We start from the raw sequence: 230,686 nt of genomic DNA, 5'->3' as shown, positions 1-230,686 counted from the left end.
TTTTTAATAGAGGGTCATTTATAGGATGTCCTTTATAAAAAGATAGCTGTATACCGGTCTTTGGATTGCTTACAAAGACATATTCCGTATTTTTATTAATTTTATTTGCATAGGGAAGCACTAGACCTAGGGTGTAAGTATTTTTCAAGCGCTTTGCAACACCTGATAACGTAAGATCTAAGAAAGTCGGTGTGGAAATAGACAAAAGACGTTTTCTTAGCATTATTAAAATCAGAGAGCTAAGGATAACGAAAACAGCCCCTAAAATAAGTAGAGGAGAGGAAAAAGCTAAAGATTGCCCTGAAGATAACGCTAGTATACCTCCTAATAAAAATGCCAATCCTAAAGCAGCTATTGCCTGTATGATATGCAATGTTTTTATTTTTAAGTTGCATAGGCTTACATGTGCCTCCGATAATCTTAAAGACATGCTTAGGGTTTGATTTTTCACATGATGGTGAGTTAAAAGCATGAAAGCGTCCTAAGATAAATACAATCAGAGATATAGTCATAAAATTGTAAGATAAGCAAGGGAGCTTAACAATAAAATTTTTGATAACGACAAAAATTTTTTATAGAAGATGGAAAGGTTCTCCAGATTATTGAGATCTGGAGAACACTATATTAAGATGGATATGCTTGTTGTAAGGCTGAGAGCAAGGGTAGTTCTGTTCTACTATTTACAGTAATATGTATAAGCGTGCTTCCCGGGGTTTCTTCTTCGATACGGATAGCTTCTAATAAAGCCAGGGCGCATCCTGAATACCAAGCTTCGTATTCTTCTTGATCTGATCCAATATTATTTAGTCCTAGAAGTTCAAGTTGAATCGAAGTGATTCCATTTTCTTTACAGGTTGCAAATATGGTTTGATACATTCGTACAGTAGCTCTGAATTCTCTTTCATAATCGAAATCGTCGAAGTTAATCGCTCTGCGATGTACATCACGTGTAAGAGTAATGAGGGGAGGATTTGCGCAGATGAGATGACTTGCAGGTGGTATATCTTTGTTTTTATTTACCCAAGGTCCGGCAACAACGGATTCTGGAGGGAATTTTGTAGAATCGGGTTTTGTAATATCATCCCAACAAGCTTTTTCTATATGTGGACCGAAGGCTAGCGATCTCCCTAGTAAAAGATGCTTCTCTCTTTCAGAATTTGTTAGGATAACTACCGCTGAATTTGTTTTCTTTGAGAACGGATCTTCAAGAGGATGCCCTTTTAGGAAGCATAAGAACAGATTATGTCTGTTACTACGTACGGTCACGTATTTCGTATTTTTATTTATACGTCCTCCAGGATGTATTTCAGTAACCCCAAAACGCATTCCTAATAGATTAGCTATGTATTGCGGTGTGAAGTCTAAAAATCCCGGAATTTGAATTTCAGGAACACGTACTCTCACAATAGGCCGTACCGGAGGTGTAGCCACAGGCGCTGGAGTTTCTACAGGCGCTGGGGGTGTTTTTACTACGGGAGAGGTAGGAGGTGTTGGTGGAGGCGTACCGCCGGGTTTAACTCCTGTAGGTTTTGGTGTGATCGGAGGAGATGAAGGTACGGGTGTTGGTAGAGTAGGTTTTCTTAAACGCGAAGCTAGAAAGAAACAGGTAAGAATCAATAAGGCAATGCCGATAACAAGTAGAGGTAAGGCAATGGCTAATGAAGAACCTAAGCATAAGGAGACAATACCTCCAATATTCAATGCGATTCCTAGTGCGGTGATTGTTTGTAAAATACGGGTAAGGCGTATCTTTAATTTTCCAAAATTCACATAAGTGGTTGGTGTTTCTGGAGTGAGATTTGTGCTCTGATTATTTGTGGGTGAAGTAGACACGAGCTTACCTTAAGTTGAATATAACCAATGCTATACTTTCATATTTTATAGCTATTTTAGGGAAAGGGCGTAGGTTTCACAATAAAAAAAATTTTCTATAGTTCAGAGACAGAGTTGGTTAGGGAGAGATTTTCTCCTGTTTTTGTTTTTTCTAAGCTAACGCCAAGAAAAAATAGAAGAATGAGAATTAGGGTAAGTTTTTCTTGAGATATAGGGGCGGGGGATAGGGATGTCAGAAAGTTATGACTATGAAGAAGAGGGTGTGAGATTATCCAAGAAATGCAAAATTTTGTTGCAGGAGCCATAAAGGGGAGAATCAAAGATAGAAGAATTAGAGAGAAAATCGGAAGGATAAGCAAGGGGAAAAAGAGATTGTAGATGAGACCATCTAATGGAAAATACCCGAAGAAATTCACAGCAGGGAAAAAGAGAAAGATCTGTGAGGCTAGTGCTATAGATAGAGCTCCCCAGAAATAGCGAACAAAGGGAAGTAAATACCCTGGGACTATTTCTTTCCAGGGTGAATAGAAAAAGCGAAATAGATGAGGGAAAAAAAGTAAAATACCCAAAGTAGCTAAAAAACTTAGAGAAAAAGCTGGAGATAGCGGGGAGAATACTAGAGAACACAAAATACATCCGAGCCCTAAACGATTCAGACTAGAGCAATATCCTGAAGAAAAAGGAGAAAGACAAATTAGTGCTAGGGAAATCCACGCTCTCCATACCGAAGGAGACCAGGGAAACAAAAGAGTTAATCCTGAAAGTGCAATGAAAGTAAGGAAATATTTTATTTTTGATGGGAATACGCTAAAAATGAAAAACAGAGCTGAGGCAAATAAGGAAAAATGCCATCCGGAAATAGCAAATAAGTGAGCCAAGCCTTTATTTTTGAAAATTTCTTTTAGATGTTTTGGTAAGGGAGTGCCAAGAAGAAGGCTAGAGGCGAATTTTCCTGGTTCCCCAGAAGAAAATAGATATAAAATACGTTTATGACATGATTCTCGTAATTTATGTTGAATGCATGCTATCTTTGTTGGCTGTATTTCTTCATAGCAACCATTAGACTTAAAAACAATTTGGGATGTATGATCTAACGTCGTTCCTTGAATGTGGTATTTTTTATTTAGTTCTAAATGTGCATCTATAAGAATAGTACAAGGAACATGACGGTATTTTTGCCCGCAGGGATATTGTAGGTGAACAGCTTCTCCAAAATATCTATTTTCTCTTCCGGATTTAATGATAAAGTTTCCCGATGATTGCCCTTTATGAATAGAAGAAGATCCTGATAGAGTTATCAGGGGTATAATCCAACAAATTCCCATAAAGAGTTGTTGTTTACGTTGTTGTTTGGGAATAAAAAGGGAAAGAGCTAGAAGTAATAATATCCCGCATAAAGGATGGGGACGCGCTAGAGTTCCCGTTAGCCAATAGAGTGCGCAGATTAATAGAGGATGTTGTTGTTGAAAGTATCGACAAGAATGAATTAGCTGTATCCATAGGGAATAAAAGGTTTGAATAAGGGCAGAGAATGAGAAAGTTTCAAAACGTTTTAGCATCGGTTCATTCTTTTCCCACTCTCGAAGTGTATTCTATAGAGCAATTGCGTGAAGAAATGTCTTGGGAAGAGATTTCCAAGAAAGCTCCTCGCTTGCCCCGAGGCTGGTACGAGCTGATGGGATTATCAAAACAGGACAGGCTAGATTTTTGCCAAGAATATTGGCTTACTGTTTTGGGGATTAATGATAATCAATTTCCAGGTATTTGTCGTTTTTTTTCTCTATTAGATAGTTTGGATGTTTATATTTATCGCTCTGCTAATGAACCCTACGATGCAAAGATGCTCTATACTTTTAGTGACGGCCGTTGTGGTTTTCAAGGTGAGCCTCCTTTATTAGAGACTGAGGGGCATTGCTTTCCTAGATTAGGGGATAATGATTATCAGAAGTTTTTCACGATTCATAATGGATTTGGGAAATGGGAAGATGAGGGAATTTTCTCCTACCGTTCTCTAGCCAAAGTTCAACATAAATTGCGAGAGCTGTTCTTACGTTTAAAAAAGATTTCTCCGGAAGACAATTGTGCTTCTTTGGGGATTTTCCCATTCTATGGTTATGAAGAACCTTTGACCTACCAATGTTTTCTTTTTGATCCTGAGGTGCGTAGGGATTTTCCTTCACCAAATGTATTGTTGAGCGAGGAAAGTCTACTTCATAGAACTTTAGAAAGTATTGAGCTTTTACATTTAACTACAAGTCATTATCCTTCTTTCCTTTCTTGGTTAGAAAACTACTTACATAGTGAAGAGGTGTATGGTGGATGAATGTAGAGAATGTGTTTTAGATGTTGAGGATATGGAAGTTCCTGTGGATTCTCAAGATGATGATGAACTGACATGTGTATGTATTGTGAAAAATACTTCTGGAATACACGTTCGTCCTGCTGGTACCATTGTTAAGTTGTTTGAGGGTGAAGATTGCGAAGCAAGCTTTACCTATGCTGGGAAAACAGTAAATGCGAAAAGTATAATGAGCATACTCATATTGGGAGCACCACAAAATGGAGAGATTTTTGTGCGTATTAAAGGAAAAGATGCGAGTCGAGTATTGCAGAAAGTGCAGGATGCTTTTGATTCAGGTTTTGGAGAGTTGTAGATGAACACGCCCGCGCCTTCTGTAGAACAAAATGAAGAATGGCGAGTTCCTGGAATGACTTTAGTTTCTGGGGTGGCCATAGGGAAGGCTTTTTTCCTGGGAACCTCTCCTTTGCAAATTCATGAACTTACTTTACCTCAAGAAGAGGTAGAACATGAGATACATCGTTACTATAAAGCATTGAATCGTTCCAAATCTGATATTGTTGCCTTAGAACAAGAAGTTCAAGGAAAACAAGGTCAACAAGAGATATCCTCGATACTACAAGCCCATTTAGAGATAATTAAAGACCCTATTTTGACTGAAGAGGTAGTGAATACCATCAGGAAAGATCGTAAGAATGCGGAATATGTCTTTTCTTCTGTTATGGGGAAAATAGAAGAATCTTTAACAGCGGTACAAGGAGTTTCTTTAGCTGTAGATCGTGTTCAAGATATTCATGATATTTCTAATCGTGTGATTGGTCATTTATGTTGTCAGCATAAGAGCTCTTTAGGAGATGCAAATCAGAATATCATCGTTTTTTCGCAAGAGCTTACTCCTTCAGAAGTCGCTAGTGCTAACCCCTCCTATATTCGAGGATTCGTTTCCTTGGTTGGTGCACCGACGTCACATACCGCTATCGTTTCTAGAGCAAAAAATATTCCTTATTTAGCAAATTTTTCTCATGAAAACTGGGAACGCATTCAAGAATATTCCGGTAAGCTTGTGCTTATCGATGGTATTCGTGGCGAGATTATCTTTAATCCTAAATCAAAAACTCTTGAGAATTGTTATAAGCAAAAAAGCACATCTTATAGTGTAAAATCCTATCCACAAGCATCACCACACGCCATAGTGTCTTCTCATGCTGCTAGTCTTGAAGAACTGCGTATGCTTTCAGAATTTTTCCCTCAAACATCTATAGGGCTATTTCGTTCTGAATTCTTAGCGATTGCTGAAGATAGGTTGCCTACGGAAGAAGAACAAGCTGTGGTGTATAAGTCTCTAGCTTTATTTCCAGAGCGTGTGTCTGTTTTGCGTTTATTTGATTTTGGGGAGGATAAGCTTTGCCCTGGTCAAGATCCCATCCAAGAACGTTCAATACGTTACTTATTAAAGAACTCTCAAATGCTCGATGATCAACTTCGTGCTATTTTAACAGCCTCGGCATTAGGTCCTTTAAAGGTTCTAATTCCTGGGACAGCCGATGTCATAGAAATTATAGAAGTGAAACGTCGATTAGAAAATGTACGACGTTCATTTAATAGAGATCATAATGTAGAAAACATTATCTGGGGAAGTATGATAGAAATTCCCTCAGCTGTATTGATGATCGATGAGATTCTTCAAGAGTGCAGTTTTATTTCCATAGGTACTAACGATCTTATGCAATATACCTTAGGAAATAATAGAGAAAGGGTTTTACCTTATTACCTTGATAATCCGCTACATCCTTCGGTAATGCGAATGATTCGCCATGTAGTGTCTAATGCTAAGCAGCATGATGTCTATACATCTATTTGTGGAGAGGCCGCAGCAAATCTGTCTTTAACACCATTTTTCTTGGGATTAGGAGTTCAGGAATTGTCTGTTGCTATGCCGGCTATTGTAGAACTACGAGAGAAAATAGCCTCTTTGAATTTGAGTGATTGTGTAGAACATACGGAGAAATTATTAAGAGCAAGGACCTGTGAAGAAGTTCAGGCCCTATTAGCTTAGAAAGGCATCCCTGCACGCATTACAGACATTTCTTTGTCCATAGCTTCTTTAGCTTCTTTAAATGCTGAACGAAAGAGATCTTCAATAACTTCAGGTTCTTCAGGATCAAGACATGTGGGCTGTACTTTTACAGAAACAATATCACATTTGCCATTGATCACTACCGAGACGAGTCCATTACCTGCTTGTCCTTCATAGCGTTTTTGTTCTAGAGAAGCTTCCATTTCCAGGAATTGCTGCTCCATGATTTTTGCTTCTTTTTTCTTTTTGGCATATCCACTGCCCATGGTTACTCCTTAGTTAAAATTCCTGAAAACTCAACAACAGCAAATTGTAAAAGTGTATCTATAGTAGCTGATCCTACTAAAGAAGGGGAAGTCTCTTTTTGATAGGAAGGTTCTTTGAGAACGGGAGATTTCGAAGATGGAGATAAGAAACTTTGTTCTTCGTAGTGCTTTTGAGGTTGTATAATAGGTTTAGGAGGTTCTTGCTGTTGGGGGATGTTTCTAGGGGTGTCGAAAGTTGATGTTTTAAGTTGAGAAAATAGAGTTTCTAAAGAAGGACGTTGGCATATCCGAATTAGATGAATAATTACAGTCTCTAAAAATGTTTTTTCGAAGATAGTTTGTTGTAGATGTTTCGCCGCCTCTCCAAGAAAGTCAATGATTTCTAGTAGACACTCGCTAGAATAGTGCATTGCTGTTGCTGATAGAGGGGAACCTACCTGATCTTTATCAAGAAGTACATCACGATAGAAAACAGTGAGATCATGAAGGAAGGTTATTGGCGCTACTCCAGAATTTATTGCCGTAGTCACTGGTAGTAAAGCTTCCGCATATTTCTGCGTACGAATACATTCTGCCAAAGTGCATAGAGTATCTTGAGAGACTACACCTAAAGCATCGGATACAGATTCTGGAGATAAGGATTTAGGAAATAAACCTATGACATAATCATAAAGAGATTCTGCATCGCGGAGGCTTCCCTGAGCTGCCCTGGCAATAGGAAGAAGAGCTTCCCTAGAGGCCTCTATAGAATTCTCTTTAGATATGGATACTAGCTTATCCACAATCATCGTCTCGGGAATTCTTTTTAAGAGCATTTTTTGACAACGGCTTAAAATTGTTCCGGGGATTTTATAATTTTCTGTAGTTGCCAAGAAAAATTTTACATGACTAGGAGGTTCTTCTAGAGTCTTCAACAGGGAATTAAAGGCCTCTTTTGTCAGCATATGCACTTCATCGATGATATAGATTTTGTATTGCGATTTTGCTGGTGTGAAGAGGACGGTTTCGTTGATCTGACGAATATCTTCGATACCCCTGTGGGAAGCACCATCAATTTCTATAACATCTAGGGAGGTTCCTGAAGAAATTTCTTTGCAGACACAACAGTGATTGCAAGGTTCATTATTGGGAGTTGGTTCTATACAATTCAGTGCTTTAGCAAAAATTCTTGCTAGGGTTGTCTTCCCAGTTCCGCGAATTCCTGAAAATAAATAAGCATGCGCTACACGTTGAAATTGTAAGGCATTTTTTAAAACAGTAACTACAGCATCTTGTCCGAGAATTTCGGAAAATGTTTGCGGACGGTACTTTCTAGAAGAAACTTGATATGTTGTAGATGTCATTGTTTGAGCCTCTAAAAATTTTTGCGAGGAGTTTTTTGTTTAATTCAGGTGACTATTTTTCCTAGGATTCCTAGACTGGGGATCCCAAAAATGCACTCACTAACAAATTTGTAATTGGAGAAGGTTTTTCTATGTTCACTATAGTATAAAGAGTTGGAAATTGTCCCTCTTTAATGAATATATTGGTGCATTAGATAGAATATAGTGTTTCCTAGGTAAGGTATCGGGTACCGTGAGAAATCGTCATTTTTCTTTGTCATAATATCAAGCTATAGTCAATAGTATGAAATTCTTAATTAAAATAGAGTAAAGTTCGCAAATCATGATAATGTGCTTTAAGTGATGTCATTTGCCATGAAATTTTTAGAGTTTTCTTGTTTGCAAGTGACAGAGTTTATTTGTGAAAAGATAGAAGTACTAGTTTTGAATAAAAAATGGTGTTTTGTTCTTTGGTGTGATAGCTAAAAAATAATAGATATATCCTGTATTAAGCATATGATCAAGCAAATGGAAGACCGTAGGCAAACTTACCGTAGCTGTACTACTGCTGAAATAGATCGGCCGTGGTCAAGGTATCTTTTATATTTTGGTATTACGGGTATCTTTGGTTTAACGTTATTCTCCTTTATCTATCTTAGAGTTCTTCATATTCCTGTGTATAAGGAAGGGGATATTGCTCAAGTATCTTTAAGTTCTCCTATCGATTTTTCTATAAGTTGGAATGTGCATGCATTCTATAGTAAGACCGCTGAAGTTCCTGAAGTATTCGGAAAAGTCTATCGTATTTCTGAAAACACTTGTTTTGAAGAACCTGAAGAAGAAGAAACACGACAGTGGTTAAAAAAAACTCAAGACTTTCTTGGTGCTGTAGGATTTATAGACAACTCCACTGAAACCTGTCTTCAAGATCTCCATTTACGTCCCTCCGCTCTAAAAGAAAGAGATCGTTTGCTAGGCATTCATGTAAGTGCTGATTCTAGAGAAGTTATACATCAATGTGTTGCACATGTGGACAATTTCTTAAAGTCTGAAAATTGTCCGGCATCTTGCAGATTGCATATTATAGATAATCTAAAAGAAAAGTTTTTAGATATCGCTGTGGATAAGGAAAAATCGGGTTATGTTAAAGGAGATTTACTTGGCACACGGCGATTAGAGCATTTTCCTAAGGGTAGCTCTATTATAAGGCAGTATCAAAGGATTAGTGCGAGAGATGCGAAAATCCTTCGCTGCTTACGTCACCAACTGGTCTCCTCAACAACGCTATTTTCTTGCCGGGGAGCTTTAGGAGTTCTTCTTTTGGTGTTGGTTATTTTAGTTTGGGGCTACCGTTCTTTGGTAACGTTTTGTCCTGAGTTATTGATGTCTCCAAAACGTTTTATGCTCTATATTGCTATCTTTTCCCTGTCATTGATCGGGGTAAAGATTACCGAGACTCTTTGTGCGTTAGGTCCTCAAAGCTGGGAAATTTATCTTTCTTATCCGCTGATTCTTCCTTTTACAGCTATTCTCCTAGGCCATCTTGTGGGCATTCCTCTTGCAGGAGCCTCCTGCACATTTTTAGGGGTTCTCTATACTTTAGAATCAGATATCTGGAATAATAGTTGGTTTCTTGCCATGAACTTATTAAGTTCATGGAGGATTTTATTCACATTGAGCCGAGTAACGCGTCTATCTTCACTGTTTTGGTGTTGTATGAAGTTATGGTGGGTATCTACAGCAATTTTAACAGGATTCCGTTTGTTTTTTGGCGCCGCATCTATAACAGCTTTCCGTGCTGATTGCTTAGGAAGCTTTGTTTATAGCTTGATTACTGCTTTAGGTGTTGGAGCTTTAATTCCTGTATTTGAATCCTCTTTTGGTGCCTGCACTCATAACCATTTATTAGCTTATTTAGATTCTGACTATCCTTTATTAAAGAGACTCTTCGAACAAGCTCCTGGCACTTACCAGCATTCAGTGTTGGTGGGTATTCTTGCAGAATCTGCGGCTAATGCTATCCATGCCGACGGGCTTTTCTGTCGTGTTGTGGCGCAATATCATGATATTGGTAAGTTAATTAATCCGGGATTTTTCCTTGAAAATCATCAGATGTTGGGAACATCAAAAAGTAATCTTTCTCCGATAGAGAGTGCGAAAATGATTATGCGGCATATTCCTGAGGGAGTAGAGCTAGCAAGAAAAGCAGGTCTTCCCGATTCTTTTATTCGTGTCATTGAAGAACATCACGGCACCTCAGTTATTCTTTCTCCCTATCATCGTCATTTACAAAATAATCCTAATACAGGAGCCTCAGACGAGGAACTTTTCCGTTATCCTGGAAGAAAACCCTCTTCTAAGGAATCTACAATTATTATGATTGCAGATTCATTTGAAGCAGCAGCACGTTCTTTAGAGGGAACAAGTATGGTAGCCTTACGAGATCTTGTAGATAAGATTGTCTCGGGGAAAATGCATGATGGACAATTTGCAGATTCCCCAATAACTTTGGACGAGCTTACGACCATCTGTGAGACCATGGTTAAAACACTCTATAGCGCTTTGCATTCTCGTGCCAAGTATCCTGAAATGGCTTTAAAGCCCTGTGTTTAATAGAAGCTTATGGATAGGTTTTAAATATCCACGTTATCAGGCTTTCCTCTTGAGCAACACTGTATGCCTGCCGCTATCCCTTTACCAATACCAAAAATGGCTTTCGATAGACCTACAATTAAAAGGATAGGGATAAGAAGAATAAGTAGGGGTAACATAAATCCTAAACCACCCAAAATACTAATGATTATGGGTAAACACATGACCCGTGCCGTTTCTCGGCATGCAGGACATTTTGTATTTGGGGTAAAATCATTCACTCCTTTGAAAGCAGCTCGAGCTTGAGTATATCTGTGATAAAATACCCCGGCGTAAATCAACCCTACAATAGGAATTAAGACCATAGGAATATGCTGAAGCCTGGTCATCATAGCTTCTAGAGCCATGGGACAACCATGAATTGCCTCAGGCAATATGACAGTGGATGTTTGACAGATGCTACCGTTTTCGTTCACGTGCGTATGTTGAGGAATTTGAACTATTCCCATAAATCCCTACTTATATAAATTAAAATTTAGAAAAAGTCGTAGTGAATTATATTTCAATGACAGTGATAATTTTAACTAAAACGAAACTATTTTATTATCATTTATAAATTAGTTCTATGGCTTTTCTTTAAGATAAGAAATCTTAATCTAGTTAATCTCGTTACTTCTAGAGTAAGTTTAATAAATGGTTAAGGTATATTAACATAAAAATAGTGCAGTGGGGTTCTATTTTTATTAAGAATATTTTAACTCGAATATCTTATAAGAAACTCAAATTTAATAGATTGAGGGCGTCTTTAGTAAAAACGCCCTTTGGCTATTTATGAAATAGATTCCATTGATTCGTAGGATTGAGAACGTCTGCAATAGGATGTAATTTTTGAATAGAGAGCCATAATGAGTAGAGCGAATCCTACAAGAATCATGAATGGGAATAAAAGACCCAGCCCGCCAAAAGCAGCGATGCCGACAGGAAGATTAAAGTGACTTGGATCTAAACTAGAACAAGTTGGATTTCTACATTTTTCATTAGGAGTGTAGCTTAGTTTTGCGTATTCCGTATTCATCAAAGATTTTTGATAAAGAAGACGACCCACAATGAATAAACCTAAAATAGGGACGCAGGAAGCAAGCTTTTGAACGCGGTTTAATTTAGTATTTGGATCGATCAGAAATTTCGGCACGTTTAATGTAGGAGAACTTTCCACCTCCGAGCTATGACCATTTTTGTTTAGATGTGTGTGTGAGGGAATACATGTAAGAGGCATAAGGGAATTACCTTCTTTGAAATTTAATTAAGGCCTTCTCTAAAGATTTTCTTTTTATCAGAGATCAAGTGTGTCATTTTCAAGAATTTTATTTATCTATTTCAATAGAGAAAAAATAAGCGCAGATATTTTAAAATAAACTCAAATAAAAGTATAGAGTTTTTTAAAAATCTCCATAATCAAGCGCAGAATAATTCCGATAATAAGAAAGGGAGCTAATACTCCCAGACCGCCTAAAATTCCAAATCCAATTAGGGAAAGGTGGTATTTAGGGTGTAAACGAGAGCAAAGTTTATCAGCACAGCTTTTATTGGGTATATAATTTAAAATTGAATAGGCGTCACGCATTACCGTGAATCTACGATAGATTAGGAAAATTGTAAAAACGAGACCTGAAATTGGGAAGACTAGGAAGCGCATACTAATTTCAGGAAAGTATGCTGTTTTACAGACAGTGATTTTTGTTGCAGGAACAGATATCAAAGTATTTCTGTTTGCAGTGTGTATATGCGCAGGCAGGGTAATGTATGAGGTGAACATCATATTGCTTCACGAATTTGATGATTTATAATTGCAATATTGTTTGTTTGTATTAGATTATTCTAAAATCTGCTTTAGATATAGTTTTGATCTATATTTTAGATTAAATAGAGATTAAATGTTTGTCTTGAGCAATGTTTGAAGTATTTAATGGGAGTAAAAATTTTTTCCAGGCTTCGATATTTTTTGCTGCGGTAATGCTTAAACGTCCTTGAAGAGGGTGGTAAGGAGGAGGAAGTACTTTAGTGTAAGGTAAATTCAGGTGTAGTCTAATAACAGCAGCTTTAGCAACAACAATGGCGTCATATTTTCCGCTTTCTAGCTGTTCGAGTCTCTCTTCTATTGTACCTCGAATATCCAGAATCTGTCCTTTAGGAAATAGAGTTTTTAGCATTTCTCCCCGACGCAAAGAAGAGCTCCCGAGTCTAGGGTTTTTAGGGAAACGTTTCCAAAGATAACGTTCGCCATACACTAAGAGGTCTGAGGGATCTAAACCTTTTGTTATTGCTACAACGGAGGTTGTCGATGGATCAGGTAGATCTTTAGCGGAATGTACGGCAAGATGACAGTTACCTCGGAGAACAAGCTTATCGACAGCATCTGTGAAAAATTGTGAATTTTCTACAAGACGCAGAGGAGTAGTTTTGTCTTTATCTCCACGAGTATTTACTGTGTGTATCTGAATCCAAAGTTTAGGAAACCATGAATGCAGAAGACGAACACATTCGTGTACCTGAGCTTGTGCTAAGGTAGATCTTCGAGAAGCTATGCGTAAGGGACGTCGTCCCACGCAAAAATCAGAAAGAAAAGGATCAGTGTAACAGTTGGATAGCATCTTTTATAGTTTTCACTCCTCGAATATCTAAATGATCTTTAATTTCAGAAGATAATCCCGAAATTTGTCCTTCTGGAATCACCGCGCCTTCAAAACCCATGAGTTTACTTTCTTTAAGACGTCTTTCTAAATGAGTGACGTGACGAATTTCACCTCCCAGACCTATTTCTCCAGTAAATGTATAGTTTTGAGGAGAGAGGCGATTATAAAGTGACGACACTACTGCGAGTCCTGCTCCTAAATCTGCAGCAGGCTCTGTGATTTTTAATCCTCCAGCTATGGATAGAAAAACATCAGCAGTATGGAATTTTATTTGAGCGCGCTTTTCTAGAACAGCTAAGAGTAGTAAAAATCGGTTCTGATCAAATCCTGAGGTTTTTCTAATCGGATTTGCAAATGGAGAAGATGATGCCAAAGCTTGCATTTCGATAAGAAGCGTTTCAGATCCTTCAATAATAGGAATAATTACAGAGCCCGTGGTTTCTGTAATTTTTTCTTGTAAAAAGAGACCAGAGGGGTTAGTAACTTCTTTTAATCCGTCAGTATGCATGGATAAAATAAGTAATTCATTCGTAGGACCAAAACGGTTTTTCACAGAACGTATCATACGATAATTAGCGTGTGAATTACCTTCAAAATATAAAACGGTGTCTACAAGGTGTTCTAAGACTCTAGGTCCAGCAATTTCTCCAGATTTTGTTACATGACCTATAACAAAAGTTGTGATTTGTGATTGTTTAGCAATATGCATAAGCTCAGAAGTTACTTCTCGTACTTGAGCTACAGATCCTGGAGAAGAATGCAGCGCGGGATTAAATACAATTTGGATAGAGTCGATAATTAAAATATCGGGGTTTAGTGTTGTTATTTGTTGTTTAATATCATCGAGATTTGTTTCGGGGAATAGGTAGATATTTGCATTGGAAATTTTTAAACGCCGTGCTCTTAAAGAGGTTTGCGTTACAGATTCCTCTCCGCAAACATAGAGGACTTTAAGGCCTCGATTAGCAAATTTCGCTGATGTTTGTAAAAGTAAAGTGGATTTTCCAATTCCCGGATCGCCACCTAATAGGGTAAGACTACCACGAACAGCGCCACCACCTAAAATTCGATCCCATCCGGGCTCTCCTATGCATAAACGTTCTTCCTCGCGAAGCTCTACAGTATTCAAAGATACTGCGGTTGCTTGCGATCGAGAACGTCTTCCATTTTGAGAAGGGGAGGCAAGTCCTTCAATAAATGTATTCCATTGCAGGCATCCCGGACATTGACCTAACCATTTTGGCGTATTGGTTCCGCATTCATTACAAGTCCATTGTGTTTTTATCTTCGTAGTCATGGGCATCTAAAGCTTCTTGGGCCGCTAGTTTTTCGGCTTCTTTTTTCGATAGGGCAAATCCTTCCCCCCACATTTCATCATTAACTATTACACGAATATGGTAACCTGGGGTACCTTGTTCAGATGTCCATGGGGTACATTGGTATACGGGTAACGTACGTAATTGTTTTTGTGTGAGCTGTTGTAGGCGGTTTTTCGGATTTCCGAGCATAAGGGGAAGGATATCCTTTTTTGAGGGCAACAGAGGTACAGTAATTTGTCTTGCAGGAGCTAATCCCCCGTCTAGATAAACAGCTCCTAAAATAGCCTCAAATAAATTCGCATAAGCTGAGGTTCTACCTCGCTCATTTTGAATTCTTTCTCCCTTGCCTATAAGTAAATATTCTCCTAATCCTAATGCGTCAGTATATTGGCAGCAAGAAACCGCATTTATCAAAGCTGCGCGCGCTGTGGATAGAGTACCTTCATCCATGGAAGGAAATAATAGGAATAGATGTTCGGTTACGATTAAGCATAACACGGCGTCTCCTAAGAATTCCAAACGCTCGCTATCTTCGGTAATAGTCACAGTCTCATTCCTATAAGAAGGATGTGTGAGAGCAGTAACTAAGAGTTTCGGTTGAGTAAATGTAAAATTTAATTTAGCTTCAACTTCTTTAATGTTGATCAGATTATTCATAAAATTATGAAATGTTGCCCTATTAAAATATAACGCATTAGTTGTCGGAGTTTTTTTATAGGCGGAAAAGGGCTTAAAGTCTATAGTACTTTTGGTTACACTCTCTTAAATGGATAAGTATGAGGATTGTTCTACATTTAGAACACCTGCGCCATTTTCAAAATCAAGGTAGTATATTATTCGAAGATCTGGTCTCTGCGGACGACTGTTTTGCTTTAGAAATAAAACTAAGACACTTCGTGGAATCCATCTCAAAAAATACACTAGATGCGCGCTGGAGAGATAATATTTTCCGTACCCTTCCCGAAGTGGCAGCTTTAGTTAAAAAGCGACATTTGGATGTTTTTGCCGCTAATCTTGTGCATCGACCTCGACTATTATTAGTTAGTGATTTTTGGGTTCTTCCTGAAGATAGTATTCCCGAAAGAGAAGAAGATTGTCTATTACTCTTATCTTTGTCAGGGGATAAGGTGGGTCAGGGAGTCTTTTTTGTTGGGCCCTATCCTACGGAGCTTTATTTCCCGCAGTCAGGAGAAACAGCTCTTTTGCTTGCTTTTTCTTCTGCAGGGATCCCTATTTCTTAAAAGCGTTTCCCTCCTTTAGATAAATATACGAAATTATTTGCCTAGAGCTATTTTTATGTTATGACGGCATAAGAGCGCGATGTGTTTTTAGGAACTTTTATGAAGCCTTTTCTCCAGAAAATAGAAACTCTTTGTAACCCTATAACAGCAAAGAATATCTTGACTTGGCTATCTAGTGATTTTGGTAAAGATGACGAGGATACTATAGCTGAGCTTCTAGAAAACGATCCGCAGCGTCTTGAAGAACTATTTGGGAAAACTCTTGCCTTTGGTACAGGAGGACTGCGTAGTCCTATGGGATTGGGTACCAATAGAATTAATGTCTTCACAGTGCGACGTGCTACACAAGGTTTGGCAGAAGTATTAAAAAAACATAATCCTCATCCTGGGGACTCTATTCGGGTAGTCATTGGTTACGATACACGACATCATTCTTTTGATTTCGCTCAGGAAACTGCCAAAGTTCTCGCAGGTAATAAAATTCATGCGCTTATATTTAAGGATCCTGAACCTCTAGCTCTAGTTTCTTTTACTTTAAGATCTCAACAGGCCTTAGCCGGAGTGATGATTACCGCTTCTCATAATCCTCCAGAGTATAATGGGTATAAGGTCTATATGGCTTCAGGAGGGCAGGTGTTACCTCCTTTAGATCAGGAGATTATTCGAGCATCAGCTGATGTCGAAGAAGTTTTACTCGTTGATTCTCTAGAAGATCCCTATATTCATCTTATAGGGGAAGAATATGAAGCTTTATACACAGAAACCGTACGTCAGTTACAGCTGTATCCTGAAGATAATCGTCTTTCAGGACCGGCAATTCATGTGAGCTATTCTCCACTGCATGGAACTGGAGTCACTATGATTCCTCGAGTTTTAAAAGATTGGAATTTTCCTATGGTCAAGCTTGTTGAGAAACAAGCACTTCCTGATGGAAGTTTCCCTACAGTACGTTTGCCTAATCCCGAAGATCCTGAAGCGCTAACTTTGGGAATTCAGCAAATGATGAAAAATCAGGATGATATTTTTATAGCCACAGATCCTGATGCAGATCGTTTGGGAGTTGTATGTTTGGATGAGAACTCTCCCTACATATTTAATGGGAATCAAATTGCCTGTTTACTGGCGGATCATATTTTGCGTGCCTGGTCAGCTCACTCTCCTTTGGGTAAGGAAGACAAAGTAGTTAAAAGCTTAGTAACTACGGAAATGTTATCGGCAATCACCAAGTTCTATGGTGGCGATATTGTGAATGTGGGAACCGGATTTAAGTATATTGGAGAGAAAATAGAGGATTGGAGAAATAAACTAGAAAGATATGTATTTGGTGCTGAAGAATCCTATGGCTATCTCTATGGAACGTATGTGGAAGATAAGGATGCTATTAGTACGTCAGCATTAATCACGGAAGCTGCGCTGCAGCAAAAACTTCAGGGGAAAACTCTTCGAGAGGCGATTTTAGATCTATATGAGACCCATGGATATTTTATGAATAAAACCCTCTCCCTATCCTTTGAACGGGATAAGGAAAGTTTTATGAAATCACAAATAGAGAAGTTAGCATCTCTTGATCCTTCTGCTATGTCCTTAGCAGGAGACAGTGTAGTGGCATTTGAAAATTATCATCAAAGCATAGGAATTAATACCACTTCGGGAACTACCTATAAACTCGATCTTCCGAAGATGTTTATGTTGTGTTACTACTACGATAGTGGGGGGAAGATTATAGTGCGTCCTTCAGGTACAGAACCTAAAATAAAATTATATTTTGAGCTTGTAAATCGTTATGATGTGGTAGCAGACAAGAAACAAGAACAAATCCAAAGAGAACAAGAAAGTCAGAGGAAATTAGAGAATTTTATTTCCGAATTTAATGAGAAGTTTTCTTCCTTGCAAGACGAGTAATAAAATTAAAATCCCCTTGTAGTAATATCTTCAGCACATCTACACTGGCGCTGCAGAAAGCTGGCTAGATTTTTGTTCTCGTTTTGTCTTTGTTGTACGAGATCGAGTCAAAATTTGCCCATTATGAAATAGAATATCTCCAAACCATGTTCTTGATGAACTCAAGACAGATATGAAGGACTTCCTTATGACCTTTGTACCCTATACTTTACCTGAATTACCCTATGATTATGATGCTTTAGAACCAGTGATTAGTGCAGAAATTATGCGTTTACATCATCAGAAGCATCATCAAGGTTATATAAATAATTTGAACGACGCTTTGAAAAAATTAGATGTTGCTGGCGCGCAACAAGATCTTACACGTCTTATTTCTTTAGAGCCTGCTATACGTTTTAATGGTGGTGGACACATCAATCACTCCCTATTTTGGGAAATGTTAGCTCCAGTAGATCGTGGTGGAGGTGTGCCTCCAAAACATGGATTACTGAAGCTAATTGAGAAATTTTGGGGAACTTTTGATAATTTTTTAAAAGAATTTATTGAATTTGCAGCTCCTATTCAAGGATCAGGGTGGGCATGGCTAGCTTTTTGTCCCAAAAAACAAGAGCTTATGCTACATGCAACAGTGAACCAAGATCCTCTAGAGGCGACCACTGGTAAGGTGCCCCTTCTAGGAGTAGATGTTTGGGAGCATGCTTACTATCTCCAATATAAAAATGTTAGATTAGATTATTTAAAAGCAATTCCTCGAGTAATTAATTGGGGATATATTGAAAAAAGATTTTCTGAATTAACTAATTAAAAGAGTATTTTTAATTGAAGAGTTAATAACTTTAATTTAAAATTACTCCTGCTAAAAAGTTTGGATTGGGTAGCTTGTGCGTTTATTTTCTTACGACAAACCTAAGATTAAAGTGCAAAAGATAAAAGCTGATGGTTTTAGCGGTTGGTTGAAGTGCACGCATTGTCACGAGATGATTCATGCGAATGAACTGGGACAAAATTTTAACTGTTGTCCCAAATGCTCTTATCATTACCGCATTACCGCAGCTGAGAGGATAAAACTGCTAGCTGATAAAGATTCCTGGCGTCCTCTTTATACAAATCTCAAATCACAAGATCCGTTAAAATTTGTTGATACCGACACTTACCCAAATCGTTTAGCTAAGGCTAGAAAAGATAATACAGAAAGTGAAGGAGTCCTTGTTGGTGTTTGTGCCATAGGAGAGCATCCTGTAGCCTTAGCTGTGATGGACTTTAATTTTATGGCGGGATCTATGGGTGCTGTGGTCGGGGAAAAACTGACACGCCTGGTAGAGAAGGCCATAGTGTCAAAGCTTCCCGTAATTATTGTTTGTGCTTCTGGAGGCGCAAGAATGCAAGAATCTGTGTTTTCTTTGATGCAGATGGCAAAGACTTCCGCAGCTTTAGCAAAATTACACGAAGCAGGTCTACCTTACATCTCTGTTTTGACTAATCCTACATCTGGAGGAGTCACAGCTTCTTTTGCTTCTTTAGGCGACGTGATTATTGCCGAGCCCAAAGCTCTTATTTGTTTTGCCGGTCCTCGAGTCGTTGCCCAAGTTATAGGTGAAGATCTTCCTGAGGGGGCTCAAAAATCTGAATTTCTTCTCGAACACGGAATGATTGATAAAGTAGTCGAGAGAAAACAATTAAAGAGTACTTTGCAGAGTTTACTTGATTACTTTTGTGCTCAAGAATACACTGGCGGCCAAGACAAAGCCCCTAGGGATCTATCTAAGACCCTTAAAGAAATTTTTTTATTGACAGATGACAGTGAATGAAACATCATACCCGATACTCATAGTAACCACGGCACTGTTCTTATGACTATATTTTGTGAATTAGAATCTGGTGTAGATCTTCCAGAGTATGCCACAGAGGGCGCTTCGGGCGCAGATCTTCGAGCCAATATTGAAGAGCCTATTGCTGTGTTACCTGGCCAGCGCGTATTGATTCCTACAGGAATAAAAATGCAAATTCCTCAAGGTTATGAAGTCCAAGTGCGTCCACGTAGTGGTTTGGCTCTGAAACATGGGATTATGGTTGTTAATTCTCCGGGAACAATAGACGCCGATTATCGCGGTGAAGTTTGTATTATACTTGCAAATTTTGGAGAGAGTACTTTTATTATCGAACCTAAGATGCGTATTGCTCAGGCTGTAGTTGCTCCCGTAGTCCAAGCAAAGTTTATAGTCGTGGATCAAGAAGAAGGGTTAACGGCAACATCTCGAGGAAGTAGAGGTTTTGGGCATACCGGAGAGAAGTGACATGCCTTTCTATTGTGAGAGTAAACCTGATTTTTCCTTGTTTTCTCTTTTATCTCCCAATCTTATTATGTTTTTGAACAAAAACTCTCGGGAGGAGATTCTTCAAGATCTTACAGATCTTGCCGGTGCTGCAGGTCTGCTTGAGAATAAAGCAGAGTTTTTTCAAGCTTTAGTGACTCGTGAAAATATCATGTCCACAGGTATTGGCATGGGAGTGGCAATCCCTCACGGTAAATTACATAGTTGTTCTGATTTTTTTATCGCTATAGGCATCCATTCTCAAGGGATTCTTTGGGATGCGATAGACGGAGCTTTAGTACGTCTAGTCTTTTTGATTGGAGGTCCTGATAACGCTCAAGCTGAGTATCTCAAGCTGTTATCTACACTCACTCTGTCACTTAGAGATGAATCTCGACGTGAGAAGTTGCTGCAAGTTACGACGATTGAAGAAGTGATGAATGTCTTTTTAGGAATGTAGTGGTTATGGATTTAAAATTAGAAGAGTTAGCTTCTTTATTAGATGTTTCTGAAAATACTGTCCGACGATGGCTAGATGAGGGGGCTATCCCTAGTTATAGCATGAATAATGAACATAGATTCAATCGAGAAGAAATAGAGGATTGGATATTACATAATCAAGCTCTAGTGGGATTAGAAAAAGATGAAAAACACGAAGAAGAATTTCGTGATCTTTCTTTAAAGTATAGCTTGTATAAAGCAATTTATCGTGGAGGAATTATCCGTGATGTATCTGTCAAAAATAAAGCAGAAGCTCTCCAGTATGCCTCTTCTTATATAGCAGAGAAATTTAATCTCGACGCTAGTGTACTTTTCGAGATGCTTACCCATCGGGAAAATCTCATGTCGACAGGTATTGGAGAAGGAATTGCTCTTCCCCATGCTAAAGATTTTTTAATTAATGCGTACTACGATGTTGTTGTCCCTATGTTTCTATCAACAAGTATTGATTTTGGTGCTCTTGATGGTAAGCCTGTAAACGTATTATTTTTCCTTTTTGCTTCCCAAGATAAAAGTCATTTAAATTTAATAAATAAAATTGTGCATCTTGGGATGTCTTTAGAAGCCCGAAGTTTTCTAACAAACTATCCAGAAAAAGAGCAGCTCCTTGCTTATATTAAGAATTGGGAATCGCAAATCCATTAACTATCAATCTCTATAAAAGATTTGCAACTCCGAGTTGTGAAAAAAGTCCTATTGTTGTTATGGTGATCTCATAGGCTGATCTAGGAGATTATAGCAGCATGATGAGTTCTAAGCGTACTTCGCAACTTGCAATGCTTTCCATTTTGTTAACTTTTACCCACTCTGTAGGTTACGCAAGTGCTGCAGTTGCTCCTTTTGAAGTTAGCTCTGTATATTCCGAAGATTCTTTAATTGCTTTGGAAAGCAACAAAAGCAAGAAAGAGCAAAGAATCCAAAAGATTCAAGAAAATAGACGTGCGAGACAAGAAGCAAAAGAGGCCGCGGAAGCTAAAAAAAGTGCTAAAGCAGCAGCAAAGAAAGCTAAAAAGTCGAAAAAGGTCTCCTTCGCCTTTACAGAAAAATTAAATCAAGAGCAAAAAGTTCGATCTCAAGAACGTAAGAAACAACGTCTTTCTTTTAAAGAACAACGCCGTTTAAAACTTCAAGAACATAAGGAGCAGCAACGTGCTTTTGCTGAAAGTATTAAGCAAGGTATTGATTATTGCTGTGACGAGCTTGTTGAATATGGAACAGGAAGTCTCTTAACTCGTGGTGGGAAGTATTCCAAAAGATACAATAGATCTAATAACTGCGATCAAAGTGCTATTGTAAATGAGCAGTCTACAAAGATAGTTCCTTCTTTATCATCCAGAGAAGAAACCGAAGTTAGAAAAGAAGCGAATACCATAGTACGTGCAAATCCTAGTCCTGAATCTCCTAGGTTCTTAAATCTTTTAACTCGCGGAGGAAAGTATTCTAGAAGATACAATAGATCTAATAACTGCGATCAAAGTGCTATTGTAAATGTACAATCTACAAAGGCAGCTCCGCGTTTATCGGCTAGAGAAAAAGCTAAAATTAGAAAAAGAGCAGGTACAATAGTACGTGCAGCTCCTAATGCTCAAACTCCTAGATCCTTATTGAAAACTATGATCGTTAGTGGGGAGACACAAGTTTCCTCAGAAAGTAAAGAAAACCTTCAAGTTGTTCATGAGATTAAAGAAGGCCCAGTATTACCAATTTTTGTTCGTCCTAATGTGAAAGCTGTTTCTCATGAAGACAGAAATAAGCTTATCCAAGATTTAGCTAGAGAACAAAGAGTTGCCAAGAGAAAATCTTCTAGAGAAGCTCTCGAATCTCGTGTAAAAGAAAGTAGAATTCCTAGAGATGGCAAAATTACCTCAACATTACGTTATGATGTTGAAAAGGCTGCAGCTGTTAAAGTTAGACGCAATTCCTCTGTAAATCCTCAAGTTCGTGCTCAGAAAGCATCGAATACTCGCAGAGACGCACGTAATGGGCAGAATCAACAAGAATCAGCACAAAATGCAAAACCTGGTTCTTCAGATCAACAAGAGCAAATTGCGAACAATACAGCTACGGACGATTTCTACGGTGTATCTTCTACAGCAGGAAACACTAACGTAAATACTTATCTTAATGCGAAGCAATACCGTTGTGACTCCTCTGAGACAGATTGGCCTTGTTCTTCATGCGTTGCTAAACGTCGTACACATACAAGTATTTCTGTATGTACCATGGTTGTTACAGTTATAGCGATGATTGTTGGAGCGATCATTATTGCAAATGCCTCAGATTCTACAACAACCAATGGTGGGGGAACAACTCCTCCTCCTACACCAAGTCCGAAACCCACTCCCTAAAGTATCCACTTAGAATGTGAGTTTTAATATGAAGAAGACAGAACCTTAACGGTTTCTGTCTTTTTTTTGTTCTTATAAATTCTGTTTTAAATACAGTTTATTGATTTTTATAATTAATTAATTGGCCTTAAACAATTATTATATAGTTAAAGTATTTCATTTATTTTTGTTTTTATTATGTCTGAGCCAAAGCCAATATATCAGAGTCCTGCTTTAAATCAGGTGGAGATCGGAAAATCACATTTAGATAACAATCCGAAAATTGCTAAAGCTATTCAAGCTACAGGAATAGTACTAGCTATCTTAGCTATAGTTGCTTCCGTATTTTTGATTATCGCAACACCCGTAGGTTTACCGATTTCTATGGCGTTGGGGGGAGTCTTGCTAGGAGTTGGTGGAAGTATGCTATTCACTTCTGTGAACTCTTTAGCTCAAACTATGAAGAGGGCGGCTGTAGAGAATAAACGTCAGAAGATTTTACTTCAGGAAAAGCCTGAGGAAATAAAACCAAAAAATGAAATTTTAGAAGGATTATGGCCTAGATACAATCATATGGTTGACGGGTTTGCTCATTTAAATATGCAAATAGGCAAACATGAAAAAAGTATTCTAAAGCAGATGGGTAAAAAAGAAGGGCTCGAGTTTATAGAGAGCTTCGATCAAATCACTAGCGATTACTTAACTTGTACTAGTTTACTTCAAGGACGTCAGGCTGTTTATGCCAAAGAGGATTATGCTCAGCGCGATGACAGTTATCCTAGTGTTGCTAAGAAAAATGAATTACTCATTAGATTAGGAAATAGCATTGTTTCTAGATTGTCTAAGGGCGGTGGGGTCTTTTCTTTAAAGATGCAAGAGTTAAGCAGTACTATGTCTAAGGTTCATGCTGGAGTAACTCTAGGTTTAGTGGCCGGAGGTATTGCTGCTGTGGGCGTTATTGCTGCAGTCATTCCTGGAGGAATCTTTGCTCTCCCGATGATTGTAGCCGCTGCTATAGGAATCGGTCTTGCTGTTTTAGGTTTGTCTTATGCAATAAAAGCAATATTAAAGCGATCTAAGACAAATAAAAAACAATTACTTAAAGATCTTACAGATACGATTGATATTAAAGATCTTAAAGATATGACCAGAAATCAATCCGTTCTTATGAATATGCTGAAAGTCTCCTTGCAAACCGATCAGAAGATGACTTTGGATAACAGGGATTTTTATGCACAATATAACAAAGTAAGAGACACATTACAGTTCTTAAATGAACATCTAGCTGAGGTAGAGTTTAAGTACAAGTATCTAACTAAAGAATATGAGAAACGCGCTAATAGATTGGAAAGAGGAGTATCTATCCTTTCTGATAGGAAGAATGCTCAAGAAGGAGATGATTATAATCCTCGGGTACCAGCAAGTGATCGAGCAGGTTTATTGAATGATACTGCAGGATTTGATGAATTAGTTTCTCAAGGTATAGATGCTGCTCGACGTAGACGCCAAAGCGATAGCAGTGGTGTGACATTTATAGGTGATTATGAACAGCATTTAGACGATGATGATTTAGAATTTGGTGGTGGATGGAGTCCTTCTGGTAAACGTGCTCTTGAAAAAATGTGGTCAGCAAAACCAACCGCAATGACTGAGGAAGACTATTTCATTTTAAATGAAGATGTGAATAGGGTTCTTTCCTCTTATCGTAACGACATACAAGCCATGAAGGCCGACATTCAGCAGGTTCAGCAACTCTTTGATGAGCTAAAAGCTGGGAAAATTAGACTTGAGAATTACTCAGAACAAATCATAGGTATTTGGACTGATGTAAGTAGCAATTGCCATGCGATCCTTAATCACTTGGTGGGGATGCAAATGCGACTTATAGCTTTTGTAGAATCTGGCGGGATGATCCGTCCTAATGTAGGCAATGTCCCTAAAGGGAAGACCCCCGATTAACAGGTAGAGTGTCTCCTTTTAAGAGAGCCCTTCTGTTCAAATTTATCCCAACGATTTAATTGCTCTTGTAGTGCACGAGCTTGAGGAGAGTTGGGATTACTTTCCATCCATATTGCTAATTCCTGACGTTTATCATTCACCATAGAATCTAGATTTTGAGATAAATCGCGAATTTGTGTTTCTTTTGTAGATATAGCCACGTCATAATCATTTTCTAGTTTATGGTGTAGGTCACGCATATTTGGAATAAATGTATTCCGTATATTTGCAAACGCCACTCGGAATTTCTCGATAGATTCTACTCCTAAATTCGATATATCTTGAGAAATCTCATTAGTTAATGAGGTTCCGAAAAATCTATTTTTTACAGGTAAATCTAAGATAAGAGCAACGGAAATGAGTAGAAGGATGATGCCTAGGCTGATACCAAAAATCAACCAGTTGCCATAAAGTATAGCATAGCTCATTAAGGCTATCACTCCTAAACATGTAAGTATCAATATAGCGAAACACACCGTGGTGCGTAGTATTAAATTAGCACGATAATTGTCCCAGGGAAGGAGAAGAACTACCTTTTTGTCTATAGATGTAGGCGCTACTGTCATGGTAAGTGGCTCAATTTATTAAATTAGGGGCGCTTGGTGGGGAAGAATAAATCTCTTGAGCTGAATTTGATATTTCCTGCCAAGTTTGTAGTCTTACCAAAAGGCGTTGTTCATCTTGTTTTAATTGTTCTATGCGCTGTTCCTTTTCTATGATTGAATAAATCAATTTTGAATAAGCAGTTTGAAGTAACTGGAAAGAAGATAGGGACGACGTTTTGTTTTTTACTAAAGTTATAGTTTGCTGAACTTTAGAGGGTAAGCATTTGATTAGATAAATCATGCTAATAAGTAGAAGAATACAAACCAAAGAAGCAACCATTAAAGTTACACCACTGATTATTTCCGGAAGACTAGAGGAAATACATCCAAAAGCCACAACTACAGCTCCACCAATCATCGTAGCGATCAAAAGTATAATAGCTAAAACGTAAGAAAAAGAGCTTTGCTGAATGAAAATAGCAACTTTTTTTTGTAACATTGTAGCATCCCGCTCTACGTTGAAAAGAAGGGAACATTGACTAGGTAAGGATAGAAGAGTTGGGGAAATAGAATTAGAAAGACTTAATACCACAGAATTCCTTAAAATATAGTGGTGAAATTTAAAGAAAGTATTCATTTTATTCAATACGTAACATAAAGTAATTCTTTTTAAATTCTTTTCTATTTTAGTTTTTTATGAATAAAACTGTTGTTGTTGCTATGTCTGGGGGCGTAGATTCCTCCGTAGTTGCCTACTTATTAAAAAAATTCACTCCCTACAAAGTGCTCGGCCTCTTTATGAAAAATTGGGAGGAGGAAGATAGCGACGGCCTTTGTTCTACAGCTAAAGATTATGAAGACGTGCAAAGAGTTGCTAATCAATTAGACATTCCCTACTACACAGTATCTTTTGCTAAGGAATACCGTGAGAGAGTTTTCTCTCGTTTCCTTGCAGAATATTCTAAAGGTTATACACCTAATCCTGATGTTCTTTGTAATCGCGAGATAAAGTTTGATCTTCTTCAGAGAAAAGTCCGTGAATTAGGGGGAGATTTCCTAGCTACAGGTCATTATTGTCGTTTATCTTCAGATGTCAGCGGTGTTCATTTACTTCGAGGTATAGATTCTCAAAAAGATCAAAGTTATTTTTTATGCGGAACACGAAGAGAATCTTTAGATAATGTTCTTTTCCCTTTAGGAGATATGACAAAAACACAAGTGCGCGCTATTGCCGAAGAGGCTGGATTAGCTACCGCTAAGAAAAGAGATAGCACAGGTATCTGTTTTATTGGGAAGCGTCCCTTTAAAAGTTTTCTTGAAAAGTTCGTGCCAAACTTAGAAGGAGATATTGTGGATTATGATTCTCAGAAAGTTGTAGGTCGACATGAAGGCGCTCACTATTACACGATAGGGCAACGGCGGGGATTAGATCTGGGTGGCTCAGAAAAACCTTGTTACGTTGTTGGCAAGGATATAGAGAAGAATATTGTATATATAGTGCGTGGAGAAGATCATCCTCTACTCTATCAGAAAGAACTTACAGCTAAGGAATTGAATTGGTTTGTATCTCCAGAAGCTATAACGCAATGTAGTGCGAAAGTGCGTTATCGTTCTGCAGATGAAGAATGTGAAATTCTTTGTTCGCGCGAGAATGGTGAAGTGCGTGTACGATTTTCTTCCCCCGTTAAGGCAATCACCCCGGGGCAAACAATTGCCTTTTATGATGGGGAGAAGTGCCTAGGGGGTGGAATCATAGAGGTTTCTATGATTCCCCATTTGGTATAGTTGCTGCAACACTTTCAGCAGCCTGTTGCTCATCACGTTCAAAAGTAACGCGATCTTCAGAAAGATTAGCGCGAAGTTTTCGTGCTTCCTGACGGCAAGATTCTTTAAGTAAAAGTTCTGCAAGAGGGTCTTCAAGATACTGCTCAATAACACGACGTAAAGGCCGTGCACCCATTTCTGGAGAATGCCCTTTCGTGACCAAGAAAGAAATCACAGAGTCTGGAATGCTTAATGCCATTTGGTAATTTTTCAAACGGGAATCCAATTTACTAATTTCTAGATGGATTATCTCGGATAAGGCATCTTTTTCTAAAGGACGGAAGATAACACTTTCATCTAAACGATTGATAAATTCCGGCTTTAAATGTTTCTTCACAGCATTTTCAATTTTTTCTTGAATCACTTTATAGTCAAAATTCGATCGAGATCCGAATCCAATCTCTCCACTTTTCTTAATTAAGTCTGCACCTAAGTTAGAAGTCATGATAATAATTGCATGACGGAAATCAATCTTACGGCCGAATGAGTCTGTAAGGCGTCCCTGCTCTAAGATTTGTAACATTAAATCCATAATGTCAGGATGAGCTTTTTCAATCTCATCGAATAGAACAACACAATAAGGTCGGCGACGTACTTGCTCTGTAAGATGACCACCTTCTTCGTGACCAACATATCCTGGAGGCGATCCCATCATTTTTGTGGCAGCAAATTTTTCCATGTACTCAGACATGTCTACTTGAATTAAGGCATCCTCGCCACCGAACATTTCGATAGCAATTTGTTGAGCAAGTAGGGTTTTCCCAACTCCTGTAGGGCCTAAGAATAAGAAGGAACCTGTAGGACGATTAGGATCTTTAATCCCTGTTCTTGAACGACGAATAGCGCGGCAAATACTTGCTACAGCTTGATCTTGGCCAATAACTTTCCTACGTAAAGTATCTTCTAATTTAAGTAGTTTTTCACTTTCTGCTTCAGTAAGTCTTGCAGAAGGAATTCCTGTTTGTAATGAGACTACTTGAGCGACAGCCTCTTCATCTACGGGAATCTGATGCTCTTCTTTGTGATTTTCCCATTCTTGTTTCATATTAGAGAGACGCTCTCGGAGCTTTTTCTCCTCATCACGTAATCCCGCAGCTTTTTCATATTCTTGAGTTCCGATAGCCTGTTCTTTAGCAAGCTTCGTAGTCTCAATCTCAGCTTCGAGTTTCATCAACTCTGTAGGTTGATCCATGGTATTTACGCGTACGCGAGCTCCAGCTTCATCTAATAAATCAATAGCTTTATCTGGAAGGAAACGCCCGTGAACATATTGATCGGATAATGTAGCCGCAGCTTTCAAAGCTTCTTCAGTAATAGCAACGTTGTGATGCTCTTCGTATTTCTTTTTCAATCCACGTAGAATTTCGATAGTCTCATCTACACTGGGTGGTTGGACAATAATTTTTTGGAATCTACGTTCTAAAGCTGCATCTTTTTCAATATGCTTGCGGTATTCATCAATTGTTGTTGCCCCGATACACTGGATTTCTCCGCGCGCTAATGCGGGTTTTAAAATGTTTGAAGCGTCAATAGCACCTTCAGCAGCTCCAGCACCTACAATAGTATGGAGTTCATCGATAAATAAAAGGATGTTTCCATGTTTGCGTACTTCATCCATAACAGCTTTGATGCGTTCTTCAAATTGACCGCGATATTTTGTTCCTGCAATCATTAAAGCGAGATCTAAAGTAATTAAACGCTTCTTACGTAAAGTATCAGGAACTTCATTAGAAATGATTTTCTGTGCTAACCCTTCAACAATAGCAGTTTTTCCTACACCGGCTTCACCGATAAGTACAGGATTATTTTTTCTTCTACGGCAAAGGATTAAGATTAAACGTTCAACTTCTGTAGAGCGGCCAATAACAGGATCGAGCTTAGATTCGCGAAACATCTCTGTTAAATCATAACCATAGGCTTTTAATGCTGATAGCTTGTCACTTTTTTCTCCACCTAAGGTATGACCTAAAGAAGAAGATTTGGAAGAGGAGGAAGAGTTGCCGCGAGGATTAGAAGAAGATGCGGGAGGGAGTTGAAGGTTGAATGTTTCTAGTTCTTTGAGAATTTCTTTGCGAACTTCTCTAGGATCAATATGTAAATTTTCTAAAACCTGTAAAGCAACGCCATCAGCTTGATTTAAAATCCCCAAAAGAAGGTGCTCTGTGCCCACATAGTTATGTTCTAAAACACCAGCTTCTTCATTTGCTGATTCAAAAGATTTTTTTACTCTACCAGTAAGTGCGGGGTCTCCATAAACTTGAATTTCTGGTCCATAACCGATTAATCTCTCGACTTCTTGCTTTGCAGTATCGAAGTCTACTCCTAAATTACGCAGCACATTTACAGCCACGCCTTGGCCTAGTTTGAGTAGGCCTAAGAGTATGTGCTCTGTGCCTAGATAGTTATGATTTAACCTCTGAGCTTCTTTTTTAGCCAATTTAATGACTTGTTTTGCTCTGTTAGTAAACTTCTCAAACATAAAAACCTAAAAGACCGGGTAGAACTTTCCTTAAGCATATACGAAATTTAAAATAATGATGCAACTCTTCGATAAATAGATAAAGTATTACTGAGAAGAAAGAATTTTTTTCACGAAAATAGTAAAGAATCCATCTCCTATGCTATACTATTTCTACATTTTTAACGAATGATTCACCACTGACACATCTCTTCATTTCATCATGACTGTTCGCATAGTAGATTCCGGGAAAGGAAGTTCTGAGACCCATATGGCCAGAGATAAGTATTTGCTAGAACACCTCAAAAGAGGAGAAGTAATTCTGCATCTCTATGAGTGGAATAGCCAATATCCTCTCACTTACGGCTATTTTATGCGTCCAGAAAAATTTTTAATTGACAATAGGGCTAGCCTAGGGATGGACGCCGCTGTCCGACCTACGGGAGGAGGCTTTGTTTTTCATCACGGGGATTACGCATTTTCGTTATTAATGTCATCGGAACACCCTATGTATGCACCAACTGTGTTGGAGAATTATTATACTGTAAATCAGATGGTGCTAGAAGTTTTGAGTAAGGTTTTCCGTATTAAGGGCACGCTTTCTTTTGACGAGGACGCACACCATCCTCAGACATCTAATTTTTGTATGGCTAGAGCTTCAAAATACGATGTTTTAATGGGAGATAGGAAAGTAGGGGGCGCTGCTCAGCGTACTGTAAAACAAGGATTTTTACATCAAGGCTCCATATTCTTATCAGGGAGTTCTTTAGAGTTTTACCAAAGGTTTCTTTTGCCAGAGGTTATCGACATTATAGTCCCAGCAATTGAAAAACGAGCATTTTTCCCTCTAGGTCTGTCAGCGCCTTCTTCAGATCTTTCAGAGGCAAGAAAGGAAATAAAAGAAGGACTAATTCAAAAATTTGCAAGTGGCCACCTATGAATAAAATGCGATGGGGTTTAGTTATTGCGCTCTTTTGTTCATTTATAACAAAAGATACTTTTGCCTTTATGGTGCATTTTCCTGCTTCTAAGGAACATGTGGGTGTTATTGTTCATGACAATAGTCTTGAGGTTTATGAAAACCTTCTATCAGCAATAGATGTTGCCGAGCACTATGTCGAATTGTATCCCTGTATGGCCGGTGGAAATCTACTAAAGGAGATTGTTGAGCATCTAGATGCACGTATGTCTGAGGCTCCTAAGCTATGCGCTTATATCCTTATTCAGCCTACATTTATTGATAGTAAGGATAAACAAATCCTTGAAAATGCAAGAGCCAATTGGCCCGATAGATTTTTCTATTTATTTACTGGATGCCCTCCAGGATCGAGTATTCTTGCGCCCAATGTTATGGAAAGCCATGTTAAGGTTTCTATCGTCGATGGGAAGTATATTTTTATGGGGGGAACAAATTTTGAAGATTTCATGTGTACTAAAGGGGATGAGGTTCCCGAACCTGTAGAGTCTCCACGTTTAATTATAGCAGGAACTCGAAGACCTAGGGCTTTCCGTGATCAAGACATCACTATGAGCTCTGCGCAACTCGGGACAGAGTTAAGAAAGGAATTTCATGCACATTATGCTCTTTGGTACGCCTATGCAAAAAAACCTTGGTTCAATAAGAATCTCAACGATTTTCGGATACTTCCTTGTCCAGAATTAACTGTTGAAGAAGCTGAATCTACGTATTGTAGTGCCATTGAAGATAGTCCTGATCTTGTAACAACAGATCTTAAAAACATTCGTGTGATTTTTTCTGGTCCTGATGAAAGTAAAAATGCAATTACCCAAGAATATGTCGACTTAATAAATAGATCAGAGAAATCTATCAAAATTGCGAATATGTATTTCATCCCGAAGGATGAAATTATTGAGAGCTTGAAATCCGCCTGTTTTGATCGCGGTATTCGCTCAGAAATCATTACTAATGGATGTACGGAAAATAGTCCCGATCTTACAGCAGTATATGCTTGGGGCAATCGTATGAATTATTTCTTTTTATCTTATGGCGAGCGTCCTTCACTATGGAAAAAGTTCATATTTTCTAGAAAACAACCTAATAGTTCTCTTTTTGTGAGTGAATATTTTGTTCGGGATACGCAGCTACATAAAAAATGTATGATTATAGATGGGCGTTTCTTTGTCATAGGGAGTTACAACTTTGGTAAGAAAAGCGATCTTTTTGACTACGAAAGTATTGTCGTAATTGATTCTCCAGAAGTTGCTCAAAAAGCGAACATTGTCTTTGAAAAAGATTGGAGCTTATCCAAACCTGTAGATAATTCTGAAATTTTCGATTGGTATTTTAATCCTGTTCACAATCTCGTTGGTCATTTACAAATTAATTTTATGCCTGCTTAACCCTGCAATAAAATTCTATTAAGGAAAAGAGAGGTATTCTCTCTTTTCTGTTTCTCAGGGGATCCTTCTTGGTTTTTTCCGATCAATAGTTTACACTAAGTTTTTTATTGTTTATTCCAAGAGGGTGGCTTTGCTAGCGTTCTTTTATAAGCATCAGAAAAAATTCATTGGTTTAGTTATTGTCGGTGTATGCGTATCTGGAATAGGTATAGGCTGGGGACGCTATCCAGGGGAATCTGCATGTAATGGTTCTAGGAAAGTTGTATTTTCTGTATCGGGGAAAAAATATTCCGAGAGGGAGTTTCTAGCTATTAAGAGATTCTTTATAAATGAGGCATATCCTTTCACAGGAAATCCTCAGGAATGGAATTTTTTAAATGAAGGATTACTTACAGAGCGCTTTTTGACAAATAAAATTGGAGAAAAGCTCTTTTTAAAAATCTACTCTCAAGATTACCCAGCTTTCAGTAAAGAGAAGCGTTATCAAGCTTATCGAAGATTCGATACCCCATTTATTTCTTCTGAAGAGGTTTGGAAGTCTTCAGCTCCTCGCTTATATCAAGCTTTGACAACCCTGCAAGAAATAGATAACCCCGTATCTCCAGAGGGGTTTGTCGCGAGAGTTCAACTTTTTTTAGAAGAGAAAAAATTCCCTCATTATATTCTTAAACAGATGCTTGAATATCGTAGACAGATGTTTAACCTTCCTCAAGATTCTGCGTTGGCTCAGGGGAAAGATCTACGCTTATTTGGTTATAAGAATATTGCCGATTGGTTTGGAGATGCCTACGTTTCTGCTGCTGTTGAAGCTTTGCTTCGCTTTGTCAATGAGCAGAAAAAAAATGTTGCTATGCCTTCTTTAAAGGAGGCACGACAAGATTTTCAAGATAAAGCCCAACATGCATTTACTAAATTAAGTAAACATGCAGGTCTTACTTTAAATTTTGACCAATTTGTTGCTTCTTATTTCAATTTCCTCGGAGTGAATGAATCAGAATTTTTTAAAATGTATCGTGAGATACTTCTGTGTAAAAGGGCATTTTTACAATTGGAGGGTAGTGTAACTTTTGATTATCGTCCTCTGCAAGAATTTTTCTCTATGGGTAAAGATTCTACATCTGTAGAAATGGTTAAGCTTCCTCGCGAATATCAGTTCAAAAACAAAGAAGATCTAGAGGCTTTTGAAACTTATATCAATCTCGTAGGCGTTCCAGTTAAGGATTGTCTCGATGTTCCACGCTTCGCTTTGCCTGTTAAGACTATAAAGGCCAAAGAACCGAAATTAGTGGGTCGAAGATTTTTAATTTCCTATAAAAGTATAAAACTTCAAGATCTGGAAACTAAAGTGCCTATGGTGGAAGTACACCAATGGCAACAAAATCCTGAGAATTTCCAAATTCTACTTCAACAATTTCCTAAAATTGAAACATGCAGTTCGAGTAAGGATTTTCAAACTCTTAAACCCTCTCTTGTGGAAAAGATCTATTCCTTCACAAGAAAGGAGATTTTAAGAGCACACCCCAAAAGAATTCTCGAAGCCTTGGCTCAATGTAGGCATGAGAGTCATGAAGTTTTCCTCTCTTGTGGAAAAGACAGTGTCTTAGAGGGAATTTTAGATGGAAATGCGCTAGCCACACTATTAGTAGATAATGAGCTTTTAGAAGCCTATAGTCAGGATGGCGAACACTATTACACATTTATCGTAGATACTTGTTTCGAAGGTGAAGAAGTAATTCCTTATCGTGAAGTGCTACGTAAGGATCTAGCTAAAACCTTAATTTCTTCACATAAAAATTCCTCACATATTGATAAGGTGATTTCTGCTTTAAAATCTCGATATCAAGAAGAAGAAGGCAAAGAGCTTTGGCAAAAGCGTCTATGGTCTTTGATAGAAGAATATAAAGACGGAACGTATCAAGCAGGAACTCTATCCTGGAATCTTGAAAAATCTATAAAAGTATTTACTCGTGGAGATCAAAATATTCCTCAATCCTACCCTATTTTAGCTTCTATGGAAGAGGGAACATTATCAAATATTGAATTTAATCCTGAAGAAGGTCCTTTTTTCTATAAATGTTTATCACATCAAACATGTGTTGATCCTGCTAGTGTAGAGAAGCTATTTCTTGCTAAAGGTCATTTAAATGAAGAAATTCTAGGGAATTATATAGAACATTTTATTGATGAAGGAGTCAGATAATGTGGGATTCTGATTATCATGTATGGATTCTACCGATTCATGATGATGTTGTCCGTTTGGGACTGACAGCTAGAATGGGAGAAAACTTAGGCCAAATTCTTCATATCGACTTACCTGCAATAGGTAGTTTTTGTAAGGAAGGCGAGATTCTTGTTGTCCTAGAGTCTTCAAAGTCCGCTATCGAAGTTTTAAGCCCTGTTTCAGGAGAAATTATAGGGGTTAATGAAGATTTAAAAGAAAACATACAGCTTCTTAATAACTCCCCTGAGGAATCGGGATGGTTTGTGGTTGTTAAACTCAATCAGAAATTAAATACCGAAAATTTTTCTCTTAGAGAGTAGTCAGGTTAATGTTTCAAAAAAAGTCTTACATTAGTTATATTTTTTTGAGTTTTGATAAGAGTTTTTTTTTATTTTCTGAAGGAGTAAAATTTTTCCCTAAAAGAGTTTAAATATACATTTTATTATGTCCTCATTAATAGTTGACAGCATCTCTACTCCTGTAGAGATAAAGAGCGTTCAGTTGAGGCTTTCAACTCAGCTTAAGGTATTAACTGCCGTTACGGTATTGTTAGCTTTAGCTGTGATAGGTCTTGCTTGCTACGGGCTTTTTGGAACTCCCTTGACGTCAACGCAATTAATGATATGGATTATGAGCGCCTCTATGACTTTAGTGGCACTGATTTGTTCTTGTGCGAAATATCATCTTCTTCGTCGTTATGAAAAAAATCTCCTTAGTAGCGGGGAGCTTATACAAGAATAGATAAAGGAATTATGACTTATGATGATTAACATCCAAAGATTTCAACGACCTTCTCCAGACAATCCCGATACAGTAACCCTATTATATCGATTGCATGAGGGACCTTTAGGTGAGTCCGAAGGGTTGCGCACTTTTCGTAGAGTATTATCAGCGCTTATGACTTCCCTGGCAATACTCGTCATGATAATATTCACCGTACAATCGCCAACCATTACTCCTGCAGCGTTGTACACAGCAATTTTCTTTGCTTGCTGTACCCTTGTATGCATAGCAATGTTTATGGTGAAACATGTATTGTGTCAGTTTCCAGAAATTGCTAGAGATACTATCGAGATCCCCTCTAATAGCTAATCTACTGAGCTTTTCCCTTTTTTATATTCGTCGCTTTTGATTTAGCTGCACGTTGTTGTTGTGCTATTCGCACTTTTTTCATAGGTTTCAGGTCTTTTGCTGCTATAGAAGAAACATTGGATGTTTCTAGGATATCAGATGCTGGCGTTGTTGCTGATGGTTTAGAGATATCAATACCTGTAAGGCTCATAAAAGCCATGGCTATAAGTCCTGTGGTAATGAAAGAGATTCCCATTCCCTGAAGGTTTTTAGGAATATCAGAATAGGCGAGTTTTTCTTTGATAGTTGCGAATAAGACAATAGCTAACCACCAACCACATCCCGCACCTAAGGAGAATATCATCATGGGGATAAATGGGTAATTGCGTGTAATTCCAAAGAGTACGCCTCCTAAAATTGCACAGTTAACAGCAATTAATGGTAAGAAGATTCCTAAGGAGAGATAGAGATTTCTAGATACCTTTTCTAAAAGTAATTCCAAAATCTGTGTGAAGGCAGCAATAACTACAATGAAGATAATCAGCTCTAGGAAATTTAGATTTACATTGGCTAATGAAGGAGATATCCAAGTTAGAGCCTTAGGCCCTGTAATAAATTTATGTACTACCCAGTTAATGCTTCCGGTAACCGTCAGAACTAACGCTACGGACATTCCTAAGCCGTTAGCAGTAGAAACTCGTGCTGAACAAGCAAGATAGCTACACATCCCAAGGAAATTCGATAGAAGGATATTTTGGATAAAAGTGGCTTGTAAAAAGATGCCAAAGACATTTAGCCATGTATATTCGCCTAACCACATAAAGCTACCTTTTTGCCTTCTTAGATCTAAGAATATTCACTCCCCAAATCATAATGCCCAAAAGGAAAAATGCCGAGGGAGCTAAAACCATCAAACCAAAGTTTTCATAGCCGTCGGGATGAGCTTCGGAAGCATAAAAACATTTTGGTATAAGTTGTAATCCAAGAATAGTACCGAAACCGAAGAACTCTCTTATTATACTCACAGAAACTAATACCCAGCCGTAGCCTAATCCCGATGCGAAACCATCTAAAAATGCTGGAATAGGGGGTACGTTTCTCGCTAGACTTTCAGCTCTTCCCATAACGATACAGTTAGTGATAATCAACCCAACGAACACGGATAGTGTTTTTGAGATATCGAAGAAAAAAGCTTTTAAAAACTGATCAATAACAATCACAAATAAGCTAATGATAATCAGCTGAGTGATCATACGAACGCTATCAGGAGTAACTTTTCGCAATAGAGATACAAAGAACGAGGAGCATCCTGTAACGAAGCTTACAGCAAGGCCCATAGTAATAGCTGTATTCACTGTTGTTGTTACAGCAAGTGCAGAACAAATCCCTAAAATAGCAATTAGAGGTTGGTTATTGTCCCAGAGAGGATCAAGGAAATAACTCTTGTATGATTTATTTGCTGCCATTGTGATCTCTCTGGTTGTTAAGCTTAGCGAAAGACATCAACAAACTTCGATAGGGAGCTAAAGACCGTGCGTAAGCTTCGGTAACACCATTACATGTTAATGTTGCCCCAGAAATACCATCAATCGATGATAATGCTTTTGGAGATGTTCCAAATGCTGATTGTACTGAGCCTTTAATTACCTCAAGACCTAAAGAAGTTGTAGCGAAATCGGTATTTCCTGATGCTGTTTGTAAGAAGATTTTCTTACCATAGAATTGCTTTTGCCACTGAGGATTAGCAATATTTGCTCCTAATCCTGGGGTTTCTACTTGTTGATACCATGCTGTTCCTAAAACGGTATCACCGTTATTTTCTACAGCAAGATAGCCATAAATAGGCCCCCACAAACCAAATCCAGAAATTGGAATAATAATAGCGCGAACTACTGAAGGATTTTTAATAACCTCGGCAGCGCTCATTGCTCTAGCCTGTTCAGTATTTGCTAAGATTACATAAAATAGTAGTAAGGGTTGTTGATAAAAATGACCATTTTGATGTTTTTCGACAAATTCTGTAACGTTGATATTTTTTTCTTCGAAGGAAAACATCTGACCACGTTTATCTGCAAGTAGGGGACGAACAAACCCCTGTGCGTAGGAGTCTAAAACCGAGCTTGTGACAACAGGCGCGCGTTTATCTGCAACTTTAAGTAGGTGGGACGTTTTGTCATATACAGCGGGTTGCCAAGAACCCTTCTCATAGATTTGAAATTTTCCAGAAAAATCTAAAACATGTGCCGCGGTTAGCATTTGCTGATTGCGATCAAAAATAGCTGCTCTTTCTTGGAAAGGAGCTAAGATATAGTACACGGTAGAAAGGAAAACGCTAGAGAATAAACTTAAAGCGAAAATGAAAAGTATAACATACCATGTTTGATTCAGATGGGATTTAGATTTCTCTGAAGACATAGTTTTATATTCTCCTTCGTCTATACTTTCTTACAGCAAAGTAATCAAGAAGAGGAGCAAATACATTTCCGAGAAGAATGGCGAGCATAACTCCTTCGGGATATGCGGGATTTATGAGTCGGATAACAATTGTCATAAAACCAATAAATAATCCGTAAATCCATTTTGCTAATTTCATGGTTGGGGATGATACAGGGTCTGTAGCCATGAATACAAGACCGAAGGCTAAACCCCCAAGGAATAACTGTCGGTAGGCAGGGATAAAGAATCTTGCAGGGGCCCAAGCTCCATGTTTCCCAACAATAAGAATGCTAAAAATTTTAAATAGCCAAGCTGTGATGAAAGCTCCTATACCGAAGGAGACCATCGTTCTCCACGAGGCAATACCTGTTACAATGAGAAATGCAGCACCAAGTAAGCAAGCAAATGTTGATGTTTCTCCTAAGGAACCAATAATATTTCCCCAGAATAAATTTCCTGAAGAGAACTTCCCAATACCATAGATCACATCAGTAATTGAATAAGCTGAATCAAACTGTGTTGGCAATAAACCTAGTCCCCCCTCACTAAGAGGAGATGTCACAAAATTTTGTAATTGTTCTAGGGTGAGCTTATCTAACACTAATCCAGGATGAGACTCTGTCCAGATAGAAAATTGTGAGTGTATCACACTTTCTGTAGGGACATGCGTCATATGTAATACGTTAGAAGCTATAGCATCTACATGAACTCTTTTTACAGCAGGAGATGTCGAATTTAATGTTTGCAAGCAGGTAGACTGAGAGAAGCCATCGATGATCGATTTTCCTGCTGTAGAATTCATAGCAAGGAGGCTTTCTTTAATTTTTGTTGGGTTACTTCCTACCCAGACATCCCCACTCATCTTTGCGGGAAATGTGAAAAATAGGAAAGCTCTTCCTGAGAGAGCAGGATTGAGAATATTCATTCCTGTTCCACCGAATAATTCTTTACTAACGACAACACCAAAAGCAATTCCTAAGGCAGCCATCCAATAAGGAATTGTTGGTGGTAATGTTAGAGGATAGAGAATTCCTGTGACGAGTAATCCCTCAGCAATTTTATGTTTTCTAACGACAGCGAAGAGCACTTCGCAAGCACCTCCTACCGAATAGCTAATTATCAGTAGAGGAATAAAAATCTTACATCCTGTCCAAAGAACGGAAAATAAACCGATATCATGGAAAATAAATGAGAGATAACTACGAAATCCAGAGATGTGTAAGAATGATTCCATGAGCTGGGCATTTCCAGACCCATAGACTAAAGCTTGTACTCCCGAATTCCATATTGCTAAAAACGTTGCTGGAAATAGGGCAATAACAACAAGCATCATCCAACGTTTGACATCTACGGCATCACGAATGAACGGAGGAGATGAGGACTTATGGATAGGCTCGTAGCAAAACGTATCAATAGCGTCTGCAACTGGAGTAAAGCGTTGAAACTTGTCCTTTTGACAAATTTCCCAGATGGAATTAACAAATCGTTTAAGCATTGCTACTGAGAGGGAAGTTGAAGCTTCTACACGTTTAAGAACGTAACAAATTGGTTGGAATTTTAGGAATAAAAATTTTGCGTGATTCAGAGATTCTTTAGTTTTTTTCTTAGTTTAATTTTCCCCAAGCTCTGTTACGGTTGCCGAGAACCCGGAGAATTTTTATGTCGTGGGTGCTTAGAAACGTTAAAAATAGAAAAGATAGTAGGACGTTGTCCGCATTGTTTTCATATTTTAGGAATAGATGAGATAGCGACTTGCCGAGATTGCCTTCCCTCGTTTTCTCGGAAATCTTTTTGTTTATATGTTCCTTCTGCGAAAGCACTTTCTCTATATTCTCAGGCTTGTCTTGGCAAGTTGCCCGCCATCAAATTTTTTACAAGAGTTATAAGATGCCAGTGGGAATTTCATGAAATTTTTCCTAAAAAGATTTTTTATCTAATATCAAAATTTCCTAAGGATTTTGCGAAACAGTTATCTAAAGAAACAGGAGTTCCTTATCAGGGAATTTTACCTCTAGAACGCGAATTAAATAGTTTAAAAAAATACATAGATGTGGGGCCGATATGTATTTTATCTGACTATCCATTATCTCGTGAATGGCAGAATAGTATTGAAAGGCACGCTGCGCGGCCTGCAATACTTATAAGTCTTTTTCTTTCTGAGACTCTTCGTTGATTCCAACAATAGCTACGTAGCCTAAAAGACGGACTCCTTCATCAACACACAAAGTTCCTGCTTGGATATCACCTTTAACTATCGCTTCACCACGGAGTTCTAATTTCCCACTCACTGTGATATTGCCTTCAACAACACCTTCAATAATTGCTTCTTGAAGCTGTATGTCAGCCTTTACACAACCTTTAGGGCCTATAATTATTTTTCCGTTAGAAACTAAAATACCTTCAAAGGTGCCATCAATGCGTAATAAACGGTCAAAAGCTAATTCGCCTTTGAATGTCACACCTTCTCCAAGAGTGGTTTCAGGCTCTTCTGAAAATGAGAGTAGGGAATCAACTTCAGAAGATTGAGACGTCCATTTTTGTGGTTCTTCACTTATAGGATAAGAAGAAGATAGTGGACGCGTTTCTGGAGATTTTGGAGAATCAAAAAGATTCGGAGGAGAATCTAAACGCTCAGATCTAGGATAGGAGGGATAATTAGAATGTGAAGGTGTTTCTTCTTCGTATAATGTCTGAACATCTTCAAAGGGACTTTTTCCAGTTCTACGGAACATTAGGAATTCTCCTAGATTACCCAACAATGTGGTTTTTACATAAACTAATTTGACGCGTTAGAGTTTCATCTTTTTCTATTTTCTGTTCTATAGTTTTGCAAGCATAAAGTACTGTGGAATGAGTTTTCCCGAAGGCAGAACCTATGGCGACTAGAGAATCTGTAATTAAAGTTTTCGCAAGGTACATCGCGACTTGACGAGCTAAAACAAGTTCTTTAGAACGTGAAGTTCCCTTAAGATCCTGTAATTTTACTTGGAAGACAGTAGCAACACTTTTTAATATACTTTCTACAGAGACTTTTTGTTTGGAAGGGGAACGGAAAAGCTCTTTTAAAGTGTCTCGAACAATGCTTTCGGTAAGTGTCTTTCCAAATAAACGACAGTAGGCAGTGAGCTTATTAATAGCTCCTTCCAGTTGTCTCACATTTCCATAAATATGATCGGCAATATAGAAGGCAATTTCATTAGGAATAAGCAGACCTTTTTGTTCTGCCTTATGTTGTAAAATTGCTACACGAGTTTCTAAATCAGGAATGCCTACGTGAGCAACTAAGCCCCATTCCATTCTAGCAATAATACGTTCTGACAATTTCAATTGTCCTGGAGGCTTGTCGCTAGTAATAACGATTTGTTTATTTAAATTAATTAAGGTCTCAAAAGTATTGCAAAATTCTTCTTCAAAATTTTGTCTATTTTGCAAAAACTGGATGTCGTCGACAAGAAGTAGATCTAAAGAACGATAAAAATTCTTCATTTTATCAATAGATTTCAGTCTAAGGTGTTGCACTAAATCATTGATAAAAGCTTCTGTAGTAATGCAATGAACGCGAAGATTTTTATGATGTTCTCTAACGTAGTGACCTACAGCATGGAGCAAATGAGTTTTTCCCAGGCCTACACCTCCATGGATAAATAGAGGATTATAAGAGCGTCCGGGACGTCCTGCTATGCCTACAGCTGCAGATTTGACAAATTGGTTTGAAGGGCCTTCTATGAAATTATCAAAACGGTAAGCTGCGTTTAATTTTAGTTCAAAGTCTTTAGATTCTTCAAAAGTTTCTGCAGGGCTCTCTTGTTGCTCTCGAGGTGCAATAGGTTGCATAGGAGCTTTTTTGATTTCTGCAACAACAAATTCTAAAGCTGGCTCTCCTTGGGCATCAAGGGGAACAAAAGAACACAGATCTTGTTTGTAATTATCAAGAAGGTAATTTTGAACAAAGATATTGGGAACTTCTAAACGGATTTTTTCTTGTGTTTCTTCTATGATTTGAATAGGAGAAATCCAATTTTCAAAAGCCGTTTTTGAGCAACGTGTCTTAACATAATTCACAAACTGTTCCCAAGTACTACAATCGTTACAGGTTAACATGCTGCTCTCTTTAACGTGTCGAGAATTTTCTTATGGACGGGCAACTTATGCTCGTTTAAGAAGAAATTGCCAATGTACCATTGCTATTGATAAGCAATCAACAGTTTTTCTGCAAAAAAACGGCAAGACGATTTCAAATGGATAAGGAATTATTATAAATATACACGCGAACGTTCTTAATAAGCACGCACAAGATTAATTAGAAAGAGCAACAGGCTTTTTGATCGTTCTTTTAGTGTAGCTCATAAGCAAAGCTTCGGCGTCATTAGCGATTATAGGATCGTCGCACGATGTAAGATAAACAGCTATGGCAGAGGCTTCGTCAATACGATTCAAACAAAAGAGAGCTTTAGTTTTATTTAATAATGTAGGGAGATGATCTCCTTGCATACGTAAAGCTTGGTCTAAGACTCCTAAAGCTTTAGCATTCTCTCCAATTTGTAAATATAATCCGCCAAGAGTTTGGAAATCATAAATACTTAATGGATCTAAAATAACCAAGGCTTCGAAAAAGAGGATGGCTTTTTGGTAATGTCCCTGACGAAGAAAAATATATCCAGAAATACGTAATTCTTCGAGTTCTTCATCTCCCCATCCTAAGATGGCTTTCCATTCATTATCCAACATATTTTAGCCTTGAACAAATTGAAAAATACGAGAAATAACATAATCGATCATGATATTAGAAGACTTCAATCCTAGATCAATAGCTTTGAGTAAGATTTTTCCTTCTTGAACGATAACGTCTTCTTCAGAATCAGAAGCTTCTTCTTCCTCTTCTTCGCTTTCTTCTTGATCTTTATAAGAGAGAAAAGGTGTTACACGACTTTGATAAGAGAATTTTCCTCGAGTCAGTACCTTTAAATAGGAAGAAATTTTCTCCAAATCATCATCCTGTTGATCAGGAGATCCTAATGAAGGGGCTAAATAAGGAGTCGAGAATCGCTGTTTATGGAAGTTATTAGGAGGCGAAAAGAATGCCCAATGGGTTTTCTTATTCGTCTGCATAAGAGAAGATAAAGCCGAGGGTTTTGGCGTCATGTCCAAAATTTGGGCATGCTTCGCTACATCACGGATCGTCAAACTTTCCATGTGAACTTCCTTGCGGAAATCGTTCACTACTTTATTGTTAGACGCGTGTTTTTCGTAAACAGAGGTACTGTAATTAAAAATTTCTACCATAATACAGCCTTTAAAACCCTACTTTCTAAATCATAATAGGGTAAAGGAAAAAGTCAATAGTCTTAATTATTCTTAAAATCAAAAATGACAAATAATAGAAATCTTTCCCCATTCTCTCTAATGGTGTATATTTTTCTCGTATTGTTGTTTTTAGAATGATTTAGGCGTTTTTGTGTCTGAGGTTCCTTCCCATATTCCGGTATTAGTAAACGAGTGTTTGTCGTGGTTTTCTAATCGAAACCCACGATCTTTCTGTGATGTCACTGTAGGAGCTGGGGGTCATGCTGAGGCGTTTCTTTCTGCCTATCCTTCTATAATTTCTTATGATGGCTCTGATCGTGATGCATCAGCTTTATCTTTAGCAAAGGAACGTTTAGAAAAATTTGGAGATCGCGTTCACCTTCGTCATGCCTCGTTTGAGGATCTTGCTAACGACCCTAGGGAAGGTATTTATGATGGTATACTTGCTGATCTTGGAGTTTCTTCTATGCAGTTAGATACTTTATCCCGTGGTTTTAGTTTTCAAGGAGAAAATCATGATTTAGATATGCGCATGGATACTTCTAAGGGAATCACAGCAAGTGAAGTATTAAACACGCTTCGCGAAGAAGAGTTAGGTAAGATTTTTCGTGAATATGGAGAAGAACCACATTGGAAAAATGTAGCTAAAGCTGTGGTGCATTTTAGAAGACATAAGAAAATTATTACTGTGAAAGATTTAAAAGAAGCAACAGGAAGGGTTTTCCCTTCATATCGTTTACGTAAGAAAATCCATCCACTGACTTTAATTTTCCAAGCTTTACGAGTGTATGTAAATCAAGAGGACCTGCAGTTGAAAGTATTGCTAGAGTCTGCTATGCGTTGGCTTGCTCCTGAGGGGCGTTTGGTGATTATTTCATTTTGCAGTTCGGAAGATCGTCCTGTAAAATGGTTTTTTAAAGAGGCTGAGAAGTCGGGACTAGGACAAATTCTTACTAAGAAAGTCGTTATGCCTACATATGAAGAAACAAGAAAAAATCCTCGTTGTAGATCGGCAAAACTCCGTTGCTTTGAAAAGAAATTCTCATGAATAAATATCGGTTTTTGCGTCTGTTTTTTTGTTTTTGTTTTCTAGGTGGTTTACTTTATTCCTATATTAATAAACAAAATGATCTGACTAAATTGCGATTGGAAATTCCTTCTTTATGGTCAAAGTTACGCCAAAGAGAACAAGAAAATATTGCTTTGGGTTTTCTTATTGATAAAATAGAAAGTCCTGAACATCTCATGCATATAGCAAGCCTTCCTGAATATCAATATCTCCAATATCCTACAGAAGATAGTGTTTGTATTGTGACCTATGAATCATCGTAAATACTTAACAATGATTACTTGTGGGGTTTTGCTCTCCTACTCTTTCCTTATTATACGTTATTATAAAATTCAGATTTGTGAGGGGAAACGTTGGGCTGCCGAGGCATTAGGGCAACATGAATTTCGAGTTAAGGATCCTTTTCGTCGGGGAACATTCTTTTCTCAGATGAATGTACGTAAAGGAGACCCTGAGCAGAGACAGCCTCTAGCTGTCGATATTACTAAATTTCATCTTTGTTTAGATGCTGTAGCCATTCCAGAAGAACATCGCGATACCGTTGCTGAGAAAATATTTAATCTTGTTGGCGATGGGGATTACGGAAAGTTGCGAGGAGAATTTGATAGGAAGTCTAGGCATAGAAAGTTATTTCTATGGCTAGATCGTGCTGAACGTGATCGAATTCTTTCTTGGTGGCGAGGGTATGCATCCAAATCTAAAATACCTTCCAATGCTTTGTTTTTTATGACCGACTATCAAAGGTCGTATCCTTTTGGAAAACTTCTAGGTCAAGTTCTCCATACTCTTAGAGAAGTGAAGGATGAGAAAACAGGAAAAGCCTTTCCTACCGGAGGATTAGAGGCGTATTTCAATCACATTCTTGAAGGAGAACCTGGAGAGCGCAAATTTCTTCGCTCTCCTTTAAATCGTTTAGATCTCGATAAAGTTACAAAAATTCCTAGGGATGGATCGGATATCTATCTGACTATTAATCCGTGTATACAGACAATCGCTGAAGAGGAATTAGAAAAAGGTGTGAAAGAAGCTCGGGCTAAGGGTGGGCGCTTGATTTTAATGAATGCCTATACTGGGGATATTCTAGCCTTAGCGCAATATCCTTTTTTCAATCCTGCAGAGTATAAGGACTTTTTCAATGATAAGGAAAAGATAGAGCATACGAAAGTAAAATCAGTAAGTGATGTTTTCGAACCAGGTTCTATTATGAAACCTCTTACTATTGCTATTGGATTGCTTGCAAACGAAGAGATGTTAGAAAAATCAGGGAAACCTTTATTCGATCCTTCTGAACCTATCGATGTTACCCGTACGGTCTTTCCTGGAAGAAAACAATTTCCACTCAAGGATATTTCATCAAATCGTCGTTTAAATATGTATATGGCGATACAAAAATCATCCAATGTCTATGTTGCACAACTTGCTGATCGTATAGTACAGAACTTAGGAAGTCATTGGTATGAAGAGAAGCTGTTGTTATTAGGATTTGGTAAAAAAACGGGAATAGAGTTGCCCGGAGAGGCGTCGGGATTAGTGCCGTCACCAAAGCGTTTTCATATCAACGGTGTTCCTGAATGGTCTCTATCGACTCCATATTCTCTTGCTATGGGTTACAATATTCTTGCCACAGGAATACAGATGGTGAGGGCTTATGCGATTCTTGCTAACGGTGGTTACAATGTACGTCCTACTTTGGTAAAGAAAATTGTGACTACTTCTGGACAAGAATATGTGTTACATCCTCAAGTTAGAGGAGAAAGGATCCTTTCTCAAAATATCGTTGACGAAGTGTTGAGAGCTATCCGATTTACTACATATCCTGGGGGCACAGGATATCGGGCTTCCCCTAAAAATCATTCTAGTGCTGGGAAAACAGGAACAACAGAAAAACTTGTTAATGGGAAGTATGACAAGCATCGTCATATTTCTTCATTTATTGGAATCACGCCCATATATCCTGGAGAAGAAACTAGCGTTCCTCTTGTTATGCTTGTTTCTATAGATGATCCCGATCATGGTGTTCGAGAGGACGGCACTAAGAATTATATGGGAGGTAGATGTGCTGCTCCGGTATTTGGTCGTGTGGCTGATCGAGCACTAGCTTATCTAGGTGTCCCCGAAGATAAACAGAAATACGATTACAAGAAAGAAGTCGCTTCTATCAAATCTTTGTATGAGGAATGGAATCGTTCGGGGAAATAAACTTAGATTGCTAAATTGTAATAAATACGGGCTTGAGAAAATTCCTGTTGTTTCTGACAAAGACGGACTAACAACGATATAATTGTAAAAATTATTTTTAACACTAGTACAATTAAACCCAGGCTGAGCATTTCAAAGATTCCTGCCAAGGTATGAAGAGTAATATCTACTTTACTATCTGCTTTAGTGGGGGCGGCGAAGATGCTAAATAGCTTGGCAGCTCCTAAGATATTCCCCAATATGGGGAGAGCGCGCGCGATAGTTTCTAAAATAGAATTTTTATTATTCAACAGCCAGTCGTTGTGCACGATGCCCTGACGATTACGTATGCATCCGTATTGAATGATTTTTGGGAAATTTCTAACATGCGCGGCGAATTGTTCATTATCTCTATAAAAACAGCCATTTTTTATTACATTAGTCTGATATTCAAGAGGTCGGTTCATCTCTATCCTCATGGATTTTATTCTTCTCATTGGAGAGGGGAGAATTTTATCAGTAAAAAAACTCTTTTCACCATAAAAATATCATAATTTTTGAACAGAAGAAAAAATTAGATGGACTATTTTAATTGTTGTAAGTAAACTAGTTCGGCGGTAATTTTTTTGAGCCATCGTTGATATTCGAAAGTTTATTTACAATGCGTGAGCACGAACGAAACTTTTTTTCTGCGTTCACAGATAAAAGAGTATCTACAGACATATTAAGAACAATTTTGTATATAGAAGGGGGCATTCCTTGAGAAAGGAACCTCGGGCTAAAAAATGAATTTAAAAGAACTCCTTAACAACATAGATGCAAAGGTTTATGGAAAAATTTCTCCCGTAGAGGTGAGAAATCTTACCAAAGATTCCCGTAATGTTGGATTGGGAGACATTTTTATAGCCAATAAGGGCAAGCATTATGATGGAAATGATTTTTCAGTGCTTGCTATTGAAAACGGAGCTATTGCTATAGCTTCTTCAATTTATAATCCTTTTCTATCAGTCGTTCAAATTATCTCTTCAAATCTCCCTCGGCTTGAGGCAGAGCTTTCTGCAAAATATTATAATTACCCCTCTAAAAAACTCTGTGTTATAGGTGTTACAGGCACCAATGGGAAAACTACGGTTTCCCATTTAATAAAATTCTTATTTGATGCTTGCGATAAGCCTTCGGGCTTGATAGGAACGATCGAGCATATTTTAGGGAACAGTCGTATTCAAGATGGTTATACCACTCCCGAATCTTGTCTATTACAAAAGTATTTAGCCGAGATGGTGAAAAACCGTCTAACCTCTGCTGTTATGGAAGTTTCTTCCATAGGTCTTGTTTTAGAGAGGCTAGCTCACATCGATTTTGATATTGGAGTTTTAACTAACATTACTCTTGATCATTTGGATTTCCATGGTTCATTTGAAGAGTATGTAAATGCGAAGCTGAAATTATTCTCTATGCTTCCGACTACAGGACTAGCCGTCGTAAATAGTGATTTGTCTTACGCTTCGCGATTTTTAGAAGTCGCTCAAGCACGGCACATTACCTATGGTATAGAGAGGCCATCAGATTATCTAGCTGCGAATTTAAGATCTTCTCCTTTTGGGACAGACTTTGATTTGATCTATAGAGGGGAATCTTTCCCGTGTCGCCTACCTTTAATAGGAAAACATAACGTTTATAATATTCTTGCAGCTATAGCAGTCACGCACCAAAGGTGTGCTTGTGATTTGCAGAAGCTGATCTCTTTAGTGGCGAATGTGGAATCTCCTAGAGGACGCTTAGAACCTGTATTTTCTGGACCCTGTCCTATTTATATTGATTATGCACATACTCCAGATGCTTTAGAAAACGTGTGCAAAACATTACATACTTTACTTCCTGAAGAAGGAAGACTCATTGTTGTTTTTGGATGTGGAGGAGACAGAGATCAAAGCAAACGAAAAATTATGGCTAATGTAGTCGAAAGATACGGATTTGCTGTTGTGACTTCGGATAATCCCCGAGGGGAAGATCCAGAAAACATCATCAAGGATATTTGTTCAGGATTTGTAAAAAGAAATTTTTCCATCGAAATCGACAGAAAACAAGCAATTACATATGCTTTGTCCATTGCCTCAGATAGGGATATAGTGTTAGTGGCAGGGAAAGGGCATGAGACATACCAGATCTTTAAACATCAAACCATCGCTTTTGATGATAAGGAAATTGTGCGCGAGGTGTTGTCATCTCATGTCTAATCGCTATACCTTGCTTACTTTCTGTATCTTTGGAATGACTTTTGGAGGAATCGCAGCTGAAAGTGCGCCTCCACAGCGTGTACGTCGCAATGAAGTGATCTTTATTGACCCAGGACATGGGGGTAAAGATCAAGGCACGGCGAGTAAAGAATTTCATTATGAGGAAAAGTCTTTGACCTTATCTCTTGCGTTTTCACTACAGAGTTATCTCAAGAGAATGGGGTATAAGCCAGTTCTTACCCGAACATCGGATGTTTATGTAGATCTAGGGAAAAGAGCGGCTTTAGCAAATCAAAACAAAGCTGATATTTTTGTCAGTATCCACTGTAACTATTCGTCTAACACATCAGCCTTTGGTACTGAAGTATATTTTTATAATGGTAAAAATAATGTTGCTTCAAGAAGCCGCGCTTCAGAAGCTCTAGCTAAGGATGTCCTAAACGCAATGCAAAAAAATGGGGCGTTGAAAAATCGAGGAGTGAAGAACGGGAACTTCGCTGTTATTCGAGAAACAACAATGCCTGCGATTTTAATTGAAACCGGATTTCTTTCTAATTCTAGAGAACGAGCCGCGCTTTTAGATGCACGTTACCGAATGCATATAGCCAAAGGCATAGCCGAAGGCATCCATACGTTTCTTACTGGTCCTAATTTTCAAAAAACGAGTTTAGCGAATATTAAGGCCAGAAAACTTTCTGCAAAGGCGAGTTGAATTTCTAATGAGAAAAAATGAAGGAAAGAAAGGGTCGTCCTCGATGCGATTCGAACGCATGGCCTGCTGCTTAGGAGGCAACCGCTCTATCCTACTGAGCTACGAGGACACCAGGTCCAGTACTTTATCAAGTTAGATTAAAGAAGTCACGCGTTTGCCGTTATTAAATTAGAATATGAAAGCTTAGAATTTTTTGTCGGACTGTAAGATGCAGCAATCATAAGTTTTGGCAAATATGAATCTTCGTTACTTATAACGATATAGAACAACTACGTATTTTTAAAAAATGTCTTGAATCCAAAGGATGAATAGATATGATACGCATATACTTCAAAAGTTTATTATTTAGGGCTACTCAACAAGTTACTTTAGGGCACTTTAATTAGGAGGCAACGGCTAATATGGCTACCATGACCAAGAAAAAACTGATCAGTACAATATCACAAGATCACAAGATTCATCCGAATCATGTGCGTACTGTAATCCAAAATTTTTTGGATAAAATGACAGATGCTCTAGTCAAAGGTGATAGGTTAGAGTTTAGAGATTTCGGCGTTTTACAGGTTGTAGAAAGAAAACCTAAAGTAGGGCGCAACCCTAAAAACGCTACTGTTCCCATTCACATTCCTGCAAGACGTGCCGTGAAATTTACTCCAGGAAAAAGAATGAAACGCTTAATCGAAACTCCTTCGAAGCATTCCTAATTTCGTGCCTTTCTCTTTTATCTAATTTATCAGGGTCAAGTTTTTAGGATTACTTAGGGACTTGACTCTAAAGTTTTTTGTTATTATTGTCTGGACGCAATCCGTTTCTGAGTAAAAAATTGTGAATAGTGATGGGATCACAGCTAAGATTGCAAGAATGTATCGAAGTGTTTCCCCATTCGAATTTTGATTCGCAGGTTAAGCAATTAATCTATGCTTGTCAGGATAAGAAACTTCGCAATTCCGTCTTTAAATTTTTCCGACACCATCCTTTATTGAAAGTTCACGACATAGCACGGGCAATTTATTTGCTTATGGCTTTGGAAGAGGGACAAGACTTAGGATTAGATTTCTTAAAATTAGAACAAGAATGTTCTGGAGCGACACGCTTATTTTGTCGTGGGGGGTTTCCTTGGAAAGGTCTTCCCTATCCAGGAGAACATGCAGAACTTGGACTTTTACTTTTGCAGATCTCTAGATTCTACGATAACAGTTTGAAATACGCTGAAATGATGAATTCTTTCCAGCAGGCATTATTTATGCATGAGGCTACGATTTTTCCTGCCCTATGGAGTCAGGAGCATACGCGATCTATAAAGGAAAAGACCACATTAAGTAAGTCTTTCCTATATCAGCTAGATCAACAGGTAGCTAGTGAATATGGTTTTACAGATCCTAATCTAGGTTTTTGGATGCAACGAACACGTTCCTCATCCATTTTTGTTTCTGGATCGGGATGTAAAAGTGGTGTTGGGGCTTATTATTCCGGAGACGTGGGTGTAGTAAACTACGGTCCGTGTTGCGGAGACATTAGTGATTGCCAGGGATTTGGTCTTTGTGGAATGGTTAAAGATTTCTCCATTTTAGAAAGTCAGGGTATTACGGAAATCTCTTTTCTTTGTGCCACAGCACTACCTTGTCCGAGGATTACAGGGTTTTCTTACCTACAAGATGCTTATCTGGGGTCGAAAATTCGTCATCATATCAAAATCTCAGAGAGACAGTGTCACGTACGCTCTATGATAGAAGAAGATCCTTGCAAGTCTACATTTTCGATTTTCTGTAAGGGAAAAAGTTGTCAAGTCGTTGAAGGTCCTAGATTGCGGTCAAGTTCTCTGGATTCCTATAAAGGGCCGTCAAATGATGTAATAATTCATGGAGAAAGGGACTCCCTGCGTATTCTGTGTTCCAGTCCCCATATGGAAATTTTTTCTTTACAGGGAAAAGAAAGATTTTGGGGAAGTAATTTTTTGATTAATATTCCCTACCAGGATGCTAGCGTCTCTGTTGTTTTTGAAAAACGTAATTAATAGTTTATTATTTTTTTGAAAATTCAAAATAAAGTAATCTTATAATTGTTTTTTAAGAATTATTTGTATTAAAATTATCCTTTCTGTAAGAGGAGAAAACGTTATTATGGAGCTTCTTCCCCACGAAAAACAAGTGGTAGAGTACGAGAAAACGATAGCCGAGTTTAAAGAAAAAAATAAAAAAAATTCTTTACTCTCTTCCTCAGAGATACAGAAATTGGAAAGGCGTTTAGATAAGTTAAAAGAGAAGATCTATTCTGATTTGACACCGTGGGAGCGTGTGCAGATTTGCCGTCATCCCTCTCGTCCTCGTTCGGTGAATTATATCGAAGGCATGTGCGAGGAATTTGTCGAACTTTGTGGAGACCGTACGTTTCGTGATGATCCTGCCGTTGTTGGGGGATTAGCTAAAATTCAGGGCCAGCGCTTCATGCTTATTGGTCAGGAAAAAGGGTGCGATACCTCTTCTCGTATGCATAGAAATTTTGGGATGCTTTGTCCTGAAGGTTTCCGCAAGGCATTGCGCCTAGCAAAAATGGCCGAGAAATTCGGTTTGCCTATCATTTTCTTAGTAGACACTCCCGGGGCTTTCCCTGGTCTTACCGCGGAAGAACGTGGTCAGGGATGGGCTATTGCCAATAACCTTTTCCAATTGGCTAGATTAAAAACCCCGATTATGGTTCTTGTTATTGGTGAGGGGTGTTCTGGAGGTGCTTTAGGAATGGCAATCGGCGATGTCATTGCTATGTTAGAGCATTCCTACTATTCTGTAATTTCTCCTGAAGGTTGTGCTTCTATTCTTTGGAAAGATCCTAAAAAGAATAGTGAGGCGGCCGCCATGTTAAAAATGCATGGTGAGGATCTCAAGCAATTTGCTATTGTGGATGTTGTAATTAAGGAGCCGGTGGGTGGGGCACACCACGATCCTGCTGCCGTATATCGCGATGTTCAAGATTTCATTCTTCAGGAATGGTTACGATTAAAAGACCTATCGATAGAAGATTTATTAGAAAAGCGGTATCAGAAATTTCGAACTATAGGTCTCTATGAAACTTCTTCTGAAAGCGGTCCTGAGGCATAAAAAGCATCTTACGCTATTAGGTTTCTCCCTACTTGCTATTTTAGGACTAACCGTCTCTTCTCAAGCAGAGATTTTTTCTTTAGGCATTATAGCAAAAACAGGACCCGATGCTTTTGTTCTTTTCGCTCGCAAGGAAAACAATCGCCTTGTAAAGGCTTCACAGTTAAGCCAAGAGCAGATTTTAGAGAGATGGTCGGATATCTCTCCTGATTCTGATACGATAACTTCTGCACAGGCCCACGCGTATATTTCTCGTTATGGAAGGGGAACGACATCCATAACCAGCAGATTATCACGCCTTATTTCTCAGCATATAGATCTATCACGTTTCGGATCTTTAGCTTTATTTCTAGTCATTGTGGCGATTTTTAAAGCGGTAACTTTGTTCTTTCAGAGATTTTTATCTCAAGTAGTTGCTATCCGTGTAAGTTGTGATCTTCGTAGAGATTATTTTAGAGCTCTACAAAAACTTCCAATGACATTCTTCCATACTCACGATATGGGAAATCTGAGTAGTCGCGTGATTACTGATTCTACAAGTATTGCTCAAGCAGTAAACTCTTTAATGGTTAACTATGTTCAAGCTCCAATAACCCTAACATTAGCTCTAGCCGTTTGTTTGTCGATATCTTGGAAATTCTCTCTTTTGGTGTCCATTGCTTTTCCTGTATTGATTCTTCCTATTGTAATCATTGCTAGAAAAATCAAAGCCTTAGCAAAGAGAATCCAGAAAAATCAGGATAAATTTTCTTCGGTGCTTTTAGATTTTCTTGCAGGAATTGTCACCGTAAAGGTCTTTCGTACAGAATCCTTTGCTTTTAAGAAGTATTGTGATCAAAATAATCAAATTGCTGCTCTCGAAGAAAAAAGTGCAGCCTATGGTTTGCTGCCACGGCCATTATTACATACGATAGCTTCTTTATTCTTTGCTTTCGTTGTGATCATTGGTCTCTATAAGTTCAATATTCCTCCTGAAGAGCTCATTGTATTTTGTGGATTACTATATCTTATCTATGATCCTGTGAAGAAATTCGGGGATGAAAATACAACCATTATGAAAGGTTGTGCAGCTGCTGAAAGATTTTATGAAGTGCTTTCTCATCCTGACCTTCATAATGAGTCTGAAGATAGTCAAGAATTCCTTGGTTTAACAAGAAGTGTAGAATTTCGAGATGTTTCTTTTTCTTATGATAATGAGAAAACAGTCCTTAAGGAGCTGAACTTCACAATAAACAAAGGTGAGGCAATTGGTATTGTTGGCCCTACAGGAAGTGGGAAAACAACGATTAGTAAATTATTGCCCAGACTATATGAGGTATCGCAGGGAGAGATTCTTTTAGACGGTATTTCTATTAAAGACTATAGCAAATCCTCTCTTAGAAATCATATTGGCTGTGTTTTACAAAACCCGTTTCTATTTTATGATACTATTTGGAATAACCTTACTTGCGGTAAGGATATCCCTGAAGACGATGTCATTCATGCATTAAAACAAGCCTACGCGTACGAATTCGTTCAAAAAATGCCCCAAGGAGTCCATAGTCTTCTTGAGGAATCTGGGAAAAATCTTTCTGGGGGACAGCAGCAAAGATTGACTATAGCGCGAGCCTTGTTGAAAAACGCCTCTATATTAATTTTAGACGAGGCTACATCTTCTTTAGATGCTATTAGTGAAAACTACATCAAAGAGATCATAGGACAGCTAAAAGGTCAGTGCACCCAGATAATCATTGCTCATAAGCTCTCTACTCTTGAATATGTCGACCGGGTCATTTATTTAGAACAAGGAAAGAAAGTTGCAGAGGGAATAAAGGATGAACTTTTATCGTCATGCCCTGCTTTCTTGAAAATGTGGGAATTATCAGGAACCAAGGATTGGGAAGCATCTCCATCCACAAGTTCAGAATTGATTACACCGCTCTCTTTTGGCTAAAGCAAAAATTAGATTTGGCTAGGAATAGAAGTTTCTACAATATCATAGATAGAAGAAGTGAATGCGTAAGAAAGTTTCTCAGCTAACACATTTCTGTGTTTTTTAAGGTATTCTCCACCTTCTTGCGTAGCATAATCCGAAGTGATTTTTATCATCATACAACGTAGATTATGATTTTTACATAATCGAGCAATAGCATAGCCTTCCATATCCACAAGTTGGAATGTCTTATGAAATCCATATTTATAGGGAGCATGAGCAGAAACTAAATTGGCTCTTGGAAGATTAGGAATAGCTATGATCTCTAACGCTATTGCAGAATCGAGTTGTTCTGGGGAGGTTTTGCTAAGCTGTGATACCTTATCGATCGTATAGAAGGTCTGCAAGGGAAGATCAGGAGAACAGCTTCCAGCAAAACCAAGATTCACACAAGAATCGTAATTTTCTAATTTAGTATTTCTTAAAGCTTTTATAACGCCATTTTCTCCCCATTGTTCTAAAAGGATCATGTCCATAGCTATAGACATGTGTGTGTCTCGACATTCATAAAAGTTTTTATTAACTCGAGTGAAATCAAAATCTTCAATGAGAGATTTAGCCTCATTCATATCCGCAAGAATAAGAAGAATTTTACAAAAGTAATTAGATAAGACAGCTGACATAATTCGATAATGTATAGAGAGATTTTTTCCCTGAATTAGATAATACAAGAGTTTCATCATTTACATATGTATCGATGAATTTGCGAATAACTGTCGTATCTTTATTTCTAGAATATTCTAAAGCTTTATTTTCAGATCCTTCAGGGTCTTTCAATGCTAGAAATAGAGATTTTCTTAATGCTAGGGTTAAAATATCTACAATAGTTTGTGGAACTGTTTTTGAGACAACAAGGCATCCTAAAGGTAAGGGAAGTTGTGTTTTCTCTTCCCATAGTTTCCCAAGATCTGCTCTTAAAAATAGTTGTGAGCTGTAGCTGAACCTTTCCTCATGAATGATTGCACCTGCACTTACATCATTACGTAAAATAGCAGCAAGAATTTCGCTATATTTCATAGGGATGAGTTTTGCATCAGGATAAAATATCTTACAGAGTAAATGTGCTGTTGTTGTTTCTCCAGGAGTCGCTATAGATGTTAGAGGTGTTGTAGGGTCCGAAGCTAATAGTAGAGGCCCTACACCACAACCAATAATGGTGCCTACTTCCATGAGGGTATAATTATCCGCAACTTTTGGAAATAATGCTGCCGATATTTTTACTAGAGAACAGCGATGTTGCAAAGCTAATTCATTTAGTGTTGCAATATCTGCAATGGTAATTTGATTTAATAACGAGAAGCCTTCATGACGTTCTAGAAAAGAACGAAATAAGAAAATATCATTGGGGCAGGGTGAAAAGGCAGCTGAGAGTATCATGTCATTTGTTTCATTAAGTCGATAGCAGCTTTCATATCTTTATCCAAATTACCTTGATTTTCTAACCATTGGATATAGGACGCGGGGACCTCAGTTAGAGGTTTGCCTCTATATTTTCCGAAAGGCATTTTAAATGCTTTAGGATGACGGCTCTCTTCCATGAGAGCAAGTACTTGTTCTGCAGAAAGATCTCCTATAAGAGCCGAAAATACATTGTGTAAGGTAATCACATCGTCTAAAGCACGGTGGGCTTGGTTTTCTGCAAAACCGTATACTTGACGTAAGTATTGTAAATTATGTTTGGGCAAGTCCGGACGATACTTTTGAGCCCATTTTAATGAATCTATTGTTCTTAAAGATAAGGGTTCTAAGGAATGTCTACGACATTCCTTTTCAAGTAGTGGGAAGTCAAAACTATCGTTGTTATGTGCGACAAGAATAGCTTCATTTCCGCAAAAATCACGAAATTGCTTGTAGGCTTCTGGAAATTTGGGAGCTGAAGTCACTGTAGATGTAGTAATCCCATGAATTTTTGATGCCTCCTCAGGAATAGGAATCTCAGGATTTACATAGGTTACAAAGGATTCTTTAGTAGCGTTGTTATAGGCAGCAATTTCTATAATACGATCTTTATCTATCTGCGTTCCTGTAGTTTCTGTATCGTAAAAAATCAATGCTGTCATCAAATCTTCCTAAATTATTCCTGTCTTTCTTTGCGTGCTTGTTTTTTCAATTCGTCAAGATTCATATTTCCTGAAGAGATCAAGCCTATAGCGTGAGAAAAACTATCGCAAACCAACCTAATTGTGTCGATATATACACGTAACAATCTTTCATTAATTTCACCATTTAGACAAGGAACTACTAAACGATAAAAAATTAAACCCTGTTCCTCATCCATTCCGAATCCAGGAATATCCACATCTCTATTTAGCAAGTGAAGAAGGCGTGCTGTGGCTTCTTTTTGGTTGTCATAGAGTTGGTAAGGGAAGTAGCAGATCATCTGAAGAATTTCTCCTTCACTACGAATCACAAAAAACAAAGGTAACTCGTGATCTTCTGCTTGGATGTTGATATAAGTTAATCCACTTTCTCTTTCTAAAAGAGGCTCTAATCCTGCATGTGTGAGATATTTTGATAGATTATTTTGATTTAAAGACCATGTTGTCATTTAAAACACTCCAAATTGTTCATAAAATATGCTTAAAATTCTTCGTCAGTAAGATTAGAGACCTGACTATTATCTACTTTTTTATTCTTATGAAATTTTCGTATGCTCTTGCTAAGAAAATCAGAAGTAGACGAAGTTCCTTTTTTTTCATTTTGTTGGAGGAGTTCATTAATATCTGTGTCGGGAGGAAATTCTGAAAGCAGTGTAATTTTTTCTCCTGATTCTGCAATGACAAGAATTTTGTTTACCACGCGAATGATGTAGATACAAGTTTTTTGATTTAAGGAGCGTCGATCAAGAATTTTAATAGTTGAAGTATTCCCAAAACCTTGCCCTTTAGATTTTAGAAACTTCTTAAATGCCCATACTCCAATACCGAATAGTGTAAGAAGTAACATTAAAGATCCTAACATCTTAAACATTTCCAGCTTCATATTTTCTGGAAACATTCCTTGAAGGCTCATTTGCTCACTAGAAGTATCAGCAAGAGCAAGATCATCCATACAAAATGTTAGATAAGAAAAAATTTTATAAGGCATATTTAAGACCTTTTTGGGTTTCTATAGTCATAGAATAACTAAGAAACAATTTGATTTTAGGACTTTTCACTAACGAATTGTTTTCGATCAGTTCTTATAATTTAATGTTTGATAGGTTCCAAGAATAAATTAAACTGTAACTTTGTATATTCCTGCAAGAACGATGTAATTAAGATGACTAATTTTAAAATTTAAGAGAATATACTCAGATCGATCTTGAAGGGTTTTTAATAGTTTCTTTCTTTATCATGTTTTATGTTGATTTTGTTCTTTAGAATAGATGTAATTTTTTAATGATCAATCTATGTAGATATTGGGATGTGTGGGAAAGTCATGATAGGTTTAAGGGGAGTTAAGATTACTTTATGGATAGATTACTGATTACAGATATAGATGGTACAATTACGCATCTTCCGCATCATTTGGATCCTGAAATTATTAAGAATTTACATTGCCTTCATCATTCTGGATGGAAAATATTTTTTCTCACTGGAAGATATTTTTCTTATGCGAATCAATTATTCAAAGACCTTGCAGTTCCCTATTTATTAGGATGTCAAAATGGTGCTTGTGTTTGGTCGTCTGAGGAGAATAAGTTTCTTTATTTTCAGGATATCCCTAATGAGATTTTACATACATTAGAGATGTGTGTGGAAGATAGTGATGTGATCTTTTCCATAGAATCCGGAGCCATGAACCATGATCGATATTATCGATTTACGTCCTGTCCTAGTGAAAAAGAGCTCTTACGCCATTTAGATCCTGTATATTTCCCCTCTGCAAAAGATAGAGAAAGGCTAGTAGAGAGTAAAAAGCTCTCTAGAGATTATCCTCATGAAATGTTTGCTGTTGCAAAAATTTTTGGTAAAAAAGATGAAGTGGAAAAGATACAAGAAAGAATTCACAAGTCTAAAGAGTTGGTAGAGAATTTGACTATCACATTCATGCGATGGCCTTTTGATTTTGATTACTCTATCTTATTCATGACAGACAAATCTGTATCTAAAGGTTACGCCGTTGATCGTATTGTCGATTTGCTCTACGAAGGTCAAAAACCTTTCATTATGGCTTCTGGCGACGATGCTAACGATATTGATTTAATTGAGCGTGGAGATTTTAAGATCGTGATGAATTCTGCTCCAAAACATATGCATGGCATAGCGGATTTTCTTGCCTCCCCAGCGAAAGATTTAGGAATTCTTCCAGCATGGGAGGCGGGTGTAGAAATGTATCAGAGTATTAAGAATCCTTAGGAAGCATTTCAGGGCCAACTCCCATGATATTTGCTCCGTGATCTACATAGAGAGTTTCTCCGGTAATTGCACTAGCTAGCGGAGAAACTAGAAATGCAGCAGCAGCTCCGACTTGTTCTGTTGTCATAGGCTCGGGGATTGGAGTCCAATCTAAGTAATAATCGACCATTTGTTCGATAAATCCGATAGCTTTGCCCGCACGGCTTGCTAGAGGACCTGCAGAAATAGTATTTACACGCACTCCCCATTTTCTTCCTGCTTCCCAAGCGAGCATTTTGGTATCACTTTCTAATGCGGCTTTTGCTGCGCTCATACCGCCTCCATAGCCGGGTACAGCACGTGAGGAAGCTAAATAAGTTAAGGAGATACTGCTGCCGCCAGAGTTCATAATAGGTCCGAAGTGAGCTAATAAGCTAACTAGAGAATAACTCGAAGTGCTTAAAGCTGCTAGATAGCCTTTACGTGATGTTTCTAAAAGCGGTTTAGAAATTTCCGGACTATTAGCTAGAGAATGGATTAAAATATCAATATGACCGAAATCCTTCGTTACCTTTTCAACAACCTCAGAAACGGTATACCCTGAAATCCCTTTGTAGCGTTTGTTTTCTGCAACATCTTGAGGAACATCTTCAGGTTTATCGAAACTTGCATCCATGGGATAGATTTTTTTAATTTCTAGGAGGCTTCCGTCAGACAATTTTCTTGATTCATTAAACTTTCCCAAATCCCAGGATTGGGAGAAGATTTTATAAATAGGTACCCAAGTTCCTACAATGATAGTAGCTCCAGCTTCTGCTAATATTTTAGCGATTCCCCAGCCATAGCCCTGATCGTCGCCAATGCCCGCTATAAAAGCTACTTTGCCAGTTAAATCGATCTTTAACATGTGCCAACCTTATTATCTAAGTCCATATTGATATGGGGAGGTTAGCAGATTCCTTATTATTACGAAACTCTTTGAAAATCCACTTGGCTCATCAATCATCAAAGCATTTTTCTTTCTTCATTGTCCTGACTATCAATTAAAATTTTTATTTACATTTTAATTTCACAACCATAAACTCTCTGCCCCTTGCGCAAGTTTGCAAGGAGAATCCTATGTTTAGTGTGATCTGTAAGTGAATAGGATAAAATTAAAATAGGAGAAAAATCATGGCATTTCCACTAGGGAATATTCGTTCTTTTTTAGGTTTTGGAGAACCTCAAGAAGAGACAAATGCTACAGAGAGCACATCATTGGTTTCTACTGTTGCTGAAACAGCGTTGACTAATTCAACTACACCATCTACCTCACAAACATCGCCAAATACTTCTACGGTGACCTCTTCTGTTTTTGTTTCAGAAGCAGGAGATGTTGCTATGGCTGCAGCCAATGTAGCTTTATCAGCTTTAGACGCGAGCTTGGAAGATATTTATGTAGATATGGATCCAATCAGACGTGATAGCGCATCGCAAACAGATGAAATAAGTTGTGAAGAATTTTTAAAAGAAATTTATAAAGATCAAGTTGTTCTGCGAGATCATGTTAGGGAAGTTGTTTCAGCTCGTTCTGTTTCATGTGGAGCAGAACTTTTTGCAAGATCTTCGATACTCACCCAACCTCCTCGTGCAAGTATGGAGTGTTTAGATGATATTTCACTTTTTGAATGTGCTGAAACGTCATCTCTAGCAGTTGCAGAGGAACCTGAGGAGAACAAATCTCCTATACTGCGTACACAAGTTTTTGGTTTTTTCATAGATCTTTTAAAACAAGATTTACTTCACGATAATATTAGTGGAGGTAGAGTCAAAGCGCTCTTGGATCACGTATCTGGGGGTATGACGAGAGAACAATATAAAGAGTTATTGGATTTAATTAAAGAAGGAGATTTCACCTCTACAGAAGATATCAGTAAGTTTTGTGATATATTTATGTCAACGCCTGTATTTCAATCCTCTCATCAGTTGCAGACCTTATTTACATTCTTTAAGGGAGAAGGGGGTGCTGTTACTTTAGTCATGTTGCATGAGCTCATGGGTGTGTTAACGGGAACATTTGGCCTGCCGCTTCCTGAAGGATTGAGTTCTTTCTTGCTTGCTCTCAAAAATTTATATTCAACTACACATCCTGGTGGGGAATCAAACATAGCTGCTGCAGTATCTATTGTATCTTTAGTTGCAGGAGTATTACAAAGTGAGCAGGCACGTTTCCTTATGCAATCGTGTTACGATGGTTGTGCAGATTCTTGTTCAGGAAATTGTGGATGTGCAGGTTGTGGATGTGCTGATGGTGCTGTAGGTTGCGGAGGATTTGGTTCATTCTTATGTGGTCTTTTTGCAAGATCCTGCAGTTTAGATACGCGTCAAGGTGGTATTACAGAAGAAGAATTTAAGAAGTTAGAAAGCAAATACAGCTCAGCTGTTGTTTTGATCGCTTTAAATAATTTAGGTGTAAACACAGTAGATCTGCTTGCAGGTAAGCAAGTAACATTACCTAATTTGGATCGAGTTAAGTCTGAATGCGAATCTGCTTCTAAAGATCTTAATCGTATTATCAAAAGTAAAACTAAAGAGATGTGGGGAGAAGCTGCATGCAATTATCCGCATCTTTTGTCTCACCCAATTCTTAAAGAAGGAATTATTGCTGGTTTATCCAACCGTCATATCGTTATTAATGATAATAGATTGCGAGCAAAAGTGCTTGTCGATTGTTCCTGGGGATCTCATGGATTTGTTTCGACTAATGAACCTTTTGATTCATCAAGATTAGTAGGTTCCCTTACTTCTCTTGTGGTTATGAAACGTGGTGATACAGTACATCGTAGATTGGGTGCTGCCGATGCTTCTGATGTTATGACTTGTGTATCTAGAATTCTGTCTGCATCTGTATCTACGGGAAACAACATCTGGTTATCTACTGAAGATCTCATGACATTGGTTTGTGTTGTTTTAGCTTACAGAAATCTTTCTGTAGTTGATGGAGAGGGTTCTGAGAATACTAGAATTCATGATGCTCAGGAAATCAAAGACCTTTTCGCTATAGTTGAAGATAATCGTGTTCGAGTAGAAAGGAATAAACAAAGCGATATCAGAGCAAGTATGAATGCTTCCGTTTTATACACACATATAGCTAGAAACGCATCTAAGAGAGAAAATAACTATAGGGTTCTGAAAGACAGAGCAAGAACTGAAGTTAGGGATAATCTTGTTATTAAGATGTCGATGCCGTGGATGAGAGCTGCAGGTTTAGTTCTGAAAAACGCCTCTACACAAGCACATGATGAGGTCGATCAACCCGTTGTAAGATCTCCAAGAGCTTCCGGAGGTATCTATGTTGCTCAGGAATATAGAGAAACTTCTGTATAACTTAACACTAAACCATTTTCAAAAATAGCTAGACTATTTTGAAACTAATAAATCCGAGCATGTAATAACTCAACCATAGTTGTTTATAAGTGTCTTAGCCGTAAAGGATACTGAAATAAACAGCAAATAGGGCTATTACATGCTCATTTTTTTTAAAATTCAAATTTTTTCTATACATTTCATTTCATCTTCTCTAATCTCCGATGCGCTAATTTTTTGAAAATCAATGACTTTGGGTTGTTTTCCCTTTGTCTGTTATTTTAGTTAAGGAGAATAGAAATGACATCGCCTACAGGTAGCGGTAATACGAATCCCGGTTTTATTTTTGATGACGGCAGTTCAAATACTGGTACAAATTCCACGGGTGGAGGAGGAGGAGCGCAGCGTCCAGGAGGGGTTAGGAGCCTAGCTGCTGGTATTTATGATTGGTTTCAACGCGGTGGCTCTTCAGGAGGAAATAACACGTCACAAATTGATGGAACTTCTAGACCTAATCCTCCAGTAATTACAGCGCAGCCTGGTCCTAGTGGTGGTGTGCATACTTCTGCAAGTATTCAAGCGCTTTTAGGTTTGCTCACACAAGGTGGTGCGGCTCCATCTCCAACATCTACGCCTTCTCCGGCTCCATCCCCAGCACCCGCACCTACTACGGATCCTAACATGCAAGCACTTTTAGCTTTGCTGACGCAAGCTGGAGGGGGAACAACACCTACGCCAGCTCCGACGCAGCCTCCACCTGTGATTACTACACAATCTACACCAGGGATTACAACGCCGCAATCGGTTGCGCCGACTCCTGGAGTTAATCCCGGGGTGCAAGCGCTTTTATCTTTACTGACGCAAGCTGGAGGGGGAACAACACCTACACCAGTTCCGACGCAGCCTACACCTGTGATTACCACGCAACCTATTCCAGGGATTACAACGCCGCAATCGGTTGCGCCGACTCCTGGAGTTAATCCCGGGGTACAAGCGCTTTTATCTTTACTGACGCAAGCTGGAGGGGGAACAATACCCACACCAGTTCCGACGCAGCCTCCACCTGTGATTACCGCGCAACCTACCCCAGGAGGGAATCAGACGCAACAGATGCAAATGCTTCAAACGCTTTTAGGTTTATTCGCACAAGGTCCTGGTGGTGTTCCTGGTCAAGGTTCACAATTGCTTATAGGTTTGCTTCAAGGTGTTGCTTCTACTTCTGGTCCTTACCAACAGGGTGCGCAATCTATTTTAAGTTTGCTTCAGGGACAAAATGGTGCAGCGTTGCAGCAAGGGCTTGGAGCTTTAGCAAACTTAGTGAGTGGTCAGGGATCTACTTCATCTAGTATAGGAACAGCCGTAAAGGCATTAAGTGGGTTAGCAGGTTTGGCTGGTCCTGTAGGTTCTGCTGTGGGTTCTTTAGCATCGATTCTTGCTGCTGCTGCAACTAGTGAGTCTGCCCAACGTGGTGGACGGTTCTGCTATGATAATTGCCATACATGTTGTGAGGGAAATTGTTGTTGTCCTCGATGTGGATGTAGTGATGGACAATGTGGCTGTGGGAGTTTGGGAAGATGTTTGTGTGGTCTATTCGGGAATTGCTGTGGTGTACAAGTTGATTCAAGAAGAGCTTTAGAGCAAGAATTACAAGAAATAGAGGATGAGTTCGGTGATTCTATATTTTTGATGGCATTAAGCAATTTAGGTATGGATACCGTAGGTCTCTTATCTGGAAGTACCGCTGTAACACTTCCTCCTATGGATAGGATTCGACAGGAATGTAGAAACTGCTCCAGGGATCTTCCAGGAATTTTGAAAAATAAAACTAATGCTATGTGGGCGGGAGCTGCACAAGGATATCGCAATGTTTTGCAAAATGCATTTTTGCGAGCGAATTTTGTCTCTGGAATGGCAAGTAGCTGTGATATCAATACCAATCAATTAAAAGATTGTGTGCGCGTACTTCATAAATGGGGAGGAGATGGAGGTGTTGTAGCAGCATCAGAGTTTGATATGGAGAGGTTAGCTCTTACTCTTCCAGATCTTACCGTGACCTCACGTCGTAATCCAGCAGTAGGACCCTTGGGTGTGATTACAGCTGCAGCTGTAATGCAGGATTTGGGAAGGATTTTAATGAAAGCCTCTCACGGAGGACGACAAATTTGGATCAATGTAAGCGATTTGATGACTCTCGTATGTATGATCCTTGCTTATCGAGGTATCTGTGTTGTTTCTGATACTGTAGATCCTGAAAGAGCAAGGATATATGAGAGAGGTAGAATGCGACAGTTAATTAGTGACGTAGATAATCGTCGGTTAATGAATGAGCGTAATCGTGGACCTGCTCCCTATGTTCCTCCAGTAAATCCTTATGCGGATCTAGCAGCGAGATGTTTCGCTGAGCAAGCTGAACGTGCAGAGAGAATGAGAAATCCTGGAGATGCGTCTAGACAACAGTTGTTAGCAAACTTCTCGAGTAGATGGATGTTAGCAGCAGGAATTACTCCTGCCCGTCCTGTTGTGACACAACCCTCAGCTGCAACAGCTCCTATAATTACACGTGCTACAGTTAGTGGTCTAGGAGTGAATCCGCCTGTGAATCAGGATGGACGTAATTATGATCAGGAAGGCGCGCGTCCTAGAGGAGGCAATGGTAATGGAGGAAATAATCAGGGACAGGGAGGCAATGGCAACAATAATGGAGGAGGCAATACCGGAGGTTTAACAGAAACTCGAGTTTAACGTTTCAGTAGTAGATGGGGGACTACTTCTCTAGGATCTCCAGATGAGGATGCTGTAATATCTACCTTCTCTTGAGAAAATGGTGATGTAAAGGTTAGGGCATGTGCGTGGAGTAGAGGACGGAATACATTTTTTGGTTGTTCTTTCCTTCCGTAATCTACATCACCAACAACCGGATGACCGAGAGTTTGCATATGTAGACGGATTTGATGTGTCCTTCCTGTAATTGGTTCACAACGCATCAAAGTATAGTGTTTATAAGTACACAACACTGACCAATTTGTAATTGTTAACTTCCCACGATCTTTATTTGTATTTCCAAAAATTACAGCACCACAACGACGTGATCTAGGAGCGGTATGAGAAATTAAGGTTCCTGAAGATTTTTTTGGATGACCAAAAACTAAAGCAGTGTATTGTTTATGTATTTTTCGTTTCTTGAACAGTTCCGTGAGGGCATTAGCAGCATCTGCATTTTTGGCAAATAAGATACATCCCGTGGTGTCTCTATCTAGCCTATGGACTATATTGAGTCCTGTTGTTTTTGCCAGATCTTCCGTAGAGATGTGGGAAGGTTTGTCGTAAATACAACAATGTAGATCTTCCCAAAGGATTTTTGGCTCTGATCTTATTTGCAAGGTTAAAGTAATGCAATCTCCAGGTTGAACTTTATAAGATTCGAACCTTTCCAGATGACCGTTTACACGACAACCGTGATAACGTACCGAATCAAGAATGATATGTTTTTTATAATCGGGAAGCCGAGAACGTAAGAAAGATGATAATCTTTCTACATGATCAGCAACCCATGAGAATTCTTTCATAAAGTAGCAAAATTTAGAACTTAGGTAAAATTTTACGAGAATTTGTATGGCAAAGATAGCTTTTTCTGAAAGAGCAAAGAAATTTCCTGTGGAAAAGTTAAAACAATGGTTTGCAGATAATAAGCGTAGCTTCCCATGGAGAGACAATCCTTCACCTTACAATGTCTGGGTTTCCGAAGTGATGCTCCAGCAAACCCGAGCAGAAGTTGTAGTAAATTATTTTCTTGAATGGATGGAGAAGTTCCCTACCATAGAAGCATTAGCTACGGCTAAAGAAGAAGATGTGATCAAAGCTTGGGAAGGTTTAGGTTACTACACTCGAGTACGGAATCTTTTGTATGGAGCCCGTATGGTGATGAAGGATTTTGGAGGAGAGCTTCCTGACGATCCTTTAGATTTAATGCAGATAAAGGGACTGGGCCCCTATACGGTACATGCTATTTTAGCTTTTGCTTTTAAAAGGAGAACAGCTGCGGTAGATGGTAATGTTTTGCGGGTAATTAGCAGGGTATTTTTAATAGATGCTTCTATAGATTTAGAATCTACTAAGACTTGGGTGTTTAGAATTGCCTTATCTCTTTTACCTGCTAAAGATCCGCAGATAATTACCGAAGCTTTGATAGAGCTTGGGGCGTGTATTTGTAAGCGTGCTCCCAAATGTGAAATCTGTCCTTTAAAAACTATGTGCGGAGCCTATAAAGAAGGTAGGCAAAAATCTCTTCCCATACGTCATGCTAGGAAAAAAATTGTTACACTATTTCGTTGGGTAGCAATTGTTCTTTATGAAGATGCTATCGTTCTTGAACAGAGAAAACCCGAGGAGATGATGGCTGGTTTATATGAGTTTCCTTATATAGAGGTTGAGTCTTTTGATGATCTTTCGGATATAGAAGGGCTTATCGAAGAAATGGAGGAACGTGTAGGAACTCCGCTAGTATTTTATGGAGAATTAGAGGAGCAACGTCATTCTTTTACCCATTATAAGGTACGTCTTATTCCAAAAATCTTCCATGCAAAATCTAAACCAAAATCTGAGTTTCTCTATCCTATAGAGATTTTAGATTCTTTACCTTTTTCTTCTGGACACAGGAAAATAAAGGCTTGGTTATTAGAAAATGCTTATACTATTTCTAATCCTGAACTTGTGAAGGTTTAAGTTCATGAAAAATATAGACTTTTCTCAATTGATAGAGCTTGTTAGAAAAATGGTCTCAGATGGGGTCTGTCCTTGGACAGATCATCAGGATTTTGATTCTATACTTAGCCATATTCTCCAGGAATGTAAGGAACTTTCTGAAGCTGTTCATGAGGGGTATCCTGTTAAGGAAATCACCTCGGAAGCCGGAGATGTTCTTACTCTTGTGTTGTTGTTGTGCTTCAAGATGGAATTTCTAGGAATGTCTTCAGTAGATGCAATTATTGCTGAAGCTCTTGCTAAAATTCGTCGTCGTGCTCCTCATGTTTTCGACCCAAGTAAAACAATTTCTTATGAGGAAGCAAGAACAGCATGGGCTCTTGCTAAACTCGAAGAGAAGAGTGAAGAATAGGAAATTTACTAAAGGCTTTCCTCTTTAGTAAAATTCACCGAGTATGGTATCAAAGAGCAGTAAGTTGGGGACCTTTTAAGAGAAGAGACCTACGAACCGGGTCAGGACTGGAAGGTAGCAGCCCTAAGAAGAGCTTTCTTTTGCTAGAAGTGTTTCTCCAACTTACTCTTTTTCAATTTTATACCGACAACATTCCGATATTTGTAACGTTGAATAGTATATGTAATACTATAGGCGCAGCGATATGACGTTCTTTTTCATAAAGAAATCCCGTAAATAGAGAAAAAATTAAAAGAACGGGAACAAATACTAAGCTTCCCCAAGAATGCTCTACATGGGTAAGAGCAAAGATTACTGAAGAATATAAAAGAGCATAAACTCTATTCATTTTATTTTTTAGAAAGGTTTGTAGAAAACCCCTGAAGAATATTTCCTCAGCAAAAGGAATCAAAATTCCTAAACTTAAAATAAATCCACGATCACGCACTGTGGATGTCAGAGTATCTTGAACTTCCTGAGTCAGCGTTTGTTCTTGTAGGGACTCCATAGGCAAGATAAGCATCAATCCTTTATTCAGCACTAGACCAATGATCTGAGTAATAGGGATTACAATAATCCACATCCGTACTGCAGAAAAAATTGCTCTTAAAAATGTCGCTTCAGGCTTATTTCCCGAGTAAATTACACTACGCGTAACTTCAATAGGTAATCCTAGAAGATAAAAGATATAAGCCGACGCTAGAAAGATTCCGTGTAGTGAGCGTGCAGTGACATCAGAATGCGATCCTGTAATAAAAGGAATCAATCCAGGAAGAAATAAAAGAACAACCCCGACAAGAATATGCCTTAGTTGTAATGGAGTTTTTTCTGAGGGTTTTGGCCAGGTAAAAAAATTTCTTGATACAACAGCTGCTAGAGCTAGAAATACAAGGAGGAATAACCAAGAATGCATCATAAATTACGAATAATTTGCACAGACATAACCTTCAACTCTGGCAACGACTTCTCGAAATAGGCGGTGATGCATAAGCCCCATAGGTGTAGATTCGAAATGTTTTGTTTGCCATCCATAACGATGATAATCGCTTGCTGTTGTAGCAAGAGGTTGGCTAGATTCAATGATTTCTTGATAGATCATCGAAACCTTATTATGACGAATATCGAAAACACGAACACGAACAGAAGCTGTTATAGAGTCGTGGCCAAACATATCTTGTGATGTTTTCTGCTCTAAAAGTTCTGTAGCTACCACAAACTCTGCTGGAAGAAATTCAACTATTGCTTGCGGAGAAAACTCGGGAACCACAGGAGAATAAAATTGTGAGATGATCTGTGGAGATGCAGAATGTTTAATTAAAAATAATCTTTCAGAAGAATGGAATCTCTTACCGATTTCTTGAGTGAATTCTGATTGTAAATTCCATGGAAGTACTTCAGAGACTTTCCCAGAACGGTAAAATACTGGCAGCATCGCAACGACGCCCTTCGCTTTACTGCCTGATTTGTAAAGTTTAGGATGATAGCTCCCCGATGCTGGTAGAGAACAGCTAGATAGGTTTATAGACAAAAGTCCACAAGAAACTAATAAGAGGAGTTTTCGCATAATTGCTGTCCTTACATTAACGAATACCGTTTGCTCGGGTATTGAATTTTACTTTTGTAAAGCGCCCCATTCTTTCAAAGGAATTCTTATTTTCCTATGGATAGGGATACTGAGTTATTGTTCCTGTTAAGTTATAACAAAGAAAAAAATAAAAACAAGTCCCGAAATCATAGAAAACCCTAGATTTATTCCTGTAGGTTTTCGTTATTTTGCCTGAGAAGATTCTTGCTGATGATACGAACAGGGACAATCCCATTCTTTAGGAATTAATGTGCATCCAGGAATTAATAGCGCAGGGGATGAGAATACAAGAATAGAAAGAAACCATTTCATTACTATACTTATCCTTAACATTGTCTTTTTCTATCTGTTCATAAGCGCAAGAATACTTTTATGCAAAGTCTATTTACATATTTATTTGGAATGAATTTAGTCTTTTTTTAGATATGTATAGAGATAATCTGAGAATAATAAAAAAATGCCCGTAATCTTACGGGCATAATTTTCTTAACAAAGAAAAATTTAGACAGAATCTCTGGTTAATTAACCATGAGTTTCAGTAGAGGATGACCCTCCTGTATTTTCAGAATCATTTGTACCACCGGTGTGATCTATGTCATTGGTACTGTCCACATCAGAAAATTCTTCGTCTGATTCTTCAGTTTCACTAGGGTGCTCAGAGTCTTCTACTTCTTTATTTTGGTTGCTAGAGTCAACTTCTTTGGTTTTGTTATCCCCGTCGCTATCGCTAGCTTTTTTAGGATCTATTACCTTCTCGCTTCCATCGGTGGGATGAGCTTTTCCACTTCTGTCTACAGGCGTTTTTGGATCATCCTCTACTTTTGGTTTCTCATCTAGATCAAGACCTTTTTTAACTTCTTCTGCATCTAAGATTTTAGGGGCTGGTAATTTAGACTCCAGATAGGAGCAGTGTTGATGAAGAGCCATTAATAAAACTATAGCAGAGAGTATTGCACCCACTGGTAAAGCCCAAAGTCCGCCAACTCCCGTTACAATAGCGCAGATAATGCCAATTGCAGATAGTAAGGCAGCAGCGACTATAACGACGATAGCCAAAATATTGCATCTTTTTATTTTCTTCTCGGTGTTTGAAATTAACTCATTTAAATCAGTTTTTTCTACACTAGAGAAGTTGGATGTAGGTATTGTAGTTGGTGATGTAGGTACAGATGTCATAATTTTCACCTAAAATAGTGTTGATTGCAGGCATTTTAGAGGAAGTTATGATTTTAAGTCTTTTAATTAGTGGATCTTAGTTTAATTTATTCTCTTTTTTCAGAGAAACAACGCTATAATTTAAGAAAGCCTCTTAGTCTATCTAACTGCTTATCGCTAATGGATTTATGCAATGTTTCGGTTGCTAGCACAATTGAATCTCGTATTGAGTCGGTAAAGCATGTGCAAAGTGTGAAATAAAAAAGGAACCGTGGATATATCCCGGTTCCTTGATATTCTTAAGAACGTGTAGTAAATGTCTTACTACTGTTGCTGAAGAAGTTCAGCTCCTAATCCCTTGGCAAAATCTGGCTCAGTATTAGCAAATCCTGTAACCGGAGGGCTGATGAAAGATTCATCACCAAAAGGTACAAAGGAGAGCTTCGGTCGTGCTCTATAAATTACTAGAACCAAAATTACCGAAAGAACAAGAGCAACTACAGGTATGGCCCATAGACCCGCAATCCCGGTAACAACAGCGGCCGCTATACCCGCAGCGGATACTAATGCTGCAGCCACAACCGTAATAATCGAAAGAGCTTTCGCCTTTCTCAATCCTCTATGATAAGACTCAGGAGTGATAAAACTCTGTGGTTTTACCGCTACATCCGGAGTTAATGAAGATGTTGAAGATGTTGAAGATGTTGAAGATGTTGAAGATAATGACATGCTTTTATCCAAAATTAAAGTATTAACTGTATTATTTTAACAAAAATCGCTTTTTAAGTCTTTTATTGTGAATATTTAATTTAATTTAGTTCTCGGAAAAAGAATAAGGGAGATTCTATGGGCATGCCCTGCTCTTTCACTACGACAATTGTTAAGAATATGTTAGGATTTCTATCTGAAAATTCTTGAAGGGCAACTACGAGAGCGGCTTTTGCGGCTTTTAGATGCGGATTATCCGAAGGGAGATCTTCGTCGTCGTATAGGTTTTGTCGATTTGCCTCAGAGAATAGCAGAGGGATTTGCACCATAGTTGCTGGAATCTCTCCAGAAATGGCCTCTTCAAAACATTTTATATAGGTTTCTTTACATGCGAAGAAAGCTGCTATCGGATCATAATATTCTGGCGTTAGAGGATTGTAGACGTGAGAGAAGTAGAAGGGTAGACCGGTATTTGGGGGATTTCTTATTCCATCAATAGTTTCCCAGATACATTTTTTTGAGCAGGTTCCGGGAGTTAATATAGTGTTACCACTCGATGTTTGTTTCGCCCTCTCCCAGCAGTTCGGGCTTACAGTACTATAGAAAGAGTAGCGTCCCCAAAACAAATCCCCTCTATTCATTTCCGCATCAGTCGGATTTACCATCATTAGTGTGCACTCAGATGTTGTTCTCGGTTCTGTGACATTGCCAACAGTGGATATGAGAATAATTCCGGAGTTACTGTTTAGCCGCCACACAGCCTGTTGAACGCTATCTGGAAGAGGGCGTATTTTATAGGGGAGGTTACACCACCGAGACTCTGTCCACAAGGTTGTTAATAAATCATCATATTTAGGCACAGAGAGTGGTATACGTACGATTGATGCCTCATCAATGGGGCTATTTTCTCTTGGGGGTAATCCGCGACAGACGGAAGAGATGGGTTGTAGAGCTGTAGGATCGGATTGTGTATTTATCAAATCTAGAAGACAGCAAAGAACCATTAAAATAGAGGCCAAGGACAAGACTATGATAGATGCTGCTAATGGGAAGACTATAGAAAAGATAATCCCTGATAAAATCAAAACTCCAGCAAGGCCCAGAATAGACCCCACGAGTCTTTTCTCATATTTTTTTACAAATTGAGAACAAGTTCTCGATGCATCAACATCAAGTGGTAGAGTGTCTGGTTTTAAAGATGATGGTTGTACTGACATTTATAATTCTGGACTATGTGACGATTCTATTTTAGCGGGAGATTTTCAAAAGATTCCCGACTTTAACTAGTTATTTCCTATAATGAGTTGATTATAACTCAACTTTTTCTATTTTAGACAATTAGTATTAATTTATATGTAAGAAAGTAACGAAATCTAAATATAAAAATTTCTCTAAATATTATCGTTTTGGTATATCCCAGAAAGAATACCAAATTATAATTTTCTATTGATTGAACCAACCAGTCTCAGAGAATCTCTAATTTTTTTATCTGTGTTTAGTGATTTATAGTTTCCATGCAAAATACTGTAGATTTCGATTATTTTGGTCTAAGCGATATTGGGATGGTCCGCTCTAGGAATGAGGATTTTTGGCAGGTAAATCTTTCCTCGAGAGCTGTTGCTATTGCAGATGGTATGGGAGGATGTTTAGGAGGCGATGTTGCTTCTCACGAAGCTATTTTTAGCTTAATGGAGTTGATTGACGCTAGACAATCCCAACTAGAAGAGTTTAAAGATGATCAGTATCGGGAAATATTGCGGGTAATTCTTTCCGAGGTTAATGGTTTGATTTATGAGCATGGGCTCATGGAATCACGTCTTCAGGGCATGGGAACTACATTGAGTTTCATGCAGTTTCTTAGGGAAAAGGCGTGGTTACTTCATGTCGGAGACAGTAGGATTTATCGCTTGCGCGGTGAAAAGCTTTCCTGTTTGACAGAAGACCACTCTTTAGCAAATCAATTGAAAAATCGTTATGGGCTTTCTAAACAATCAGATAAGGTGTATCCTTATCGTCATATTCTGACTAATGTTTTGGGAAGTCGCCCCTATGTGATCCCCGATATTCGAGACATTTCTTATGAAAAAGAAGACTTGTTTGTTTTCTGCTCGGACGGCTTGACAAACATGGTTTCTGATGCAGATATGCGGGATATTTTGCTTCAATCTACGACTCTAGAAGAAAGTGGAAATATTTTGATTTCCCTAGCAAATAGTCGTGGAGGATCTGATAATGTTACCGTGGTATTAGTCCGAATACAGTAGTATCCGATTTAAGGAACTGTATAATGATCTACTTGGATAACAACGCTATGGCTTTTTTAGAGCCAGGTCTTTTGCAATTTCTACAGCAGCTCTTTCTCGAGGGGATTTATGCTAATCCTTCAAGTGTACATAGTCCAGGGAAGAAATCTCGGAAGATAATTCATGAAACGACAACGTTAATTCAAAAGACGCTATCTTTCTCGGGACAGGTAATTTATACTTCGAGTGCTACGGAAAGTTTAAATTTAGCTATTGCGAGTCTTCCTAAGGGGAGTCACGTGATTACATGTAGTTGCGAACATCCTGCAATAATAGAGCCTTTAAAAAATGCCAATCTCCTCGTTTCGTATTTGGATCCTCAGTTTGGAAACTGTACGATCAGTCCCGAACAAATAGAAGCTGCTATCACACCAACAACCTCTGCAATCGTATTAGGATGGGTAAATAGCGAAATCGGTGCGAAAATAGATGTAGAGGTAATTGCTAATATTGCTAGGGAGCATAATTTACAATTTATCGTAGATGCTACAGCAATTGTTGGTAGAGAAAAGATAGCCATTCCTAAAGGCGTCACTATGGTTGCTTTTAGTGGACATAAGTTTCACGCTCTATCAGGAATAGGGGCTCTTCTTATATCTCCAGGATTTAAGGTTTCTCCCTTACTTTGGGGTGGTGGTCAGCAGGGCGGTATACGTTCTGGAACAGAAAATCTCTGGGGGATTGCCTCGCTATACTATATCTTCAATATTCTTATTGAAAAACAAGAAGAAATAACTTCTAAAATCTTACAATATCGCAATTACTTCGAGGCACGCTTAAAAGAGCGTATTCCTGAGATTAGAATTCATTGTGAGGATCAACCTCGTGTGAATAACGTTTCTGCTATTGCTTTCCCCCCATTAGAAGGCGAGGTGATGCAAATAGCTTTAGATGTTGAAGGTGTGGCTTGTGGTTATGGCTCAGCATGCTCTTCGGGAGCAACTACCGCTTTCAAATCTTTAGTCTCTATGAAAATTGATCAGGATATAGCGCTAGCTACCTTACGGTTTTCTTTCTCTCATTTGCTAACACAAGAGGATCTTGATTTAGCTATCGAGAAGATTATGAAAGTGAGCACTCATTTGAGAAGCGCTTGGTAACGTTACGAAAGTAGATTTTTAATGGAAACACTTTTGATTCCATAGAGCGATACTTCTTTAACTTCTAGGAGAAGATTATCGGTAATTACTGATGTTCCAATTTCTGCAGGAGTATCAAGTAATTGTAAAACTAACTGCGCTAGAGTTTCTACTCCATAACGCGTAAGCTCAATTCCTAGCTCTTTCTGTAGATCTTTTAATGGTGTATTTCCTGGAAAAGTTCTTTCTATTAAGGAGACGGTTTTAGGTTTTAACTGAGCGATATTTGATGTATTAAATAGGATTTTAAAAATCGCATTTAAACTGAGAATACCCATCGGTTCTCCAGAAGAATTCAATACAACAGCTACGCTAGAGCGGTTATCTCTGAATTCTTTTAGAATACGTATCAGTTTAGATTTTGCTGTGATAAACCATGGTGAATGGAGATTATGAATTAATGCATCATTAGGATTTTTATTCACAAAATCTTTAGGTAAAGCTATCCCTATCACATTTTTACGTGCCTTATGGTAGACGGGGATAAACTCCATATCAGTATTTCTTATCTTACGACACAAATCCTTAACATTTGCCGTAGAAGGCAACATTGTCACCAGATCTAAGGGTTGACATACTTGCTCGGCAGATGTTGCACTTAAAGAGAAAATATTCGTGGCAATAACATTAAAATCTTGTTCCTCATGATGCGTCTCTAAAGCTTTTTGAAATTCATCACGACTTAATGTTGAGTTCAACTTCTCTTTCTTTATCTTTAATAGATAATAAATTCCTTCTGTAAGACTCCCTATGAATTGAATTAATGGGTAAAATAGATAGTGAGAATAATACAGTATAGGAGCACCCCAGAGCGCTAACCTCTCAGGAATTTTGCGTGATATCGTTAAAGGAAAAAGCTCAGCAAAAATTACGACAAGAAAGATCTGAGTAAAAGGAGCGTAATCTGGAGAAAATCCTAGAGCTTTATAACAATTCCTAGCTGATTCAGAACCAATTTGAAGAGCTATATTTACCCCAAGCATCACTGTTCCGAATAAACGATAAGGACGACGGATAAGAAAATTAATATAGCGTGCTTTCTTATGATCTTTTGTTAGATAGTATTGCAGGCGTACGCGATTAAAGGAAACGCAAGCCATTTCCATCATAGAATAGAATCCTTGAAGGACAATACATACAAAATTGACCCCAAGCCAAAAGAAAGGAGAATCAGTCATGCATTTTCCTTATATATACTCGGCGTATGCGATTAGGAGCCGCATCCAAAACTTGAAACATAAGATTGTTCCAAGTGAGTTTTGTCCCCGTAATGGGAATAGATTCCATCTGTTCAGTTAACCATCCTCCTAAAGTGGCGCTATTGTTATTTGTAGGGAGATTGATATTGAAAATCTCACTGAGATCACTCAGTTCTAAAGTGCCTGCTGCGATAATAATATCTTTGCCTGACATTGTATAAAGAACTTTTTCACTTCGTTGATCTATGATTTCTCCAGAAACGATCTCAAAGAGATCTTCCTGAGTAATTAATCCTTCGATCGAACCATATTCATCGATGATCATACCTAAAGTTTCATCTTCTGCAGCAAGGTGACATAGGGCTGTTTTTGCTGATATTGTCTCAGGCATATAGTAAGGCTTGTTCAATAAAGGCAAAAGATCTTCGGATGATTGTAAGGGCTTACCATGAAGTAGCAAAGCTTTCGCTGTGCAGATTCCCAATAGGTTTTGTAAATTATCATTACATACGGGCACTCTCGAGCAATGTTGCTGAGAAAATAGATCATAGAGATTATCAAGAGGTGTCTGAATGTCGTAAAACAAAACATCTTGACGAGGTTTCATACGCTCTTTAACACTACAATCACTAAGAGATAAATAACCGTATAGCAGACGACTTTCATCCTGATTAACAACGCCAAAGTCTTTACAACTTTGTAAGACCTCTTTCAGTTCCTGAGGTTGGATGATATCCATCTTCTGAGATGAAAGAATCCATTGTACAATGTAGTTAATCCCACTGATTGCCCAGTAAAGTAAAGGTCGGAGCACTTTTGTAAATACTAAAATAAGAGGAGCAACAAAAGAGGCTATCTGTGTGTTGAATGGAAGGGCGACCGCCTTGGGTAAAATTTCACATAAAATCAGAGTTAAAGCTAAAGGGAAGCCAACAATAAGCAACCATGAGGCTTTGTCCCCAACAAGTATAGCTACACAGTTTTGAATCCCAATATTTAAGCCGATATCAAGAAAGATCAGCGTAATGAGTAGATGGTGGGGATGAGAGAGTAGAGAAGCTACTAACTGCTGTTTTTTATATCTAGAACGCTTGTAATGAGAAATTAAAGAGGTTGGAAGAGAGAAGAGTGCTATCTGTGATAATGAAATAAATCCAGAACACAGGGTAAAACATATGATTAGAAAAATCAGAACAGTAGGAATCATGCTTGTGTCTCAATCCATGCTCTTCGATTTTATAATCGGAGAGAAACATACTTTAGTATAGCCTTTAGGAACTAACCCTAGTCTACGAATTAAAGCAGATTCAATCACTGCAGGATCATCCCAATGCTGAATATGCAACCGAAGTTCTTTTTGCTCTTCTTCAACATAAAAGATTTTCTCTTGAAGTCCTGATACACGCTTCTGTAAACGCATTTCCTCTTGTTTCAGTTCTTGAATAGCACGGTCATACATAAACCCACTAATAAGCATGCAGAGGATTAACCACCAAGAGTTAACCACAATTTCTTCAAGGCATCTCTGCCAGTGAACTTTTTGCATCTTCTAACTTTAAACAAAAGGAACAGTAATTCCCTGCTGTTTTTGATACTTACCTTTTCTTTCTGCGTAAGAGACCTCACACATCTCGTCTGCTTCAAAAAACAAGACTTGAGCTATTCCCTCATTAGCATAAATTTTTGCAGGAAGGGGAGTAGTATTAGAAATTTCTATGGTAACGTATCCTTCCCATTCAGGTTCAAAAGGGGTTACATTAACAATGAGTCCACAACGTGCATACGTGGATTTTCCTATACACATTGTTAAGACGTTTCTTGGAATACGAAAATACTCTACACTATGAGCAAGAGCAAATGAATTCGGAGGAATGATACAAACATCATCAGTAATAGAGATAAACGTATCTTCTGTAAAATGCTTTGGATCGACAAGAGAATTGTATACATTAGTGAATACTTTAAACTCTCTAGACAGACGAAGATCATAACCATAGCTAGATAAGCCATAGCTGATTAATTTCTCTCCAGTTTCTGCATCTATATTTACTTGGCCATCAGCGAAAGGCTCGATCATTCCGTGAGCCAGTGCCATTTTACGGATCCATTTATCTTCTTTAATGCTCATTTAGAAACCTTAGTAGTTAGATTCTATAGAACGTTTTCATAGTATTTTGATTTAGTAGAAACCGTAATCTTGGCGATGCCGAGGATACAGTTTTCCACACGACAATAGAATACATCTTTTGTCGGTATATGCAAATACCTAAAAAATTCAAAGGTCTTTTAACTTTGAAATAGAATACGCAGCCTCTCTAAAAGAAAAGAACTTTGTATTCGATGCAATTCTACGGCGATGTTAGATAATAGCGTAGGAAAAAGGCAAATCTTATTTTTTTCTTAAGATTTTTTTAATCATTCTTAGCTATAGGCATGCACTCCTAAGTTTATTTTTATGCGAGAGAGCTTTCTTAATTAGTTTTGTTCTCATTTTTTTAAGATATTCTTATCTATCTTTTCTCAAGGACTTGTATTGACGTTATAGAATTAGCCTATGTATAACCAGATTTTGGCAGATGAGCTATGTGATGGAAATTTAAAAAAACGAAGATTTTATTTTTCTCTAAGAAGAGCAAATAATCTGGCTTATGCAAATTTCTTAGAAGACAGAAATTCCTATCCTTTGTGAGACTAAGGGAAATGCGGTAACATATGACACATCAGGTATCTGTCTTACATCAAGATAAAAAGTTCGATATTTCTTTACGTCCCAAGGGATTAAGGGAATTCTGTGGTCAGAAGCAACTTACGGAACGCCTGGAGTTGTTTCTTCATGCCGCTGTGCAACGGGGAGAAGTTCCTGGCCATTGTCTGTTTTTCGGTCCTCCAGGATTGGGTAAAACATCACTTGCTCATATCGTTGCTCATACCGTAGGCAAAGGATTAGTTGTGGCTTCAGGACCTCAACTTGTTAAACCATCTGATTTATTGGGATTGTTGACAAGTTTGCAGGAAGGCGATGTTTTCTTTATTGATGAAATCCATCGCATGGGAAAAGTTGCTGAGGAATATTTATATTCAGCAATGGAAGACTATAAGATTGACATTACTATTGATTCAGGCCCGGGCGCACGATCAGTTTCTGTGGATCTTGCTCCTTTTAGTTTAGTAGGAGCAACAACGCGTTCCGGAATGTTAAGTGAGCCCTTGCGTGCTCGTTTTTCTTTTACTGGGCGCATGTCATATTATTCCGACGAAGATTTGACAACAATTCTCAAACGATCTTCTAATTTATTAGGGATTGATGCTGATTCTTCAGCATTACATGAAATTGCCCGGAGATCTAGAGGGACACCTAGATTAGCTAATAACCTTTTGCGTTGGGTTCGAGATTTTGCTCAAATGCGCGAGGGTAATTGTATTAATAGTGACGTAGCCGAAAAAGCTTTGGCTATGCTATTAATAGATGATTGGGGATTAAATGAGATTGATATTAAACTCCTCACCACAATAATAGACTATTATCAGGGTGGCCCTGTAGGTATTAAAACTTTATCAGTGGCCGTAGGAGAAGACATCAAAACTCTAGAAGATGTGTATGAACCTTTCTTGATTTTAAAAGGTTTATTAAAGAAAACATCTAGAGGAAGAATGGTTACCCAAATTGCTTATAATCATTTGAAAAGGTGTTCAGATAACTTGCAGAGTTTAGGAGAAGAAAAGTGAAGATATTGAAGTACATCCTTTTAGGACTTTCCTTCAGTATGGGCGTAGCCGGGTACACAGAAGTTAAGGTTTCTGATACTTTTATGGTTCAACCTATTGTTTCCGAACCTAAAATTCGTGTTCTTCTTTTGAATGAGAGTACCACGGCTCTAATAGAAGCTAAAGGTCCTTATCGTCTTTATGGTGATAGCGAGTTATTGCAACACTCACCTCAAGGTTTGCGTTGTGCGGCCCACGCTCTTTACGGAGGTGTTCGATGGGGAGAAAATTTCCCAGGAGTCCAGTGTTTAAAGATAGAACCTATTGATGATTCTGCATCACTATTTGTAAATGGACTACAATATAAGGGAGCTCTTTATATTCATAAGACAGATAAGCACTGTATTGTTGTAACTAATGAGCTAACTGTTGAAGAGTATCTTAAATCGATTCTTTCCACGAAATATCTCAGAGAATTAGATAAGGAAGCTTTATCAGCATGTGTGATTTTAGAGAGAACCGCTTTATATGAGAGGCTTCTCGCTAAAAATCCTCAAAACTTCTGGCATGTCACAGGATCCGAAGATCATTATGCTGGTTATGGAGCTACACGACAATTCTATGGCGTTGAAGATGCTGTAGATTGGACATCACGATTGATCGTTGATAATCCTGAAGGATTGATTATTGATGCTGATGGCTTGCTTAAAGCTAATGTAGATCGTCTTGCTGTAGAAGGTTATAATGCACGTCAAATTCTTGAGAAATTCTATAAAGATGCTGATTTTGTAGTTATAGAATCTTGGAATGACGAAGCTAATGAAATTAGCTAGGATGACTTGTATAACTTATAGCAACTAGCATCATATAAGAATCTAAAAGTACTTTCTCTGATAGGCTTTCTGATATAAAACCTGAACTATCTGCTATTTTTTGATAAGGAAGGAAATTCTCTCTTAATTTTGGTAGATGGATTTCGACGCTTTCTTCTCCGGTATGAAACGCTGTGAATAGACTATACTTCACATATCTAAGCTCATAAGCTAAGAAATTACCAGGATTCCAATGTTGTATAGCATTCGCATTTGCATCAAGCCAGGTAATGTTTTCATGAGTAAGGAATCCTTTATTGAAAATTTCCTTATGTTGTTTTCTGAAACGAATGGCTCTACAGACAAAATCAAAAAGAGAAGTATTTTTAGATAATTCATCCCAAAGGAAATGATTGGCATCTGTATCTAACGCCCAACGATTATTATTTCCTTTTGCTGTATGACCATATTCATCTCCTGATTGCAGCATCGGAATCCCTTGAGAAAGGAATAAGGTTAATAGGAAATTACGCATCTGACGTTCACGTAAAGCAAGAATTTTCGGACTTTTGGTTTCGCCTTCTTCTCCAAAATTATAACTATAATTTGCGTTGCTTCCGTCGCGATTATCCTCTCCATTTCCTTCATTATGTTTTTCATTGTAGGAAACTGTATCACGCAAAGTAAATCCATCATGACTACAAATGTAATTGATCGAGTTGCAAGGAGAACCTTGTGGATAGAGATCTTGAGACCCGGAAATCCTGGAAGCGAAAGTGCCAACAAGATGTTGATCCCCATTTAAAAACGATTTTATGGTGTCACGATATTGCCCGTTCCATTCGCTCCAACGTGGGCTTAAGGTAGGGAAATAACCCACTTGATACAAACCAGCAGCATCCCAAGGCTCGGCAATAATTTTTGTTTCGGAAAGCACAGGATCATAGCTGATAGCATGTAAGATGGGTGAGAAAGGAACGGGATTCCCTAGGGGATCACGAGAAAAAACAGAAGCAAGATCGAAACGAAATCCATCTACATGCATCTCCTGAACCCAATAGCGTAGGGAGTCCAAAATCCATTGTGTTGTAGGCGTGTGGTTAGTATTTACTGTGTTTCCACATCCTGAATAGTTCGCGAATTCTCCTTGGGAATTCACCATATAATATGAAGAAAGATCTATCCACGGCAAAGGGCAAGTCGTATTCTCTAATCCTGTATGATTGAAAACAACATCGAGAATCACCTCAATGTTTGCCTTATGTAAAGCTTTCACTAGAGTTTTAAATTCTCTGATTGGTGCGCAGGGATCTGAGCCATAAGCATAGCGTCGACAGGGAGAGAAAAAGTTTAGAGAAGAATAACCCCAATAGTTGTAGAGGTGAGGTGTATTAGGAGTTCGGAAAGGATGGTAAGTTTCATCAAATTCGAAAATGGGGAGCAATTCAATGGCATTGACCCCAAGTTTTTTCAGATAGTCTATCTTTTCGATAACACCTAAGAAAGTCCCTGGATAACGTACTTTAGAAGAATTATTCCAAGTAAAAGATCTGACATGCATTTCATAAATGATTGATTCTTCTTTAGGTAAATTGAGACAGCGATCTCCTTCCCAAGAAAACTCTTCATTTTTTAAATAACTAAAGGCATAGTCTCCAGAAGTTTTTATAGAGCCAAAAGTTTGTGGAGAACGGAGGTTTTTTGCATAAGGATCAGAAAGGTATTTTTTAAAATCGAACTTAGCTGTTGCGCTTGTAGGACCATCTACGCGAAAAGCATAGGACCACTGATCAGAAATCCCTTCTACCTCTATATGCCAGATAGCTCCCGTGCGGTTTTTCTCATGTGATAAAACTATTTCTTGGATATGGAAATTCTTATCGGCAAGAGCAAGAACTACTTGAGTGGCTTGTGAAGAAAATAACGCGAAACGATAGCGATTAGAAGAAAGCTGAGTTGCTCCCAGAGGTAGTGGAGAGCCTGGATAAAAACTGATTTTGCCCATTGTTAACTCGATAGCACAATGGGTTGAGAAAAACAAGAAAGTTTTTGATTTTAAGTCTTTGAAATCGTTTACTAACAAATCTACAATATGTTAACTTAAAGAAATAACAATTATCACAAGGAGATTCCCTCATGTCCAGGCAAAATGCTGAGGAAAATCTAAAAAATTTTGCTAGAGAACTAAAGCTCCCCGATGTAGCTTTTGATCAGAACAATACGTGCATTTTGTTTGTTGATGGCGAATTTTCCCTTCACCTCACTTACGAAGAGCATTCTGATCGTTTGTATGTCTACGCTCCCTTGTTAGATGGTTTGCCAGATAATACTCAAAGAAAATTGGCTTTATACGAAAAGCTTTTAGAAGGATCTATGCTTGGTGGACAAATGGCTGGAGGCGGCGTTGGAGTTGCTACTAAAGAACAGCTCATTTTGATGCACTGCGTTTTAGATATGAAATACGCTGAAACAAATCTTTTAAAGGCATTTGCTCAATTGTTTATTGAAACTGTAGTGAAGTGGCGAACTGTTTGTGCTGATATTTGCGCAGGTAGGGAACCTTCTGTAGATACTATGCCTCAAATGCCTCAATCTGGCGGCGCTGGTGGAATACAACCTCCTCCTACAGGCATACGTGCGTAACTTAATCCAGGGTGCGTCACGGGTCTTTTTCTATATGGCAAAGACGCTCCTTGTTCTTAAATATGATTGTTTGATTTCTTAGTGGAAAGTGCTTAGCTTTTCTAGCATCTTCTTTGATTAGGTAATTCTACGATTTAATTCTTAGATACGGTGTTTTTTTCGCTTTTTCAAGCATCCTTTACCGTTCTTTTTTCTTATTTTCCAATGACTCATATTGACGATATTACTTGGCAGATGTATAACACATTGTCTCGTGATATTAGCTTCTAAGATAAGCTGACCAAGACTCTGCTATGGAAGTTTAGGTCATAGGCCATACCTAACTAGATATTGATAGAAGCGTTTCGTATTTGAATGTTTTCATAAACAGTACACAACGCTTTTCAAATAAACTCCTGGGGTAGTTCGAATTTATGAATAAAATTACAAATAACGTGATTTTCTCGATAAATTCATGGTATGTGTATGAGTGTCTTTGAGGTGTTAATAAGGCTACTTAACAGAAGTCAGATTTCAAAACCTTTAGGCTTAAGCCTTGTAGGTGTGTCAGATTTTCGTAATATTAAAATGGCAATACGGCCTCTGCTCGCTATAAGCAAAAAGCGTTGGCTCTAAAGGAAATTCAATAGGTGATTTTATGATGTTTGGTTATTTTGTCGGTTATTTAGGAGCAGATCCTGAAGAAAGAATGACCTCGAAAGGTAAACGCGTAGTTGTATTGCGTCTAGGCGTAAAATCTCGCATAGGAACCAAAGATGAAACTGTATGGTGCAAATGTAATGTCTGGCACAACCGTTATGATAAAATGCTTCCCTATTTGAAAAAAGGATCAGGGGTAATTATCGCGGGAGATATCTCTGTAGAAAGTTATATGAGTAAGGACGGCACTCCACAATCTTCTTTGGTAATCAGTGTTGATACGATTAAATTTAGTCCTTTCGGCAGAAGCGAATCGCGTTCTCCATCAGCCGAAGACAGCTCAGCTCAAACATCTTATGACAATGTCTCTGTAGGATTTGAGGGAGAAAGTTTAGATGCTGAAGCTATAGCAGATAAAGATATGTATGCTGGCTATGGTCAAGGTCAACAATATGTATCGGAAGATGTGCCTTTTTAATGGCTAACGAAATAACGATTTTTATAAAGAGGTAATTGTGGTTCTATTTCATTCTCAAGCGTCTTGTAGTAAACGTGTTAAAGCTGATGCGATTATCCTTCCGTTTTGGAAGTCTAAAGATAAAGTTAAATGCGCAGCTTCAATCGGAAAAGAATACGAATCACTTTATAAAGTTGCCCTAGACAACTTCTCAGCAAAAAGCGGGGAAGTCGAACTTATTTATAGCTGTGGACAGGGAAAAGAGAAACGTCTTCTACTTTTAGGATTAGGAAAGAACGAAGAACTAACTTCTCAAGAGATTTTAGAAGCTTATGCTAAAGCAACACGTGTATTGCGCAAGGCAAAATGCACGACAGTGAATGTTGTACTTCCTACAATTTCTGAATTGCGTATTTCTATAGAGGATTTTTTAGCAAATCTAACTTCAGGGATCCTGTCTTTAAACTATAATTATCCTAAATATACTAAGGAATTATCGAACGATCCTTTATTGACCAAAGTCAATGTAATGGGAATTGTTCCTAAGATTGCCGATAGAATCTTTAGAAAAGAAGAGAATATTTTTGAGGGTGTTTACCTAACTCGAGACCTTGTAAATGGTAATGCAGACGAGGTAACCCCTCAGAAATTAGCAAATATCGCTAAGGGATTGGCTAAGGAATTTCCCAGCGTTGATGCTAAGATTTTAAATAAGGACGCTATTCTTAAAGAAAAAATGGGTCTCTTAGCAGCAGTTGCCAAAGGGTCTGCTGTAGATCCTTGTTTTATCGTTTTAAGCTATCAAGGTAAGCCGAAGTCTAAAGACCACACCGTACTTATTGGGAAGGGTGTAACTTTTGATTCTGGGGGCTTAGATCTTAAGCCAGGCAAAGCCATGTTGACTATGAAGGAAGATATGGCTGGCGCTGCTACCGTGTTAGGTATTCTTTCGGGAATAGCTGCTTTAGAGCTTCCCGTGAATGTTACAGCCATTATCCCTGCTACAGAAAATGCTATAGATGCTGCCGCTTATAAGATGGGAGATGTCTATACAGGCATGTCAGGATTGTCGGTAGAGATTGGTAGTACAGATGCTGAAGGGCGCTTAATACTCGCAGATGCAATGACTTATGCTTTAAAACATTGTAAGCCTACAAGAATTATTGATTTCGCTACATTAACAGGAGCAATGGTTGTCTCCTTAGGAGAAGACGTCGCTGGTTTCTTCTCTAATAATGATGTATTGGCACAGGATCTTTCAGAAGCTTCTGCTGAAACTAGTGAAGCTTTATGGAGGCTTCCTCTTGTTGAAAAATATGACAAAGCTTTGCATTCCGATATTGCTGATATGAAAAATATTGGTAGTAACCGTGCAGGAGCTATTACAGCGGCACTTTTCTTAAAACGTTTTCTTGAAGATCAGCCAGTAGCTTGGGCGCATTTAGATATCGCAGGTACTGCATATCGTGAAAAAGATGAAGATTTCTATCCAAAATATGCTTCAGGTTTCGGTGTTCGTTGTCTTATTTATTACATAGAAAAGTTTCTATCTAAGTAATTGTTTTTAAGTTTCTTTTAATTTAGTAATGCGTATTTGTTTTTAAATTATTAAAAATAAATACGCGTTTTATTAAAGTTTTTTCAATTTCCTGCCGATAGATGAGGTAAGTAATTACCTGTCTAATTAGGGGAAATGAAAATGTTAGGAGTACAAAAAAAACGTAGCAGCAAGAAAACAGCTACTAAAGCTGTTCGTAAACCTGCTAGAAAAGCTGCTGCTAAGAAGACTGCTACTAGAAAGCCTGTTGCTAGAAAGACAGTTCGTAAGACAGCTGCTAAGAAAACTACAGCTCGCAAAACAGTTAGAAAAACTACAGCTCGTAAGACTGTAGCTAAGAAGACTGCTACTAGAAAGCCTGCTGCTAAGAAAGCAGTTCGTAAGACAGCTGCTAAAAAAACTGCTGTTCGTAAGACAGTTAGAAAAACTACGGCTCGTAAGACTGTAGCTAAAAAAGCTGCTACTAGAAAGCCTGCAGTTAGAAAAACTGTTCGTAAGCCTGCTGCTAAGAAAACTACAGCTCGCAAAACAGTTAGAAAAACTACAACAGCTCGTAAGACTGTAGCTAAGAAAACTGTTGCTAGAAAGCCTGCGGTTAGAAAAACTACAGCTCGCAAAACAGCTGCTAGAAAGACAGTAGCAAAGCCTGCTATGTCTTGCCACAAGCATCATAAACATACAGCTTCTTGCAAGCGTGTATGTTCTTCTTCAGCTAAAAGAAGATGTGGTTCTAAAAGCCGTGTTCGTACAGCTCATGGCTGGCGTCAACAGTTAATGAAACTTGTTTCCCGATAGAAACTAGCTTCGTTAGACGATGGTGAACGGTAAGGGTTATAAACTTCTTACCGTTTTTTTTGCCACATTGTAGATTCTATAGACTCTCTCTGTACAGTTAGATGAGTAATGGGTATAGTAAATCTCTACGCGTATATGTGCTAGGAGGTTTAGGAGATGCAAGAGTACACTTGCTTCCAAGATTTTTCCAAATTCTATAAGGAAAAGGCTCCAGCTCTTACAGTCATTGGTTCAAATTCTGAAGAAGATAAAAATATATGCATAGAGCTTCTTGTTTCTGGGAAAACTCAGGAGTTCGATGCTTCAGGACTGACAGTTAACGACTTATCAAAGTGGACAGAATCTTACGGGTTATTTGCCTCTAAAGAGGTGATTTCTATTTTCCAAGCTGAGAAGTTGTCTCAACAAACTCGGGATTTTCTTATCCGTTATGCAAAAAATCCTCACCCACATCTTATTTTATTTTTATTCACCACGAAACAATCGTCTTTTCAATCTTTATGTAAGGGATTAGCTTCCGCTGTTTCCTTATCGTTATTTGGTGAGTGGCAATCGGATAGGGAGAAGCGTATGACGGTTCTTCTTTCTCAAAGAGCTTCCTCTTTAGGGATAACATGTTCTTTAGCTTTAGCTTCGGCTTTTATTAAGAAGTTTCCTCAAGGAGAGATGCATAACCTTATTGCTGAGTTTCATAAATTACTTTGTTGCATAGGGAAAAAACAAACACTAGAGTACGGAGATATTGAAAGTTTCGTAGTAAAAAAAGAACAAGTATCTCTATGGAAATTGCGTGATGCTATTTTGCAGAGGAACACTTCAGAAAGTCAGACATTACTACAAGCTTTGCTCCATGAACATGGGGAAGATCCTTTAGGATTGATAGCTTTTCTTCGTGGTCAGTGTTTATATGGTTTGCGTAGTTTAGAAGAAGAAACAGGAGATAGGAAACACCGGTTTTTTATTTCCTACGGGAAAGAACGACTCCATCAAGCGCTGAGTCATTTATTTTATGCCGAGAGTATTATTAAGAATAATGTCCAAGACTCTATAATAGCTGTTGAGACTTTGCTGATTAGGATGACAAATTCATGACTTTGTATATTTTCCCAAATACCTTAGGTAATCGACGTGTGGACCTTCTTCCCGCAGTTATTGGAGAGATTGTTCCTAAGCTTCAAGGTTTAATTGCCGAGAGTGATCGCGGGGGACGTGCATTTCTTAGTCTTTGGAAAGTACAGGAAACACATAAGTTTCCCATTGCCGTATTAAATAAAAACGATCGTTCGGTAAAAGCTTGGGATTTTTATCTTGAGCCTATTGTAAAAAAGCAAGAAAACTGGGGATTAGTTTCTGATTCTGGGCTTCCTTGCATTGCAGATCCTGGAGCAGGACTTGTACGTCGCGCTCGCGCTCTTAATTTACCGATTCAAGCGTTTTCGGGTCCATGTTCTATAACCTTAGCGCTTATGTTATCAGGATTACCCGGACAGAACTTTACTTTTCTGGGATACCTTCCACAAAATCCTAAGGATAGGGCACGTTGCATAAAGAATAGTTCAGGGAAACAACATACGCAAATATGTATAGAAACACCCTATCGCAATGTTCATACCTTCCAAGCGTTACTAGAAACTTTACCGGGATACGCTGAGCTATGTATAGGTATAGACATCACTGGAGATCAAGAGTTTGTTTCAACAAGGTCGGTAGATGCTTGGTTGCGATCTACAGACCTTGATAAGGTGACTGAACAAATTACAAAGACACCAGCGATTTTTCTATTTCACACCCCTAGATAATCTCGCGTAACTGAGATAGAAACCTTTACAGGTAAAGGTTTCTCAACATGAATTTCTTAGATATCCATATTGCTGCAGCAAGAACCTTCTGAACAGCATCTTTCAACACGAGGTTGCTCTTGTTGTGCAGGAGTATTTTCTGCTTCTTTAGCAAGCGTTGCGTAATGGTTTTTTATGTTGCGCATTTTCTTACAAAGAATAAACGGTTCTATAATTGACCAGACAAATAAGACGAGAATAGGTGTACCCATCAATTTTATATAAGATGGGTCCATGGAAGGCACGTGTTTACGCATCCTTATTTTCCCAGACGCCATAGCAACAATATAGAGTACATTCCACAAGATGGGTGTGGCAATAATAATAAAAGCACATAGATATACAAGATTCTTGTATTTTCTGAAGTGTTGCTTAGGAGCTAGGGGTTCATTTTTAAATAAGATTCTATAAAAAATTATTACTGGAATGGAAGGTGATAGGAAGAAAATCAAATTAACGATCGTCGACATAATACTTTGTTGGGGCACAACATTCTCCTTGTTTTTCGATCAATATACCTTAGCTTTTCCTCTGTAAATCCGTCGACATTTTTATTATTAAATAATTTTTATATTTAAAAAAAATATTTTGTTTTATTTGTTTATTAAAAATTGATCAATATAAGTTTTAATAAATTAAAAAAAATGAAAAATATAATTAAAGATATAAAAGCGCAAAATTCTGGGAAAGCTATTCCTGAAGATCAGATTCAATTCTCTTGCGGAGGTGATGGTGTTACCGAGAATGCTATGCGTAAACCTTGGAACGTTTCGAGTCAAAGAATTACAAATATAGCTCGGGGATCTGGGAATCCTGCTAGTGGGAGCATCGCTTTAAAAAGTGATCTTAGTGATTATCTTCAAAAGGGAGGTGTCACTACAAGAGGAATCTTTCTAAGGACAACCGGTGGATTGATGATTGGGGATATCAATATGGGAACCAATAACACTATCGTTGGTTTGCCTACATCATATAAAACCACTATTGTTAATGATAATGATATAGCTTCTGTAGGTATGGTCTCAGAAGATATAGGTTCTCTTGCTGCTAAAGTAACCGATCTTATCGATCGTATAAACAATCTTTCTTCCGCAAATGGTTTGGATAAAATCATTAAAGATTTAGGCACACCATCTAATGGAAACGTAACAAAACCTAAAGAGGCTAAATGGTTAGTGCGTGCTGGAGGCAACTCTATGACGGGCAATTTAGGATTTCAAAAGAGTGAACAAAGTACACCTACAGATCCAGAGCCTACTATTAAAGATCTTGCAATAACAGGATCTGTAGCAAGCGGTGTTTCTGCTGTTGGAGCTATTTCTACAGCAACTCCAAAAGATAATCTTCAAAGAATTGTGGCTGTAAATGATGTTCTAGAGACTTTATCTACTATAAAAACCAATACCACGTATCCTAAATGGACAGGTATGGATGTTTCGTTTGTTTGTTTAAAACAAGGTGCTAATAGTTCATCGTCTACGGATTATGAAAAATCCAAAAATGCTGATAAATATATAACAACAGTAGATGCAAACAACGTTACATTACTGCGTAGAGGAATTTATTGTGTTTCCTTTATCTATGATTTCACTCAACCAACTCCTCCTACTACACCTCCTGCAACACCTACTCCAGCTACAGATGTTAGTTGTGCATTATCTATTACTCCTAAAGGCGGTACAAAAACAGAGTGTTATAAAATGACAGGTAAGTCTGATACTACATTGATAGGAAAGACTTATATTTTTGTTGAGGGAACTCAAGCGTCGACGGAAACAACATTAAGCTTCGAGGTTACATCTACTCCAGCAGTTGCTAAGCGTACATGGACAGTATCTTTTGTAGGCGCTGCTTATTAAATTATGGAATAAGGCTAAGAAATAAACTTAGCCTTATTTTAAGAAACTACGGATTAGATGTAGTTGGGAATATTGATGGAAGCAAAATGGCTTGCCATGACCAAGAAGAGACGGTTAGATCATTTCCTGTGCTACCGCTGCCCCCAGTTGTTGGTGGAGTAAATTTCAGTTTAAGATCAGAAGGTTTTTCAACAGGAATCTGACAGAATAAATTTTGTCCCGAGCTTAAAGCGGCAACACTATAGACAACAGTATCTGTTACTGTAGATGAGCCTCCTCCTCCTGAAGATCCGCCACCTGTTGTTGGTGTTGATGGATTTAATACTACACCGATATTTGCAGTAGAACCCCCAGTCCAATTAGCCGTTACAGATAGAGTGACAATTCCTGGAGCGAGAACTTTGATAGTTTTTGTATCAGAATCCTCAATCTTTAAATACTGATCTGTTACCGGAGTGGTAATGATGCTATCAGTTTTTGGAGTCGCTGTAGGTCCTGCAGTAGTTGCTGCTGTTATATCAGAGCTCATTCTTATAGGTTTTGGAAGTGAAGGTTGCGGAAGAGGCGACGTAGGCACGGATGGCGATGGACTTGGCAAAGGCGGTGCCGGTGGTGGTACAGGTCCTGGAGGTGTGACTGAAGTTTTCCAATCGAAATCTCCTGTAACTGTAGTTGAAGTAGAGATTGTGTTCCCTAATAACCCAATTTGTGGCGTTGTGATTTTAGCTTGTAGGTATTCAACATTTACCGCATCTTTAGCATCAACTGGTGTTCCTAATCCTTTGACGGTATGATTTTGCATATCTAAATCACCCGTCATAGTGCTCCCCTCAATTTTTACAAATAGCGAAGTGTCCGGTGGGGGCGGTGCATCTGGATCTGTGTTACTATCCGGAGTCAGTCCTAAAGCTGCTTCAATAGTACTGACTTTTGTAGACACCTCAGATATTTTATTTACTGCATTATTGATGTCAGGATTACTCGTTACCGTATTGGCTGTATCCATAACATACTTTACAGTTGCCGCAGCAGATGGATTTAAATCTGTTGATCCTGGAGCTTTCTCAGGCATCTTTACATTGATAATTGAATGACCACTCATATCAATATTCCCCGTCATGGTTCCACCTGTTGTGGGGAGATATCCAGATTGGGGATCGCTCTTTGATACGTAATTCGATTTTAAGTAATCCAAAGATACAGCATCCGAGTCTTGTCTAGGCTCAGGTAAACCACTAATATTTTGGTTATTCATATTAATGGTTTTCATTGATGTGATTGTGGTCCCTGTCAGGGTAAATAAAGCAGGATCAGGATCTGTCTTTGCTCTTGTTCTACTAGTAGTATCAAATGACAAATCTTCAGTTTCTTTATTATCTATTTTATCTTTCATATTTTTAATAACAATTAATTGTTGTTTTTAATAAAGTCTAATAACAATTATTAATGTTTTATTAAAATTAAAAAGAAAGATTCATGATTTCTTCAGCGATAGTATCGTGAAATAATCGACCCTGTTTATTTAAGAATAGAAACTCATTATTGAGGCCAAACAATTCTTTTATTAGGGGAAGGGATGTGAGAGATTGTATTAATGCAGGTGGGAAATCTTTTAATCGGGCTCCTTCAGTAAGACGCAATCTTAAAGCTAGAGCTTCTTTTATACGTTCTTCTTCTGGCAAGCATTCTGTGGATTCATGAGTGGGAAGATTTTTACGCACCGCACGTAGATACTGTGAGATTCTTGAGAGATTTTTCGAGCGTACCTTATCAATGTATTGTGATGCAGAAACGCCTAATCCTAAAAAGGGCTTATCTGTCCAATAGTAGAGGTTGTGTTTTGACTGTGCTTGAGATTTTGCATACGAGGCAAGTTCATAACGAGAAAATCCCCGTGAAGATAGAAGTTCTTCAGCCGAGAGACTCATAGCTGCTAATATATCATCATTAGCAATAGAAGGTGCTAGAACACGACGGTGCTTATAAAACGATGTATGAGGATCTAGGGTCAGATTATAAAGCGAGATGTGGGTAATAGGTAGATTAAGAGCTTGATGAAGATCCGAAAGAAAATCTGCCAAAGATTGTGTGGGGAGACCGTAAATAAGATCTATGGAGATATTATTAAATTCATGCTCGTAGCAACGATGGACAGCGTCTATAGATGCTGATGCAGAGTGTATTCTCCCTAGAGCTTTAAGAAGGGGATCATGAAAGGTCTGTGCTCCAATACTCATTCTATTAATGGGGGTTAGAGCAAGATCTCTTAAATACGATTCGGATAAATCCTCAGGGTTCGCTTCTAGAGTGATTTCTTGTGCATGAGGAGCTAGAACTTTGATTATATTATGCAAGTGATGGGGAGGAATTAACGAAGGTGTTCCTCCACCAAAAAATATAGTATCGATAAAATATGTATCTTGAACAGTAGCTAGCTTACTCAACCCCTCTTGAAGAATCGCATTACAATACAAACTCACAGATTCCGGATTGTAGGGAATCGTATAAAAGCTACAGTAGTGGCATTTCTTTGAGCAAAAAGGAAAATGGATGTAAAGGGCTAAGGGTTGTTTACCATTCATTAGCATCGGGGTCAACAATACCCCCGCGTCTCCAACGATTACGATCACTAAAAGGATCTTCGTCATCATCACTGGAATAATCGATTTCTACAGCACCTTCTTCGCGATCTTCATCGGGAAGTTCGATCTCAACAGTTTCGCCTGGATCAATATCGATTTCTGTTTCTGTAGCTTCAACAAACTCCATGTCTGACATGCTTGGTCCGTCGGGATACACAGTTTTTGCAGGACTACGTCTTGGAGTAACAAACTCTTCAACTTCGCCACTTTCTTTTAGAAGTTGCAAGCGCTCCTTCTCTTCATGGATTTTGTTTTCTAAAGAACGTATTTCTTCCTTATGTCTATCGATTTCTTTTTTTGGAACCAAACCCAATTGCATCCACTGGGTTAAGTCACGTAATTCAGATTCGAGTTTTTTTAGACGTTCACTTTTCATCTAGTGGGCACCATCCTGTATTCTAGAGAGCAGATGTAATGTATCCCTTGCTTTTTTTCAATAATAGAAAAAAAAGCAAAGATTGTTTTTTTTGAAAAATAAAAATTTGCTATGAAACGAAATTCAGATCGCATCTATCGAGAACAAACATCATATGGATTCTGAGTTTGCTGGACAAGTCCATTCTTCGGATATGGACTGGATCGAGGCTATGTTTCAAAGGTTTCTAAATCATGAAACTTTGGATCCTTCATGGAAATATTTTTTTGAAGGATACCAATTAGGTCAAGAAGGTGCTGTCTCAGCCTCTTCTGGAAATGAAGAAGCATACGCTACTTTACAAGAAAAGAAAGCTCATTTTCTTTGTATGATATACCGCTATTACGGATATCTACAAAGTCAGATTTCTCCCTTATCTCCTGCTAATCCTTCTCCTTTAATTCAAGAAAAGATCAAGAATATAGATCTTAATGAAACTGTCCCTTCTTTAGGTCTTCTTCCTCAGCCTAAAGTTCCTGTTCGTGATTTAATTCAGGCCCTAAAAAACTTTTATTGCCGAAGTATTTCTGTAGAAACCCTTACGTGTTCTCCTCAATTACAGGAATATGTATGGAAGCTCATGGAGAGCAAGCCTCCTCAAAGATCTCCTGCCGAGCTTTTGCGCACATATCAAGATATGTGTAAGGCGACATTCTTTGAAGAATTTCTACAGATAAAATTTACAGGGCAGAAAAGATTCTCTTTAGAAGGTGCTGAAAGCTTAATTCCCATGCTTGAACATCTTGTGCACTATGGCGTTACTCAAGATATCACGAATTATATTCTTGGTATGGCTCATCGTGGACGATTGAATGTCTTAACAAATGTATTAGGGAAGCCTTACTCCCATGTGTTTATGGAGTTCGAGGATAACCCTAAGGCTCGAGGTTTGGATGTTGTCGGAGATGTGAAGTATCATAAAGGCTATGTTTCTAGATCTCATAGTAAAAATGGTGAGGAAGTAACCTTTGTTATGTTGCCAAATCCTAGCCATCTGGAAGCTGTAGATCCTGTTGTCGAGGGTGTTGTTGCTGCTTTACAGCATCAAGTAGACTCGGGAAAAGAACACTCGTGTTTGGCGATTCTTGTTCATGGAGATGCAGCATTTTCAGGACAGGGAATTGTTTATGAAACTTTACAATTAAGTCAGGTCCCGGGGTATTCTACAGGAGGAACTCTCCATATTGTTGTAAATAACCATATAGGATTCACTGCTCAGCCTAGGGAATCACGATCCACACCTTACTGTACGGATATTGCTAAGATGTTGGGGATTCCTGTATTTCGTGTGAATGCTGAAGATGTTACTGCCTGTTTACAAGCTATAGAATATTCCTTAAAAGTACGTGAAGAGTTTAATTGCGATGTTATCATCGACTTTTGTTGTTATCGGAAATACGGTCATAATGAAAGTGACGATCCTTCGATAACAGCTCCTTTGCTTTATGATGAGATTAAGAAAAAATCAACGATTCGTGAAATCTATAGAAAGTACCTATTAGATAACTATTCTTCAGAAATCTCCGAGGATGACCTAACAAAAATTGAAAAAGGTGTTCAGGATATCCTCAGTAAAGAATTTCAGATATTAAAACAGGAAGAAAGTCAAGCTCTACCTAAAAGAGATTGTCGTCATTGTGATCGTATGGATCTCGGTGAGTTATTAGTAAATGATATTGATGTTTCTTTAAGCAAGGAAACCGTATTTCATATAAGTTCTAAACTCTGTGGTCTTCCTGAAAATTTCACACCCCATCCTAAGGTTAAAGCTCTTCTTGATAAGAGAATGAAAATGGCTAATGGGGAAATTGGTTATGATTGGGGAATGGCTGAAGAGCTCGCCTTTGCTTCTTTGTTAATAGAAAAGTTTTCCTTACGTCTTTCAGGACAAGACGCCATTCGTGGAACTTTTAGTCAGCGGCATTTGTTATGGAGTGATGTGAAATCCGGAGATACCTACACGCCCCTATATCATCTGTCTCCTGATCAAGGATCTGTAGATATCTATAATTCTCCGTTATCGGAATATGCTGTTTTAGGCTTTGAGTACGGTTATGCTCAACAGGCAGAGCGAACTCTTGTTTTATGGGAAGCGCAATTCGGAGATTTTTCCAATGGAGCGCAGATTATTTTCGATCAGTATATTTCTTCTGCGATTCAAAAATGGGATTTACATTCTGATCTTGTTGTTCTCTTGCCTCACGGCTATGAAGGCCAAGGCCCGGAACATTCCTCAGCACGTATAGAAAGGTATTTACAACTAGCTGCAAATTGGAATTTCCAAGTTGTTATACCTTCAACTCCTGTCCAGTATTTCCGTATACTTCGTGAACATACGAAGAGGGATTTATCCCTGCCTTTGGTGATCTTTACTCCAAAAATGCTTTTGCGCCATCCTGAGTGTACAAGCTTTATAGATGAATTTACCGTTCCCGGAGGGTTCCGTCCTATCCTTGAGGATGTAGAACCTAATTACGATGCTAAGGTTTTAGTGTTGTGTTCTGGAAAGGTGTATTATGATTTTAAAGGGGCTTTGCCTCAAGAACGTAAGAAAGATTTTGCTTGTTTACGTATTGAGAGTTTGTATCCTTTATATCTCGAAGATCTTCTTTCTCTAATTAGCAAGTATTCTAAAGTTGACCATTATGTATGGCTTCAAGAAGAGCCTCAGAATATGGGTGCTTTTGATTATATATTTATGGCAACTGAAGAAATTTTTCCTAAAAAACTTACATGTATAAGCAGACCGAGAAGTAGCTCCACAGCTACAGGATCTGCACGTCTTAGCCAACAAGAATTTTTAACATTAATGGAAACGTTGTTTTCTCTAGGTAATGTATGATTACAGAAGTACGCATTCCCAATGTCGCTGAATCCATAAGTGAAGTAACAATAGCCTCTCTTTTGGTGACTTCAGAAAGTCTGGTTCAGGAGAATCAAGGCATTATGGAGATCGAAAGCGAGAAGGTAAATCAGCTTATCTATGCTCCTACATCTGGAAGGATTGTCTGGTCTGTTGCTGAAGGAGATGTTGTTGCTGTTGGAGGGATAGTTGCTAAAATCTATGATGCCAATGAAGCTGTTCCCGACAGTCCTATAGAGGAAACGCCTGCTACTGAACCCGTAGATGCGGAGATTATCTGTTTCCCAAGATCTAAAGCTCACGAACCTCCTGCTGAGGGGAAGAATTTTGTTCCTTTACGTGATAAAATTCAAAATACACCCCAATCTTCAGGATCTAAAAATGAAGTGCGTGAACGTATGTCCTCAATACGTAAAACGATTTCTCGTCGTTTGGTTTCTGCTCTTCATGAATCAGCAATGTTAACAACATTTAACGAGATTCATATGACTCCTCTTATGAAACTCCGGAAGGAGAAACAGGAGACATTTTCTTCTCGTTATAATGTGAAATTAGGCTTGATGTCTTTCTTCATAAAAGCAGTTATTGAAGGATTAAAGGCTTATCCTCGTGTGAATGCATATATTGACGGTGATGAAATCGTCTACCGTCAATATTATGATATTTCTATTGCTGTAGGAACAGATCGTGGTCTTGTTGTTCCCGTGATTCGTGATTGTGATAAGCTCTCTAGTGGGGATATTGAAGTCAAGCTTGCAGATTTGGCAAGTAGAGCTCGTGACGGTCTGATTTCTGTTCCAGAGCTTGAAGGAGGAAGCTTCACCATTACTAATGGTGGTGTTTATGGTTCCTTACTTTCTACGCCTATTATTAATCCTCCTCAAGTGGGAATATTAGGCATGCATAAAATAGAAAAACGCCCCGTAGTTATTGATAATACCATAGCTATTGCAGATATGATGTATGTTGCTTTTAGCTATGATCATCGTATTATCGATGGCAAAGAAGCCGTAGGTTTTCTTATCAAAATCAAAGATGCGATAGAACAACCCGAAAGCCTGCTTGATTTTTAGGTTTGTTATCTAGGGAGAAGAAGAACAGCTGTAACGTTGTTCTTTTTTATCGGTGTATCTATCACATTGGGCTCTGGATAATAGTTGCGATAACGAGAGGAGAAGAAAATCTCATGCTCGGTATACGTACACCTTTCCGAGATGGTTATTTTAGAACTAGAAATTCCCTGATCTAACAACTGTTTTCTAGCTATTGCTCGGAAGTCTATATGATTTTCTTTCGGCATAAAATCAAAGAAACTTGGAGGAAAAAGTTCTCTATAATCGGGATAAATAGCGTAATCAGGTCCTAAAGAAGGACCAATAACAACAATTAAATCTTGAGGACGCGATTTATAAACACGTTTTAATGTGGCTATTGTTACAGCGTAGATATTCCCTACAAGCCCTCGCCATCCTGAATGCACATTGGCAACAACATGCTTTTCTGGATCATAAAAGATAGCGGGTTGGCAATCTGAATGGCGGATGTGTAAGGAAATCAGAGGATCTTCGGTATACAACCCGTCTGCAGGACATCCTGTGGGGGTCGTATACGTAGCGTGGCGTAAGCTTGTCCCATGTACCTGATGAAGGTCGCAGAAGCGTTCAGCACCTAGGTTTTTGCGGATCTGTTCGTTTTTAGGAACATAGACGTAGCCTTCCGGATCTTTTTGTTTGGGGAATAATCCATGACGTAAGGGTAGATCAGAAAGTTCTGGGAAAGTCAATTTAATTAGATCATTGTCGGAATGCGATTGCGTCATAGTTGAAAACCTATTATTCAGGATCTTTCCATACACCATATTCTTGTAAAAGACGAACAAGTTCTTCTTCAGCATCTTCCATAGGAATATGGGCTTTCACACATGTGTGTTTTACATACAGGTCGATCATCCCCGTTTTAGATCCTACAAATCCAAAATCAGCATCTGCCATTTCTCCAGGCCCATTAACAATACATCCCATAACAGCAATTTTTAATCCTACAAGATGTTTTGTTCTCTCTCGAATACGTTTTGTCACTTCAGGAAGATCAAAGAGCGTTCTTCCGCATCCAGGACAAGAAATATATTCTGTTTTTACTAGGCGTACGCCTGCACTTTGTAAAGTGCCAAAGGCAATTTCTCGAATAGCGGGTAGAGGGATGTTGGGAAGATCCAAAATTACAGCTTCGCCTAAGCCATCAAGAAGAAGAGCCCCAAATTCTGTAGCTACAGATACAGCTGCTTCGCATTCATCATCGAGATCTTTTGAAAATACTAGTTTCACAGGTTGCTCTTCACACTGTTTCTTTTCGAAGAACTCTCTTGTACTGTGAATAAATGGAATTGAGGCATGACAGTGAACAAAGGGAGCGTTTAATACTTGCTCACTATTCCAGATTTCTTCGTTATAATCATAAAGACAAGGGACTTCATGATGATGGAAAACCAACATGTGTTCTTTTAATTTCTCAATAAGAGAGGTCCCTATAAAACTTTTCGGAACAACTACTCCATCGGGGGCTGTGAAATCTTTTTTCCCGGTTGTAGGATTAACACCGAGTTGCTCAAGTAGCTTTTCAATAGGATTATTTAAAAGATGCTCTTCTACGAGTTTAATGAATACACCATAAACAGAACCCCATGGGGTTGTTTTTGTGATTTTCTTAGAAGCATTTACGAAGCTTTCTGAGTTTTCTAAAGCGAAAGGATTTTCCTTTTTAGGAAGATCAAGATACATCGTAGTGTGCTTTAGTAAACTTTCACAAACAGGAATTTCTGTAGTAGGACATCCCGTGAGTGAGCAGCGAATGGTATCTCCTAAACCCTCTGTAAGGAGAGTGCCAATACCTACTGCAGACTTGATAATCCCATCCATACCCATCCCAGCTTCCGTAACACCTAGGTGTAGGGGATAATGCCAGCCACGAGCATCGAGATCTTTTGCTAGCTGACGATAAGCAGCAACCATGACTTTTGGATTGCTAGATTTCATAGAGAAAACAACATCGCGATAGCCAAGTTTTTCACATACCTCGATGTATTCAAGAGCGGAAACTACCATACCTTCTATAGTATCTCCATAACGTTGCATAACACGTTCAGAGAGGGAACCGTGATTCACGCCAATTCTCATAGCTTTGCCTAGGCGTTTGCACTTTTCTACAAGGGGAGTGAATTTCTCTTCTAATCGAAGAAGGCTGTCGGCATAGTTTTTATCCGTATATGTTTTTCCAGTGAACATGTTGCGTTTGTCAACGAAGTTTCCTGGATTAATACGTACCTTATCTACGAAATCAGCGACATGCATCGCAGCTTGAGGAAAGAAATGAATATCCGCTACAAGAGGAATATCAAGCCCCATAGCGAGTAGGCGTTCTTTGATGTGCTCGCACGCCTGGGCTTCTTTGATTCCCTGTACGGTCACGCGAGCGATTTCGCATTTAGCTTCTACTAAAGCGCAGATCTGTGCAACCGTAGCGTCAACATCCGCAGTCGCTGTTGTTGTCATAGATTGTGTCTTTATCGAATGCTCACTACCTACATAAAGATTCCCAATTTTAACTGAGTGCGTATAACGTCTAGTAGCTTGTTTTTTAGAGGGCGAAATAACCATAAAAACCTAAAATAATTTTTATTATGGGTATGAAGATTTATTAACTAAAAGAGGGCAAAAGAGCCCTGGAGTGAAAGCGACAGTAAATTTTAACCCATTTAAGGGTATTCATCAAAAAGAAAAGAATAGATTCAGTAAAGGAAAATCTTAGAGAAATAAAAACATTAGATTTGAAATGGAATTTCTATTTTTAAAATTTTAATTTCAAATGAAACGTATACAACTTATTCTTATGAATTAAGAATGGTCAAGGATGAGTAATAGACCATTCTTAATTAGCGGAGACCTATTAAGATTTATGATAGAAATTTTCAAGAAAGGTTTTTCTTTAAAAATCATCCTCATCATCGAAATCATCGAAATCTTCGATTTTTGTATAGATTATAGGTTTGCGTTGGCGTAGAGGGTTGCCTCCTACTCCGTAAATACAAACAGTTAGATCACTATTTTTATCATTAGCTATTTCAGATAGGGCTGAAGATAGTGCTATTAACACCCTACTTTCGAATTGTGTATCAAGTGGTGCGAATGTGTTGATGTAGAACTCGTTTTTATGATCTTTTGGGAACATAATATCGTGTCCGTAAATCCCAATATCATGCACTCCATTTGCAATTAAGGATTTAAATAGATCTGTAAACATCTTTTTTTGATCTTCTAAGCTTCCCTTCCCGTAAAGAGGATGACGTGTAGTGCCAGGTAGTTCATTTGCTGTTTTTGGATAGTGTCCAAAGGGATTCCATACATTAATAAGATATTTTGGGTTATTATCTTCGGAGCGTTTGATAAGATTTTGCCATTCTGTACGTGCCCATCCCCCGGGCGTTTTGGGTGTTTGAGCAAATTCTGTTAGGTTTGTATTCCAATTATGATCTCCAGTTTCAGATCGGAATAAACTTATAGCGCTGTTGTCAATGGTATTAGGGTTTGTAAGATCTGCTTCGGGGGGTATGAAACAAACTCGAGATACTTCTGTACCGTCCGTTGTAATCGGAGAGAAGAATGTTGGAATTTTAAAAGTTACCAACCTAACGTTAGAGTTGTTTTTTGTTGTGAATACGTTGATATCTTCTAATCCAGAAGCTTGCATATCCTTGGGTAGAGAAAAACTTTCTTTAAAGTTGGATTTCAAAGTCTCAGCAAGATCTTTAGAAAGAAAATCATAGTCTCTGCTTTTTTCAAAAGCACCGTGAATTCTTTTCCTGATACTTCCCTTAGTCCCACTAGGTAAAAGTGCTAGAGATGTTCCTAATAAAATTGTTCCCAGAGTGATCCCTACAGCTGTAGCAACTGCTAATCCTGGGGCTCCAAGTACTCCTAAAGTAACTCCACAAGCAATTCCAGCAACTAGAGCAATTCCTCCTAAGATCGCAAGAACCTTCTGAGTGGTCTCTCTGGTGCGTGGATTATATAAAACCCTATTGAGACATCCTTTTAAAGAGAAACGCTCTTTAGGAATTAAATTAAATACTTGGTGTGGTGGTAACGGATTATTATCCGATGAAATTTTTTTTGGCGACATAATTAAAATTATAAATAAATATAAAAATAAAGTAATTTATTTTTGATAATCTTTATTTAATAAATTTATATTATATTCAGAGTTAGTTGTTTATGCTTTTAATTTTATAGTGAAAGTCCTAATCCAGGAGAACTCACAACAACAACGTTCATAATTGTTTCGGGATTTGAGATTGCGAATTTAGTTAATGCAGCAACTAAAGCTGTTTGTATAGCTGCTTTCCAAGAAGCAGCTTCTTGAGGATTTTGAGAGATCTGAGCTGGTGTTGTGGCTATCAGGGGGACTTGAATCATATCAGCACCCTGATTGACAGCCTCATTTAGACAATTTTCATAGGCCGTTTTTGCTAGAGCAAAAGCAACGGCGGGATGATGATTATAAGATTCTGGATCAGGTCCTCGGATGAAACCTAGAAAATTTGGTAATCCCAGCTTCTTCTTATTCCTAGATCCGTCAGAGTTTTCCCAAGGCATAGAAACACACTGCCCCTCTTGTATGTTGGGAATTTCACAAGAAATATTTAACGTATCCAAGTCTGAAATGCTTGTATTATGTTCTAACACGATCAGAAGATTGCAACAGCAATGAACACGCGGAGAATAGATAACTCCTGTGGTGGTAAATAGAACTGTTTTTGAGTGGTTAATTTTCCAGGTCTTATTAAGTAGAGAGGGCGTGGTTTCTCCAAAAATACGGGGTAGACTATTCCAGTCTGTAACTACTTCTCCGTATTGTTCCAAGATTCTTGTGTGCCTTGTATTTTCATTAATTTCAAAGAGGAGGGGTAAGCTTTTAGGAAGCGTTTTTATATCTATTTTTTCGGGTGTTTTAGTTTGTAAACACGATCTTCTAAGAAGAAAAGAGGATATAAGGAGTAGTGGAATAGCTAGAGCACAGATAGAAAGAAGAGGGAGAATTCCTGTAATTACAGAAGAAATGATTCCTCCAAGTGTTGCTAAAGCTGTAATGATAAGCGTAATAATGTGGAAAACTCTTGATGCCTCACAACTTTTTTTAGGAAGCATTTCGGATGTATGCTGTGTCTGTTCAAGGGATGGGGCAATAGAGATGTTTGTCATGTAGTCATAAATTAGGGTGCTTTAACGTTAACCCGTATATTTGCAGTGAGCGAAGGAAAAATCGTAAAATCTATATTTTAAGCAAAAGTAACGCTTTATTATAGTTTCATGTGTATTTTCTTAATTGCTTATATCTTATTATCTAATGTTTGCGAATATAGTAGATGCTGCACAACAAAGTTGGCAACTTAGATTTTAATTAGGAGACTATTCTTGAAGGATCTTAGAACTAACTAGTAGAAAATCTCTATCTATTTTCTAAAGTCCTATTTAAGTAACAGGTCTAGGGGCCTATAAGAAAGGAGAATGGTTGTCCTGAAGGAAAAATTATCATGCACCTCAAATAAGATTCTTATTTAAGATGCACGACTTTTCTTGGTTTGCTCTACCCTAAAGGCGGGTTACCTATATCAGTAACGACAATAATCATATCTACGCCGGGATTTTGCATTGCGAAGTTTTGAGCGGCAGTTACCAAAGCAGCTTTTACATTGTCTATCCATTGATTGCGAACACTGCGTCCGTTAACAGTTAATCCTTCTCCTGGAGCAAAAGCACTGGACGAGATCAGAGGTACCTGGACATACTTAGAGCCTTTTTGTAAAGCCTTAGCGAAGCAGTTGTTATACGCTTGAGTAACAACATGATAGCATCTTTCAGGATCGTTGTTTAACTGACGAGCTGTAGGTCCTAAAAGTTGTGCAAGGAGTGCCGGGCCTGCAGGATCACTGTCATTGGTTGTGCCATCAGAATTTATCCATTTTCCTGCACTACACTCACCAACTTGTAACTCGCCCTTATTTTCTTTAGAATTGTTCCATCCTCGTTCGTTTACTGCTTTTGTAAAGAAGTGATTTGTTCCAGATCCCCCTCTGAACATAATGTTATTAGCAGCATTCACCAACATAGGGAAAAGACCCTCTGTTTTAAACCTTGGTTTGGTAATGTCACCGCAAGTAGATACTAGGATAGTTTTAGTATTGGGGCATTTCCATCCTTTGAAGGTGGTGGTGGCATCAATAGCCTCAAATCTAGGTGTGTTAATAGAGGCTGGGGAGGGTAGTTGTGTCCAACCATCAAGTAATTGCTGAGCGCTAGGAATAGGTAATAAGGATGCAGGTATATCGATAGAGGCTACTTGATCCACAGATACAGGTAGATCCTGAGGCGGTGGTGTGGGTGCAGGAGTCTGTATTGGTGTGGGGACAGGAGAAGGTTGTCCTTCGGTACGACCTAGCGGTCGAGGCGAAGGTGGTGGGGTAAATTGCGGAATAGTTAGACCAGGACGCTCGGGGGTTTTCCCTTCTAGGGATTCAGGAAGAGGAGCGACTCTTGTGGGTTTCTTCTTGAGAAGAACACAGCAGGCTACAGCGATTATAGAGAATACCACTACAGCGGCCGCAAGAGGTGGCATGGATAGGGTAATAGCCAAGGCTAGGGTTGTCACAAGCCCCACAAGAGATAAAGCAGCAACAGTAGCAAGAGCTACCCTCTTAGCGACTCCCTGCTTATTTTGATTGCGTTGTATTGCGGAGAAAGGCGTCTCGGGAATAGGGTGAGACGAGCCATGAGTGTTGATAAGTTGTGACATAAGATATTGATTTTTTTAAAAGCTAAACATAATCAATATTTTAAAGCATATCTTCCCTAAGATATAGGAAGTTTTTTTTCAAGAAATTTGTCTCTGAAAGGCCAGGAGAGAAAGAGAATACCTCTATATGTAAATGAAATCTTTTTTTCTTGATTTGATAAACAAAAACATCAAGATATTTACAGTTGCTCGAACGTAAATATTTTAATATTACTTATTATTTTAAGATTGGGACTTAAAAAGTGACTTTAACGCATCCACCGTTGATTTTGCACTGACAGGCCAAACGTTCATTGGAATCCTCAGGTTCACCAAGAAAGTCTTTTTCTTCATTAGTGAAATCAGAAAGATTTTCTTGTCCTTCTAAGACTTCAATAACGCAGGTACCGCAAACGCCTTCGGTACAAGCAAAAGGAACGCCTGAAGATTCACAAGGTTCAGCAATACTAGAACCATTTTCCAGCTCAAACTCTTGTGTTTCGTCGTCGGATGAAATGATCAACTTTGCCATTGGATTTCCTGAAAATCTTTTGTTATAAAGAACTAAACAATTCGGAGTAGAGGGATTCGAACCCCCGACCTATTGCTCCCAAAGCAACCGCGCTAACCAGGCTGCGCTATACTCCGTACAAATGTCTCTAAGAAATAAAGACGTTAGCATAGAAGAAAATAGTCTACAAGATAAACATAAACTAAAATTCGCTATTTTGTGACGTAAGAGTTTTTCTTGAAGATATATATTTTTTGTCATTATTTAAGAAAATAGGAGAGTCTCAGAAGGGAGGAGCTTGGTGACAAGCAAACAAGAGAAACTATGGAGAATGGCTCTCATTCCTTTGGGTATCCTTCTTTCTTTCTTAATGCCTTTACCTCAAGGGATTCTAGATGCCGGTCTGTGTATCAATTTCATCCTGTCTTTGACTGTTGTCTTTTGGGTATTTTCTTTAAAATCTAGTCATGAAGCTAAGATTTTTCCCTCATTATTTCTATATCTTTGCTTATTTCGTCTGGGACTAAATCTTGCTTCAACCCGATTGATTTTATCCTCAGGTTGGGCGTCCCCTATGATTTTTTCATTAGGAAATTTCTTTTCTCTAGGAAGTTTGGGAGCAGGGACTGTTGCCTGCTGTCTATTCTTTCTAGTTAATTTCCTTGTAATTGCTAAGGGATCAGAAAGAGTTGCTGAAGTTCGTGCCCGATTTATTTTAGAAGCGCTTCCTGGGAAGCAGATGTCATTGGATGCCGATCTGTTGTCTGGCAGGGCTTCTAGTATTGATATCGAAAAGCAAAAACAAGATCTTTTTGATCAGAGTGATTTCTTTTCCTCTATGGAAGGTGTATTTCGTTTTGTAAAAGGAGATGCAATTGTTAGTTGTATTTTGCTTATTGTTAATTCTATAGCTGCTTCTTACTTTTCATATTCTTTAGATGGTGTTGCGGATAATTTATGGCTGACAGTGGTGGGAGACGCTCTGGTAAGTCAAGTGCCGGCCTTATTGACATCATGTGCCGCAGCTACATTGATATCTAAGGTGGGGCAAAAAGAATCCTTGCTTGAGCATATGATGGATTATTATGAGCAAGCTAGGACTCATTTTAAAACAATTGCTGTTTTGATTTCTTCATTGTTATTTGTTTCAGGAACTCCCAAGGGACCTATAATTGCCAGTGTTGTAGCATTATTCATTGCGCATAAACAAAAAAATAATATTCAAGGACTTGAACTTGTATCCGAAGAGTTTCAACAAATACACCTGTTGCTTCCAATAGGTTATAGAGGAACAGATCCTATAGAAATATATAGGCAAGCTTGTGAAATTATCTTCAATGAAACAGGTGTTTTATTGCCTAACGAAATACGGGTTATTCATACTGAGAAAAAAGCTTCTTTAAGTTATGGTGGCCAACATTTCTCTATCAAAGAAATCTCTTTGATTCATCTTTTGCCAATATTAAGAAATTTAGCTCCAGACGCTATTCACGGAAACCATATTAAAGTTTTGATAAGAGATACACAAAACGTTTTTGGAATTTCCATCGATGAGATTATTCCGAAAAAAATTTCTGAGAACTCTCTTCTTTTCTTAATAAAGAATCTGGTTAAAGAGCGTATATCCTTAAGATTGTTCCCTAAGATATTGGAAGCAATAGCGTTATACGCATCTCATGACGAAAGTCTAGAAATGCTTTCTGAGAAGATTAGAAAATACTTGGGGAAACATATAGGAAGAGCTCTTTGGGATAAGGAAAATACATTAGAAATTATCACCGTAGATTCACATGTAGAACGAATGATAGGTGACTTATACTCAAAATCTAATCCTCTAATGTGTGATAAACTTGTTCACCAAGTGCAGAATCTCCTCGAACAATCAGGGGATGGAGGATTTCGAGCTATTATTACCGGATGCGAATCGCGTTTTGAATTAAGGAAAATGATCGAACCTCACTTCCCAGATCTTCTTGTTTTATCACACAATGAACTTCCCGAAGAAATCCCTATTTCCCTACTAGGATCTGTTTCAGATGAGGTTTTGACGCTTTAATTGTGAAACTAATCTAATTAAAATGAATAAATTATTTTAATTAGAATATTGTTTAAAATATTTTTTTTATTTATTCTTAAAATAATTACCGAAGAAAAAAATTTGTGAAAACACAAAATACGCAAAACATTTCTGAGATTTGGGAATTATACTGGGAGACTCAAGCGATTGAGTATCGAGATACTCTGATCGATTTTTACCTACATTTAGTCAAATGTGTAGTACATCGTTTGATTTCAGGTATGCCTTCCCATGTAAAAACCGAAGACCTGTATGCTTCCGGAGTTGAAGGATTAGTACGTGCTGTAGAGCGTTTTGATCCAGAGAAAAGTCGTCGCTTTGAGGGGTACGCCCTATTTTTAATAAAAGCTGCGATTATAGACGACTTAAGGAAACAGGATTGGGTTCCGAGAAGCGTTCATCAAAAAGCGAATAAGCTTTCTGATGCGATGGATACTCTAAGGCAATCTCTGGGAAGAGAGCCCACTGACGGAGATCTTTGTGAGTATTTCCAGATTTCTCAACAAGAGCTCTCCGGGTGGTTTGTTTCAGCGCGTCCGGCACTCATTATCTCTTTAAATGAGGAAAGACCTTCGCTATCCGATGGGGAATCCGGCGTGGCTTTAGAAGAGCGTATTCCTGATGAACGGGCAGAAACAGGATACGATATCGTCGATAAAAAAGAATTTTCCTCGTTTTTAGCAAACGCTATAGAGGGCTTAGAGGAAAAGGAACGCAAGGTCATGGCCCTATATTATTACGAGGAGTTAGTTCTTAAGGAGATTGGGAAAATCCTAGGGGTTAGTGAATCTCGTGTTTCCCAAATTCATTCCAAAGCCCTTATCAAACTTCGAGCAGCTTTATCAGCCTTCCTTTAAAAAATTTGTCGAGCTTCTTTGAATAGGAAGCGCAAAGTTTACAACAATTCCAAAACTCAAGCACACCCCTGCAACCGCGCTTAATAACAAGAACCAAAGATTAGTGGTAAGTATTAAAGCAGCGCAGCTTCCCACCGCAGCTATAATTGCTAAAGTAATAAGAACTACAGAAATGATACGGATACAAAGAGCAGACGGAGCAGATCTTGTCGTCTTACTTTGCGCTTGTTGAACAATTGTATTGTTAATTGAATCTGAAGTTGCGGCAGCCACAAGAAACCTTTAAAAATAAAAAAAATCGATATATTTTAATATAAAAATGGATTTTTTTCTATTGTTTTTTCTTTATGAGATTAAACTTATAAGGGAATCTTGCATATAAGAAGACCGATGGTTAAGATGGTACTTCAATTATTAAGATTTTTTTGTAGTTGCCATGCGGGATTTCATAAGACATTTGAAGGATCGAGGAATTTTAGAAGATTTTTCCTCCGGATTAGACAGTGTAACCTCTCCCATCTCCGCATATCTTGGATTTGATCCCACAGCAGCCTCTCTTCATATTGGACATTGGATAGGGATATGCTTTCTACGTAGAATGGCAAATTTCGGTATCACTCCTGTGGCTCTAGTAGGCTCTGCCACGGGGATGATAGGAGACCCCTCTGGGAAAAGTATAGAACGTACCCTATTGGAAAGTAATCAGGTAGCGTATAACAGTCAGAAGCTTTCCGAATGTCTCTCTCACTATTTGCCTGGAGTGCAAATAGTGAATAATATGGACTGGTTTAAAAATACTACAGTGATTGATTTTCTTCGAGACGTTGGAAAGCATTTTAGATTAGGAACAATGCTGGGCAAGGATACAATTAAACAACGTATCCAATCTGAAGAGGGTATTAGTTATACTGAATTTAGTTACATACTCTTGCAATCGTATGATTTCGCCTACTTATTTGAAAAGTGTGGGATATCTTTGCAGTGCGGAGGAAGCGATCAATGGGGAAATATTACCTCTGGAATTGATTATATTCGTCGTAGGGGATTGGGACAGGCCTATGGTTTGACTTACCCATTATTAACAAATAGTCAAGGCAAGAAGATTGGAAAGACTGAGTCGGGAACTATTTGGTTAGATCCTGCTCTAACATCTCCCTATGAGCTATACCAGTACTTTCTAAGATTACCAGATTCAGAGATTCCTAAAATAGCACGTACGCTAACTTTACTGAGCAACGAGGAAATCTTTGATTTGGATCAAAAGTTTCTTTCAGATCCCATAGCTGTGAAAAAGTTTGTTACCGAAACTATAGTAACTTCTATACATGGTAAAGATAGGCTCGAGGAGGCTCAAGCAGTTACTCAAAGTATGCACCCAGGGAAGGTATCTTCGGTTTCTGAGAAAGATTTCCAAGATCTTATTTCTATGGGACAGGGGATGTCTTTAGAGAGAATACAAACTATCGGCAAACGATGGATAGATCTCTTTGTTGAAGTAGGTTTTTGTAACTCTAAAGGAGAAGCTAGAAGATTGATCGAACAAAAAGGTCTCTATGTAAATAGTGACCCTATAATTGATGAGCAAAGTGTATTTGAAGACTCTCAAGTGTGTTACGGTCAATATGTTTTACTGGCACAGGGAAAGAAGAAAAAATTAGTTTTGCGTCTAATTTAAGTGTTGAGGAGGACTAGTGGCAGAGCAAGCAGATATTGGGCTAATTGGTTTAGCTGTTATGGGGAAAAACCTTGTATTAAATATGATAGATCATGGTTTTTCTGTTTCTGTCTACAATCGGAGTCCAGAGAAAACCCGAGAGTTTCTTCAGGAGCATTCTCAAAACACAAACCTTCAGGGGCATGAAAATTTAAAAGCTTTTGTTTGTTCTTTAAAACGTCCTAGAAAAGTGATGCTTATGATTAAAGCAGGAACCCCTGTAGATCAAAGTATTGAATCACTACTACCTTATCTTGAGTCCGGAGATATTATTATCGATGGGGGAAATAGCTACTATAAAGATTCGGAAAGGCGATGTCGGGACCTCAAGGAGAAGGGCATTCTTTTTATAGGCATGGGGATCTCTGGAGGCGAAGAGGGAGCTCGATACGGGCCTTCTATTATGCCTGGAGGGAATAGTGATGCTTGGCCAGCTATAGCGCCTATTTTTCAAGGTATTTCTGCTAAGGTTAATGGTAATCCCTGTTGTTGTTGGGTTGGCCCTGGAGGAGCAGGACATTATGTAAAAACTGTACATAATGGCATTGAATACGGAGATATACAATTAATTTGCGAAGCTTATGGATTGTTAAGAACACGTTTAGGCATATCTGCTGAAGCTGTATCAGCAATTTTTTCTGATTGGAATAGTCGGGAATTAGAAAGTTACCTTATGAGGATTTCTGTAGAGGTGCTTTCTTTAAAAGGCCCTGACGGTTCCCCTGTTATTGATACAATTTTAGATGTTGCGGGACAAAAAGGTACGGGCCGATGGACCGCAATGGATGCTATTGATTCTGGGGTGCCTCTTTCTTTAATTATTGAATCTGTATTAGCACGCTTTCTTTCCTCATGGAAAACTGTTCGAGAACAGGCAGCAAAAGAACTTCCTGGTATTCCTATAGTGTTTGAAAAACCCAAAGATCCTCATCTTTTCATCGAAGATGTATTCCAGGCGTTATATGCTTCAAAAATCATTAGTTATGCGCAAGGATTCATGTTGTTAAAACAAGCATCAGAAGAGCATCAATGGAATCTAAATTTCGGAGAGCTAGCTTTATTGTGGAGAGGGGGATGTATTATCCAAAGCGTATTTTTAGATGCTATTCACAAAGGGTTTGAAAATGAACCCGAAGCACCTTCGCTAATTTTACAAACTTATTTCAAATCTACACTGCAAAACTCTGAATCCGGCTGGCGTAGAACAATCGCTTATGCAATTGGTTCTGGATACCCTGTACCTTGTTTAGCAGCTGCTTTAACCTTCTATGATGGTTATCGAACGAAAGATTCTTCAATAGCTTTAGCTCAAGGATTGCGAGATTATTTTGGAGCTCATTCATATGAACGTAAGGATAGGCCTAGAGGGGAATTCTATCATACAGATTGGATAGGAACGAAAACTACAACGCTTGTAAAATAATTTTTGAAAAAATGTAGGAGTTCTGACATAATAGCCGGCTCTCCTGACAAGTCTCTTGTTTCTTTAGGGGTACTTCGGTACCCCTTCTTTTTTATTCTAAATATTTGATTCTGGATTGCTTGCACAGCAATGACAAAGACAATAGGAATTATTCCTTGAAAATCTTAATTTTTGCGTAAAATGAATTAGTCTATTTTAAGAACTTCAATAAAAGCAGTATTAGGAATAGAGACCTTACCGAACTCTTTCATACGCTTTTTACCTTTTTTCTGTTTTTCCCAGAGTTTGCGTTTTCTAGTGATATCTCCGCCATAACACTTTGCAGTGACATTTTTTGAAAGAGCGCGAATTGTTTCTCGAGCAATTACTTTTTTATTAATAGCAGCTTGAATAGGGATTTTAAAGAGTTGCTGTGGAATTACATCAACAAGCTTTTCACAAATACTTCTTCCGCGAGCTTCTGCTTTGTCCCTATGTACTAGACATGAAAAAGCATCAACAGGCTCATCATTGATTAAAATCTCAAGCTTTATGATTGATCCCTTGCGGTAATCTCCTAACCGGTAATCAAAAGATCCATAACCCTTGGTTACAGATTTCAATTTATCATTAAAATCAGAGACGATTTCATTTAAAGGGAGGTCATAAGAAAGAACTAGTCTATGCTGATCTAACATTTCCGTCTTTAGGCACACACCACGCTTATCTAAACAGAGATTCATAATACTACTTAAGTATTCTTGAGGCGTGATGATATTTACATGTACCCAGGGTTCTTCTAAATGCTCAATAATTGAAGGATCAGGATAGGCTGTAGGGTTGTCTATTAATAGTGTTTTCCCATTCTTCAAGACAACCTTGTAAATTACGCTGGGGGCTGTAGCAATAATATCGAGATCAAATTCTCTAATAATTCTTTCGAAAATAATCTCTAAGTGTAACAAGCCTAAAAATCCACAACGAAAACCGAAACCTAAAGAATGGCTGCTTTCTTGCTCTATAGTTAAAGCAGAGTCATTAAGCTGTAAACGACCTAAAGCGTCCTTTAGAGTATCAAAATCTGACGAATCGATAGGATAAATCCCAGCAAAAACCACAGGGTTAATTTCCTTAAACCCGTCCAAAGGCACTTTCGCTGGATGTTTTACTGTAGTGACAGTATCACCGATTTTTACATCTTTTACCTTTTTCAGATTGGCAATGAAATAGCCTACCTGACCTGCTCTTAATGATCCCTCAATTAAAGTGGCTTCAGGAAGGAAAGCTCCAATGCCTAGAACTTCAAAAGCAGAACCTTTTGTTGCCATAAAGGTAATACGATCACCCTTTTTAATTTCTCCACTGATAACACGAACATATACCATGATCCCTACATAAGGATCGTAATGAGAATCAAAAATTAAAGCTTTTAGTTCGGTTTCTTCAGGAAGTTTTGGAGGAGGAATTAATTCAATTATTGCCTCAAGAATTTCTGGAATTCCTTCCCCAGTTTTTGCTGAACAGGCAATTGTATGGGTAGTATCTAATCCTATATAATCTTCAATTTGTTTCCGAATTCTCTCAGGATTAGCAGCAGGTAAATCAATCTTATTTAAAATAGGAATGATCTCTAAATCACGCTCTAATGCTAGATAAACATTGGCTAGACTTTGAGCTTGCACACCTTGAGCAGCGTCAACAATGAGTAGAGCTCCTTCACAAGCAGCTAAAGAACGTGATACTTCATAGGAAAAATCTACGTGGCCAGGAGTATCTATCAGATTGAGTTGGTAAACTTCGCCATTGTATTCATAATACATAGTCACAGGATGAGCTTTAATAGTGATTCCACGTTCTCTTTCAAGATCCATAGAATCAAGGAGTTGCTCGCGCATCTCCCTTTGCTCAACAGTACTCGTGCATTCGAGTAGGCGATCAGCAATAGTAGATTTTCCGTGATCAATATGCGCAATAATAGAAAAATTTCGAATATTTTCTAATTTATACTCTTTCAAAATACAGCAGGAGTTTTGTCGGTTTCAGAGAGAGTCATGTTAGACTGAGTATAGTTAGTTGTCAATACTACTGGAATACAAGAAGGTGAGTTTAATTTATTTACGAATATCAAAATAGAATAATACTTGTATTTACAACTTACATATTTTATTGTTTTTACCCAATTGTGTTGTAAATATAAAAATCTAGAAATTCAATAATTATAACTTAATATTTTGATTTTTATTTTATTTAGTATAACTCATGAAAGCTTCGAATCTTTTTGCTCTCCAAACACTTCCAAAGCAAGAAGTGGTTTGTCGATACATACAATCGAAGAGACCGACAATATTTCAAATAATTGTACTCGTTATTTCGAGTATTTTATGCATTGTTTCGGGTCTGATTTTTTTATCAACTTTACCCTCATCTATGAATCTTATTGTTTCCTTACTGCTTGGCGGCTTAGGTTGGTGTATTCTATCTTTTGTTACTGCGCAGCTTATAATTAAATATTCGCAACCAAAAAACATCCAAATTCCTTTAGGGTTCCGTCAGGTGATTAAATCAAAATTTCCTAAGGTATTTTTTGATCTAGTAAACACTCAGGACTTGGATATTATAAAATTCAGGGAGTTAGTAACTTCCATTGCTGATTTTAAAGAGTATCAAGACTCATCAGTTAAGAATAATTTGGATAAACTTTCTTTACAGCTAAGAAGTGCTATCGAAACTTTTGGTGTTGATAATTTAGATAGAGAAATCGACAGTCAAAATATTCTTAACTTGGATGACTTATTTGTGGAGAATTGTCCTCTATATTGGATGAAACGTTTTGTAGAGTTAGGTAATGCTGAAATTTTAAATGAAAATGAAATAAGACGGAGCTGGAGCTGCGCTGGAGCCTACTGGTTCTCTGAATTAGGTTTGATTCATCAGTCTTCTGATAATGATTTAAAACCACAAACAATTTTTAACCTGCATTTGTACGGCCTAGTCCAGGAAATAGATGAATCAGAATATTCTTGTTTAATGAGCCATGTTAAAAATAATACCTGGGATCATCAAGATGTTGCAACGATAGTTGATAGATTATTGATTATTTGCCAGGGAGATTATAGCAGGTACATCAGTGAGAAAGATAAGGATAAGACATCTATAGAGGTTCGTGTAGAATTTACAGAAGATAAGCTAAGAAACCTTCTTTTATGTATGTGTCTACACGGATTATCTTGGAGACAACTAGAACTCATTCGATCAACACCAATTTCTTCTTGGCAATTTTTATCATGGATAGACAGATCTACCCCTCAACGAGGTATGCGAATACTTGCGGGGTGTTTTCTGAAAGATTTCATTAACGAATCTAATTGTAATTATGAGCCCGGAATTGCTCTAGCAACTTATTCTGAATATAGAAATGTTACTCAATATAGAAAGTATAGAAATCAAAAAGCTACTCATGCTCTTAGCAATATCTGTTGTTATTTTAATCATCGAATGAAGTTCCATAAGAAAAAAGTGGAAGCAGATTTCCGATTAAAGAACATTACAAGTTTTCACAGATATGTTGTCGATTTAAAAACAGGAAGAAGAACAAAAATCTCTGAAAATATTTAGAGACAAAAAAAATCCTCACTTGTGAATACAGGTGAGGATTTCTTTTACTAAGATTCCTACTTCAATTACGAAGAAGCGTTCTCAACAGCAGGTGTTCCCTGAATTGTTGATGAAGAACTAGCAGCTTCGGAAGCAACAGCTGCTTCTTCTCCTGCAAGTTCTTGTTCTTTGATCGCAGATTGAATTAAGAACAGTTTATTAAGTTTTGTCGCTGAGACTAACCATACGGCAATAATCACAAAAAGGGCTACTGCTAGGTAAGGAGTCATGGCTCCAATACTTCCACAAATTACTAGAAGACTTTGTTGAATTAAGGAACCTCCGGATTTTCCGAAGCGAGCAGCAACTACGTCAATAGCAGCCTTTCCTTTAACTTTTTGTTCTTGATCCAATGGAATGTAGGCCATTTCTTTGGTTGCATCAAAGAGAGCATACTTCGTCGATTTAGATAGGATGTTTTGGATAGCTCCCACCATAACAGCAAGCATTAGTGGTGTAGTTCCTAACATAGCTACGATTCCAGAAGCTTGATCTCTGAAGATAACTAGAACAAAGAAAAGCACGCCTGTTAACAATACCATAACTGGTGTTACAAGAGCTCCTGTTAACCAACCAAATTTACGGATAACGTTACCGCCGATAAATAGCATTACGATAACAGAAACGACTCCAGTCCAGAATGAGAAATTACCCATAAATTGGCTATATTCGTTAGCATTTGGGTATTGCATCTTCAATTGGCTCTTCCAGGTAACTTCTACGAGATTAATGCAAACCCCATAACAAATAACAAGGAGGGCTAATAATAACATGTAAGGGGATCTTGCTAAATAGGCGAAGCTTTCCTTCATGCTCATCTTTGGTTTAGATTTCTTAGCTTTGTTTAATTCTTTAGGATCATAGAACCTAGGATCAGTAAGAACACATTTATTCATCCACCAGTAGCATAAGATAATAACACCACCGGAAAGAATAACCATACTCATTAAGAGGTATAGAGAAAGTCCCCAAGGATCCGTGTTCCCTGCAGCACTAGCACGTAGCTTAGAAGCCCAGATAATAGAGCGTCCAGAAGCCAATAAAGCGATATTAGCGCCTACTCCGAATAAAGCGTAAAAACGCTTAGCTTCGCTGATTTTGGTAATTTCATTAGCAAAACCCCAGAACATCAAAGAAAGCATAACACTTCCCCATAGCTCGGAAAGTACGTAAAATGCGGCGAAGGTCCAGTTTCTTAACATTGCCACGCAGCCCATCAATCCTTGAGGGAGGATAGTTTGTAATTTATCAGCGAAATCCGTTGGATGTAAAATGTGGCGGAACGGATAAATTAATGTTGGGAATAGAGCGAAGAATAAGAGGAAGGGGGTGATAACTGTATAGAAGAGGGCCGGTTTACTTAAAATGTTGCTTAGCTTGGCATAGATAAGCATAAAGACAACAGCGCAGGGAACGACAAGCCACAGTTTGATGAAGGGTATAGCCTCTGCACCAGAGCCGGGAGCCGTTACGATAAGAGTGTCTTTTGTATCACGTAACACGGTGTAGTTGAACGCAATACAGAAGAACATTAGGAACATTGGCAGCACCTTTTTCAGCTCATGCATGTGTATTGGCCAAAGAAAGGAACGCAATTTTCCAAAAGGTTTTTCCGCTGTTTGTGTCATATTTACCCTCTGAAATAGCTTAGTTTTATAATTTATAAGTTATTAATAGTTTTGTCTTTAAAACAATTAATTTTTAGTTTTTTAGCCTTCTAGCATACCAATTTTTTTCTCTATTGACAAGAAAAAAGGAGAGGAGAAACCGGAGGTACTCCTAGAACACTCGAGAGACTAGAGAAAATCGGCTAAAATATTTACTTTATTTAGCCGATTGTAAAGTCTTTTAAACAAAAGACTGAGGAGAATCTAAACTTGAAGAATTAGTTCTTACTGCCTCTACATATGCATTCCATAGCTCAACGCTAACCACTCCATTGCGGATGGAACGAATAAGCTCTCTTTTTAAAGAAGGTAGGGGCTTTTTTGGGCTAAACCGTGCTAGGAGATCTTTGTCTCCCACTTGTCTGGCTAATTCTAAAACACGCTCTATATCGGTTTTCGTAAAGTTGATAAAGTCTCTGCGTTTTTTAGATCCTCTAGGGGCTCGAGGTTTTGGATTAATGGCTCGTGGCGAATCGGATTCTAAAATAAATGTTTTTAACATTTTTAGAAACTGTTCGGGGGCCGCGCTTTTCATTTTTTTTAATGTAAAATGGTGCATATAGCCACCACTCGGTCCGGGAAGATAGCGACATAAATCGTTTTCCTTATCTCCGCAGACCTTTCTAATAGCTTTTAAGATCAGTTTTTCTATTTCTTCATTTATATTCGACTGTTCTACGGCCATGAAACCCACCTTTATAACTTGCTAAATCTTCGTAAAAAATTAATCGATGCTTACTTTACAAATTTTATAAGAAAGAATTTGGCATACTTTCAATTTAACGTTTAGAAAAATAAAATTAAAGTTCTGTTTATTTAGAGACGTAATTTATGTTGGATTTTGCTTTTTTTCGCAATGTTATTTTCCGGGAAAAGATCGTTTTGTTTCATAAATAACTTTAAAAGAAACAATCATAAGGACAAAAAGTCTTTAGCTGTAACATTTATTTCTTTATAATTAAAAGCCTTTTCATTGTCATGAAACTTGTTTTTTTGTTTCTTTTATAAAATGCGAAAAGATATGAAATTCATCTTTCTGATTTCTTTTTCATTATTTCCGTCTTTATTACATCCTACATCAGATTTTCTAAATAAATAGCGGGATTTTTTTGTGTCTTTTATATACCTTATGATTTTCATTGTTCCGATTTTATTAATTTCTTGAGAATAATCTTCCTAAATGGAGGCATATGTTGTTGGCACGTCTGTTCAAAAGAGTAAAACTTTCAATCTGCTTAGTTTTAATTTTTATTGTTTCCGGATGCTCTTCTTATAAGGTGCACAATAGTGATAATAAACTTTATGTATTATCTATGAATCGGATGATACATGATTGTGTGTCTAGAATTGTAGGAGATAAACTTTGTTCAATAGTCCTTATCGATGGCGCTATAGATCCTCATGCGTACGAGATGGTTAAAGGTGATGAGGATAAAATGGCAATGAGTAGGCTTATTTTTTGTAATGGTCTCGGTTTAGAACATACAGCAAGCCTGCGCAAGCATTTAGAAGGCAATCCCAAGGCTATAAATATTGGAGAACGATTAATAGCTCGTGAAGTGTTTTCTCCTTTGGAAGAAGATGGATTCTATGACCCGCATATTTGGACAGATATTAGTATTTGGACAGAGGGAACTAAAGAGATAACGGCTGCTTTAATTTCTGAATTTCCAGAATATGAAAAAGAATTCTCTGCTAATTCCGAGGCACTAATAGAAGAAATGCAAATGTTGGATAGTTGGGCGAAAAGATGTTTGTCTACAATACCCGAAGAATCTAGATATTTGGTTTCAGGTCACAATGCTTTTAGTTATTTCACGAGACGTTATCTAGCAACTCCAGAAGAGGTGAAAGCAAATGTTTGGAACAAGAGATGCATTTCTCCTGAAGGAATATCTCCTGAAGCTCAGATTAGTATTCGCGATATCATGCTCGTTGTAGATTATATCCATGAACATAATGTTACTGTTATGTTTCCCGAAGATACTTTAAATCAAGATGCTCTTAAAAAAATTGTTTCATGCTTAAAAAAAGGACATAGTGTCCGATTGGCAAATCGTCCTTTATATAGTGATAATGTTAAGCATGACTACTTTAATACATTTAAGCACAACGTTTGTACAATTACCGAAGAGCTAGGAGGAACTATTTCTTGAATAGACAAAATGAAATTGCTTGGTCAGTACATGATCTATGTGTGAACTATGATCATTCGGATGTGTTATGCCATGTTTCCTTTTCTTTAAGGAGAGGATCCTTGACAGCAGTTTTAGGCCCCAATGGTGCGGGAAAGAGTACTCTTTTAAAGACTTCACTTGGACTAATACGACCTTCTGCGGGCCATACTTTGTTTTTTGGAAATAAATTTAAAAAAGTACATCAACGTGTTGCCTATATGCCGCAGAGAGCTAGTGTGGATTGGGATTTCCCGATGACGGTTCTAGATCTTGTTCTCATGGGTTGCTATGGATACAAAGGAATGTGGGGAAGAATAACGGCTGATGATCGTAAGGAAGCCTACAATATTTTAGAGCGCGTAGGTTTATCTGCTTTGGCTAATAGACAAATAGGAAAGCTATCGGGTGGACAGCAACAAAGAGCATTTCTTGCTCGAGCCCTTATGCAAAAAGCAGATCTATATCTTATGGATGAATTGTTTTCTGCTATAGATATGGCTTCGTATCAGACTGTCGTAGACGTGTTGCGTGATTTGCAAGAACAGGGAAGAACTATCGTTGTAGTGCATCATGACCTTAGTCATGTACGCCAATTATTTGATCACATCATCTTATTGAATAAGCATCTCATTTGTTCTGGACCCGTTGATGAATGTTTAACTAATAAAAACATTTTTCAAGCTTATGGTTGTGAGCTAGAGCTTTTAGAGCGCACCCTTAAACTATCCAGAGGAAAGCAACAAGGAGCGTATTAAATGCTCAATTGCGTTTTTATTGATTCTATTTTTTTGTCGAGCTTCCTGGCTGTTACTTTAATTTGCATGACAACTGCTCTATGGGGGACTCTGTTGCTTGTAGGTAGACAACCTCTTCTAAGCGAAAGTCTTTCTCATGCTTCTTATCCGGGACTACTTCTGGGAGCTTTATTAAGTTATAAAGTCTCTTTTTTCACAGACTCTATAATCCTAGTGATTATTTTTGGTTGTTTGGCTGCTATCTCTGGGTATGGAATTATAGTATTTTTAGAAAGAATATTAAGAGTTCATAAAGACGCTTCTTTATGTTTTGTTCTCGTTGTTTTTTTTGGCGTGGGGGTTATTTTAGCTAGCTATGTGAAAGATTGCTGTCCTTTATTATATAATCGTATCAACGCTTATTTATATGGGCAGGCAGCTACTTTAGGTTATGTAGAAGCTAAGCTTGCAGCCTTTGTTTTTCTTGTCTCTTTAATAACTTTATGGTGGTGGTATCGTCAAATTGTCGTAACTATCTTTGATAAAGATTATGCTTCAACTTGTGGATTAAGTACCCGTATTTCAGGAAGTATTGTCCTTATATTTATTTCCTTAGTGATTGTGAGTGGTGTGCGTTCTGTGGGTATCGTATTGATATCTTCGATGTTCGTTGCGCCTTCCTTGGCTGCCCGTCAATTATCTGATAGGTTAAATGTTATTTTCCTTCTTTCCTGTTTGTTTGGAGGAATTTGTGGCGCCCTCGGTAGTTATGTTTCAGTAGCTTTTAGTTGTAATGTTTCTGGACATGCGGGTGTAATTACTTTGCCCACAGGACCGCTTGTTGTTGTTATATCTGGTTGCCTAACCTTCCTTTGTTTGATGTTTTCTCCAAAATCAGGATGGGTAATACGCTACATACGTAGGAAGCGTTTTTCATTTTCGAAGAATCAAGAGCATTTGCTGAAAGTATTTTGGTATTTATTAGAAGATCAATTGCCTGAGGTGGGTGCACGTGATTTTGTTTGCTCACATAAATATCAGGAATATTTTGGCCCAAAGCCTTTCCCAAGATTTAGAATTTGGCTTCTTGAATGTCAGGGATTTTTAAAACACAGGAATTATCGCTGGAGTCTTAGCGAGAAAGGAAAGATCAGGGCAAAAAAGTTAGTTCGAGCTCACAGATTATGGGAATGCTATCTTGTACATTCTTTAGAATTCAAGGAAGAAGATGTTCATGGTTTCGCAGAAGAAATGGAGCATGTTTTAACAGATGAGTTAGATTATGCGATTACAGAAATGTTAGATAATCCTCATTACGATCCACATGATAAATTAATTCCAGAGAAACCAAAAAAGAAGGAGGAGCTATGATAGGAGCCTTTTCCCCATATCATGGGGTATCCTTTGTTCAATTTTTCATTGTATTTTTCTCAAGATTTTTTTCTGGAGAGCTATTTCAAGGACACTTGTTTATCGATGATATTCAGGTTATCGTATTCTTGGCTATTGCTCTTTGTGGAGCATTTGTCGGAAGTTTTTTGGTTTTGAAGAAGATGGCAATGTATGCCAATGCTGTTTCTCATACAGTATTATTTGGTTTAGTGAGTATTTGTTTATTCACTCATCAATTAACATCATTATCTTTGGGAACTCTTACTTTAGCGTCTGTTTCAACCGCCTTACTTACAGGTTTTCTTATTCATTTTATAAGAAATATTTTTCGGGTTCCTGAAGAAGCAAGTACCGCTCTAGTATTCTCTTTGTTATTTTCGATGAGTTTACTTCTTTTAGTATTTCTAACGCGTAATGCACATATAGGAACTGAACTTATTTTAGGTAATGCAGATTCATTAACCCGTAGCGATATTTTCCCTGTCTATACGATTCTTTTGGTTAATCTATTTGTTTCTGTGATTGGATTTCGTAGTTTTGTTTGTGTTTCTTTTGATTCAGTATTCTCTTCTTCTTTAGGGATCCCTGTAAAAATCATTGATTACTTAATTATTCTACAATTGTCAGCGAGCCTAGTAGGAGCATTTAGAGCAGTTGGAGTTTTGATGGCTTTAGCTTTCTTATTAATCCCTGGACTTATTGCGAAAGTTTTTGTTGTTTCTGTACGAGGCATGCTTTTTTGGTCTTTAATTTTCGGTGCTCTTACAGCTTTAGCTGCTCCTGCATGTTCTAGAGCAATTTTAACATCATATGATGTGGGATTATCAACTTCAGGTATTTCAGTTTTTATATTAATGGCTTTTTATGTTGTTGTTTCTTTATTTCATTATGGAAAGAAGTTAGCCTATAAAAAACTTTATTCAAAAAATAGCCTGAATACAGAATTGACAACTCTCTAATCTAGGAGTTATGATTTTTTTTTCAATTTGTTAAGGTTACTATTTGAAACATTTAGCCATTTTCGGATCCACTGGAAGTGTAGGGCAGCAGACTTTAAAAATTATTAGGTCTCATCCTCACCTGTTCAATGTGGTCGCTCTTGCTTCATACGGTAATAATAAGGATTTATTTTTCGAACAAATTCGAGAGTTTTCTCCTTCTATAGTTTCTGTATATGACGAACGAGTTTATTTTGAAGTTCGTAAAGAATTTCCTAATGTCAAAGCATTTCTTCGTGAAGAAGGATTATTAGCAGCTGCTACAGCTGTAGAAATTGATACTATTGTTGCCGCATCCTCAGGTGTTGTGGCTCTACCGGCAATTATAGAAGCAATGAAATTGGGGAAAACTCTAGCATTAGCAAATAAAGAAGTTTTAGTTTCTGCTGGCGAAATTATCAGAGGGATTGCCAAGCAATATCAAACAACAATTTTGCCTATAGATAGTGAGCATAATGCCCTATATCAATGTTTAGAGGGAAAAAATCCTTCGGAAGTAAAAAAGTTATTATTAACTGCTTCTGGGGGCCCTTTATTATACAAGTCTAGAGAAGAATTAAATCGCGTGACTATTGAGGATGTATTGAAACATCCTATATGGAATATGGGAGCTAAAATTACTGTAGATTCTTCGACATTGGTAAATAAAGGCTTGGAAATAATAGAAGCTTATTGGTTATTTGGATTGGAAAATGCGGAAATAGATGCTGTAATTCATCCTCAAAGTTTAATTCATGGTATGGTAGAGTTTCAAGACGGGACGGTGCTTTCTGTAATGAATCCTCCTAGCATGCTGTTTCCCATACAACATGTATTAACCACTCCAAAACGTTGTCCAACACCTCATAAAGGGATAGATTTTTCTATAAAACAAACATTAGAGTTTCTTCCTATAGATGAGGAGCGTTTTCCAAGTATTGGTTTGGCTAGATGGGTATTAAAAGAGAAAGGATCTTCGGGACCATTTTTTAATGCCGCTAATGAGGTTTTAGTTCAAAGATTTTTAACAGAAGAAATTGCTTGGTGCGATATTCTAGATAAGTTAACAAGGCTTATGGAAAATTATAGAGTTTCTCCATGCACTTCATTAGACGATGTCTTTGCTGTTGATAAGGAAGCTCGAGCCCTTGCTCAAGAGATATAACCCGGTACGTATATGACAATAATATATTTTATTCTTGCAGCCCTTGCTTTGGGGGTTTTGGTATTGATCCATGAACTGGGTCATTTACTAGCAGCCAAGTCTGTAGGTATGGCTGTTGAGAGTTTTAGTATTGGTTTTGGTCCGGCTTTATATAAAAGGAAAATTGGAAACATAGAATACCGTGTAGGTATTTTCCCTTTCGGTGGTTATGTTCGTATCAAGGGTATGGACAAAAGAGAAAAGGGTGTAGATGCCGATCCTGATTCTGTTTACGATATACCTCAGGGTTTTTTTAGCAAATCTCCATGGAAAAGAATCGTTGTTCTTGCCGCAGGTCCTATAGCTAATATTTTATTGGCTTTTGTGGCTTTTGGTGCACTTTATATCTCGGGAGGTAGAAATAAGGCTTACTCTGAGTATTCTCGTATTGTTGGTTGGGTGAATCCTATTTTAAAAGAAAAAGGTTTAAATCTTGGTGACGAGATTCTTACATGTAATGGCAAACCCTATTACTCGGATAAAGATGCTATTACCTCAGCTTTATTAGACAGACGTCTGTCTTTTAAGGGAGTACATCCCGCATATCTTTCAAAAACTTCTACAGAATTTTCCTTGGATACAGAATTTGATGTTAATAAAAATGGTATCCCTCTCGCTGGAGCTAGTTATCTTTTATATCGTTATCAGGAGCCTATTTCAAAAGAATCTCCCATGTATTCAGCGAATATACTACCAGGCGATCGATTGGTATGGATGGATGGACAAATTTTATTTTCTCCGATGCAAGTTTCTCAGATACTTAATGAAGCCTACGCATTTGTTAAAGTTTCTCGTTATGACAAGGAAATATCATTACGCATTCCTAGAATGCTAGCGAGCACATTATATTTATCTCCTTATGTAAGGAATGAACTTATCGATAATCAGTACGAAGCCGGCATTAAAGGTAAATGGTCTTCTTTGTATACTTTGCCTTATATGATCAATAGTTATGGTTATGTAGAAGGAGAGTTGCAGCCTATAGATCCAGAATCTCCATTTCCTCCTATGGAAGATAAATTGGAGTTGGGAGATCGTATTTTAGCTATAGATGGTACTCCTGTTAGTGGAAGCACGGATATTTTGCGTTTGGTTCAGAACCATAAGGTATCCATAATTATTCAAAAAATGACTTCTGAGCAACTTGAGGATGTAGATTCTTCAATAGCTGATGAAAGGTTTATTCGTTCTTATGATGCTAAAGACCTATTGGCAATTATTAATTCAATAGGAAGTGCTCAAGAAGTACGTGAATCAGGTCAGTATCGTTTATTATCTCCGATTCAACCTAAGCCATGGATAAGCATTTATTCCGATGATCTTTTAAATAAACGTCGTGAAATGGCGAAAAAGTTTAAGAATCAGGATCAACAGCGTTATTATCTAGATAGAATAGAAATAGAAAAACAAAAACTATCTCTTGGCATTCCTTTGAAGGATATGACTGTAAAGTATAATCCTACTCCGGATGCTTTGATCATTAATATTTCTAAAGATAGTTTGCGCACTATGAAAGCTTTAGTTGTAGGCCGTCTGAATCCTCAATGGCTATCAGGTCCAGTAGGGATTGTTCATATGCTACATAAAGGATGGTCCCTAGGAATCTCTGAAGCTTTATTTTGGATAGGGTTAGTAAGCATCAATTTAGCGGTTTTAAATCTTCTTCCGATTCCTGTTTTGGATGGAGGCTACATTGTACTTTGCCTTTGGGAAATGATTTCAAGGCGTCGTTTGAATATGAAGCTTATTGAGAAAATGTTAATCCCATTTTCTTTATTATTGATAGCTTTCTTTATTTTCCTAACGTTTCAGGATTTATTTCGTTTTTTTGCTGTGAGTTAGGTTTCCAGGTTTTGGGAAAACCGTAAAGATTATAAGGGTGAGAGCCGAAACAATGGATAACGTAGATATCCTTGTTTTTGCTCGTATTTAGCCTGGAGCTCTTCTGTTTATTTTCCTTTACCTTCTGTTCTATTTCCTCAGGGACTTGTTCTATAGCTGCAGTTTTGCTGCCGTGTTTTAAAAACTCTCTCATGAGAAAAATAGACTTTCTGTTTGTGATGATGTAAGTGTGATTTGTATTAATCACATATCCCTTGTGAGGAGTATCCAAGCAAGTCTCTACCGTGCATACTTTCCCATCATTTTCACATTCTAGACGGAAGGGAAGAAATCTACTGCGTTTATTGCCACTAAGAATAAGGACTTCTACTGTAGAAGGGAGCTTACCAACATCAAGCATTTTTCTTGGGCAATAGGTAAGTAACTGTCTACCTAATTTCCCTCCAAAGATAAATTGCACAATCGCCAACGATCTATAACGTCTTGCTAATGTGGATCCTGCATTTGGAGGAGCCATGAGTATGGCTTTACCGCACTTTGCTTCTTGAGGGCAGTCAGGTTTAGCCAAGGCCACTCGAACAATAACACCTCCTATAGAATGTGTTACGAAGTTGATGGGAACACCAGGCTTTAACTCTGCTATCTTTTTAATTAATTTAACAAGATGATCCGCATGTCTTTCTAATGTAAATTTGCGAGTTTCATAGTTCCAGATAAATACGTCGTAATTTTCTTTTTCTAAGACATTACCAATAGGTTTTAACGACCTGTAAGATCTTAAAAATGCGTGAACGCAGATTACTGACTCTTTTTGCTGAGATGTTTCTCTAATCCCACCAATTCCTGACGGAAGTGTTTGAATTATAGAAGTATCTGCCAAAAGGGACGTTCCAGATATTAAGAATAGTAAAATTAATAATAATTTATTCATTTGCACACCGATATAATTATTTTAATAAGTTTTTTATTAAAAACCAGCGTGTTTAATTAACTTATTTTAAAAAATAATTAAGCGGTTAATTATAAAAGTAATAAAAAATTACTATTTAATAATCGAATGTGAATGAATTGATATTTGAGCTTGATTAACTGAAAAGATCCTACTGGTTTCAGATAATGTTTGATGAGGGGTATTTGTAGAGGTCATTAGGGTTTGTCCTAAAGTAGGAGCAAGGTCGAGTAGTTGTGAGATTCTCTGATTGTCTAATCCTGCATGAATATCGTCCATACAGAATAAAGGACATGCGTGATAGATCTCTTTTATATAAAGACATTCTGCGAGTCTAAGAACGGCGAGTAAACTGTGTTTTTGACCTTCACTAGAGAATTGTGCAACGGGAAGATCATTAATCATTAAAGTAAAGTCCTCACGATGAGGACCTACAGACGTAGTTCCTAATTCTAAATCACGATGTAGTGCTGTTGTTAGCTGTTTTCTAAGTTCCTCAGCAATAAGCTCTGGAGAAACCTTATCTTGTTTAATTAGTGAGCTTTTAAATTTAATGCGTAGTTGTTCTGATAAGGAATTACTCCATAATTCTTGAACTAGTTTATTTAGTTGTTCGCAGCAAGAGTGCCGGCTTAACGTTAGATAGGCGCCTAGAGTAGCAAGTTGCTCATCCCAAACTGATAACGTGGAAGTTTGTTTGGTTTTGAGTAGAGTGTTTCTTTGTAATAAGGCTCGGTGATAATAAGATAATGAATGTTTATATTGAGGATCGCATTGAGATAAAAGTAGATTCAGAAACAGTCTGCGGTCTGCGGGAGCTCCGGAAATCAAAGAGCGGTCTTTAGAGGAAAATAGAACAATAGGCACCATACCTATCAATTGCGATAAGGTTTTTATAGGAGAGTGGTTACAAAGAATTTTTTTTCCTTGCTTATCTACATAGGTAGATAGCGTATGAGGAAATCCATCTTTTTCAAAGGTCATTTCCAGAAAAAAATGAGAAGCGCCAAAGAAAATAGCCTCGGTAAGATGTGAGGTACGGAAAGACCTGCCTAAAGATAAAACATAAAGGGCTTCAAGAAGATTTGTTTTTCCCTGGGCATTTTCTCCAAAAATGTAGTTCATATCTGGAGATAAAGAAACCTCAGTTTCTTTATAGTTTCTGAAATTTTTAAGACGCAGGGAAATAATCTTCATTAATCATCATGCAATCTCATTGGCATAATAACGAATAGGCTACGAGTAGAATCAGTAATGATTCCTGGATTATAAGAATCTGAAATGCCTAAGCGTACTAACTCATCTTTACTATGCTTTAAGATATCGAGGAAGAAGAAAGGATTGAAGGCAATTTCTAATAGCTCTCCAGAATAGTTTACCGCCATACTAACCTTACCCTCACCAACTTTTGTACAGTTTGCTGTTAAAGTGAGCTCCCCGGGAGTAAAGGTAAACTTTACGGAATGCGAAGATTCATTAGTAAACAACGCTACCTGTTTTAATAAGGTAATTAACTCTTCTCTATGAAGATCTAATTGCACACTACTTTCCGTAGAGATTACTGGAGAAAAATCGGGAAATTCCCCAGAAAGTAGTTTGGTAATTAATAATGTGTTACCGCACTCCACAGCAATTTTTGCCTGATCTAAGAAGATAGTAGCTTCGGAATCTTCAGAACAGAGTTTAATAATTTCTTCAACGGCTTTAATAGGAATGATATAATCGCCAGAAAAGCTTTTATCTAAAGAGATCTCCAGATCAGTTTTTGCTAGTCGTTTTCCGTCAGTACCTACTACAGTAACAATACCATTAGCAATGGTTAATAAAACTCCCGTAAGAACATAACGGCTTTCTTCTCGAGAAACGGCGAAAGATGTACGTTGTAACATCTCTCTAAGCTGTTCTGCAGGGAGAGTAAATCGTACAGAATTTTGGATGTCAGGGAGCATAGGGAAGTCTTCTTTGCCCATGCTAAGTAGACGGAAACAAGAAGATCCTGAGGTAATCTTTGCCATTTCTCCGGTAGTTGCGGAGATTTCAAGATTAGCCTCTGTTAATTCTTTTACTAGTTGAAAAAATCTTTTAGAAGGAATGGAAATCGCGCCTGATTCATAGACCTTTGCCTGGGCTACGCATCGGGTGCTTACCGTAAGATCTGTAGCGGTAAAGACAAGCTCATCGTTACATGTTTCGATAAGTACATGGGTGAGCACAGGAATAGGAGTATTTTGAGGAACAACGCTTTGGATTTTTTTTATAAGATTTCCTAACTCATTTCGGGATACGACGAACTTCATATTTTCCTACAACTGTAAGTCATTAAATTCAATCCTGCCCCTAAGAGAATAGGGGTTCCTCAGGATCTCTTCGAGAGAGCTTCCTGGGATAAAGCAGGATATTACTATAAAGGGATTTTATGGTCTTCTAGATATTTCCTAGGATTTTTCTAATCTAGCCACTTGCTAAGTTCAAGAAAGAAAATTGGGTTTTTTGTTATACTCCCTCCCAACTCTCTAGGTTGAGAAATGGGAAAAAATTATGGCCAGTAAGGAAATTGTTTCTAACCGCAAAGCCTTACGTAATTATGAGGTTTTGGATACTTTAGAAGCTGGGGTTGTACTTACCGGAACCGAGATAAAGTCATTACGTGATCACGGTGGGAACCTCGGTGATGCCTATGTGGCTATTTCTAAGGGGGAGGCGTGGCTATTGAATGCCAGCATTGCTCCCTATCGTTTTGGTAATATCTATAATCATGAGGAACGGAGAAAGCGCAAGCTTCTTCTTCATAGATATGAGATTCGAAAATTAGAGGGTAAGGTAGCTCAAAAGGGAGTAACAATCATTCCATTAGGGATGTTTCTTTCTCGTGGATATGTAAAAATTCGTCTTGGATGTTGTCGTGGTAAGAAAGCTCACGATAAGCGACAAACGATCATAGCGCGGGAGAAACAACGAGAAGTAGAATCTGCTATGAAGCGTTATCGTTGATAAATACTTCGATGTGATTTTCTTTTGCCCAAGTCAAAGCTTCTGTTTTTGTAGAGAAGGTCATGAGTACTGTAGCCATGGCGTCAGCAAACGCACAACTCGGATGAATAACGGTTGCAGATACTATAGGATAGTTGTGTAGTTCTAAAGGTTTTCCTGTATGAGGATCTAAGATATGTGTATAGGTTTTTCCATCTACAGACCATTGTTGATGATAATTTCCGCTTGTAGCAACCGCGGTATTTTTTAGTTCTATGATTTCGGATGTCGCGGAAGAAGCGATACGCCAGGGCCTTCCTGAGGGATGGCGTCCTGAAATTTTAATTTCTCCTCCCCACTCTGCATAGCTATCAAAACAAAAGCTCTGGCAAGTTTCTAATAAACAATCGACAGCAAATCCTTTTACTGCACCACAGAGATCAAGTTGTAAATCAGAGTGTTTTTTGGTAAGTGTTTGGTTGGTTATATCAAGATCAATATGTTTCCATCCTGAATGTTCGTAATAAGATTTCCATACTTGTTCATTAGGGATCGAATGTTGTTTAAGATGTAACAGCCAAAGAGTTTTTAACGGTCCTAAAGTAGGATCAAATCTTCCACCAGATATACGGTAAAATCTGTCTACCATCTCTAAGAAATCACATAATTCCTTAGATAGAGGAATAGCCACTCCCGCAGGTGCACGATTAATTTTTGAAAGTTCCGATTCTCCATTCCAGTTATTGTATACAGTATCAATAACATGAAAGACTGTGTCGATTTCTTTTTTTAACTGTTCGGTTTCTTGATGTGATAGATGCTTTCCTATGATAATACGGTAGGGCATTGTCATTTTTTCTCCCTCCAAAGTCGTAAGCTTGGGAGTGCTGCATCCACTAAGAATCCAGGAGAATAGAACTAGAAAGAAGATTTTTTGTAACTTTCCCATGTATTTTTCATCAACATTGCCACTGTCATAGGTCCTACACCTCCGGGTACCGGAGAAATTGCTTTGCATTTGGCAACAACATTATTGAAATCGACATCGCCAACTAAAGTGTAACCCTTATCATTATTTGCTGTTACTCGTGATGTACCTACGTCAACAACAATAGTGTGAGGAGAGACCATATTTTCTTTAATAAATAAAGGTACACCTACAGCTGCAATGATAATATCCGCTGTTTTTAGAATCTCAGTAAGATTTTGTGATTGGCTATGAAGCAAGGTGACTGTAGCATTTGTTGAGGGATGTTTTTGCATTAACATAGCAGCTAAAGGCTTGCCAACAATATTGCTTCTTCCAACAACGGCAACGTGACGTCCAAGAAGAGGAATCTCATAGTAATTCAGTAATTCAATAATGCCCGCGGGTGTGCATGGAGCAAATCCTCCCAACTGTCCTAAAAGCAGTTTTCCCATATTAATAGGGTGGAGACCATCCACATCCTTTTCGGGAGCAATAGCTTGAATCACAGCATTTGTATCTAAATGTTTGGGCAAGGGAATTTGTACTAAGATACCATGGATAGTGGGATCGTTGTTTAATCTGTTAATAAGCTTAAGAATGTCGGTAAGAGTAGCGTCAGAAGGTAATCTATGAGCTTTGGATATCATGCCCAGATCTGTAGCTTTTTTTACCTTCATTCCAACATAAACCTCAGATGCTGGATCATTACCGATGAGCACCACTGCAAGACCGGGAGGTGTTGGGCTATTAGAGATTTCCTGTTTGATTTTTTCTAAGACCCGCTCGGCAACGGGTGAACCTTTTAATAACATGAGCGACTCCTTAAGAAGCCTCTCATCTTACGGATTCCTTGAGTTATTGTACAAGGGAGTAGGTAAATTATTCCGCTGTAGATGAAATCGATAGTAAAAGCATGTTTTGCATCTAATAGGAGGGAATGCAGACTCCAATTAATTTTATGATTAAAAAAGGCGAGGGTTGGGTAGGAGAAATAAGAAAATACTAGAGCAAATATAGAATTAATGATGGGTATCGACAACCACCTGTCATTGAGAAAGATTTTATGCATTTTATGGAGAAGAGCTACAGAGGTAATATACAAAAACGTATGAATCCCAAATAGATAGGAAGATCCAATGTCGCAAAATAGGCCAATAATCAACGCATGAACCAATACCTCTTCTTTAGGTAATCTATAGAAATTAGCTACCAGATAGGGGGCAAAAAAAATTGGGCGTAAGTCAGGACAATATTGAGGGCAGATAAAGAAACTCAATACAGAGAGACAAAGGCATTGAAAAGATACTAACCGGTCCATGAAGGGAATACAGTGTGGATTCACTAAAGTTCATAGCAAGATTCAGGATTGTTTTCTCTTATTTTCTTAATGTTTTCTTTATTCTTTTTATTTATTTCCTAAACGTTCTGTTAGTTAGTAATCTATATTAATTTAAATTAATTACTTTGTTTAATTAATTAGTTTTTAATTAAAATTAATCTATAGGTTTGATTAGAAAAATTTTATTTCTATGAGCGGGACAAAAAAGAAGAGAAATAGACGAGATTTGTCTCGAGTGATTCAGAAGAAAACAGAGCAGCTTCTGAATAAGCCTAAAAAATTAAAAGGAAAGAAGTCTAAATTCCTTATTTCCAAAGATCAAAAGCAACTCCGCCATCGTGCTGAGAAGTATGACAATTTAGTGCGTTCCCTATTAGATAGGAAAACTCATGATTCTAATCATGTTTTAATTTTTAATTATCAGGACGGTTTCGTTTTTACTGATATTAATAATTTTGGAAAGTATTCCATAAAGCTATAAAAATGAACGCAAAGAGCTAATAAAAACTTGCAGAACGGGACAAACCCGTAATAAGGCTGGGGGTAGCCTGGGCTATTTTTTGCGCTCCAGAAGCTGCCGCAATATTGAGATCTCCACAATCTCAATATTGCCGGACAGTTTGGTACGAGTACCTCATCTGGAACGACGGCGGTGCACTTTCTTGCGCCTACCGGCTCTCTTCCCTCTTCCCTTATTTTTAGGTTTTTTCGCAAGGTGCCGCCACCTTGCGTTTTTTTTGCCTTTTTCTCTTTTAATTGTTTCTTAAGTTCTTTTTTTTGAATTAATTATTTTTTATTTTAAAATTAAAACATAACTAATGAGTATTTTTTTAAAAACTCTGAGAATAAATTATGTCAATTTCTGGAAATAGCAATATTTCTCCTTCAGGACCTGATAAATGGGACCCCGCAATTATGGGGAAACAGCCGGAGTCATTATCGGGTCCTAAAGAATCTGTATTTTCTGAGACAAGGGAGACCTCTTCTAGAAAGCAAGAGGCCATGATCCAATCTGGAGCCAGTGCGAATTATGAGACCGATCTCCAGATTAATGAGGGAAAATATCGAAAGACCCAGGAAAAAGCCTCGTCATCTCCTAAATCAAAACTACGGGGTGCTTTTTCCAAAGTGCGTGCTAGTGTTCAGGGATTTCTATCGGGGTTTGGTACAAGAGCCTCTAGGATTTCTGCTCGCAAGGCGGAAGCTGACGGAGAAGGAAGATCCATGTTGCCTAGCGATATGGAAATGGTCAGTAAGAAGGGAAACCGTATTTCTCCAGAAATGCAAGGATTTTATTTAGATGCATCTGGAATTAGTGACACCTCTTCTGATGTTTCTATGCTTTCTTTAGAGTCGTTACGCTCTACATCTCTAGCTTCATTCTCGATATCAAGGGAAGAGATTAGTGCTTCGGAAACCTCTTCAATAGCTTCATTTGGTTCATTTCAGATGGCTAGAATGTCGATAACAGAGTCTACAGTGACAGCCTGGACGGTGAACCGTCTAGGTGGAGAAATGATTAGTACAATTTTAGATCCAAATATAGAGACTTCTTCTTTACTACGCAGAGCTTCTCTTGTTGGTAATGAGGGTATGGTAGATCTATCTGATTTAGAAAATCGTAACCTTAGCACGGATATGCGTGCAGAAAACACCTCAAAAAATACAAAAATTATTGATTCGGGGCGTGATGCCGGCAAAGTCGAGGATCTGGATTTAGAGGGATCGGGGATTTTAGAAACTTCTGCTAAAGAGGCTGAAAAAAAGGAGAGTCGAGAAGATCTTCTAAAAGACCAGCTTGCTCTAGCAAAAATGATGGAAAGTTTACTATCTTCGGGAGCTCCCGCATCTGTTTACGTACCTTTAGGGACATGGTCCGGGGAAGGGACAAGCTTTCCCCCTCCAAAATTTTCTGGAACAATCACGCAAAGTTATAACGATAAATCAGAGCATTCTCCTATGGGAATCTCTAGTAATCAGGGACATACGGATTTTTCATCTATAGATAAATCTGAAAATGTGGTAAAAAATTTTCCGTTATTTGCGGATCATAGTGAAAAACCCTACCGTTTTCCGGCTAATCCCTCTTCTAGTGATAGTATTCCAGATTTGGGTAATGAAGGAACTGTAAGTTTTTCCGCGCTGTTAGATAACGATCCGGTATTTTTACCCGTTCCTGAAGAGAACCCTGAACCGAAATATGACGCCTCTGCAGGATCAACGGGATTTGATACGGTAAGTTCAGCGTATTTATTTTCCTCTCATCAGGGAATATCTTTGCTAGCACCACTACCGCGTTCTTTATCTGAATATAAACATGAAGTAGAGAAGCGCAAGGGCCCTGGAGCACCACCAGATCCTTTAATTTATCAATACCGTAACGTAGCTATAGATCCGCCCTTGATTTTTAGACCTCCGCAACCGTTTGCTTCTTCATCGCGTCTTGGAGTACAAGGCAAACCGGAGGCTGCTTCTGTGCATGATGACGGAGGAGGATCTGGTGGAGGATTTTCAGGACAAAACCGGGATCGAGACAGCAGGCCTTTTTCTGATAAAGATAAAAAAGGCAAATCTATGGAATTAGATTAGGGAGATTAAAGTGCGCATAATACCTTTTGATCCTTATGGAGCATTTCCTCCTCAGGGAGTGAATAAAGATCCTCACAGCAATACGCCGTTAAATCAGAAGATCTCTGATGAAATAGCTAAAAATGAAGCTATGCGTTTGGCTTTATTGGCTATCGCTGATCAAGAGAAAGATGAAAGACAGAGAAAACATCGTTTTAAAATTCTCAACCGCAAACAGGCAAAAGTTCTTTTATCTCAATTACGGAACGTAGATTTAGATTTTAGAAGTTTGAAAAATGCCGGATTTAAAGAAGATGAAGACGGCCAAGAAGATGACAGCGAATCTCAAAAACAAGAGAAGATTTTCAATATTGCTAGAAGTAAAAAGCCAGTAAAAATAGGAGCGTCTGCAGCTCAGGCTATCGCTAATGCCGCAGAAGCTTGGGTTATTGCTCGCAATAGGGGTGTCTTGGACATGGCTTCCCTATTATTTTGGAATAAAGATGACGAATGTTAAGCAGCCCGTTTTTCTTTAGGCAATTGAATGACTTTTTCATCCTCTTCACTAATAGGGTAAGAGAGCGCACTTTGTTTCTCTAGATCTTCCCAGATTCTATTCAATTTTTTCACCTGCTTGTCGGTAAGATTATCTAGGATAAGCATATCTTCAGAATTTATACAAAATCCGGCTTCAGACCAATTTACAGATCCCGCAATCAGAATTTTTTGATCTACAACTGCGAATTTATGATGTAGACGATAACGGGTTGTTTTTGTGTGGAGAGTCAGATTAGAATCTTTCAAAGCCTGAATCTGCTTTATCGATAATTTCTTAAAATCTTTATCGATCAAAATTTTCACGTCTACACCGCGTTTTTTAGCTTCATTAAGCTCACGAAATACGGGGGGATAGGTTAGGGCAAACATCGCTAACCGAATGGTTTTTTTTGCAGTTCTTAGTGTTTGTAGCACTGCTGACAATGCTTTTCCTTGATCACCAGGTAGAGAGAAATATTGTATATTTTGGCCATCAACAACACAATTTCCGCAGGACTCATCCTTAATATATTGGCAAAGTTCCTTACTTTTTAAACCAATGATTAAATTGCTATCCTGAAGAAAGGAAACGTGGGTATAGTTTGCCGATCCTAACCAAGCTTGTTTGTCATCTATTGCTAGGGCTTTTTGATGCATTAGCTTTCTTCCCTCAGAAGGATGTTCAACTAATGTCACGTGCTTATTTTTAGGGAATTCCTGGATTTTTGCCATCTTTTCATAGTGAATAGCTACGTTGCGTTTTGCATTAGCCTGATTGGCAAGGCTTGTAAAAATCTCAGGAGCGCTCAGACGATAAATACGAAGAAAGATACTTTTTTCTGCAGAATCTATGGCGTCGCAGAGTACCTTAAGAGAATCATCCCCACATTGTTTGGAATAAATCACAGGTTCTTGCGAGGCAGTAAAAGTTTGAAATGTATCAGGATTTTGAGATTTTGTAAGAACACCAAAGAATAGTAGTGATCCTACGGTTAAAAGGATTTTTAATTTCGAGTTTGTTTTCTTTTTCATAGCTTTAGTTAGATTTAGTATTTTTCTTTTAAAAAATTAGTAATAAGAATTTTCATTATAAAAATCATTATTTTTAAAGAAAACTTAATAAATCAGCTAGAATAACTTAGATGAATTTTTAGGAAAATACTCATTCCATCGATGGGAAACTTTTTGGATGGTTTCCTCGTCAGCTTCGACTTCTTTAGGGTAGTGAGGCTTCATTAGGGAATTAAGAATGATAGGAAAGGTGTATTGGGGTCTATGATTAATGACCTGATTGAAACGTACGTGTAAATCTGTTGCGGGAGCAGCGCGTGTGAATGTTTTCCATAGGAAATTCTTAGTGCTTGTTAATGTCTCTTGTAGATTCTCTGTAAGGACAATAAATGGCCATGAGCGAAGATCAGCATTATCTAACAACGTATCAATATTTAATTCTTGTAACGTAGTCTGAAGAACGAGACAACCAGGACAAAAACTTCCTATATCGGTGATATTAGGAATAATTTTCCCCCGATATTTATCTGGAAGATCACGAATTACTGGGCCTATCCCCATGAAAATAGCTTTAGAACCTTTATTCAATTTAGGTCCTGTATAATCTAGGGTATCATTTGATGTTTCCGAGAAGATAAGCAGATCGCGTTCGGGAATCATACGTGATAATACCCCTTCTAGAAGTTTAGGGAAGTTATCTAGATCGACGTAGTGATCTGTTACCATGAGAAATTTGGTTAATGATAATTGTCCTTCCCCGAGAATTCTTAAAGATGTCGCTAGGGATTCTTTCCAATAACGTTCTTTAACAACAGCAGCTGTTAACGCATGAAATCCTGCTTCGCCATAGCTCTTTAGTTGACGTACTCCTGGCATGACCATAGGGAATAGGGGCGAAAGGTATTCTTGAAGCTTATTCCCCAAGTAGAAATCTTCTTGATAGGGTTTACCTACAATCGTGGCAGGATAAATAGCGTCTTTTCGATGATAGATTTTTCTACATTTAAAAATCGGGAAGTCATGCTGAAGGCTATAGTAACCAAAATGATCCCCGAAAGGTCCTTCGGGTTTCCGTAGATTACAAATTCCCTCCCCAGAAAGGATAAATTCAGAATCATAGATTAGAGGATGTGGCGTATCAGGGTCGTTTTTATAACGTAATTTTGATCCTTGTAAAAATGTACAAAAGAGGAGTTCTGAAATATTTTCGGGTAGGGGAGCTATTGCGGAGAGTATCAAGAAAGGATTTCCTGATAAAAACACAGTAACCGGAAGATTTTGATTATTCAATTCCGCCTCATAGAAATGCATTCCACCTCCTTTTTGGATTTGGAAATGCAAACCTAAGGTATCGCTATCAAATCTTTGCATGCGATACATCCCTAAGTTAGGAATTCTAGAACTAGGAGATTCTGTGTAGACCAAAGGAAGTGTAAGAAAAGCACCGCCATCTTCTGGCCAGCTTGTCAGCATAGGCAGTTGATGTAGATCTACAGAAGCCATTTTTTTATAGGGAAACTTTGAGAAGTGAACTTTACGTAATCCTAAAGATAATCCTCTAAACAGCAAATTACGATTTTTCCATAACTGAGATATTTTAGGAGGAGAGGATAATAAACGAATGGCTTGAGATATTAAATCTTTGGGGACTCTAGAAAATATTTGATCCACACGATTATGCGTGCCAAATAAATTCGTTAAGACGGGAAAGGGAGAACCTTGAACATTATGAAATAAAAGGGCGGGGCCTTGATTTTCAATAACCCTGCGATGAATCTCAGGAAGCTCCAAATAAGGATCTACAGGAGCAAAAACATCAATAAGGTCATTTTGGGATCGCAAAAGGGAAACAAGACGTCTTAAGGAAGACATGGCTATTCCCCTTTGTTATAAAAATTACAAGCCTTTGCTTTTAGCTCTTGCTATTACTTTCTCTAGGCCAAGCTTGTCGATGAGCCGTAGGGCGGAAGCAGAAATTTTAAGTTTAAGAAACTTATTTTCTTCTGTAGACCAAAGTCTCTTGGTAACCATATTAGGGAAGAAACGACGTGGGGTTTTCCCTGTAACCTTTAAACCAATTCCTTTTTTCTTTTTTGCAATACCTCGGATGGTGTAGCTATTGCCACGGCGAGGTCTTTTTCCAGTAAGTGGACACTTTCTTGACATGATTTCCCTACATTAACTTCGTCGTTATCGCAAGAATAAGACATATATAATTGAAAAGAACCTATGTTAGACATTTTCTGATATATCTGAAAGATTTTTTCTTCAAAAAATTTTAATTATAGCTATTTAAAAAGAAATTTTTTCTTGATTTTACTTAGAATAGTAAGATCTAGATCTTAAAGATGGGAGAAAATATCTGCTATATTTGCGTTGAATGTATCGTGAGATAGAATTTCTTCTACAGAGGGTTTTACTCTATATACCCAATTATTTTTCGATAAGGTCCCCGGCATATTTATGCGTTCATATTTTAGATTATTGGATACTAAATCAGGACAAAGAGCGAGGTAGTCGTTAATTAAATTAATATGAAAAATAGATGATGTTTTGTGCGATAATCTAAGAATGTGTTTTTGATCTTCTTCCGATAAAACTGGAGTGAAAAACATTCCTAGAAATTTGGCAAATTTTTGAGCTTCTTTTGGAGAATGACGCCACCAAAGAGCAAGTGTATCGGAGTCATGTGTAGATAAGGATGTTACTGAAAGAGGAGAGTAGCTCTCTAAGGGAATAAAATTCCCATCTCCCTCCCAGTTACGCTCCCATCGAGGAATTCTTGTTCCACATATCCCTAATTTTAATAATGTTTGTTTTACATCTGGGGGAATACTTCCTAGGTCTTCTCCTATCGGAAGCATTCGAGATGCGCGTAGAATCTGTGTAAGTATCTGAGTTCCCTGGCTGATGTATTCTTCAGGATCTTCTGGTTGGAATTTTCCATTTCCAGAAGTATCCCATACCCATAGGCGAAAGAACCCTACGATATGATCTAGTCTATATAGGGAATAAAAATTTTCTGCATAACGAAGACGAGCCTTCCACCACGTATAATTATCCTGGGCAAGATTACGCATATTATAGATAGGAAGGTGCCAGTTCTGTCCCTCAGCATTGTAAATATCTGGAGGGGCTCCGGCAGATCCTGAAGAGGAAAAAAACTGTCTATAATACCAAACATCACAACTATCCTTACTAATAAGGATGGGAAGATCTCCCTTAAGGAAAATTTGATTATCATCTGCGAAAGCCTTTACCCGAGACATTTGTTGAAAGCAGAGATATTGTAGATAAGCAAAGAAGTCGCATTCATTTTGGAATTCTTTTTCAAATTTTGTGAAGTTTTTAATGTCTGTGTATACTTTAGGCCAATTATTTATCGGTGCTCCCTTTAGGTGATGCTTAATAGCGCGAAATACCGTATAGGGACGTAACCAATATTTTTCCTTTTCACAAAAAATTTGAAAATCTTCGTCTTTTAATGCCCCAATTTTGACTACGTACTGATAATAGTCATGGAGAAATTCCCATTTAGCAGCTTTGACTTGTGGATAATGTACATAGGGAAGTTTAGAAAGCTGCTGCATAGTTCTTAGCTTAGCATTGGCATAGGAAACTGATTGAGCGTGGGGAAGACTTGCTAAGGACAGATAAAGAGGATTAAGTGCTACTGAAGATATACTATTGTATGGACTGCTATCTTCACCGCTATCGTTAATCGGAAGAATTTGTATGATTTGGAATCCGTGTTTTCGACACCAAGAGATCATAGGAATAAGATCTAGAAACTCTCCGATACCACAGCTATTTTGTGTGTGTAGGGAGAATAAAGGAACGCAGATTCCTTGTTTAGGCATTGTTCCTAGAGTTTTCCAACTTTGCTTAGCTGGGGAATTTTGGATATAGCGTAGAGCTTTAGAAAATGGAGTCATAAATCATACGAACTTAAAACGTGCATGTTTAGACAAATTTGCCGTTATCAGTAGTTATAAATGATACATACCTAAGACATGTAAATCAGGAAGGTTACCAGTTTCTAATGCAGCGATCCAAATTTTTGCGTGCATGGAAAATAGAGTTAGATAGTGGAAAAGTTTATCTCCATTTAGATAATTCATATTTAAAACATCAGATAGATAAAGCTGTTGAGAGATTTCTCCATAACCAAGGATTCCTTTGATATTTGATTGAGGAGAAGCATTTACAGAAAGAGCAGCTTTAAAAATCCGTTCGCGGAATACGTTTTCAGGAAGCATTCCAAGAATTGTGCCTACAGCGATATCACCAGAATTTCCATCTTCTTCAAGTTGTACTGGAACTTGAGTATCGCTAAAACGAATCAAACACGCTTGGTTTTTATCAGGGACTAATGAGGTATTTAGCTTTGTTCCCAAAGATTCCAGAAGTTGTTCGAATTGATTTTGCATGATAATCCGTAAAAATTAAGACCAAGGATAGGGTTTGGGGAAGTCTGTAGCTTTTGGGTAATCTTCGTTGTTAATATTCACAGTATCTAACGCATTAGCCATCATCGTGCCTAATTGCTGACGTTTTTCTGCTGAAGCAAATAATCTTGGTGAGGTTCCTCTTAAGGCAACGAAAAATAGATTTAGCATCCCCGTAATAGCTTCAGTATCCTCACCAACGAGATCACGAACCCCACGTTCCATTTTCGAGGCTGTAGGGAATTTATCATTAATTAACTTAAAGAAAGTGTCTGCTACTTTATCAAATTTAAGATCAGGAATTGATACACCGTCAGCTTTTAAAGATGCAGTAAGCGTAGGTAGTTTTGTCTGAAAGAAATCGTAGCCAGTAAGCACAGCTTGAAGATTACGGGTCTCTGACATCATTACCTGTAATTTTGGAGGTGGAACTGAAGATCCTTCAGATTTTAAATCTGCAGCCATACCTTTAAGAATGAAAGAAGAAACAGTACCCATTTCTTCGAAGCTGTAACGTGATTGAAGGGTAGTTAATAACTGCTCACAAGAATGAAAATCAGAAGTTACCTGAAGATAAAGAGCTCGTAATCCTGGAGCAGAAGTATTTAATAAAGACGCATATTCTTGAGAGGCGAATAAAATATTTTTACCACCGACAACAGCTTGTCGATTCTGTTGCATGTGGTTTTGTTGCGCTTTAATTAAGGTGTCTTTTAAAGCACCTTTAGAAGCAGGCGTTGTTTGGACTAGGTAATCTAGAGCAACACTTTGAAGTGCGGGATCAGAAAATTTAGATTTAACAAGATCTAAAATATCTTCTTCGGAAGAATCATCGTGTAGAGAATCTCGAATACTACGTAAATCTTGACCTGAAATCTCTGCATTATTCTCGGTATACTTGTCAGCAAGATCTGCGTCAGATTTATCTCCGGTACCTTCGGATTTCTTCTCTGTTTGAGCAGCACCTTTTCTTCTAGACTCTAGAGTTTGGAATTTTTCTTCTTTCTTTTTAGTGCGTGTCGCTGCTTGAGGATTTGATAAATCCTGAGAATCCTTAATCATACTGATATCGGATTGCTCTTGGCTAGCTACAACTTCTTGGGCATCAGCCTTTGCTGCTGCAGCTTGCACTTGCGCAACGTCAACAGCTTGTGAACCGCCTAAGCCACCAGCTCCTCCGGATGCAGCCATATATCCTCTTTAAGAATCGACAGATACTTACTAGAAAATCTGAATTCTTCCTAATGGCTGGATACGAATCTCTGGGAGAATCTCTTGATAAGAAATCACAGCGATATCAGGGAATTCTGTTTCTATTAATTTCCTTACATATCGTCTTACGTCAATTGCTGTCAACAGCACAGGGGGCTGACCTCCAGGAGGTGTTGGCGTAATCGTATTTCTCATAGATTTTAAGATCAGGTTTACGGAATCAGGATCTAAAGCAAGATAAGATCCTGCAGAGGTTTGCTTAATCGCTCCGCGGATCATTTCTTCAATTTCTGGATCTAATAAATAAACAGAAATTGCAGATTGGCCCTGAGAAAATTTAAAGCTAATATAGAGTTTAAGAGAAGAACGTACGTATTCAGTAAGCAATACGGTATCTTTTTCTGTTTGTGCCCACTCACTCAATGATTCTAAAATTGTACGCAAATCCTTAATAGAGATTTGCTCTTGGACTAAGCGTTTGAAGATTTCAGTAAGCTTTTGTAGAGGAATAAGCCTAGTAACTTCCTTAACAAGATCGGGGAACGAACGTTCCATAAATTCAATCATAGAACGGACTTCTTGAATTCCCAAGAACTCTTGAGAACTTCTATGGAAGAAGTACGAGAGATGGAGGATAATCACCTCTAAAGGCGTCCAGTATTTAATAGCTGCTTTTTCTAAAATAGCTTTAGCATCTTCACTAACCCAAGCAGAGGGTAAGCCAGCAGCATTTTTATAAGTTAAGAAAGGAAGATTGTATCTTTTAAGATTCTCTTCTACTTCATTAGTTAACACGTGATTTGGGGGAACCTTCCCGCGAACATAGGGAACTTCATTAAGAAGGATCATATAGTCATGTCCTTCTAGAGAAGGAGAATCAGTACGTACGTGAATTCCCGGATAACGAATACCAATATCTTGATACAAAGCTTGACGCATTTTAGGAATCATATCGTCAATAAAGCTTTGACCTGATTTTGTCCTATGTTGAATTAACTTAGATAGATCTTTACCCAACTCTAAAATCACAGGTAAAGTTAGTGCATAATCGTCTGGATTATCACCAGCTGTTGCTGCTCCGTCAGCAGCAGCTCCCACTGTTGTCGATGCTCCCGAAGCTCCTTTTTTAGCGGTGCTGTTTTTCTTCGCTAGAAGAATAACGCCTAGAAGACCGAAGATAAAAGATAGAATGGAGAACGACCAAAGAGGGAATCCTTTAAAGAATCCCACACCTAAAGTTGCTGCAGAAGCTAGAAGCAATGCCCTAGGTTCCTTAACTAACTGAGAAGAAATCTCTTTACCAAGGTTCGTGTTTTTATCACTAGAAACACGAGTGGTCACAATACCAGCAGTTAAGGAGATAAGTAGTGAAGGAATCTGAGAGACTAAACCGTCACCGATAGATAAAAGAGTATAGACGTGTGCAGCTTGAGCAAGATCCATTCCGTGCATAGCCACGCCAATAGTCAAACCGCCAACGATGTTAATCAAGGAGATAACGATACCCGCGATAACGTCTCCTTTAATGAACTTCATAGCACCATCCATGGCTCCATAAAGTTCACTTTCCTTCTGAATCATTCCTCGTTTATCACGAGCTTGTTGTGCATCAATCATGCCTGCTCGCAAATCGGCGTCAATAGCCATCTGCTTACCGGGCATAGCATCTAATCGGAATCTCGCAGCAACTTCGGCAACACGCTCAGCACCTTTAGTAACGACGATAAACTGAATGATCGTAATGATTAAGAAGATAATAAATCCAACAACGTAGTTCCCTCCAACGACGAAATCTCCGAAAGCTTGAATGACGTGACCCGCATAAGCTTTAAGGAGAATCTGTCTTGATGAAGAAATATTAATTCCTAAACGAAACATCGTTGTAATCAAGAGTAGAGAAGGAAAAACCGATAACTGCAATGCACTAGGAATATATAAAGCCACCATCAATAAGAAGACAGAAACTGCTAAGTTGATAGTGATCATCAAGTCGACGATAGTCGGAGGTAGGGGCAAGATGATCATTAAAACGACGCCAATCATCCATAGAGCAAGGATGAGGTCACTCGATTTATTGATCATGTTTAGGGCTGCTTCTCCCCCAAAGGTTCTACTAACAAAATTGAGTAGCTTGTTCATTATAGATTATCGGGTTGGTTAATATTTTTATTGTTAGGATTTTGTGCATTAAGGGAAGTGATGTAGAGAAGGATTTCTCCAATAGCTTCATACGTCGACTCTGGAATAAACTTCAACTCTTTTCCTTCATCCCAAAGCTGATGCGCCAAAGGCACATTCCTCATAATAGGAATACCATATTTTTCAGCTTCTGTAATGATTCTTTTTGCACGCAAATTAATTCCCATAGCAATAATCCATGGAGCTTTATATTTTTCCGGCATATAACCGATAGCTACAGCTATATCCTTAGGATTAGAGACCACCGCACTCGCATGCTTAATTTGAGAAGAGGTATCTTCGTAAGCGATTTCTTGAGCAATCTGACGACGCCGGCCCTTAATCTCTGGATTACCTTCTGTATCCTTAAATTCCTGTTTAACCTCAAACTTTTCCATTTTTAGTTCTTTAGCAAAGTTCTTTCTTTGATACACTAAGTCAAGAACGGCAACGACTAAGAAAAAAATACCAATTGATGTGACTGCTTTATAAAGTATCTGTTTAAAGATCACAGCAATGACGATTGGAGAGACTCCTGCAGTTTCTATAATCAATGGCACACGGTTTTTCAGTGTAACGTACAGAATTAAGGCAGCGCCAAAAATCTTTAAAATAGACTTTAGCAACTCGATTAGAGTCTTTACTTTAAATTTTTGTTTTAAGTTCTCAATAGGGTTGAACTTTTTTAAGTCGGGTTTGAAAACCTCTGTAGAAAAAGTTGGCCCTACAACAAGAAATCCAACAAGAATACCAACAAAACCTACAGCTCCGAGCAATGGGAGAGAAGTCGTTAGAATTAAAGTTAAGCAGCTATGCAAGTAGTATAACGTAACTCTAGGGTCATGATTTGTAGGAGCTTCTTTAAAAATAGAAACTAAAAAACTACCAAGATGTTTTGCAAAAAACGACGATAGATAAAATGTTGTGAACATCGAAACGATAAAGGTTACCGCGGAAGGAAAATCCTGAGATTTTGCTACCTGGCCTTTTTTCCTGGCGTCTCTAAGACGCTTCGGGGTCGCCTTTTCTGTTTTTTCACCCATCGCTTGGCCAAATTTAGATAAAGAGCATTAAATAGGAATAATCTGCAAATTACCTTATAAGCGTGTTTTTCACAAGAGAGAAGCCTAGGAGATTGAATCTTAACTGTTATACTCTTCTCTTGCCTTAATAAAAGTTTTTTTAGACTTTTCTTAGAAAGATCTAATAATAAGTTGTTAAGAAAATATTGGTCAGGAAACATTTAATCCTTTATTGTCTTTAGTGATCACACTAAAGGTGCTAGGTTCAAAATACTAAAGAGCCTAGTGCAAACTCCCACAGGCGTAGGATCAACGGTCCTAATGTTTGTGGGAATTCTTGCCTACTGAAAGGTGAACGTTAAGAATATCTACAAAAGATGACATATGGGGCATACAGAGTGTGGGATCGTAGGACTTCCTAATGTAGGTAAGTCAGGACTATTTAATGCCCTTACTGGAGCACAAGTAGCTTCTTGTAACTATCCCTTTTGTACAATTGATCCAAATATTGGTATTGTTCCGGTTATTGATAACCGTTTAGATATTTTGGCTAAGATGAGCCAAAGTCAGAAAATTATTTATGCCGATATGAAATTTGTTGATATCGCAGGTTTAGTAAAAGGAGCCGCAGACGGCGCAGGATTAGGAAATAGATTCCTTTCTCATATTCGTGAGACTCATGCTATAGCTCATGTTGTTCGTTGTTTTGATAATGATGACGTTACCCACGTCTCCGGAAAAATAGACCCCAGTGACGATATTTCAGTAATAAATTTAGAGTTGATTTTCTCTGATTTCTCTTCAGCGACAAGTATTCATAGTAAGTTAGAAAAGCAAGCTAAGGGTAAAAAAGATCTTGGGATTGTTTTACCTTTATTAGATAGGGTAATTAAACATTTAGAAAGCGGTCAGCCTGTACGTACTTTGGATTTATCTCATGAAGAGGAAATACAGTTAAAGCCTTATCCATTTTTAACAGCCAAGCCTATGCTATATATAGCCAATATAGGAGAGGACTCTATAGCAACTATGCATAACGATTATGTTGCTATCGTTCAAGAGATCGCTAAGAAGGAAAATGCTCAAGTGGTTCCTATTTGCGTTCAATTAGAGGAAGAGGTGATCTCTCTTCCTGTAGAAGAGCGTCAGGATTTTTTAAATAGTTTAGGTCTTAAAGAATCAGGATTGAATCGACTAGTACGCGCTTCCTACCAAACGCTCGGATTGATTTCGTACTTTACAACTGGACCACAAGAAACTCGAGCTTGGACTATTCCTATAGGATCTACGGCTGCCGAAGCTGCAGGGCAAATCCATACGGATATCCAAAAAGGATTCATTCGTGCAGAAGTTGTTACTCTTGAAGATATGATAACTTATGACGGTCGTGCGGGAGTTCGTGAAGCTGGTAAATTGCGAGCAGAAGGTAGAGACTACATCGTTCAAGACGGCGACATTATGCTTTTCTTACACAATTAGTAGTAAAAAATACTTTCGCATCAGCAATGTCTTTGTGAATAGCTTTCGACAAGTCTTCTTTAGAAGGGAATTTCCTTTCTTTGCGAAGGAACTTCTTAGGGATTACAGAGACTATCTCACCATATAAGTTCCCAGAAAAATTAAATAGATGAGCTTCTAAGCATAGGGAATCTCTACCTACTGTAGGAGCTTCTCCAAGATTCATAATTCCTTGATATGACGTAGTTCGGTGTTCTATTTCACATGCATATACTCCGTAAGGAAGCAAGCACTGCTCTTGAGGAAGATTAATAGTAGCGACGCCTAATTTTGTCCCCAAACCATAACCTGTTTCAATTTTTCCTGTATATCTATAGGAATGTCCTAAATGACGGTTCGCGTTATCTAGATCGCCCTGTATTAAGAATTGGCGAATTTTTTTACTGGAGACTATCTCATTATCAATCTTATATGGAGGTATCTCGATAATTTCCATCTCTAAGGATTTTGTTAGCGGCTGTAATGTTGTAGCATTTCCTTGCCCACCCTTACCTAATCTAGAATCATATCCTAATACTAAACGTTTACACCCTAAAGTTTGATGTAGGGAAAGTATGAAACTTTCAGCAGATTGATTAGCAAAATTCTTAGTGAAAGGGAGAATACATAAATAATCTATAGAGAAATCTTGTAGAAGAAGGAACCTTTCTTTTGTACTTGTAATTAGCTTAGGAGTGGGTGATTGTAAAATCGCCTGAGGGTGTAAATCAAAGGTAATTATCCCTGATGTTCCTGGGAAAGAAGATAGGGCAGTGAGTAGCTGTTTATGACCTAAATGGCAACCATCAAAAAAACCTATAGTTATAGAATCCACAGAAGAAGGGATCGATGTTAAACTATAGAATGTTTCCATTAAAGTCTCTTAGGTAAGGAGATATATCAAACTCAGGACAGTCTAAAAGACAACCGTCAATACATTGATCTATAGAAAAACTTCCACTACGTAAACGTCGGAGTTCTTCCAAATAAGCTCCACAGCCTAACATGTTTCCTAGTTCATGAGCAATACTACGAATATAAGTTCCTTTACTACACTGCACGGAAAAATGTAATAGGGGATATTCGTATTTTGTAATTTGTAAACTTACCTGAACTGTAGATTGACGACGCTCTATTGATAACCCTTGCCGCGCATATTCATAGAGTTTTTTCCCATTGATCTTTTTTGCAGAAAACATAGGAGGGATTTGTTGGATTTCTCCTTGGAAATATTGCGCAGCTTCCATTATTTGTTCGTAGGTTGGCACTTTTTTTGATCTACCAACAATTTTACCATCACAATCATAAGAATCCGTAGTTGTCCCTAGATGGGCAACTGCAGCATATTCTTTATCTTCAAATAACAAAACGTCAGAAAGTCGTGTAAATTTACGACCTATTAACATGACCATCACGCCTGTAGCAAAAGGATCGAGAGTACCTGCATGACCAATTTTTTTAACTCCAATTGATTTCGTTAAAGTACGAATGAGACTAAATGAGGTTCTTCCCTGAGGCTTATCTACTAAAAGAATACCTTCTTTAAGTTCTGTAGCAAGTTCCATAATGATGTCGTCAATGTTAGATCTTTCTAGGCAGATAATATTAATTCTTATCTTGTTCTCGTATTTTCCAGAGCAAGTTTTCTATATGATCTTGTGGAGAAAAAATATCTTCGAGATAAAAGTGTATCTCAGGAAAATACTTGAGTACAACGCCTTTAGAAGCCTTGTAAGCAATGTATCCTGCCGATGCTTTTAACGCTTCTAAAGTTTCTGTTGATGTATTCTCGTGAGGCATAATTGAAACATAGACACGAGCTGCGTGTAAGTCCTTAGATAAACACACCCTAGTAACCGTAATCCAACGATTCGAAATTTTCGGGTGCTTTACATCTTTTAAGATTACATTGGCAATCGCTTCACGAAGTAATGAATTAACCTTTTTTATGCGTCTATTTTCAGTCATAATATTTTAAAGCTTTTGTGGATGATAGATTACTTCGTAACATTGTAGAATATCACCTACCTGAGCATGTTGATATCCTTCTAATAAAATACCACATTCAAGCCCCTTCTTAACCTCTCTAACGTCTTCTTTAATTCGTTTTAGAGAGGATAAGTTGCCTTTCCAGATAACTTCATTATCACGTACAACACGAACTTTTTGATTTCTGGTCATTATACCTTCGGAGACCAAGCAACCGTAAATTGTACCTAATTGTGAAGACTTAAAGGTTTCTTTGATTTCGGCAGAACCTAGATTTTTCTCTTCAGCAATAGGATCGAGTAATGCTGTCATCATTTCTTTAACAGCATCTACAGCATGGTAGATAATGTTAAATAGTTGAACCTTCACCCCTAAGTTCTTGATTAGAGATTCGGCATGACTTTCTATTCCGGTATGGAAACCAATAATAACGGCTTTAGATGCTGCGGCCAAGCGGATATCTGATTCGGAAATCTCTCCAACGCTATTAGAAAGAATTTCTGCGCTCACCTTATCCGATACAATCTTTAAGATAGAGTTGGCTAAAGCTTCGATAGATCCTTGAACATCGGCTTTGATAATAAGCTTCAAGATTTTTTTGTTCTGCAGCATAGCATCAAAGTTAGGACGTTTTTTCTGCAGAGCAAATTTCTGTTGGCCAGCAAGTCTAGCTCCAATAATTTCTTTAGCTGTTTTTTCGCTCTTAACAACTACGAAAGGATCACCAGCTTTTGGCATGCTAGATAATCCAGTGATTAAAGCAGGGACAGAAGGACTGGCCGAAGTCATTAACTGATTATGTTCGTTATGCATTGTTTTAACTTTGCCGTAGCAATCGTTAAAGACTAATGCTTCACCAAGATGAAGAGTTCCGTTTTGTACTAAAATAGTCGCAACCGCACCTAAGCCCTTGTGTAGTTCAGATTCAATAACAATTCCGCGAGCACGAGCAGATGGGTTAGCTTTTAGTTCTAAAACTTCTGCTTGTAAAGCAAGCATTTCTAAAAGTTCAGATAAACCTTCTCCAGTTTTTGCAGAGGTATTGATTGTTACAGTTGTACCACCCCAAGCTTCTGGTAATAGCTCGATTTCAGAAAGCTGTCTGTAAATAGTTTCAGCATTAAAATTGGGTTTGTCGCACTTATTAATAGCTACGACAATCGTAATATTTGCGGCTCGAGCATGTTTGACAGCTTCTAATGTTTGCTCTTTGATGCCTTCATCACCAGCAACTACGAGAACAACAATATCACAAACTTCTGCTCCGCGAGCCCTCATAGCAGAAAAAGCTTCGTGGCCAGGAGTATCCAGGATAGTAAGATTACCAACGGCTGTTGAGCAGCAGAAGGCTCCCATGTGCTGAGTAATGGCTCCAGCTTCTACAGCTGCTACATTAGTTTTTCTTAATGAGTCGATTAAAGTGGTTTTCCCGTGATCGACGTGACCCATAAAAGCAACAATAGGTGGACGAATAATCAGCTTGCTTGGATCTGTTTCTTGGATTTCTTCTTTAACAGTATTACTTTCAATACAGAGTTTATCTTGTTCTGACGAATCGATATCGATTGTACAGCCAAACTCTAAACCAATAAATTGTACTGTTGTTTCATTATCCAGAATATCGTTTACAACATAAGTCATACCGTGGATGAACATCTTCTGAATAAGCTCAGAAGCCTTAAGCTTCATCTCTGCTGCAAGATCTTTGATCGTGATAGGAAGAGGTACTTTAATATGTGTAGGGCGTTGTATGGTGTGTTCGTCGTAGTGTTTTTTAGTTTTCTGAACACGTTTTTTTCTCCACTTATCATCGTCGCTACTATCATTCAGACCGTAACGATCTCTTCCAGTAAACGCTTTGGGATTGTCATCTTTTTTCGCACGATCCCTAAAATCAGATCCTGGTTTTTTGGACGTATCTCTACGATAAAATGGCTGAGATGTCCGATTATTCGGAGAATGCTGTTTATCGTTTGTAGTCTCAGAAGATTGCTGAGGCTTTGCCTGAGGTGTTCCTGTTCGTTCTTTTGGAGCAGGTTTATCCTCTTTTTTAGGAGCTTTAAACGTTTTGGCTAATAAATGATTAATATGCTTCCCAGTAGGTCCAAAATTGGACTTTATAGAAACAACACTTCTAGGAGGCTCTTTTTTAACTACAACTTCTGGCTCTTTTTTCGGAGCAGGGGGTTCCTTAGCAATTGTTTCAGATTCTTCAATTACAGGAGGAGGAGTTGACTCTGAGATTTCTTGCTCTGTATCCACTAAAGAATCCGATTCTTCTGTTGCAGAGTCGGACAACACAACGGTGTCAGAATCCTCTGAAACTGAGGAAGAGGTATTCAAATCTTCAGATACAAATGATGAACGATTTTTAGCTCGAATTCTACGTGGAGAAATTTCAGTGGAGACAGGTTCAGTCATCGTAGGCACACTAGGATCTACAACACTCTTTTTCTTCACGACTTTTTCTTTTACAACTTTTTCAGGAACCTTAGTTGAAGGCTTTTCTGAAGAGCTTTTCGTGTCTGAAGATCCTGCCTGAGCTAATTTTTGCTTTAACTTATCTAATCCAGCAGCTTTCGTTAATTGAGCGTTTTTAATCTTCAATTTTAGGTTTTTCGTCAACTTTGCCTTCTCCATATTTGCTGACTTGCTCAAGGATCTTATAAGCAAGTTCTAAACTGATTCCAGGAACAGAAGCAAGATCATTAGCACTGGCTAATAATACCTTTCTGATCGTGTCGTATCCTGCGTGTACAAGATTCTGGACAACCAACTTACTAATACCTTCCATATCTAGCGGCTCATCTAATTGAGGATTATCGAATTCCGCTAATTGTAGGCGTTGAATTTCTAATAGTTTATTGTATTCGCTCATACGTTGGACTTCGAGCTCGTAGTCTAAAATTTGACTAATCAATCGAGCGTTAATTCCTCGCTTACCGATTACTGTTGCATAATCAGTATCTTGAACGACTATAGCAATAACCTTGTCATCTTCTAAGATCGCAATCTTTTGAATTTCTATGGGGCAAAGCAAATTTTGTAATAATTCTGTGGTCACGGGAGAATAGTTTACAATATCTATTTTCTCGTCATTTAATTCTCGAATGATATTCTTCACTCGGGAACCTCTCATTCCAACAAAAGCTCCCACAGGATCTGTTTTGGGGTCAGATGAGCTTACAGCTAATTTAGTTCTATAGCCTGCTTCACGAGCAATTTTAACAATTTCTACAGAACCTTCTTCCAATTCTGGAACTTCTTGTAAGAAAAGTTGCTTAACAAATTCGGGATGGCTACGGCTAAGAATAACTTCAGCTCCACCATTTTCAGATTCCTGAACTTCGTATAGTAAAGCGTAAATCTTATCACCGACTTTGTGTTTTTCTGTTTTTGGATAACAACGGGCGGGTAGAAGCCCTTCAACTTTTCCTAAATCTATAACTAAATTTGACCCTTTGGCAAATCGCTTAACAACTCCAGAAAGGATTTCATTGACTCTATGGCGATATTCTTCATAGATAACATCTCTTTCAGCATGACGTAGTTTTTGACCGATAATCTGTCGGGCTGCGTGAGCAGCGATTCTTCCGAAATGCTCAGAAACAAAGGGGACGTCCATGTATTGCCCGATTTGGCATTCAGGATCGTATTCTCTAGCTTTGTCCAAAGGAATCTCTTTACTGGGATTTTCACATACTTCTACGATTTCTTTCTCGCAAAAGACTTCTATATCACCAGTTCGAGAATTAATATTTACAGAAACGTTAGCATCATCTCTTAGTGTTTTTTTTGCTGCAATTTTTAAGGCTGATTCAATCGCACCTATGATAACAGGACGTTGAATTCCTTTTTCCTTCTCCATGTAGTCAAAAATAGCTACAAGATCTTTATTCATTATACTCCTCTTATAAATAAGGAAACAGACAGAGTGCTAAACCAAGGCAAGCTTATGCTATAAAAAACATAAGCTCAACCTTTTAAGTAATATTATTTCCCTTTTTTCTTTTTGTCTGAACCAACTAAATCTTCTAGGTCCAAATTATTTAAATCTGTATCCATGTGATCATGTTGTTTATCAGCTAAGTATTCTTTCACTGAAAGAGATACTTTCTTGTGATCTGGGTCGAGTTTGATGACTTTTGCAGATACAGAATCGCCAATTGAGATAATATCTTCAATTTTTGAAAAAGGTTTTTCAGATAGTTCTGAAACGTGAATCAGACCTTCAATACCATTTTGCAGTTCTACAAATGCCCCAAATGCGGTGATTTTAGTTACTACGCCAGAAATATTGCTTCCTGTTGGGAACATTTCTTCAATTTCATTCCATGGATTGGAACTTAATTGTTTGACTCCGAGAGTAATTTTTTTACTTTCCTTGTCTACAGAAAGAATAACAGCTTCGACAGTGCTACCTTTTTTGAAGAGTTCAGAAGGATGAGATACTTTTTTTATCCAGCTCATATCAGAGATGTGAATTAGACCTTCGATACCTGGCTCCAATTCAACAAAAGCTCCATAATTCGTTAGATTTTTGATTTCTGCATGTACATGTAGACCGATAGGATATTTCTCTTCGATATTATCCCATGGATTATGTTCTGTTTGTTTTAAACCTAAGGAAATTTTGCCTTCGTCTTTTTGAATAGATAGAACGATAGCCTCAACTTCATCGCCTTTGTTTACTACTTCGCTAGGATCAACAACATTCTTTACCCAAGACATTTCAGAAACGTGGATTAGGCCTTCGATACCTTCTTCAATCTCAATAAAGGCGCCATAAGGGAGAAGTTTAACAATTTTACCAGTAACACGTTTTCCTGGAGGATATTTCTTCTCAATATCTTCCCATGGATTATGTTCTTTTTGCTTAAGACCTAGAGCAACGCGTCCTTTTTCTTTGTCAACGCTTAGAATAATAACTTCAAGCTCTTGATTGAGTTCTACCATTTCAGACGGATGACGGATACGTTTCCATGTCATATCTGTAATATGGAGGAGACCATCGATGCCATCTAGATCTAAGAACACACCGAAATCTGTAATATTTTTAACAACACCTCGGCGGCGTTCACCAATATTAATTTGTTCGATAAGTTCTGCTTTTTTAGAAATTCGTTCTGCTTCTAGGAGTTCTCTTCTTGAAACAACAACATTTCTTCTGTCAATGTTGATCTTAAGAATCTTAAATTCGCAGACTTTGCCTACATAATCATCTAAGTTCTTAATTTTCTTATTGTCGATTTGTGACCCAGGGAGAAAAGCTTCCATCCCAATATCAACAATAAGACCACCTTTGACTTTGCGTATAATTTGTCCTTTGACGATAGAGCCTTCTTCACAGTGAGCTAAAATATGTTCCCACTGTCGTTGGCGAGTAGCTTTTTCTCTAGATAAAACAACCTTTCCTTCTTCGTCTTCAGTTTGGTCTAAGTATACCTCTACTTCAGCACCGAGAACTAAACCTTCAGAAGAATCTATGAATTCTGACATCGGAATAACTCCCTCGGATTTTAATCCAACGTCAACGACTACGAAGTCCTTATTGATATCAACTACAGTACCTTTTAGGATGGCGCCAGGTTGTATCTCACTGGTGGTTTCCTCGTCGCTTGAAGTAATTCCGTGTGTTGAGCATAGAAGATCTTTGAATTCAACAACGTCTTCCGAGAGGCAATCTATAGTATCAAGAATTTTTTTGGATCCCCAAGTGTATTCGGATTGTTTTGGCATTTAATGTTATTCTCCTAAAAACTACAAAGTCAAAAAAGATAGTGTAAATATAAACCTTAAAAAAGGCAAGATCTCCCTTGCAGCAGTTTTTTATTCTAATTTGTTGCTTAAAAATTTTTTATTTGTTTTAGATTTTATTTCTAAATGATTCGGTAGGGTAAAAATAAATGACTCACGCTAAAGTAATTATTATTGGCTCTGGTCCCGCAGGTTATACTGCGGCGATTTATGCTTCAAGAGCACTTTTAAGTCCTATTTTATTCGAGGGATTTTTTTCCGGAATTGCTGGTGGTCAATTAATGACTACTACCGAGGTAGAAAACTTTCCGGGATTCCCTGAGGGCATATTAGGCCAAAAGTTAATGGATAATATGAAATCTCAATCTGGACGTTTTGGAACTCAAATTCTTCCAAAAGATGTCACTTTAGTCGATTTTGCCGCACGTCCTTTTGTGGTAATGTCCAATGAAGAAAAATATACCTGTGATACATGTATTATAGCAACGGGAGCTTCTGCAAAGCGTTTAGAAATTCCTGGAGCAGCAGATAATGAATTCTGGCAAAAAGGTGTTACAGCATGCGCTGTTTGTGATGGAGCTTCTCCTATTTTTAAAAATAAAGATTTATATGTAATAGGAGGCGGAGACTCTGCTTTAGAGGAAGCTATGTTTCTCACTCGTTATGGAAAACGTGTATATATTGTTCATAGAAGGGATACTTTAAGAGCTTCTAAAGTGATGATAAAAAAGGCAGAATCTAACGAAAAAATTACTTTTCTCTGGAATAGTGAAATAGTGAAAATTTCTGGAGATACTGTTGTTCGTTCAGTTGATATTTTAAATAATGTTTCTAATGAGATCTCTTCACATGATGCAGCAGGTGTATTTTTTGCTATTGGGCATAAACCAAATACAGATTTCCTAGCTGGCCAATTAGCTTTGGATGAGCACGGGTATATTATTACTGATAAAGGAACATCTAGAACTTCTATTCCAGGAGTATTTGCAGCAGGAGATGTGCAGGATAAACATTATAGACAAGCTATTACAGCTGCCGGAAGTGGTTGTATGGCTGCTTTAGAAGCTGAACGTTTTTTAGATTAGGGCTATAGCCATCGCTGTAGCATATTCACGGCTATGGCTAATAGATAGTAGCACTTTAGAGATTCCTAATTTTTTATATATCCTTGAGGGTAAACGGACCTCAGGTTGTTTTGAAGATTTAAGAATCTCTATATCTTTCCAAGAGACAACTTTCCCTATTCCTGTTCCTAAAGCTTTGGCTACGGCCTCTTTCCCGGCAAATCTTGCTGCAAAAGAGGGATAAGGATTAGTTAGTCTTAAACAATATTCTTGTTCCTCTTTAGTGAAAATTCTATTCAACATTCTTTGATTATGAGTTTTTATTGCTTTACGGATTCTAGAAATTTCAATGATATCTGTTCCTATATGTGCAGTTTGCATAATGAAAATCTATATTTAAATACTTTCTGAAAGTGTTTTGTGGGATTTAGCAAAATAGGTCAAAGCTGTTTTAATGAGAGCATAACCAATGGTAGAGCGAATGAGAAATAGAATGGCCTGGTTATCAATATATCTACGCAGCAATAGAGATATGGAAATCATGGCAGCCATGATTAAGAAGCGTTTGGAAATAAAAGATTTTTTTATGTAATTTTTTTTTGATATAGTTTTCGAGAGTAGTTGGAGGGATAGTTCATTTTGAGAAGACACGGATTTTAATAATAAATAACGGTACTTCAAAGATGCTATAATCCATGCTCCCATAGCTAGAGGAGCAAAAATTTTAAAGGAAAAATCCGGTTGATAGACAACCACGGAAGCTTTTAAAAGTAGTTTAACTCCTGCTGACAACCAAAGAATGCCTGGGAGACAAATAAGTAAATGATTTTTATTATTAGTCATATGTTTTTGTCTGTTGTAGTTTAGCCATTCTATATGGAAGTTATATTTTTTTCTATTTTGGATTGAATAATGCGAGTCTTCTTATCAGCAATATATTGGAATCATTCAAAATTTTTATGGAATTCAGATAATTTCCCTATTAGAGTCCCGTGGTACGGTCTGTGCTTTTCTTTAGGTATTTTACTTGCCTCTATACTTGGTATTTATCTCGCATTATCTTCTTATACTATAGAAGATAGAAAAAGATTTTCTAAAAATCAGCTTCGTGAGGCTTTGGAAAATTTCGCTCTCTACTCTCTTTTATTCATCATTCCAGGATCACGGATAGCTTATGTTTTGTTTTATGGCGGCGATTTTTACTTTAAACATCCCCAAGAGATTTTAAAAGTTTGGAATGGAGGATTAGCAAGTCATGGAGGTATGATAGGTCTAATTCTCTGGGCAATTATTTTTTCTTGGAGATGTAGGAAAAAAATTCCTATCCTGACCTTTTTATTTCTTTGCGATCTTTGTGCCTCTGTATTTGGATGCGCGGCCTTTATGATTCGTATTGGAAATTTCATGAATCAAGAGATCATAGGCAAGCCTACAAACCTGCCTTGGGGGATCATCTTTTCATCTCCTACACAAGGAAGTTTGGGGGTCTCTGTGCATCCCGTACAACTATATGAGGGTGTTAGTTACTTATTGCTTTCTACGGTCCTATTTTTCTTAAGTTATAAACGTTATTTTCGTTTAGGTTCTGGATGCGCAACATCTTTGGGATTAATAGGCATATCTTTGATTCGCTTTTTTGCTGAATTTTTTAAAAGCCATCAAGGTAAAGTTCTAGGCCCAAATAGTTTATTAACAATGGGACAGATTCTATCGTTACCCCTATTTATATTCGGTGTGGCTTTAGGTGTGGCTTGTTTTATTAAAAATAAAAAGGGCACATCTTCGACTTCATCTATAAAATAGAAAAAGTTCCATACGTAGTTAGGAATCTCTTATGGGAGATAAATAGATACTATGGTATTTTAGCTTTTTAGTTTAATTTTTCAGAGTTTATCAGATGAATAAACGTTCATTGTTGTTTGTTTCTTTAGTTGGCGTAGCTTTTGTAGGGTGTCAAATCTTTTTTGGTTATAATGATTTTCGTTCTTGCAAGGCTCTAACAGAGAAACAGAAAACAATTTCAGAACAAGTGCTTGATGCAACGAAGTCTATGGGATTAAGTGTTTCTCCTTGGACTACATCTCTTGAAGAAGAGGTAAATAAAAATCATTACGCTGTGCGTGTTGGGAATAAGTTGCTCCTTTTGAATCAAGGGGGATCAGCAGATTCAGTTTATTCTTCTGGTATTCGTTGGAATTTTATAGAGGAAACCACAGCTTGTGATAATATTCATGTTGCGTTGTATAGTGAAGCAAATGAGCCCACAGATCCTTTAAATACAGGAAAAGTATTTCTTCCCGTAACTAACGAAGCGCTTCCTGTTTTAGTTGTTGAGTTTCGTAATAATCAGGAACCCGTAGTGTTCTTGGGTCAATATAAGCAAGAACAAGGGAAGATTTATAATAAGGATAGTGTTGTTTATGGCACTTCTTTAGTTTTTTGGAGGTCCGGGAATGAGTATCTTCCTTTAGGTATTTATAACTCCAAAGAAGAAAGATTAGAATCCTTAGACCTCCCAATTACCAAAGCCGCTATTTTTAATGATTCTCAATCAGGAAGTATCGATGTAAATTCCGGACAATATTTTGTTCTTTCTAATGAGTATATGCAGTTGGTTGTTTCTCAAGAGAGTGGTTCTGTAGAGGGAATCAACCTTCCATTTTCTTCTGAGGATAATAAGAGTATAGTTAATGAGATCGGTTTTGATAGAGATTTGAAAGCTCAGGTTCCTAGCGAAGCTTCTTTTCCTGGACTTCCTTCGATAGGAGCGAACAAAAAAGAAATTTCCGATACCATAGGAGGGTATTATCCTTTATTGCGCAGGGGAATTCTTTCTGATATTAAAAAACGAACTCCTTCTAGCTATCATGCTTTAAACATTGTTTCTGGAAGAGATCTTGTCAATTCCGTAGCTTCGGGATACCGCGTTTCTATTTTTAATAGTACTATGTTGGAATTGGAAAGTAATGACGGTTCTATTAAAAAAACTTATAATTTACCTCAAAATCAACCTTATGCTTTTGAAGTTGAGATTGGTATAAATCACGCTAGTGACGACATGTGGATAACTTCTGGAGTTCCCGAAGTTGAAATTATGTCCAACGCATTTACTCCGTCTATTAAGTATCATGTTATTAAAAAAAATAAGGGCCAGTTAGATAAGGTAAAATTGCCTAAGGCTAAGGATCCTTTAGCTTTGCGTAGTGGAGTATATCCTCAGTGGATTCTCAACTCTAATGGATACTTTGGTATCATCTTATCTCCACTTACAGATGTCCCTGCAGGATATGCTGCTTCCTATGTTCCTGGGAGTTCTGTTCCTACACGTTTATCTCTATTATCTCCTAAAAATCAAGCCTATCCTGCTTCTAAATATCCTGGATACGAAACTTTACTTCCTTTACCTAATCAGAAAGGGACACATCGTTTCCTTGTTTATGCAGGACCTCTAGCCGAGCCAACATTACGAGCTTTGGATCAGGCTTATACCAATTCCAAAGGTGAAAGTCCTCAGTATCTTGATTGTATAACTTTCCGAGGGTTATTTGCTTTTATTACTGAGCCTTTTGCAGCCTTGCTTTTCATTATTATGAAGTTTTTCAGAATGATCACGGGATCGTGGGGGATTTCTATCATTCTACTTACTGTATTCTTAAAATTACTTCTCTATCCATTGAATGCTTGGTCAATACGTTCTATGAGACGCATGCAAAAGTTGTCTCCTTATATTCAGGAAATCCAACAGAAATATAAGAAAGAGCCCAAGCGTGCTCAAATGGAAGTCATGGCTTTGTATAAGACTAATAAAGTGAATCCTATTACAGGCTGTTTGCCGTTATTGATTCAGTTGCCGTTTCTTATAGCTATGTTTGATTTATTGAAATCCTCATTCTTACTTCGAGGAGCATCTTTTATCCCTGGATGGATTGATAATTTAACAGCGCCAGACGTTTTGTTTTCTTGGACTACACCAATTTGGTTCCTTGGAAATGAGTTTCATCTCCTTCCTATTTTATTAGGGATTGTGATGTTCGCTCAGCAAAAGATCTCCGCTTTGAAGAAGAAAGGACCTGCTACGGATCAACAAAGACAACAGGAAACAATGGGAACAATGATGGCTCTCTTGTTTACCTTTATGTTCTATAATTTCCCTTCAGGTTTAAATATTTATTGGTTTTCTTCTATGCTTCTTGGATTGATCCAGCAGTGGGTTACTAATAAGATTTTAGATGGCAAACATCTTAAAAATGAAATTTCTGTTAATAAGAAAAGACAAAGGTAACAACTGAAAAAAAAGCTTTTTTATATTAAAGAAGATATATGAAAACTATTTAGATGAGATAGTTTTATGCGGGCGTGGGAAGACTTTCTTTTGCTACAAGAAAAAGAAATTGGTACAAGTACTGTAGACAAATGGTTAAGGTCGTTAAAAGTCCTGTGTTTTGACGCGTGTAATTTATACCTTGAAGCCAAAGATTCTTTTCAAGTGACTTGGTTTGAAGAGCATATACGCCATAAGGTTAAAACTAATTTAGTGAACAATAATGGAAAGTTGATCCGTGTTCACGTAACCTCTTTAGATAAAACCACGCCTTTTTATAAAGAAAAGCAAATCCAACAGGAAAAGACTGCTTACTTCACTATGCAGTATGGCAATGTAAATCCTGAAATGACTTTTTCTAATTTTCTTGTAACTCCTGAAAATGATTTACCGTTTCGTATTCTACAAGAGTTTACTAAGCCTGGAGAAGACGCTACAGGCTTTCCTTTTAATCCTATTTATCTTTTTGGACCCGAAGGTTCTGGCAAAACACATTTAATGCAGGCTGCGGTAAACGCTCTTCGAGAATCTGGAGGGAAAATTCTTTATGTAGCTTCCGATTTATTTACAGAACATTTAGTTTCAGCTATACGCTCTGGAGAGATGCAAAGATTCCGTTCTTTTTATCGTAATGTCGATGCCTTATTTATAGAAGATATAGAGGTATTTTCAGGTAAAGGAGCTACTCAAGAAGAGTTTTTCCATACTTTTAATTCCTTGCAGACTGAAGGTAAATTGATAGTCGTTTCCTCGGCATACGCACCCGGAGATTTAAAGGCTATTGAGGAGCGACTTATCAGTCGTTTCGAATGGGGTGTTGCCGTTCCTATTCATCCTTTAACAAAAGAAGGATTAAGAAGTTTTCTTATGCATCAAGCCCAACAGTTATCTATCCGTATAGAAGATACTGCTTTGGATTTCTTGATTCATTCTCTATCTTCAAATGTAAAAACATTAATAGACGCACTCACGTTGTTATCGAAACGTGTTGCCTATAAGAAATTAGGCCAGCAACTACTTTATGAGGATGATATACAATCTTTACTACACGATGTGCTGGAAGCTGCAGAGAGTGTGCGATTAACCCCCTCGGGAATTGTTCGCGCTGTTGCTAAATATTATGGTGTATCTCCCGAGAGTATTCTAGGGCGTTCGCAATCTCGAGAATACGTATTGCCTAGGCAGGTAGCTATGTATCTATGTCGCCAGAAACTATCTTTATCTTACGTACGTATAGGAGATGTATTTTCTAGAGATCATTCAACAGTAATTTCATCAATACGCACTATTTCTCAGAAGGTAGAAGAAGGAGGGCACGACATTAGTATTGCTACACAAGAACTAATGAAATCTCTTAATTCAGCGTATAAGAGTCTTGAATTCTTCCCTGAAGAAGAAATCTCTTGTTAGTATTGTTATTAATTTTCTCCACAGAATTTAGAAGTAATTTCTTTTTTATACTTAATAATTAAGCAAGTAACAGACACGACTATTAAGACTATTTGTATAATTAAGGCCGCGATAATTGTGGGCATTGAAAGGCACCCACTCGCTAACAATAAACAAGCTGATAAAGCAGTGATCACTCCTAAAATTACCCAAAGAGCTGTATGTTGAACCATTGGACATGTGGGGTATCTATCAACACAAGGTCTAGCTATACTTACAGTGCGTCCGGTTGTACGTCCGGAAATTTCAGAATCACGAGAATTAGCAGAGTCACGATGGTTAAGATCACTTAATGTGAAAACGTTTTTATTCGGGCGTCCCGCAAACGCTCCATACCCGTGGGCCTTAGTCATAATATTCTCACCAATAATAAAATCTTTAAAAGATTTAGCATATCTTTATTTTGATATCAATTTAAATAATCGATAATTCTTTGAATTTTAGTTTGTTAAAATAAAAAAACATTAATTTTTAGAAAGAATATAAGATATTTTCTTTCATTCTGTTGTTTCCCTTTTCTAAGTTCTTTCTTTTTTTTTAGATTTTTCTTATGGAAATACAAAAATCACTTCCTAACTACTCTTTGATTCGGACGACTTATGAGTTTTGATAAGAATTTGGTAAATATAGAAACAATGAAGCAGGCGATTTTAAATCGTCTATATTTCGGAGTGGTGCAATCTCCAGAATCTGCTTCAACCAGGGATATATTTACAGCAGTTTCAAAAACTGTAATGGAATGGTTAGCTAAAGGTTGGCTAAAGACTCAAAATAGTTATTACGAACAAGATGTTAAACGTGTCTATTATATTTCTATGGAATTTCTACTTGGTAGAAGTTTAAAGAGTAATCTTTTGAATTTAGGAATATTGGATCTCGTGCGAGACGCATTAGCGGAACTAAATTATGATTTCGATAGTTTAGTGCAAATGGAGTCAGATGCAGGATTAGGAAATGGTGGTTTAGGACGACTTGCAGCGTGTTATTTGGATTCCATGGCGACATTAGGGATTCCAGCTTATGGTTATGGAATTCGCTATGATTATGGAATTTTCGATCAGAAAATTGTAAATGGATATCAAGTAGAGGCTCCTGATGAGTGGTTGCGCTATGGAAGCCCTTGGGAAATATGTAGAGGAGAGTATCTTTATCCCATTCGTTTTTATGGTAGAGTGATTCACTATACAGATGCTAGGGGGAAAGAAGTCGCGGATCTTGTAGATACACAAGAAGTATTAGCTATGGCTTATGATGTACCTATTCCAGGATATGGTACAGATACCGTGAATACTTTACGTTTATGGCAAGCACAGTCCCCACATGGATTTGAATTCAACTATTTTAATCATGGAAACTATATTCGTGCTATAGAGGATATCGCATTAGTAGAAAATATCTCGAGAGTACTCTATCCGAATGATTCTATCTCCGAAGGTCAGGAACTGAGATTAAAGCAGGAATACTTTTTAGTATCTGCCACAATTCAAGATATCCTTCGTAGATATACAAAAATGCATATTTCTCTGGATAATCTTCCTGATAGGGTTTCTGTTCAATTAAATGATACCCATCCCGCTTTAGGAATAGCAGAAATGATGCACATCCTGATCGATAGGGAAGAGCTTCCCTGGGATAAAGCATGGGATATGACAACTCGTATATTTAATTATACGAATCATACGATATTGCCCGAAGCTTTAGAGCGTTGGTCTATAGATCTATTTTCACGATTATTGCCTAGGCATCTAGAGATTATCTATGAAATTAACTCTCGATGGTTGGAGAAAGTTTCTCAGAGATTTCCTGGGGATGATGATAAGCGACGAGCCTTATCTATCATTGAAGAGGGAAGTGATAAGCATGTGAATATGGCAAGCCTCGCTGTTGTAGGTTCTTCTAAGGTTAACGGCGTATCCGCTTTTCATTCGCAACTTATAAAAACAACCTTATTTAAAGATTTCGTGGAATTTTTCCCTGATAAATTCATTAACGTAACTAACGGAATTACTCCGAGACGTTGGTTAGCTCTATGCAATCCTCGTCTAAATACCTTACTAGATCAGACAATAGGGGACGCACATCTCATAGATCTTTCTCAAATTCATAAGGTGATACCTTTTGCTAATGACGCAAGTTTCAGAGAACAGTGGCATCAGATTAAGCTAAAAAATAAACAAGACTTTGCATTAAAACTTAAAAAAGAAATGGGAGAAAAAATAGATCCCGAATCTCTCTTTGATTTTCATGTAAAGCGTATTCATGAGTATAAACGTCAATTAATGAATATCCTTAGAGTCATTTATCTTTATAATGATCTTAAGGAAAACTCTGTCTCCAATATTGTTCCTACAACAGTAATTTTTGCTGGTAAAGCCGCGCCAGGATATGTTTTTGCTAAACTGATCATTAAACTGATCAATAGCGTTGCCGATTGTGTAAATAATGATCCTCAAGTTAATGAAGTTTTAAAGGTTCTCTTCCTTCCTAATTACCGTGTAACTATGTCCGAAATGATCATGCCCGCTTCTGATATATCAGAGCAGATCTCAACAGCAGGACTAGAAGCTTCTGGGACAGGAAATATGAAATTTGCTTTAAATGGTGCTCTAACAATAGGGACTATGGATGGAGCTAACATAGAAATGTCAGAATATATTGGTCGCGATAATATGTTCATTTTCGGTTTGTTAGAAGAAGAAATAGCAAAAATGCGTCGAGAGTATTATCCACAAGGAATATGCAACGATAATCCTAAGATCGCACATGTATTAAAATTACTAGATCAAGGATTTTTCAACACTTCAGATAAAGATCTTTTCAAACCCATAGTACATAGGTTGCTTCACGAGGGAGATCCGTTTTTTGTTTTGGCAGATTTGGAATCTTATATCCGCGTTCATCAATCCGCAGCTAATTTATTCAAGCAAACTGACGAATGGGTTAAGAAATCTATTTATAATGTCGGCGGGATGGGTTTTTTCTCCAGCGATAGAGCAATTGCTGACTATGCTAAAGATATATGGAATGTCCCTACGAATTATAAATCTTAAGTAAAAAGAGCTTCTATTTTAGATAGGAGTTCGACTTATGAAATGCTTTTTATTATCAAATAGCGATCAGCGTATCTTAATTTAATAGAAGTACTGAAGGCGCCTCTAAGATCTTCTGCAAGCGTTTCATAAACATCGCTGCAGGATAACCATCGATCACGCGATGATCTATCGATAATGTTAACATACATGTAGAACCGATCACAATTTCTCCATTCATTACTACTGGTTCTTCTTGAACACTACCTACAGCAAGAATAGCAGCTTGCGGAGGATTAATGATTGCTGTGAACTCGGTAATCCCGGTCATGCCTAAATTAGAAACGCAAAAGGACCCGCCTTTATACTCTTCTTCTTTTAAGGATTGAGATTTAGCTTTAGAAGCTAAACTCTTAATTTCTGCGGATATCATTCCAATATTCTTACGGTCAGCACAGCGTACAATTGGAGTAATTACACCATCAGGAATAGCTACAGCTATCGAAATATCAATAGTTTCAAAACGTACAATTTTATTATCCACGCTGTTGAATCCTGAATTTATCTCTGGAAATTCTTTTAAGGCTAAAGCACAACCACGAACGATACAATCATTAATAGAAAGCTTAATCCCTTGGATTTGTAGCTCTTTAAGCAGAGCTAATAGTGGCGAGGTATAAACTTTTTGCCGTACATAAAAATGGGGGATGAAAGTTTTTGCAGCTTGTAATCTTTGTGCAATAATTTCTCGAACGGGAGAGAGAGCTTCTTCATGATAAGCTCCTGGGTGAACTTCAGGAGCCTCAGGATAACCAAACCCTGCAATACCTTTAGGCGGAGCCTTTTCAAGGTCCTTTTCAACGATTCGTCCTCCAGGACCGCTACCTTTAATTCCAGAAATATCTAAATTCTTTTCTTTAGCCACGCGTTTAGCTAAAGGAGAAACTGGAGATTTTGAGGAATCTTGTTTTAAAGACAGGGGCTCAGCAAGAGGAGGCTCAGGTTTAAATCCAAGCGCCACCATTACAGAGGAACCTTGATGAGATATATCGGATACAGCTTCTTCTTCCTGCTGACTATTTTCTGTAGAAGGTTGTGAAATTGGAGATTTTGGAAGTAATTCCTCTAAATTAAAAGACTCATCTTTTTCAGAAGATATGACCGCAATAGGTTTACCGATTTGTACTTTCGTTCCTTCTTTAACAAGACATTCTCGAAACCAACCGTCTTCAGATGCTGTATGCTCTAAAACAGCCTTATCTGTTGATATTTCCACGAGAACATCACCAAATCCTATCTTATCGCCATTGCTTTTATGCCACTTTACGATTGTTCCAACTTCCATAGTCGGAGAGAGTTTAGGCATTTTTAATAGAGAAATCACAATTTTACCTCATGATTTTTTCGATAGTATCTAAAATACGATTTACATTTGGAAGGGTTGCCTGCTCTAGCGTCTTGTTATAGGGCATAGGAGTTTCTTTTTGGCATACTCTTAAAGGAGGACTATCCAGGTAATCAAAAAGGTGTTCTGTGATTTCAGTAATGATTTCCGCAGAGATTCCCGCAAAGTAGTGGCCCTCTTCTACAACTATACAATTTCCTGTTTTCTTTACTGAAGAAAATATTCCAGAGATATCTAGAGGTTTAATTGTACGCAGATCAATAATTTCTATAGAAAGACCATAGCGCTGTTTGGCTATATTTACAGCTTGTTTTACTACAGAAACCATACGGCCGTAGGTAATAATTGTCAGGTCTTTACCTTCTTCAATAATACGAGATTTCCCAATAGGAACTAAATATTCTTCAACAGGAACTTCACCTTTCAGATTGTATTCCAACTCATTTTCCAGGAAAAGAACGGGGTTATCATTTCTAATTGCGGATTTTAATAATCCTTTAGCATCGTAAGGATTTGAGGGGGAAATAACAATTAAACCTGGAATGTTAGCATATAGAGCTTCTACGCAATGCGAATGCTGACAGGATACTTGTGCTGCAGCTCCATTAGGTCCACGGAATACAATAGGAACTGAAAATTTGCCACCAGTCATATAATGCATTTTTGCAGCATGAGAAATAATCTGATCCGCGGCGACTAAAGAGAAATTCCAGCTCATAAATTCTATAATTGGACGCAGGCCTGTTAATGCGGCTCCTATACCGATACCTGTAAACGCTGCTTCGCTGATCGGTGTATCAATAACTCTTGATGATGACCATTTGTCTAGAAGCCCTTTTGTAACTTTATAGGCACCGTTATATTCCGCAACTTCCTCTCCTAGTATACATACGTTAGGATCCCTGGCCATTTCTTCATCAATAGCTTCTCTAATAGCTTCTCGGATTTCTAATGTAACGTACTTAGGCATAAACCCCTTCTTCTAATGTGGCAATCGCTGGTTCTGGATCTGATTTTGCTTCCGTGAAAGCTTGCAAGACTTCATTTTTACATTCTTGACGCAGCTCTTGAAATTTCTCTTCTGAAAGCACTCCCAGTTGGATTAACCAATTTTTAGCAAAAGTAATTGGATCTTTTTTTATAAGACATTGCATCTCTTCTTTGCTTCTATAGAGATTAGGATCAGAAATAGAGTGTCCTCTAAATCGCGAACATAAACACTCAATAAGAACAGGACGATGTGTCTTTTGCATATATTCATAAGCTTCCTTGAAGCCTAAAAGACAATTAAAAAGATCAAAACCATTTAAAGTAAATGAACGTATTCCGTAAGAAGATCCCTGAGATTCTCCTATGGGCTGCTTAGCAATAGCACGATTAAGAGCTGTCCCCATACCCCAACCATTATTTTCTATAACAAGCATAAGAGGGAGACTGTGTAGAGAAGCAAAATTCAATGTTTCATGAAATACTCCCTGAGCAACAGCACCGTCTCCGATGAATCCTAGAGAGATTTTATCTTCACCACGATATTTGATGGCAAATGCTGCTCCAGCAGCTAAAGGAATTTGCCCTCCTACAATACCAAATCCTCCGGGAAAATTTGGACCGCACATATGCATAGATCCGCCTCGACCTAGTGCACAACCTGTTTCTTTTCCTAATAATTCTGCTGCAAGTGAACGTAGGGGAATATTTAATAATACTGCTAAAGCATGACAACGATAGGATGAGAAAAACCATTGATCTAATCCCGTATTGGCTAATGCTGCAGTAGCAACAGCCTCTTGACCACTATAGGAGTGGTAAAAACCACCGACTAATCCTTCTAGATACGCTTCTTCACCACGAGCTTCAAATTCACGAATTAATAACATATTTTTCATGAATTCTAGACACCGGTCGGCACCGTATATATCGATAATATTTTTTATTACAGCCTCGTCTGATTTCTTAGAGGCGCTATTGTAATGAGAAGAGTCGGGCATACTTGATACGAGAGTTGCGTCAAGGATTAAGTTCACCCCATTATAAAGTCATGGATTTGAAAAGACAAGACCAAAAAAGTAATTAAGTTTTTTAAAAAAAAGAAAAATCTTTAATATCTTTCCATTTGTATATTTCCGACCAAGAAGTAAAGGACTGTGGACACATGGACGTTTTTAGCAGACTAAATCGTCAGAATCATTTTTATGTGGAACAGATAGATGGTGTCATGAGAGACCCGAATTCTCATGATGACAACAATAAGAAAGATAATGAATTAAAGAAAAAATTATTAACCATAACGAAGCGGGTTGTTAATTCAGCTCAAGAATTTCAGCGTGGAAGAGAGGATGCCAGCAATTATTTAAAAAAAACTCAATGGATGCCCTATAAAAATGAGGAATTGGAGGAAACGAAAGAGCTATTTTCTATGCTTACCTCAATAGATAGAAAATTAGCTCAATTATTTTTTTATGCACCTTCTTGTGGTGTAGACTGGGATGATTTCACTAAAACCGTGAACAAAATTGAAGAGAACTACGGTTTAGGGGGTATATTATTATCTTGCGGTTCTTTTGAAAATCAATGTAGATACATTCACGATTTCAATAAATCTCAGACGATACCGTTGCTTTTGGGGTGTTCTATATCTCATAGCTTACAGTTTTATTTGTCGTATAAGGATTTATCTTTGATGGATTGTAAAAATCTATATGACGTAGGAACCAGTATAGGAATACTACTCAAAGACTATGGAGTTGCTATTTCTTTAATTTTTAAAGAAATCGTCAGCATGGATTTGACTAATTATTCTGAATTGATCAGGGGATTAAAACACTCGGGGAGTATACAAGGAAAATTGCATCATTGTGATTTCTCTTCTACAACAACCACACCGAGTCCTATAGCTTTGCGTTATAGCTTAGCAAATACTATTCGCGGCCTAGCCATAGACGTAGATTTTTCCAGTGTGAAATTTATGGGATGTTCTATGCTTATGAATGTCGAGAACACGATTAAAGCAATAAATTGTGGAGTTGAATGTTTTACTTTTTCTAGTTTGAAGGAACTTGGAGAGGGTATAAAAGCCTTAACTCAGTTAATTTCTTCAGGAAAAATTAGTCCAGCAATCATCAATAAAAATGTAATCAAAGTACTAACTTTGAAAAGACGCTTTAAAATGATAAAAATATAATCTAACTAGGGATTATTTGTGCTTCTTCGGAGCTTGCTGATAATCCCTTAATCTTTTCTTCTAACATTCCTAAACGTTCTTCTAATTTAGGTAGACCACGGATTTTTGCAACTTGACGATGAATTTCTTGATAAGGGCGTGCCGGAGCTCCTCCATAGATTCCCGGAGAAGAAATAGATTTAGTAACTCCTGTTTGAGCCATCATAATTACGTGGTCCGTTATTGAAATATGACCTGTAATTCCTGTCTGCCCACCAATAATGACGTGATTGCCAATTTTTGTAGAACCTGCAATTCCTGCCTGGGCAACAATCATGCTATGTTTTCCGATCTCCACATGATGAGCTACCTGAACCTGATTATCGATTTTTGTACCCTCACGTATGATACTGTTTTTGAAACGACCTCTATCTACTGTAGTGTTCGCTCCTATTTCAACATCATCTTCGATAATTACCTTGCCAAGGTGCTTTAAATGCTTATGACGACCAAATGCATTAGTTATATAACCAAAACCGCACGATCCGATAATAGCTCCAGGTTGAATAATGACCCTTTTACCTATTTCAATGCGTTCACGGATAACTACCTTAGGATGAACAAGACAACTTTCCCCAAGAGTTGAATATGCTCCTATAACACTCCCTGCTCCAATGTGTGAAGAATCTCCAATATAAGCATGTTGGCATATAACAGCATAGGGTTCTATACAGACATCTTTGCCGATATATGCTGTAGGGTGAATAACAGCTGTAGGGTGAATTCCAGGGAATCCTGATTCAACAGGAGGAATGAATAGCTCTATACATTTTTGGAAAGCTATTGATGGGAACTCGGAGACTACAAGAAAATTCTTATTTAAATGCCCATACTTTTGTGCTTGAGCTTTTGATAGAATAATAGCTCCAGCTTCGGTAATTTTTATAAAACGAGAGTACTTCTCATTATCTAAAAAAGTAACGTGATGAGCTTGAGCTTCACTTATTTCTTCGACACCAGAAATAGGAGTTTCTGTATTTCCTTGAACTTCAACTTTTAATAAGTCCGCTAACTGTTGAAGAGTATAGACCTGTTCCTGAGGCATACAAAACTCCTTGGTTCTTGAGGTATCTTAATTATTTTTGAAAGATTCATCAAGAATTTTGATAATCTCATTAGTTTTATCGGCACTAGAAGCAATGGATAGGACTACTTCATCATTAAAAATAGCTAGTAAACCTTCCTGTATGCGTACTATTTCAGAAGCTTTTTTTACTTCTTGTATCAATTTCTGCACTCTTTTCATATTGCTTTGGTTCAACATTTGGTAATATTGAGACTGTAAAGCATTATATTCTGCAGAGAGGCTTTCAAACTTTTTCCTAAGCTCGTCAGCAGCTGAGGAAGAAAGGCTCTCCATGTAGTCTTCGTCTTGTAATTTATTATAAAGTGCTGTCAGTTCTTCTTCCATTTTCTCAGAATTCTTTGAGAACTGTTGCTTCATATTTTCAAGTTCTTCCGTTTCTTTTTTTCCAAAAGCAGATTCTTCTAAACAACGTTTTAAGCTAACGACACCTAAATTACCTTCAAGAGAGTCGTTGTCAGCAAAAACTTGTTGTGTACCTGCTAAAGTTAGTAAAGCTAGAAAAACAGAGCGTAATGATTTTTTCATATTAACCTTTATAAAGATCTAAGAGATGAAGAGCTTTAGATTAGCAAAAGCTCTCTCTGAAGACAACCAAAGATTTAGAGTTTCTTCTACTTTCTGCTTAGCTATATTTAGAAGACGCCTCCTAAAGCAAAGAAGAAACGTTGTGAAACATCGATCTTTTCACCTTCAAATACTTCTGTAGGACGGAATGGCCAACCAAAACCTAACATAACAGGCACGTTGTTCATTACGTCGAAGCGTAGACCAAATCCTGCACTACCACAAAGATCTTTTAATCGGATAGTGTATTCTTTAAGTCCAATAAATCCTGAGTCTAGGAAAACAAAAGCACTAACGTTAGGCTGATTGATCAAAGGATATTGGAACTCTTCAGTAAGTAGGAGAGAGGATAGACCCCCCTGAGGTTCTGTAGGAGAGAACTTAGGACCAATGATAAATGGCTTATATCCACGAACCGTAGTTTCTCCACCTAAGAAGAAACGTTCACTAATAGGAATACCATCTAGAGTTGTATCGCCAAACGGTTTAAGAAATTGGGCTTCTCCTTTAATTTTCAATACACCTTTTCTTGTCAATTTTCGGTATATCGAACTGTTTATGGAGAGCTTTGTAAAATGATATGTACCACCAAGACCAGAAACTTCAAAGTTTATACCACTGCGTATTCCTGTAGTGGGATTTCTAGGATTATTTACAGAATCGTAATTTAAATTTACACCAGCAGCGGATACGAAACCTTTATTGGCAGCGAGATCAGGTCCTGCCTGGTTTCTTTTCTTTTTATGTAGGCTAGTCTGAGTGCCTCGATAGTAGATTCCATATTTTAATTGTTGATTCAGTATGTATGTGGTGCTGACATTTCCACCATAAGTCTCAACAGAATAATCCTTAGACAGGGCCCTGTTGATAGATTTGTCAAGCTCAACACCTAGAATCCATGGCGTATTTAAAAAGTGGGGCTTAGTCCATTTAACAGTATAGTCAGTAACCTTGTCCCCAAAGTTAGCTTTTAGAAATAGATATTCGCCTCCACCTCTTAAGCATTTAAAGCCTTTAGAGAATAGATGTCTAATACCCAGAAGGTCAAAATTACTTTCAGATAATTCAACCCCTCCAAACAAATTGTCTAGGGAACTAAATCCTAGAAATAGTCCTAAGTTTCCTGTTGTTGTTTCTTTAACATCTATGAAGATATCACGATATTCTTCAGAATTATCCAACGGATCTAATTGAGAGCGTACCGTATAAACACTAACACTTTGGAAATAACCCGTGTTTCTTAAACGTTGTTCAGTATCTTCAAGTTTTAATCTATTGAAAGTATCTCCTGGAAATAGGCTGCTTTCATGTAGGATAACATCGTGTTTTGTATGAGTGTTTCCTGTAATTTTGATTAAACCAACTTTATAAGGAGATCCTTCACTTACTTGGTAAGTTACGTCATAAACAGAACGTGATGCATGAGGAGAAAAAGTTACATCAACGTTAGTATTGATGTATCCATATTTAGCATAGATATTCTTAATTTTCTGAGCACCGTCCCATATATTTTCGGGGCAGTAAATATCATTAGGACCTGCAGATAGTTGTTTTTCGACAAGTCGTTTAGGTAATAGGTTGAATCCTCCAATATGGACATGCCCTAAAGTATAAAGGGGGCCTTTATCTACATCCATGTAAAGTATGATATTTCCGCATTCATCAACTTCACGTTTTGGAGTAACCGTTGCGTCTGCGTAACCTAAATTATGTAAATAATTAGTAATTGCAAATGAATCTTGTTCAACAACATCTGGGTGGTATAGACCACTTCCTGTAAACCAACTAGTGGTTTTTGAATACTGCTTAGTAAGGATGAGTTCTTTGACATCAGCCTTTTCACATCTATTAAGACCGCAGATTTCTAATTTTTTAATTTTACCACAAGGGCCTTCTTGAATTCGAACAGTGATGTCAATGTAGCCACAATGTTCATTATGATCTAAGTCATAGCATAGATTAGACTCAAAATAGCCACGTTTGAGATAGTAAACTCTAAGTTCATCAAAATTTTTTAAGAACTTTTCTCTATCAAATACATCGTTTTCGTAAATTTGTAGAGTTTTAAGGATCTTATGATTAGGTACAGCCTCGTTTCCTGTAATGCAAATCTTCCGAATGCAAGGTTTGGCAACAAGAACTAAAGAGATGGTAGTCTTTCCATTGGAAAAATCAACTTTTGGCTCTACTCTATCATAGTCCTTAGAAAGGTTTCGTAAATCTTCGTCAAAGTCTGCTTGAGAAAACAAAGCACCACTTTTTGTCTTTAATTTTGGTAGTGGATGTTTGTTTAAAGAATTTTCACCTTCAGTTGTAATCGTAATAGATTCAACTAATGTATATCCTTCCTTAACTGTTTCTGTAGCCACTAGAGCCAATGGGGCTTGGATTAGCGCCAAAACAGTAAACCGCAGAATAACTTTATTTCGCATCATGAACATTCGAAAGAATTTCCCCTAGGACAGAAAAACTTGTTTATTGAAGTAAGCACAAAAATAAGGACTAGGATGTTTTTTAACAAGATCTTACTATCTTGAATATTTACAGTGCTTCTAAAGATACTTATGTTTTTATAGTCAAAAAAATTTAAAAATAGAAAAATTTTATTTCAAGTTTAATATGGGTTTCTTCCAGAAAATGCTCTGGCAAGAGTCCCCGAGTCTATATAATCAAAAGATAGTCCTATTGGCAAGCCTAAAGCTAAACGAGAAATAGAGGTTGAGGAATAATCAAGTTCTTGTTTTAAAAAAAGAGCGGTAGCGTCTCCTTCTAGAGTGGCGTCTAAGGCTATAATAATTTCTTTTGGTTTTAGAAACTCTATACGTTGTTTTAATAAATCCATTCTTGCTTTATCGATATTCTTTCCTGTTATTGGGGATAATAACGCTCCTAAGACATAATAGTGACCTTTAAAAATTTGAGAACGTTCCAAAGAAAAGATATCTTTAGGAGTTGCTACAATGCATAATTTAGAGGTGTCGCGATTGGTTTCACAAAACTCACACTTGCTTTCTGGAAAATTTTTTAAGGAAAAACAGGTAGAACACTGACTCCGTTCCGAAGATACTTCGGAAAAAGCTTGACCCATAGCTTCTAATTGCTCCTGATCCCAATCTAGTAATTCGAAGGCTAATTTTTCCGCAGTCTTGAACCCTATTCCTGGAAGTTTTCTAAGAAAAGAGATTAATTTGGATAAATAATCTGGATACTTTAGCATTTTGGAACTATCTATATTTTTTTGTTTCGTCTTAGGGGTTCAGAAGGGACTTAAATACCTAAAATAAAAGTTAGGGTATAAACTCTTTGAATAGTATACTAGCTTTTTTCTTTATTTATGGTTGTGTGTGAAAAAAACAAGAAAGGCATCTATTTGGGCTACGGGTTCTTATCTACCCGAAAAAATCCTATCTAATTCTGATCTTGAACAGATGGTAGATACTTCTGATGAATGGATAGTAACAAGAACCGGGATCAAAGAAAGACGTATTGCTGCAGTTGGTGAATATACATCAATTATGGGAGCTAAAGCAGCAGAGAAAGCGATTCAGAAATCTGGTCTCACTAAAGATCAAATAGAATGCATTATTTTTTCCACCTCAGCTCCTGATCATATTTTCCCGTCCAGTGCAGCATTAGCTCAAGCGTATTTGGGAATAAAAGAAATTCCCGCATTTGATTGTATGGCTGCTTGTACTGGTTATTTATACGGTTTATCAGTAGCTAAGGCCTTTATTGAATCCGGAACGTACAGTAACGTTTTGCTTATTGCAGCAGACAAACTTTCTTCTTTTGTAAATTATGAAGACAGAAATACTTGCGTGCTTTTTGGTGATGGAGGTTCTGCTTGTGTTATTGGAGAAAGTCGTCCGGGAGCTTTAGAAATTACTAATGTGAATTTAGGAGCTGACGGAAGTGTTGCGGATTTATTAAGTTTGCCTGCTGGAGGGAGCCGTGTTCCCGCTTCCATAGAGACTGTAACAGAAGGCAAGCATTTTATTTCCATGGAAGGCAAAGAGGTGTTTAAGCATGCAGTGCGACGCATGGAATCCGCGGCTAAAATATGTATAGCCGAGGCAGGTTTAGAAGAAGGCGACATAGACTGGTTAGTTCCACATCAAGCTAATGCAAGAATTATTGATGCTATAGCCAAGCGTTTTGAAATAGATGATAATAAAGTGTTTAAGACTTTATCAAAGTATGGAAATACGGCAGCCTCTTCTGTATGCATAGCTCTGGATGAATTGTTGCAATCACATGTAATTAATTCTGGAGAATATCTACTTCTAGTTGCTTTTGGAGGTGGATTGTCTTGGGGAGCAGTTGTTTTACAGCAAGTAGAGGGTTGATTCATGGCGAAAAAAATAGGATTCTTATTCCCAGGCCAAGGGAGCCAATATGTTGGTATGGGTAAAGATTTAGTCGAACATTATCCAGAAGCTGCTGAAGTATTTGCTTTAGCTGACGAGACATTAGGTTTTTCTTTATCTTCAATTATGTTCGACGGCCCCGAAGAAAAATTACTTGAAACAGCCTACAGTCAATTAGCTATATATTTACATAGTTTGGCAGTACTAAAAATTCTATCTTCAAGAACTTCTATAACACCTTCTGTAGTTTCTGGGCTAAGTCTAGGAGAATATACTGCTCTAGTTGCTTCTGGACGTATTTCTATGATTGACGGTTTTAATATCATTAGTAAACGCGCGCAGTTTATGAATCAAGCTTGTCAACAAAGCCCCGGAGCTATGGCAGCAATTCTGGGCTTAACTATGGATATTGTTCAGCAAAATCTAGAAAGTTTAGGGGAGGGCATTTGGATCGCCAACTACAATGCTCCTAAACAGCTTGTGGTCGGTGGTTTGCGAGAAAAAATAGAAGAGGCTGTGAAGTTATTTACGGATTTAGGAGCAAAAAGAGCAATTTTGTTAAAAGTATTCGGTGCTTTTCACACGCCGTTAATGCAGACAGCAGAAGACGCATTGGCTCCTCATTTGTATAATTTAGATATGCATAGTTCTGAGGTGCCTTTCGTATCTAACGTGGTAGCAGATTTTTTAATAAGTAATGATCAAATTCGTCAGTGTTTAGTGAAGCAAATGACTTCCCCAACATTATGGTATCAAAGCTGTTCTAAGATGGATTTAGAAGTTGATGAATTTTTAGAAATAGGCCCAGGTAAGGTTCTCGCAGGCTTGAATCGTTCTATAGGGTTGAGTAAACCCATTAAAAGTTTAGGCACAGTAGAAAGCATCAATAATTTTTTAGTGGAGCTATAGATATATGAATAATCTATTGTTGGGGAAAAAAGCGATCGTTACGGGAGGATCTAGAGGTATAGGATTTGCCATAGCCAAGCTTTTTGTTGAGCAAGGTGCTGATGTTGAAATATGGGGAGTAAATGTTGAAGGTGGTAAGCAAGCTGCTGAAGAATTGTCTAAAATAGGGAAATCAGCAACCTTTGCTAAAGTTGACGTTAGTAATAATCAATCTGTAAAAGATGCTGTCCAGAATTTTATTGCAGCACATGGTAGCATTGATATTTTAGTAAATAATGCAGGGATTACTCGAGACAATCTTTTAATGCGTATGTCTGAAGAAGAGTGGTCTGCTGTCATTAATACGAATTTAAGTTCCCTGTACTACGTGTGTTCAAGTGTAATTCGTCCTATGATTAAAGCTCGTTCTGGATCCATAATCAATATTAGTTCTGTTGTTGGTTTAATGGGTAGTCCTGGACAGACTAACTATGCAGCTGCAAAGGCAGGTATTATAGGATTTAGTAGGGCTTTAGCTAAGGAAGTTGCCGCGAGAAATATTCGAGTCAACTGTATAGCCCCAGGATGTATTGATACCGACATGACTAAAGTGTTAAATGATAATTTAAAAACAGAGTGGTTAAAAAATGTTCCTATGGGGAGAATGGGTTTCCCAGAAGAAATTGCTAATGTTGCACTATTTCTCGCTTCACCCTTATCTTCTTATATCACTTCTCAGGTATTGAGTGTTGATGGAGGCATGACATACTAAATAGATTACAAACACTCTAGATTGAAAAATTGGATTTTTGTGATACTAGTTGTTCTTCTCTTTTTCAGGAAATTTTAGATAATTGTGTAGATAAAATATAAGGATATAGCAATGAGTTTAGAAGATGATGTAAAGTTAATTATTGTTGACCAGCTTGGCGTAGATGCAAGTGAAGTAAATGAAAATTCTTCATTTATCGAAGATCTTAATGCTGATAGTTTGGACTTAACAGAGTTGATAATGACTTTGGAAGAAAAGTTCGGCTTTGAAATTTCAGAGCAAGATGCAGAGCAATTACGTACTGTAGGTGACGTTATTAACTACATTAAGACACGTCAGGGTTAGTAATTCTACAAACCTTTTTAGGGTGCGTTTGTATCCTTAGTGCATCATCTTTTCACTAAAATAGCGCACCATTTCTTTCTGTTTTTTAAGTTTATTTTCTAGGCTGTGTTTTTAGATGGGCTTCTATGATGAAGAAGGATGTCTAAAAGTGATTTGCTTTGCATAGAGTTCTAAAAGTGACAAAGCGACAGAGGGGCATTCTTCAACAATACTAAGAAATTGTCCTTTGCTTAAGATTAACGTCCGCACTTGAGTTATAGCTTCAGCATTATATTCTCGAAGTTTATTGCTAAGTAAGCTTTCCTCTCCAAAACAATCCTGTGATGAAATTGTAGCCGATAAAGAGGAGTTGGTTTCAGTAATTTTAACGTAACCCTCTACTATAATATATAGGCTGAAGCTAGGTTCTTCTGTGGAGAATATCTTTACCCCGGGTTTGAAAATCATAATCTCTGTTTTATCTGAAATAGCGAGGAGAACATCCATATCTAAAGAATTAAAAATAGGATTCTTCTTTAGGAGGAAGGCGCGGTCAATTAGATTCATCAAGAGACTCCTGGCTAAATAGTAAAGAAGGGAACTAGACTGTCAGAGTCGTCTTTATTATGATCATACTCTTCATCTAAAGTTGAATACGGTGGTGCTGGTTGAAAATCAGCATCGCAGTTTGCTAATTCTTCCTTTAACTGTCTCGATGTAAGTTTGCTTAAATACGAAGGAGAATTTTCCATCATATTTAATAACTCTTTTAAAGTTAAAGGAATAACCCCGCATTTTAGGTAGTATTTTTCACTACGCTTTGCTGTATTGTTAATAAATGGATCAAGTAGAGAAAATAGATAATCTTCACAGTTTTTCTCTAGAGATTCTAAAGCTTGAGCTTTTGCTTTTTTATTTTTCCCTGTTAGAGCTCTTATAAGAATATCAGAATGTTCTACAGATCCTAAAATACCTAGGAATTCAAACATGAAGTTAACTTCTGATTGGTAATTAGATTCTAAAGTATTAACTAATAGGCTGAGATTGTATTTTGGATAGGATTTTTGAATGTAATTTTTATGATAATCATAAAAAATTGCTTTGAGGGCTTTAGATTTTACAATTTTATAAGCACTCTTTTTGAATAGCTTATTATCAATTTTGCAGAGAGCTTTTGCTGCAAGAATTCGACAGCGATTGTGTGTGCTGTTATCAGAAAGAATCTGAAGGAATGAGTTTGCTGTCTCTTTGGGAAGTTCTATGATTATAGATTCAGCATATTTTCTCGAGGAGCTTTTTAATAAAGATGTCGTAATAAGAAAGTCTTTTACTAATGAAGCGTCTAAGATCATTCCGATTGTTTTTAGTAGATGGCGGCAGGCCTCATCGTTATGGACATTCTGTTTTAAGACTTGTATCAATTTTTTACAGTAGGGTTTATGCGTAGCCTTTACGGAAGCTTGTAATGCTTTGCATGTTTGAATGAAAATCTCATTGTCTACGTTATCTAGAAACTCAATTAGAATTGGGAAATTATCAGGGTTTCTTTCTAGAGTTAAAATAGAAAGACCAATGGATACTATTTGAGGATCCGTAGAAGTAAGAAGTTCTTTAAGTCTTGAATCTGCAATATCACGATATTGTCCACTAATTTCCTGACGCCGTACTGTAAGAATTGCAGCTAGAAGTCTATCTCCCGGTTCATCATAAAGATCTTCGGAAATATCAGATATACGTAACAGATCATGTTCTGCAAAATAAAGATGGATTCCTATGGCTATTGAAGGATGTGGAGTTGTCGATGACCAGCGTTTTAGGAGTTCTAGAGTAAGAAAATCTCTAGCCCATAGACTATTCTTTAACATTTCCATGGTCTTTAGCTTGCTAGACAAGCTGAGCTTATTCATATGAGCTAGTAGGCTAGGAAGTACACTACGGCTTCCCAAATTTAATAAATTTTGAAAAGCAAATATTTGATGTCGTTCATGCTGATGCTTGAGATGCGTGAGGAGTAAGAGTTCGATTTGCCTTCTTTCTTTTGAAGTCATGGCTTTTATCCATTCCAACATTGTCTTTTTTAAATGGATGGCTTGAGAAGAGAGATTTCTTAGAATAGCTCGTGCATAGTATGAACGTAATAAACAAGCGAGGACTACTGTAATCAAAGATATAATGAGACAAACTGTGTATTGATAAGAAATAGCAAAACATACCAGGGCCCATACGAACATCCCTATGGGTTCAATAAAGCATTCTATCGCGATTCTAATTTGATTCCGTATACTATTCGGAACGCCATAAATCAATAACTGTAGATTGTTATCATCTAGTGCGTAGGTAAGTCCTTCTCGAGCTACCATACCAATGGTAGCAATCCCAATTGAGGTTTTAAAAGACCAGCACAGGAATAGATTGGTGAAGCAAAGGGGAGCGAATAGGATGATGTTATTCACGCCTATGTTTTTTACTATTCTGCTGTAGGCAAACAGAGCGAAGCACATATTGGTTAGGGAAATCCATGAGGACCACTTAGTTATATGTGCCGTAAGTTCGTAGGTATTTCCATCTGCAAAATGAGTTTCAAAAATTTTTAGGTAATTGAATTCTGTTGCAATAGCAAGTAGCTGCATTAGGAAATAGAAACATAGTAAATAAAAGGTATAACTATCCTTAAGACAGAGTTTAAAAGCTTTGGATACAGACGGAGGGTGTCCAGTATCTAAGAAGTGATCATGATCTTCTGATAACTCTTTCAAAGATTTGGACACATAGTGCACTAGTGGATAACAACTTAATAGAATGACTATGAAGAGTATTAGAATTCTTTCTATACCTATATATTGGATGCGGTTGACAATTCCGGAACCAATAGCATCCCCTAGAAATATAATAGCGTTGAATACACTGAAATGTCTTTTGGCATCCTGAAGATTAAAGAATTGATCTACGAATCCCCAGAAGTTTGTATACGCTAATATAATCAAGCTCCAGGAGAGCATGCGGTAAATAAGCAGAGGCGTTGAAGGGATTTCACTGCATGTTGTTGCGTAACAAAAAAGATAGAGGTTACACACAATTATGCTAGTTATGGGTATTAAAAATAGTGTTTTAGGTGAAACTCTTTTTTTGAATAAATTATAAAGAATAAGTGAAGATAGAAGACATAGAATAGAGGACGAACCGAGGTAAATAGAAGGAAGTCCCTCTGTTCCCACATTTTCAAGAAAAAGCCCTTCGCTTAACGCCAGAGATCCGTAAGAGCCTATTCCCCAGATTAAGCCTAAAACTAGGAATAAAAGTGCTCTCCTCTCTTCTCCATGATGCAAATTCAGTAGCAGACGAAGGGCTTTTTGCATAACAAACCCACCTAAGAAAATAATATATTAACTGATGAAATTAATTAATTTCAAGGTGAGTATGAGGATTAAACAAACAATAAATTTATAAATTTATTTTTTTAATTTGCAGAAGGCCCAGTTTCAATAGGTAGGGGTTTATGGTGTCGAATTAACGTTACGCATAAAACGCTAATTAGGCAGATTACTGTGACTATTGAGGCACTAACAATAGCCCATACAGAGTTTGCCGTATTAACTAAAATAGCTGCGGCTTGGGGTAATATACCTGCAAGGCCTAAGGAGGCTAAAACAATAATGATGATGGCAACGAAAGAGATTGCTAAAAGAAACGAAGCTAGTGCCATAGGACCGCTGCAAACTCCTGTTGGTGTAGACAAGCCCTGTAATCTTGTTTTTATTGCAGTAACTTCAGTTCTTAATTCAGACACTGTTGTTGTGGTAGTTGCCATATGAGACTGCATCATACGCGTAAAATAAGTCTGATCTATAGCAGGCCCCTGAGGATGTTGTTGCCATCCACCTAAAGGATGTTGCTGTATCCCAGCTAGAGTTGTTTGAAGATTAGACAACTGTGTTGCAAGATCACTCGGATTTAATAAAGAAGATGGGAGTGTGGTGTCGGCTGGATTTAAATCATTTCTTACAGAGGTCATAGTGCTTAGCTTCTCCTAAATATTCTTTTATAAATTAAGATTCTATTTGAGAGTTATTGATCATATAGATTGCTGGCCTGCTTCTTAATAAAGAGCCGATGGACAGTGTGCAAAGAATCATCATTGAAACTGCAGCACATGAAATAATCGGTAGGGATATACAAGCGCCAACTGTATACATATTAAGTAAAGAAATGAATAAGGGAAAACCACCACAAACAGCAACGATACAAATAATAAGCATTGTGATAGCGATGAGAGCTAAAATTGTTAAGGCTAATGCTGTAAGTTTGGCACAAAGAGATGGTGGTGTGCGTCCTACTATGTAGCTAGTGCCTTCCGAACGAGGTGTGGCTCCGGGTGTTCCTGAAGATCCTGATTGAATTAACAATTCCGTAACTGTAGCTAAACATCCTTTTAGCTCTGTAACCTCATCCTGTAAATGAGTGAGATCTGCGGCTACGTTATCACCTGTAGTAAGAGCTAAGGAAGAAACCCTGTCTATCTGGTTGATTTTCTCTTCAAGGTCATTCGTTTTTCTTTGTAATCCATTTATTTTTCCATTGAAACTCAGTAAAACTCTATCCAATGAACCATCTTGATTTTGTGTTTGACTGGATGAAGATGTTGGTGTTGTTGACATATGCTTCCTTAAGTTATCTTGGGAAAAAATAATAAAACTTAAGATAGGATATCTTAAGGAAGAGAATATATCAAGATATAAGCTTTTAATTTTCTATGTTGTAGAAAGAAAAGCGTTTAGATAGTTTTTTATTTAATGACCATAAAATAATTAAACCAATAGACCACTGTAAAATCAAGCTAGAAAGACTGTATGTGGATATAGGATTCCACCAGTGGCCATCTTCTGGGAAAAGCCCTTCATAAAAATACCATAAAAGTAAAACTATTCCTTCAATAGGAAGTAAATATTTTACCATAGAGTCAAAAGCTTTATTGAGATGAATATCTCCTGGCACTGCATTAATGATTTTCTTTTTTAAGTGTGTGAGACCGTAACTAATCGCGGCGTAGATAAAAATAAGACCATTAATAATTAATCCTATTCCCCAAACAGTATCTTGGTTTGCAAATACTGCGAGACTTAAAGACGAGGGCACCCCAAGAATAAAAGCTATAATTGTTGCTGATGACTCTGCCACGTGCTTTTTTATTCCAAATTCTGAAAGAGTTTGTGATAACAAAAATAGCATTGAAATCATTGATGAGAGAGCTGCCATAGCAAAGGCAAGGAAGAATATAGAACTGAAAATAGCTGGCAAATATGTAGATCCAGGAATTCTTGTAAATAACTCTGGTAGGTAGATGAAAGCTATGCCTATGCTCGAAGACCCCGCGCCTTGTTGTAGCTGTGTGGTCCCTAAAATATCTAGCGAAGAGCATGTGGCAAATACAATGATTCCCATAACCAGGGAAACGAGGTTATTCGATATAGCAGTGAGAGCTCCGTTGCTAACGACGCCAGTTTTCTTTGAAGCAAATCCAGAATATACTAGGAGCAATCCCCATCCGGCTCCTGTATCCCAAGCATTTTGTGTTAGAGCTTCTAACCATAACTTATAACTGGAGAGAGAGGCGAAATCAAAAGTGAAAAGTTGTTTGATTCCCTGAACAGCGTTAGGAAGAGTCACGGCTCTAAGGAGGAGCACTAGAGTACAGACAAAGAATGAGGGGATAAGAATTTTATTACACTTCTCAATACCCTGTACAATACCCTTACGAATAATCATATAGGCCAGAAATAGAGATAAGAAATGGAACAGTAGTGGGAAAGAACTTTGATAATGAGTTTCCCATAACTGGGAAAAATTATTTCCAGCGTAAATTTTCCCAGAAATTGAATAATAAAAATAGCTCAGACCCCATCCAACGATATTGGAGTAGTAGGCTAAGATACACGTTGTCACTAAAGTAACAAACCCTCCCAGCCATGCGCATTTAGGCCCCGCTGTTTTAATTAATGTTCCTATAGGGGCTTTTTTAGTTAATTTCCCTAGAGAAAGCTCTATAATAATCAGAGGGATTGACCAAATGAATAGGAACAGAAGCCAAATTAAGATAAAGGCTCCGCTACCATTTTGCGCCGCAATTCTAGGAAAACGCCAAATATTTCCAGCGCCAACAGCTATCCCCATCATAGAGAAAATAAATCCTAGTCTTGAAGAAAATTGGGTCTGATTTTTGTTCATTTTTACTCTAATTCAACAAATTTATCCGAAAAATGCTTGTCTGTCATACTAACCACGCAACAATCAGACCAGACATTTAATGATGTTTCGATCATGTCTAATATAGTGTAGAAGGGTAGAATTAATCCCAATAAATGTAGGGGGATATGCATTGAAGTGATCAAAGAAGATGCAAGAAAGAAACATCCCATAGGCACTCCGGCATTACCAATCGCACATAACGTTGCAATAAATATCCAACTGATCATGGAAAATAAAGAAAAGCTAAGGCCATTAGATGTTCCTACAAAGAGTACCGTAATTAAAATAAAGGCAGCACAACCGTTCATGTTGATAACAGAACATAAAGGGAAGGCCAGTCTTGATAATGAGGGTTTAATTTTAAGTTCTTCTTCAGCTAATTCCATTGTTAGGGGAAGAGTAGAGGCCGAAGATTTTGAAAAGAATGCTGTAACTAACGCCGGAGACATGCTCTTGGCAATTTTCAAAGGTGAAAGCTTATTTGCTTTCAAAAGCCAAGGTAAAACAATAAACCCTTGGATTAAGTTTGCTCCAACTACGCAAAGAAGGTACTTACTGAAGATGGCTAGGTTTCCCTGACTCTGTGTGACTTCTTTATAGAAGAGGATCGAGAAAGCTAATGTCGCTGGGGCAAGTAATTTAAGAACACCTTTAGCGATATTTAGAAGTATAGAAAAGAATGTTGAAAATAGAGTGTGGGTAAAATTCTTTTCTTTTTCAGGAAGGAATAGGGAAGAGATTCCTAATAAAGCGGCTAAAAATGTCGCAGAAATAACGTTATTATCTATAAATGGCTCTAGAATATTCCCAGGAATCGTATTTGATAACACCTTAAGATATCCGGTTGAACATGCAGTTGAAGATGTTTCTAAACCTCCTTCTAAAGGCATAACAGGGTAGATAATAATAAATAATCCTAACCCAACTGCAGCTGCTATAATTGTAGTGAGTAGTGTGTAGTATAGTATTTTTCTACCTAGGGACAACATCGTTTGAAAATTTTTAATTGATGTAATCGTTGACCCAATAGCGAAAAATACTAGAGGAAGACTTAAAAACCTTAACAGTTTTAAAAAAATTCCTGATATAATTTCCGCACTTTGAAAAATTAGGGGGGAATTAAAGGAAGCTAGAACCAATCCTATTAGCATGCTTCCCAGTAATAGGAGATTATAACTCGATTTTGCGATTTTCTTTCTCATGAATGGTACTAAAAAATTTTAATAAAAGCGTAATGAGAGTATAGTGGTTCGAGAATTTCTTTTCTTTGAAATTGAAATAAAATAAAACTTTTTAAAAGTGTAACATGTCTTGTTTTAATTTGCCCGCGGTTAACGAAAAATTAACCCCCGTTAGATCTAGTAATTTCCCAGATCAAGAAGAATGGGAGAATACTTTCCAAACAAAGCTCACGAAGACTACTCGAACTCATTTGGACTTAGAAAAGTATCAAGCAAATCGTCAAACACGTGTTGCTTTATTGGCATTATCCGTGTTGGTAACTTTAATTTTATTGGCGATGCTTCTTGGTACTCTACAAATACAAGCATTTGTTATGACATGGATCTCGGTTGTGGTGGCGGTGGCTATTCCAAGTATTTTGCTAACCGGTGGCATGTACATTCTACATAGAATTAGTAAAAAGGTAGACATCCTATCGGGTTCAGTAATTAAGCCTTTTGGAAATAGAATTTGGGCTCCTATGCCCGTATGTTACTATTCTAAACCTAAGCCTGGTGAAAAAGAGAATATTCAAGAAAGAGTTCAGGAAAGTCATATAGATTTATCTACTTTAGATGCAACCAACTCTGGTGTGGCGCTAGTGTATTATTATCCAGATGGTGTGGATTATAGAATCCCAACTTTTGTTTTCCCCCTACTTGCCACACCCTTCCTTGTTCTTATTAAGATGGTCTATAACTTAATTAGATTTATTGTGATTCCCTTTCATATACTCTTACAAATGGTCATCCAATTCTTTTCTAAGAAAGATATTTCCATAGAAGATCGTTTTATTTTAAAAGATATTGTTAGAGAAATGGCACGGTCTTTAGTTAACATGTTGAAAGCTCCTTTTTATGGCACAGCTTCCATGATGACAGTTTTTTATGGATTGCTTAATCCTTTGGGTGGACGTGTTGCCTATGCATGCGTGGAAAGGGACTGGAATGATGACGTTATCCGTTCCCGTGGCGTGTGGTTAGTTGATCCCCAACGTAATTTTAAATTCGAAGGCGGTGGTACACGTCAGGGATTGGGACAATTTAGTCACTACTTAATTGGATGTTTCCAGCCGATTTGTATGTTCTTATTTAAAGATGGGAAGATTATTTCTGGATCGCATACTTCTGCCCAATATTACCCAGATGCGCACCTTCCTGTTTATCCCGGAATAGCTGTTGTTACTGCTCCAACTCTAGAGGGTGGTGAAAATAGTGAAATAGAGGTTAATGCTACAGAATTAATGTCTTAAACTATTACATAGATCAGTTTTCTTTTAGCATTCTCATGTAAAATATTTTTGATGAAAAACTTAAATACGCTAAACTAGTCCCAAAGTTTTTCTGTCAGACGCTTTTATATTTAATATCTAGATATATTAGTTTTAAAATTCTTGGCTTTTCGTCTCAGAAAATCTTAAAGAGTAGTATATTATCTGGGATTGTATCCTGTGTTAGGGGTAGAAATTCAATCTTTTAGAACCTCCTCTAGATTATATGAGGAAAAGAATATGACAGTACAGCAGTCACAAGATGGGATCATCCTTACCTTTCATTTCTTCTAAAAATCTCCATAGACAATCGGATGTATTCGATGAATTCGGTTGTTCTGAAGCATTTATAAATTTTCTTATTTCTGAATTGATAGATTTAGAGGGAAGTTCAGAGATTGGGGAAGGGTATTTATCTCTATCTGAGAGTTTATTAATGCTTACTCGTGATCACGTTGTGATCCTGAAAAAGATTATCTTCTATGGCATGCATTATGGTATTAACAAGAAGAACTCTCAAATTTTAATTGATACTTTATCATACATAGACCTTTTATTCAAAAAATTGGGGATAAGTTCTTCAGATAGACTGTCTTTATGCTCAGCTAAAATATGTGCAAATTTTGAATTATTTTCTTTAACCAGGGATGCAACATTTCTTGATCATGTTGTTAAAGACTTTCATGTGATGGAGCAGTTGCTGAAAATTAATCCTCATTTAGATAATAATTTAGGTTGGCAACATTTTCGTCAGGGGGAAAAACATGAAGAGACTTCTTGTTCAGCTACTGGCTATGTATATGAAGTTATAGGAAAGACTTTTTTAACCATATACTACAAGAATAAAGAAAAGGAGGATCTTGTAAGAAGTTCGAACTCTTTTTCTAAGGTATTAAGTTTGCTCCCGCATCGGGCAAGTGCTCATGCGGATTACGCTGAATGTCTGCAAATTCTCGGGTTAGAATTAGGAAACTCTTCGTATTTGCAACGAGCTATAGACCATTTGTCTAAGGCAATTTTTCTAAGTTTTAATCGTCATATTGATAATTCCGCTTATGAAAATTATCGCTATAGTTATGCTGTCGCCAAGGTAAGACTATTCGATCTTACTTATGAAAAAGAGCATTTTCATCAAGCGAATAGAATATTGTATCAAACTGTTCAAGCTTTTCCTCATATTGCTGAATTATGGGTTTTGTGGGGGGAATTATTAATTCGTTCGGGTTGGCTTAACAGTAATATGAAACATGTAGAAATGGGTTTAGATAAGTTGGCGTCAGCTCAGAAGAAAGGTGCTGACCCTATTATTCTTTCTGCTTTATTAGCTAATGGTATAGCTGTATTGGGATTATACTTAGATGAACCAAATCTATTTAGAGAAAGTCGGATACGATTAGTTGCCGCTATGAGAGCTTTCCCTGGAAATTCTCATTTAATTCACGCTTTAGGAGTGGTTCAGCTTTGCTCTGCTTTATATTTTAGCGATGATGCTAATTTCGCAGCTTCTGCTTCATGTTTTAAATCTTGTATTGAATGGGATTCAGAAAATATCAACAGTTGGCAAAAATTATTCGACGTATATTTTGCTTGGGGTGTGAGAAAAAAGAATGTAAGATTGCTTCAAAAAGCTGTTGAAGTCGTGAAAAGATTATGTTCTTTACGTCCCGAAGTATTTTTATTCTGGAGTGATCGAGGCCTTGCTTTAAAATGTTTAGCTGAGGCAACAACAGATCTTGTTTATAAGGAAATTTATTTAGAAGAGTCTTTATTATATTATCGTAAAGCTTGGGATCTTACTCATCGAATGGAGATCCTGGAGTTGTGGGGACATTCCTGCTATTTGCTGGCTGATCTTCAAGAATCTCAAGATTATTATGATGAGGCATACTCCCTGTTATCTAGTATAGATGAGGAGAGGCAGTCTTTTAGAGCGAAAATTATTCTTGCTTCTACCCTTTTAGGAAAAGGAAAACTATTGCAAGATCAGGCTCTAGTCGAAGAAGCTTTAATTATTTTAAATTCATTAATCGATGAATATCCTGATCAAGAGGATCTATTACTCTTGTTAGGAGAAGCCTGGCTATTTTTATTCTGGAAACGACGTTCTTTGGAATCCGAGGAATTAGTTAGGGTATACTTAGAACAGGCGATTGCTTTAGGGTGTAGCGAGGCTTACTATACTCTGGGTAAATTCTATGCTGTTAAAAAAGAGATAGGTCAGGCTTGGGCTATGGTAATGCGTTCTGTGGATTTCGGTTTCAAAATCACAGAATCACGATGGTTAAATGATCCATGTTTAGCAAATTTAAGAGCTGGACATGCGTTTCATGAAGTCGTAGCTAATCAAAGAGGTAAACTATGGTGGGCGAACAAAACAGAGGCGAAGAGAAACTAGATGCGGCTCTTGGTTCAGGAAACTTAATGGATTCGAAAACTAGTCATCTAGATGATGAGCTAAGTTTTAAATTAGAGAAAGCGTTTACCTGTTTATCTACGGATATACATTCTCACGATCTTTCCAAGATTGTCAGTGAGTATAATCCCATAGATTTGGCTTATGCCGTTTCTTGCCTCCCTCCAGATTCTCGTGCGATTCTTTATAAAAATCTCTCTTGTATAGCATCTCGGGTGGCTTTTATTATTAACACAGATTCCGCTTCTCGATGGGCTATTTTTCGTAAGTTGACCGACATAGAAGTCTGTGCATTAATTGATCAGATGCCTCCAGACGAAGCTGTATGGGTATTAGATGATATTCCTGATCGACGCTATCGTAGAATATTGGAATTGATAGATTCTAAAAAATCATTAAAAATTCGTGATTTACAGAAACATGGACGTAATACTGCAGGAAGACTTATGACTAATGAGTTTTTCGCATTTTTGATGGAAACTACTGTTAAGGATGTTTCTGCATGTATTAGAAATAATCCCGGGATAGATTTAACTCGACTCGTTTTTGTTCTAGATTTTAAAGGAGAACTTCAGGGTGTTGTTACTGATAGAAGTTTGATAATTAATCCTCCTGAAATTTCTTTAAAGCAGATTATGAATCAGGTAGAACATAAGGTTTTGCCCGATGCGACTAGAGAAGAGGTTGTAGACTTAGTAGAACGTTATAAAATAGCTGCTTTACCTGTTGTTGATGAAGAGAATTTCTTAATAGGTGCTATTACTTACGAAGATGTTGTAGAGGCTATAGAAGATATCGCCGATGAAACCATAGCGCGTATGGCGGGGACTACGGAAGATGTGGGGTATCATAGCTGCCATGTTGTTCAGAGATTTTTACTTAGAGCACCTTGGTTATTAGTAACTCTTTGTGCAGGTTTAGTCAGTGCTTCGGTAATGGCATACTTTCAAAAAATCGCCCCTTCGTTATTAGCTCTAGTTATTTTCTTTATTCCTTTAATTAATGGGATGTCTGGAAATGTTGGTGTTCAGTGTAGTACGATTTTAGTCCGAAGTATGGCTACGGGGACTCTTTCTTTTGGACGCCGTAGAGAAACAATATTTAAAGAGATGAGCATTGGTTTATTAACAGGAGTTGCCTTGGGGATTCTTTGTGGTATTGTTGTTTATCTTATGGGATTTATAGGTATGAATCTTTTTTCTGGAGGAGGGTTACAATTAGGAGTCACTGTAGCGGCCGGAGTCTTAGGAGCATCGTTAACAGCTACAACTTTAGGAGTTCTTTCACCATTTTTCTTTGTAAAATTAGGAGTGGATCCTGCTTTAGCCTCGGGACCTATAGTTACCGCACTAAATGATATTATGTCGATGGTGATATTTTTCTTAATTACAGGATTTTTAAACTTTTTCTTTTTTAGTTAATAGTTCTTATCAAACTATTATTTGATTATTTAATTTTATAAAGGTCCTTATTTCTTCTATATTTCACTTACATTCTAAAAAAGATCCTCTAGATCTACCTTTAGATACTGATGGGTATAAGCGATGTGTTTCTAGAGATGTCATTATCATGGTCATCTTTTTTTCTATCATCGTTGTTCTTGCTATTGTAGGTGCAGTACTTGTTGGATCTAATGTTCTCACATCTTTCATGGCAGTACTTTGCTTTTCTGGTATTGCTACATCAGTGTGTTTGATAGGTCTGGTTCTAATTTTCATTTTAAATGCAGAGAAGAGAATTTTTCCAAAAATTACTCTTCCTGATGAGATGGAATTTTCTAAGGAGGAACAAACCTTTCTACAAACATTGCTAAAATTATCTATTCCTGAGCAGATTAAAGAGACGGAAATTCCGACGTTATCAGAGGGCGTTCCTGAGCATGTATTTATTAGTGGAACATTTTACCGAGAGAATCCTGCGTATAGAAACAATATTTCTACACGAGTAGAAAGTCTAGGAACGTCTCTAATGAGTTTTGCTAATACCTTTACTAAAGCTGTTGTACATTGTGGTAAAGAATCAGGAAACTTAATTCAAGGGATAGTTAAGGAAATCAAAGACCTGTTTATTCCTTCAATACGTTCTAGGGAAAAAGAAACTTCGCTTTGCTATTGTTTGCAAATTTGGAGTGAGCTTTTAATGCAGCACTCTTTTGTAGACTTTATTGTTCTTGTTCTTGAAAAACCTGAAATTAATCGTTTCTTAATTGGCAATTTCATAGAAATTGCTGAATCTTGGCGTGTCAATCACGGAGATCCTGCCTATATTTGTAGAGCTTTGCAATCATTTAATCTTTGGCTTTACGGTTTATATATGGGTGAGCCGTGTATAGATATTCTAGAATCTTATAATCCTGATCTTCTTACCGAAGATGTTCGAGCTTATTTAGAAAGTGGAAATTTTGTTCAGCTAATTTTCTCAAGAGCAGACCCCGATTTACGTGATAAATTTGCTGAGTTTTTGGAAGGATCTATCCACGCTTTAGCGGCTACAGAATGTCATAAAATTCGTCGTGGCATGAACTCTGATGGGTATATACAAAATGATCCTTCGTTACGTTCTGTTATCGATAATTTAAACTTAAGAATGACTTTTTGCTTGAATTTACCCCCATGTTCTTCTTGGAAATTTAGATTTGCTTTAGCGAGAAATTTAAATGGAATTTTCCATTTAAACGATTTTATTAGAGATAATTATTATGGTTTAGTTGCTAACCCCTTTCTTCTTATAGAACTCCTTCATAGCCATTCTAAATATCAGAGTTTTATTCAAGGATTGCTCGCAAAAGCCATGCCTATAAGTTATTGGAAGTCTTTATTTAAGCCGATGATTGTAGGTTTATTCAGTGCGGGAATAGCTAATAAAAGAGAGCTAGAGGTAATGGCAAACCACCTGGGAGTAAATATAGAAGATTTAACGGGTGTAATTTCCTCAGGACGTTTCTTAGAAGTTTTATTTTCCAACTTATTCGAAGAATAGCTATTTAAATTCGATGTTTTGTTCCTGAGCGCTTCCTTTGGGAGATAAGATAAGGAAATGATACGAAAAAGCAGTTCTTTAAAAACCTTTAAGGAACTGCTTCCATGGTTTTATGAAACCTATTTGATTAGTTTCTTATGAGCATAGTAAATACCAAAAGGTATCATGCAGTTTATAGAGAAGGCTAATAGTAAAAAGGCAGAATAACCTATTTTACCAGCTCCCGACAACTGCGTAACCTCTTGAGGAGGTAAAAAGCTAATCCATAAGGCAAATAAACAGGAAAGTATTCCTAGGAATGAAAGTAGACAAATACCAAAAAATTTCCCAGGAACTGAATACAAACGTTGTGCTTTTGGTTCTTTAATACGAAGAACAGGGCCTGCGATGAATAAACAAATATACATAGCTAAATACATTTGTATGCTTAATGCGCTAAGAATCCAATAGGCTAAGTCTGCTGAATCTAAACATAAAAAGATTAAAGTAAATAAGGTAACTACGATTGCTTGAAATAGCATAAGGTTTGTAGGAACATTCCTTGAATTTACTTTTTTAAACATCTTAGGAAGACAGTCGTTTTGTGTAGATACGAATAGTCCTTTAGTTCCTGCGAACATCCACGCATTCAGTTCTCCCAAGGATCCGGCAATTGTCATAACGACAACAATACTGGTCATCCAAGAAAGATTATATTTATCAAAGAACAGGGAGAATGCTTTAACAAGACCTGAAACTAGGCTAATTTCTTCTTTAGGGATAACGATAGCTATAGAAAGTGATCCTAAAACTAAGATAGCTAATGTAGCAATTGCTCCAATAAATACTGCTCTAGGGTAGTTCTTTCTAGGATTTACCATGTCTGAGGCTAGGTTGGCATTGGCCTCTAATCCGCAAAGAGCTAAAAGCATGCCAGCAAGCAATACAAAGGATGACATACCATTAATTTCAGGGAGTAGGTCACCCCAAGAAAGAGAAATAGCTATCGGGTTTCCGGAAACGATCCAAAAAATAGCCAAAGTAACTAGAATTGCTCCTGGAATTAAAGTTCCTATAATAACACAAACCGAGCTGAAAAGAGCCGAGGTGCTAATTCCGAAGAAATTAAAAAAAGTCAGTCCCCAAAAACCAGCAAGGATAACTGTTGCTAAATAGACTTTATTATGAGCCAGGGCTGGATTCATTTTATACACAAGAGTACTTGCAATGAAGGCAAGCATCGCGGGATACCAGGTCATATTATGGAACCATTGCATCCATATAGAAAAGAATCCCCACCATTTTCCCAAGGCATCACGAGTCCAGATATAGATTCCTTGAGGTTTAAAAGATGCTAGTTCGGCTGAAATAAGCGCGTAGGGGATCATAAAACAGCCCACGGCAAGAGCATAGAAGAAAAGCGTTGATAAGCCGTGTTTTGCTGTTAGGGGCAAGTTCCTTAAACTAATTACTACTGCTAGGGATAACATTCCAACAGTAAACGTGCCCAGGGGTTTTGAGGGTTTTGAATGGGTATGCATAAGAGCCTTCTTTAGATTACGCTATTGTAATACTCGGGTCTAAGTAAATATCTTGAATCAAATTTAATAATTGTACGCCTTCAGCAAGAGGTCTTTGGAAAGCTTTTCTTCCCAAAATTAGCCCCATACCTCCAGCTCTTTTGTTAATCACAGCAGTTTTCGCCGCCTCTGCAAAATCATCTTTTCCTGAGGGGCCTCCGGAATTAATAAGACCTACCTTACCACAGTAGCTATTCAGCACCTGATAACGACAAAGGTCAATTGGATGATCCGAAGAGAGTTCGGAATATACTCTATCATCTGTTTTACTAAATTTGATAGCTTTAAAACCACCATGGCATGTGGGTAACTTTTGTTTGACGATATCTGCACCTAAAGTTGCTCCCAAATGATCTGCCTGACCAGTTAGGTCCGCAGCTGTATGATAATCTACACCATTAACAATAAAATTAGGATTTCGCAAATAACACCACAATACTGTAGCCAACCCTAATTCCCTAGCTCTTGCGAAAGCTCGAGAAACTGCAACAATCTCTTCAGAAGATGTTTCGGAACCAAAATAAATGGTTGCTCCGACAGCAACTGCTCCCATGTTATAAGCACTTTCTACCTGACTAAAGAAAATCTGATGATACGTTGTTGGGTAAGATAGAAGCTCGTTATGGTTCAGCTTCAACATAAAGGGGATTTTATGAGCATATTTTCTTGAAAGTAAGCTCAAAACCCCGTAAGAGGAGGCTACAGCAGAGCACCCACCTTCAATAGCTAATCGAATGATATTTTCTGGATCAAAATAAATAGGGTTCGGAGAAAAGGATGCCCCGGCTGTATGTTCCACTCCCTGATCCACTGGAAGAATCGAAAGATATCCGGTATTTGCTAGTCTCCCATGAGAAAACATAGACTGTAAAGATCTTAATACAAGATTGCTTCTATCAGAGTAAGAGAAAACTTTATCAATAAAGTCGGGGGAGGGGAGGGTAAGATTTTCTTTAGGAATATGTTTGCATTCATATTTCAACAAATTTTCCGCATCATTGCCTAGCAAATCATATATCTTCGACATACAGTTTAGACTCCTTAAGTGGTAACAATGGTCAGTTTGTGGGTAATCAATAAGATTTGTCAAGAATCTTTATAAAGTAATGATTAAAAAAGAAAAAACTATACTTTTTAAAATCTTCAAACATTTAAAATAGAATAGCGATTCATTTGTTTTAGAGTGAAAATTAATGTCACAACCCACAATCAATCCAAATTCCCACGCAGATAATCATACCGAACCACCCTCTATTACTCCCAAGCAGAAAGATACTGCATGTAAAATAAGACAATTACAAATCATTAGCTTGATTTCGGCAGTAGCTGCCGCTGTTTTGTTGCTAACGATTCTTATTCTTCAATTGATTCCGGGAGCTCATGTTGCCTTCAGTATAATATTGGGACTAGCTCTTGTTGTTGCGACGGCAATATCTTTAATATTTTTTGCTTCCTATTTTCTTAAAATTAGGAAGGTGCTTTTCGAGCTCTCCCAAGCCTCCACAGAACTTCGAGAAGCTTTCGCTAATTTTTCTCTGGATTTGATACGAAATATAGAACCACAAAGAATTACACGACCTCCAAGATATGGTTTGAGAGCTCGACCTAGGGGTCCTAGATTAGTTTCGACTCAAGTCTCTTCACCAACACCGGGACTAATACCCACACCAGCTTCTACCCCAGTTCCTGGACCGACTCCTCCTCCAGCTTTAACGCCTACACCACAAGTTTCTACAACGCCTCCTCAAGAGCAAGAACCACCAGAAACTCCCATGCTAACTCCTGGAGAAGGACCTTTATTGCCTCCAGAAGTTCCAAGTCAAGTTGACGAAGGAGCAGGTCCAGGTATTGTTCCTGAGCCCGTTGCCGGACCATCAGAGGAGATGGACGTAGATGCCCTATTTCAAAGCAATTTATTGCGATTACTTGATCTTGCTGAGGGGGGAGGCTCATATCCCAGTATAGATAAGCATCCGCAATATAAAAAAAATCATCAAAATGCTTGTAAATTGTTTTCTAATTTTTGCAAAGGAGTTGCGAGATTTTGGGATAAAGTAAGATTAAAACAGATACCCGCAACTAATGGAGAGCTGCTCTCCATGTTTGTTCCACCAATTTTTGGTAGAGACAACCATCCGATATTATCCATTACTTGTAACGGAGAAGACGTATTTTCTAGTGAGATTTATGGTGCCTTTTGGTTGCACGATGCCTTAAAAGATCCTAAACAATCCGAAACACTATTTGATATTATTCGGGTGTTGAAGAAATCGAACCAGTCAATAGAGGATGTTCGGGATAAACAGACCGCTTACACGGCATCCCTAATCAGCCTAAATGTATTGTTGTCTGGTTGGTGTCTATGTAATCAGAGCCTCGCTGCGAATATTGTGGGTTCCGTACAGTCGTTAGGAAGATCTCAAGAAGATGAAATGATGATTTTTGAGATGTTGAACTCTGGGAATATTCTCGGAGCTCTTGTGTTTATACACGGAGATAGAAATCCGAATATGAAAGCGATTATGCGTATAAATGATTTAGATTCACAAGGTAGACCTTTACCAGATCCGCAAAATGCTATCGATATACTCTATGAAAATATTGATCCTTATAGTGTGCGTGCCATCACAGTAGTGGGGGATTTGGCAGGAGAAGATCTAGAACGAGATAACAATCTTATCAGAGAATCCCAACGTATTTTTGAGAGGTTGGGTGAAAGCTTGCCGGTGACTGCAACGGGATTAGGTTATGACATATGGAATGGTGGTAATGAAGATCTAAATGCAAGATATGATGAAACAAAGCAATTTTTATCTGAGCATCCCCCCACATCTACATCTATGATATTTTCATTCCTGCGGGCTGTTCGTGGTGCACCAAAATTACAGTCACGTATAGAAAAATATCTCCCTTATTCAGGTAAGAAAGCCGCAGGTTTTCTTCTCTCAACATTAATATTGGGTGGGTACTTCCTAGGGTTATTTACCTACCGCCAAATTGACGGGCTATGCGAGGCTATAGGAATTTCTGAACGAGATTTAATGCGACTCATTCTGTCTAGAAAAATAGCGGGAGCGATTCTTCCTAAGCTTTTATAATAAGAATAAAATTTAGTTTTATTCGGTTTCATAAATAGGGGTTTTCATAATTTAATCCCTATTCACTTTTTATATTTCAAGCATTAAACTTGACTTTAAAACACAGGCCTCGTGTTAATAGCGCGGGCGTGATTTTTAAAAAATTCAGGTTTATTTTGTGTTTGAGAAAGACTCTCCTATCATTTCTGTAAAAAATTTAAATAAAGAAATAGGGAATCATCGTATTTTAAACGATATTTCTTTCTCTGTTTATCCGGGTGAAATTTTTGGAATCATTGGACATAGTGGTTCTGGGAAAAGTACACTGTTGCGTTGTTTAGATCTCCTTATTTCACCAACTTCGGGATCTATCTCTATTGCGGGATTCCATAATCTTAATTCAAACAAAGAAATTTCTCGTTTAGCCTTTGCTAAGCGTGTTGCTTATATTTCTCAAAGCTGGGGACTGTTTTTGGCAAAAACGGTATTCGAAAATATAGCTTATCCTTTGAAAATTCGTTATCCCGATATGACAAAATCTCTAATTGAAGAGAAAATAGACGATGCTTTGCATTTCTTAAATCTTTATGAAAGGAAACATGCGTATCCTAGTAGATTAAGTGGGGGACAGAAACAAAAGGTCGCTATCGCCATAGCGATTGTATCTGATCCGATTGTTTTGCTTTGCGATGAAATTACCTCGGCATTAGATCCAAGATCAACAGAAGATATTACTGATAAATTACTGCAATTAAATGAGGAAAGAGGGATTACTCAAGTTTTTGTTTCTCATGAAATTGAAGTGGTTAAAAAACTCTGTTGTCAAACTCTAGTTATGCATCAAGGTGCTATTGAAGAATTAGGTCCTACGGAGAAGCTTTTTTTAAATCCTCGCAGCTCGATTACCGAAGAGCTTTTTCACATGAATTCGATTGCTAAAGGAATTTACGATCATAGAGAGAATGAGGAAATTTTAAGATTGGGTTTTCCGAAAGGTTTAGCAGTTCAGAGCATGATCAGTCAGATAATTCAAAATGGAGAAATTTCTATCAATATCCTTTCTGGAGATATCAATCTCTTCCGTAAGGTCCCCTTAGGCTTCCTTATAGTGGCTTTATCTGGAAATAAAGAACAAAGAGAACGAGCAAAGGAGACTCTTGTAGAGAAGGGCGTTATTATACAACAATTCCACAAATCAAGATAGTGAGGATGGAGTATGCAAGTAGATATGATCTATCTGTTGATTAAAGAAACAGGAAGCACTCTATATATGGTGGCTGCGTCTTTCTTCTTCTCATCAATTTTAGGTGGGCTTTTAGGATTGGGACTTTTTGTAACAGCTCCTTATGGATTAAAACCAATGAAGAGTATCTATTCAGGAACTTCCATTGTATTGAGTTTCCTTACAGCCATTCCCTTTGCTATTTTAATTGTTATCCTATTCCCAGTAACGCGATGGATAGTGGGGACATCTTTAGGAGCAACAGCCTCCATAGTTCCTTTAACTTTGGGCGCTTTACCTCTAGTGGCTTCTTTCGTATCCGATGCATTACGTACAGGAGCATTGACATGTATTGAGCCGTCTATTGCTTTAGGAATACCTAAAATGAAAATAGTAAAAGATATTCTTTTCCCAGAAATCTTTCCACAGCTGATCTTTTCGTTAAAATCATTAATTGTGCACCTGATTGCCTGTTCTACTTTTGCTGGATTTGTTGGAGGTGGAGGATTAGGACAGATTTTATTGCAATATGGTTATTATCGTTTTGATTTTTCCATAACTTTATCTGTGTTGGTTATTACTTTATTTTTTATTGAAGGCATCCGGATTTTAGGAGATACTTGGGGCCGACGCATACTAAAACGTCGGGGGATTTTATGAAAAAAATAAAAACACTAGCGTTAATTGCCTTGCTAGCCTGTTTAACCGGATGTAGTAAAAATTCTGAAGAGATTTTACGCATTGCTGCAAGTCCTACACCACACGCTGAGCTTCTCTACAGCTTGCAAAAAGAAGCAAAATCCTTGGGATTATATCTCAAAATACTTCCTGTGGATGATTATCGTGTGCCCAATCGTTTGCTTTTAGATAAGCAAATAGAGGCTAATTACTTTCAGCATGAAGATTTTTTAAAGGATGAATGCTCACGTTATCAATGTGAAGGAAAGCTTGTTGTTTTAGCTAAAGTACACTTAGAACCTATGGGGTTATATTCTAATAAAATTCACTCTATTGAAGAGCTTAAAAACAAAAAGCAATTACGGATAGCTGTTCCTGTAGATAGAACAAATGAACAACGTGCTCTGGATTTATTGCGAGATTGTGGTTTGATTGCTTATAACAAAGTTTCTCATCTAGATGTTACTGCGAAAGATGTTTGTAGTTGTGGAGATAGAAAAGTTGTTATTATAGAGATCGCAGCACCGTTATTAGCATCTTCGTTACCTGATGTAGATGCAGCTGTAATCCCTGGAAATTTTGCTATTGCTGCAGGATTTTATCCTCATAAAAATAGTCTTTGCCTAGAAGATGTGCATACATCTAAATATACTAATGTTGTTGTTGTGCGTGCTGAAGATGTAAATGATTCGCGAATGCAAAAACTACGTCAATTATTTGAGAGTGATTCTGTCAAAGACTTCTTTGATGCTAAATACAAAGAAAGTTTTTTACTCCAATAATAAATCTAGCCCACACGTTAAAGTGGGCTGAATCAATTCATGGGTTTCTGAATAAAAATATACATTTTCAGACAGTGATTTTCCTTGAGGGATTTTTTCTTATAACCTATTCTTTCTCCTGATTATTAGAGATTTGCAAAGAAATAAGGGAGAGTCTATGTCGGGTTTTATAAATTTAGGTCCTAAAACTCCTTTAGGTTCTCCTTTTGAAACCTCTTTATTTCCAGACAACGCAGGAATAAATCTTTTGGGCTCAATTCCTATAGTCGGAATATTTGTTGGTGTAAAACGTATTGCTGCAATTTCGAAATATAGTGCGACTTTTGGATCTGATACTGGAGTTAGTCGAGTTATTATTGAGGACCTGGGCAATGGAAATTACTGTACACAAAGTATAACCTCTTATACGCGAGGCCACTATTTCAGAGGGATTGCAGAAATTTTAGGTTTGGGGATTGTTCTGACAATTTTGGAATGTGTCGCTAGCATCTTTCAGTTTCTTATTTTGCTTGCACTCGTTTTGATCGCACTTCTTGCATTTATCGTTATTACCCCCATTACTTTTGCATGTTCCGTAGTTTTAGACCTATTGCCCAGAAAAGAGATCGTTAACAAAGATGCATTCAAAGAAATGAGTGAGAGCGATTACGCAGAGAGAGTGAAAGATAAGAAGGGTGATTGGGTCGAAGAAAAAGTCAGCGCGGTTTCAATCTTTAAGAAAATTATAAATGAAAAAGTTTTCCCTTCTTAAATATTCTATTCGATTGTTGTTTAATTTTTATCAAGAACAGGACATGAATAAGCCATGTTGTTGTCTAGAAAAGATCGCCAAAAGGAACGTTTAAAGCTGTATTGACTTTTTTCGTGTTGCTGGATATAAGGCATTCTTTTAATGCAACGTATGATTAGACATTTATGTTGTATTTCTTTTAGGTGTTTTATGTTTCCTTTCTTTAAAAATCGAGAGTTGCACAAAACGAAAACTTCTAAAAAAACAGCTTCTACAATTAAGCATGCAAAGCATTACTTAAACGGGTATTTAAAGAAAATAGAGCACATTGTTGCCGCCAACCCTAAAGAAGTGATAGAAGCATGGAATGAAATGTTGGGAACCAAGTATAATGGAATGTTCCAAGCTTTAGGATTTAAGGATCATATTCTATTAGTAAAGATTTACAATTCTTCTTTATACGCTTCACTAAAGCAAACGCATCAAAGCAGTTTAATCGCTCGCTTGCACCAAGTAGTTCCTCACGCTAAGATCAAGGAAATACAGTTTTTGTTAGGATAATGTATGGACGCAAAAGAAAAAAGTTACGACGCCTCAGCTATTACCGTTTTAGAAGGGCTTCAAGCCGTTCGTGAGCGTCCTGGGATGTATATTGGAGATACTGGGATTACAGGACTTCATCATTTGGTGTATGAAGTTGTAGATAACAGTATCGACGAGGCCATGGCAGGCTATTGTTCTGAAATCTATGTGAGGATTTTGGAGGATGGTGGTATTACTATATCCGATAATGGTCGAGGTATTCCAATACAGATTCACGAAAAAGAATCTAAAAAACAAGGTAGGGATGTTTCTGCTTTAGAAGTTGTTCTGACAGTGCTTCACGCTGGAGGGAAATTTGATAAAGATAGCTACAAGGTCTCCGGAGGATTGCATGGTGTCGGAGTGTCTTGCGTTAATGCTTTGGCAGAAAAGCTCGTGGCAACGGTTTATAAAGATAAGCAAGCTTATCAAATGGAGTTTTCTAGAGGGATTCCTGTAACAGCTTTGCAAACTTTAGGAGCTACGGAAAAGCAAGGGACAGAAATCACTTTCTATCCTGATAATAAGATCTTTTCTTCTTGTGTTTTCGATCGCTCTATTCTTATTAAAAGGCTAAGAGAACTCGCATTCTTAAATCGAGGCATAACTATCGTTTTCGAAGATGATCGTGATGTTAGTTTTGACAAGGTGGTCTTTTTCTATGAAGGAGGAATTCAATCTTTTGTTAGCTATTTAAACCAAAATAAAGAGAGCCTTTTCTCTGAGCCTATTTATATTTCAGGGATACGGGCAGGGGATGATGGCGACATTGAATTTGAAGCAGCTCTTCAATGGAATTCTGGATATTCTGAATTAATTTATTCTTATGCGAATAATATTCCTACCCGTCAAGGGGGGACGCATCTTACGGGATTTTCTACGGCATTAACTCGTGTACTTAATGCTTATATTAAAGCTCATAATCTAGCTAAAAATGATAAGCTATCTTTAACAGGAGAAGATATCCGCGAAGGACTCACTGCGGTAGTTTCTGTTAAAGTTCCCAATCCTCAATTTGAAGGTCAGACTAAACAAAAATTAGGAAATAGTGATGTAGGCTCCGTATCACAACAGATCACAGGAGAAACATTAGCGACATTTTTTGATGAGAATCCTCAAATTGCGAAGATGATTGTAGAGAAGGTTTTCATTGCAGCTCAAGCTAGAGAAGCTGCGAAGAAAGCTCGAGAGCTAACATTAAGGAAGAGTGCTTTGGATAGTGCACGACTTCCAGGAAAACTTATCGATTGCTTAGAAAAGGATCCTGAAAAATGTGAGATGTACATTGTAGAAGGAGATTCTGCCGGAGGTTCAGCTAAGCAAGGTAGGGATCGTCGTTTCCAAGCTATCCTTCCTATTCGAGGTAAGATCTTAAACGTAGAGAAAGCTCGTTTACAAAAAATTTTCCAAAACCAAGAGATTGGAACAATCATAGCGGCTTTAGGTTGTGGTATTGGTTCGGACAATTTCAATTTAAGTAAGTTGCGTTATCGACGCATAATCATCATGACAGATGCTGATGTTGACGGTTCTCACATTCGCACACTGCTGTTAACATTTTTCTACCGTCATATGACGGCATTAATTGAAAATGAATGCGTTTATATAGCCCAGCCTCCTTTATATAAAGTAAGTAAGAGAAAAGATTTCCGTTATATCCTTTCAGAAAAGGAAATGGATGACTATCTCTTAACATTAGGAGTTGGAGATAGTAAACTTGCTTTCAAAAATGGGGATCGTGAAATAAGCGGAGAGGCATTAGATAACTTTGTAAAGCTTATTTTAAACGTAGAAAACTTTATAGTTGCTTTAGAGAAAAAAGCGGTACCCTTCTCTGAATTTTTAGAGATGAGAAAAGAAACTTCAGGATATCCTCTATACTATTGTCCTCCGAAGAGTGGAAAGCAAGGGGGACGCTATTTCCATTCTACTGAAGAGAAGGATCAAGAGATTCTAAATTCTGAAGATCCCGATTCCGTAAAGGTTATTGAATTATATAAAACAGCTGTTTTCGCAGAGATTCAAGAAGAGCTTCGCGATTATGGTTTAGATATTCGTCATTATCTTAATCCAAAAGATTCTGAAATGGTGATTACAAATGAAGATTCAAAAACCCTTCCGTACACTTGCTATACTTTAAAAGAAGTTATTGATCATCTTAAAGCCCTTGGAAGAAAGGGAATAGAAATCCAACGCTATAAAGGTCTTGGAGAGATGAATGCAGATCAGCTTTGGGATACGACTATGAATCCTGAACAAAGAACTTTAGTGCGTGTATCATTGAAAGATGCTGTAGAGGCAGATCATATCTTTACCATGCTTATGGGAGAAGAGGTGCCTCCGAGAAGAGAATTTATCGAAAATCACGCTCTATCAGTTAAGATGAACAATTTAGATATTTAGGAGACAGTTATCACTATGTTTAACAAAGAAGAAATCATTGTCCCTAAAAACCTAGAAGAAGAAATGAAGGAAAGTTACCTTCGTTATTCTATGTCGGTCATCATTTCCCGAGCACTTCCTGATGTTCGTGATGGTTTAAAACCATCACAGAGACGCATTCTTTATGCGATGAAACAATTAAATCTTACTCCCGGAGCCAAACATCGTAAATGTGCTAAGATTTGCGGTGACACCTCTGGAGACTACCATCCTCATGGTGAAAGTGTTATTTATCCTACATTAGTCCGCATGGCTCAAAATTGGGCAATGCGTTACCCATTGGTAGACGGTCAAGGGAACTTTGGTTCTATTGACGGTGACCCTGCCGCTGCTATGCGTTATACAGAGGCTCGTCTAACGCATAGTGCAATTTTCCTAATGGAAGATTTGGATAAAGATACCGTAGATATGGTGTCTAACTACGATGAAACGAAACACGAGCCTGTTGTTTTTCCTTCAAAATTTCCTAACCTTCTTTGTAATGGTTCTTCAGGTATTGCTGTTGGTATGGCAACAAATATCCCTCCACATAATCTTGGAGAGTTAATTGAGGCCACATTACTCGTATTGAGCAATCCTAATGCTTCTATTGAAGAAATCTTGGAAGTTATGCCTGGTCCTGATTTCCCAACAGGAGGATTAATTTGTGGTGGTGAGGGTATTCGCTCTACCTACCATACAGGAAGAGGTAAGATAAAAGTTCGTGCACGTCTTCATGTAGAAGAGAATGCAGATAAGCATCGCGAGAATATTATTCTTACCGAGATGCCTTATAACGTAAATAAGTCTAGATTAATCGAACAAATTGCGGATCTTGTCAATGATAAGACGTTGGCAGGAATTTCAGATGTTCGGGATGAATCAGATAAAGATGGTATCCGAGTTGTCCTTGAGCTAAAGAAAGGGGAATCTTCGGAAATTGTTATCAATCGTCTCTATAAGTTTACTGATATTCAAGTAACTTTTGGCGCAAATATGCTAGCCTTGGATAAAAATCTTCCAAGGACTATGAATATTCATAGAATGATTTCTGCATGGATACGTCATCGTACAGAAGTTATCCGTAGAAGAACACGCTATGAATTAAATAAAGCTGAAGCCCGCGCGCATATTCTTGAAGGTTTCTTAAAAGCTCTTTCTTGCTTAGACGATGTTGTTCGGACAATTCGCAATAGTGATAGTAAGGAACATGCTAAACATCAGCTGATTGAGAATTTTGGATTTACCGAGTATCAATCTGTAGCTATTCTTGAGTTGCGTTTGTACCAACTTACAGGATTAGAAGCTGAGAAAATTCAGAAAGAATACGATGAATTGCTGAATAAAATTGCCTATTATAAACGTGTTCTTGCTGACGAAGGTCTAGTCAAAGATATCATTAGAAATGAGCTGCAAGATATTCAGAGAGTTCATAAAACTCCTCGTAGAACTACGATAGAATTTGATGCTGATGATATTCGTGATATTGAAGATATCATCACTAATGAACCTGTAATCATTACCATATCAGGTGATGATTACGTAAAAAGAATGCCTATAAAAGTCTTTAGAGAGCAGAAACGCGGTGGTCACGGAGTTTCTGGATTCGATATGAAGAAAGGTTCGGATTTCTTAAAAGCGGTTTATTCAGCATCCACAAAAGACTATCTATTAATCTTTACTAATTTTGGCCAATGTTACTGGCTGAAAGTATGGCAATTACCCGAAGGTGAAAGACGGGCTAAGGGTAAGCCAATTATTAATTTCCTTGAAGGTATCCGTCCTGGAGAACAGCTGGCAGCAGTTCTTAATGTTAAGAACTTTGAAAATGCTGGATTCTTATTCCTGGCAACGAAGCACGGTGTTGTTAAGAAGGTAGCTCTTGATGCCTTCAGCAATCCTAGAAAGAAAGGTATTCGTGCTTTAGAAATAGATGATGGAGATGAACTCATCGCTGCTGCGCATATTACCAGTGAAGAAGAAAAGGTCATGCTCTTTACTAGATTAGGTATGGCGGTACGTTTCCCTCATGATAAAGTACGCCCTATGGGAAGAACGGCACGCGGTGTACGTGGTGTTTCATTGAAAAATGAAAATGATCGCGTAGTTGCTTGTCAAATTGTTAGAGATGATCAATCTGTTCTTGTTGTTTGCGATAACGGTTTCGGAAAACGTTCTCAAGTAGGAGACTTCCGAGAAACTAACCGCGGTGGTGTTGGAGTACGCTCTATTCTTATTAACGAGAGAAACGGAGATGTTCTTGGAGCTATTTCTGTTACAGATCACGACAGTATCCTACTGATGTCAGCACAAGGACAAGCTATCCGTATTAATATGCAAGATGTACGTGTTATGGGAAGATCTACTCAAGGTGTACGCTTAGTTCATGTTAAAGATGGCGATATCCTAGTTGCTATGGAAAAACTCTCTTTCAATGAAGATGAAACTTTATCAGATATTGAAGAAGAGACTACCTCGCCACAAGTGTAAAGGAATAATGTTGTGTTTATAGTTATTGAAGGATGTGAAGGTTCAGGGAAAAGTTCCTTAACAGAACTTCTAAAGGATAGACTAATATCTGAGGGGAAGGCAGTTGTTGCTACTAGAGAGCCCGGAGGGTCTCTTCTAGGAGAGCAGGTTCGTAATTTAATTTTAGAGCCATCTACAACGTCAATTTCCCCTTACGCGGAATTATTTCTATTTCTTGCTGCACGCGCACAGCATATAACTGAAAAAATACTTCCAGCTTTAGAATCGGGAAAAATTGTGATTTGTGATAGATTCCATGATTCTACAATTGTCTATCAGGGAATAGCTGAGGGATTAGGTAAAGATTATGTCACAAACCTTTGTTACCATGTCATAGGAGAACAAAAGTTCCTTCCTAATCTTACATGTCTTCTAGATATTCCTCCCGACGAAGGACTAAGAAGAAAACAAAAGCAAAAGTCCTTAGATAAATTCGAGGATAAGCCTTTGGCATATCATACAAAAATTCGTGAAGGATTTTTATCTCTTGCCGAAGCACATCCTAATAGCTATCTTATTTTAGATGGGAGACAACCCATCGAAGAGTCTCTTAATAAAGTTATGACTGCTTATACAGAATTAGCGTTATGCAAATAGAAGAAAAGGTTGTTAATCAACCCTGGGAAGCTTTACTTGATAATATCAGTCAAGGAAAGATCTTTCATGCAATTTTATTGCATGGGAATTCGTTAACTGTGCTTTCTCAATATGCATACAATTTAGCGGCGCATATACTTCTTAAAGACACTCCCGAAGCACAATACAAGATTTCTCAACGCATTCATCCTGATATTCATGAATTTTTCCCTTCAGGGAAAGGAAGATTGCATTCTATAGAGATTCCTAGGGATATCAAAAAAGAGATAGGAATTCTTTCGTATGAAGCGTGTTATAAAATCTATATTATTCATGAAGTAGATCGTATGACTTTACCAGCGATCTCTGTATTTTTAAAAGTACTAGAGGATGCTCCTTCACATAGCGTCATTTTACTCACATCTACAAAGCTACAGCGCATACCTGCTACGATTCTTTCTCGTAGCTTATCTATATACATTCAAGGTGACGAGAATATAGCTCCAGATAAAGATGATCTTGAGTATCTCTTAAAATATGCCTCTGGACAGATGAAAATCACAGAAGTAGGACAAATAGTTAAAGGTAGCGCTGATACGGATAAGCAAGTTCTTAGAGATAAAGCAAAATACCTTTTAGAAATTCTTCTTAAATTATTTAGAGATCGATTTATGCTTTCTTTAAATATTAGCGCAAGCGCAATGACATACCCTAAATACGCTGAGGATATTCTTAATCTACCTATACTACCTTTAGAAAAGGTGTTGATTATTGTGGAGAAGGCTTATCAAGCTTTGGATAATTCTTCGTCAGCGACAAGTTGTATGGAATGGGTTGCCTTACAACTCGCATCACTGAAGAATCGTTTAATGCATTAACTTAAGGTACTTGTCCATAGGGGAATAGTTTCTTGCATTTTTTGTAACACAAGAGCAGGAATCTCATGCCCCCCATTAAAAGAAATAAATTCTCCCTGTAGACGTGAGGACAGGAGTTTATTTAATCTTTCACCGTGATAATAAGGTAAAATGGTGTCTTGATATCCATGACTTTGAATAAAAGGAACTTTAGCACAAAGATTCACATTATTTTCCCAGCCCTTGTCTAATAGTAAAGCCCCAGAATAAATTAAAGCTCCTCGATAGGGAATTTTAGAAGATAGCACAAGATGTGTTGTCATCATAGCACCCTGACTGAACCCACCAAGAATAACGTCATATCGAGGACGATCCAATTCTTCAATAAGATTCTCTAAAGCTATTTTAGGTTTTTCAAAATCTATATTAAATAAAGTTTGATACTGTTGTTCTGTTTCTGGAGTAATATCAGGATTCGAAATCAAACTTTGAAATAAAGGAACATCTAAAGGAAACCATGCTCTTCCACCACCAAATTCATAGGGAAGTTGTTCTATCCCATGAGGAAATATCCATGTGGGACGTACACCTTTGAAAGGACATGCTGAAGGAAAAAATGCTAAGTTATCAGCATCTGCTCCATAACCATGACAAAAAATAATAACAGGATCATCAGGATCTCCAGGACATACTATAGCGTCTAATCCAGCAAACTTACGACGAAAAAATGAATACTCCATGTATGCTCTCAAAGGTAATTTTTTGTGAAATTCTAGATCAAGTTAGTCGGATTGATTTTAGAGATCAAGGCTTTCTTATAAATCAGTAAGATATAGAAAAAATTAGAACTTTTTCTTCTATAAAGGAAGGGATTAATGTCATTTATATTAAATAACTTTAATCTGCTTTATAAAATAGAAGCCGTATTTAAAAAACTTGGATTTAGAAATATGACTATGCTAAAGTCTTTTCAGGCAAATACTAAACCAGATTTTTACTAAGTTAACTATTTGATATTTTTGCTTAAAAAGTACTGAAAGTTATTAATTCTGGAGCTTTTATGTCCGTTACTGATCCAGATTTTTATTTGCACCAAGCTGCGGATTATTTACATCGAGGAAAGGTTATAGCCTTTCCTACAGATACTGTCTATGGTTTAGCCGTAGCATTAAATGCTCTAAATGCTGAAGAGCGTATTTATTCTCTAAAACATAGAGATAGAAAGAAGTCTTTAGTTGTCTATGTAAATACACTTGAGGATATTGAAAAACTATCAGGTTATCCTCTATCTTCACAGGCTATTAAACTGGCTCATGAGTTCCTCCCAGGACCTTTAACTTTGCTCGTAGATCATAAAAATTCTAGATTTTCTCAAGAGAAATTAGGCTTTAGGATTCTTGCTCTTCCTATAATAAAGAGATTAATCGATTTATCGGGTCCTTTACTTGGAACTTCTGCAAATATTTCCAATTGTCCTCCAGCAATAGTTGCTGATGAGGTTATTGAGGATTTTCCAAATGAAGATATTTTCATTATCCCCGGTGCATGTTCCTTTGGATTAGAATCAACCGTAATATCTACAAATCCGTTAAAGATATATCGTGAGGGAATAATCTCTCGTCACGCTATTGAAGAGATTATGGGAGAAAGAATAGAACCGTGTTTAGCTTGCCACACGTTTTCTCAACATATTAAAATTTACACTGTAAGAGATGGCGAAGCCTTAAGAGAGTTTCTTGATCGCCATCCTGATTTTCAAGGTGTCATTTGTGAAGATCCTCAATCATCTAACTTTTATCCTACATTAAGAAAAGCATTGAAATCTTCGAAACCAGAAGCTGTATTTGTCTATAATCAGCAGACATCTTTATATCCCGAACTCATCTCTTATCTAGCACCTTATACTTATACCCATACCAGGTGAATTTCATGATCATAGATATGCACTGCGACCTTCTTTCTCATGAAACCCTTTCCGACCAAGATCCCTCTGTTCGCTGTTCTCCTAGCCAACTACTTTCCGGGGGAGTCAATAAACAAGTATGCGCTATATTTACTGAACATAGCGAAAGTTCTCCAAGTGCTGATAAACAAAATCAACTATTTTTCACTCTTCCAGAATCAGATAAACGTATCCAACTTATCTCGTTTGATTCCGATATTTTAGATAAAGACAGTAATAAGAACTCGCTCTCAATTATTCGCAGTATAGAAAACGCCTCTGGATTAGGTTCCGATTACCAATATCTCGGGGAACTACTCAGTAAGCTGACAGATCTATTTTCTAAGGGGCCTATTGCTTATTTAGGTATTGTCTGGAATGGAAGAAATCGTTTTGGAGGCGGTGTTTTTGACCCTTATAAACTCACTGCTGACGGCAAACGTCTATTAGAGGTTATGGAACAATTAGCTATTCCCATAGATCTCAGCCATTGTTGTGATAGGCTCGCCGATGATATTTTAGACTATACTCTAGATAAACTACCTACTATGCAGGTTCTCGCTAGTCATTCCAACTTTCGAGAAGTTCAAAATATCCCCAGGAACCTTACCTGTGCTCATGCAAAAGAAATTGCATCTAGAGGCGGGGTGATCGGCTTAAATATTGTGAATTACTTTGTAGGGTCGTCTTTAAAAGATTTGCAACAGCATATCTACCACGCTGAAAAAATAGGAATCTTGGATAGACTTGTCCTAGGAACAGACTTTTTCTATTCTGATGAAAATGAGAAGTTTTTCCCCGAATGCTCCACAGCTAAAGATCACCCGAATATCCACAGCATTCTACGCGATAGTTTACATGCAAAAGATTTGGAAAATATACTTTGGCGATCTGCTCAAGCATTTTTAAATCAAACCCTGCGTCGTCAACAAGAAAGAAGAACAATTCGTTTAGATATATAAAAAAAGCCCGAAGCATACATTTCGGGCTTTTCTTGTAAGATAGTGCTAGGGAAGATTAATCTATGAGTCTTCGTTAGCCTCTTCAGATTCATCTACATCGTTATCTTGTTGGTTTCCATCAGAAGATCGATCATTTGACGAAGCACCCTCAGAAGTAACTATTCCAGACGATGAGCCGCTTTTTGATAATTTCCTATTTTCCCACCAATTATTCAAACGACTGCGTACAGTTGGGCTACCATCACTACCGTTTAACGAAAGACTAGAACCACTTCTTCTTACCAAAGTAGGAGACGGTGCCTGTTCCACTCTAGTTAAACGTTGTTGTATTTGATCAATTGTGGATCTAGCCGCGTCTAATTGCGCTGTTTTTTCAAGTAATTGACGATTTAATTTAGTAGTTTCTGTATCAAAATCGGCAGTCAATCTCTCTATCATAACTTGTTGGTTAGTAAGAACTCTATCGAGATCCGAACTGAGGTTAGCTATACGAGAAGCTTTTTCTTGAATATCCGCAGTCAGCTCTGCAATTCTAGTTTCAAGTTGCTGTACTTTATCTCTCTGAGAAGTCAATTCAGTCTGAAGTCCTTGAATCTGCTCTTCTTTTTGCTGAATGGTAGTTTCAGCTTCTTGTAGGCGTGTCTGAAGTGCGGTATTTTCTTCTCTAGCCTGAGTCAATCCCTCTTCAGATTCCTGTAAACGTGATTGTAGATCGGCAACAGTTTGTTTCTCTGTCTCAAGTTCTCCAGAAACTTCTCCAAGCTGTCTTTGAGATTCACCCAGTTCTGTTTGTAGACGGGTAGCCTCTTCAGTTTTTTGCTCGACTAATCCCTTAACTCTCATAATCTCGCTAGCTAACACATCTTCTTCTTGATGGGATCCAGAGGGCTTTCTGAGAATGCGCATAGCTATACCAAAGGAGATCAAACTGGTGCCTAAGGCAAGAACTGTGGCTCCCAAAGCAATAGAGAACGCAGAAGGTAAACTAGCAATCGTAAGGGTTAAGAGTAGGATTCCAGATATAAATAAAATAATACCCACAGCGATAAGCGTGAGGCTAACAACCTTACGACTAACATGGGAATCCTGACAGACCCGCTTTAATACGGAAACCTTTTCTATTGCCTCTTCATGAGAGGAGGAACGTGATATAGGAGAAGTCATACTCGAAACTATTTAAAATAATAAAATCGATAAAAATTTTAACAAATAGGTTATTAATTTTCAGTAAAAAGAAAGAAAACAAGATCTTGTGATATAGAAAGATTTTAATTTTGTTTTTCAGACAAACAACAAAAAATACAAACCACAGAAATTAAAGGGTTAACATTTTTATAATAAAGTTTTAACTCTTTAAAAACTAAAGGATTATCAAGATTTCTTTGCAATTAAACACTATTACGACGCTGCGATTTTGGCCATAGATTATCAGTCCCCTCGCTGGCATCTTCAAAATCCTCATCAGATTCATCGCCATCGCTACTAATAGATGAAATTTCAGTCTGTTCATTTCCTCTTTGTGTTTCAATAGAGGGTGGAGGAGTAATAGCTAGCAAATTGCCCAAAAAGATTCCTTCTGATTCTGGAATAGTAGTAGTAGTTTTTCGTATAGTGGGTAGGAAAGAGCCTAACAATTGTGTTGTAGACGAAATAGATGAAGAAATTGTACCTAACCAAGAAGAGGTTGTGGGAGCAGGGGCGGTCACTTTCTCTAGTTCTAAACCTGAAATTCGATTTTTGTAGTGGGTAATTTGAGCATTTTTTGAAGTAATTTCAGTAATTAGATTTAAATTTCTAGCATTAGCTTCCCGAAGATTGCTCTCTAATAGATTTGAACGCGACGTTGCACTTTCTAAACCTTTTTCAAATACCGTTCTTTCTGTTTTTCTCAACTCTTGTTCATATTGCATTAAATACAGATGGGTAACTCCCTGAGCACTTAAACTAAAAGCTCGGATATCTTGAAGACCTCCGATAAACAAGGCGGCTCCTGTAATGCCTAAACCCAAACTAATTCCAGGTCGGAACCAGGTAGTTATCAAAAGCTCTGAAATAACAGCGCCGACTATGCAGCCTATGCCAATAACAATTTCGCTTAATGCGATTAATGTTCTAGTTTTTCCCATACAATGCACCCTGCCATAGGTTAGCACGTCTAACGAGGAGGGGAAGAGTATAGATAAAACGGGTTCTGTATTCTTTTCTTTTGGAATGGGTAATCCTTGATCTCTAAGAGCACTTTTTATTTCTAGATAGTTTTTTCTCCAAATAGCGTTTTGACAATAAACAACTTTGAGACAGTAGGCAATCACCGCAGAGCCAATAACAATTCCAGAAACTCCTAGAGAAATACTTAAAGCTGAAGTGAGTCCTAGAGGAAGGATTAATACGCACACCCCAACAAGAAGTAGGATAATACCTACAGCAAAGGCGCCAATAACAGCTAGAAAAGTCTGTCTCTCATTTTTAATAAAGCTTCGGTTATTCGCCAAAACAGAAATATTTCTTACTTGATTCTCTGAATTTCCAACCCGAATTTCAGCAGGAATAGCCATAAAACTAACAAAAAAAAACATTCTTAAAAGAAATATGCTACCATCTGATTATAAATCATGTAAATCTAATTTTGTTTTAAATACTCAAAGCTAGTTTGTATTATTATATAACAAAAATAATACTATTTTTTTGAATTTAAGAAATGAGAGTGGCTCCACAAGTATGTGGAGCGGCCTCTCAAATTTTGATTAATTAGAAGAAAAGCTACAAGACTGGTTCTTGTAATGAGATTGAATGACTTCAACAGCGTCTTCTGATGAATCAACTAGGTATAAGTTTTGTGGACATGTGTGAGTGTAATGTAAATTTTTCATCCACTCTACCAAAGGTCCCCAAAACTGCGTGCCTACTAGGACAACGGGATTTGGAGTCTCTTGATACCTAAAGTTATCTAAAGCGAAGAAGACCTCATCTACCGTACCTAACCCTCCGGGGAAGACGATACAACCTGAAGAATTTCCGATCATTCCCTGTAAACGGTGGGAGATATGCGAAACCTGACAATAATTTCCTTGAGGTATATGATCATTCAGGTCTTCACCCTTTAAGATGAATCCTAAAGATGTTCCTCCTGCCTGTGAGGCTCCAGCGTTAGCCGCTTCCATAATTCCAGGACCAGATCCTGTAACCACGGAATAGCCATTCTTAGCTAATAAATGACCGGTGGTTTGAGCCTTTTTATAATTTTCATCTGTAGTATAGCATCCCCCCGCTACAACTATCCATGGACCGTGATCTTGATGAAATTCAGTCGAACAGACGATCTGTTCACAATCATTAATGTGCTTAGCTTCCCATTCCTGAGAAGATACCGCTGATGTGGGAATACACATCAATAACGCAAAACAAATAAACCGCATTTTATAAAAAACTAATCTCATAAATAAACATAATATTTATATCTAAAGCTAAGCATTTTAATTATTTATAAATATAAAAGTCCATGCACAAGAAAGTGTTTTATAAACTTTACACAATTTTAATTATAAGATAGCGTGTATAAAACATTCCTATTTCAGGTGTATATTGAGTCGCGAATCAGAGGTATTTTTCGAAGATTTGTTAATTAAATAATTTAAGGATTAAAAAGTTTCTATTATGCAAATGAAATATTTTAAACAGTTGTTAAACATGAAATATGCCCTATTTTCGGCTATATTTTTATCCGCAACTACAATATTCGCTTTGACATTTCCAGAAATTTCATCAGCATTTCCTGAGAAAGGATTCACAACACTATTGATTGGAGGGTGTGCTTTTTTCTGTGCCAGAACAGTGGGGATCTTAATGAATCGGATCATCGATTACAACATAGATAAGAAAAACCCCAGAACCTCTTCTAGGGTATTACCTAGAAAGAAACTCTCATTCAACTTTGTTTCATTAGTTATGACTATAGCCTTGTTCTTCTTTGTCATTCTAAGCATGTTTTTAAATGAAGAATGTACATGGCTAGCTTTAGTATCCATTATTCTTATGGCTGTTTATGCTTATGCAAAACGTGTTACTTACTTATCTCATTGGATGTTGGGATTAATTTATTATCTGGCAATTCTTATGAATTTTTATGCCTTATCCTCAGGCCCTCTTTCTTTAAAAATGTTCACTATAGTTTCTTTGTGGGGAATAACAGCAGCGATGATCATTGCTGCTAATGATATTATCTATGCAATTCAAGATTTAGATTTTGATAGAGAAGAAAAGCTCTATAGCATCCCTGCATGTTTTGGGAAAGAAAAGGCTATTCGCATTGCCTCAGGATGTCTAATAATCAGCCTGGTTTCCTATTTAGCAATGACTTTTCTTGCATCTTTTACTAAATTAAGTCTTCTATTATCTCTTTTCCCCATCCTAGTCATTTTCAGAACCATTAAAAACTACCATAACATGGATAAAAAAAATGCCAATCTTGAGAGATGTTTTTTTAGGGGAAACGTCTACCTTGCTTTATCCTTTTTCGTAGTCATGGTAAGTTTATCACTTTCATAATGATGGATACGCATGAAACGTTATATCGTAGGTATATCTGGAGCCTCAGGAATAGTATTAGCCGTAAGGCTAATAGAAGAACTATCTAGAATGAAACATAATGTTGAGGTAATTCTATCTCCAGCAGCGATGAAAACGCTGTATTATGAACTTGAGACCTCCTCTTTACTTTCTTTAATTCCTGAAGAAAACCATCCCTACATCCATCAGCACAAGATCAAGTCTATAGAGAGTAAACTAGCTTCAGGTTCTTATCCTGTGGATGGTACAGTCATAATTCCTTGTAGCATGGCTACAATAGCAGCTCTTTCTGTAGGATTAGGGGACAACTTATTAAGAAGAGTGGCTGATGTTGCTTTAAAAGAACGTAGAAAATTGATTTTAGTTCCTAGAGAAAGTCCCTTACATGCAATTCATTTAGAAAACTTACTCAAACTATCCCAAAACGGAGCTATCATTTTTCCGCCAATGCCCATGTGGTATTTCAAACCACAAACAATCGAAGATATTACTAATGATATTGTTGGGAAAATTCTATCTCTATTAGATGTAAAAAGCGACTTGGAAAAAGTTTGGGTAAATCCCGCTTAATTAGTGCGTTTACCATTAATTACTTCATGAAGATTTTCAATCGCAATAAATGCGTGGGGATCTTCTCTATGAACGATTTCTTTAAGTTGTGAAAGCTGTAAACGTTCTACAACAATGTAAAGAACATTTCTAGGTTCTCCAGAATATCCACCCTCAGCGTGGATATAAGTAAGACCAACACCCAAATTCTCCATAAGAATATGACCTAGCTTTCTTGGAGAAGAAGTAATAATAGTGACGGACTTTGTGTCTTCAAGTCCTAGAATCACCATATCCATAACCTTCGTTGCTATGCCGTAGGTCAAGAATGACACAAATGCTGTGTGCCAATTTTGATAAACAATTCCCGCTAATGCAAAGATGAAAAAGTTCGCAAAGAGGATAACTTGACCGACAGTATAACCTCTTTTCTTATTGATGATAATGCCTAAAATCTCAGTGCCATCTGTAGATCCTCCATGACGGATAATCAACCCACAACCCACACCAATAATAGCCCCGCCAAAAACTACAGTTTCCATCTCGGATCCTTTGAAAACTATAGGATTAAAACCAAACCATAAGGGTAAGGAGTCAATAAGCCATAGGGCACAAGAAAAGATAATAACCGCAGTCATCATCTGGATTACAAAATATTTACCAATTTGTTTAAAAGCTAAGATAACAAAGGGTAAGTTAAACAATATCAAACAAAATGGAAGATACTTATGGCCAAAGAAATGAGAGGCGATAAGAGACAAGCCAACGATACCACCATCAATAAGTTCATTAGGAACTAAAACCATCTGAACTCCACAGGCAGCAAGAAACCCTCCAAGAATAAACCAACTTAAAGTCTTGGAAAAGTACAGAGGAAAGCTAAACTTCGTTAAACGAGTTCCATGGGGCATTTTCAACCTCTGATTTGAATGTTCGCGAGAGACGGGGCTTGAACCCGCAACTTCCGCCTTGACAGGGCGGTGCTCTAACCAATTGAACTACTCCCGCAAATGGACACGACAGGATTTGAACCTATGACCCCCTGTGTGTAAGACAGGTGCTCTAACCGCTGAGCTACGCATCCAAACAAGATTAGGTGCATACATTAACAGAAGAAATAGTTTAATCACAACCATTTTTACTCCAATAATGAAGAAAGCTCATTATTCTAAGTAAATACTAGAGGAGTTAATCTTATTTTCGCTCTCAACGACGTATAAAGGCTTATTTTCTGTATATGTTGGTTAGATTAGGAATGAGTTTATATATAAGAAATTAGGGCCACAGACCGGCCCTAAAAAAACAAAGATCTACGGACTATTTTCTCATCGCAATGGTATTAGCGAAATTATGAAATCCTGATTGTAGTTGTTCGAATTCTTTCAAAGAAAGAGTTGCTACAGGAGAACTTCTAACTACTAAAGGAGCCACAGAAATATAATTATCTAACATTGCTTGATATTCTTCAGAAGGAACTTCACCTATAACCACAGGACAATTAGTTAATGCAAAAATTTTAGAATCTCCATTGCAAAGTAAGAGTTTAGGAACCCCGCAAGAATATTCTTCTCCACCAGAAACAAATCGCATTCCTTTCCAAGGCTTGCTATTAGCAGGAAAGTTAACATTAAGAACTACAGGATGTGAACCAAAAGGCCTGGATAAAGCGTACAAAGATAAAGACTTTAGTATCTCTGGAACATTAGGATTATTCTCCTGAAAAGAACAGATTCTCTTCTCTTGAGAAAGCCCTATTGCAGGAATTCCATATAAAATAGCTTCCATAGCAGCCCCGGTAGTTCCAGAATAAAAAACATGCCTTCCTGCATTAGACCCGCTATTAATCCCAGACAGCACAAGATCTGGCAAAGCATCTTTAAATAGGTAGCTCAAGGCGATTTTCACACAATCAACAGGAGTCCCAGAAACAGACCAAGCGCCTGCAACAGGCTGAGGATAATCATAAGGTTGTAAAACTACAGATTCACGACAGGTGAAAGCCATGCTTTTTGCTGATTGCTCTGTAGCAGGAGCTACTATATAAATATCAGCAAAATCAGCCTTTAATAAATTGGATACTAATAGGGTCATTCCTTTTGCGGAAATACCATCGTCATTAGTTAATAAAATCTTAATTCTCTTTTTGCTTTGATCAGACTTCTCTGAGACACTCACTTCTTTTTCCTTAGAAAAAGCAGTTGTTGCAGGGAAGCACATTAATAACATGCAAAAAAGATACTGAATTCTAAAAAAATGAATTTTCATAAAAATACTTGTTTAGACTATCTAGGGCATAAAAAATAAACAGATAGAATCATAAATAGCTACGACAAAATATCTATATAATATTTAAAAAAAATTAATTTATAAGATAGTAAGGGGGATATACAAAACGCTTATGCATTTTGAAAAACGCTATTATGCACATTTCTCAAATGAAAAAGTGGGTATCTAAATAGCAATGAGAGATGTGTATTTTTTGACTAAAGAATTTATGAAGTAGATAATTAACTATTCTGAAAAGAATTTTCGATCGGAAATACCTACCCCATTTATTCGTTTTAGACATCAGATAATCTAGTGTCGACTTCAGAACCAACGAACTCTTCAAAATCTTCCTTTAGTTGTTGAAATTCCAATTCACTAGTTAAAGCTAGTGGAGAATTTCTTACTAATAAAGGAACTACTGTAATGTAGTTGTCTAAAAGAGAGCGACATTCATCAGAAATATCTTCATCTATTACTATCTGACAATCACTTAGAGAAAAACTCTTACGTTTACCATCACTACTTAAGAGTTTAGGTAAACCACAGGCAAATTCTTTACCTGTAGGAACAAGTCGCATCCCTTTCCACGCCTCATTACGTTCACTAGCAGGAAAATTAACATTAAAACCTGTAAGAATAGGAAAGGGGGTCGACAAAGCATATAATGATAGCTTTTTCAATAGTTCAGGAGCAGAATCTTCTTGAAAGAAGGAAATATGTTGTTCTTGAGAAAATGCTATTGAAGGGATGCCTGATAAAATAGCCTCCATAGCCGCACCAGCGGTTCCGGAGTAAAAGATATTTCTTCCGGCATTAGATCCATGATTGATTCCCGATAACACAAGATCGGGTAAAGAATCACGGAACAAATCACCCAATGCAAGTTTCACACAATCCACAGGACTACCAGAAACAGACCAAGCACCTGCGACAGGTTGAGGGTAATCAACACTTTCAATAGAGACGGGTTGTGTGTAGGAAAATGACATGCTTTTCCCTGATTGTTCTGTACTTGGAGCTACTATGTATAGATCCGCGAAATTAGCTTTTAGTAAGTTGGCGACTAAAAGACTCATTCCTTTCGCCGAAATACCGTCATCGTTAGTTAATAGAATCTTTAATCTTTTGTTCATAGAATTACCAAGAAAATAAATCTCACTATAAATGTTTTAGTAAGAATAATCTATAAAAATATATTTAATTAGTTTTGTTTTTTTGAGCTTTTGACAACCCGTGTTGTTCAATTGCTAAAGCAATATTATGTCGTGCTTGAGGAAAAACATCTTCTAATAACTTTAAGGCTGCCTCTGTTTTTGTTCTTAAAGAGACAACAGGACAACGACAAGTAACACGAGCAAAGCCACTTTCTTTAGCAAATTTACGTATCCATGATTCGGGAGTAAGAATTAAAGGGCGTAAAATTGTAATATCAAAATGTATCATGTCTAGAACAGGGAGCATCCCTGCAAACTCTGCTTTATGTAAAAGGTTCATTAAAGCTGTTTGCACTACATCATCTCGATGATGCCCAAAAGCTACGGCAGTAGCGCCTATTTCTTTTGCTGCTTGGAAAAGCAGCCGTCTTCTAACCTGAGAACATGAATAGCATTCCGGAGTCTCAGGATCATAAGGGGAGGTTATAGAAGTAAAGGGGACCTGGATTTTATCACAGATATTTGCTAAGTATTTCTGGCTAACTTCTGCGCCACAGGAATATTTCCCGCCAATATTAACAGCATAAAGATCAATTTCAGGAAAACCTCTTCCTGAAATAGCCTTCAGCATTAAAAGTAACGAAAGGCTATCTTTACCACCACTAAGAGCTACAACAATCTTAGTGTGATTTTCTAACATAGAATAAGTGTATAAAGCTTTGCGGACCAAACTTTCTATGCGTTTGCCGGCTTTAATCCAAGGTGGATGTAAATGCAGAATAGACATAGAAAAATAGTAAAAGGATAGAACAAAGCTTGCAATACAATCTTAGTTTATAGGAAAACTTGTAATTGGTTTTTATCCTTATCTTATTTAAACTTTCCTTTAAACGCTTCGCTTTGAAAAGGATTATATGTCAAAAAAAGTTAATAGAAATGATCCATGCCCATGCGGTTCTAATAAGAAATATAAGCAATGTTGTCTTGCTAAAGACAGTCAACCTGCTCGTTACACTTCTGAAGGCAAGTTTAAGTTTTCTGCAGAAGTACTTGCTTCGGGTGAAGAAGGAAATAGCTGCACACAATTATTCCAACGTCTTTCTGAAAGCTTAACATCTGAGCAAAAGCAAGCAATTGATAAATATCACGAAATCACCAAGAATAAAACAGCTCCTGGAAAGAAAACTGTTAAAAAGGCTCAAGCCAAGGAAGACCGTTTGGTTTCAGAGCAACTTAAGAAGCATAATTTTCAAGTTATGGAAACGAATCTCCCTACAGAGCATTCGATTGAACAGACTAATCAGGACACAAGTTTTGTTTCTGAAGACTTTATTCCCACACAAGAAGACTACCGTATATCAGAAAATACTGATTCTGACTTGGAAGAAAATAACCAATAGCGTATAAATTGATTTCCTATTGATTAATAAAGTTTTCTCTTCAAGCAATAGGTTTCCCAAGTTTTCCGCTGGAGTAGCTCAATTGGCAGAGCATTCGATTTGTAATCGAACGGTTGAGGGTTCAAGTCCTTTCTCCAGCATTTTTTGGGGGTGTCGCATAGCGGTCAATTGCATCGGACTGTAAATCCGACTCCTTACGGATACGTTGGTTCAAATCCAGCCACCCCCAAACTCTTCTTTATTCCCCCATCTTTTTTATTACCAATTTAATTATTAAAAGTTAATTTATTTTAAAATAAACAAACTAAACATATTAAAATTGACCAATATTTTATTATCTGATTTTTATTAGAAAAAATTGGAATAATAAAATAATAAATGACTACTTCTAATTCTAATGATAATAATAATGACTGCCATTTCCATGTAGATTCTACTTTGGAAGGTAATGTTGTCGCGGGAAATGTACAAACCAACGACACCAAATCCGATTCGATAGTTTCTACAAATAGCTTTTCTGTAACTGCACCAGGGAATGCTTCCTTTCAAGGAGCTATAAATGTTTCCGGTCTTACATCAGCTAACTCACTCACTATAACAAATGAATCAAGCAATGCTTCTATAGATTTGCATGGCAATAGACTCAGTAACGTAGCTCGACCTACTCATGATTCTTCACCAGTTCCAGCAAACTATATACGATCTCCAGAATATTTTTTCTGTTCACTCACTCAATTCGGAAGAATCAATGTCAATACGGCGGATCCTATTCCGATTATAGGACCTGATAGAATGGTATACCAATCACAAGATATTTTTTCTCATATACGGTTCGTTGACTACAAAAAAGGAAGCAATTCCAAGGTTACATATCCAGGGACTCGCTGGGTACAACTATTAACCAAAGGTATCTACATGATAGATTACGGAATTAATAAGCGTTGGGGTTGGGACAACGGTTGGGGAGGAGATATTTACCTAGAAGATGCCTCAGGCCTTCTTTATAGCAAAAACACTATCTATAGTGGCGGAGGTTATGCAGACCAAGGCGCTTTAAGCACATCAATACATTTCCAAAATGCCCCCTCTGACCCAAATGCTACAGTTTCTAATGGGAATAACGTAGCAAAATCTCTATTTTCTGCACGTCTTGTACAAAATACTGCGGTATTAAGCGGATTCTATTTCGGTATCATTTTTTACCCAGAGGATCATACATAACCATGAACAATAAAGATAAAAGTATCCTCAGCTCTACCCCAGCTAATCCGGATAATAAAACTGTAGAAACAGATGCAACTGGGGTAAAAGATCAAAATCTCTATTTAAACGACGCCACATTAAATATTGAAGGGAGTTTAAATATAGAAGATGAATTTAATGCTGATTCATTGACTGTACAAAAAGACGTAAATTCAAATTGTGACTTCTTCATTGGTGGAAATCTTTCAGGAAATGATAGTTGTTCATTAAAAGAAACTATTTTGAACGGGGATATCACTGTTTCGTCCAATTCTAGCACGCAGCCGCTCTTTAATAATATCTCTGATCCTGTTTCTCAACGTGATGCCATCACATTTAATTACTATAGAAAGAGTTGTGTGCAAGCCTACACTTGTTTCATAGATCATCGTGGTACATCTAATATTGATAAAGATTCCTTAGTATATTTTAAAACAGGATCTTCTAAGGATTTCGAAAATTATACCCCAATGTATCGAAACTATTTTTATGTTGATCCACAACATATTCGCATTCGAACTCCTGGCATCTATCAGGTAACTTTTGAAGTAACAAGAATGAATGGGCAACACTCTGGAAACGATGAGGTAAATTTATTCTTAAGATTAAATTCTGGAGGAGAATACCAAAATTTATGCACCGCAGATACTCGTGGACATTATAAGACAGATAGAACGTGTACCTCTCTGTACGCTATTTTCTCTATTACAGATGTATCTAGTTCTAATTCACCTTCAGTCACTGTCTTTACAGGAGGTCATATAAACAGCATGTTTTCTGCTGTAAGCGTGATTTGGTTCCCATTTCCATCAAGATTTTCTGAGGAGGATTAAAACACTATGTCAACACCTAAAACTAATATCAGCTTCCCTACATTTGTTCGTTTTAACATCTACTCTAAAGACTTATCTCAGGATAAAAAAAGTCGAGCTCTTACCGTAAGAGATGGCATAACATCAAAGAATACTACTGTCACAAATCTGACTTGCACTAATGGAAAACTTAACTGCAGTCAAGACCTGTTTGTTGGCGGAGATATGAATGTTAAAATTGGATCTAATCAAAAGATAGATTTCTATGGAAGGGTAAATCTAACAAACCACACTGTGAAATATCCTAGTGGTTATAATAATAATCAGGAATATAACCAGCAGTATGTTTCCTATGGACGCTTTAAACAAACCAAAACCTCTGTTTCTATGCGTTCATCAACTTCAGGAGGCCAGGTAAAGACAGGGGAGGTGAAAGGAGGCCCTTGGGATATTCCTTGGGATAGATTCCATACACAAACTTCTTCTATGGGAATTCCTGATTTTCAAATCAACCAAAGCAAACATGCGGAACTTACGTTTAAAGCTAGTCCATCGAATCCCAAACTCTTCCGTATCACTGTCATTATGGCAAAACATGGGGGCTGGATAGATAATGGAACAGGAGGGGAGTGTCTCTTGATGGCTGTAGTAGGTGGGCAAAAGATATTTTTACAAGGATCTACATGCTCAGGAACAAGCTACTACAGATCTAAACCTATGAAATGGGTCGCAACCACATACTTTGCCACACAAAATGGGTTCTTTTTATTAAGAAACTTAAGCTATTGGTGGCGTGTTGCTTCGTTTTCTTGGAATGTAGTTCAGCTACCTTATTTTAAATAAAATACTGAACTACAACTTTGCCCGGTAAAATTTATTCTCCGGGCACTTTTTTCACTACTCGACCAACAAGATCATAACCCACATAACCTGTAATCTCGATTAAATAACGCTCTCCGAATCCTGAAACTAAACGCGCTTCGTTAACAATAATACATGGATCAACTTCGGGAGCTTGTCCATAAAAACGTGCAGTTAATAAGAGTTCGCTATCAGGATGATAACCGTCAATAACCGCCTCGACAATCTGTCCAACAAGTTGCTTATTATGCCTCTCAACATTTTTCTTTTGTGTTTGAGAAAGAATCTTAAGTCTTTTGGATTTTATACTCTGAGGTATTTGATCTGGCATTTTTGCAGCTACAGAACCTTCTTCTTGAGAATAAGAAAAGATTCCTAAATTATCGATCCATCCTTTAGCAACAAAATCTACAAGATCTTGAAATTCTTCATCAGTCTCTCCAGGGAAACCTACAATGAATGAAGAACGAATATAAATATGTGGAATACGTGTGCGCAGCTTAGTTAATAAGTCTAAAATTTGTTCTTTAGACGTTGTTCTCAACATATTTTTCAAGACACGATTATTAATATGCTGTAGAGGAATATCCACATAGGGGAGCAGACGAGAATCACTTTCCATAAGATCAATAATCGTATCGTCAACTTCATCGGGATATAGATAGAGCATACGAATCCAATAATCCCCAGGCTCTTTGAGCATCTCCTTTAATACACTATCTAAACAAGATTTGCGGTCCGCAGAAAGATCTTTACCGTAATCACCCAAATCTTGAGCAATTAAAATAATCTCTTTCACTCCCATATTCAATAATAGACGAAATTCTTTAATAATTTGATCTAGAGGTTTACTTCTTAAACCGCCTTTAATCGTTGGAATAATACAAAAAGCACAGCGTTTACGACATCCCTCAGCTATTTTCAAATAGGCATAATGCTTGGGAGTCGATAGTTTTCTAGGTATCTCTCCCATTTCTAAATAACTTTTAGAAGATAATTTTTCTCCCGCTTCCTTAGATTCAATCGCAGATAGAATATGTTCTACATCTCCGGAGCCTAAAACATAATGTATGTAGGGAAGCCACGGTTTTAATTCCTCTTTGTGCTTAGATACCATGCAGCCAGTTAGTATAATCTTCGCGTCTTCCTTTTTTGCTTTAATTATACGTTGAAGATAATCCATGGATTCATCTCGAGCCGCTTTTAAAAAAGCACATGTATTCAAAATTAAATAGTCAGCTTCCTGAAGCATTTCTGTAGCTTCATAACCGGCTTTCAATAATATGCCGAGCATTACCTCACTATCTACAAGGTTTCTAGAACATCCCAAACTAATAAAATGAATTTTATTTTTTGAGGTTGCCTGATTAAAAAAAACCTGTTCTTTAGTTGTCATGAAAATTCTCTTCTAAATTATGGGGAAGTTTTCTTGATTCTTTTTGAAAATAAATATAGTATCATAAGCGATTTATCATTTTCTTAAAAGGATTCATCAATGGCTAGTAAGAATCGTGAAATCATTAAATTAAGAAGTTCTGAAAGTTCTGATATGTACTGGACTGTTAAAAACAAAAGAAAAACAACAGGTCGACTAGAACTCAAAAAATATGATAAAAAACTGCGTAGGCACGTAATTTTCAAAGAAGCTAAGTAAAAGATTTTATTTACCTGCTGGCTTCTATCCTAAGTTGTTGAGTAGGTCATGAAATTAGAACTTCTAATTGCTTTTAAGTATCTAATACCAAGAAAGAAAAGATTATCTTCAGCCATTGTTTCTATATTTTCAATAGGCATCATCTCTTTAGTTACTTGGTTATCCATTGTTTTTATTTCCGTAATTTATGGTTTAGAACAGCGTTGGATTCATGATCTTTCCCTGCTTCATTCCCCAATAAAAATCCTGCCCTCATCTGTATATTATGATTCTTACTACTATCAAGTAGATAGGCATGCGGATCTTTCCCAATATACAACAAAGACTATAGGAGAAAAACTCGCTTCTTCTTTTATAGATCCTTACGATCCAAATATAGATTACTCTCTTCCTGAAAATTTCCCAGTACCTGATACAAATCCAAATGGAGACTTGAAGGATCCTGTAAAAATAGCCTTCCAATCTCTCATTCCCTATCTAAATCAAAATCAAGCACAGCTTCTGGAATTTGAAGAGGGGATTGGTTATGTCCAAATGGATAGGATTATAAATCCTAGCAAATCAGAATCCCGAACATTTTCCCAATTTGTCGCTTATTCTTCAGACGAGGTTTATAAAGATAGAATACTTCCCTATGATCATACGGATTATAGCTCAGAGATTTTAAATCCTTTTAATAGTTCTGATGAAGGTTGGAAAAAAGATTTTGCGAATTTACAAAACACTTATCGGGGATCTTCTATCATTCTTCCTATTAACTATCGTGATATGGGCTATAGAGTAGGGGATAGGAGTGATCTTAGTATCTTCTCTCCAGAAACTCAGAAGGAAATTAAACATCCCGTATATGTTATTGGATTCTATAATCCTGGTTTATCTCCTATGGGCAGTAAGATCGTATTCATTGATATGAATTTAGCATCCCTAATACGCTCAGAATCTACGGGATTAGGAATGCATAACGGCCTGCATGTTTTCTTCCCTAATACCAAGCAAATAACTCCAATTAAAAATCAGATTCAAGCTATTTTAAATCAAGCCGGCGTAGATCAATATTGGGAAGTATCATCTCTTTATGATTATCAGTATTTCAAGCCTATTTTAGATCAGCTTCGTAGTGACCAGGTATTATTTTTATTGGTTTCCATTATTATTTTGATCGTTGCCTGTTCGAATGTGGTGACTATGTCCATTCTTCTAGTAAATAATAAGAAGAAAGAAATAGGGATCCTTAAAGCTATGGGAACGCCTTCACGCAGTTTAAAGATCATTTTTGGTTTTTGTGGAGCACTTTCTGGGGCAATTGGTGTCGTTTTCGGAACAACTTTTGCAATTGTAACAATGAAAAATCTCTCGCTAATTACCCGTGGATTAAGTTATCTACAAGGCAGAGAGGCTTTCAATTCCTCATTCTTCGGTCAAGGTCTACCTCAGGAAATCCATATCCCGACAATTGCTATACTAGGTTTAGGAACCTTAGTCTTAGCAGCCATTTCCGGAGCTTTGCCAGCAAGGAAAGTTGCTAAAATGCACGTTTCGGATATCTTAAAAGCGGAATAATCATGCCACCTCTTATTGAAGCGAAAAATCTTTCTAAGATCGTTCAACAAAGTAATCAAAATATTGAGATATTACGTAATGTAAGCGTCACCTTATATCCCGGAGAAGTGGTTGCTATCACAGGAGCTTCAGGAAATGGGAAAAGTACGCTCCTAAATTTGCTAGGAACATTAGATACACCGTCATCCGGGGAGCTCCTTTTTCTAGGCAAAGGGAAGGAAACTTACAATCTTCCTCAGTTTAGAAACCAGCATATTGGTTTTATATTCCAAAACTTCTATCTCTTAGAAGACGATACCGTGATCAAAAATATCTTAATGCCTGCAGGTATTGCTCGGAAAAGTATTTCTAAAGGATCTTCAGCTTATAAAAAAGCATTAGAACTCATAGAATCCGTTGGTTTATCTCATAGAATACATTCACGATGTTGCAATCTATCGGGAGGAGAAAAACAACGAGTGGCAATCGCTCGGGCGTTAATAAATGATCCATCAATTTTACTTGCAGACGAACCTTCTGGAAATTTAGACGATCAAACTTCAGAATGCATTCACAATCTTCTCTTATCTCAATCACATGATTCACGTGGAGTGCTTATTGTAACACACAATAAGCAGCTCGCACGTCAATGCCATCGTGAGGGGATTTTACAAAATGGAGAACTCATTTTTTAATATCATTCTCTTTTTGCTCCTGTAGAAAAATCTAAAGTATATCTAGGAAGACGATCTAAAATAATCTCTTCGTTTAATGGATCTATAGATGTGTGATAACGCGATTGTCTGTTAAAATATTTAAGAAGTCTATTTTCAGGATTCCTTATTTCTCCCATAAAAATAGATTCCTTTTTCAACCCTAAATTATCAAAATCTTTCCAAGTTAAAAGAGAAATCAAAGGTTCATATAGATGATGCTTTTCATCTGAAACCTCTCTAAGACAAGGAACAGCAAATTTTCGCACTCCTTGTTTATTGCCGTCAATAGCACACAGGAAATCCCAGTTTTCAAAATCTAATGATTTAATTAAACATAGCTGTTCCCAAGAAACACCGTGTGTACATAATTCCAAAAGAGAATTTTGAATTCCTTTAAAAAATCTTGTAACATCAATACCTGAATCTTCATTTTCCTCTCTTCCCAACTCTAAACATGTCTCTGATACTCTATGTTTTATTGCTTCTAATTCTTCATTTTCCCAGTCTTCATTACGAACATACAAAGAACATGTATCAAAATCTTCTTTGGATATCTTTTGAGCAATAAGATGAGTATTTTTTAAAAAAATAGTTTCTGTATTCCTACAACCTCCAGCTTTTCCTAACCAATAAGACGCTATTTCTTCACGAGATGGGTTAGCAAGCTCTCTAGGGAGTTTTGGAGATATTTCTACAAACTTCTTTAACCAATATATAGGACAGTTTCTAGTTAACACAGCATCTAAAGAAAGAAGCCTAGTTTGTTCAAGACCGTCTGTAAATTTAGAAATTCCATATTTATTTAAAGCTGTTCTTAATTTTTCAGGGAAAGCTCCTACATATTTGTGGAAAGAAATATCTCGATCTTCACCAGCTTCCTCTAAGCCGTCGAGTAATAAACGTATTTCCTGAATGGTGAGTTGCTTTTTCTGAATAAAATCAGAAAAAGTATGAGGATAGTTTTCCTTAAAGACTTCCTTAAGCCCTTCAGGCATATTCTTTCTTAAATAATTTGTTAGCATTGCGAAAATAAATAACGCGAGAGCTAAACCGCCAAAAATTCCAGCCCAGACAAACCCTATAGGAGTAGCCATAATAATTGCTGGAATAATCGCTAAAATCAAGCTAAGGGAAGAAATAACAGCCATAATAATGGCTATCGTCAAACGATCTTGAATTCGCTTATCAAACGAATAAGAAGCATGACATCGGCAATCATTTTTAAAAAGGGAATGTAAAATAATTCCTGACATAATAAACACCCTAGGACACGCAGATTCTGATAATTAAAATTATGATTGAGCTTATATGGATTAGGATTGAAAAAATCCTATAACTAGATGTCTGTAAGCACACGGATGGAAATCGAAGTGTGTTTTCTATCAGGTATTATAACAATCAAATAGTTCTACTAAAAACTTTATTGTAATGATGCTATGTTTTGCTTGTTATGACTCTGTAAATAAGATTCTTAAAAAAGACGAAAAGAATAGTCGTTGTCTTGTTCTGTAAAATAAAAAAATAAAGCTACCTTATTTAGAGTAAATAGCATTTAATAACCTAGTGAATGCAAGGGGAATGCCTCCTTACAGTTCTATAAGCACGATAAAGTGGATTTGATTTGCCTTTCAAAAAATGATCAACTTATATTAATTATCTTTTGGAAATGCGTCTCAAAATTGCTTTTGTTGCTTTTTATTTGGAAAAAAAATTGCACAAATTTATAATTCCCCCTTCTGATAAGGCGGTTATATTACTATGGAAAAAAGAAAAGACACGAAAACAACCATTGCTAAAGCATCTGATGCTCAGAATAAGTCTTGGTATGTTATCGATGCCACAGGCAAAACCTTGGGAAGGCTTTCCTCAGAGGTGGCAAAAATCTTGCGAGGCAAGCATAAAGTGACTTATACGCCTCACATAGCTATGGGCGATGGTGTTATTGTTATCAATGCTGAAAAAGTACACTTGACAGGCGCTAAGAAAGGTCAAAAAATATATCGATACTATACGGGATATATTTCAGGAATGCGTGAAGTTCCTTTCGAAAATATGTTAGCTAAAAAACCATCTTATATTATCGAGCACGCAATTAAAGGCATGATGCCCAAAACTCGCTTGGGTAAACGTCAGTTGAAATCTCTAAGAATATTAAAAGGAGATTCCTACAAGACATTTGAAGCTCAGAAGCCGATTTTATTAGATGTTTAATTTGGGGTAAGTTGTGGTAAAAAGTACAATAGAAGAATCAGTAGCTACTGGAAGAAGAAAACAAGCGGTATCTAGCGTTCGCCTTCGTCCAGGAACTGGTAAAATTGATGTAAATGGAAAAGCCTTCGATGAATATTTTCCTTTGGAAATTCAAAGAGTTACCATTCTTTCCCCGTTAATGAAAGTTCTTGGAAACATTAATGAATTTGATCTGGTTATCCGTATAAACGGTGGCGGAATTCAAGGACAAGTAATTGCAACTCGCTTAGGGTTAGCAAGAGCTTTATTAAAAAAGAACGTTGATTCAAAACAAGAATTAAAAAGTCACGGTTTTCTTACTAGAGATCCTAGAAAGAAAGAACGTAAGAAATACGGACATAAGAAAGCGCGTAAGAGCTTCCAATTCTCTAAGCGATAAAATCCGTTCTTTTATCAGAAGCAAGCGAAGATATTTTCTCATTACAATTCGCTTGCTTTTCTATTTTCAGAATCCTACAACGATTTTGAAAGTTCTTTAATTTATACCTTATCTAGAAGAATATTTTTCTTTTTTTAGGTATCCCGAAAAACACCTGTCCTTGGTAATTCAGAGTCTGAAATCTATCTTTCCTGAATTCTATATCTACTCCTAAAGAGGAATACACGATTTTACCAAGAGTCTGAGTTGCATGAATTAAACATGTCGGACTTTTTTTTAACATTACGTGAGAAATTTGTGTGTCTTGATCATTTTGAAGAAAAACAAAGCCCCCGAGAGGAAGATCTTTAAAAGACTCAACCAGGTGACAATCTTTGTATTGGTCTCTAGCATTCCTAGGAATACTTAATCCATTCGCTTGAAATAGAATATTCACAAATCCTGAACAATCTAATCCATAATTTATGAGAGAGTGATGAACACAACGACCTCCCCATACATAGGGAAGATCTAAGAAATTCTCAGATTCTTTAAGTAAAAGATCCATAGATACTGGCGCGTCATAAAAACGTACGTGATTGATATTACAAAAAGGAACTTCCTTATCAAAAGGACATCTCATTCCATTTTTAATTTCTTTAGGAAGGTTTACTTTACCCCGAGAATCAATTGATAGTGGAGAACCATAGGGTAGGGGTATATGCCACGGCTCTAAAAAGGCATTAAAAGATTTAATAACTGCATTAGGTAGAATGTGTTGAGATAAAAACGAAAATGAAGTTTTTGAAGACACCTCTTTAACTGGATAGGGGCGCCAAATATCGTGATCGCGGATCAGCTGAGAATAAGCGTAGTATGTGTTCTTATTAAAAAGTAAACGCTCTCCAAAAAGTAATTGCGTCTCTAAATCACCATTTGTAGAGAAAAGGTCTGAAACAGATGCATAAAGTTGATAGTGTTTCATCTTTCTTCTCTGTAGTAAAATTTACTTGCAGGCCTAAACTTTTATGCAAGATAGGATACTTTGGAAAACTTCATCAGGAGATACTTCAGAAGGAATATGCGTTAATTTTCCTAGATCTTCATAATAGTTAATTACAGGGGCTGTAGATTTTTCATAACTTTCTAATCTCTTATGAATAACCTCTAAAGTGTCGTCAGAACGACGAACTAAATTAACGTGACATGTTGGGCATTCACTAAGACCTTGGCTTTGGTTATACACATAATTGCATGAGGGGCAAATAAATCGAGAATGAATCCTGCGAATAATCTCCTCATCAGAAACATCCAACTGTATCACAAGATAATCTGCATTAGACTTGACCAAAAAGTCGTTAAGAAGAATTGCTTGATCTAAAGTTCTTGGAAATCCATCGATAATACATCCAGACTCACACTCTGGTTTGACTAAAGTCTCTTCCACAATCTCCCAAACCAGATCATCCGGAACAAGAAACCCTTTGTCTATATATTCTGAGGCCTTGATTCCTAATGGAGTCGCTGATTTTATAGCAGATCGAAAAAGATCTCCTGAACTGATGTGAGGGAGTCCGAGTTGATTAGCAAGACGTTGTGATTGTGTGCCCTTGCCTGATCCTGGAGGTCCCATAATAATATAAAAAATGTTCTTTAACATAACCGCTACCGAATCTTTGCCTATAAGGCGCCTACATAAGGGTAGGATTTTATCATTAATATTGTAAATGGGCATCAAAGAAACACCCTATAATAAAATTTTTAGAAATCAAAAATACAGAATATAGAATAGGAAAACCAACCTCTATTTGGCAATCAATAAGCTATAAAATATCTGTTAATAAATATAAATAAACACCTTAGGCTCGATTTTTAAAAGGATTTGAAATAAAGAGATATCCGAAATATAATTCCTCGTTGATTTCCTATTTTATTATTAAAACAGCCAATCTAATGATAAGTTCTGTAGATAATCTTAATCCTAACAGCATGGTTTTAGGTTTTCTAGATTCCATCACAAAAAAGAGCCTTATTTATGAAATTATAAAATGTGAAAACGGTCCTTTAGCTAAACTGATCAATGCTCAGTCGGTAGGTAATCATGATATCAACAATCTAGCGATCATAAATAAGATTTTTACTTTAGAAACGGCCCCTAGATTTCAACAAGGAACGACTCCCGCCGTGAAACTCGGCTTTGAATGTTCGATATTTCCTTCTCCACCGGGGAGTTTTTGTTTTAACCTATCGGAAAGTTCTAATCTTTTTCTTTTGCTTATTCATGAACTTTATACCGTAATTAATGCTATCTATCAAAATACGCTCGGCAACGTGATAAAGAACGTCGTTAGTATCTGTTTCCTTATACAAAAGAGTATTCTTTTCTATCACAATGAGAGAAAAATCATAAGACTCCTTAGTAAGGACTATAACATATCTTCATTCAAACGAGGCGGTTATCTAGCTTCGGCAGCAGCTTTAAATCATGCTAGAAAATCTGCATTATCTTTACTTGCTTGGAAAATATTTTCCCTCGCTACAGCGGTACTTTCAGTACTAGCCATCATAGCGTTCATTTTGGGATGTATATTTGCGTTTAACGCTGGTGGTATTTTTGCAAACGTATTTCTTATGTCTCCGGCAGCATGGATATTAGGTGGGGGAGGCCTTGCCTTTCTTCTTTTAGGGATACTTTCTATCCCACAAACTCATTGCAGCCATAATTGCCGACAATCTGCAGTTGACTCTATTCATCGTTCGCTACTTTGTTTGCAAATTAGCGAACGAATTCGTGTATCTGATCAAGATCCTGATAACCTTGCTTCTATAGTAGCTAGAAACTGTTTGAGTCCCTATAGCGATCTTTTAGATCCTGAAGTCTTTCCTCTTTTCACTCCTTCTGAAGAATCTATGAGAAGGCGTAATACAGAAGAAATGCAACATATACAGAGAACTAGACTACGAGAAATCCTTACGTCTACTCCAACCTCCGCTTCTCATGATGAGAGTTCGATGCCCCCACCTCCTCTTATTCCTCCTCCTTATATAGAATTTCCACCAACTTATGAAGAGGTTATGGAAGAAGATAGAATAAGAAATCAAAGTAATAGAAATTAATATTCATTAAGTTTTAGGGGGTGACCATGGCGTGTTATTTAACTTTCGGTAATGAGGATATTAGCGATTACTCAACTTCGCAAAAAGCTTCTTGCGTAGCTTTTGATCTCATTACATTTCCTGTAGTTTCTGTGATTGTGAGCATTTTAGCGTGGGCTATTTTGCTTATAAAAGTAGTTGCTAAAACATTAAAATTCCTATTCCAACTCATTACCGCTCCATGTAGGGGGGACGAAGAGGTATCTTTAACAGAAGCTTTTGCTGGATTGAGAACAGAAATGATCACCGAGCACCTAATACTTTTACCTTTAATAGGTTCTATTCTTCAGGGATTGATACTCGTCTATAAAGCCGATCAAAATGGGTGCGCAAGCATAGGATCTTTAGATTCAGCCGTTTATTTTATGGAAAGTGCGCCAGCGTACTTAGGCAACCTGATTAAATGGTAAAGAATTCTTAAAAAAGATAAAAAATGCAAGAGCTCGTTTACAATTAAAGAAATTATAATCGTGAGATAAAACTAGAAATAGTTTATAATTTTACCCTGATTATTTAATTTATATAAGAATCATAGATATGACGACTCTTTTTTTAAATGACAAGATCATAGCATCTAACGAGGGTAATCGCAGCGCGATTGTAAATCTTACGAGTGAAGGGTCTCTTGATTTTACAAATTTATCTCCGTATTCCCCCGCTAATCGTTTTTTACTCAATCGATCCCACGCAACTTCTCAATCGATAAATCGATTAGCGTTAACGAGCTCTGCTTTGCAGCCTACAGGCACGGCTCCTGAATTAGACACGGCGTTCGCCATCATGTCGACCTCAAGTGCTGTGTTCCATTGTGTTGAACAAGTTCTTTGGATAAATGCTTTATGTAATTTATGCCATGGAGGATCGGGAGGCAGTGGTGACTCTGTTGTTGTAGCTTTTGTTTTCGGTATTCTTGCCACTTTAATTTTAGGAATTTTTGGTTCTTCCTTAGGGTCTGCTATTTTAAGCTCTATGAAAATCCATAGTGCTTCTAAAGAAATCACCAGACTACAACATTCTAAGAAAGATATTATCCATACTTTAGCAAGCTTCCGTGTTGATGATCAGGAGGGCGCTAGGTCGAAAGCTGCTGCTTTAATTAGTGTAGAGGCGAATAAAGAGTTAATTTCCGCCTACAAAAATTATAGAGCTTCTAAAATTGCCTTCCTAGTTTGTGCTATTATTTGCTCCATTGCGCTATTAGCATTAGCTGCCGGAACCATATTAGGTATTTTCTTCTCTGGACCTCTAGCGGCTGCTGCTATTTCTGCTGCTATTATTGGTTGTTGTGCTGGAGGTGGAGGCCTAATACTTATTGGGCTCATAAGCTTCATGATTGCTTCCGTATATATGGCTAAAAAACAAGAGGCTGCTGTTCTACATTTAAACAGTGCTACTCTTTACTCCATGGTTGCAGATCAAATCCTTAATAACCCTGATGAATACGATAGAAACACGATCAGTCAGACAGTTACGCAACAGGTTGTAGTGAACTATCCTCAGAGGCTATTTAATCAAATGGAACGCGCGTATCTAAATGTGGGACGATTCCCACGCGGTACCGGCGGGGGTTATTCACCTCCGTCACCAAGCGCCCCTCCTCCTTATTCGGATAATCCTCCTCCTTATGCAGAATTCCCGCCAAGTTATGCGGAAGCCACGAGATCGGGATCGAATTAGGAAAGACACCTTTCTGTTTTATATCGGAGATACGAATTTGTAAATTAGATAACATCTAATTTATAAAGCGAAGAAATCGAGTCAAAGTCTTTCAAATTATAGGCATCTGCAGCAAGAATCCAAAATAGAGGGGTTTTTGCTTGTCCAATAAGCTCTATAGGATAGGGCTGTGGATG

General features: G+C 37.6%; 211 protein-coding genes, 6 tRNA genes and 1 other RNA gene (2 of these 218 only partly in view). 108 read left to right on the top strand and 110 right to left on the bottom strand.

The window, feature by feature from the left end; all coding sequences use genetic code 11:
• The 3 genes from O6937_RS04145 to O6937_RS04135 all read right to left on the bottom strand — a co-directional run.
• On the bottom strand, positions 1–472 hold the 5' end (the start) of the coding sequence (locus tag O6937_RS04145; RefSeq protein ID WP_332390394.1) for a hypothetical protein. Its footprint begins 569 nt before the window's first position; the window shows 472 of its 1,041 coding nt (coding positions 1–472); its start codon is at positions 470–472; the stop codon falls past the left edge of the window.
• A 152-nt stretch (positions 473–624) separates the two neighbouring features.
• Positions 625–1,833 (bottom strand): hypothetical protein, encoded by a 1,209-nt coding sequence (locus O6937_RS04140; RefSeq protein WP_332390393.1) that lies wholly within the window; start codon positions 1,831–1,833, stop codon positions 625–627.
• A gap of 95 nt (positions 1,834–1,928) precedes the next feature.
• The gene (locus O6937_RS04135; RefSeq protein WP_332390392.1) at positions 1,929–3,392 is read right to left on the bottom strand and encodes a ComEC/Rec2 family competence protein; all 1,464 of its coding nucleotides are present in this window, start codon (positions 3,390–3,392) and stop codon (positions 1,929–1,931) included.
• On the opposite strand from O6937_RS04135, the gene O6937_RS04130 reads away from it, so the two are divergent.
• Genes O6937_RS04130 through ptsP form a run of 3 tightly spaced genes read left to right on the top strand, consistent with a single transcriptional unit; the run spans position 3,365 to position 6,188 of the window.
• On the top strand, positions 3,365–4,156 hold the full coding sequence (locus O6937_RS04130) for a hypothetical protein (protein WP_332390391.1): 792 nt from the start codon (positions 3,365–3,367) through the stop codon (positions 4,154–4,156). The two genes, O6937_RS04135 and O6937_RS04130, sit on opposite strands and share 28 nt — an antisense overlap.
• A 31-nt stretch (positions 4,157–4,187) precedes the next feature.
• Positions 4,188–4,487 (top strand): HPr family phosphocarrier protein, encoded by a 300-nt coding sequence (locus tag O6937_RS04125; protein ID WP_332390440.1) that lies wholly within the window; start codon positions 4,188–4,190, stop codon positions 4,485–4,487.
• On the top strand, positions 4,488–6,188 hold the full coding sequence (gene ptsP / locus O6937_RS04120) for a phosphoenolpyruvate--protein phosphotransferase (RefSeq protein ID WP_332390390.1): 1,701 nt from the start codon (positions 4,488–4,490) through the stop codon (positions 6,186–6,188). It begins immediately after the preceding gene.
• On the opposite strand, the gene O6937_RS04115 is transcribed toward ptsP, so the two are convergent.
• Both O6937_RS04115 and dnaX read right to left on the bottom strand, forming a co-directional pair.
• Positions 6,185–6,475 (bottom strand): YbaB/EbfC family nucleoid-associated protein, encoded by a 291-nt coding sequence (locus tag O6937_RS04115; RefSeq protein ID WP_332381263.1) that lies wholly within the window; start codon positions 6,473–6,475, stop codon positions 6,185–6,187. The two genes, ptsP and O6937_RS04115, sit on opposite strands and share 4 nt — an antisense overlap.
• Positions 6,476–6,477: 2 nt before the next feature.
• A complete protein-coding gene (gene dnaX, locus O6937_RS04110) occupies positions 6,478–7,818 on the bottom strand; it encodes a DNA polymerase III subunit gamma/tau (RefSeq protein WP_332390389.1) in 1,341 nt (446 codons plus the stop codon).
• Between the two features lie 495 nt (positions 7,819–8,313).
• Between dnaX and O6937_RS04105 the strand changes: the two genes are divergently transcribed.
• A complete protein-coding gene (locus O6937_RS04105) occupies positions 8,314–10,410 on the top strand; it encodes an HDIG domain-containing metalloprotein (protein ID WP_332390388.1) in 2,097 nt (698 codons plus the stop codon).
• A 20-nt stretch (positions 10,411–10,430) separates the two neighbouring features.
• On the opposite strand, the gene O6937_RS04100 is transcribed toward O6937_RS04105, so the two are convergent.
• The 6 genes from O6937_RS04100 to rnc form a co-directional block, all read right to left on the bottom strand.
• Positions 10,431–10,898: a hypothetical protein gene (locus O6937_RS04100; RefSeq protein ID WP_332390387.1), complete on the bottom strand. Its 468-nt coding sequence runs from the start codon at positions 10,896–10,898 to the stop codon at positions 10,431–10,433.
• Positions 10,899–11,218: 320 nt separating this feature from the next.
• Complete coding sequence (locus O6937_RS04095; protein WP_332390386.1) at positions 11,219–11,665, bottom strand: hypothetical protein; 447 nt, start codon at positions 11,663–11,665, stop codon at positions 11,219–11,221.
• Between the two features lie 141 nt (positions 11,666–11,806).
• Positions 11,807–12,205: a hypothetical protein gene (locus O6937_RS04090; RefSeq protein ID WP_332390385.1), complete on the bottom strand. Its 399-nt coding sequence runs from the start codon at positions 12,203–12,205 to the stop codon at positions 11,807–11,809.
• 103 nt (positions 12,206–12,308) lie between these two features.
• A complete protein-coding gene (locus tag O6937_RS04085; protein WP_332390384.1) occupies positions 12,309–13,040 on the bottom strand; it encodes a hydroxymethylbilane synthase in 732 nt (243 codons plus the stop codon).
• Positions 13,018–14,379 carry a DNA repair protein RadA gene (gene radA / locus O6937_RS04080; protein ID WP_332390383.1) on the bottom strand — a complete coding sequence of 454 codons (1,362 nt, stop codon included), beginning with the start codon at positions 14,377–14,379 and terminating at the stop codon, positions 13,018–13,020. The genes O6937_RS04085 and radA overlap by 23 nt, the downstream gene beginning before the upstream one ends.
• The gene (gene rnc / locus O6937_RS04075) at positions 14,345–15,058 is read right to left on the bottom strand and encodes a ribonuclease III (RefSeq protein ID WP_332390382.1); all 714 of its coding nucleotides are present in this window, start codon (positions 15,056–15,058) and stop codon (positions 14,345–14,347) included. Before rnc ends, radA begins: the two co-directional genes overlap by 35 nt.
• Positions 15,059–15,177: 119 nt before the next feature.
• Between rnc and O6937_RS04070 the strand changes: the two genes are divergently transcribed.
• The 9 genes from O6937_RS04070 to O6937_RS04030 all read left to right on the top strand — a co-directional run bounded on the left by O6937_RS04070 (position 15,178) and on the right by O6937_RS04030 (position 24,643).
• Positions 15,178–15,642, top strand: coding sequence for a DUF5070 domain-containing protein (locus O6937_RS04070; RefSeq protein ID WP_332390381.1), 465 nt, complete (start codon positions 15,178–15,180; stop codon positions 15,640–15,642).
• Positions 15,643–15,741: 99 nt separating this feature from the next.
• Positions 15,742–17,544, top strand: coding sequence for a phospho-sugar mutase (locus tag O6937_RS04065; RefSeq protein ID WP_332390380.1), 1,803 nt, complete (start codon positions 15,742–15,744; stop codon positions 17,542–17,544).
• Positions 17,545–17,731: 187 nt separating this feature from the next.
• Positions 17,732–18,349, top strand: coding sequence for a superoxide dismutase (locus O6937_RS04060; RefSeq protein ID WP_332390379.1), 618 nt, complete (start codon positions 17,732–17,734; stop codon positions 18,347–18,349).
• Positions 18,350–18,425: 76 nt separating this feature from the next.
• Positions 18,426–19,352, top strand: a complete 927-nt coding sequence (accD, locus tag O6937_RS04055) for an acetyl-CoA carboxylase, carboxyltransferase subunit beta (protein WP_213240609.1) — start codon at positions 18,426–18,428, stop codon at positions 19,350–19,352.
• Positions 19,353–19,394: 42 nt separating this feature from the next.
• On the top strand, positions 19,395–19,838 hold the full coding sequence (gene dut / locus O6937_RS04050; protein WP_332390378.1) for a dUTP diphosphatase: 444 nt from the start codon (positions 19,395–19,397) through the stop codon (positions 19,836–19,838).
• Position 19,839: 1 nt separating this feature from the next.
• Complete coding sequence (locus O6937_RS04045) at positions 19,840–20,316, top strand: PTS sugar transporter subunit IIA (RefSeq protein ID WP_332390377.1); 477 nt, start codon at positions 19,840–19,842, stop codon at positions 20,314–20,316.
• Between the two features lie 5 nt (positions 20,317–20,321).
• The gene (locus O6937_RS04040) at positions 20,322–21,002 is read left to right on the top strand and encodes a PTS sugar transporter subunit IIA (RefSeq protein ID WP_332390376.1); all 681 of its coding nucleotides are present in this window, start codon (positions 20,322–20,324) and stop codon (positions 21,000–21,002) included.
• Positions 21,003–21,100: 98 nt separating this feature from the next.
• The gene (locus O6937_RS04035; RefSeq protein WP_332390375.1) at positions 21,101–22,705 is read left to right on the top strand and encodes a hypothetical protein; all 1,605 of its coding nucleotides are present in this window, start codon (positions 21,101–21,103) and stop codon (positions 22,703–22,705) included.
• Positions 22,706–22,882: 177 nt separating this feature from the next.
• Complete coding sequence (locus tag O6937_RS04030; RefSeq protein ID WP_332390374.1) at positions 22,883–24,643, top strand: stage II sporulation protein M; 1,761 nt, start codon at positions 22,883–22,885, stop codon at positions 24,641–24,643.
• On the opposite strand, the gene O6937_RS04025 is transcribed toward O6937_RS04030, so the two are convergent.
• A complete protein-coding gene (locus tag O6937_RS04025) occupies positions 24,640–25,248 on the bottom strand; it encodes a hypothetical protein (RefSeq protein WP_332390373.1) in 609 nt (202 codons plus the stop codon). The genes O6937_RS04030 and O6937_RS04025 overlap by 4 nt on opposite strands.
• A gap of 10 nt (positions 25,249–25,258) precedes the next feature.
• Positions 25,259–25,819, bottom strand: coding sequence for a hypothetical protein (locus O6937_RS04020; RefSeq protein ID WP_332390372.1), 561 nt, complete (start codon positions 25,817–25,819; stop codon positions 25,259–25,261).
• A 104-nt stretch (positions 25,820–25,923) separates the two neighbouring features.
• Here O6937_RS04020 and mnmA point away from each other — a divergent pair, with 104 nt between their 5' ends.
• Entirely contained in the window at positions 25,924–27,012 is a 1,089-nt protein-coding gene (mnmA, locus tag O6937_RS04015; protein WP_332390371.1) for a tRNA 2-thiouridine(34) synthase MnmA, read from the top strand.
• On the opposite strand, the gene O6937_RS04010 is transcribed toward mnmA, so the two are convergent.
• Entirely contained in the window at positions 26,990–29,530 is a 2,541-nt protein-coding gene (locus O6937_RS04010; protein WP_332390370.1) for an ATP-dependent Clp protease ATP-binding subunit, read from the bottom strand. The two genes, mnmA and O6937_RS04010, sit on opposite strands and share 23 nt — an antisense overlap.
• A gap of 202 nt (positions 29,531–29,732) precedes the next feature.
• On the opposite strand from O6937_RS04010, the gene O6937_RS04005 reads away from it, so the two are divergent.
• From O6937_RS04005 to O6937_RS03980, 6 genes are all read left to right on the top strand, one after another.
• The gene (locus tag O6937_RS04005; protein WP_434602123.1) at positions 29,733–30,449 is read left to right on the top strand and encodes a lipoate--protein ligase family protein; all 717 of its coding nucleotides are present in this window, start codon (positions 29,733–29,735) and stop codon (positions 30,447–30,449) included.
• Positions 30,446–31,870, top strand: a complete 1,425-nt coding sequence (locus tag O6937_RS04000) for a phospholipase D-like domain-containing protein (RefSeq protein ID WP_332390369.1) — start codon at positions 30,446–30,448, stop codon at positions 31,868–31,870. The genes O6937_RS04005 and O6937_RS04000 overlap by 4 nt, the downstream gene beginning before the upstream one ends.
• A gap of 130 nt (positions 31,871–32,000) precedes the next feature.
• Positions 32,001–34,070: a hypothetical protein gene (locus O6937_RS03995; RefSeq protein ID WP_332390368.1), complete on the top strand. Its 2,070-nt coding sequence runs from the start codon at positions 32,001–32,003 to the stop codon at positions 34,068–34,070.
• Positions 34,070–34,411 (top strand): glycine cleavage protein H-like protein, encoded by a 342-nt coding sequence (locus O6937_RS03990; protein WP_332390367.1) that lies wholly within the window; start codon positions 34,070–34,072, stop codon positions 34,409–34,411. Before O6937_RS03995 ends, O6937_RS03990 begins: the two co-directional genes overlap by 1 nt.
• A 124-nt stretch (positions 34,412–34,535) precedes the next feature.
• Positions 34,536–34,832, top strand: coding sequence for a hypothetical protein (locus tag O6937_RS03985; protein WP_332390366.1), 297 nt, complete (start codon positions 34,536–34,538; stop codon positions 34,830–34,832).
• A gap of 18 nt (positions 34,833–34,850) precedes the next feature.
• On the top strand, positions 34,851–35,183 hold the full coding sequence (locus O6937_RS03980; protein ID WP_332390365.1) for a hypothetical protein: 333 nt from the start codon (positions 34,851–34,853) through the stop codon (positions 35,181–35,183).
• Position 35,184: 1 nt separating this feature from the next.
• Here O6937_RS03980 and nqrE read toward each other — a convergent pair whose 3' ends face one another.
• From nqrE to O6937_RS03960, 4 genes are read right to left on the bottom strand one after another with little or no spacing between them, the layout of a single operon-like run.
• Complete coding sequence (gene nqrE, locus O6937_RS03975) at positions 35,185–35,982, bottom strand: NADH:ubiquinone reductase (Na(+)-transporting) subunit E (protein WP_332390364.1); 798 nt, start codon at positions 35,980–35,982, stop codon at positions 35,185–35,187.
• A gap of 4 nt (positions 35,983–35,986) precedes the next feature.
• The gene (gene nqrD / locus O6937_RS03970; RefSeq protein WP_332390363.1) at positions 35,987–36,628 is read right to left on the bottom strand and encodes an NADH:ubiquinone reductase (Na(+)-transporting) subunit D; all 642 of its coding nucleotides are present in this window, start codon (positions 36,626–36,628) and stop codon (positions 35,987–35,989) included.
• The gene (locus O6937_RS03965; protein ID WP_332390362.1) at positions 36,615–37,577 is read right to left on the bottom strand and encodes a Na(+)-translocating NADH-quinone reductase subunit C; all 963 of its coding nucleotides are present in this window, start codon (positions 37,575–37,577) and stop codon (positions 36,615–36,617) included. The genes nqrD and O6937_RS03965 overlap by 14 nt, the downstream gene beginning before the upstream one ends.
• Before the next feature lie 4 nt (positions 37,578–37,581).
• The gene (locus O6937_RS03960) at positions 37,582–39,093 is read right to left on the bottom strand and encodes a Na(+)-transporting NADH-quinone reductase subunit B (RefSeq protein ID WP_332390361.1); all 1,512 of its coding nucleotides are present in this window, start codon (positions 39,091–39,093) and stop codon (positions 37,582–37,584) included.
• An 81-nt stretch (positions 39,094–39,174) separates the two neighbouring features.
• Here O6937_RS03960 and O6937_RS03955 point away from each other — a divergent pair, with 81 nt between their 5' ends.
• Positions 39,175–39,771, top strand: a complete 597-nt coding sequence (locus tag O6937_RS03955; protein WP_332390360.1) for a hypothetical protein — start codon at positions 39,175–39,177, stop codon at positions 39,769–39,771.
• Here O6937_RS03955 and O6937_RS03950 read toward each other — a convergent pair.
• The 4 genes from O6937_RS03950 to O6937_RS03935 all read right to left on the bottom strand — a co-directional run bounded on the left by O6937_RS03950 (position 39,737) and on the right by O6937_RS03935 (position 42,881).
• A complete protein-coding gene (locus tag O6937_RS03950) occupies positions 39,737–40,330 on the bottom strand; it encodes a bactofilin family protein (protein ID WP_332390359.1) in 594 nt (197 codons plus the stop codon). The genes O6937_RS03955 and O6937_RS03950 overlap by 35 nt on opposite strands.
• Before the next feature lie 16 nt (positions 40,331–40,346).
• On the bottom strand, positions 40,347–41,699 hold the full coding sequence (gene dnaA, locus O6937_RS03945; protein WP_332390358.1) for a chromosomal replication initiator protein DnaA: 1,353 nt from the start codon (positions 41,697–41,699) through the stop codon (positions 40,347–40,349).
• Between the two features lie 195 nt (positions 41,700–41,894).
• Entirely contained in the window at positions 41,895–42,326 is a 432-nt protein-coding gene (locus tag O6937_RS03940) for a type III secretion chaperone (RefSeq protein WP_332390357.1), read from the bottom strand.
• A 3-nt stretch (positions 42,327–42,329) separates the two neighbouring features.
• Positions 42,330–42,881 carry a DUF5399 family protein gene (locus O6937_RS03935; protein WP_332390356.1) on the bottom strand — a complete coding sequence of 184 codons (552 nt, stop codon included), beginning with the start codon at positions 42,879–42,881 and terminating at the stop codon, positions 42,330–42,332.
• Positions 42,882–43,053: 172 nt separating this feature from the next.
• Here O6937_RS03935 and rsmH point away from each other — a divergent pair, with 172 nt between their 5' ends.
• From rsmH to O6937_RS03920, 3 genes are read left to right on the top strand one after another with little or no spacing between them, the layout of a single operon-like run.
• A complete protein-coding gene (rsmH, locus tag O6937_RS03930; protein WP_332390355.1) occupies positions 43,054–43,950 on the top strand; it encodes a 16S rRNA (cytosine(1402)-N(4))-methyltransferase RsmH in 897 nt (298 codons plus the stop codon).
• A complete protein-coding gene (locus O6937_RS03925; protein WP_332390354.1) occupies positions 43,947–44,234 on the top strand; it encodes a hypothetical protein in 288 nt (95 codons plus the stop codon). Before rsmH ends, O6937_RS03925 begins: the two co-directional genes overlap by 4 nt.
• Positions 44,221–46,170 carry a peptidoglycan D,D-transpeptidase FtsI family protein gene (locus O6937_RS03920; RefSeq protein ID WP_332390353.1) on the top strand — a complete coding sequence of 650 codons (1,950 nt, stop codon included), beginning with the start codon at positions 44,221–44,223 and terminating at the stop codon, positions 46,168–46,170. The genes O6937_RS03925 and O6937_RS03920 overlap by 14 nt, the downstream gene beginning before the upstream one ends.
• Before the next feature lie 2 nt (positions 46,171–46,172).
• Here the strand turns inward: O6937_RS03920 and O6937_RS03915 are convergent, their stop codons facing one another.
• Positions 46,173–46,616, bottom strand: a complete 444-nt coding sequence (locus O6937_RS03915) for a hypothetical protein (RefSeq protein ID WP_332390352.1) — start codon at positions 46,614–46,616, stop codon at positions 46,173–46,175.
• Positions 46,617–46,934: 318 nt separating this feature from the next.
• Here O6937_RS03915 and O6937_RS03910 point away from each other — a divergent pair, with 318 nt between their 5' ends.
• Both O6937_RS03910 and O6937_RS03905 read left to right on the top strand, forming a co-directional pair.
• Entirely contained in the window at positions 46,935–48,386 is a 1,452-nt protein-coding gene (locus tag O6937_RS03910; RefSeq protein WP_332390351.1) for a UDP-N-acetylmuramoyl-L-alanyl-D-glutamate--2,6-diaminopimelate ligase, read from the top strand.
• Positions 48,379–49,098, top strand: a complete 720-nt coding sequence (locus tag O6937_RS03905; RefSeq protein ID WP_332390350.1) for an N-acetylmuramoyl-L-alanine amidase family protein — start codon at positions 48,379–48,381, stop codon at positions 49,096–49,098. The genes O6937_RS03910 and O6937_RS03905 overlap by 8 nt, the downstream gene beginning before the upstream one ends.
• A gap of 35 nt (positions 49,099–49,133) precedes the next feature.
• Here O6937_RS03905 and O6937_RS03900 read toward each other — a convergent pair.
• Positions 49,134–49,207: transfer RNA gene (locus tag O6937_RS03900), tRNA-Arg, on the bottom strand.
• Positions 49,208–49,499: 292 nt separating this feature from the next.
• Between O6937_RS03900 and O6937_RS03895 the strand changes: the two genes are divergently transcribed.
• From O6937_RS03895 to O6937_RS03880, 4 genes are all read left to right on the top strand, one after another.
• Entirely contained in the window at positions 49,500–49,802 is a 303-nt protein-coding gene (locus O6937_RS03895) for an HU family DNA-binding protein (protein ID WP_006344016.1), read from the top strand.
• 125 nt (positions 49,803–49,927) lie between these two features.
• Complete coding sequence (locus O6937_RS03890; protein ID WP_332390438.1) at positions 49,928–51,112, top strand: hypothetical protein; 1,185 nt, start codon at positions 49,928–49,930, stop codon at positions 51,110–51,112.
• Positions 51,113–51,218: 106 nt separating this feature from the next.
• Positions 51,219–52,193, top strand: coding sequence for an acetyl-CoA carboxylase carboxyltransferase subunit alpha (locus tag O6937_RS03885; RefSeq protein ID WP_332390349.1), 975 nt, complete (start codon positions 51,219–51,221; stop codon positions 52,191–52,193).
• On the top strand, positions 52,159–54,126 hold the full coding sequence (locus O6937_RS03880; RefSeq protein ID WP_332390348.1) for an ABC transporter ATP-binding protein: 1,968 nt from the start codon (positions 52,159–52,161) through the stop codon (positions 54,124–54,126). The genes O6937_RS03885 and O6937_RS03880 overlap by 35 nt, the downstream gene beginning before the upstream one ends.
• An 8-nt stretch (positions 54,127–54,134) precedes the next feature.
• On the opposite strand, the gene O6937_RS03875 is transcribed toward O6937_RS03880, so the two are convergent.
• The 5 genes from O6937_RS03875 to O6937_RS03855 are packed head-to-tail and all read right to left on the bottom strand — an operon-like array spanning position 54,135 to position 57,252.
• A complete protein-coding gene (locus tag O6937_RS03875; protein ID WP_332390347.1) occupies positions 54,135–54,788 on the bottom strand; it encodes a phosphorylase family protein in 654 nt (217 codons plus the stop codon).
• The gene (locus O6937_RS03870; protein WP_332390346.1) at positions 54,769–55,542 is read right to left on the bottom strand and encodes a 1,4-dihydroxy-6-naphthoate synthase; all 774 of its coding nucleotides are present in this window, start codon (positions 55,540–55,542) and stop codon (positions 54,769–54,771) included. The genes O6937_RS03875 and O6937_RS03870 overlap by 20 nt, the downstream gene beginning before the upstream one ends.
• A complete protein-coding gene (locus tag O6937_RS03865) occupies positions 55,539–56,225 on the bottom strand; it encodes a putative quorum-sensing-regulated virulence factor (RefSeq protein ID WP_332390345.1) in 687 nt (228 codons plus the stop codon). Before O6937_RS03865 ends, O6937_RS03870 begins: the two co-directional genes overlap by 4 nt.
• Positions 56,226–56,239: 14 nt before the next feature.
• Positions 56,240–56,713 carry a YbjN domain-containing protein gene (locus tag O6937_RS03860; RefSeq protein ID WP_332390344.1) on the bottom strand — a complete coding sequence of 158 codons (474 nt, stop codon included), beginning with the start codon at positions 56,711–56,713 and terminating at the stop codon, positions 56,240–56,242.
• 32 nt (positions 56,714–56,745) lie between these two features.
• Positions 56,746–57,252 (bottom strand): FliO/MopB family protein, encoded by a 507-nt coding sequence (locus O6937_RS03855; protein ID WP_332390343.1) that lies wholly within the window; start codon positions 57,250–57,252, stop codon positions 56,746–56,748.
• A gap of 365 nt (positions 57,253–57,617) precedes the next feature.
• On the opposite strand from O6937_RS03855, the gene O6937_RS03850 reads away from it, so the two are divergent.
• Positions 57,618–58,505, top strand: coding sequence for an HAD family hydrolase (locus O6937_RS03850; protein ID WP_332390342.1), 888 nt, complete (start codon positions 57,618–57,620; stop codon positions 58,503–58,505).
• Here the strand turns inward: O6937_RS03850 and O6937_RS03845 are convergent.
• The gene (locus O6937_RS03845) at positions 58,492–59,391 is read right to left on the bottom strand and encodes an enoyl-[acyl-carrier-protein] reductase (RefSeq protein ID WP_332390341.1); all 900 of its coding nucleotides are present in this window, start codon (positions 59,389–59,391) and stop codon (positions 58,492–58,494) included. The two genes, O6937_RS03850 and O6937_RS03845, sit on opposite strands and share 14 nt — an antisense overlap.
• A gap of 266 nt (positions 59,392–59,657) precedes the next feature.
• Between O6937_RS03845 and O6937_RS03840 the strand changes: the two genes are divergently transcribed.
• Both O6937_RS03840 and O6937_RS03835 read left to right on the top strand, forming a co-directional pair.
• Positions 59,658–61,850, top strand: coding sequence for a hypothetical protein (locus O6937_RS03840; RefSeq protein ID WP_332390340.1), 2,193 nt, complete (start codon positions 59,658–59,660; stop codon positions 61,848–61,850).
• 279 nt (positions 61,851–62,129) lie between these two features.
• The gene (locus O6937_RS03835; protein ID WP_332390339.1) at positions 62,130–64,571 is read left to right on the top strand and encodes a hypothetical protein; all 2,442 of its coding nucleotides are present in this window, start codon (positions 62,130–62,132) and stop codon (positions 64,569–64,571) included.
• Here the strand turns inward: O6937_RS03835 and O6937_RS03830 are convergent.
• On the bottom strand, positions 64,568–65,395 hold the full coding sequence (locus O6937_RS03830) for an RluA family pseudouridine synthase (protein WP_332390338.1): 828 nt from the start codon (positions 65,393–65,395) through the stop codon (positions 64,568–64,570). The two genes, O6937_RS03835 and O6937_RS03830, sit on opposite strands and share 4 nt — an antisense overlap.
• Positions 65,396–65,441: 46 nt before the next feature.
• Between O6937_RS03830 and mutY the strand changes: the two genes are divergently transcribed.
• The 3 genes from mutY (at position 65,442) to ffs (ending at position 67,106) form a co-directional block, all read left to right on the top strand.
• The gene (gene mutY, locus O6937_RS03825) at positions 65,442–66,551 is read left to right on the top strand and encodes an A/G-specific adenine glycosylase (protein ID WP_332390337.1); all 1,110 of its coding nucleotides are present in this window, start codon (positions 65,442–65,444) and stop codon (positions 66,549–66,551) included.
• 4 nt (positions 66,552–66,555) lie between these two features.
• Positions 66,556–66,942, top strand: coding sequence for a MazG nucleotide pyrophosphohydrolase domain-containing protein (locus tag O6937_RS03820; protein ID WP_332390336.1), 387 nt, complete (start codon positions 66,556–66,558; stop codon positions 66,940–66,942).
• Between the two features lie 63 nt (positions 66,943–67,005).
• Positions 67,006–67,106: signal recognition particle sRNA small type (gene ffs / locus O6937_RS03815), an RNA gene on the top strand.
• Between the two features lie 14 nt (positions 67,107–67,120).
• On the opposite strand, the gene O6937_RS03810 is transcribed toward ffs, so the two are convergent.
• The 6 genes from O6937_RS03810 to O6937_RS03785 all read right to left on the bottom strand — a co-directional run bounded on the left by O6937_RS03810 (position 67,121) and on the right by O6937_RS03785 (position 71,646).
• Positions 67,121–67,897 carry a CPBP family intramembrane glutamic endopeptidase gene (locus O6937_RS03810; protein ID WP_332390335.1) on the bottom strand — a complete coding sequence of 259 codons (777 nt, stop codon included), beginning with the start codon at positions 67,895–67,897 and terminating at the stop codon, positions 67,121–67,123.
• Positions 67,898–67,900: 3 nt separating this feature from the next.
• Entirely contained in the window at positions 67,901–68,545 is a 645-nt protein-coding gene (locus O6937_RS03805) for a CT253 family lipoprotein (protein WP_332390334.1), read from the bottom strand.
• A gap of 204 nt (positions 68,546–68,749) precedes the next feature.
• Positions 68,750–68,878, bottom strand: a complete 129-nt coding sequence (locus tag O6937_RS03800; RefSeq protein ID WP_332390333.1) for a hypothetical protein — start codon at positions 68,876–68,878, stop codon at positions 68,750–68,752.
• A gap of 210 nt (positions 68,879–69,088) precedes the next feature.
• On the bottom strand, positions 69,089–69,742 hold the full coding sequence (locus O6937_RS03795) for a hypothetical protein (RefSeq protein ID WP_332390332.1): 654 nt from the start codon (positions 69,740–69,742) through the stop codon (positions 69,089–69,091).
• A gap of 303 nt (positions 69,743–70,045) precedes the next feature.
• Positions 70,046–70,450, bottom strand: coding sequence for a hypothetical protein (locus tag O6937_RS03790; RefSeq protein ID WP_332390331.1), 405 nt, complete (start codon positions 70,448–70,450; stop codon positions 70,046–70,048).
• Positions 70,451–70,530: 80 nt separating this feature from the next.
• Positions 70,531–71,646, bottom strand: a complete 1,116-nt coding sequence (locus tag O6937_RS03785; RefSeq protein WP_332390330.1) for a hypothetical protein — start codon at positions 71,644–71,646, stop codon at positions 70,531–70,533.
• Between the two features lie 297 nt (positions 71,647–71,943).
• On the opposite strand from O6937_RS03785, the gene O6937_RS03780 reads away from it, so the two are divergent.
• Both O6937_RS03780 and O6937_RS03775 read left to right on the top strand, forming a co-directional pair.
• Positions 71,944–72,693, top strand: coding sequence for a PP2C family protein-serine/threonine phosphatase (locus O6937_RS03780; protein ID WP_332390329.1), 750 nt, complete (start codon positions 71,944–71,946; stop codon positions 72,691–72,693).
• A gap of 23 nt (positions 72,694–72,716) precedes the next feature.
• Entirely contained in the window at positions 72,717–73,832 is a 1,116-nt protein-coding gene (locus O6937_RS03775) for a cysteine desulfurase family protein (protein ID WP_332390328.1), read from the top strand.
• Between the two features lie 2 nt (positions 73,833–73,834).
• On the opposite strand, the gene O6937_RS03770 is transcribed toward O6937_RS03775, so the two are convergent.
• Genes O6937_RS03770 through dcd form a run of 4 tightly spaced genes read right to left on the bottom strand, consistent with a single transcriptional unit; the run spans position 73,835 to position 77,198 of the window.
• A complete protein-coding gene (locus O6937_RS03770) occupies positions 73,835–75,049 on the bottom strand; it encodes a hemolysin family protein (protein WP_332390327.1) in 1,215 nt (404 codons plus the stop codon).
• Complete coding sequence (locus O6937_RS03765) at positions 75,042–76,277, bottom strand: hemolysin family protein (protein ID WP_332390326.1); 1,236 nt, start codon at positions 76,275–76,277, stop codon at positions 75,042–75,044. The genes O6937_RS03770 and O6937_RS03765 overlap by 8 nt, the downstream gene beginning before the upstream one ends.
• Before the next feature lie 9 nt (positions 76,278–76,286).
• Positions 76,287–76,616, bottom strand: coding sequence for a hypothetical protein (locus O6937_RS03760; RefSeq protein WP_332390325.1), 330 nt, complete (start codon positions 76,614–76,616; stop codon positions 76,287–76,289).
• A gap of 9 nt (positions 76,617–76,625) precedes the next feature.
• On the bottom strand, positions 76,626–77,198 hold the full coding sequence (gene dcd / locus O6937_RS03755; RefSeq protein ID WP_332390324.1) for a dCTP deaminase: 573 nt from the start codon (positions 77,196–77,198) through the stop codon (positions 76,626–76,628).
• A gap of 584 nt (positions 77,199–77,782) precedes the next feature.
• On the opposite strand from dcd, the gene ruvB reads away from it, so the two are divergent.
• Both ruvB and O6937_RS03745 read left to right on the top strand, forming a co-directional pair.
• A complete protein-coding gene (gene ruvB, locus O6937_RS03750) occupies positions 77,783–78,796 on the top strand; it encodes a Holliday junction branch migration DNA helicase RuvB (RefSeq protein ID WP_332390323.1) in 1,014 nt (337 codons plus the stop codon).
• A complete protein-coding gene (locus tag O6937_RS03745; RefSeq protein ID WP_332390322.1) occupies positions 78,793–79,608 on the top strand; it encodes a SpoIID/LytB domain-containing protein in 816 nt (271 codons plus the stop codon). Before ruvB ends, O6937_RS03745 begins: the two co-directional genes overlap by 4 nt.
• Here O6937_RS03745 and O6937_RS03740 read toward each other — a convergent pair.
• Entirely contained in the window at positions 79,601–81,592 is a 1,992-nt protein-coding gene (locus O6937_RS03740; RefSeq protein ID WP_332390321.1) for a glycogen debranching protein, read from the bottom strand. The two genes, O6937_RS03745 and O6937_RS03740, sit on opposite strands and share 8 nt — an antisense overlap.
• Before the next feature lie 131 nt (positions 81,593–81,723).
• Between O6937_RS03740 and O6937_RS03735 the strand changes: the two genes are divergently transcribed.
• The 6 genes from O6937_RS03735 to O6937_RS03710 all read left to right on the top strand — a co-directional run bounded on the left by O6937_RS03735 (position 81,724) and on the right by O6937_RS03710 (position 87,478).
• A complete protein-coding gene (locus O6937_RS03735; RefSeq protein WP_213240728.1) occupies positions 81,724–82,230 on the top strand; it encodes a type III secretion chaperone Slc1 in 507 nt (168 codons plus the stop codon).
• Between the two features lie 637 nt (positions 82,231–82,867).
• Positions 82,868–83,347, top strand: a complete 480-nt coding sequence (locus O6937_RS03730) for a single-stranded DNA-binding protein (RefSeq protein ID WP_332390320.1) — start codon at positions 82,868–82,870, stop codon at positions 83,345–83,347.
• Positions 83,348–83,384: 37 nt separating this feature from the next.
• On the top strand, positions 83,385–84,884 hold the full coding sequence (locus O6937_RS03725; protein ID WP_332390319.1) for a leucyl aminopeptidase: 1,500 nt from the start codon (positions 83,385–83,387) through the stop codon (positions 84,882–84,884).
• 141 nt (positions 84,885–85,025) lie between these two features.
• Positions 85,026–85,679 carry a histone H1-like repetitive region-containing protein gene (locus O6937_RS03720; protein WP_332390318.1) on the top strand — a complete coding sequence of 218 codons (654 nt, stop codon included), beginning with the start codon at positions 85,026–85,028 and terminating at the stop codon, positions 85,677–85,679.
• Between the two features lie 156 nt (positions 85,680–85,835).
• On the top strand, positions 85,836–86,771 hold the full coding sequence (gene holA, locus O6937_RS03715) for a DNA polymerase III subunit delta (protein ID WP_332390317.1): 936 nt from the start codon (positions 85,836–85,838) through the stop codon (positions 86,769–86,771).
• Positions 86,768–87,478 carry an SAM-dependent methyltransferase gene (locus O6937_RS03710; RefSeq protein WP_332390316.1) on the top strand — a complete coding sequence of 237 codons (711 nt, stop codon included), beginning with the start codon at positions 86,768–86,770 and terminating at the stop codon, positions 87,476–87,478. The genes holA and O6937_RS03710 overlap by 4 nt, the downstream gene beginning before the upstream one ends.
• Positions 87,479–87,534: 56 nt before the next feature.
• Here the strand turns inward: O6937_RS03710 and O6937_RS03705 are convergent, their stop codons facing one another.
• Entirely contained in the window at positions 87,535–88,005 is a 471-nt protein-coding gene (locus O6937_RS03705; protein WP_332390315.1) for a hypothetical protein, read from the bottom strand.
• Positions 88,006–88,161: 156 nt separating this feature from the next.
• Between O6937_RS03705 and O6937_RS03700 the strand changes: the two genes are divergently transcribed.
• Positions 88,162–89,376 carry a hydrolase gene (locus O6937_RS03700; RefSeq protein WP_332390314.1) on the top strand — a complete coding sequence of 405 codons (1,215 nt, stop codon included), beginning with the start codon at positions 88,162–88,164 and terminating at the stop codon, positions 89,374–89,376.
• A 46-nt stretch (positions 89,377–89,422) separates the two neighbouring features.
• Here the strand turns inward: O6937_RS03700 and O6937_RS03695 are convergent, their stop codons facing one another.
• Complete coding sequence (locus O6937_RS03695; protein ID WP_434602104.1) at positions 89,423–90,646, bottom strand: hypothetical protein; 1,224 nt, start codon at positions 90,644–90,646, stop codon at positions 89,423–89,425.
• Between O6937_RS03695 and O6937_RS05360 the strand changes: the two genes are divergently transcribed.
• Positions 90,636–90,800, top strand: coding sequence for a hypothetical protein (locus O6937_RS05360; RefSeq protein WP_434602102.1), 165 nt, complete (start codon positions 90,636–90,638; stop codon positions 90,798–90,800). The genes O6937_RS03695 and O6937_RS05360 overlap by 11 nt on opposite strands.
• Before the next feature lie 36 nt (positions 90,801–90,836).
• Here the strand turns inward: O6937_RS05360 and hemW are convergent, their stop codons facing one another.
• The gene (gene hemW / locus O6937_RS03690) at positions 90,837–91,958 is read right to left on the bottom strand and encodes a radical SAM family heme chaperone HemW (protein WP_332390437.1); all 1,122 of its coding nucleotides are present in this window, start codon (positions 91,956–91,958) and stop codon (positions 90,837–90,839) included.
• Positions 91,948–92,394, bottom strand: coding sequence for a hypothetical protein (locus tag O6937_RS03685; protein WP_117274215.1), 447 nt, complete (start codon positions 92,392–92,394; stop codon positions 91,948–91,950). The genes hemW and O6937_RS03685 overlap by 11 nt, the downstream gene beginning before the upstream one ends.
• Before the next feature lie 154 nt (positions 92,395–92,548).
• On the opposite strand from O6937_RS03685, the gene O6937_RS03680 reads away from it, so the two are divergent.
• Both O6937_RS03680 and sucB read left to right on the top strand, forming a co-directional pair.
• On the top strand, positions 92,549–95,275 hold the full coding sequence (locus tag O6937_RS03680) for a 2-oxoglutarate dehydrogenase E1 component (protein WP_332390312.1): 2,727 nt from the start codon (positions 92,549–92,551) through the stop codon (positions 95,273–95,275).
• Positions 95,272–96,369 carry a dihydrolipoyllysine-residue succinyltransferase gene (gene sucB / locus O6937_RS03675; protein WP_332390311.1) on the top strand — a complete coding sequence of 366 codons (1,098 nt, stop codon included), beginning with the start codon at positions 95,272–95,274 and terminating at the stop codon, positions 96,367–96,369. The genes O6937_RS03680 and sucB overlap by 4 nt, the downstream gene beginning before the upstream one ends.
• Before the next feature lie 5 nt (positions 96,370–96,374).
• On the opposite strand, the gene pgeF is transcribed toward sucB, so the two are convergent.
• From pgeF to O6937_RS03640, 7 genes are all read right to left on the bottom strand, one after another.
• Entirely contained in the window at positions 96,375–97,115 is a 741-nt protein-coding gene (gene pgeF / locus O6937_RS03670; protein ID WP_332390310.1) for a peptidoglycan editing factor PgeF, read from the bottom strand.
• Positions 97,116–97,128: 13 nt separating this feature from the next.
• Positions 97,129–98,949 carry a 4-hydroxy-3-methylbut-2-en-1-yl diphosphate synthase gene (locus tag O6937_RS03665; RefSeq protein ID WP_332390309.1) on the bottom strand — a complete coding sequence of 607 codons (1,821 nt, stop codon included), beginning with the start codon at positions 98,947–98,949 and terminating at the stop codon, positions 97,129–97,131.
• Positions 98,950–99,277: 328 nt separating this feature from the next.
• Positions 99,278–100,471 (bottom strand): hypothetical protein, encoded by a 1,194-nt coding sequence (locus tag O6937_RS03660; RefSeq protein ID WP_332390308.1) that lies wholly within the window; start codon positions 100,469–100,471, stop codon positions 99,278–99,280.
• Positions 100,472–100,575: 104 nt separating this feature from the next.
• Positions 100,576–101,550 carry a hypothetical protein gene (locus tag O6937_RS03655; protein ID WP_332390307.1) on the bottom strand — a complete coding sequence of 325 codons (975 nt, stop codon included), beginning with the start codon at positions 101,548–101,550 and terminating at the stop codon, positions 100,576–100,578.
• 385 nt (positions 101,551–101,935) lie between these two features.
• Positions 101,936–103,141, bottom strand: coding sequence for an ATPase (locus O6937_RS03650; protein ID WP_332390306.1), 1,206 nt, complete (start codon positions 103,139–103,141; stop codon positions 101,936–101,938).
• 235 nt (positions 103,142–103,376) lie between these two features.
• A complete protein-coding gene (locus O6937_RS03645; RefSeq protein ID WP_332390305.1) occupies positions 103,377–103,652 on the bottom strand; it encodes a 2Fe-2S iron-sulfur cluster-binding protein in 276 nt (91 codons plus the stop codon).
• Positions 103,653–103,693: 41 nt separating this feature from the next.
• Positions 103,694–103,768 (bottom strand) — tRNA-Pro (locus tag O6937_RS03640).
• Between the two features lie 194 nt (positions 103,769–103,962).
• Between O6937_RS03640 and O6937_RS03635 the strand changes: the two genes are divergently transcribed.
• The gene (locus O6937_RS03635; RefSeq protein WP_332390436.1) at positions 103,963–105,687 is read left to right on the top strand and encodes an EscV/YscV/HrcV family type III secretion system export apparatus protein; all 1,725 of its coding nucleotides are present in this window, start codon (positions 103,963–103,965) and stop codon (positions 105,685–105,687) included.
• Between the two features lie 104 nt (positions 105,688–105,791).
• The gene (locus O6937_RS03630) at positions 105,792–106,565 is read left to right on the top strand and encodes a FliA/WhiG family RNA polymerase sigma factor (RefSeq protein ID WP_332390304.1); all 774 of its coding nucleotides are present in this window, start codon (positions 105,792–105,794) and stop codon (positions 106,563–106,565) included.
• Here the strand turns inward: O6937_RS03630 and O6937_RS03625 are convergent.
• A complete protein-coding gene (locus tag O6937_RS03625) occupies positions 106,551–106,838 on the bottom strand; it encodes a hypothetical protein (protein WP_332390303.1) in 288 nt (95 codons plus the stop codon). The genes O6937_RS03630 and O6937_RS03625 overlap by 15 nt on opposite strands.
• A gap of 163 nt (positions 106,839–107,001) precedes the next feature.
• Between O6937_RS03625 and tyrS the strand changes: the two genes are divergently transcribed.
• A complete protein-coding gene (tyrS, locus tag O6937_RS03620) occupies positions 107,002–108,240 on the top strand; it encodes a tyrosine--tRNA ligase (protein WP_332390302.1) in 1,239 nt (412 codons plus the stop codon).
• 16 nt (positions 108,241–108,256) lie between these two features.
• Complete coding sequence (gnd, locus tag O6937_RS03615) at positions 108,257–109,702, top strand: decarboxylating NADP(+)-dependent phosphogluconate dehydrogenase (RefSeq protein ID WP_332390301.1); 1,446 nt, start codon at positions 108,257–108,259, stop codon at positions 109,700–109,702.
• A 185-nt stretch (positions 109,703–109,887) separates the two neighbouring features.
• On the opposite strand, the gene lepA is transcribed toward gnd, so the two are convergent.
• On the bottom strand, positions 109,888–111,696 hold the full coding sequence (gene lepA / locus O6937_RS03610; RefSeq protein ID WP_332390300.1) for a translation elongation factor 4: 1,809 nt from the start codon (positions 111,694–111,696) through the stop codon (positions 109,888–109,890).
• Positions 111,697–111,940: 244 nt separating this feature from the next.
• On the opposite strand from lepA, the gene O6937_RS03605 reads away from it, so the two are divergent.
• Positions 111,941–113,296 (top strand): DUF1389 domain-containing protein, encoded by a 1,356-nt coding sequence (locus tag O6937_RS03605; RefSeq protein WP_332390299.1) that lies wholly within the window; start codon positions 111,941–111,943, stop codon positions 113,294–113,296.
• A 65-nt stretch (positions 113,297–113,361) separates the two neighbouring features.
• On the opposite strand, the gene npt1 is transcribed toward O6937_RS03605, so the two are convergent.
• Positions 113,362–114,963: an NTP/NDP exchange transporter Npt1 gene (gene npt1, locus O6937_RS03600; RefSeq protein ID WP_332390298.1), complete on the bottom strand. Its 1,602-nt coding sequence runs from the start codon at positions 114,961–114,963 to the stop codon at positions 113,362–113,364.
• A gap of 220 nt (positions 114,964–115,183) precedes the next feature.
• Positions 115,184–115,687: a DNA binding protein DdbA gene (ddbA, locus tag O6937_RS03595; RefSeq protein ID WP_332390297.1), complete on the bottom strand. Its 504-nt coding sequence runs from the start codon at positions 115,685–115,687 to the stop codon at positions 115,184–115,186.
• A 505-nt stretch (positions 115,688–116,192) separates the two neighbouring features.
• Here ddbA and O6937_RS03590 point away from each other — a divergent pair.
• Genes O6937_RS03590 through O6937_RS03565 form a run of 6 tightly spaced genes read left to right on the top strand, consistent with a single transcriptional unit; the run spans position 116,193 to position 123,328 of the window.
• Entirely contained in the window at positions 116,193–117,158 is a 966-nt protein-coding gene (locus tag O6937_RS03590; protein WP_332390296.1) for a metal ABC transporter solute-binding protein, Zn/Mn family, read from the top strand.
• The gene (locus O6937_RS03585) at positions 117,155–117,934 is read left to right on the top strand and encodes a metal ABC transporter ATP-binding protein (protein ID WP_332390295.1); all 780 of its coding nucleotides are present in this window, start codon (positions 117,155–117,157) and stop codon (positions 117,932–117,934) included. The genes O6937_RS03590 and O6937_RS03585 overlap by 4 nt, the downstream gene beginning before the upstream one ends.
• Positions 117,935–119,284: a metal ABC transporter permease gene (locus tag O6937_RS03580; protein ID WP_332390294.1), complete on the top strand. Its 1,350-nt coding sequence runs from the start codon at positions 117,935–117,937 to the stop codon at positions 119,282–119,284. It begins immediately after the preceding gene.
• Positions 119,281–120,264: a metal ABC transporter permease gene (locus tag O6937_RS03575; RefSeq protein ID WP_332390293.1), complete on the top strand. Its 984-nt coding sequence runs from the start codon at positions 119,281–119,283 to the stop codon at positions 120,262–120,264. The genes O6937_RS03580 and O6937_RS03575 overlap by 4 nt, the downstream gene beginning before the upstream one ends.
• 43 nt (positions 120,265–120,307) lie before the next feature.
• Complete coding sequence (gene dxr / locus O6937_RS03570) at positions 120,308–121,447, top strand: 1-deoxy-D-xylulose-5-phosphate reductoisomerase (protein WP_332390292.1); 1,140 nt, start codon at positions 120,308–120,310, stop codon at positions 121,445–121,447.
• A 12-nt stretch (positions 121,448–121,459) separates the two neighbouring features.
• Positions 121,460–123,328, top strand: coding sequence for a site-2 protease family protein (locus O6937_RS03565; protein WP_332390291.1), 1,869 nt, complete (start codon positions 121,460–121,462; stop codon positions 123,326–123,328).
• Here the strand turns inward: O6937_RS03565 and O6937_RS03560 are convergent.
• From O6937_RS03560 to dnaN, 3 genes are all read right to left on the bottom strand, one after another.
• A complete protein-coding gene (locus O6937_RS03560; protein WP_332390290.1) occupies positions 123,279–124,259 on the bottom strand; it encodes an esterase/lipase family protein in 981 nt (326 codons plus the stop codon). The genes O6937_RS03565 and O6937_RS03560 overlap by 50 nt on opposite strands.
• Positions 124,260–124,370: 111 nt before the next feature.
• On the bottom strand, positions 124,371–125,474 hold the full coding sequence (gene recF, locus O6937_RS03555) for a DNA replication/repair protein RecF (protein WP_332390289.1): 1,104 nt from the start codon (positions 125,472–125,474) through the stop codon (positions 124,371–124,373).
• Positions 125,474–126,574: a DNA polymerase III subunit beta gene (gene dnaN, locus O6937_RS03550; RefSeq protein WP_332390288.1), complete on the bottom strand. Its 1,101-nt coding sequence runs from the start codon at positions 126,572–126,574 to the stop codon at positions 125,474–125,476. The genes recF and dnaN overlap by 1 nt, the downstream gene beginning before the upstream one ends.
• Positions 126,575–126,815: 241 nt before the next feature.
• Here dnaN and smpB point away from each other — a divergent pair, with 241 nt between their 5' ends.
• Complete coding sequence (smpB, locus tag O6937_RS03545) at positions 126,816–127,268, top strand: SsrA-binding protein SmpB (RefSeq protein ID WP_332390287.1); 453 nt, start codon at positions 126,816–126,818, stop codon at positions 127,266–127,268.
• Here the strand turns inward: smpB and O6937_RS03540 are convergent.
• The 3 genes from O6937_RS03540 to mreD are packed head-to-tail and all read right to left on the bottom strand — an operon-like array spanning position 127,249 to position 129,535.
• Positions 127,249–128,196 (bottom strand): FAD:protein FMN transferase, encoded by a 948-nt coding sequence (locus O6937_RS03540; RefSeq protein ID WP_332390286.1) that lies wholly within the window; start codon positions 128,194–128,196, stop codon positions 127,249–127,251. The two genes, smpB and O6937_RS03540, sit on opposite strands and share 20 nt — an antisense overlap.
• Positions 128,166–129,029: a bifunctional methylenetetrahydrofolate dehydrogenase/methenyltetrahydrofolate cyclohydrolase FolD gene (gene folD, locus O6937_RS03535; protein WP_332390285.1), complete on the bottom strand. Its 864-nt coding sequence runs from the start codon at positions 129,027–129,029 to the stop codon at positions 128,166–128,168. The genes O6937_RS03540 and folD overlap by 31 nt, the downstream gene beginning before the upstream one ends.
• Positions 129,020–129,535, bottom strand: coding sequence for a rod shape-determining protein MreD (gene mreD, locus O6937_RS03530; RefSeq protein WP_332390284.1), 516 nt, complete (start codon positions 129,533–129,535; stop codon positions 129,020–129,022). The genes folD and mreD overlap by 10 nt, the downstream gene beginning before the upstream one ends.
• 211 nt (positions 129,536–129,746) lie before the next feature.
• On the opposite strand from mreD, the gene ltuB reads away from it, so the two are divergent.
• The 3 genes from ltuB (at position 129,747) to O6937_RS03515 (ending at position 132,641) form a co-directional block, all read left to right on the top strand.
• A complete protein-coding gene (ltuB, locus tag O6937_RS03525; RefSeq protein ID WP_332390283.1) occupies positions 129,747–130,037 on the top strand; it encodes a late transcription unit protein LtuB in 291 nt (96 codons plus the stop codon).
• Between the two features lie 371 nt (positions 130,038–130,408).
• The gene (locus tag O6937_RS03520) at positions 130,409–132,145 is read left to right on the top strand and encodes a hypothetical protein (RefSeq protein ID WP_332390282.1); all 1,737 of its coding nucleotides are present in this window, start codon (positions 130,409–130,411) and stop codon (positions 132,143–132,145) included.
• A gap of 10 nt (positions 132,146–132,155) precedes the next feature.
• A complete protein-coding gene (locus O6937_RS03515) occupies positions 132,156–132,641 on the top strand; it encodes a hypothetical protein (RefSeq protein ID WP_332390281.1) in 486 nt (161 codons plus the stop codon).
• Here the strand turns inward: O6937_RS03515 and O6937_RS03510 are convergent.
• The 8 genes from O6937_RS03510 to sctU all read right to left on the bottom strand — a co-directional run bounded on the left by O6937_RS03510 (position 132,638) and on the right by sctU (position 142,553).
• Positions 132,638–133,693, bottom strand: coding sequence for a phospholipase D-like domain-containing protein (locus tag O6937_RS03510; protein WP_332390280.1), 1,056 nt, complete (start codon positions 133,691–133,693; stop codon positions 132,638–132,640). The genes O6937_RS03515 and O6937_RS03510 overlap by 4 nt on opposite strands.
• A gap of 96 nt (positions 133,694–133,789) precedes the next feature.
• The gene (locus tag O6937_RS03505) at positions 133,790–135,544 is read right to left on the bottom strand and encodes a menaquinone biosynthesis decarboxylase (RefSeq protein WP_332390279.1); all 1,755 of its coding nucleotides are present in this window, start codon (positions 135,542–135,544) and stop codon (positions 133,790–133,792) included.
• A gap of 24 nt (positions 135,545–135,568) precedes the next feature.
• Positions 135,569–135,838, bottom strand: coding sequence for a 50S ribosomal protein L28 (gene rpmB / locus O6937_RS03500; RefSeq protein WP_006343133.1), 270 nt, complete (start codon positions 135,836–135,838; stop codon positions 135,569–135,571).
• Between the two features lie 176 nt (positions 135,839–136,014).
• A complete protein-coding gene (locus O6937_RS03495; protein WP_332390278.1) occupies positions 136,015–137,607 on the bottom strand; it encodes a 4-alpha-glucanotransferase in 1,593 nt (530 codons plus the stop codon).
• 54 nt (positions 137,608–137,661) lie between these two features.
• Entirely contained in the window at positions 137,662–138,102 is a 441-nt protein-coding gene (locus O6937_RS03490) for a CesT family type III secretion system chaperone (RefSeq protein ID WP_332381400.1), read from the bottom strand.
• A gap of 15 nt (positions 138,103–138,117) precedes the next feature.
• Positions 138,118–139,311, bottom strand: a complete 1,194-nt coding sequence (gene sctW, locus O6937_RS03485; RefSeq protein WP_332390277.1) for a type III secretion system gatekeeper subunit SctW — start codon at positions 139,309–139,311, stop codon at positions 138,118–138,120.
• A gap of 30 nt (positions 139,312–139,341) precedes the next feature.
• Positions 139,342–141,471 (bottom strand): type III secretion system export apparatus subunit SctV, encoded by a 2,130-nt coding sequence (gene sctV / locus O6937_RS03480; protein ID WP_332390276.1) that lies wholly within the window; start codon positions 141,469–141,471, stop codon positions 139,342–139,344.
• Entirely contained in the window at positions 141,471–142,553 is a 1,083-nt protein-coding gene (gene sctU, locus O6937_RS03475) for a type III secretion system export apparatus subunit SctU (protein ID WP_117274253.1), read from the bottom strand. Before sctU ends, sctV begins: the two co-directional genes overlap by 1 nt.
• A gap of 363 nt (positions 142,554–142,916) precedes the next feature.
• Between sctU and ychF the strand changes: the two genes are divergently transcribed.
• Positions 142,917–144,011, top strand: coding sequence for a redox-regulated ATPase YchF (ychF, locus tag O6937_RS03470; RefSeq protein WP_332390275.1), 1,095 nt, complete (start codon positions 142,917–142,919; stop codon positions 144,009–144,011).
• Here ychF and O6937_RS03465 read toward each other — a convergent pair.
• From O6937_RS03465 to rpsA, 6 genes are all read right to left on the bottom strand, one after another.
• Positions 143,989–144,903 (bottom strand): bifunctional riboflavin kinase/FAD synthetase, encoded by a 915-nt coding sequence (locus O6937_RS03465; RefSeq protein ID WP_332390274.1) that lies wholly within the window; start codon positions 144,901–144,903, stop codon positions 143,989–143,991. The two genes, ychF and O6937_RS03465, sit on opposite strands and share 23 nt — an antisense overlap.
• Positions 144,887–145,594, bottom strand: a complete 708-nt coding sequence (gene truB / locus O6937_RS03460; protein ID WP_332390273.1) for a tRNA pseudouridine(55) synthase TruB — start codon at positions 145,592–145,594, stop codon at positions 144,887–144,889. The genes O6937_RS03465 and truB overlap by 17 nt, the downstream gene beginning before the upstream one ends.
• Before the next feature lie 40 nt (positions 145,595–145,634).
• The gene (gene rbfA / locus O6937_RS03455; protein WP_332390272.1) at positions 145,635–145,997 is read right to left on the bottom strand and encodes a 30S ribosome-binding factor RbfA; all 363 of its coding nucleotides are present in this window, start codon (positions 145,995–145,997) and stop codon (positions 145,635–145,637) included.
• Positions 145,998–146,003: 6 nt separating this feature from the next.
• Positions 146,004–148,658, bottom strand: a complete 2,655-nt coding sequence (gene infB, locus O6937_RS03450; protein ID WP_332390271.1) for a translation initiation factor IF-2 — start codon at positions 148,656–148,658, stop codon at positions 146,004–146,006.
• A complete protein-coding gene (nusA, locus tag O6937_RS03445; RefSeq protein ID WP_213240838.1) occupies positions 148,615–149,919 on the bottom strand; it encodes a transcription termination factor NusA in 1,305 nt (434 codons plus the stop codon). The genes infB and nusA overlap by 44 nt, the downstream gene beginning before the upstream one ends.
• Positions 149,920–150,011: 92 nt before the next feature.
• On the bottom strand, positions 150,012–151,757 hold the full coding sequence (rpsA, locus tag O6937_RS03440) for a 30S ribosomal protein S1 (RefSeq protein WP_332381409.1): 1,746 nt from the start codon (positions 151,755–151,757) through the stop codon (positions 150,012–150,014).
• Between the two features lie 167 nt (positions 151,758–151,924).
• Here rpsA and trxB point away from each other — a divergent pair, with 167 nt between their 5' ends.
• Positions 151,925–152,860, top strand: coding sequence for a thioredoxin-disulfide reductase (gene trxB, locus O6937_RS03435; RefSeq protein WP_332390270.1), 936 nt, complete (start codon positions 151,925–151,927; stop codon positions 152,858–152,860).
• On the opposite strand, the gene acpS is transcribed toward trxB, so the two are convergent.
• Positions 152,852–153,220, bottom strand: a complete 369-nt coding sequence (gene acpS, locus O6937_RS03430; protein WP_332390269.1) for a holo-ACP synthase — start codon at positions 153,218–153,220, stop codon at positions 152,852–152,854. The two genes, trxB and acpS, sit on opposite strands and share 9 nt — an antisense overlap.
• A gap of 15 nt (positions 153,221–153,235) precedes the next feature.
• Positions 153,236–153,682 carry a hypothetical protein gene (locus O6937_RS03425; protein ID WP_332390268.1) on the bottom strand — a complete coding sequence of 149 codons (447 nt, stop codon included), beginning with the start codon at positions 153,680–153,682 and terminating at the stop codon, positions 153,236–153,238.
• Positions 153,683–153,751: 69 nt separating this feature from the next.
• Here O6937_RS03425 and O6937_RS03420 point away from each other — a divergent pair, with 69 nt between their 5' ends.
• From O6937_RS03420 to dnaA (O6937_RS03410), 3 genes are all read left to right on the top strand, one after another.
• Positions 153,752–154,642, top strand: coding sequence for a prolipoprotein diacylglyceryl transferase (locus tag O6937_RS03420; protein ID WP_332390267.1), 891 nt, complete (start codon positions 153,752–153,754; stop codon positions 154,640–154,642).
• A 94-nt stretch (positions 154,643–154,736) separates the two neighbouring features.
• Complete coding sequence (gene yidC, locus O6937_RS03415; protein ID WP_332390266.1) at positions 154,737–157,121, top strand: membrane protein insertase YidC; 2,385 nt, start codon at positions 154,737–154,739, stop codon at positions 157,119–157,121.
• A 66-nt stretch (positions 157,122–157,187) separates the two neighbouring features.
• Complete coding sequence (dnaA, locus tag O6937_RS03410) at positions 157,188–158,570, top strand: chromosomal replication initiator protein DnaA (RefSeq protein WP_332390265.1); 1,383 nt, start codon at positions 157,188–157,190, stop codon at positions 158,568–158,570.
• Between the two features lie 8 nt (positions 158,571–158,578).
• Here the strand turns inward: dnaA (O6937_RS03410) and O6937_RS03405 are convergent, their stop codons facing one another.
• Positions 158,579–158,962 carry a hypothetical protein gene (locus O6937_RS03405; RefSeq protein WP_332390264.1) on the bottom strand — a complete coding sequence of 128 codons (384 nt, stop codon included), beginning with the start codon at positions 158,960–158,962 and terminating at the stop codon, positions 158,579–158,581.
• A gap of 246 nt (positions 158,963–159,208) precedes the next feature.
• Between O6937_RS03405 and O6937_RS03400 the strand changes: the two genes are divergently transcribed.
• Positions 159,209–161,659, top strand: a complete 2,451-nt coding sequence (locus tag O6937_RS03400; protein WP_332390263.1) for a glycogen/starch/alpha-glucan phosphorylase — start codon at positions 159,209–159,211, stop codon at positions 161,657–161,659.
• A 76-nt stretch (positions 161,660–161,735) separates the two neighbouring features.
• On the opposite strand, the gene O6937_RS03395 is transcribed toward O6937_RS03400, so the two are convergent.
• Genes O6937_RS03395 through pdhA form a run of 3 tightly spaced genes read right to left on the bottom strand, consistent with a single transcriptional unit; the run spans position 161,736 to position 165,031 of the window.
• Complete coding sequence (locus O6937_RS03395; protein WP_332390262.1) at positions 161,736–163,022, bottom strand: pyruvate dehydrogenase complex dihydrolipoamide acetyltransferase; 1,287 nt, start codon at positions 163,020–163,022, stop codon at positions 161,736–161,738.
• A 4-nt stretch (positions 163,023–163,026) separates the two neighbouring features.
• Complete coding sequence (locus O6937_RS03390; RefSeq protein ID WP_332390261.1) at positions 163,027–164,013, bottom strand: alpha-ketoacid dehydrogenase subunit beta; 987 nt, start codon at positions 164,011–164,013, stop codon at positions 163,027–163,029.
• Entirely contained in the window at positions 164,006–165,031 is a 1,026-nt protein-coding gene (gene pdhA, locus O6937_RS03385; protein WP_332390260.1) for a pyruvate dehydrogenase (acetyl-transferring) E1 component subunit alpha, read from the bottom strand. Before pdhA ends, O6937_RS03390 begins: the two co-directional genes overlap by 8 nt.
• Positions 165,032–165,195: 164 nt before the next feature.
• Here pdhA and O6937_RS03380 point away from each other — a divergent pair, with 164 nt between their 5' ends.
• A complete protein-coding gene (locus tag O6937_RS03380) occupies positions 165,196–166,224 on the top strand; it encodes a hypothetical protein (protein WP_332390259.1) in 1,029 nt (342 codons plus the stop codon).
• A gap of 1 nt (position 166,225) precedes the next feature.
• Here O6937_RS03380 and lpxD read toward each other — a convergent pair whose 3' ends face one another.
• The 4 genes from lpxD to recR form a co-directional block, all read right to left on the bottom strand.
• The gene (gene lpxD / locus O6937_RS03375) at positions 166,226–167,308 is read right to left on the bottom strand and encodes a UDP-3-O-(3-hydroxymyristoyl)glucosamine N-acyltransferase (RefSeq protein ID WP_332390258.1); all 1,083 of its coding nucleotides are present in this window, start codon (positions 167,306–167,308) and stop codon (positions 166,226–166,228) included.
• Positions 167,309–167,335: 27 nt separating this feature from the next.
• Positions 167,336–167,875: an OmpH family outer membrane protein gene (locus O6937_RS03370; protein WP_332390257.1), complete on the bottom strand. Its 540-nt coding sequence runs from the start codon at positions 167,873–167,875 to the stop codon at positions 167,336–167,338.
• Between the two features lie 107 nt (positions 167,876–167,982).
• Positions 167,983–170,355 carry an outer membrane protein assembly factor BamA gene (bamA, locus tag O6937_RS03365; RefSeq protein WP_332390256.1) on the bottom strand — a complete coding sequence of 791 codons (2,373 nt, stop codon included), beginning with the start codon at positions 170,353–170,355 and terminating at the stop codon, positions 167,983–167,985.
• A gap of 173 nt (positions 170,356–170,528) precedes the next feature.
• Complete coding sequence (gene recR, locus O6937_RS03360) at positions 170,529–171,131, bottom strand: recombination mediator RecR (protein WP_332390255.1); 603 nt, start codon at positions 171,129–171,131, stop codon at positions 170,529–170,531.
• A gap of 127 nt (positions 171,132–171,258) precedes the next feature.
• Between recR and O6937_RS03355 the strand changes: the two genes are divergently transcribed.
• From O6937_RS03355 to acpP, 4 genes are all read left to right on the top strand, one after another.
• A complete protein-coding gene (locus O6937_RS03355; protein ID WP_332390254.1) occupies positions 171,259–172,260 on the top strand; it encodes a beta-ketoacyl-ACP synthase III in 1,002 nt (333 codons plus the stop codon).
• Positions 172,261–172,263: 3 nt separating this feature from the next.
• Positions 172,264–173,190, top strand: a complete 927-nt coding sequence (gene fabD, locus O6937_RS03350) for an ACP S-malonyltransferase (protein ID WP_332390253.1) — start codon at positions 172,264–172,266, stop codon at positions 173,188–173,190.
• Positions 173,191–173,194: 4 nt separating this feature from the next.
• On the top strand, positions 173,195–173,941 hold the full coding sequence (gene fabG, locus O6937_RS03345) for a 3-oxoacyl-ACP reductase FabG (RefSeq protein WP_332390252.1): 747 nt from the start codon (positions 173,195–173,197) through the stop codon (positions 173,939–173,941).
• 111 nt (positions 173,942–174,052) lie between these two features.
• The gene (gene acpP, locus O6937_RS03340) at positions 174,053–174,286 is read left to right on the top strand and encodes an acyl carrier protein (protein ID WP_332390251.1); all 234 of its coding nucleotides are present in this window, start codon (positions 174,053–174,055) and stop codon (positions 174,284–174,286) included.
• Between the two features lie 123 nt (positions 174,287–174,409).
• Here the strand turns inward: acpP and O6937_RS03335 are convergent, their stop codons facing one another.
• The 6 genes from O6937_RS03335 to O6937_RS03310 form a co-directional block, all read right to left on the bottom strand.
• Positions 174,410–174,832 carry a cyclic nucleotide-binding domain-containing protein gene (locus O6937_RS03335; protein WP_332390250.1) on the bottom strand — a complete coding sequence of 141 codons (423 nt, stop codon included), beginning with the start codon at positions 174,830–174,832 and terminating at the stop codon, positions 174,410–174,412.
• A gap of 14 nt (positions 174,833–174,846) precedes the next feature.
• On the bottom strand, positions 174,847–177,621 hold the full coding sequence (locus tag O6937_RS03330; RefSeq protein WP_332390249.1) for a hypothetical protein: 2,775 nt from the start codon (positions 177,619–177,621) through the stop codon (positions 174,847–174,849).
• 101 nt (positions 177,622–177,722) lie between these two features.
• A complete protein-coding gene (locus O6937_RS03325) occupies positions 177,723–178,277 on the bottom strand; it encodes a hypothetical protein (RefSeq protein WP_332390248.1) in 555 nt (184 codons plus the stop codon).
• Positions 178,278–178,311: 34 nt separating this feature from the next.
• Entirely contained in the window at positions 178,312–178,920 is a 609-nt protein-coding gene (gene incB / locus O6937_RS03320; RefSeq protein ID WP_332390247.1) for an inclusion membrane protein IncB, read from the bottom strand.
• Between the two features lie 85 nt (positions 178,921–179,005).
• A complete protein-coding gene (locus O6937_RS03315) occupies positions 179,006–180,487 on the bottom strand; it encodes a sodium-dependent transporter (protein WP_332390246.1) in 1,482 nt (493 codons plus the stop codon).
• Between the two features lie 2 nt (positions 180,488–180,489).
• Positions 180,490–181,710: a dicarboxylate/amino acid:cation symporter gene (locus O6937_RS03310; protein WP_332390245.1), complete on the bottom strand. Its 1,221-nt coding sequence runs from the start codon at positions 181,708–181,710 to the stop codon at positions 180,490–180,492.
• 104 nt (positions 181,711–181,814) lie between these two features.
• On the opposite strand from O6937_RS03310, the gene O6937_RS03305 reads away from it, so the two are divergent.
• From O6937_RS03305 to O6937_RS03290, 4 genes are all read left to right on the top strand, one after another.
• Positions 181,815–182,981: a hypothetical protein gene (locus tag O6937_RS03305; RefSeq protein WP_332390244.1), complete on the top strand. Its 1,167-nt coding sequence runs from the start codon at positions 181,815–181,817 to the stop codon at positions 182,979–182,981.
• 280 nt (positions 182,982–183,261) lie between these two features.
• Complete coding sequence (locus O6937_RS03300) at positions 183,262–185,394, top strand: tetratricopeptide repeat protein (protein ID WP_332390243.1); 2,133 nt, start codon at positions 183,262–183,264, stop codon at positions 185,392–185,394.
• A 26-nt stretch (positions 185,395–185,420) separates the two neighbouring features.
• Entirely contained in the window at positions 185,421–186,833 is a 1,413-nt protein-coding gene (mgtE, locus tag O6937_RS03295; RefSeq protein WP_117274764.1) for a magnesium transporter, read from the top strand.
• A 148-nt stretch (positions 186,834–186,981) separates the two neighbouring features.
• The gene (locus O6937_RS03290; protein ID WP_332390242.1) at positions 186,982–188,391 is read left to right on the top strand and encodes a CT214 family putative inclusion membrane protein; all 1,410 of its coding nucleotides are present in this window, start codon (positions 186,982–186,984) and stop codon (positions 188,389–188,391) included.
• Positions 188,392–188,510: 119 nt separating this feature from the next.
• Here the strand turns inward: O6937_RS03290 and O6937_RS03285 are convergent, their stop codons facing one another.
• Entirely contained in the window at positions 188,511–189,911 is a 1,401-nt protein-coding gene (locus O6937_RS03285; protein ID WP_332390241.1) for an amino acid permease, read from the bottom strand.
• Between the two features lie 16 nt (positions 189,912–189,927).
• On the bottom strand, positions 189,928–190,977 hold the full coding sequence (locus O6937_RS03280; protein WP_332390240.1) for a class I fructose-bisphosphate aldolase: 1,050 nt from the start codon (positions 190,975–190,977) through the stop codon (positions 189,928–189,930).
• Positions 190,978–191,143: 166 nt separating this feature from the next.
• Here O6937_RS03280 and O6937_RS03275 point away from each other — a divergent pair, with 166 nt between their 5' ends.
• The 10 genes from O6937_RS03275 (at position 191,144) to O6937_RS03230 (ending at position 203,425) form a co-directional block, all read left to right on the top strand.
• Positions 191,144–193,048, top strand: a complete 1,905-nt coding sequence (locus tag O6937_RS03275; RefSeq protein WP_332390239.1) for a CT214 family putative inclusion membrane protein — start codon at positions 191,144–191,146, stop codon at positions 193,046–193,048.
• A 157-nt stretch (positions 193,049–193,205) separates the two neighbouring features.
• Positions 193,206–194,231, top strand: a complete 1,026-nt coding sequence (locus O6937_RS03270) for a methionine ABC transporter ATP-binding protein (RefSeq protein WP_332390238.1) — start codon at positions 193,206–193,208, stop codon at positions 194,229–194,231.
• A gap of 12 nt (positions 194,232–194,243) precedes the next feature.
• Positions 194,244–194,909, top strand: a complete 666-nt coding sequence (locus O6937_RS03265; protein ID WP_332390237.1) for an ABC transporter permease subunit — start codon at positions 194,244–194,246, stop codon at positions 194,907–194,909.
• A complete protein-coding gene (locus tag O6937_RS03260) occupies positions 194,906–195,709 on the top strand; it encodes a MetQ/NlpA family ABC transporter substrate-binding protein (RefSeq protein ID WP_332390236.1) in 804 nt (267 codons plus the stop codon). Before O6937_RS03265 ends, O6937_RS03260 begins: the two co-directional genes overlap by 4 nt.
• Positions 195,710–195,866: 157 nt before the next feature.
• A complete protein-coding gene (locus tag O6937_RS03255) occupies positions 195,867–196,460 on the top strand; it encodes a hypothetical protein (RefSeq protein WP_332390235.1) in 594 nt (197 codons plus the stop codon).
• Between the two features lie 189 nt (positions 196,461–196,649).
• The gene (locus tag O6937_RS03250) at positions 196,650–197,000 is read left to right on the top strand and encodes a DciA family protein (protein WP_213240915.1); all 351 of its coding nucleotides are present in this window, start codon (positions 196,650–196,652) and stop codon (positions 196,998–197,000) included.
• Positions 197,001–197,003: 3 nt separating this feature from the next.
• Positions 197,004–199,424, top strand: coding sequence for a DNA topoisomerase (ATP-hydrolyzing) subunit B (gene gyrB / locus O6937_RS03245; protein WP_332390234.1), 2,421 nt, complete (start codon positions 197,004–197,006; stop codon positions 199,422–199,424).
• 15 nt (positions 199,425–199,439) lie between these two features.
• Positions 199,440–201,932: a DNA topoisomerase (ATP-hydrolyzing) subunit A gene (gene gyrA, locus O6937_RS03240; RefSeq protein ID WP_332390233.1), complete on the top strand. Its 2,493-nt coding sequence runs from the start codon at positions 199,440–199,442 to the stop codon at positions 201,930–201,932.
• Positions 201,933–201,944: 12 nt separating this feature from the next.
• A complete protein-coding gene (gene tmk / locus O6937_RS03235) occupies positions 201,945–202,568 on the top strand; it encodes a dTMP kinase (RefSeq protein WP_332390232.1) in 624 nt (207 codons plus the stop codon).
• Positions 202,559–203,425 carry a DNA polymerase III subunit delta' gene (locus O6937_RS03230; protein ID WP_332390231.1) on the top strand — a complete coding sequence of 289 codons (867 nt, stop codon included), beginning with the start codon at positions 202,559–202,561 and terminating at the stop codon, positions 203,423–203,425. Before tmk ends, O6937_RS03230 begins: the two co-directional genes overlap by 10 nt.
• Here O6937_RS03230 and O6937_RS03225 read toward each other — a convergent pair.
• Positions 203,422–204,144, bottom strand: a complete 723-nt coding sequence (locus O6937_RS03225; RefSeq protein ID WP_332390230.1) for an alpha/beta hydrolase — start codon at positions 204,142–204,144, stop codon at positions 203,422–203,424. The genes O6937_RS03230 and O6937_RS03225 overlap by 4 nt on opposite strands.
• A 320-nt stretch (positions 204,145–204,464) precedes the next feature.
• Between O6937_RS03225 and O6937_RS03220 the strand changes: the two genes are divergently transcribed.
• Together O6937_RS03220 and O6937_RS03215 are read left to right on the top strand one after the other, a co-directional pair.
• Entirely contained in the window at positions 204,465–205,328 is an 864-nt protein-coding gene (locus tag O6937_RS03220; RefSeq protein ID WP_332390229.1) for an L-threonylcarbamoyladenylate synthase, read from the top strand.
• A 5-nt stretch (positions 205,329–205,333) separates the two neighbouring features.
• The gene (locus O6937_RS03215; RefSeq protein WP_332390228.1) at positions 205,334–206,308 is read left to right on the top strand and encodes a membrane dipeptidase; all 975 of its coding nucleotides are present in this window, start codon (positions 205,334–205,336) and stop codon (positions 206,306–206,308) included.
• Positions 206,309–206,368: 60 nt separating this feature from the next.
• Here O6937_RS03215 and O6937_RS03210 read toward each other — a convergent pair whose 3' ends face one another.
• The 3 genes from O6937_RS03210 to O6937_RS03200 form a co-directional block, all read right to left on the bottom strand.
• The gene (locus tag O6937_RS03210) at positions 206,369–207,472 is read right to left on the bottom strand and encodes a DUF308 domain-containing protein (protein ID WP_332390227.1); all 1,104 of its coding nucleotides are present in this window, start codon (positions 207,470–207,472) and stop codon (positions 206,369–206,371) included.
• 224 nt (positions 207,473–207,696) lie between these two features.
• Positions 207,697–208,863 carry a CPSIT_0556 family inclusion membrane protein gene (locus O6937_RS03205; RefSeq protein WP_332390226.1) on the bottom strand — a complete coding sequence of 389 codons (1,167 nt, stop codon included), beginning with the start codon at positions 208,861–208,863 and terminating at the stop codon, positions 207,697–207,699.
• Between the two features lie 189 nt (positions 208,864–209,052).
• Complete coding sequence (locus tag O6937_RS03200) at positions 209,053–209,724, bottom strand: LOG family protein (RefSeq protein ID WP_332390225.1); 672 nt, start codon at positions 209,722–209,724, stop codon at positions 209,053–209,055.
• Positions 209,725–209,962: 238 nt separating this feature from the next.
• On the opposite strand from O6937_RS03200, the gene O6937_RS03195 reads away from it, so the two are divergent.
• Entirely contained in the window at positions 209,963–210,853 is an 891-nt protein-coding gene (locus tag O6937_RS03195; protein ID WP_332390224.1) for a 4-hydroxybenzoate octaprenyltransferase, read from the top strand.
• 12 nt (positions 210,854–210,865) lie between these two features.
• Positions 210,866–211,444 carry a flavin prenyltransferase UbiX gene (locus O6937_RS03190; protein ID WP_332390223.1) on the top strand — a complete coding sequence of 193 codons (579 nt, stop codon included), beginning with the start codon at positions 210,866–210,868 and terminating at the stop codon, positions 211,442–211,444.
• Here the strand turns inward: O6937_RS03190 and O6937_RS03185 are convergent.
• The 6 genes from O6937_RS03185 to O6937_RS03160 all read right to left on the bottom strand — a co-directional run bounded on the left by O6937_RS03185 (position 211,441) and on the right by O6937_RS03160 (position 215,632).
• On the bottom strand, positions 211,441–212,334 hold the full coding sequence (locus O6937_RS03185) for a YitT family protein (RefSeq protein WP_332390222.1): 894 nt from the start codon (positions 212,332–212,334) through the stop codon (positions 211,441–211,443). The two genes, O6937_RS03190 and O6937_RS03185, sit on opposite strands and share 4 nt — an antisense overlap.
• A 23-nt stretch (positions 212,335–212,357) precedes the next feature.
• Positions 212,358–212,431 (bottom strand) — tRNA-Asp (locus tag O6937_RS03180).
• A 3-nt stretch (positions 212,432–212,434) separates the two neighbouring features.
• Positions 212,435–212,507 (bottom strand) — tRNA-Val (locus O6937_RS03175).
• Positions 212,508–212,740: 233 nt separating this feature from the next.
• Positions 212,741–213,649, bottom strand: a complete 909-nt coding sequence (gene surE / locus O6937_RS03170; protein WP_332390221.1) for a 5'/3'-nucleotidase SurE — start codon at positions 213,647–213,649, stop codon at positions 212,741–212,743.
• A 335-nt stretch (positions 213,650–213,984) separates the two neighbouring features.
• Entirely contained in the window at positions 213,985–214,824 is an 840-nt protein-coding gene (gene surE / locus O6937_RS03165; RefSeq protein ID WP_332390220.1) for a 5'/3'-nucleotidase SurE, read from the bottom strand.
• A gap of 64 nt (positions 214,825–214,888) precedes the next feature.
• Positions 214,889–215,632 carry a tRNA 2-thiocytidine biosynthesis TtcA family protein gene (locus O6937_RS03160; RefSeq protein ID WP_332390219.1) on the bottom strand — a complete coding sequence of 248 codons (744 nt, stop codon included), beginning with the start codon at positions 215,630–215,632 and terminating at the stop codon, positions 214,889–214,891.
• Between the two features lie 127 nt (positions 215,633–215,759).
• Between O6937_RS03160 and O6937_RS03155 the strand changes: the two genes are divergently transcribed.
• From O6937_RS03155 to O6937_RS03130, 6 genes are all read left to right on the top strand, one after another.
• Positions 215,760–216,245, top strand: coding sequence for a YecA family protein (locus tag O6937_RS03155; protein WP_332390218.1), 486 nt, complete (start codon positions 215,760–215,762; stop codon positions 216,243–216,245).
• Between the two features lie 67 nt (positions 216,246–216,312).
• Positions 216,313–216,385 (top strand) — tRNA-Thr (locus tag O6937_RS03150).
• A 6-nt stretch (positions 216,386–216,391) separates the two neighbouring features.
• Positions 216,392–216,474, top strand: a tRNA-Tyr gene (locus O6937_RS03145).
• Positions 216,475–216,623: 149 nt separating this feature from the next.
• A complete protein-coding gene (locus tag O6937_RS03140) occupies positions 216,624–217,466 on the top strand; it encodes a hypothetical protein (RefSeq protein WP_332390217.1) in 843 nt (280 codons plus the stop codon).
• 2 nt (positions 217,467–217,468) lie between these two features.
• Entirely contained in the window at positions 217,469–218,320 is an 852-nt protein-coding gene (locus tag O6937_RS03135; protein ID WP_332390216.1) for a hypothetical protein, read from the top strand.
• 6 nt (positions 218,321–218,326) lie between these two features.
• Entirely contained in the window at positions 218,327–219,142 is an 816-nt protein-coding gene (locus O6937_RS03130) for a hypothetical protein (RefSeq protein ID WP_332390215.1), read from the top strand.
• A 31-nt stretch (positions 219,143–219,173) separates the two neighbouring features.
• On the opposite strand, the gene rimO is transcribed toward O6937_RS03130, so the two are convergent.
• Positions 219,174–220,556: a 30S ribosomal protein S12 methylthiotransferase RimO gene (gene rimO, locus O6937_RS03125; RefSeq protein WP_332390214.1), complete on the bottom strand. Its 1,383-nt coding sequence runs from the start codon at positions 220,554–220,556 to the stop codon at positions 219,174–219,176.
• A gap of 99 nt (positions 220,557–220,655) precedes the next feature.
• On the opposite strand from rimO, the gene rpmG reads away from it, so the two are divergent.
• Genes rpmG through O6937_RS03110 form a run of 3 tightly spaced genes read left to right on the top strand, consistent with a single transcriptional unit; the run spans position 220,656 to position 223,048 of the window.
• A complete protein-coding gene (rpmG, locus tag O6937_RS03120; protein ID WP_332390213.1) occupies positions 220,656–220,814 on the top strand; it encodes a 50S ribosomal protein L33 in 159 nt (52 codons plus the stop codon).
• A 48-nt stretch (positions 220,815–220,862) separates the two neighbouring features.
• Positions 220,863–222,374, top strand: coding sequence for an ABC transporter permease (locus tag O6937_RS03115; RefSeq protein WP_332390212.1), 1,512 nt, complete (start codon positions 220,863–220,865; stop codon positions 222,372–222,374).
• Between the two features lie 2 nt (positions 222,375–222,376).
• Positions 222,377–223,048: an ABC transporter ATP-binding protein gene (locus O6937_RS03110; RefSeq protein ID WP_332390211.1), complete on the top strand. Its 672-nt coding sequence runs from the start codon at positions 222,377–222,379 to the stop codon at positions 223,046–223,048.
• 2 nt (positions 223,049–223,050) lie between these two features.
• Here the strand turns inward: O6937_RS03110 and O6937_RS03105 are convergent, their stop codons facing one another.
• Positions 223,051–224,322, bottom strand: coding sequence for a DUF1389 domain-containing protein (locus O6937_RS03105; protein ID WP_332390210.1), 1,272 nt, complete (start codon positions 224,320–224,322; stop codon positions 223,051–223,053).
• A 505-nt stretch (positions 224,323–224,827) separates the two neighbouring features.
• Here O6937_RS03105 and rplM point away from each other — a divergent pair.
• Positions 224,828–225,280 carry a 50S ribosomal protein L13 gene (gene rplM / locus O6937_RS03100; protein ID WP_332390209.1) on the top strand — a complete coding sequence of 151 codons (453 nt, stop codon included), beginning with the start codon at positions 224,828–224,830 and terminating at the stop codon, positions 225,278–225,280.
• Positions 225,281–225,293: 13 nt separating this feature from the next.
• Entirely contained in the window at positions 225,294–225,698 is a 405-nt protein-coding gene (gene rpsI, locus O6937_RS03095; protein WP_332390208.1) for a 30S ribosomal protein S9, read from the top strand.
• A gap of 112 nt (positions 225,699–225,810) precedes the next feature.
• Here the strand turns inward: rpsI and O6937_RS03090 are convergent, their stop codons facing one another.
• Positions 225,811–226,662: a C40 family peptidase gene (locus tag O6937_RS03090; protein ID WP_332390207.1), complete on the bottom strand. Its 852-nt coding sequence runs from the start codon at positions 226,660–226,662 to the stop codon at positions 225,811–225,813.
• Between the two features lie 33 nt (positions 226,663–226,695).
• On the bottom strand, positions 226,696–227,337 hold the full coding sequence (locus O6937_RS03085) for an adenylate kinase (protein ID WP_332390206.1): 642 nt from the start codon (positions 227,335–227,337) through the stop codon (positions 226,696–226,698).
• A gap of 293 nt (positions 227,338–227,630) precedes the next feature.
• Here O6937_RS03085 and garD (O6937_RS03080) point away from each other — a divergent pair, with 293 nt between their 5' ends.
• The 3 genes from garD (O6937_RS03080) (at position 227,631) to garD (O6937_RS03070) (ending at position 230,510) form a co-directional block, all read left to right on the top strand.
• Complete coding sequence (gene garD, locus O6937_RS03080) at positions 227,631–228,794, top strand: inclusion membrane protein GarD (RefSeq protein WP_332390205.1); 1,164 nt, start codon at positions 227,631–227,633, stop codon at positions 228,792–228,794.
• 26 nt (positions 228,795–228,820) lie between these two features.
• On the top strand, positions 228,821–229,243 hold the full coding sequence (locus O6937_RS03075; RefSeq protein WP_332390204.1) for a hypothetical protein: 423 nt from the start codon (positions 228,821–228,823) through the stop codon (positions 229,241–229,243).
• A 127-nt stretch (positions 229,244–229,370) separates the two neighbouring features.
• Positions 229,371–230,510: an inclusion membrane protein GarD gene (garD, locus tag O6937_RS03070; RefSeq protein ID WP_332390203.1), complete on the top strand. Its 1,140-nt coding sequence runs from the start codon at positions 229,371–229,373 to the stop codon at positions 230,508–230,510.
• A 44-nt stretch (positions 230,511–230,554) separates the two neighbouring features.
• Here garD (O6937_RS03070) and pgl read toward each other — a convergent pair whose 3' ends face one another.
• Positions 230,555–230,686: the 3' end of a 6-phosphogluconolactonase gene (gene pgl, locus O6937_RS03065; RefSeq protein ID WP_332390202.1), read on the bottom strand. It continues 645 nt past the right edge of the window; only the last 132 of its 777 coding nucleotides appear in the window; its start codon lies off the right edge, out of view — the gene reads right to left on this strand; the stop codon is at positions 230,555–230,557.

Source organism: Chlamydia sp. 04-14 (assembly GCF_036632095.1).
Taxonomy (GTDB): domain Bacteria; phylum Chlamydiota; class Chlamydiia; order Chlamydiales; family Chlamydiaceae; genus Chlamydia.
This window is presented reverse-complemented; position numbering and strand designations above follow the sequence as displayed.

What these genes read in the sequence shown, in the direction of transcription:
- O6937_RS03130 (WP_332390215.1), top strand. Translation starts at nt 218,327, where the DNA reads ATGTCAACACCTAAAACTAATATCAGCTTCCCTACATTTGTTCGTTTT.
- O6937_RS03645 (WP_332390305.1), bottom strand. Translation starts at nt 103,652, where the DNA reads ATGGCAAAGTTGATCATTTCATCCGACGACGAAACACAAGAGTTTGAG.
- sctW (WP_332390277.1), bottom strand. Translation starts at nt 139,311, where the DNA reads ATGGCTGCATCCGGAGGAGCTGGTGGCTTAGGCGGTTCACAAGCTGTT.
- ddbA (WP_332390297.1), bottom strand. Translation starts at nt 115,687, where the DNA reads ATGGCCGTAGAACAGTCGAATATAAATGAAGAAATAGAAAAACTGATC.
- dnaX (WP_332390389.1), bottom strand. Translation starts at nt 7,818, where the DNA reads ATGACATCTACAACATATCAAGTTTCTTCTAGAAAGTACCGTCCGCAA.
- O6937_RS03265 (WP_332390237.1), top strand. Translation starts at nt 194,244, where the DNA reads ATGCAAGTAGATATGATCTATCTGTTGATTAAAGAAACAGGAAGCACT.
- O6937_RS04065 (WP_332390380.1), top strand. Translation starts at nt 15,742, where the DNA reads ATGAAGCCTTTTCTCCAGAAAATAGAAACTCTTTGTAACCCTATAACA.
- O6937_RS03965 (WP_332390362.1), bottom strand. Translation starts at nt 37,577, where the DNA reads ATGTCTTCAGAGAAATCTAAATCCCATCTGAATCAAACATGGTATGTT.
- O6937_RS03250 (WP_213240915.1), top strand. Translation starts at nt 196,650, where the DNA reads ATGTTTCCTTTCTTTAAAAATCGAGAGTTGCACAAAACGAAAACTTCT.
- rpmG (WP_332390213.1), top strand. Translation starts at nt 220,656, where the DNA reads ATGGCTAGTAAGAATCGTGAAATCATTAAATTAAGAAGTTCTGAAAGT.
- O6937_RS03185 (WP_332390222.1), bottom strand. Translation starts at nt 212,334, where the DNA reads ATGCCCCATGGAACTCGTTTAACGAAGTTTAGCTTTCCTCTGTACTTT.
- O6937_RS03135 (WP_332390216.1), top strand. Translation starts at nt 217,469, where the DNA reads ATGAACAATAAAGATAAAAGTATCCTCAGCTCTACCCCAGCTAATCCG.
- O6937_RS03885 (WP_332390349.1), top strand. Translation starts at nt 51,219, where the DNA reads ATGGAGCTTCTTCCCCACGAAAAACAAGTGGTAGAGTACGAGAAAACG.
- O6937_RS03910 (WP_332390351.1), top strand. Translation starts at nt 46,935, where the DNA reads ATGAATTTAAAAGAACTCCTTAACAACATAGATGCAAAGGTTTATGGA.
- O6937_RS04060 (WP_332390379.1), top strand. Translation starts at nt 17,732, where the DNA reads ATGACCTTTGTACCCTATACTTTACCTGAATTACCCTATGATTATGAT.
- dnaN (WP_332390288.1), bottom strand. Translation starts at nt 126,574, where the DNA reads ATGAAGTTCGTCGTATCCCGAAATGAGTTAGGAAATCTTATAAAAAAA.
- O6937_RS03810 (WP_332390335.1), bottom strand. Translation starts at nt 67,897, where the DNA reads ATGATGCATTCTTGGTTATTCCTCCTTGTATTTCTAGCTCTAGCAGCT.
- mgtE (WP_117274764.1), top strand. Translation starts at nt 185,421, where the DNA reads ATGGATTCGAAAACTAGTCATCTAGATGATGAGCTAAGTTTTAAATTA.
- O6937_RS03820 (WP_332390336.1), top strand. Translation starts at nt 66,556, where the DNA reads ATGAAAAATATAGACTTTTCTCAATTGATAGAGCTTGTTAGAAAAATG.
- O6937_RS03420 (WP_332390267.1), top strand. Translation starts at nt 153,752, where the DNA reads ATGCGAGTCTTCTTATCAGCAATATATTGGAATCATTCAAAATTTTTA.
- O6937_RS03290 (WP_332390242.1), top strand. Translation starts at nt 186,982, where the DNA reads ATGGTCATCTTTTTTTCTATCATCGTTGTTCTTGCTATTGTAGGTGCA.
- gyrA (WP_332390233.1), top strand. Translation starts at nt 199,440, where the DNA reads ATGTTTAACAAAGAAGAAATCATTGTCCCTAAAAACCTAGAAGAAGAA.
- O6937_RS04085 (WP_332390384.1), bottom strand. Translation starts at nt 13,040, where the DNA reads ATGCTATCCAACTGTTACACTGATCCTTTTCTTTCTGATTTTTGCGTG.
- sctV (WP_332390276.1), bottom strand. Translation starts at nt 141,471, where the DNA reads ATGAACAAGCTACTCAATTTTGTTAGTAGAACCTTTGGGGGAGAAGCA.
- O6937_RS04005 (WP_434602123.1), top strand. Translation starts at nt 29,733, where the DNA reads ATGACTGTTCGCATAGTAGATTCCGGGAAAGGAAGTTCTGAGACCCAT.
- O6937_RS03960 (WP_332390361.1), bottom strand. Translation starts at nt 39,093, where the DNA reads ATGCTTAAACGATTTGTTAATTCCATCTGGGAAATTTGTCAAAAGGAC.
- yidC (WP_332390266.1), top strand. Translation starts at nt 154,737, where the DNA reads ATGAATAAACGTTCATTGTTGTTTGTTTCTTTAGTTGGCGTAGCTTTT.
- O6937_RS03695 (WP_434602104.1), bottom strand. Translation starts at nt 90,646, where the DNA reads ATGAAAACCATTAATATGAATAACCAAAATATTAGTGGTTTACCTGAG.
- O6937_RS03495 (WP_332390278.1), bottom strand. Translation starts at nt 137,607, where the DNA reads ATGACTCCATTTTCTAAAGCTCTACGCTATATCCAAAATTCCCCAGCT.
- O6937_RS03915 (WP_332390352.1), bottom strand. Translation starts at nt 46,616, where the DNA reads ATGAACCGACCTCTTGAATATCAGACTAATGTAATAAAAAATGGCTGT.
- O6937_RS03160 (WP_332390219.1), bottom strand. Translation starts at nt 215,632, where the DNA reads ATGTCTATTCTGCATTTACATCCACCTTGGATTAAAGCCGGCAAACGC.
- holA (WP_332390317.1), top strand. Translation starts at nt 85,836, where the DNA reads ATGCAAGAGTACACTTGCTTCCAAGATTTTTCCAAATTCTATAAGGAA.
- O6937_RS03285 (WP_332390241.1), bottom strand. Translation starts at nt 189,911, where the DNA reads ATGCATACCCATTCAAAACCCTCAAAACCCCTGGGCACGTTTACTGTT.
- sucB (WP_332390311.1), top strand. Translation starts at nt 95,272, where the DNA reads ATGATTACAGAAGTACGCATTCCCAATGTCGCTGAATCCATAAGTGAA.
- O6937_RS04030 (WP_332390374.1), top strand. Translation starts at nt 22,883, where the DNA reads ATGTCTGAGCCAAAGCCAATATATCAGAGTCCTGCTTTAAATCAGGTG.
- O6937_RS03875 (WP_332390347.1), bottom strand. Translation starts at nt 54,788, where the DNA reads ATGTCAGCTGTCTTATCTAATTACTTTTGTAAAATTCTTCTTATTCTT.
- O6937_RS03740 (WP_332390321.1), bottom strand. Translation starts at nt 81,592, where the DNA reads ATGGGCAAAATCAGTTTTTATCCAGGCTCTCCACTACCTCTGGGAGCA.
- O6937_RS04100 (WP_332390387.1), bottom strand. Translation starts at nt 10,898, where the DNA reads ATGGGAATAGTTCAAATTCCTCAACATACGCACGTGAACGAAAACGGT.
- O6937_RS03510 (WP_332390280.1), bottom strand. Translation starts at nt 133,693, where the DNA reads ATGAAAAAGAAAACAAACTCGAAATTAAAAATCCTTTTAACCGTAGGA.
- pgeF (WP_332390310.1), bottom strand. Translation starts at nt 97,115, where the DNA reads ATGACGCAATCGCATTCCGACAATGATCTAATTAAATTGACTTTCCCA.
- O6937_RS03335 (WP_332390250.1), bottom strand. Translation starts at nt 174,832, where the DNA reads ATGAATCTAATTGACCGCGCCTTCCTCCTAAAGAAGAATCCTATTTTT.
- O6937_RS03305 (WP_332390244.1), top strand. Translation starts at nt 181,815, where the DNA reads ATGTCTTGTTTTAATTTGCCCGCGGTTAACGAAAAATTAACCCCCGTT.
- O6937_RS05360 (WP_434602102.1), top strand. Translation starts at nt 90,636, where the DNA reads ATGGTTTTCATTGATGTGATTGTGGTCCCTGTCAGGGTAAATAAAGCA.
- ychF (WP_332390275.1), top strand. Translation starts at nt 142,917, where the DNA reads ATGGGGCATACAGAGTGTGGGATCGTAGGACTTCCTAATGTAGGTAAG.
- O6937_RS03655 (WP_332390307.1), bottom strand. Translation starts at nt 101,550, where the DNA reads ATGACAAACATCTCTATTGCCCCATCCCTTGAACAGACACAGCATACA.
- O6937_RS03895 (WP_006344016.1), top strand. Translation starts at nt 49,500, where the DNA reads ATGGCTACCATGACCAAGAAAAAACTGATCAGTACAATATCACAAGAT.
- surE (WP_332390220.1), bottom strand. Translation starts at nt 214,824, where the DNA reads ATGAACAAAAGATTAAAGATTCTATTAACTAACGATGACGGTATTTCG.
- npt1 (WP_332390298.1), bottom strand. Translation starts at nt 114,963, where the DNA reads ATGACACAAACAGCGGAAAAACCTTTTGGAAAATTGCGTTCCTTTCTT.
- O6937_RS03105 (WP_332390210.1), bottom strand. Translation starts at nt 224,322, where the DNA reads ATGTCAGGAATTATTTTACATTCCCTTTTTAAAAATGATTGCCGATGT.
- O6937_RS03730 (WP_332390320.1), top strand. Translation starts at nt 82,868, where the DNA reads ATGATGTTTGGTTATTTTGTCGGTTATTTAGGAGCAGATCCTGAAGAA.
- tyrS (WP_332390302.1), top strand. Translation starts at nt 107,002, where the DNA reads ATGCGGGATTTCATAAGACATTTGAAGGATCGAGGAATTTTAGAAGAT.
- nusA (WP_213240838.1), bottom strand. Translation starts at nt 149,919, where the DNA reads ATGAATAAAGATCTTGTAGCTATTTTTGACTACATGGAGAAGGAAAAA.
- radA (WP_332390383.1), bottom strand. Translation starts at nt 14,379, where the DNA reads ATGACTACGAAGATAAAAACACAATGGACTTGTAATGAATGCGGAACC.
- O6937_RS04035 (WP_332390375.1), top strand. Translation starts at nt 21,101, where the DNA reads ATGATGAGTTCTAAGCGTACTTCGCAACTTGCAATGCTTTCCATTTTG.
- infB (WP_332390271.1), bottom strand. Translation starts at nt 148,658, where the DNA reads ATGGAGAAGGCAAAGTTGACGAAAAACCTAAAATTGAAGATTAAAAAC.
- dut (WP_332390378.1), top strand. Translation starts at nt 19,395, where the DNA reads ATGACTATATTTTGTGAATTAGAATCTGGTGTAGATCTTCCAGAGTAT.
- garD (WP_332390205.1), top strand. Translation starts at nt 227,631, where the DNA reads ATGATAAGTTCTGTAGATAATCTTAATCCTAACAGCATGGTTTTAGGT.
- sctU (WP_117274253.1), bottom strand. Translation starts at nt 142,553, where the DNA reads ATGGGTGAAAAAACAGAAAAGGCGACCCCGAAGCGTCTTAGAGACGCC.
- ltuB (WP_332390283.1), top strand. Translation starts at nt 129,747, where the DNA reads ATGAGCGGGACAAAAAAGAAGAGAAATAGACGAGATTTGTCTCGAGTG.
- O6937_RS03380 (WP_332390259.1), top strand. Translation starts at nt 165,196, where the DNA reads ATGGACGTTTTTAGCAGACTAAATCGTCAGAATCATTTTTATGTGGAA.
- O6937_RS03255 (WP_332390235.1), top strand. Translation starts at nt 195,867, where the DNA reads ATGTCGGGTTTTATAAATTTAGGTCCTAAAACTCCTTTAGGTTCTCCT.
- fabG (WP_332390252.1), top strand. Translation starts at nt 173,195, where the DNA reads ATGAATAATCTATTGTTGGGGAAAAAAGCGATCGTTACGGGAGGATCT.
- O6937_RS03540 (WP_332390286.1), bottom strand. Translation starts at nt 128,196, where the DNA reads ATGGGAAAGTTACAAAAAATCTTCTTTCTAGTTCTATTCTCCTGGATT.
- O6937_RS03765 (WP_332390326.1), bottom strand. Translation starts at nt 76,277, where the DNA reads ATGATTCCTACTGTTCTGATTTTTCTAATCATATGTTTTACCCTGTGT.
- O6937_RS03300 (WP_332390243.1), top strand. Translation starts at nt 183,262, where the DNA reads ATGGGATCATCCTTACCTTTCATTTCTTCTAAAAATCTCCATAGACAA.
- O6937_RS03140 (WP_332390217.1), top strand. Translation starts at nt 216,624, where the DNA reads ATGACTACTTCTAATTCTAATGATAATAATAATGACTGCCATTTCCAT.
- O6937_RS03980 (WP_332390365.1), top strand. Translation starts at nt 34,851, where the DNA reads ATGATGATTAACATCCAAAGATTTCAACGACCTTCTCCAGACAATCCC.
- O6937_RS03400 (WP_332390263.1), top strand. Translation starts at nt 159,209, where the DNA reads ATGAGTTTTGATAAGAATTTGGTAAATATAGAAACAATGAAGCAGGCG.
- acpS (WP_332390269.1), bottom strand. Translation starts at nt 153,220, where the DNA reads ATGCAAACTGCACATATAGGAACAGATATCATTGAAATTTCTAGAATC.
- O6937_RS03985 (WP_332390366.1), top strand. Translation starts at nt 34,536, where the DNA reads ATGTCCTCATTAATAGTTGACAGCATCTCTACTCCTGTAGAGATAAAG.
- O6937_RS03920 (WP_332390353.1), top strand. Translation starts at nt 44,221, where the DNA reads ATGAATCATCGTAAATACTTAACAATGATTACTTGTGGGGTTTTGCTC.
- recF (WP_332390289.1), bottom strand. Translation starts at nt 125,474, where the DNA reads ATGAAGATTATTTCCCTGCGTCTTAAAAATTTCAGAAACTATAAAGAA.
- O6937_RS04095 (WP_332390386.1), bottom strand. Translation starts at nt 11,665, where the DNA reads ATGCCTCTTACATGTATTCCCTCACACACACATCTAAACAAAAATGGT.
- nqrD (WP_332390363.1), bottom strand. Translation starts at nt 36,628, where the DNA reads ATGGCAGCAAATAAATCATACAAGAGTTATTTCCTTGATCCTCTCTGG.
- O6937_RS03840 (WP_332390340.1), top strand. Translation starts at nt 59,658, where the DNA reads ATGGCATTTCCACTAGGGAATATTCGTTCTTTTTTAGGTTTTGGAGAA.
- nqrE (WP_332390364.1), bottom strand. Translation starts at nt 35,982, where the DNA reads ATGTGGTTAGGCGAATATACATGGCTAAATGTCTTTGGCATCTTTTTA.
- O6937_RS03315 (WP_332390246.1), bottom strand. Translation starts at nt 180,487, where the DNA reads ATGAACAAAAATCAGACCCAATTTTCTTCAAGACTAGGATTTATTTTC.
- O6937_RS03700 (WP_332390314.1), top strand. Translation starts at nt 88,162, where the DNA reads ATGAAAAATATAATTAAAGATATAAAAGCGCAAAATTCTGGGAAAGCT.
- O6937_RS03605 (WP_332390299.1), top strand. Translation starts at nt 111,941, where the DNA reads ATGAAAGCTTCGAATCTTTTTGCTCTCCAAACACTTCCAAAGCAAGAA.
- rnc (WP_332390382.1), bottom strand. Translation starts at nt 15,058, where the DNA reads ATGAATAATCTGATCAACATTAAAGAAGTTGAAGCTAAATTAAATTTT.
- O6937_RS03760 (WP_332390325.1), bottom strand. Translation starts at nt 76,616, where the DNA reads ATGCAAAAAGTTCACTGGCAGAGATGCCTTGAAGAAATTGTGGTTAAC.
- O6937_RS03720 (WP_332390318.1), top strand. Translation starts at nt 85,026, where the DNA reads ATGTTAGGAGTACAAAAAAAACGTAGCAGCAAGAAAACAGCTACTAAA.
- O6937_RS04040 (WP_332390376.1), top strand. Translation starts at nt 20,322, where the DNA reads ATGGATTTAAAATTAGAAGAGTTAGCTTCTTTATTAGATGTTTCTGAA.
- garD (WP_332390203.1), top strand. Translation starts at nt 229,371, where the DNA reads ATGACGACTCTTTTTTTAAATGACAAGATCATAGCATCTAACGAGGGT.
- O6937_RS03785 (WP_332390330.1), bottom strand. Translation starts at nt 71,646, where the DNA reads ATGTCAGTACAACCATCATCTTTAAAACCAGACACTCTACCACTTGAT.
- hemW (WP_332390437.1), bottom strand. Translation starts at nt 91,958, where the DNA reads ATGAATGGTAAACAACCCTTAGCCCTTTACATCCATTTTCCTTTTTGC.
- O6937_RS04105 (WP_332390388.1), top strand. Translation starts at nt 8,314, where the DNA reads ATGATCAAGCAAATGGAAGACCGTAGGCAAACTTACCGTAGCTGTACT.
- O6937_RS03210 (WP_332390227.1), bottom strand. Translation starts at nt 207,472, where the DNA reads ATGACTTCTCCTATATCACGTTCCTCCTCTCATGAAGAGGCAATAGAA.
- O6937_RS03370 (WP_332390257.1), bottom strand. Translation starts at nt 167,875, where the DNA reads ATGAAAAAATCATTACGCTCTGTTTTTCTAGCTTTACTAACTTTAGCA.
- rpsA (WP_332381409.1), bottom strand. Translation starts at nt 151,757, where the DNA reads ATGCCAAAACAATCCGAATACACTTGGGGATCCAAAAAAATTCTTGAT.
- O6937_RS04090 (WP_332390385.1), bottom strand. Translation starts at nt 12,205, where the DNA reads ATGTTCACCTCATACATTACCCTGCCTGCGCATATACACACTGCAAAC.
- O6937_RS03575 (WP_332390293.1), top strand. Translation starts at nt 119,281, where the DNA reads ATGATAGGAGCCTTTTCCCCATATCATGGGGTATCCTTTGTTCAATTT.
- fabD (WP_332390253.1), top strand. Translation starts at nt 172,264, where the DNA reads ATGGCGAAAAAAATAGGATTCTTATTCCCAGGCCAAGGGAGCCAATAT.
- O6937_RS04130 (WP_332390391.1), top strand. Translation starts at nt 3,365, where the DNA reads ATGAGAAAGTTTCAAAACGTTTTAGCATCGGTTCATTCTTTTCCCACT.
- O6937_RS04135 (WP_332390392.1), bottom strand. Translation starts at nt 3,392, where the DNA reads ATGCTAAAACGTTTTGAAACTTTCTCATTCTCTGCCCTTATTCAAACC.
- O6937_RS03685 (WP_117274215.1), bottom strand. Translation starts at nt 92,394, where the DNA reads ATGAAAAGTGAACGTCTAAAAAAACTCGAATCTGAATTACGTGACTTA.
- O6937_RS03835 (WP_332390339.1), top strand. Translation starts at nt 62,130, where the DNA reads ATGACATCGCCTACAGGTAGCGGTAATACGAATCCCGGTTTTATTTTT.
- surE (WP_332390221.1), bottom strand. Translation starts at nt 213,649, where the DNA reads ATGTTATTAATGTGCTTCCCTGCAACAACTGCTTTTTCTAAGGAAAAA.
- O6937_RS03795 (WP_332390332.1), bottom strand. Translation starts at nt 69,742, where the DNA reads ATGACATCTGTACCTACATCACCAACTACAATACCTACATCCAACTTC.
- O6937_RS03215 (WP_332390228.1), top strand. Translation starts at nt 205,334, where the DNA reads ATGATCATAGATATGCACTGCGACCTTCTTTCTCATGAAACCCTTTCC.
- O6937_RS03830 (WP_332390338.1), bottom strand. Translation starts at nt 65,395, where the DNA reads ATGAAAGAATTCTCATGGGTTGCTGATCATGTAGAAAGATTATCATCT.
- rbfA (WP_332390272.1), bottom strand. Translation starts at nt 145,997, where the DNA reads ATGACTGAAAATAGACGCATAAAAAAGGTTAATTCATTACTTCGTGAA.
- O6937_RS03275 (WP_332390239.1), top strand. Translation starts at nt 191,144, where the DNA reads ATGTCACAACCCACAATCAATCCAAATTCCCACGCAGATAATCATACC.
- O6937_RS03325 (WP_332390248.1), bottom strand. Translation starts at nt 178,277, where the DNA reads ATGACCTCTGTAAGAAATGATTTAAATCCAGCCGACACCACACTCCCA.
- dnaA (WP_332390265.1), top strand. Translation starts at nt 157,188, where the DNA reads ATGCGGGCGTGGGAAGACTTTCTTTTGCTACAAGAAAAAGAAATTGGT.
- O6937_RS04045 (WP_332390377.1), top strand. Translation starts at nt 19,840, where the DNA reads ATGCCTTTCTATTGTGAGAGTAAACCTGATTTTTCCTTGTTTTCTCTT.
- O6937_RS03565 (WP_332390291.1), top strand. Translation starts at nt 121,460, where the DNA reads ATGACAATAATATATTTTATTCTTGCAGCCCTTGCTTTGGGGGTTTTG.
- O6937_RS03870 (WP_332390346.1), bottom strand. Translation starts at nt 55,542, where the DNA reads ATGATACTCTCAGCTGCCTTTTCACCCTGCCCCAATGATATTTTCTTA.
- trxB (WP_332390270.1), top strand. Translation starts at nt 151,925, where the DNA reads ATGACTCACGCTAAAGTAATTATTATTGGCTCTGGTCCCGCAGGTTAT.
- O6937_RS03660 (WP_332390308.1), bottom strand. Translation starts at nt 100,471, where the DNA reads ATGTCGCCAAAAAAAATTTCATCGGATAATAATCCGTTACCACCACAC.
- O6937_RS04125 (WP_332390440.1), top strand. Translation starts at nt 4,188, where the DNA reads ATGGAAGTTCCTGTGGATTCTCAAGATGATGATGAACTGACATGTGTA.
- rplM (WP_332390209.1), top strand. Translation starts at nt 224,828, where the DNA reads ATGGAAAAAAGAAAAGACACGAAAACAACCATTGCTAAAGCATCTGAT.
- O6937_RS03310 (WP_332390245.1), bottom strand. Translation starts at nt 181,710, where the DNA reads ATGAGAAAGAAAATCGCAAAATCGAGTTATAATCTCCTATTACTGGGA.
- O6937_RS03580 (WP_332390294.1), top strand. Translation starts at nt 117,935, where the DNA reads ATGCTCAATTGCGTTTTTATTGATTCTATTTTTTTGTCGAGCTTCCTG.
- O6937_RS04025 (WP_332390373.1), bottom strand. Translation starts at nt 25,248, where the DNA reads ATGACAGTAGCGCCTACATCTATAGACAAAAAGGTAGTTCTTCTCCTT.
- mnmA (WP_332390371.1), top strand. Translation starts at nt 25,924, where the DNA reads ATGAATAAAACTGTTGTTGTTGCTATGTCTGGGGGCGTAGATTCCTCC.
- O6937_RS03465 (WP_332390274.1), bottom strand. Translation starts at nt 144,903, where the DNA reads ATGGAAACATTCTATAGTTTAACATCGATCCCTTCTTCTGTGGATTCT.
- O6937_RS03805 (WP_332390334.1), bottom strand. Translation starts at nt 68,545, where the DNA reads ATGCGAAAACTCCTCTTATTAGTTTCTTGTGGACTTTTGTCTATAAAC.
- O6937_RS03845 (WP_332390341.1), bottom strand. Translation starts at nt 59,391, where the DNA reads ATGTTAAAGATCGATTTAACTGGCAAAGTAGCTTTTATAGCGGGCATT.
- O6937_RS03190 (WP_332390223.1), top strand. Translation starts at nt 210,866, where the DNA reads ATGAAACGTTATATCGTAGGTATATCTGGAGCCTCAGGAATAGTATTA.
- O6937_RS03940 (WP_332390357.1), bottom strand. Translation starts at nt 42,326, where the DNA reads ATGTTGGATAATGAATGGAAAGCCATCTTAGGATGGGGAGATGAAGAA.
- recR (WP_332390255.1), bottom strand. Translation starts at nt 171,131, where the DNA reads ATGCTAAAGTATCCAGATTATTTATCCAAATTAATCTCTTTTCTTAGA.
- dnaA (WP_332390358.1), bottom strand. Translation starts at nt 41,699, where the DNA reads ATGTTAACCTGTAACGATTGTAGTACTTGGGAACAGTTTGTGAATTAT.
- folD (WP_332390285.1), bottom strand. Translation starts at nt 129,029, where the DNA reads ATGTTATTAAAAGGTTCACCCGTTGCCGAGCGGGTCTTAGAAAAAATC.
- O6937_RS03880 (WP_332390348.1), top strand. Translation starts at nt 52,159, where the DNA reads ATGAAACTTCTTCTGAAAGCGGTCCTGAGGCATAAAAAGCATCTTACG.
- bamA (WP_332390256.1), bottom strand. Translation starts at nt 170,355, where the DNA reads ATGTTCATGATGCGAAATAAAGTTATTCTGCGGTTTACTGTTTTGGCG.
- rpmB (WP_006343133.1), bottom strand. Translation starts at nt 135,838, where the DNA reads ATGTCAAGAAAGTGTCCACTTACTGGAAAAAGACCTCGCCGTGGCAAT.
- O6937_RS04070 (WP_332390381.1), top strand. Translation starts at nt 15,178, where the DNA reads ATGAGGATTGTTCTACATTTAGAACACCTGCGCCATTTTCAAAATCAA.
- O6937_RS03085 (WP_332390206.1), bottom strand. Translation starts at nt 227,337, where the DNA reads ATGTTAAAGAACATTTTTTATATTATTATGGGACCTCCAGGATCAGGC.
- O6937_RS03790 (WP_332390331.1), bottom strand. Translation starts at nt 70,450, where the DNA reads ATGTCATTATCTTCAACATCTTCAACATCTTCAACATCTTCAACATCT.
- O6937_RS03390 (WP_332390261.1), bottom strand. Translation starts at nt 164,013, where the DNA reads ATGCCTAAGTACGTTACATTAGAAATCCGAGAAGCTATTAGAGAAGCT.
- O6937_RS03665 (WP_332390309.1), bottom strand. Translation starts at nt 98,949, where the DNA reads ATGGTTATTTCGCCCTCTAAAAAACAAGCTACTAGACGTTATACGCAC.
- O6937_RS03950 (WP_332390359.1), bottom strand. Translation starts at nt 40,330, where the DNA reads ATGTTCCGTAGAACTGGAAAAAGTCCCTTTGAAGATGTTCAGACATTA.
- O6937_RS03680 (WP_332390312.1), top strand. Translation starts at nt 92,549, where the DNA reads ATGGATTCTGAGTTTGCTGGACAAGTCCATTCTTCGGATATGGACTGG.
- acpP (WP_332390251.1), top strand. Translation starts at nt 174,053, where the DNA reads ATGAGTTTAGAAGATGATGTAAAGTTAATTATTGTTGACCAGCTTGGC.
- lpxD (WP_332390258.1), bottom strand. Translation starts at nt 167,308, where the DNA reads ATGCCTCAGGAACAGGTCTATACTCTTCAACAGTTAGCGGACTTATTA.
- O6937_RS04000 (WP_332390369.1), top strand. Translation starts at nt 30,446, where the DNA reads ATGAATAAAATGCGATGGGGTTTAGTTATTGCGCTCTTTTGTTCATTT.
- O6937_RS03865 (WP_332390345.1), bottom strand. Translation starts at nt 56,225, where the DNA reads ATGACAGCATTGATTTTTTACGATACAGAAACTACAGGAACGCAGATA.
- O6937_RS03155 (WP_332390218.1), top strand. Translation starts at nt 215,760, where the DNA reads ATGTCAAAAAAAGTTAATAGAAATGATCCATGCCCATGCGGTTCTAAT.
- pdhA (WP_332390260.1), bottom strand. Translation starts at nt 165,031, where the DNA reads ATGCCCGACTCTTCTCATTACAATAGCGCCTCTAAGAAATCAGACGAG.
- O6937_RS03635 (WP_332390436.1), top strand. Translation starts at nt 103,963, where the DNA reads ATGGCTCTCATTCCTTTGGGTATCCTTCTTTCTTTCTTAATGCCTTTA.
- dcd (WP_332390324.1), bottom strand. Translation starts at nt 77,198, where the DNA reads ATGAGCATTAAAGAAGATAAATGGATCCGTAAAATGGCACTGGCTCAC.
- O6937_RS03200 (WP_332390225.1), bottom strand. Translation starts at nt 209,724, where the DNA reads ATGCGGTTTATTTGTTTTGCGTTATTGATGTGTATTCCCACATCAGCG.
- O6937_RS03075 (WP_332390204.1), top strand. Translation starts at nt 228,821, where the DNA reads ATGGCGTGTTATTTAACTTTCGGTAATGAGGATATTAGCGATTACTCA.
- ruvB (WP_332390323.1), top strand. Translation starts at nt 77,783, where the DNA reads ATGACACATCAGGTATCTGTCTTACATCAAGATAAAAAGTTCGATATT.
- O6937_RS03090 (WP_332390207.1), bottom strand. Translation starts at nt 226,662, where the DNA reads ATGAAACACTATCAACTTTATGCATCTGTTTCAGACCTTTTCTCTACA.
- O6937_RS03560 (WP_332390290.1), bottom strand. Translation starts at nt 124,259, where the DNA reads ATGAATAAATTATTATTAATTTTACTATTCTTAATATCTGGAACGTCC.
- O6937_RS03650 (WP_332390306.1), bottom strand. Translation starts at nt 103,141, where the DNA reads ATGTCACAACTTATCAACACTCATGGCTCGTCTCACCCTATTCCCGAG.
- O6937_RS03405 (WP_332390264.1), bottom strand. Translation starts at nt 158,962, where the DNA reads ATGACTAAGGCCCACGGGTATGGAGCGTTTGCGGGACGCCCGAATAAA.
- O6937_RS03520 (WP_332390282.1), top strand. Translation starts at nt 130,409, where the DNA reads ATGTCAATTTCTGGAAATAGCAATATTTCTCCTTCAGGACCTGATAAA.
- incB (WP_332390247.1), bottom strand. Translation starts at nt 178,920, where the DNA reads ATGTCAACAACACCAACATCTTCATCCAGTCAAACACAAAATCAAGAT.
- O6937_RS03780 (WP_332390329.1), top strand. Translation starts at nt 71,944, where the DNA reads ATGCAAAATACTGTAGATTTCGATTATTTTGGTCTAAGCGATATTGGG.
- O6937_RS03710 (WP_332390316.1), top strand. Translation starts at nt 86,768, where the DNA reads ATGACTTTGTATATTTTCCCAAATACCTTAGGTAATCGACGTGTGGAC.
- O6937_RS03735 (WP_213240728.1), top strand. Translation starts at nt 81,724, where the DNA reads ATGTCCAGGCAAAATGCTGAGGAAAATCTAAAAAATTTTGCTAGAGAA.
- O6937_RS03110 (WP_332390211.1), top strand. Translation starts at nt 222,377, where the DNA reads ATGCCACCTCTTATTGAAGCGAAAAATCTTTCTAAGATCGTTCAACAA.
- O6937_RS03990 (WP_332390367.1), top strand. Translation starts at nt 34,070, where the DNA reads ATGTGGGATTCTGATTATCATGTATGGATTCTACCGATTCATGATGAT.
- O6937_RS03220 (WP_332390229.1), top strand. Translation starts at nt 204,465, where the DNA reads ATGTCCGTTACTGATCCAGATTTTTATTTGCACCAAGCTGCGGATTAT.
- O6937_RS03925 (WP_332390354.1), top strand. Translation starts at nt 43,947, where the DNA reads ATGAATAAATATCGGTTTTTGCGTCTGTTTTTTTGTTTTTGTTTTCTA.
- rimO (WP_332390214.1), bottom strand. Translation starts at nt 220,556, where the DNA reads ATGACAACTAAAGAACAGGTTTTTTTTAATCAGGCAACCTCAAAAAAT.
- O6937_RS03205 (WP_332390226.1), bottom strand. Translation starts at nt 208,863, where the DNA reads ATGGCTATTCCTGCTGAAATTCGGGTTGGAAATTCAGAGAATCAAGTA.
- O6937_RS03225 (WP_332390230.1), bottom strand. Translation starts at nt 204,144, where the DNA reads ATGGAGTATTCATTTTTTCGTCGTAAGTTTGCTGGATTAGACGCTATA.
- O6937_RS03800 (WP_332390333.1), bottom strand. Translation starts at nt 68,878, where the DNA reads ATGAAATGGTTTCTTTCTATTCTTGTATTCTCATCCCCTGCGCTATTA.
- O6937_RS03260 (WP_332390236.1), top strand. Translation starts at nt 194,906, where the DNA reads ATGAAAAAAATAAAAACACTAGCGTTAATTGCCTTGCTAGCCTGTTTA.
- O6937_RS03775 (WP_332390328.1), top strand. Translation starts at nt 72,717, where the DNA reads ATGATCTACTTGGATAACAACGCTATGGCTTTTTTAGAGCCAGGTCTT.
- O6937_RS03855 (WP_332390343.1), bottom strand. Translation starts at nt 57,252, where the DNA reads ATGCCTTATAAAATTTTTTCTTATCTAACATTTTGTATGGATGATCTT.
- O6937_RS03490 (WP_332381400.1), bottom strand. Translation starts at nt 138,102, where the DNA reads ATGCAAAATCAATTCGAACAACTTCTGGAATCTTTGGGAACAAAGCTA.
- smpB (WP_332390287.1), top strand. Translation starts at nt 126,816, where the DNA reads ATGGCCAGTAAGGAAATTGTTTCTAACCGCAAAGCCTTACGTAATTAT.
- O6937_RS04010 (WP_332390370.1), bottom strand. Translation starts at nt 29,530, where the DNA reads ATGTTTGAGAAGTTTACTAACAGAGCAAAACAAGTCATTAAATTGGCT.
- mutY (WP_332390337.1), top strand. Translation starts at nt 65,442, where the DNA reads ATGGCAAAGATAGCTTTTTCTGAAAGAGCAAAGAAATTTCCTGTGGAA.
- mreD (WP_332390284.1), bottom strand. Translation starts at nt 129,535, where the DNA reads ATGGACCGGTTAGTATCTTTTCAATGCCTTTGTCTCTCTGTATTGAGT.
- O6937_RS03280 (WP_332390240.1), bottom strand. Translation starts at nt 190,977, where the DNA reads ATGTCGAAGATATATGATTTGCTAGGCAATGATGCGGAAAATTTGTTG.
- O6937_RS04115 (WP_332381263.1), bottom strand. Translation starts at nt 6,475, where the DNA reads ATGGGCAGTGGATATGCCAAAAAGAAAAAAGAAGCAAAAATCATGGAG.
- O6937_RS03860 (WP_332390344.1), bottom strand. Translation starts at nt 56,713, where the DNA reads ATGACAACATGGTCTTTAAATCAAAATAATCTATCAAAATATCTCACA.
- O6937_RS03770 (WP_332390327.1), bottom strand. Translation starts at nt 75,049, where the DNA reads ATGACTGATTCTCCTTTCTTTTGGCTTGGGGTCAATTTTGTATGTATT.
- O6937_RS03505 (WP_332390279.1), bottom strand. Translation starts at nt 135,544, where the DNA reads ATGTCTTCCTTAAGACGTCTTGTTTCCCTTTTGCGATCCCAAAATGAC.
- O6937_RS03195 (WP_332390224.1), top strand. Translation starts at nt 209,963, where the DNA reads ATGCAAATGAAATATTTTAAACAGTTGTTAAACATGAAATATGCCCTA.
- O6937_RS03905 (WP_332390350.1), top strand. Translation starts at nt 48,379, where the DNA reads ATGTCTAATCGCTATACCTTGCTTACTTTCTGTATCTTTGGAATGACT.
- gyrB (WP_332390234.1), top strand. Translation starts at nt 197,004, where the DNA reads ATGGACGCAAAAGAAAAAAGTTACGACGCCTCAGCTATTACCGTTTTA.
- O6937_RS03115 (WP_332390212.1), top strand. Translation starts at nt 220,863, where the DNA reads ATGAAATTAGAACTTCTAATTGCTTTTAAGTATCTAATACCAAGAAAG.
- O6937_RS03330 (WP_332390249.1), bottom strand. Translation starts at nt 177,621, where the DNA reads ATGCAAAAAGCCCTTCGTCTGCTACTGAATTTGCATCATGGAGAAGAG.
- O6937_RS03230 (WP_332390231.1), top strand. Translation starts at nt 202,559, where the DNA reads ATGCAAATAGAAGAAAAGGTTGTTAATCAACCCTGGGAAGCTTTACTT.
- O6937_RS03850 (WP_332390342.1), top strand. Translation starts at nt 57,618, where the DNA reads ATGGATAGATTACTGATTACAGATATAGATGGTACAATTACGCATCTT.
- O6937_RS03590 (WP_332390296.1), top strand. Translation starts at nt 116,193, where the DNA reads ATGTTGTTGGCACGTCTGTTCAAAAGAGTAAAACTTTCAATCTGCTTA.
- O6937_RS03425 (WP_332390268.1), bottom strand. Translation starts at nt 153,682, where the DNA reads ATGACTAATAATAAAAATCATTTACTTATTTGTCTCCCAGGCATTCTT.
- ptsP (WP_332390390.1), top strand. Translation starts at nt 4,488, where the DNA reads ATGAACACGCCCGCGCCTTCTGTAGAACAAAATGAAGAATGGCGAGTT.
- truB (WP_332390273.1), bottom strand. Translation starts at nt 145,594, where the DNA reads ATGGAACTTGCTACAGAACTTAAAGAAGGTATTCTTTTAGTAGATAAG.
- O6937_RS03935 (WP_332390356.1), bottom strand. Translation starts at nt 42,881, where the DNA reads ATGGTAGAAATTTTTAATTACAGTACCTCTGTTTACGAAAAACACGCG.